This is a genomic window from Streptomyces sp. NPDC033221, assembly GCF_055577005.1.
The window spans coordinates 1-180,115 of record NZ_JBVIQN010000017.1 but is presented as its reverse complement, the minus strand read 5'-3'; the positions used below and the strand labels follow the sequence as shown (position 1 = coordinate 180,115).

The window sequence follows — 180,115 nt, the reverse complement described above, 5'->3', positions numbered from 1 at the left end:
GCCGAGCCCGCGGAAAAACCCACACCCAGGCACTACTCCGCCTGGCCCGCCACCGCATCAGCGTGCTGTTCGCCATGCTCCGCGACAGCACCCTCTACGAACCCCGAACCCCACGCCTCGCTTGACGAAAGACATAGAGGCACCCCCCCGGCAAGTGCACACAACTCCTGGCCCGCGTCCGGCAGGTCCGCGACGAACTCGCCCGCCAGGAGCAGCAGACCGCTCAGCGCCGCGAGATGCTCGACCGGTAGCTCTCGGGCACGGCGGCCGCCCCCACTGCTCCGCTTGAGGCGACTGAAGCCTGGCCCGAGCAGTCGGTGTCATTCGTGCCGATCGCTGCTGGACGAGGAGCAGTTCGCCGGCTGACGGCCCGTGAGCCGTCCCACCAGCCGGTCACGCCCTTCACTCCCGTCCCGCCCTCTGCGACGCTGACGGCCCGGTTCGCCCACCCCTCGCGCGTACAGGAGCCGCCCCATGCGCCGCGCCGCCGCACTCTCCGCCCTGACCTGCGCCCTCGCCCTCACCGCCGCCGCACCGACGACCGTCCCGGCGGCATCGGCCACCGGGTCGGACCGGCCGTCCACCGCCCCGAACACTTCGACGCGCTCCGCCTCCCTCCTCGACGCCGTGCCCCGCCGCGGTGTCCTGCGGGTCTGCACCACCGGTGACTACCGTCCCTTCACCCACCGCGACCCCGCGTCGGGCGCGTACCGCGGCGTGGACATCTCGATGGCCCGCGACCTCGCCCGGAGCCTGGACGCCAAGCCGTCGTTCGTGCCCACGACCTGGGCGAGAATCGTCGACGACCTGGCGGCGGGGCGCTGCGATATCGCCATGGGCGGCGTATCGGTCACCCTTCCGCGCGCCCGCAAGGCGGCTTTCAGTGAGCCCACCCGTACCGACGGCAAGACGCCCATCGTCCGCTGCGCGGACCAGGACGAGTACCGGACGCTGGAGCAGATCGACCGGCCGGGCACCACGGTGATCGTCAACCCCGGTGGCACCAACGAGCAGTTCACCCGGTCCGTCATCAAGCGCGCGGCCATCACGCCGCACCCCGACAACACCACCATCTTCGACGAGATCATCGCGGGCCGCGCGGACGTGATGATGACCGACGCGAGCGAGACCCGCTACCAGTCCAAGATCCACCCCGAACTGTGCGCGGTCCACCCCGGCCGGCCCTTCACCTTCTCCGAGAAGGCGTACGCCGTACCGCGCTCCGACCTCCAGTTCAAGGAGTACGTCGACCAGTGGGTCCACCTGGCCACGCACGACGGCACGTACAAGAAGTACGAGGAGGCGTGGATGGGGAAGTGAGGGAGGGGCGTGGAGCCGCTGCCGGGGGTGGAGCCGGGAGCGGGACCGGTTACGGGAACGGTTGGTACGTGATTGGTACTAGGTTGGTACGTACCAATCCGGGCGTGATTGTCCGGACAATGTGACCTCCGGACTTCCCGTCATCATCCCGGCCGGATACGCTCCCAGCCGTGGGGAAACGCGAAACCGACTCCAAGGGTGCCGAGAGCCCCGTTCAGTTCAGCGTGGACCGGAGCAGTCCGGTCCCGCTGTACTTCCAGCTGTCCCAGCAGCTGGAGGCGGCGATCGAGACCGGCAGGCTGGCCCCGGGCAGCCTGCTCGGCAACGAGATCGAGCTGGCCGGACGCCTCGGGCTGTCCCGGCCGACCGTCCGCCAGGCCATCCAGTCGCTGGTCGACAAGGGACTGCTGGTGCGGCGCCGCGGCATCGGCACCCAGGTCGTGCACAGCCAGGTCAAGCGTCCGCTGGAGCTGAGCAGCCTCTACGACGACCTGGAGGCCGCCGGCCAGAAGCCCGCCACCCGGGTGCTCCTCAACACCACCACCGAGGCCACCGCCGAGGTCGCCGCCGCGCTCGGGGTCGCGGAGGGCGCCGAGGTCGCGCTCGTCGAGCGGCTGCGGTTCGCGCACGGCGAGCCCGTCGCCCACCTGCGCAACCACCTGCCCGCCGGACTGCTCGGTCTCGGTACCGAGCAGCTGGAGGAGACCGGGCTGTACCGCCTGATGCGGGCGGCCGGCATCACCCTGCACAGCGCCCGCCAGGCCGTCGGCGCACGGGCCGCGACGGTCGAGGAGGGTGAGCGGCTCGGCGAGCCCGAGGGGGCCCCGCTGCTGACGATGCAGCGTACGACCTTCGACGACACGGGCCGCGCGGTCGAATTCGGCTCGCACGTCTACCGGGCCTCGCGGTACGCCTTCGAGTTCCAGCTGCTCGTACGGCCCTGAGCGGGCGATGCCGCGCGACGGAGGTCCGGCCGCCCGGGTAAGAATGTTCTGACAAACCATTGACGGGGCTCGGCGCCCGCCGCTAGAACTCCTCCAGCCGCCATCGGGCGGCACGGGAGAGAGGGCGGTTCCATGATGCGTACCGTGCACGGAGCCCGTCACGCCGAGCCGCGTACCGCCGGGGGCCGCCGCGCCCGGCTTCCGGTGTCCGCCGCGGCCGTCGCCGCTCTCGCCCTCGTCGCCGGGTGCAGCGGCTCCGGCGGCAAGGGGGCCGAGGACAAACCGGGCGGCGGGGCCGGTGGCCGGTCGGTCGACACGCCCCGTATGACGATCGGCATGGTCAGCCACGCCGGCGAGGGCGACGCCTTCTGGGACATCGTGCAGAACGGCGCCGAGCAGGCCGCCGCCAAGGACAATGTGAAATTCCTGTACGCCAACGACAAGGAGGGCGGCAGGCAGGCCGAGCTGGTGCAGTCCTACATCGACCAGAAGGTGGACGGGCTGATCGTCACCCTCGCCAAGCCGCAGGCGCTGGCGGCCGTCGTCCGCAAGGCCGTCGCCCGGGGCATACCGGTGATCACGATCAACTCCGGCGGGCGGTTCTCGGCCGCGTACGGCGCCCTGACCCACATCGGCCAGGACGAGACCGTGGCGGGCCGCGCCGTCGGCGAGGAACTGAACCGGCGGCACGCCACCAAGGCCCTGTGCGTCCTGCACGAACAGGGCAACGTCTCCCTGGAGGACCGCTGCGCCGGGGTCCGCGCGACCTTCTCCGGCCGGGTGGAGGACCTGAACGTCGACGGGACCAACGCGCCCGCCTCCCAGTCCTCCGTCCAGGCCAGGCTCCAGTCGGACACCGGCATCGACTCCGTCGTCACCCTCGGCGCGCCAATGGCCGCGATCGCCGGCAAGGCCCGCGACGAGGCCGGCAGCAAGGCCCGGATCGGGACCTTCGACCTGAATCCCTCGGTGGTCGGGCTCCTGAAGAAGAAGGATCTCGACTTCGCGGTGGACCAGCAGCCCTACCTCCAGGGGTACGAGGCGGTGGACCTGCTGTGGCTGCACAGGGCCAACGCGAACGTCCTCGGCGGCGGCAAACCGGTGCTGACCGGCCCGGCGATCGTCACCGGCAAGGACGTACCGAAGCTGGCGGAGTACACCGGGCGCGGGACCCGATGACCCCACGCGGAACAGGCGTAACGGATACTTGGGCGGCCGGGACCGATCATTTTCGGCCCAAACCCGGCAGAGCGCCCCAGGCGCACAGTGACAGAAGCAACAGCAACGAGAAGGGCTCGACCTCGTGGCAAGGGTTCGGACAGGGGTACGCGCGGTGACCGCGGTGCTGGCAGCGGTGCTCGCCGCGTCCCTGGCGGGGTGCAGCAGCACCGGCGGCAAGCGCGCCGAGGAAGCGCGCGCCGCCCAGACCGCCGGCGGGAAGGCGGCCGTCAACACCCCGAGGTGGACCTTCGCGATGGTCACCCACTCGGGCGATGGCGACACCTTCTGGGACATCGTGCAGAACGGCGCCCAGCAGGCCGCCCTCAAGGACAACATCAAATTCGTCTACGGGCACGACAAGGAAGCCCAGCGGCAGAGCCAGCTCGTGCAGTCCTACATCGACCAGAAGGTCGACGGGTTGATCGTCACCCTGGCCAAGCCCGACGCCATGAAGGACGTGGTCGCCCGGGCCGAGAAGGCCGGCATCCCGGTGATCACCGTGAACTCGGGCGCCGAGGCGTCCAAGGCGTACGGCGCCCTCACCCACGTCGGCCAGGACGAGACGGTGGCCGGTGAGGCGGTCGGCGAGGAGCTGAACGAGCGGGGCCGCAAGAAGGCGCTGTGCGTCCTGCACGAACAGGGCAACGTCGGCCACGAGCAGCGCTGCGACGGTGCGAAGAAGACCTTCAAGGGCGAGATGCAGAAGCTGTACGTGGAGGGCACCAACATGCCCGACGTCCAGTCCACCATCGAGGCCAAGCTCCAGTCGGACCCCGGCATCGACTCCGTGGTGACGCTGGGCGCGCCGTTCGCGCCGACCGCCGTCAAGGCCAGGGAGCAGGCCGGCAGCGACGCCGAGATCGACACCTTCGACCTGAACGCGAAGGTCGCCGACGGCCTCAAGGACGGCTCGCTCGGCTTCGCCGTCGACCAGCAGCCGTACCTCCAGGGCTACCAGGCGGTCGACCTGCTGTGGCTCTACAAGTACAACGCCGACGTCCTCGGTGGTGGCAAGCCGGTCTTCACCGGCCCCCAGGTGATCACCAAGAAGGATGCGGCGGCCCTGCAGGAGTACACGAAGCGGGGGACCCGATGAGCACCGCGGAGACACCCGTACGGGACAGCGGACCGCAACCCGGCGGCGGCCCGGACGAGCGGCTGGTGCACCGGTCACCGGCGCGCCGCCTGATGAGCCGGCCCGAGCTGGGCGCGGTGGTCGGCGCCGTGGCGGTCTTCCTCTTCTTCTCCTTCGCCGCCGACACGTTCCTCCAGGCGTCCAGCCTGTCCACCGTGCTGTACGCGTCGTCGACGATCGGCATCATGGCCGTACCGGTGGCGCTGCTGATGATCGGCGGCGAGTTCGACCTGTCGGCCGGTGTCATGGTCGTCAGCTCGGCGCTCGTCTCGTCGATGTTCAGCTACCGGATGACCGCCAATATCTGGGTGGGCATCGGGGTGTCCTTGCTGGTCACCCTGGCCATCGGGGTCTTCAACGGCTTCCTGCTGACCCGGACGAAGCTGCCCAGCTTCATCATCACGCTGGGCACCTTCTTCATGCTGACAGGCCTCAATCTCGGCTTCACCAAGCTGATCAGCGGCACGGTCTCGACGAAGTCCATCGCCGACATGGAGGGCTTCGACTCGGCCCGGGCGCTCTTCGCGTCCCACCTGAGCATCGGCGGCGTGGACATCCAGGTCACCATCCTGTGGTGGATCGGCCTGGTCGCGCTCGCCACCTGGATCCTGCTGCGCACCCGCGTCGGCAACTGGATCTTCGCGGTGGGCGGCGGCGCGGACGCCGCGCGGGCGGTCGGCGTGCCGGTCACCAAGACGCGGATCGGCCTGTACATGGGCGTGGCACTGGCGGCCTGGATCTCCGGGCAGCACCTGCTGTTCTCGTACGACGCGATCCAGTCCGGCGACGGCGTCGGCAACGAATTCCTCTACATCATCGCCGCCGCGGTCGGCGGCTGCCTGATGACCGGCGGCTACGGCTCGGCGATCGGCGCCGCCGTCGGCGCCTTCATCTTCGGCATGGCCAGCAAGGGCATCGTGTACGCCCAGTGGAACCCGGACTGGTACAAGTTCTTCCTCGGGGCGATGCTGCTGCTGGCCACGCTCCTGAACGCATGGGTCCGCAAGCGCGCGGAGGCGACGAAATGAGCACCCCGGACAGGCCGGAGAAGACGGACACCGCAGAGGTGCCGCAGGGTGAGGGCGTCCGGGGGGACGAGGGCGCCCCAACGGACGCCCCGCCCCTCGTGGAGCTGGCGGACGTCAGCAAGTTCTACGGCAACATCAAGGCCCTGGAAGGCGTCTCGCTGGAGGTGCACGCGGGCGAGATCACCTGTGTGCTCGGCGACAACGGCGCGGGCAAGTCCACCCTCATCAAGATCATCGCAGGGCTGCACCAGCACGACGCCGGCCGCTTCGCGATCGAGGGGGAGGAGACCCGGCTCTCCTCCCCGCGCGAGGCACTGGACCGCGGCATCGCCACCGTCTACCAGGACCTGGCCGTCGTCCCCCTGATGCCGGTCTGGCGCAACTTCTTCCTCGGCTCCGAGCCCACCAAGGGCGCCGGCCCCTTCAAACGCCTCGACGTGCAGCTGATGCGCGAGACCACCCGCGCCGAGCTGCTGCGCATGGGCATCGACCTGCGCGACGTGGACCAGCCCATCGGCACCCTCTCCGGCGGCGAGCGGCAGTGCGTGGCCATCGCCCGCGCCGTGTACTTCGGCGCGAAGGTCCTGGTCCTGGACGAGCCGACGGCGGCGCTCGGCGTCAAGCAGTCCGGCGTGGTGCTCAAGTACGTCGCGGCCGCCCGGGACGCCGGACTCGGCGTGGTGTTGATCACCCACAACCCGCACCACGCCTACCTCGTGGGCAACCGTTTCGTCCTCCTCAAGCGCGGCGCGATGGCCGGCCGCCACACCAGGTCCGAGATCGGCCTGGACGAGCTGACGCGCCAGATGGCAGGCGGCAGCGAGCTGGAACAGCTCAGTCACGAACTGGCCCGCGCACCCGAACCGAGCCACCTCGGCGGCCACCCCACGCACTGAGCGAGGGCGGCCCACGGGCGGTGGCGCGGGTTCCGGCGGGCCCGCGCCGCCATGCGCCGCATACCGCTGTTAGGGCACAATCGCACCGGACCGTGCACGTCACCGCCGCCGGCACGGCGCCGCGCGCCCCGGGGCCCCGCCCCGACAGCGCCCGGACCCGTACGGCACCGGACGAGCACGACACCGGACCACGCACGCCGAGGCCCCCGGCCTCCCGACACCCGCAGGGACGAGACGACTCTTGCGAGCACGCAGCCGCCGCCACCGCAACGGCGAAGAGGTGGGTCGATGAGCACGTACCGGGACCGGGTGCACCGAGGATCCGCCAGAGCGACCGTGCTGCGCACGGTGGGCACCCGCGAGCGGCGCTCCCACCTGAGCGCGCCCCGCGTGCCGACCGTCGGCATCGACATCGGCGGGACGAAGGTGATGGCCGGCGTCGTCGACGCGGACGGCACGATCCTGGAGAAGGTCCGTACCGAGACCCCCGACAAGTCCAAGAGCCCCAAGGTCGTCGAGGACGTCATCACCGAACTGGTGCTGGACCTCTCCGACCGGCACGACGTGCACGCGGTGGGCATCGGCGCGGCCGGCTGGGTCGACGCCGAGCGCAGCACCGTCCTGTTCGCACCCCACCTGAACTGGCGCAACGAGCCGCTGCGGGACCGCCTGGCGGGCCGCCTCGCGGTCCCCGTCATGGTCGACAACGACGCCAACACGGCCGCCTGGGCCGAGTGGCGCTTCGGCGCGGGCCGCGGCGAGGACCACCTCGTCATGATCACGCTCGGTACGGGCATCGGCGGCGCGATCCTGGAGGACGGCGCCGTCAAGCGCGGCAAGTACGGCGTGGCCGGCGAATTCGGCCATATGCAGGTGGTGCCGGCCGGGCACCGCTGCCCGTGCGGCAACCGCGGCTGCTGGGAGCAGTACAGCTCCGGCAACGCCCTGGTGCGCGAGGCCCGCGAGCTGGCCGCCGCCGACTCCCCGGTCGCGTACAACATCATCGACCGGGTCGGCGGCCGCGTCACCGACATCACCGGACCGCTCATCACCGAGCTGGCCCGCGAGGGCGACGCCATGTGCGTCGAACTGCTCCAGGACATCGGCCAGTGGCTGGGCGTCGGCATCGCCAACCTGGCCGCCGCGCTGGACCCCTCCTGCTTCGTGATCGGCGGCGGCGTCAGCGCCGCCGACGACCTGCTCATTGGCCCCGCCCGGGACGCCTTCCGGCGCACCCTGACCGGCCGCGGCTACCGTCCCGAGGCCCGGATCGCCAAGGCCCAGCTGGGCCCCGAGGCCGGCATGGTCGGCGCCGCCGACCTGGCGCGCCTGGTCGCCCGCCGCTTCCGGCGTGCCAACCGGCGGCGGGTGGAACGTTACGAGCGCTACGAACGATCGGGCCGGCGATGACGGAGCCGGCCAACCCGCCCATCACCGAGGAACACGATCCGGCCCGGCAGGAACCGCGGCAGACCGTTCGCGAGACGCCGGAGCGGCCGGAGCCGCCGACCGGGGCGCCCGGAATCCGGACCGGCGCGTCCGCCGGGCCCCGGGTGGCGAGCAGACGCCGCCGCTGGCTCACCGCGCTGGTCATCTTCCTCCTCATCGCCATCCCGGCGGGCTATATCGTCATCTCCGCCGAGCAGAGCCGGGACAGCGGCCAGAGCAAGGAGGAGGAGGCCGCCGCCACCGGCCTCTACAACGACTATCCCTCCAAGGTGCAGCAGCGCATCTACAACGTCCCGGTCCCGGCCGGGTCCACGCCGGTCTACTACTACGAGTCCAACGCCTGGCACCGCAGCTCCCTGTACGTGCAGTTCCGCACCAACAACTGGGGCCTGGACCACTACCTGAAGTGGGCCGGCACCAGCCGCGCCGCTCTCAAGAACGGCGAGATCACCATCACCGGGACACAGGCGGCGAAGGTCGGCTGGGACCTGGCGAGCGGCGGCCAGTGGGCCGGCACCTCCATCAAGGCCGATGACCCGCACCCCAGCCAGAACATCACGGTGAACTTCGACAAGCCGGGCCACCCGGTGGTCTACGTCGTCTCGACGGTCGTCTTCAAGCACTGAAGGGCCGGTACGGGCGGCTCCGGGCCCGCCCGTACCGGCCTTCGCCATCCTCCACCTCAGCGGCCCTTACTCCGACGGTTTACCCCGCCCGTCGCCTGCCGCGCTGGTCGTACCGCAGAGTTCAACCCGGTGCCGGACGACGACTCCCCGCGTCCGCCCGTAGGTTCTCCGTCGAAAGCCCCGCCCGAGCCGGGAACCGACTCCCCGGCGGCCGCGGGTGCGGGCCGCATCGAATCAGGGGGAACAACTGGTGCGTATACGACATGCGGTGCTGGCCGTGACGACGGCGGCGGCCGTCGCCGTCCCCGCCCTGCCGGCGGTGGCGAGCGAAGCGGCCCCGGCCCGGGCCACGCTGAAGATCAAGTGTCACACCAACTGGAAGACCGGCACGTCGGCGAACGTCTGGTGCGACGGCCACGGACCGGCCCGGTACGGGGCGAGCATCCAGTGCAAGAAGGGCTCCCACGTCCGCCAGCTCAACTACGGCCCGGGCCCCTGGCAGGGTGACCACCGCGGCATCAGCATGTACTGCCCCGGCGGCGGCTACAAGCGCGTCAAGCACTGGGGCTGGCCCGCCTGACCGAGCCCCGGCCGTCCGGCAGTGACGAGTACGGTGGGTCCGTACACCACCACGGTGTACGGACCCGCCGCAAGCTCCATGCCGGAGCCGTGATCCGCCGGCCTCGTTCCGGGTGCGTCGAGCCCCCGCGAACCGGGCGACGTACTCGTCGAACGGCGGGATGCCTGCCTCCGCCCGCCGCTCGTCCACGCGCTCAGGGCTCTCGCAGGGCCACGGCACGGGCGCACCGTCCGCCCCCCGGCGATCTGCGTGCCGTAGATCTGCGGCCGCCCCTCGTTGACGAGCGTACGATCCCGCAGAAAGGCCAGCTCGCGGGGGTCGGCAGCGTCTGCCGCCACCGCCTGCTCCATCAGCCGGAGCGCGCGCCGCTGCACATCGAGCTGCCGGTCGGCGTGCTGCGCGATCAGCCAGGCGGCCCGCGCCGCGTCCTCGCCGACCAGTTCCGCCGTGGGCCAACCGTACTCGTCCATCATCTCGTTGAGACGGTCCGCATGCTGCGCGGTCAGCCGGCGCCACGCCAACTGCTCCGCGAAATCCGCGCTGTTCGCCTGCGGGCCGGCCTGGTGATCTGCCGCGGCCATTTCCACGAGTTCAGCCGCCACGGCGGCAATGCCGGATGCCATTCCTGCTCCAGTGGTCAGAGGGATGCGCGCGTCGCGCGGGTCGTCCGCAACCCTAAAAGCGCATATCGTCCCGGAAGATCCACCTGGAGCAGGGTGACAAGCCCGCTATGGCGCTGGGATACTGGATGCATCCGGTGGCCGTGACCTCGCGAGCGGATCGAGCCGGTGCGGCTCGTATTCCCCTGCGGGGATGGCGTTATTGCGTAATGCCGGACCCAACCGGCGCCCTGCGCGGCCAGGTTGGCGATATGTTCCACAGGCCCGGTGGTAGAGTCCGCCGTCATGGACAAAAAGGCCGTGACCGCGCTGGTCGAAAAGTACATAGCGATGTGGAACGAATCGGACGAGGAAACTTGGCGCGCCGTGGTCGACGAGGTTTTCACCCCGAACGCCACGTACACCGACCCGACGATCGTCGCGGACGGCACCGTCGCCATCGGCGATTACCTCGCCGCCGCGCGGGAGAACTTCACCGGAATGCTGTTCACCTTCGACGCGGTGCTGACCCACCACGACGCCGTCCACTTCGCGTGGCAGGTCGGCCCCACGGGTGGCGCGCCCGTGGTGAGCGGCTTCGACGTCGCGTGGCTGGAGGGCGGCCGGATCAGCCGGCTGTGCGGATTCTTCAACGGCTTCTGACCTCCGCGGCTCCGGACGTCCGCGCGACGATCTTCGTAACGTGTTTCGGAACTCCGCGTTGACAGCACCCGGGCGTGCTGGGGCAGCCTGACCCCGCGCACAGGAACACCAGCCCGGCAGGAGCCCCCATGACCGACGCCCACGGCCAGGCCGGGCGGGACCGTGACGAGATGGTCAGACGGCTCCTGGAGGAGTCGCGGGAAACCCTCGGCGTCACCCGCAAAGACCTGGCCGAGAAGATCGGGAAGACTCCCCGCACGCTGCGCAACTGGCTGCGGCACCCGTCGCAGCTCAATGCGCAGCAGGTGGAGAGTCTCGGCGTCGCTCTGCGGATGAGTGACGAGAACCAGGCGAATCTCTATGTCCTGACCGGGCAGCTGCCGCCCTCCACCCGTACCAGCGCGCAGCCGCACACGCCCATGAAGATGCTGTACCAGAAGATGATCGACGGCCTCGCCCATCCGTCCGTCGTCTACGACCTGGCCTGGGACGTGGTGCTCACGAACCCCTCGTTCCGGGATGTTTTCGGGGGCGTTCGGCGCCATGTCTCGGCGCATCCCACCCGGAACACCCAGCGGTACATCCTGTTCCACCCTGACGCACCCCGGATTCTGGGGGGAAACGACCTCGAAGCGTTTCACGAGTTCTGGCTGATGCCGTGCCTCGCGGTGGTCGCGGCGACGTTGCACCGGCATCCCACCGACCGCCGTGTGCTGGCCATCGAGCGGGATATCAACGGCCATTCCCGGACGCGCCGCGCCTACCGCGAGGCGCCGCGCTGGATCGCCAAGAACGGCGACATGGTCATCGACCCCATTCCACGGCCGTTCTGGGACCCGCGCAGCGGGGAACTGACCCGCGCTCATGTCATCACCGAGGCCCATGGGGGATTGCAGGGCGCGCCTCTCCAGCGAGCCACCTTCATCTGCGAGGAGCCGGAGCCGGCCGAAAAGCCCGCGTCCGGGTAATACGCGTACGACAGCTGCGTGGCGGCGCCCGTCCGGGAATCCCCGTAAGGGACCTGGCCGACGCCCCGTCAGCCCTGGCGTCCGTACTCCGACTTCACGCCCCTGGGGACCCTCGGCCCCATCTCAAGCAGCTCCGCGCCGGAGATATGCTGCGTCTGGCTCGGGATCTTGAGCCGCGGCAGCTGCGCGGCACCTGACCCGGAGATGACGCGTGAGCACGCCGTCGGGCCCCCGTCCGCGGCAGCTCTTCCCAACAACGGCTTCGGAGGCCCTGTGACCCCCCCTCGCCCGGACGCTACCCGCGGCAACTCCGTACCGGTGCCGCCCCCCGGCTGCCCGGCGCACGGCATGAGTCCCGAGGTGCGCCGGCTGTACGGGGCCGAGGCGGAGGCCAATCCGCAGGAACTGTACGAGACGCTGCGCCGCGAGCACGGCCCGGTCGCGCCGGTGCTGCTGCACGGCGACGTACCCGCCTGGCTGGTCCTGGGCTACCAGGACAACCTCGAAGTGATGCGCACCCCCTCACGGTTCTCCCGCGACTCGCGGCGCTGGACGGCATGGCGGCAGGGGCTGATCCCGGACGACTCGCCGCTGGTCCCCATGGTGGGCTGGCAGCCCCTGTGCGTGTTCGCCGACGGAGCGGAGCTCCTCAGGCTCCGCGGCGCGGTCACGGACAGCCTCGAACAGATCAACCGGCACGGCGTGCGCCGGTACATCGCCCGCTACACCCGGGAACTGGTGTCGGCCTTCGCCCGGACCGGCCGGGCCGACCTGGTCCGCGACTACGCCGAGCCGCTGCCGATGCTGGTGGTCTCCCAGATGCTGGGGATGGTGCCCGGCGAGGGGCCGGACCTGGTGGCGCCCGCCCTCGACCTGGTCCGGGGTACGGAGACGGCCGCCGCCAGCAACGAGCTGGTGACGCGGACGCTGCGCGACCTGGTCGAGACGAAGAAGCGGCGGCCGGGGCGCGACCTGACGTCGCAGCTGATAGCCCATGCGTCGGCGCTCACCGACGACGAGATCATCGAGCATCTGCGGCTCATCCTGGTGGCGGCCCACCAGGGCACGGTCAACCTGCTCGCCCACACCCTGCGCATGGTGCTGACCGACCCCCGTTTCCGCGGCAGCCTGTCGGGCGGTCAGATGACCCTGCCCGACGCGCTGGACCAGGTGCTCTGGGACACCCCGCCCATCGCGGCGGTGCCCGGCCGCTGGGCCACCGGCGACACCCGGCTCGGCGGACAGCAGGTCAGGGAAGGCGACATGCTGCTGCTCTGCCCGGCGGCCGGCAACGCCGACCCCGAGGTGCGCTCCAGTGACGAGCCGATGCGGGGCAACCGCTCGCACCTGGCGTTCAGCTTCGGCCCGCACCAGTGCCCGGGCGCGGACATCGGCCGGGCCATCGCGGAGACCGGCATCGACACGCTGCTCAGCCTGCTGCCCGACGTCAGCCTCGCGGTGCCCAAGGAGGAACTGACCATCGAGGCCGCGTGGCTGACGCAACGGCCGGCGACCCTGCCGGTGATGTTCCAGCCGAAGCAGATCGACGCCCCGCGCGGGCAGGCGACGGGCGCGCAGCCGGCCGCGGCGACGGCCACCGACCCGGCCGCCGGGACCGCCCGGCAGCCGGTTTCCGGCCGCCGCGGATAGGGCGCGCCGCCGCCCTGGCTCCGGCGCACCCTCCCGGGGGTGCGCCGGACGCCCTGTTGACGGCCGGTACGACGGGGAGTGATCATTTGGCCTCGGCCTGCTGCCACCGTTCGGAACAGTCCGAAGCAGGCCGAAAATCAACTCCGCCGGATCGCCTCTGCACGCGGGCTGGCGCATCGCCCCGGCGAAAGGACCCCCGTGTTCGACCTGACGGACGTTCCCCGCGCTCCCGGCGGCATACCGCTGCTGGGGCACGTCCTGCCGTTGCAACGCGATCCGCTGCACTTCCTGCGGTCCTTGCGGACGACCGGCGACCTGGTGCGGGTCGACATCGGCACGATGCCGATCTACGTGGTCTCCGGCGCCTCCGCGATCACCGACGTCATGGTCACCCACGGCCGGTCCCTGGAGAAGGGCCGCCTCTTCGACCGCGTCCGCCCCCTGGTCGGCAACGGCCTCGCGACGGCCGGCGGCGAGGTCCACCGCCGCCACCGCCGCCTGGTGCAGCCCATGTTCCACGCCAAACAGATCGCTCGCTACGCCGAGGTCATGAGCGACCGGGCCCGCGCGCTGTCCGACTCCTGGACCCCCGGCCAGCACATCGCCGTGGAACAGGTCATGGGCGAGTACGCCATCGAGACGCTCGCGGCGACCCTCTTCTCCACCGACATCGGCCGGCCCGCCGTCGAGTCGGTGCGCCGCAACCTGCCGATCATCCTGAAGAGCATGCTGCTCAGGGCCGCGTCCCCCAAGATCCTGGACAAGCTGCCGATCTGGCGCCGCTTCGACAACGCCACGGCGAGCATGCGCCAGGTCATCGACGAGGTCATCGCCACCACGCGCAGGTCGGGCCGGCCCGGCGGGACCGACCTGCTGTCCGTACTGCTCGCCGCCCAGGACGCGGACACCGGTGAGGCGCTCACCGACGAAGAGGTCCGGGACGAACTGGTCACCATCCTGTTCGCCGGTACGGAAACCACGGCCTCCACGCTCACCTGGACCTTCCACCACCTCGCCGAGCATCCCGACGTCCAGAAGCGCCTGGTCGCCGAGATCCGCGAGGTGGTGGGCGACCGGCCCGTCACCTTCGAGGACGTACCCCGCCTCGCCGGCATCCGGCGCACGCTGGACGAAGTCATCCGCCTGCACGGGGTGGTGCTCCTGATGCGGCGCACGACCGAGCCGATCGAACTCTGCGGCTTCCGCGTCCCCGCCGGCGTCGAGATCGCCTTCAGCCTCTACGCCCTGCACCGCGACCCGGAGTACTACCACGAAGCGGACACCTTCGACCCCGACCGGTGGCTGCCCGAGCGGCGCGGCGCGGTCCAGCGCCAAGCGGTCGTCCCCTTCGGAGCGGGCAACCGGCGGTGCATCGGCGACGGATTCAGCTGGACGGAGGCCACCATCGCGCTCGCCACCCTGCTGTCCCGCTGGGAACTGCGCCCGGTACCGGGAACGCCGAAGCCGCGGGAATCCGCTTCGTCCATGGCCCACCCCGACCACGTCCCCATGGAAGTGCTGCGCCGCGACGCCTGAATGCATTCCCGGCGCGTCCGGTCGTGGGCCGTGTACGCGATGCCGCGCGGGCGGGTGTCCGCTTCGGCGCGTGTCCGCTTGGGTGGCATCGCGAAGGCCGTCCTGTTTCCGTACCCGCGATATCGCGCCCACTCGGCGTCCTGCCGTGCGGTAGGAAAATGGCCCGGTATCCGATTCGGTGCCGATTGGCCTCCCTGCGAGAGATGCGCGCGCAGAATCGCGTACGTGGACGAACTGCCGCCCGGCCGTCGACTGCCGAAAGGGTTGCCGCGCTCCGCGCACTTGGCGAAATCCGGCGGGACGCTCCACGCCGACGCTGTCGAATGCTTCCTGCCCGCATTCGTCGTCATGAAGGAAGCGTTGCCGTGCGTCCACGTCTGTCCGCTCTCGCCGCCACGGTGAGCATCGTCCTCCTGGCCCCGGCCCAGACCCCGTCCGCCGCCGCGGACACCCCGACTCACGCGCGTGCCGCTGCCGGTCTCCACGTGAAGGACGGCCGGCTCGTCGAGAAGAACGGCGCCGATTTCGTCTTCCGCGGCGTCAACCACTCCCATGCCTGGCACGCCGACCGGACCGCCCGGGCCCTGTCCGACATCAAACGTCTGGGGGCCAACAGCGTCCGCGTGGTGCTGAGCAGTGGCGACCGCTGGACGAAGAATGACACCGCCGATGTCCGCGCGGTCGTCTCCCGCTGCAAGGCGAACCGGCTGATCTGCGTACTGGAAGTCCACGACACCACCGGTTACGGCGAACAGGCGGGAGCTGTTTCCCTCGCCCGGGCCGCCGATTACTGGATCAGCGTCCGCAGCGCCCTGCGCGGTCAGGAAAACCATGTCGTGGTCAATCTCGGCAACGAGCCGTACGGCAACAACAACACCGGCCGGTGGGGCGCGGAAACCAAAGCCGCCATCGCCCGGCTGCGCGCGGCCGCTCTGCGCCACGCCCTGATGGCCGACGGCCCCAACTGGGGCCAGGACTGGTCGGGAACGATGCAGCGCCAGGCCCGTTCGGTGCTCGATGCCGACCCCGACCACAACACCGTCTTCTCGGTGCACATGTACGGGGTCTACAACACCGCCGACAAGGTCAAGAACTACCTCGACACCTTCACCCGGGCGAAACTGCCGTTCGTGGTGGGGGAGCCCGGCCACTACCACCCCAGCGGTGACACCGACGAAGACACCATCATGGCGCGGACCCGAGCCGCACACATCGGATATCTCGGCTGGTCCTGGAGCGGCAACAGCGGCGAGGACGCCCACCTCGACCTCAGCAACCACTTCGACGCCACGTCACTGACCCCCTGGGGGCAGCGTCTCTTCAATGGCGCCGACGGCATCAAGCAGACCGCCAAGGAGGCAACGATCTACCGCCGGTCGTGAAACGCCGCGCCGCCGGACCGCTGACGTCTGCTGCCCGGCGGCGTCCGCCGCGGCGGACGCCCGCGCGGGCCAGGTCAGAGCAGGCCCTGCGACCGAAGATCCACCACGTACTTGGTGATCAGGGCCTGCGACAGGTGGGGAATGTCGTTCTCCTTGTTGAGGGCAGCAGCCCGCACCGCTGCGCGGAATTGTTCCGCCGGCAGGGCGGAGCCGGGCAGGGGCTCCTCCGGCGTCGCGAAGGCGTGCAGCAGGGGGAGCAGCGAGTGCTGCCTCTGGCGGTCGGGCAGCGCACGCAGGGCACCCTCGAAGCGGTCGAGCCACTCGTCGTAATCCTGGATGCGCGTCAGCGGGTGCCCGGCCGCCACCAGCCAGTCGACGAACGTGTCGAGTGAGACGCCGTCCTCGTGCGGATTGACGACATTGAAGGTCCGGTAGCCTTCCCGTGTGCCGTCGCCCAGTGAGGCGATGGCCTGCGCGGTGAAGTCCACGGGGAGCGCGTCGTAGTGCGCGCTGCCGTCAGTGGCGCCCCGAGCGTAGAAACTGCCCGGGGCGATTCCTGTCGCCAGCACGCTCAGCAAGAGGCGTGTGAACACGTCCGGGATGTTCAGCTGGCCCCGGTAGCGCGGGTGGGCGAGGATCAGGTTCGAGCGGAACACGGCGACCGGCAGGCCGAAGGTGGCGTGCGCCTCGCGCAGCAGCACCTCGCCCGCCCACTTGCCGGCCGCGTAGCCGTTCGCGTAACCGCTGTCGAGGTCGCGCCCCGCGCAGGCCGTGCGGATGTCCGCCGCCTCGTCGGCCGCGGCCTCGGACCCGAAGACGACGGCGACCGTCGACAGGAAGCTGAACTGCTTGATCCGGGAGGTGACCGCGAGCCGGATCAGTTCGGCCGTACCCAGCACGTTGGGGCCGAACATCTGGTCGTACGGCAGGACATGGTTGACGAGCGCCGCCGGGTGAACGATCAGGTCCACGGTGTCGGCCAGCCGCTGCCAGGTCGCCTCGTCGAGCCCGAGGCCGGCTTCCCCGATGTCGCCGGCGACCACTTCCAGGTGCTCGGCGGCCAGGTGGCGGTAGTGGCGGAGGAGTTCCGGGTCGCCGCTGTCGAAGGCCGCGTCGAGCCGCGCCCGGGCCAGCTCGTCGGTGCCGCCGCGGACCACGCACACCAGCGTGCCACCGCGCTCCGCGACGCGCTCCAGCCATTCGAGGCACAGGAAGCGGCCCAGGTAGCCGTTGGCGCCGGTCAGCAGGACGGTCCGCGCCTCGGGCAGGGGGCCGGCCGGCCTGCCGGTCTTCGTCATGGTCTCCGTGTCGAGGAACGCGTCCAGCGTCAGGTCGCCCGCCACGAGCCGCGTCGCGCCGGGGCCGTGGACGCCGTCGGCGGTCGGACGCCGGTGTCCCGACGCGAGGGTGTTCTCGATGTGATCGGCCACCTGCTGGAGTGTGTTGACCGGGTTCAGGACGACGTTGACAGGGACGTCGACATGAAAGATCTCCTTCAGCAGCTGGGCGAACGACAGGGCCGAGAGGCTGTCACCGCCCAGGTCGAGGAAGCGTGTGCCGGGCTTCACGTCGCCCTGTTGGCGTCCGAGAAGCGCTCGGGCGGCCCGGAGCACGGTTTCCGGTACCGGCCGGGACGGGCCGGTCCGGCGCAGTGCCTGGAGTTCGTCGGTCTCGCGCTCGGTCAGCTCGGTGTACAGCGCTTCGAGGCGCTCGCCGTAGTGCTTCGCCAGCGCAGGGCGCAGCAGCTTGCGTATTCCGGAGAGCAACCCGTTCTGCTGGCTGAACGGCTCGGTCTCGATGAGGAAGTCCCGCGGAATCTCGTACGCGTTGAGACCCGCCTCGGTGGCGAGCTGCCGCAGGGACTCGTGCAGGGTCGACCTGAGACGCTGGACATCCTCGCCGGCGCGGTCGAGCGCGTCTTGAGTGGGCACGATGACCGCCAGCAGATAGGCGCGGGCACTGTTGCCGTAGACGAAGACCTGCCGGATGACCGGACTGCCGGTGAAGAGGGCTTCCAAGCGGGATGTGGCCACGAACTCGCCCTGGGACAGCTTGAGTACGTGGGACCGGCGGTCGACGTACACCAGCTCGTCGGGGCCGACGCGGGCCATGATGTCGCCCGTGCGGTAGAAACCGTCCTCGTCGAAGGCCTGGGCGGTGGCATCCGGCCGCTGGAAGTAGCCGGGGACGAGCCGGTCGGACCTGACCAGCAGCTCGCCCCTGGGGCGCGGCGAGTCGGTACGGAAGTACCCCAGCTCGGGCACATCCGCCAGCTTGTAATCGGTCACCGGCGGACGCACCACCCGGCCGTCGAGTGAGACGATCCCGGCTTCCGTCGATCCGTAACCGTCGAGCATCCTGATGTGCAGGCAGCTCTCGACGAACGCCGTCATCTCCGCGCTCAGCGGGGCCGAGGCGCTGACGGCCCACAGCAGGCGGCCTCCCAGAACCTTCTCCCGCAGCTCCTCCTTCACCCGGTCCGCCCGCGCGGCCGCATCGCTCCCCGCCGCCACGTCGTTCCGGCGGGTCAGCTCGCTCTGGTAGCGCTGGAAGAGCATGTCGGAGATGCGGGGCACCATGATGAACTCGGTGGGGCGGACCAGGGAGAGGTCCTCGAAAAGGGTCGACAGGTCGCTCGACGCCACGAAGTAGGCGATGCCGCCCTTGGCGAGCGTGCCGAACAGCACGCCCCGCCCCATCATGTGGCTCAGGGGCAGATAGTTGAGCACGATGGACGGCCGTACCTCCTGGCCGGGTATGAAGTCGACCCAGAACTGCCGTACAAGACGCTCGGTGTACATGGCGCCCTTCGGGGTGCCCGTACTCCCCGAGGTGTAGATCAGCGCGCTGAGCGCGTCGGCCGTCGCCCCCTCGGGGCTCCGGGGAGCCGGTGGCAGAGCCCTGCCCCGCTCGATGACCGACGCCAGCGTGTCCAGGGTGACGCCTCGCCCCTGCGCCGCGAGGTGGCCGCGCGCGGAGTCCAGCCGCTTCCGGTGAGCGGTGATCTCGGGACGATGGCCGAGGACGACGATCCTGCCCAGCGCCGGGGCATCCGCCGCGACCTGGACCGCGACATCGAGTTGCGCCACGTCCACCGCGAGCAGGCGCGGTCCGGTCTGCGCGACGATGGGGGCCAGCTGCTCCGCCGAAGCACCGGCCTGGAGCGGAACGCTCACCGCACCGGAGCGGACGCAGGCCAGATCCACCATGGTGTACTCGGCGCTGGTGGGAGCGAGAATCGCGACGAAGCCGCCCTGGTCCACGGGGTGTTGGGGGTGGTGCCGCCACTCGGAGGCCACCGCGCAGACACGTTCCCACAGCTCACCGTAGGTCATCGTGTCGAACCGCTCCAGCAGGCGCAGCGTGGTGCGGCCGGTATCCGGGTCGGTGACCGGCTCCGTGGCACGCTCGCCCAGGGCGGGGCGGTCCGCGTACCCCTCCATCACCGTCGCCACGAGGCCGGCGAGCGGCAGGTCCGGCCGCCGGATCGCCTCGGTGACGGCGTCCAGGGGTGCGGCATCGCGGAACTGCGGGTCTGTCGCGTACAGGTGAGCGCTGCGCTGGGCGGTACGTGCGCTGAACTCGTCGGTGGAGCGCTGTGGGTCGGACACGAGTGGTCTCCTCTGTGGCCTCGAAGGCCCGTTCATCCGGAAGGAACTGCACTTTTCGGGCAGGGGGAGGCAAGGAAAGGCAGGGGGTGGGACGGCGTGGGGCGGCGGGACGGCTTCCGCCCCGGCAGCACACGTGTGTCAGCAGGCGGAAGAGCGCACTTGGCGATCTCGCCCCGCGCCGTAACCGGCACCTGCCATGGCGACGCTGAGGGCGACCAGGACCGCGAGCGGAAGTGTCCAGCTGCCCGTGGTGTCATGCAGGATGCCGAGCAAGAGGGGGCCGGCCGCCGCTACGAGGTAGCCGATGGACTGCGCCATGCCCGCCAGCGCGGCAGCTTCGCCGGAGCTTCCGGCGCGTTCGGTCTGGAAGGTCAGCGCGAGGACGAGGCACGCGCCGGCGCCCGCCCCGAGCAGAGTGCACGCCAGGACGGACAGCGCGGGGGCGGACACCAGCACGGCGAAACCACCGGCCACCAGGACCGAGGCCCCGGCCGCAGTCCACCGTTGGTCGTGGCGTCCCCGGGTGAGCAGGGGCAGGAAGCTGCTGGCTGCCAGGCCGGTCAGCTGGTAGTAGAAGAGCATCCATCCGGCCGCGGTGCCGGTCGTGCCACGCTGGATCAGAATGCTGGGCAGCCACGCTACGGCGGTGTAGAAGGCCAGGGACTGCAGGCCCATGAAGATGCTGACCTGCCAGGCCAGTCGCGACCGCCAGGGGACCGGACTGCGGGTCACGCCGGTGGCGGCCTGGGGCCTGTCACCCCGCATCCGGGGCAGCCAGGCGAGAAACGCCGCGATGGTGAAGGCGATGCCCCAGGCGAGGGCGGTGTGCCAGGAGCCCGGCAAGGTGTGGGAAAGCGGCGCGGAGATCCCGGAGGAGACCGCGGCCGTGACGCCCATGACGGTGACGTAGAGAGCGCTGATGCCCTGAACACGGTGTGCGGGCACGCTCCGCCTGATCAGAGCGGGCAGCAGCACATTGCCGAACGCGATGGCAGCAGAAAGGATCACGGTTCCGGCGAACAGACAGATCACGGAAGGCAGCGACCGGACGACGGTTCCGGCGGTCAGCGCGCCGAGGGCCACCACCAGCAGGCGTGCTGTGCCGAACCGGTGAGAGGCCCGGCCCACCAGCGGTCCCACCCCAGCTCGACGTCAGGCCGCTGCCGTGCTCGATGGCCGGCAGCAGCGTACCGACACCGGTGAGACCGGTGCGCAGGTTCGCCGCTACGAGGCAGATCGCGAGGACGGGCCCGATCGACACGGCAGGACGGGTGGGGCCGGCAGCCGGCGGACTTGAGGCGGGGCGCCGGCGGGATGCCCGAGGTGCCGGTGCCGCAGATAACCGCGGACTCACTGCGCCTCCGCCGCTCGTGGCGCCTCGGTCTCGTGCTCCCGGGTGAGCTGGACGATCGCAGCCGCCGCGTCGCGGGCACCACTTTCGTCCCGCGCCTCGATCGCGTCGACGAGCCGCCGGTGCAGACCGGCATGCTCCTCGGCGCCGGCGGCATCCCAGGGCAGGCCGCCCAGGGAGGAGGTGAGAGCCGTGCCGAGGTAGTCGTACACCTCGATCAGCAGGTCGTTTCCGCTCGCCCGGACGACGGCCCGGTGGAACAGCGCGTCGACGCTCTCGGCCGCGGACCTGTCCGCACCGGCGCACGCCGCGTCGGCGTCGGCCAGCAGCTCTCTCAGCTGACACAGTTGGTCCTCGCTGCGACGCAGGGCGGCGGCCCCCGAGGCGTACTCCTCAAGAACGGTACGCAGTTCGAGAACGTTGTCCCGCTGCGCGGAGCTCGCCCGCCGGACCATGACCGACTGGAGCTCACTCGACGCGCGGACGTACGTGCCGTCCCCGACCCGGGCTTCCAGCAGTCCCAGGTGCACGAGCGCGCCGAGCGCCTCCCGCAGCGTGCTGCGTCCGACCCCGAGCTCCTCGATGAGGGCCTGTTCCGGCGGGATACGCGTCCCCACCGGCCATCCACCTGCTTCGATGTGCGAGCGGAGGCTGTCCACGAGCTGCGAGGACAGGCTGGCGGTCCGCCGCGGTGTACTGATGCGCTTCATGAAGGCAGCATACATTCAAAGGTCAGACATTTGAACGTCAGTCTTGGGTGCGGTGAGGTGGCACCGGGCTTCGCGCTCAATGAAGGAAGTGCTCAGGGCAGGCCCGAGCGTCGGCCGCGATGCGCTTACGAGGCGTCGCGCCGGCGCCGGGCCTGCCACACGGCCGCGCCGACCAGAGCGGCGACGATGCCGCCCCCGAGCAGCAGCCCCACGGACGCCCCGCCACCTGAACCGCTGTCCCTGTCAGGGCTGTTGCTGCCACTCGCGCGTTCGGAGCTGTCGGCCACCGCTTCCGCGCAGCCGCGCTGCGGATAGCCCGCGATGGCGCACAGCAGCCCCGAAGCCCCATACCGCAGCGGCGGTGCGGCCTTGGCCAGCGCCTCCGCGGTGGTGGCTTGCGGCGGCAACTGCACGCAGTGCGAACGTATCGCCGGGGGCGTCTCACCGGACGGTGCGTCCTGCGCTGTGCCGAAGTCCAGGACCAGGGCGACCCGCTTGGCGCCGGTCTTCGCCGGGGTGGAAGCGCAGACCGCCTCGAAGTCGGCGGGAGCACGGGGGACGACGGATCCCTTCGTGTCCGCCTGGAAGACGGCGAAGCGCAACCCTTCCACGGCGCCGTCGGCCGGGCGGTACGTACCCGGGCCCTCGGCGGTGGTACGCCAGGTGCCGTTGTCGCCGTGCCGCAGCGACCAGTAGCGGAAGTCAGCGGCGTGCGCGGGCACTGCGGCGACCAGCGCGAGGGCTGCCGCGGTGGCTGCCGTGGCCAGGCGGTAGCTGATGGGTCTGACGCTGCGGTTCATCGATCGTGCCTTCCGTCTGCCTGGTGTGGCCCGCTGCAAGGTACGGGAAAATCCGCGGGCTCCTGATGCTCTCCCAGGTGCCCAGGTGCCCAGGTGCCCAGGTGCCCAGCCGCGTCACCAACCACCCCGAACCACACTCCTAGTGCTCAGATGCCCTGGTCCGAAGGCGGAGTGTACGTAGCCCGCCGCACGGCAGTGCCCTTCCGGAGCCTGGCGGTACTCTGCGTCACTGCACTGGAGATCCGGCTCGTTCTGGAGGGGCAGCAGTGAAGAACACGGCCAGCGCCGAACCCGCACCGCGGTCACGGCCCGCATTCGTTGTCGCTGCGACGCACAGCAGCGCCGGCAAGACGACCGTTACGGCCATTCTGCTGCGCCTCTTGCGAGAACGCGGGCTGAAGGTGCAAGCCTTCAAGATCGGCCCTGATTTCATCGACCCCGGATATCACCGGGAGATCACCGGACGCCCGTCGATCAATCTGGACCTGTGGATGATGGGGGCCGAGGGGGTGCGCCGCTCCTTCAGCCGCTGGTCCGCGGATGCGGATGTGTGCGTGATCGAGGCCATGGGCGGGCTGTACGACGGGGAGAACGGCACGGAAAAGGGAAGCGCGGCGCACATCGCCAAACTCCTCGGCCTGCCCGTCGTGGTCGTCATGGACGTATGGGGAATGACGCGCACGTCCGGAGCCGTCCTCGGCGGCCTGATGGCCTTCGACCCCGAGGTCCGGATCGCGGCATGCGTTCTGAACCAGGTCGGCAGCCGCACCCACGCCGAGATGGTGCTCGCCGCGCTGCCGGACCATCTACGAGAGCTCGTGGCCGGCTGGGTCGAGCGCAGCGAACATCTGCGTGTCGACGAGCGGCATCTCGGGCTGACCACGGTTGAGGAAAACCCGGCCGGCGTCGCGGAACGTGCCCGCGCGCAAGCCGATTCCGGCCGCACGGTGAATCTGGACGGGCTGCTGGCCGTCACCCGTACCCAACTTCCCCACTCCGCCGAACCATCCGAACACCAGCCGCCCCGCCGAACCGGCCCCGGTGCGCCCCGCGCACGTCTGGCGGTGGCCCGTGACGACGCGTTCTGTTTCTACTACGAGGAGAATCTGAACGCGCTGGAGGACGCCGGATTCACGTTGGTACCGTTTCGGCCCACCGCCGATCCGCGGCTGCCGGACGAGGTGGACGCGGTGTACCTCGGAGGTGGCTACCCGGAGAGTTTCCTCGCCGAGCTGGCCGCCAATCGCTCACTGGCCCAGGAGCTGCGGGCGCGCGCCGGGCAGGGAATGCCGGTCTACGCGGAGTGCGGCGGCATGATGTACCTCGCCCGGTCACTCACCGACTTCGACGGACAACGCGCGACCATGACCGGTATCCTCCCGATCGACGTGACGATGGACCGGCAGTACCTCTCCATCCATTACGTCGAAGTGCGGACACAGGCGCCGTCCCCGCTCGGCGAGGCAGGTCAGCGAGTCCGCGGCCAGGAGTTCCACCAGTCCCGAATCACCACTGCCGACATCGAGCCGAATCTGTACGAGGTGACGACGAGCACGGGTGAACGCCGCCGTGCCGGGTTCCTCCTCGACAACGTAGCGGCCGGCTACCTGCACCTCCACTTCGGCACGCACCCGGAAATCCCGCTCAATTTCCTGAGCGCCGCTCTGCGGCACTCGAAGAAGGCACCCGCCCTATGAGAGGGGAAGAACCCTTGAAGCGGATCACGTTATTCCGTCGCCGCCGGCTTCGGTCGGTCGTGGTGGCGGCCATTCTGGCCGGGCTGATTCCTCTGCTGCCGGGACACGAGCCCACGAGTGCCGCCGCGGCGAACGCCACACCGGCGCCCAAGTCCCTCAAGACCGCGACGATTCACTTCGCCCCGGAAGAGGGGAAGGTGGACAACAACCGCGCCAAGCTGGTCGCGCTCGCCGACCAGGCAGCCGGCAAGGGCGCCAAGCTCATCGTGCTGCCGGAGATGGCCACCAGCGGCTACTCCTTCTTCAGCCGTGCGGAGATGTCACAGGCCGCGGAACAGATCCCCGGGAAGTCCACCGACGCACTCGGCGCCGTCGCCAAACGGCACCGCGCCTACATCGCGTTCGGCATGCCCGTGTATGAGCCGGACACGAACCGGTACTACAACTCGGCCGTGCTCCTTGGCCCGGACGGCACAATCCGCGGCGTCTATCACAAGCGCAACCACCTGATCGAATCCTCGTACAACGCATCGAGCTTCGAACCGATCCCGACCTTCGACACCGAATACGGAAAGATGGCGCTGGTCATCTGCTCCGACATGTTCAACTCCCAGTTCCCCAGAGCGGCCGCGGTACAGGGGGCGGACATCCTGATCGCGCCCGCCAACGTCGGGATCGACACCGACTTCGTGCGCGTCCGGACCTTCGAGAACGACTTCGCCATGATTGTCGCGAACCGCTGGGGCAAGGGCACCAAGGGAGCCAAGCCGGAGGCGTTCACGCAGAACACCTTCACCGTGCCGTCGCCGTTCCCCTATGATTTCGACTTCGGGTCGCGCAGCGTCATCATGACCCATGACGGCAAGGTTCTCGCGGACGTGAGCGGCCAGTCCGATCAGATCGGCTACGGCGAGCTCCCCGTGCGCAGGTCCCGGACCTTCCCGGTGGAGCGCAAACCCGCGATGTACTCCCTGATGGGCCAAGACACCCTGGAGCCGTACACACAGAGGCAGTTCCAGCAGCCCGCGCCGGCCACCTTCACCGCCGCAGCTGTCGACCCCGGCCCCAGTACGACACCGTGGCAGGCCGCCCTCGACGCCGCGACCAAGGCCGGGGCCCAGGCCGAATCTTCCGGAAAGAAGCTGCGCCTGATCGTCTTCCCGGCCAACTATTTCCCTGCCGCCGACACCGCGGGCCTCGCGAAACTGAAGACGTTCGCCACGAGCAACAGGACCGACCTGCTCATCCACTACCCGGCCACCGGCGCCGAGGTGCCCAAGAGCACCCTGATCGCCTCGACGGGGCAGACCTACGACTACAAGCGCACCCACCACAAGCGCGGCGAAACCCTCCCCGAAGACCGGCTGTCGAACGACTACCTGGTCATCGACCGCGACTACGCCCGGCTCGCCCTCATGCAGGACGTCGACATGATGCCGCCCGAGACCGCCCAGGTACTCGCCCGTATGGGAGTCGACGTCGTCGCGATGAACACCGACTGGCGCGACCCGGTCCGCAGCGCCCTCTGGAAGAGCCGCACCGGCGACTATCTGCACCTCGTCACCGCCAACAAGTCCGGCCCGGAGGGTATCTACCTCGGCGGCTACAAGGCCGACCCCAGCTTCACCGAGACCGAGGGCCTCGTCATCCGCGACATCAGCACCGGCGACGTCCGCGCCAAGCCCTCGGCCCGCTTCTTCGACCCCACCACCATCCTCAGCCCTTGCGAGGAAGAAGCCCGCACTTGCTAGGTCTGGGAGACCCGGCGGGGGCCACCGGGGCCGCAGGCCCCGAACGCCGCTTCGGGCAGGGCCTATTGGCGTAGGATGGCCTGGCTTGGCCTGGCCGGAGCAGGGGAGCCTGGAGGCAGGGAAACGGGAGGCTGCTGGTTCATGGTTGCCCACCGGTCGGATGGAGGGCCGCGCCCCCACCACCCTCACCCTGGATCCAGAAGTCAGGAGCCGGGACACCGCCCGCCGATGGCGGTGCTGCCCCCGTCGCTGCGTCTGTGGCTCGGGCTGATCGCGGTCTTCGCCGCCCTGGTGGTCGTCGTGCTCGGGGTCCTGTACGCCGGGCACGGTGAGCCCGGCACGGTGGACAGGTGGTTTGTCGATCCGACGGCGGACAGTGTGGCGCAGCCGTGGCGGCGTGTGGCTCTGACCACGGATTTCCTGGGGGAGCCGGTCGGAGCGGGGCTGTTGGCCGTGGCTGCCGTGGCCGGTTGCCTGCTGCTTCGGCGTATGCGTGCGGCGGTGCTCATCGTGGTCGGTGCCACCATGGCTGTGGGGGCGGCGACGCTGCTCAAGTCCGCGGTGGGACGCACCATTCACGGTGACGGCAACCTGTCCTATCCGAGCGGGCACACCGCCTTCGCCACCGCGCTCGCCGTCGTGTTGGCCCTGCTCGTGACCGGCCGGTTCGGCCTCGGCAGGGCGGTCGGCGCGCTGCTCGTGCTCGCCGCGGCGCTGGTTGCCGGGGCCGCCATGGGCTGGGCGCAGGTGGCTTTGGGCGCGCACTATCCGACCGACGTCCTCGGTGGTTGGTGCACCGCGCTGGCGGTGATACCGGCGACGGCGTGGCTGGTCGACCGGGCGGCCGACGCCCGCTGGCAGCGGAGCCGCTGACGTAACGTCACGGCAGGCGGCGGAATACGGGCTTCACCGGCCGCCCGGCCAGCCAGGGGGTGGGGTCGGCGGCGTCCAGTGCCTTCCGGTACACCGCGCATGCCTGGGCCACCACGTCGACGGTACGGTCGATATCGGCGTCGTCGAGCGCGCTGCTCACCACGAACGACGGGGCGAGCACCCCGCCCGTGAGGAGCCGGCGCAGGAACAGGGTGCGGTACTGCTGCGACGGCTGCCGGTTCTCGTCGAGGGTGGCGAAGACCAGGTTGCTGGCCCGGCCCCGGACGACGATGTGGTCGCCGACGCCCATACTGGCCGCGGCATCGCGGACCCCGGCGGCCAGCCGCTCGCCGAGGGCGTGCAGCCGCGCGGTGATGCCCTCCTCGACGTAGGTGGTCTGTACGGCCATCGCGGCGGCCAGGGAGTGGGTTTCGGCACCGTGCGTGGTGGACAGCAGGAACACCCGGTCGTGGGAGTGGCGCAGCCCGCCCCGCTCCATCAGCTCGCGGCGCCCGGCCAGCGCGGAGACGGCGAAACCGTTGCCCAGCGCCTTGCCGAACGTGGAGAGATCGGGGACGACGCCGTACAGGCCCTGGGCACCCGCCTCGGACCAGCGGAAACCGGTGATCATCTCGTCGAAGATCAGTACGCAGCCGTGCCGGTCGGCCAGCTCGCGCAGGCCGGCGAGATACTCGGGGGTGGGGTCTTCGAGCCTGGAGCCGAGTTGGGAGCTTGCGGAAGGCCCGGTGTGGGTGGCGGGTTCGAGGATCAGGCAGGCAATCTCCCCCTCGTACCGGACGAGCAGTTCCTCCGTGGCGGCCAGGTCCCCGTAGGGGAACGTCACTGTCAGCTCGGTGGTCGCCACCGGTACCCCGGCGGACATCGGTGTGGTGCCGATGAACCAGTCGTCGACGGAGAAGAACGGATGGTCGGCGCAGATGGCCACCCGTGGGCGCCCGGTGACGGCGCGGGCGAGGCGCACCGCGGCGGTGGTGGCGTCGGAGCCGTTCTTGGCGAACTTCACCATCTCTGCGGTCGGCACCGTGGCCAGGAAGCGTTCCGCGGCCTCGGCCTCCACGATGGACGGCCGCACGAAGTTGCTGCCGCGGTCCAGTTCCCGCCGTACCGCCTCGATCACGCGGGGGTGGGCGTGGCCGAGGCTGACGGACCGCAGGCCGGAGCCGTACTCTATGTAGCGGTTGCCGTCGACGTCCCATACGTGGGCACCGCGGCCGTGGCTGATGACGGGGGCCAGGTTCTCGGGGTACTGGTCGTCGCCCTTGGCGTAGGTGTGCGCGCCCCCGGGGACCATGGCGTGCAGCCGCTCGTTGGCCTGCAGTGACCGCGGCAGCCGGAGCTCGCCGGTGGTTTCGGGGAGGTGGGTGCCGTGGGGGGCTCGGGGGGCTTGGGGGTCTTGGGGGTTCACGCCGGCCTCAGTTCTCTTGTTGCTTCAGGACCTCGGCGAGGCTCGGCGCCTCCCGGTCCCGCTGGGACTTCGAGGTGACCGGCAGCGGCCAGGGGATGGCCAGCTCCGGGTCGTCGAAGGCGATCGTCACGTCCTCGGCCGGGTCGTGCGGGCGGTCGATGCGGTACGAGGTGTCGGCAGTCTCGGTCAGCGCCTGGAAGCCGTGCGCGCAGCCCGCCGGGATGTACAGGGTCACCTGCGTCTCGCCGGACAGCTCGAAGAAGGCCCGGTTGAGGTAGGTCGGCGAGTCCTTGCGCAGGTCCACGACGACGTCGAAGATCTTCCCGTACGAGCACCGCACCAGCTTGGCCTCGCCGGCGCCGGAGCGCAGATGCAGGCCGCGCAGTACGCCCCGGGCCGAGCGGGACACGCTGTCCTGGACGAAGGCGTCGGGGTCGAGGCCCACCGAGCGGACCACGTCGGCATCGAAGGTGCGGCAGAAGAAGCCGCGCTCGTCGGCGTGCGGCGTCGGTTCGAACAGGTACGCGCCGGCGATGTCCGGGACTTCGGTCGCTTTCACGGTGTCTCCCGCAGGGCGTGGGGGTGAGGGGGGCGGTCGTGGCCGGTCGTGGGGAACAGGGCGGTGGTCAACTTGTCGAACTGGTCGCGGAGTTGCCGGGTGACGACCTGGTTCCGTTCGGTGAGGGTGCGTCGCAGTTCCGCCGACTGCTTCTCCAGCGCCCGGAACTGTTCGAGGAGCTGTTCGGCGTCGACGTCACGCGCCGGGTGGCGGTACGCGGCAAGGCCCATCCGGTCCATGAGCGCATCGCTCTTCGCCGCGTAGCTGAGTGCGAGCGTCGGCGTGCCGGCCTTCAGCGCGCAGACCAGGTTGTGGTACCTGGTCGCCACCACGGAGTCGGCGGCCGCCATCTCCTTCATCAGATCGGTGAGCGAGACCGTTTCCGCGGCGGTGACCAGCGGCGAGTCCACCGCGTCGATGATCGCGGCGACCACCGGCGCGTCGCAGGCGTCGCCGGTCAGCAGCCGGACCGGCCGGCCGTCCTCGGCCAGCGCGCGGACGAACCGGGTCGTCCCGTCGAGGTAACGCCGGTGGATCTCATCGGCCCGGGCGCGGTCGTCGTTGCCGCCGTGGAAGTCCATGACACCCACGCAGACGGTGCCCGCGGGCTCGGTGGGCGGAGGCGCCGGCAGGGCGAACGCCAGGTCCGGACAGACCTCGTCGCGCGCGGTGTCCACGCCCATCGCCCGCATCGCGTCGCGGGACAGGGTGTCCCGGTACGAGCGGTGGGCGGCAAGCCGTGCCGACCAGCGCACCAGGGCCCGGACCGGCCGGTCGCGGATCTCGGCGGCGCCGACACCGACCAGCGCGACCCGGGTGCCGAACAGCCGGCCGCTCGCACAGAGCAGGAACAGTGAGTACGGGAAGCCCCACGGCCGCAGCGGCAGCGTGGCCTCCAGGACGCCCATGCCCGGCACGATCACCACGTCGTGCCGGCGCACCCAGGCGGCGGTGCGGACGGCGTCGACGAGTTTGCCCAGCCCTTTTGCCGCGATCGCGCCCGCGCGCGACGCGGTCCGGTACTCGCCGCGGTTCCAGTGCAGCCGCGTCGCGGGTATCCCGTACCGGGCCGTGACGACCTCGGGCCCGCCGCACAGCGCGTCCACGGCCGCCCCGGGGTGCTCGGCGCGAAGGTAGCCGAGCACGGCCTCCAGGGAGCCGTCGTTGCCGAGGTTGCCGGAACCGAGCAGGCCGAACACCCCGACGCGTGGCGCCGTCCTCATGCCCGCCGCCCCTCACGGCCGGCCACGAGATCGTCGACGGAGACGGCGAGCCGGTCCGGATCGACCGGGGCGCGGTCCTCCACCCGCTCGCCGGCGCCCGGCCGGGCCCGGCTGGTCATCCATGCGGCCAGGTGACCGAAGCATGCGCGCCGGTCGGCCGAGGACAACGGCGCTCGCCGGATCGCCGAGGCGAAGCCCCAGACGTATTCGGCGAGCAGCCGGGGTGTCGGGTGCAGCGGGCCGGCCCGGCGCGGGTCCAGGTTGACGCACCGCGCGCGCTTGGACGGATTGGCCCGCTCGGCGCGGGTGGGGTGGTCGCGGCGGAAGTACAGCAGCTCCGGCACCTGGTGGAAGGGGCCGTGCAGAGTGATCTCGGCGACGAAGGTGCGGTCCGCGTGGTGGTAGCTGCCGTGCGGCTTCACCCGGCGCAGTACGTCGGCCCGCAGCACCCCGTAGAAGTCGTCGCCGCCGGGCTCGAAGAGGAGACTGCGGAAGCGCTCGGGTGCGCGCGGGGAGTCGGTGGCGAGCCCGTACTCGTAGGGGACCTTCACCTGGCCGTCGCCGTCGATGACTGCCTGGCCGCTGTGCGCGAGGACCACGTCAGGCCGCTCGTCCAGCGCTTCGACGCAGCGCCGCAGCAGGTCCCGGGCGTACAGGTCGTCGTGCGAGGCCCACTTGAACAGTTCGCCGCGGCACTGGGTGAACACGTAGTTGTGGTTCGGGGCGGCGCCGATGTTCCGCAGCAGCCGGATGTAGCGGATGCGTGAGTCCTTCGCCTCGTACCGGCGGCAGATGTCCTGGGTCCCGTCGGTCGAGGCGTTGTCGGAGATGACCAGCTCAAATTCCTCGTACGTCTGGCCGAGCAGGGCGTCGAGCGCCTCGGCGAGGTATTCCTCGCCGTTGTAGACGGGCAGGCCGATGCTCAGCCGGGGGTGGGCGGTCATGACGTCCTCACTTCGGGGATGGGGTTCCGGTGGCGCTCGTGCAGGGCGGAGCGCAGTTGCAGCCACCACACGGCCGAGCTGCAGACGGTCGCGGCGGCGACGCCCCAGGCCGAGCCGACCGTGCCGCCCACGGCCGCGCCGCCGAGCCCGCCGCCGACGTAGCAGGCGGAGGCGAACAGTTGGCAGCGCAGGCTGCGCCGGGCGGCGGCGAGCGCGCGCAGCCCGGCCGCCGCGCCGGTGCCGAGGCCGGCGCCCGCGACGCCGAGCGCGGCCGGCACGATGAGCTGGGAGGCGGAGTGCCAGACGTCGCCCAGCACCAGCTCGCCGGCCCGGTCCGGCATCAGCAGCAGCGCCGCCCCCCACAGCAGGGCGGCGGCGGCCTGTCCGCCGCCCAGCAGGAGGCAGAACCTGCCGAGCCGGTCCGGGGCCTGTCGCAGCACCCGGGCCGCCTCCGCGACGGTGACCAGCGACAGGCCCATCAGTACGGCGAGGAACGGGCCGAGCAGGAGCTCGGCGCCCCGGACCGCACCGACCGCGCCGACCCCGACGATCGCGCCGAGCCCGTAGGCCCGCAGTTGGCTCGCGCCGCTGAGGCTGACGTTCTCGACCAGGTACCGGTAGCCCAGGTCGCGGTGTTCGCGGAGCCAGCCGCGTGCTCGGGTCACCCGGGGCCGTACGCCGGACTGGAGCCAGCCGTACGCCGCCGCCACAGCGGCGGCCGCGCCCCAGGCGAGCACGAAGGCGGCCACGCTGCCCACATGGGCCGCCACGACCATGGCCGGGACGAGTGCGACGCCCCACACCAGGTCGTTGACGAACGCCTTCCGCCCGGTGCCGGCGGCGAAGAACGCGTACCGCCAGGCGTCCTGCAGCAGCAGCCCCGGCAGCACCACGCCGAGGCTGACGAACGCGGGTCCCACGCTGCCGCCGAGCCCGAGGCCGACCACCAGACACACCGCGCCGATGGCGGCGCCGACACCGAGCGCGGTACCGGAGGAGCGGGCCACCGCCGCGTGCCAGGACGTGTCCGGCACGCCGCTGAAGCGCACCACGAGCGGGTCGGTGGCCAGCCCGCGGGCGACGTTGAGCACCACGCCGTAGGTGAGCCACGCCAGGCTGAACACGCCGAACGCGGTCACCCCCAGCGAGCGTGCCACGTAGATCCCCACCGCGAAGTTCGTCATGCTGGAGGCCGCCTGGTCGGCGAGGCCCCAGGACAGCCGGCCGGCCATGGCCCGTCTGGCGGTCCGCTTCTCCTTCTCGGCGGTCATCTGTGTCATGCCTTGATCAGCCCAGCGCCGTGCAGGGCACCGGCCGCGGCGGCGACGGTGTCGAACGGCAGCCCGGACCGCTCGGCGACGTCCAGCAGACTGTGCTCGCCGTCGGAGAGACTGAGCACCCAGAGCATGGCCAGCTGCGCCTGCTTGGTGTCGCTGCGGCCGCCGAGCGCGTCGTACAACCCCCTTCGCCCCAGCTGCGGTTCGCCGTAGGGGCTGAGGTTGACGTACCGCCGGTTGCGGTCCAGGACGTCGCATGCCTCGCGGCAGACGGTGAGGGTGTCCGCCATCGCCGCCGGGGAGACGAAGTCCAGGTTGTCCGCCGAGGTGTGGTATTCGGGATAGCCCGCGTACGGGGTGCGGCTGAGCGAGCCCACGCCGAGGTCGAACCCGGGGGAGCAGTACTGCCGCTCGTCGTAACCGTAGGGCGTGAACTCGGTGATGCGGTGCGGCCGTTCGGAGGCGGACAGGACGTGCCGCAGTACTCGGTCGATCTCCGCGTCGCCGCGTCTGCTCTGCTTGTAGGTCAATCGGCCCGTGTCACCGGCACAGGCCAGCACGAGCCCGTGCTTGACCTGGTCGATCCGCTGCGCGTTGCGGGCCAGCCAGGTGATCGCCCCGATGGTGCCGGGCGCGAAGATGAACCGGTAGGTGTAGTACGGCGTCTGCTCGGCCAGGGCCCGGGCCAGGAACGTCGCCACCGCGATGCCCGCCAGATTGTCGTTGGCCAGCGACGGGTGGCAGACGTGGCAGGAGATGATCACCTCGTCGGGGACCTGCCCGGGGACGATGTGCTCCGCGTAGGTGAGGTGGCCGTCCGCGAGCGTGGAGTCGATGCGGACTTCGTACTCGCCGTCCGGCAGCGCGTCCAGGGTCTCCTGGGCCAGGCAGAATCCCCAGTCCGGCTTGTAGTAGCTGGTGCGGTACGGCACCCAGGCCGGGTGGTCCGGCAGGGTGTGCAGGTGGGCGCGCAGCTCGGAAAGGGGCATGGTCGCCGCCACCGGCACGCTGTAACCGAGGACGTGCAGGCTGGACGCGGCGAAGTCGACGATCCGGTTGCCCGCGGGGCCGGCGATGTACGCGTCCCGGATGTTCCACTCCTGTGGCACCGTCCAGTCGAGCACCTGCGTCCCGGTCGGCACCTCGTGCACCTGGAGCGGTACGTACTCGCCGACGATCTCCAGGGTGGCGCGCACACCGTCACCGGTGATGCTCCGGCACAGCGGGTACAGCCGCTCCACCAGCGCGTACATCTCCTCGCCGGCCGCGGCAGCCGGCGCCGCCCCGGTCATCGGCGCCACCGCAGGGTGTCGTCGACGGCGCCGGCGTCGGAGGCCGCGCGCAGCACGGCGAGGCGGGTGAAGCGCTGCTCGAAGCCCTCCCGGGTCAGGCCGTACTCGCGGTACGCCTCGGCGAGTTCGACGGCGCCCTGTTTCACCGTCCACTCGCAGTCGAAGCCGGGCACCGCGGCGCGGAACCGGGAGAAGTCCACCCGGTAGGAGCGCGGGTCGGCACCGGTCTCGCCGGTGATCACCACCTTGGAGCCGGAAACCGCCTCGGCGACCTGCTCGGCGATCTCGGCGACCGTGACGTTGTTGACCTCGCTGCCGATGTTGAACGCCCGGTCGTGCACCGCCTCCCGCGGCGCGGTCAGCGCGGCCGTGAAAGCGCGGGCGATGTCGGCGGCGTGCACCAGCGGGCGCCAGGGAGTGCCGTCGGAGAGCACCAGCACCTCGCCGGACAGGAGCGCGTGGCCCACCAGGTTGTTCAGCACGATGTCGGCGCGCAGCCGGGGGGAGTGGCCGAAGGCGGTGGCGTTGCGCATGTACACCGGGCTGAAGTCGCCGTCGGACAGCGCGTGCAGGTCGTCCTCCACCCGCACCTTGGACTCCGCATACGGCGTCACCGGGCGCAGCGGGGCGTCCTCGGTCACCAGGTCGCCACCGCCGGCGGCACCGTAGACCGAGCAGGTCGACGCGTACAGGAAACGCCGCACCCCGGCCTCGCGGGCGAGCCGAGCCAGCCGTACGGAGGCGTGGTGGTTGATGTCGTAGGTGAGCTGCGGCGCCAGTGATCCCAGCGGGTCGTTGGACAGCGCGGCCAGGTGGATCACGGCGTCCACCCCGGCCACGTGTTCCGCTGTGACGTCGCGCAGGTCCACCCGGTGCCCGGGGGGATCGGCGGGCGACGGGCCCAGCACGCAGTCGGCGAACAGGCCGGCGTCCAGGCCGACGACCTCGTGCCCGGCGGCCGTGAGAACCGGGGCCATGACGGTGCCCAGGTAGCCCTGGTGCCCGGTGAGCAGTACGCGCAAGGTTCATTCCCCCAGGTCGAGAGTGAGTTTGGTGACGGCGAACGCCTCGGCGTAGCGCGCGTGGCATTCGATGCCGCGGATCCGCGCCAGGCCGAGGAAGGCTTCCCGGTCGTACCAGGGCCGGTGCCGCTGCGAGGGGTAGTGCTCCTGCAGCAGCCGCACCTTCTGTTCGGCGGTCTCCGGCGCCAGTGGCTGGTACGCCGACGGGCGGCCGAGGTCGCCGTCCCATTTGACGATCTCGTAGCCGAGGACCAGGTGGTCGCGGAACGCGGTGGTCATCAGCTTCGCCAGGCCGCGGTGGTCCTGGTGCGCGTCATCGGTACGCGGGGCCAGGATCAGGTCCGGGTCGGTCTGCGCGCGCAGCTCCTCCACCGCGGCCTTGGCCTCGTCCCACTGCGCCGGCAGCCGGCCGTCCGCCAGCTTCAGTACGGTCAGCCGCAGGTCGGCGCCCGGGCAGAAGGCGGCGAGCGCGGCCTGTTCCTCCTGCTCCCGCTCGCTGCCGCCGCCGGAGAGCACCAGCGCGTCGACGCGGATGCCCGGCCGGGCGAGGCACGTCGTCAGCAGTGTGCCGCCGGCGCCGATGGCGATGTCGTCACAGTGCGCGCCCACCGCGACGATGCGGTTCAGGCGCCCGGCGCCGAGCCGGATCATATGGCCCTCACCTCGGCGTCGGCCGCCACGCCGTCCCGTTCCCACACGGCCCACGGGCGGTCGCCCCGGGCGTACGCGGCGTCCAGCGCGGCCCGTTCCTTCACGGTGTCGGTCGGCTTCCAGAAACCACGGTGCCGGTACGCCATCAGCCGCCCCTGCTTGGCCAGTCGGGCGCATCCGTCGGCGACCAGGTCACCGTTCTCCGGAATGTGGTCGAAGACCTCCTGACGGAGCACGAAATACCCGCCGTTCTCCCACAGCGGCAGTTCGCTCACCGCGGTGATGCCTCCCACCAGGCCGTTCTCGCCCAGCTCGACACAGTGGAACGAGGACTGCGGCGGCACCACCGTCATCGACGCACCCGCGTCACGCCGGGCGAATTGGTCGATCATCTCCGGCAGCGGGGCATCGGTCAGCACATCGGCGTAGTTGGCCAGGAACATCTCGTCGCCGTCGAGATGGTGCCGCACCCGGCGCAGCCGCTCCCCGATCGGTGACTCGATGCCGGTCTGCACGAACGTGATCGTCCAGGAGGCGATATCGGTGGACAGCAGCTCGGCCTGCCCGTTGCGCAGTACGAAGTCGTTGGACGCCGTCTCTTCGTAATTCAGGAAGAAGTCCTTGATGTGGTGGGCGCCGTATCCGAGACACAGGATGAATTCCGTGTGCCCGAAGTGCGCGTAATAGCGCATGACATGCCAGATCAGTGGCCGCGGGCCGACCATCGCCATCGGCTTGGGCAGGTCGTCGGACGCTCCGGCGCGCATGCGCAGTCCGTAACCGCCGCAGAACAGTACGACCTTCACGATGTGACCTCGACAATGCTCAGTTCCGGGATGGGAAAGACCAGCCGGCCGCCCCAGTCGTGCACGAAGGACAGCTGCTCGACCAGCTCGGCCCGCAGGTTCCAGGGGAGGATCAGTACGTAGTCCGGCTGATCGGCGGCGATCCGCTCGGGCGGCAGGATCGGGATACGGGTGCCCGGGGTGTACCTGCCGTGCTTGTAGGGGTTGCGGTCGACGGTGTACGGGAGCAGGTCGGGCCGGATGCCGCAGTGGTTGAGCAGGGTGTTGCCCTTGCCCGGGGCGCCGTAGCCGACGACCGTCTCGCCGCGCTCGGCCGCCTCGACCAGGAACCGCAGGAGGTCCCGGCGCACCTTGGCCACCCGGGCCGAGAACTCGGTGTACCCGGACAGCTCCTGGAGCCCGGCGGCCTTCTCCCGGGCCAGTACGTCGGCCACCTTCCGGGACGGCTCGCCGGCCGCCTCGGCCGGGCGGGCCCACAGCCGGATGGAGCCGCCGTGCGTGGGCAGCAGCTCGACGTCGACGAGGGTGAGGCCGCCACTGGCGAGGGCCCGGATCGCGGACGCGACCGTGTAGTACTGGAAGTGCTCGTGGTAGATCGTGTCGTACTGGTTCTCCTCGATCAGCGTCAGCAGGTGCTGCACCTCGATGGAGACCCAGCCGTCGTCGGCGACCAGGGCGCGCAGTCCCTGGGTGAATCCGACGACGTCGGGGATGTGCGCGTACACGTTGTTGGCCACGACCAGGTCCGCGGGGCCGTGCTCGGAGCGGACGGCCGAGCCCGTGTCCGGGGACAGGAACGCGGTGAGCGTGGGGACGCCCGCGTCCCGTGCCGCTGCGCCGACGTTCACCGACGGCTCGACGCCGAGGCAGCGGATCCCGCGGTCCACCACGTGCTTCAGCAGGTACCCGTCGTTGCTCGCCACCTCGACCACGAAGGCGTCCGGGCCGAGCCCTGCCCGCTCCACCGCGTCAGCGACGAAGGTCCGGGCGTGCTCCACCCAGGAGGTCGAGAAGGAGGAGAAGTACGCGTACTCCGTGAACGTCTCCTCCGGGGTGATCAGCGGCGGGATCTGCGCGAGCCAGCAGTCGGTGCAGACCCGCAGGTGCAGCGGGTATGCCGGCTCCGGCCGGTCCAGTTGGTCAGCGGCGAGAAAGCTTTCACATGGCGGCGTCGCTCCCAGGTCGACGACGCTCGCCATCGCTTCCGAGCCGCAGAGTCGGCATCGTGTCATCTGCTGTCCCCATCCCCCCTGCTCGCGCGGGCGTTCCCGCTGCGATCGAGTGCTGACCGACCCGCGATCGCGGTGCGGTACCCCCCCACCAGGCGCTCCAGCCCGACGGCCGGGCTGAAGCCCAGCTCGTAACGGCGCCGGGCCGCCCGGCCCATCTCCTGGTTGCGCGTCGGCCCGGCCGTGATCCGGCGCAGGCAGGACGCGAGCGACGCGGGTTCGCCCGGCTGGTGCAGCAGCCCGGTCACCCCGTCCTCGACGAGTTCGACGAAGGCGCCGTGACCGGCGGCGACGGCCGGCACCCCGGCCGCCATCGCCTCCACGACCACCAGGCCGAACGCCTCCAGCCACGTCGAGGGAGCCACCACGGCGACCGACCGCGCGACGGCCTGCCGGCACTGCGCCGGGTCGTACAGGCCGACGTACCGCACGTCGTCCCGGCCTGCCGCCCAGGCGGTCACCTCCTGCTCCAGCGGCCCCGCGCCCGCGATCACGAGCGGTACGCCCACGCCGCCGCCGGCGGCGATCTCGTCCCACGCGGCCATGAGCAGCCGTACGCCCTTGGCCTCCGCGAGCCGGCCGAGGTAGAGCAGCTGCTCACCGGTGCCCGACCGGCGGGTGTCCGGCTCGGGCACGAAGTTGTGCTTCACCACGAGCCGCTCGGCCGGCATACCGGCCCGTACCAGCACGTCGCGCTGCGCCGCGGAGATGCAGAAGAACTTCTCCACGCCGGACCGCCACCGCCGCCGGTTGACCGACAGGCTGACCGCGAGCGGCACCGTCGCGAGGCGGGAACCGCGGTAGCAGCCGTGCCGGACGGCGGGCAGCGGCGACGCCCCGACGCACTCGGTGCACGGGCGGCCGTCCCGCTGGAGCGTGCCGGGCGGGCAGACCTGACCGTAGTTGTGGAGCGTGGCGACGGCCGGCACACCGGCGTCGGCGCAGGCGGCCAGCACCGCGGGCGACAGGAGCGGGAAGACGTTGTGGATGTGTACGACGTCCGGCCGTTCGGTGCGCAACCTGGCGGCCAGCTCCGCGCGTACCGCCGGATTCCACGGCACCAGCAGCGGCACCGCGGCCTTGCCCGGCAGGGACCGGGCGCCGATGTCGTCGCTGCGCCGCTCGAACGTCTCGACCCGGTGGCCGGCCGCGCGCAGCAGCCCCACCTCCTGGTCGACGACCTTGTTCTCCCCGCTCGGCTGCGCCGAGGAGTAGCGGTTGTGCACCACGAGAATGTGCATGGGTGAGGTCACCTCCGGTCCTGGGCCCAGCGCGGGACGCGCCGTCGGGGTACTGCGGGCGTCGCGCGGGGCGGGGCCGCGGCGGGTGTCGCCAGAAGGGCCGCGGCCAGGCCCAGATGCAGCAGATACGGTGAGGCGTCGCCCAGCCCGGCCTCGGTGTACGACGCGATCGCGCAGTAGCTGATCAGGAAGATCGCGCAGGCCCTCGGCAGCGACGGCGGCCGCAGCAGCGCGACGCCGCCCAGCACGATGATGACCGCCGCCACCAAGGCGATGCCGGTCCAGCCCTGCTCGTGGTAGACGGCCAGCCAGCTGTTGTCGATCGGCAGCCCGCCGAACGACTTGTCGCCCAGACCCACGCCGAACAACTCCTTCGCGACGGTCCGGGGCGCGGCCAGCAGGGCGTCCCAGACGTTGGCCCGGCCGGTGAGGCTGGTGAGGTACTCCTGGCTCTGCCCGCGCAGGAACCACGCCCGCAGCGCGGACGCGAACCCCACCGCGACCACCACGGCGCACAGCACCGCCCAGGTGAAGAACCGGCGGGCGGCGGCGCTGGTCAGGAGGAGCGAGCCGATCGCCAGCACCAGCCCGATGAGCAGGCCGAGCGTGGCCGTCCGGGTGTGGGTCAGTGCGAGCAGGACGAGTGACGGCACGATGATGACCGCCGCGGAGGCCCGGTCGGTCCGGCGGCCCAGTACGAGCAGCACGGTCAGCCCGATGATCACCGCGGCGTACTGGCCGATCTGCGGCGGCGTGAGCGGCCACAAGGCGCCGACCAGCCGCCCGCCGTAGAGGTCGGGCATGGCCGCGCCCGGCGAGATGACCAGGCCGGCGGCGACCGACCCGAGCACCGCGAAGTACATCCGGATGTGGTGCCGTACGAACGTCAGGCTGCCGTCCCACCAGCGGCTGAGCAGCCACAGCGTGCCGACGAAGAGAGCCAGCCGGGCGCAGCGGAACAGCGCGCCCAGCCCGGACTCCAGTTGCAGGCTGGAGAGCACGCTCGGCACCAGCAGCAGAGTGAGCAGGAACAGGAAGGCGCTGGGCCGGATGCGCAGCCGGAGATTGAGCGCGAGCGCCAGCGTGAACGCGACGACCAGCGCGCCCATGGTGACCAGCTGGATGAGGGAGCGGGGCAGCGGAATGACGGTCTTCGCCCCGGCGGAGCCGAGGGTGTTGAGGATCAGCAGCCCCCAGACGACCCCGACGAGCTTCGGCGTGCCGGACGCCGGGCGCGGTCCGGCGCCGGGCTGCGTGTCCGCAGTGTCCGGTCCGCCCGGCAGTCCGTCGAGCCGCGGACTTCCGCCCATCTCAACCACCGGCCCGTGGGTCGAGGGTGCTGCCCGCGTCCTGCTGGTACGGCGATCCCTGCCACTCGCCGAAGTCGAGCACCCGGCTCGGGTCGTGGGCGACGAACTGCCACGGCCCGAGGTAGACGTTGTCGTGCCAGCGGTTGTGCTGCTTCTGGGTGATCGCCTCGGCCACCCGCTCGCCCTGGTACGGGGACCAGTCCGGGTAGGTGCCGTAGTTGGCCAGTACCGCCATGCGGTCGCACTTCGCCGTGCACTCGACGACGGACTTGTCCAGCACGAAGCGGTTGCCGTGGATGTCCACCCGCTGGGTCTTCCACCGGCAGTCGGCGTAGAGGGGCGCGGTGGCGATCGCCGGGCGTGCGCAGCGTTTGGTGTCGCGCACCAGCAACGTGCAGTCGCCGGACGAGGTGTTGGCCGGACTGTTGCAGAACCGGTCGGCGTTTTCCCACAGGGTGATCCCGGACCAGTTGTTCTCCAGCACGTTCCGGTACACCTCGATCTTGTCCGTACGGGCCTTGATCCGTGGTTCGCCGCCGGACTCGGACAGGTAGATCGTCGCGAACGGGAAGGTGTCGCCGCGGTCGGCGTACCTGCGGCCCTCGACCCAGTTGTTCCGCCGGATCGTGTTCTTCCGGATGACCGCGTTGTAGCTGGTCTCGTAGATCAGCGCGGCACCGTCGTTGGCCTCGATCACGTTGTTCTCGATGCGGAAGTCGTTGTTGTTGGTGTCCGCCCACAACCCGGTTCCACGGTTGTCGTGCACCCAGTTGCCGCGTACGTCGGCGCCGTTGACGGCCCAGAACTTGATACCTCCGGTGCAGCCGCAGCCCTCCCGCCGCCGCTCCCAGTCGCCGGTGTTGTTGCCCACGATCTCGTTGCCCTCGATCACCAGACCCGTGAGGGCGCCGTTGTCCTTGTACGCGTTCATGCCGTACTGCCCGTTGCCGCGCAGACAACTGGCGCGGACCCGCTGGCGGGCACCCGCCATCAGCCCGGCGCCGGAGTTGTGCTGGATGGTGGCGTGTTCGAGCACCCACCCGTCGGCCGAGTCGTGGTTGACCACGCCCTCGTCGTGCGGCGCGGCGAAGTTCTGCACGGTCAGGTGGCGGATGGTGACGTCGCGGGCGGTACCGCTGAACGCGTACTGGTTCTTCTTCCGGCCGTCGAGCACCGCGCCCGGCGCGCCGAGGTAGCGGTTTCCCTCCTTGGGGACGACCTGGGCGTAGCGGTCCGGATCGAGCGTGTGCTTGCCGGGGCGGAGCCAGAACGTGGTGTTCGGCGGGCTGCTCTTGGTCTTCGCTGCCAGGTCACCGACGACCGTCGGGTCGACCGTCACCGCGCCCGCCGGGGCCGCCGCCGGCCCGGCCGCCGGCTTGGCGCACACCCGGGCCACGGACCCGGCCACGGAGGTGGAGGGCGCGACGGTCGGCTCCGCCGGGGCGCCCGGCGTGCTCTCGCAGCCGGTCGCCAGCAGGGCCGACGCCAGCGCCGCCACCGGCCATGTCCCGTTCCGCCACTTGTTGCCCACGCGTCCTCCTCCCTAGCCGCGGAATCCGAGTACGGTGGTGAACTCCGTCATGCCGTCGGCGAAGCCGGTGCCGATCAGCGTGGTGGCGGGTTCCTTGCGCCCGAAGCCGGGGGAGTACCAGCCCAGCACGGGGTATCCCCTGTTCGAAGAGCTTGGGGAAAGGCCGGTCTCGCCGCGATGCGCCTGCCAGGTCAGCTGTCCGGGCAGGTCGAGCACTGCGGAGCGGTCCTCGCCGTCGCGGGTCCAGGTGAGCGCTGCCCGGTTTCCCGCCAGGTCCGCGGTGATGGCGGGGCCGAGGTGGAACGCCAGCCGCACGGCCCGGCGCGGGCCGCGCACCTCGTCGACCACCCGTAGCTCTTGGCTCGCGGCGGTCAGCTCCACCCGGCGGCGGTGCACGGAGGGCTGGTAACCGTCGTGCTCGGCGCACCAGCGGGCCACTTCCGCATCGGAGGCGTCCGCGACCAGGACGCGGCTGGGGGCGTGCCGGGTCCACAGGAACGGGCCGCCGGAGACGGACTGGTCAACGCCGTCCAGCTGGAGGGTGTTGTGACCGAGGGTCGAGCGGAAGTACTGCCGCCACTCGGGCTGCCCGTGGTAGCAGAACGTCCCCGGGTCGGCGAGCACATCGACCCCGTCGTGCCGGACCTCCACGGACAGCGCGTCCGCGTGGGCGTGCGCGGCGATGGACAGGAACCCGTGCGGCCCGCCGTCGCAGCGGCACCAGATCTCGCCCGGACCGCGCAGGATGGTCATGCCCGCGTCGGCGAAGTGGGCCGGTCGGCTTGCCGGACGGGCCACGGCCGGTGCCGTCCCGTCCTTCGCGTACGGCCGGATGAGCGCGGCCAGCAGCGGCGTGCGCACATCGGTGCCGGTCACGGCCGGCCACCAGGGGAGCCGGCCGAACACGGCGTCCCCGGTGGCCAGCAGCGAAGCCCAGCGGTCGGTGTCCGCGCCGTCCACGACCAGGCCGTGCCCGTCATCCGCGTCCCCCTGGCGCGGCGGCCGCAGCCGGTTGTCCACGATGGCCGCGAGCGCGTCGGTCATCCGCAGCAGCACCAGGCGGACGGTCGCGGGGACCGGCACTCGGGCGGCGTCCGCCTCGGCCACCGCGGCCAGGCCGAGTTCGAGGACGAGTCCGTGGTACTCGGTGGCCAGCTCGCGGTTGAGGCCGGAGTGAAAGGTGTTGCCGCGCAGGTGCCGCTCCAGTGACCGCAGCGCACCGGCCCGCCAGCGCGCCGACGAGGGGAACCACCCGAACGCGCAGGCCGCGGCGAGCTGCCCGGCGGCCTCGGCGATGACGTGGTTGTTCGCCGAAGACCCCCGGCTGGGGAAGGCGGCCAGCCAGCGCTGGTGGTGCCAGATCTGGCGCAGCGCCACCGGGTTCTCCTCGAACAGCCCGATCACGCCCGGCCAGCCGTCGAGCAGCCGGCGGATCCACACCCAGGACAGCAGACGGATGCCCAGCTCGATGCCGCTGATCCAGTGCACGCCGCGCAGCGGCGGGTTGGCCGCCCACCACGACCGCAGGTGCGTGGCCACCCGCTCGGCGTACCGCTCGTCCCTGGTGACCGCGTAGGCGGCGGCGAGCACGGTGAGGTACTGGTGCCGGGACGGCTCCCAGATCTGCTTGATGTCCCCGACCGCGTCCTCGTCGCGGTACGGCACGTCGAAGGCGTAGCCCGACGGAGCGCGGCGCCCGGTCTTCGGGTCGTACGACCAGTCCGGGTCGGCCAGGTCGTCGCGGGCGACCCCGAAGTACTCGGCGTGCCCGGCCAGCAGCCGGTCCGCCTCGGCGATCAGGCGTTTCGCGGCGTCCGGCGGCACCGCGGCGATCGTCCCGGCGGGCAGTACGGCGGTGAAGCGGGCGCCGGCCACGCTCGGGCAGTCCGGCAGCGCCGACCGCCACCGCCGCCTGCGCACCGCGTCGCCCACCCGGCCGCCGACCTCCCGCGGCTCCATCCGGGACAGCCGCCGCAGGTACCAGGCCGGGCTCCCCGAACCGGCAGTCATCGGGACCCCGCCAACGTCACCGGCGCGCCGCTCGCCAGGCCGGTCCGCACGGCGAGGGTGGCCGCCGTGGTGGCGACCAGCGACTCCAGCGGCACCGGCATGGGGCCGCCGGACCGCACGGCCCTGACGAACGCGGCCAGTTCGGCTTCCTGGCCCTTGTCCCTGGCCTTGGGCAGCCGCGAACTGACCCACCGCTTGCGTCCGGCTGTGCCATCCGCGTACACCGAGGCCCGCACGAAGTCGTCGAGCCGCAGCGCCTTGCCGTCCGCGACCAGGTCCAGCGTCTCCTTGGGGAGGCTGGCCGGTCCGGTGGTGACGTAGCTGATGGTGGCGGTGGACCCGTCCGGGTAGCGCAGTACGACCTGGAGGTCCTCGTTGCCGGCCGTGCCGACCGCGTACACCGAGACCGGATCGGCCGCCAGCAGCCAGCTCGCCGTGTCGATGAAGTGCCCGCCCTCACCGGCGAAACGCGAGCCCTCGGTGCCCTGTTGGAGGTACCAGCTGCCGTGCTGCAGCCGGCCCGCGTTGACCAGGTAGCGCAGGCTCGCCGGGCCGCTCCGGGCACCGAACCGCTGCCTGGCCTCCCACAGCAGCGGTGCGAACCGGCGGTTGAAACCCACCTGGATCCGGTCGTTGCCGGACTCCTCCACCGCCGCGAGCACGCCGGCCAGGTCGTCCTCGGTGAGAGCCAGGGGCTTCTCCACGAACACCGTCTTGCCGGCCAGCAGGGCCTTCCGGGCCAGTTCGGCGTGTGAGCTGTGCCGGGTGACCACGAACACCGCGTCGATGGACGTGTCGCCGAGCACGGCGTCGAGGTCGGTGGTCGCCTCGGCGAAGCCGAACTTCCGCTTCGCGTTGGCCGCGGACAGCGCCGTCGTGGTGACGACGGTCGACAGCGTGACGCCGTCGCGCTGTGCCAGGTGGGGCAGCAGCATCGACGTCGCGTAGTTTCCGGCACCGATGAACGCCAGCCGTACCGGTGTCTTGGCGGCCCGGGCCGGGGCGGCCACCGGGGCGCCGCGGCGCACCGCGGGCACGGCCACCGCCGGGGCCTGCGCTTCCCCCGCTTCCCCCGCCTGTTCGGGGTACCGGAACAGCACGGCCACGGCCTTGAGGTCGCCGTCCTTCAGGCGCTGGTACGTCTCGACGGCGTCGGAGAAGTCCGCGATGTGGGAGACCAGGGGCTCCACGGCGACGCGGTCGCGGGCGAGGAGATCGAGGAAGCACGCCAGGTTGCGGCGCTCGGTCCAGCGCACGTAGCCGATCGGGTAGTCGCGCCCCTGGAGCTCGTACTCCGGGTCGTAGCGGCCGGGGCCGTACGAGCGGGAGAACCGGACGTCGAGCTCCTTCTCGTAGTACGCGTTCCACGGCAGGTCCAGGCGGCACTTGCCGATGTCGACCACCCGGCCGCGGTCCCGGCTCAAGTGGGCGGCCAGCTCGACGGGCTGGTTGCTGCCGCCACCGGCGGCCAGATACACCTGGTCCACGCCGTGCCCGCCGGTGAGTTCGGCGACGGCGGCCTCCACGGCCGCGGACGCCGGATCGCCGCAGGCCGCGGCGCCCAGGCGCGCGGCCAGCTCGCAGCGCACCGGGTCGGGGTCGGCGCCGACGACGCGGACCCCCGAGGCGGTCAGCAGCTGCACCACCAGCTGCCCGATCAGCCCGAGGCCGATGACCAGCGCCACCTCGCCGAGCTGCGGCTCGCCCTGGCGGACGCCCTGCATCGCGATCGACCCGACGGTGCCGAAGGCCGCGTGCCGCGGCGCGAGGCCGTCCGGCACCGGGGTGTAGAGGTTCTGCGGCACCCAGTTCAGTTCGGCGTGCAAGGCATGCTCGTTGCCGGCGCAGGCCACGAGGTCACCGACGGCCACATCGCCGATTCCGTCGCCGACCTGCTCGACCACCCCGCACAGCGAGTAGCCCAGCGGCGTGTAGGAGTCCAGCTTGCCCATCACCTTGCGGTACGTGGCGGGCACCCCGTTGGTGGCCACGCTCTGCATGACCTTGGCCACCTGGTCGGGGCGGGAGCGGGCCTTGCCCACCATCGACATGCCGGCCTCGGACACCTTCATGAGCTCGGTCCCGGTGGATATCAGCGAGTAGGCGCTGCGGACCAGCACACCGCCCGGCTTGCACCCCGGCACCGGCACGTCCAGCACCGTCAGCTCGCCGCTCTTGTAGTTCTGCACGACCTGTTTCACCCGAGCTCCTCTTGTTTCCTTGCTGTCAGGCCGCTTGGCTCTGGCCGGAGCCAGAGGTCGCGCCGCGGTACCAGTACTCCAGGGTCAGTACGTGCCACAGATGCTTGGAGAAGTCGCGCTGCCCGGCGGCGTCCTCGGCGACGAGCCGTGCCAGCGCGTCGCGGCGCAGGATGCCGGAGTTGACGAGCACCCCGTCGTTGATCACCTCGCGCACCAGCGGCGCCAGGTCCCGGCTCATCCAGGCCCGCAGCGGGGCGCTGAACAGGCCCTTGGGCCGGTACACGATCTCCCGGGGCAGGATCGAGGTGGCGGCCTCCTTGAGGACGGCCTTGCCCTGCCGTCCGACGATCTTGCGGTCGCCGGGCACAGCGAACGCCGCCCGGACCACCTCGACGTCCACGTACGGCACCCGCACCTCGGTCGACGCGGCCATGCTCGACCGGTCCGTGTACGCGAGGTTCAGGCCCGGCAGGAACATCCGGGCATCACCCAGGCACATCCGGTTGACGAAGTCGTCGAGGTCGTTGTCCCGGTAGATGTCCGCATGCTCGGTCAGTACGTCCTCGACCGTCCCGGCCAGGTCCGGATCGACCAGGGCGAGCAGTTCGTCCTGGTCGTACATGGTGTAGCTGCGCCGGAACGCGGTCTCCTCCGGCAGATCGGCGAAAGACAGGAACCGCTTCGCGAAGCGCACCGACCGGTACCCCCGCCGGGACGTGGCGACCGGCAGCCGGTCCACGGCCGCGGACAGACCGCGCCGCAGGGGCCGCGGGACGCGCTGGTAGCGCAGTGCGAGCAGGTTGGCCAGGTGCTTGCGGTACCCGGCGAACAGCTCGTCGGCGCCCATCCCCGAGAGCATCACCTTGACCCCGGCCTCCCGGGCGGCCGAGCAGATCAGGTACGTGTTGATCGCGGCGGGGTCGCCGATCGGCTCGTCCAGGTGGTACGTCATCTGCGGGAGCAGTTCCAGCACGTCCGGGGCGATCTCGATCTCGTGCAGGTCGACGCCGTACCGCTCGGCCACCTGCCGGGCGTAGCGCAGGTCGTCCGGCATCGCCTCGAACTTGGCGTCCTCGGCGCGGAACCCGATCGTGTAGGCGGAGATCCCGGGCTGGTGGCGGGCGGCCAGCGCGGTCAGGTAGCTGGAGTCGAGACCGCCGGAGAGGAAGGTCGCCACCGGTACGTCGGAGAGCAGGTGCTGCCGGGTCGACTCCTCGACGATGGCGGCCAGGTCCGGCCGCTCGCCGCTGCGGGCCCGCTCCCGGCCCTCGGCGGCGACGTCCTTGAGGTTCCAGTACCGGCCGCGCTCCACCCGGCCGTCGGGCCGGCACCGCAGCCAGCTCCCCGGCGGCAGCTTCTCCGCCTCGCGGAACGCGCAGCGCGAGTCCGGCACCCAGTAGTACAGCAGCGAGGCCACCAGCGCCGCATGGTCCACTTCCAGCGACCCGCCGGTCACCGCGGCGAGCGCCTTGAGTTCGGAGGCGAACACCAGGCCCGCGCCGCGCCGGAGCAGGAACAGCGGCTTGATGCCGAGCTGGTCGCGGGCGAGCACCAGCTCACCGGTCCGCTCGTCGAAGACCGCGAACGCGAACATGCCGCGCAGCCGGGGCAGGCAGCCGGTGCCCCAGCGCCGCCAGGCCTCCAGCAGCACCTCGGTGTCGGAGGTGCCGCGGAAGCGCACCCCGGCGGCTGCCAGTTCGGTACGGAGTTCGGGCGCGTTGTACAGCTCGCCGTTGTACGTCAGGGCGAGGCCGCCCGAGGTCATCGGCTGGGCGCCGGTCCCGGACAGGTCGATGATGGCCAGCCGGCGGTGCCCGAGGTGCACCTCGCCGTCACCGGCGGAATGGCTGTACCGGCCGGCCCCGTCCGGGCCGCGGTGGGCGAGGACATCGGTGAGCCGGTCGGTCACCGCCTTTCCGTCCGGCCATCGGTACGTGCCTGCGATGCCACACATGTTCTACCGAGCCTCCTGGTCGCTGTGCGGGACCCTTCCCCGAGCTCTCAACTCCGTTCGAGCAGGGGAGGCCCCACTGGCCGGCATCGGCGGCCGCTCCGTCCGCAACTGGCCTTCCCCCACTGCCTGAACGGCGTGGGAGGTACCCCCACCGTGCTGCCGGGCCAGCCAATCCGCCCGCGGCTGGCCCGTCCCGTGCTGCCGGGCCAGCCGCTCATGAGGGCCGCGCGGCGCGGTGTGCGGTCCGTCCCACAGCGTGCCGTCGGTCCGGTCCCGCGGATCGGGGGCGATCAGCACCACCCCGATCACCGGGATGCGCTGGTCCGCGAGCTGCCGCGCCACGGTGTGCAGCCATGCGGCGCTGCCCTGCCCGGCACGTACGACGAGTACGGTCCGGGTGCCGAGGTACTGGAGGTCGGTCCACGCCGTGCCGGGCGCGACCGAGCCGACGCCGAGCCGGCGCACGTGCCGCGGTACGGCCGCGGCGCGCTCGCCGCTGACCACGGTCGGGTCTCCCGGCTGCCTTGGGACGTTGGCGAGCTCCGCGCGGGGCAGCGCGTCGATGACGACCACCGGCCCCTCCGCCGTCAGCGCTCTGCCGACGTCCAGGGCGATCGCGCCCGCGGTGTGGGCGCAGCCCAGTTCCAGCAGCGACACCGGTTCGGCGGCGCCGCGTATGGACCGGGCCAGGGTCGTGGTGAGCCGTTCGCGAGCCGTCCGGGTCCGTCGGCGCTGCCACCGTCCGGCCGGCCGGCGGGGTGCGCGGGGCAGCTCCGCGATGACCGAGGCGCCCAGGTTCGCGGCGATCTCCCGGCGCAGTACGGGGCGGTCCGCGACCACGGTGCCGACCGCGGCCAGCGCGAGCCCGAGGACGAGTCCCAGGACGAGCCCGATCGCGGCGTTGGTGGCGGCGGCCTTGGGCAGGGAGTGCCGTACCGCGCGCGGTGCGTCCACGATCTGCGTGCCGGCGAGGAGCCGGGGCGTGCCGATGCGCGCCTCCTCGGCGCGCTGGTCGAAATCGCTGATCCGTGAGTTGAGTTCGGCCCGGCGGGCGAAGAGCGACTCGATGCTCGCCGACGCTTTCGGGTCGCTCTCCGGCGAGCGGTCCCCGATCGCCTTGTTGACCTGGGCGAGTTCCTTGCGCATCCGGTCGCGCTGGTCGAGCAGGGCCTCGGCCTCGGCCTTCGCGGTTTCCCGCATCCGCCGCACATGGTCCGCGATGAACGCGTCGGCCAGCGCCTTGGCCCTGGCCACCGCCTCCGCGTCGCTGCCGGCTGTCACATCGATCTGCAGCAGATTGTTGGTCAAGCCGGTGCCGCGGTAGTCCTGCAGGAAATCCGCCGGGCTTTCCGGGGACTTGAGAGCCTGCAGGGCCGCACTGGCGATCCGTGTGGTCCCCAGCAGCGCGACGTCGGTGCGGATCAGGGTTCCGGTGTCGTTGGGCTGGTCCTCCTTGTGCGCGACCAGCACTTTGGTCACCGCGGTCGGGGGCGGCGGCAGCAGTACCGCCACCGCCGTGCCGATCAGCAGGCCCAGCAGTGCCATGGAACACCAGAGGCGTCGGCGTCTGCGTACCGCCGCCACCAGCGCCTGCAGGTCCAGCAGGGGAGTGGCTGCCGACGCTTCCGAAGTCGTGCTGGTCGTCACACTGAACCTCCCGTCGCGTGGCCGTGGCCCGCGAGCGTCGGAGAGGCGTTGTCCGGAGGGTGGCCGGCGGACCGCGTCGTACGGACCCGGACCGGGCCGGCGACGACGGCGCCGACGACCTCGTGCCTGCTGTCCGCACACGCCGCGGCGATACCGGCGAGCTCCTCCGCGGTCCAGCTGCCCGCGCTGAGCACGACCAGGGCACCGGACTCGGCGCCGCGGTCCGGCACCATCGGCTGGGACACCGAAACCTCCACCACCCGCACCGTGGGCTCTTTCCTGTTCGAAGCGCTCGGGGAAGGGTCGCCTCCGGCCTCGGTGACGAGCTGCCCGGCGGCCCGGCGGGCGATCTCGTCGCCCTCCGGTACGACAACCAGCAGCCGCAGCGGGGCCGGCAGCCGGTTCCGGAGGCGAGCGCACACCCGCCGGTAACGGATCCGTCTGCCGGCTTCGTCGCCGGACGTCTGCGGGGCCGGTATGTCCCAGCGGGTGTCGATGCCGAGAAGCCGGCGGATCCGGGCCCGCCGGCCCTGGCCTTCCGGCCGGTGCGCGCGCCGTTCATCGGGTACGTCGACGCTGCCCAGCAGTGTCGAGCCCAGCGCCGCGGCGATCTCCGGTTCGGTGCGCAGCCGGCGGTTCATCCGTGCGGCGACGAGATGGCCGATGACCGCGAGCAGGGAGAACAGCAGCGCCCCGGCGATGATGAGCTGCGTCCGCGTCGGCGGCACCGCGCCGGTGGGCCGGGCCGCCGGGCCCATGACGACCAGGCCGGCCTTGTCGGTCGCCGGGTCGGCCTCGTCCAGCTTCTTCATGGCCTCCTGCAGCGTGGTGCGCAGCTTTTCGAGCGCGGTACGGGCCTGCACGCTCTCCACGGTCCGCCCCGGATCGGCCGCTCTGGCCAGTTCGGTGATGCGGCGGTTGGTCTCCGCCACCTTCTGCCGCAGCGTCTCGGGGCCCGTGGCCGCTTCGTGGCCGGAGCTGCCCCCTGCGATCCGCGCGGCGAAGGTGACGAACTGCTGGGCCACCCGGTCGGAGAGCTGCTGCGCGCGTTCCGGGGTGCCGGCCGTACCGGAGATCTTGACGATGTTCCCTTCGGCGGCCTTGGCGCTGACGTGATCCCGCAGTTCGCTGCTGCTGACGTCCTTCCAGCCGAGCGTGGCGGCCGCGCGGTCGACCACCACCGAACTGGCCGCGATCTCGGCCTGGGTCAGCAGCTCGCGCTCTTCCCACTGGCCCGGCAGCAGTACCGATGCCGACGCCGTGTAGCGCGGTGGGAAGAGCACCGAGGCGCCGTAGCCCACGAGTGCGCCCAGTACGGCGAGGACGGCGAGAAGCCGTCGGCGCCGACGGAAGATCCGCCCGATCGTGACCAGGCGTATCGTTTCATCGCTCAACGGCGCGGCCTCCTCCCCGACCGCACCGGGCCACCTGCCGGCACCGCGGTGCGGCCCCGGCAGGCAGCGGCGTACGCGGCGAGCAGCGACTGCTGGGAGTTCCGCCAGGAGAGCTGCCCGGTGATCCGCTCCCGGCCGATCTCGCCCATCCGGGCCCGCTTCTCCGGATCGTCGAGCAGCACGGTGATGAGCCTGGCGAATTCGGCCTCGTCGTTGGCGGGCGCGTAGACGGCGGCGTCACCGGCGGAGACGCGCGCCTCCCGCAGGTCGAACGAGACGGTCGGCCGGCCCATCGCCATGTACTCCAGAACCTTGTTCATGGTCGACACGTCGTTGAGCGGATTGCGCGGATCGGGGGAGAGGCACACGTCCGCGGTGGACAGATAGCGCACCAGGTCGGCGTCCGGAATGCGCCCGGTGAACTCCACCTGCCCATCGAGCCCGAGCTGCCGGGACAGTTCCACCATCGCGTCGAAGGCATCGCCGGAGCCGACGAACACCGCGTGCCAGTCGGTCCGCCCGAGCTCGTCGCGCAGCTTCGCCAGGGCCCGCAAGGCGTAGTCCACGCCGTCCTGGGGGCCCATGACACCCAGGTAGCACAGCAGATGAGGCTTGCCGTTCTTCAACTCCGGCTCGGACGGCACCGGCTGGAACCGGTCGACCTGGGGCGCGCTGCGCACCACGAAGACGTCCTCCGGCCGCTTGCCGCCACGGCGCACCGCGACGTCCCGGTAGCTCTCGTTCGTGGCGAGCACGATGCCCGCGGCCCGGTAGGTCAGCCGTTCCAGCGCGCACACGGCGCGGTAGAGCAGATCCTCACCGCGGTCGAACCGGGAGAGGTACAGCTCGGGCACCAGGTCGTGCTGGTCGAAGACGAACCGCGCGCCGCGCCGCGTCAGCCACCGTGCCGGAAGGTACAGCAGGTCGGGCGGGTTGCAGGCGTGGACCACGTGGACCGGGCCGACCTTGCGTACCAGCCGCGCCGTGTGCCACAGCGCCGATCCGTACTCCCGCAGATAGCCGGCCGGCCCGCCGGTGGCCGCGCGCAACGGGTAACGGTGGATCCGCACCCCGTCGATCTCCGCCTCCGCCTCCGTGTCCCGCTTCTCCCCCCGGGGGCAGATGACGTCCACCTGCCAGCCCGCGTCGCGCAGCGTCGTGCACTCCTGCCACACCCGCCGGTCGAACGGCACCGACAGGTTCTCCACCAGGATCAGCGCGCGCCGGCCGGGCCGGTCGCCGCTCATTGCGTTACCAAGCAAGGCCCACGTACCCCGGTTCGGTCCGGCGCGCCTCGGCGTCGGGAAGGTGGATGAGATCGACGATCACCGGGCCGCCGGCACCGTGCGGCAGCGCCGACAGCACGTCCGGGTCCCTGGTACCGACCAGGCAGACTTCGGCGTGTTCGAGCACCTCGTCGACGGAGTCCGCGAGCAGGTGGGCGAGGTGCGGCAGCCGGGTCTCGACGTACTCGCGGTTCGCGCCGAGCAGCCGGGACAGGCTCACGTTGGCGTCGTAGATCTTCAGGTCGTACCCCTTGCCGAAGAGCCGCTCCGCCAGCTCGACGAGCGGGCTCTCGCGGAGGTCGTCGGTGCCGGGTTTGAAGGACAGCCCGAACAGGCCCGCCCGGCGTTTTCCGGTGCGCTCCACCAGCTCCACCGCCCGTTGCAGATGGGCGGAGTTGGAGGGCAGTACGTGGGAGAGGATGGGCACCGATACGTCGGCCCGCTGTGCCGCGTGGACCAGGCTGCGCAGGTCCTTGGGCAGGCAGGAGCCGCCGAAGGCGAAGCCGGGCCGCAGGTAGGCGGGGCTGATGTTCAGCTTGCGGTCGGCCAGGAAGACGTCCATCACCTGGTGCGAGTCCACCCCGAGTGCCCGGCACACCGCGCCCAGTTCGTTCGCGAAGCCGATCTTGAGGCCGTGGAACGCGTTGTCCGCGTACTTGATCGCCTCGGCCGTCGGGACCGGCACCCGGAAGACCTCGCCGGGCAGCTCGGCGTAGAGCGCCGCCACGACGTCGCCGCTCGCCGGATCGAGTTCACCGATGACGGTCTTGGGCGGGTCGAAGAAGTCTTGCACGCTCGTGCCCTCGCGCAGGAACTCCGGGTTGACCGCGACCCCGACGTCCGCCCCGGCCATCCCGCCGACGTGCTTCTCCAGGATCGGCACCAGCAGGTTCAGGCAGGTGCCCGGCAGCATGGTGCTGCGGAACACGACGGTGTGCCGCCCGCCCCGCTCGGCCAGTACGGCGCCGATCTGCTCGGTGACCCGCTCCAGATAGGTGGTGCACAGGCTGCCGTTGGGCTCCGACGGCGTGCCCACGCAGACCAGCGACACCTCGCTGCCCATGATCGCCTCGCGGACGTCGGCGGTGGCGCGTAACGCCCCGGTCCGCACGACCTCGGCGATCAGCTCGCCGATCCGCTCCTCGACCACCGGGGCCTTGCCGTCGTTGACCAGGTCGACCTTGACCCGGTTCACGTCCACCCCGATGACCTCGTGCCCCATACCGGCCAGGCACGCGGCCGACACACAGCCCACGTAGCCGAGCCCGAAAACGCTGACCTTCATGTCCCGTCCCTCCCCCCAGGCAGGCCCTTCCGGCCTGCGGTCCGCACGCCGGCGGGACCGTTGCGCCCCGGCCCTCCGCACATCAGTAGGCCCCCTGCCCGTAGAGCACCGCGCGCAGCGTCTTCCACAAGATCACCGCGTCCAGGGCGAGCGACCAGTCCTCCACGTACCGCAGGTCGAGGCGGACCGCCTCCTCCCACGGCAGGTCGCTGCGTCCGCTGATCTGCCACAGGCCGGTGAGACCGGGCTTGACCAGCAGCCGCCGCCGGATGTCCGGGCCGTACGCGGCGGACTCCTCCGGCAGCGGGGGCCGCGGGCCGACCAGCGACATCGATCCGGTGAGCACGTTGAAGAGCTGTGGGAGCTCGTCGATCGAGTACCGGCGCAGCACCGCTCCCACCCGGGTCACCCGCGGGTCCCGGCGGAGTTTGAACAGCAGTCCCGCGCCCTCGTTGCGGTGGACCAGCTCGGCACGTGCCGCGTCGGCCCCGACGATCATGGTGCGGAACTTGACGATGGTGAACTCGTGGCCGTCCTTGCCGACTCTGCGCTGGCGGTAGACCGGCCCGCCCGGGCTGTCCAGCATCACGAGCAGCGCGACGAGCAGCATCAGTGGCGCGAACAGCATCAGCAGCACCGCCGCGCCCAGCCGGTCGACGACCCCTTTGACCGCCCGCCGGCCCCCGCTGAACGTCGGCATGCTGACCCGCAGCAGCGGAATCCCGAGCACCGCGTCGACGTGCAGCCGCGGGCCGGCCACCTCCATCAGCACGGGGGCCACGACCATCTCGGCGTCGCTGCCTTCGAGGTTCCAGGCCAGCCGCTGCAGCCGGTCCGGTGACCAGTGCGGGTCCGGTGTGACCGCGACGACACGGTAACCGTCGCGGCGTACGTGGTTGGCCACGTCCGTCAGCCGGCCGACGACCGGCACGCCGTGCAGCTGGTCACCGTCGAGCCCGAGACCGTTTGTCGTGCACACCGCGTCCACCCGCCAGCCGAGATGCGGGAACTTGCGGGCCCGGGTGATCAGGTCGCGCACGGTGTCCGGGCTCCCGGCGGCGAGTACCGGTCTCAAACACCGGCCTTCCTTGCGCTGCCGGTGCAACGAGAGGCGCAGCAGATACCGCGCGGTCATGGTGATGAGCGCGATCGCGGGGATCGCCACGAAGATCCAGAGTTTGATGTTGCGCGAGGTGAGGGCGATGCCGCCGAGCGCCAGGACGACGGCCGCGGTGAACAGTGAGCGGCCGAGCCGGCGGAACTCCTCGGCGCCCTGGCCGAGTACGGCCGGGGCCCACGCCCGGCTCACCGCCAGCGCTCCGAGCACCAGCAACTCGGTGCCGAAGGCGAGGATGCCCCACTTCTCGTGCCAGTTGGCCGCGTCCCGGGCCCCGAAGAAGAGGCCGATCGACGCCACCACGCAGGCGGTGGCCACGGTGTCGCTGGTGATCACGGTACGGCGGTACCGCTGCTCCCAGTCGACAGCGGGCCGGCTGCTTGCCCCGTTCGCCAAACGCCCGCGCGTCGACGGAAACGGGTTGACTAATTCCCCCTGCTGCACAGGACCCCCCGGTCGCCAGTGGTACGAGTGTTCGTCCAACCCTGTTCCTCGCACCGGGAGGCCCCCGCCCCCCGCCGCGTCGCGCCGTTCTTCCCCCCGGGAGGCAGCCGCCTCCCCGCGCCGGACATCCCGGCTGTTGCAGCGCTACGTGAACAACCCACCCTGGCGGCAGCGGACGTGCGTGTCCTGTCTGACTTTCAAGGTGTGCAAAAAACCCGTCGAAACCCCGGGCGCTCCCCGCACCCGAAGCCCCGCTCGGGCTCCAAGAATCGATCACCCCCAAGTCTGGCGCCGGGGACGTGACTGCTCGCTGTGTGTAGCGCCGGACCTAAAGATCATTAATGGTCGCTTCATGCCCGAACAGCTGAAGCACGGTCAATCTAGACCATCGGGGCCTGTATGAAGAGGGGGATGTGTGCAATTTGTGCTCAAGTTGCGATGCCGAGTCCACCGAACGGTCACCACCCACGGGGACTTGAAGGCGGGGACACGCCTGGTGACCTGTGGCGATGGGTTTTCTGCGGGCTGCCGACACCGGCCCCAAGAAGCGTCCCGGCACCGGCAGTCGGGCCCTGCCCAGGCCCTGCTGACGCCCTCCGGCGGTCGCATCGTGACGGAGTGCCTCTACGTCGGCCAGACCCGGGCGCTGCCGTGCAAGCGGCGCCCGCGGACCACCGCTCCGGCAACCCGCCCCGCCCGGCCTGCCGGGGCGGCCCGGCTCCACGCGTCCCCGGCGAAGCCTGTCCGTCGCCTTCTCTCGGTACGGTGCCCGAAATCTCGGACGGCACCGTGAGGCCCGGGCCGGTGGCTGCCGGGACGCTGGGTGGTGATCGAAGACGGCGGCCGGTCACGAGGCGCGCCGTTCATCCGGCACCCAGGAGGTGTGTCTTGCCCGAAACGCAGGCGAAGGCCGACCCGTTCAGCGCTGTCGTCGTGCTGTCCGGAGGCATGGACTCCACGACGCTGCTCGCCCACTACGCCATGCTGCGCTACCGGCTCACCGCGGTGACGGTCGATTACGGCCAGCGCCACCGCCGGGAGATCGACGCGGCCCGGACGATCGCCGCGCACTACGGCGCGGAACACCACGTGGTGGACCTGAGCGGCATCGGTGTCCTGCTGGGCGGCTCCGCCCTGACCGACAGCGAGGTCAGCGTGCCCTCCGGGCACTACGCCGAGGAGTCGATGCGCGCCACCGTCGTTCCCAACCGCAACGCCATCCTGGCCAACGTGGCGGTGGGCGCTGCGGTGGCGCGGCAGGCCGGCATCGTGGCTCTCGGCATGCACGCCGGTGACCACTTCATCTACCCCGACTGCCGGCCGGCGTTCGTCAAGGCGCTGGATGAACTCGTACAGGTCGCGAACGAGGGATTCGCCACGCCGCGGGTGGAAGCGCCCTTCATTTCCTGGAGCAAGAGGGACATCGCCAGATACGGGAACCGGCTCGAAGCCCCGCTGGACAAGAGCTGGTCGTGCTACCGCGGGGGAGAGCGCCACTGCGGTACCTGCGGCACGTGTTACGAACGCCGTGAGGCGTTCCGTGACGCGGAAGTGCCGGACCCGACAGAATACCTCGATGACGCCACCGAATTCGCGGCGCCGTGAAAGGACCAGGGCACTCATGGCACGTCTGAACGACATCGGCGGCACTTTCGGGTACGGCAGCATTCCGATGGACGGCGAGGAGCCGCCGCACCCGTGGCGGCACGACTGGGAGGCGCGGGTATTCGCCGTGCTGATCGGTCTGGCGATGGCCGGTGTCTGGACCGCCTCGGAACTCCGCGACGCCGAGGAACGCGTACCGCCCAACGACTATCTCGCGGCCAGTTATTACGAGCGGGTTCTCATGGGCATGGAACTCCTGCTCGACGAGAAGGGAATTCCTTCCGGTGGGTGAACGGCGGTACGCCGTCGGGGACCCGGTCCGGGTGCGTCCGGCGGACCCGCCCCACCACACCCGGGTGCCCCGGTACGCCCGGGGCCATCTCGGGCACGTCGCAGCCGTACAACCATCCTGCCCGCTCCCTGACGACGTGGCCCGGTGCCTGGATCCCTTCCGGGTCCTTCCCGTCTACACCGTGCGCTTCGAGGCACGGGACCTGTGGGGGAGCGGGGCGCACCTCGTCCTGATCGACCTCTGGGAGTGCTACCTGGAGCCGGCCGGAGAGGCGGCCCGGGGCCGCCAAGGAGAAACCTCATGAGTTCCGAACACGTCAGCCTCCCCATCGCCGCCCGGGTACGCAGGCTGGAAGCACGCGTCATCGCGGCCGGGCTCGTCACGGACGAGCAGCTCGACACCATTCTGGAGCGCCATCTCTCGCGCGCCACGCCGTTCAACGGGGCCCGCCTGGCCGCCCGCGCCTGGAGCAGTCCCGACTTCCGGGAACTGCTGCTGGCGGAGCCGGCCACGGCGCTGCGGGAACTGGGACTCGACGGGCTGCTGGCCGACGACGAGCATCTGCGGGTCGTCGCCAACACACCCACCGTGCACAACGTCGTGGTGTGCACCCTGTGCTCCTGCTATCCGGTGCTGCTGCTCGGGCCCTCACCGAGCTGGTACAAGAGTGACGCGTACCGGGCGCGCGTGGTACGCGAACCGCGTGCCGTACTGGCCGAGTTCGGCACCGTACTGCCGGATGAGGTGGACGTCCGGGTCTGGGACGCCAGCGCGGAGGCGCGGTACATGGTGCTGCCGCAGCGTCCTGCGGGGACGGAGGAGATGGACGAGGAGCGGCTGACCGCACTCGTGAGCCGAGCGGGACTCATCGGCACGGCTCCTGTGTGAGCGAGCGGAAAGCAAGCGAACAACGGGCTGCTCTCCCCGTCCGGCTGCTTCGGGCCGCACGGGGAGAGCAGCCCGTCGCGCTCCCCCGGGAGTGCCGGCAGGCTGCCGGACAGCGGGCTACCCGGCACGCACCTCCCGCAGGATGACGGCCGCGGCCTCGGCGGCGCAGGCCACCAGAAGGTCCGGCCCGGCGTCCGGTACCAAGGACAGCCGGCTGCCGTTGCCGGTGCGTACGCCGATGGCCCGGGCCCCGAGCGCCCTTGCCGAAGCGATGTCCGCGGGGGTGTCCCCGACCATGTACAAGGCGTCGCCCGGCCGCCGGTGCCCCACCTCGTCCAGGGCCCGGCGGGCGAGGGTCGTCTTGCACTCCGCGTCCGTGATGTGGGAATCGGCGGCCGCCAGATCCTCACGGGTGAGGATGACGTCGAACGCGCTGCGCAGACCGTACCGTTCGAAGAGTTCTCCGGTCGCCGCGGTGCCGACCCAGCTGCTCACCAGCACCAGGCGTACGCCTCTCGCGCCCAGGTCCCGTAGCGCTTCCGCGGTGCCGGGGAAGAGGCGGCCGTGCGGCATGTAGCGGTGCACCACCTCGTCCACGCGGTCGCGGACGACCGTGTCCCCGATGCGCAGTTCTCCGCTGGTGATCGTCTGCCAGTACTCGTACGCGAGGATCACCTCCCTGGAGGGCGGTGCCACCCCCTGGGCGTGGTGCAGGTCGACGATGAAGCGGTGGAACATGTCGTAGAAGTCCAGCAGTGTGCCGTCCCGGTCGAAGACGACCGTGGCGGGGGAGGGGTGCGCCGGGGCACGGGAGACCCGTGCCCCGGACGCGCTGGGGAGCGTCACCGCACGGCCTCCAGCGGCACGGTCGTCTCCGTCGGGCCCGGCGGCGCCTCCCAGGGGAAGACCGTCCAGTCGTCGACCTCGACCCCCTGGTGGTCGGGGCGGCGGGCGCAGTTCTGGTTGCGCACCAGGACCGCGGTGCGGATCTCCGCGGCGTCCAGGGCGCGCAGTGCGCCGACCGCGGTCTCCATCGTGCCGCCGTCGCCCATGATGTCGTCGACGATCAGTACGCGCTTCCCTGTCAGCGGGGAGTCCGGGACGACGTACTCCAGTGCCGCCGCGCCGCGCTCGCTGTACCGGCTGTTGGAGGAGTTCCGGGGAATGCCCATGATCCGGAACTCCGGGACGTTCAGCCGGTGCGCGAGGGCGACGGCGGGGGTGAGCCCGCCGCGCGTGATACCGACGACCGTGTCCGGGAGGGGACCCGCGGCGCGGATGTCCTCGGCGAGGTCCGTCAGCAGCGTACCGAGTGTCTGCCAGCTGATGGTGAGGAGGCGCTGCCGCTTCCACAGGGACGGTCCGGCGGTCATGCGTTGCTCCTTGTGCGGGGGAGGAGGGCCGTGGTGCCGGTGCCGGCGGGGGTGGTGGATCTGAGGTCGATGACCTCGTCCGTACCGGGACCGGTGCCGATGAGCTCGACCCGTACGCCGAGCCCCTGCTCGACCTCGTCGATGAGGCCGGTCGCCGCGCCGGGCGGCAGCGGGCCCTCCTGCCGCCCCTTGACCTCCGGCGCCAGGTAGTCGAGGAAGCTGACGGCGACGCGCGAGGGCCGGTTGATGCGTACGGCCTCCCGGGCCTGTTCCATGTCGAAGCGGCCCATCCGGCGGCGCCGTCCGGTCACCGTGCCGTATTCGACTCCGATGCGCTCCGCTTCCTCCTCGGGCAGCTCCGTCGGGAACGCGCCGGCGCCGACGCGGGTCGGGTAGGCCCGGAAGACCAGGACGACGTCGTCCACGGCCAGCGGGCCCAGCCCGGCGTCCGCGGCCGCCGTGCTCGCCGTGCTGTCCTTGCCCACCGTGTGGGGGTAGGTCCCGTACAGGACCGACAGGCCGAACCCGTTCGTCCCCTCCACCTGGACCTGCGCGCCCGCGTCCACCGCGCTGTTGGCCTCCATGGCGACATCCGCCAGGTAGGGCGCCAGTTCGGGGACGTCCATGGCCCGGCGCGCGTTGCGCAGCGCACGTGCCGCGAGAGCGGGGCCGTGCCCGCTGCCGGTGCTGCGGACCGTGTCGGTGAGGTTGCGGTCGCGCTGCTCGGCCTCGACGTGCCCGGGGTCGATGACGGTCGCCCGGAAGTCGACGCCGATACGGTCGGCCACTCCCAGTTCGTCGATCTCCCGCAGCAGTACGGCGGGGTTGACGAGCACACCGGCGCCGAGCAGCAGCCGTGCCCGCGGGTTGACCACGGCGCTCGGGACCTGGCGCAGTTTGTGCGTCCGCCCGCCGTGCACGATGGTGTGCCCGGCTCCCGGGCCGAGCCCGGCGCGCACCGCGAGGTCCACGCCGTCCTTGAGCGCCAGGTAGCTGGCCATCTTGCCCTTGGCCTCGTCGCCCCACTGGCCGCCCACGATGATGGTGCAGGGCATGTCATCCTCCTTGGACGATGTGTTCGGCCCGCTTGACGGCCGCGGCGGTCAGGTCCCGGCAGTGCCCGACGTCGGCCTCCGCGGCGGCCAGCCGGTGGACCTCGTCCGCCTCGACCCGGCCGGCCAGGCGCGGATCGGCCAGCAGCGTGTCAACCATGTCGGCGGCTTCGCTCGCGGCCCGGCCGGTGGCCTCCTGGAGCAGGCGGTACGCCTCCAGGCGGTCCATGCCGCGCTGGACGAGCAGCAGCAGGGCCGCTTCGCTGAGGTGCTCGTTGTGCGAGTGCTCCAGGTTGTGCCGCATACGGTCGGGGAAGACCCGCAGGCCGTCGATCACGTAGGTGGCGGTGATCAGCATCTCGTCCAGCAGGACGCACGCTTCGGGCAGCGTGAACCGTTCGTTGGCGGAATTGGCCAGGTCCCGCTCGTGCCAGCTGGTCACGTTCTCCAGCGCGGGCCCGACGAGCGAGCGCACCAGCCGGGCCAGGCTGCAGATGCGCTCACTCTGTACGGGATTGCGCTTGTGCGGCATGGCGGAACTGCCGATCTGACCGCCCTCGGCGAACGGCTCGGCGACCTCGCCGATCTCCGTACGCTGCAGATTGCGCACCTCGGTCGCCAGGTCCTCCAGGCAGGCGGCCGTCAGCCCCGCCCAGCAGAAGAACTCGGCGATCCGGTCCCGGGCCACGGCCTGCGCGCAGACGGCCGGCTCCGGGAGGCCGAGGTCGCGCAGGGTCTCCCGCTGCACCTCGGGCCCGTGCGCGCCGATCCCGGCGAGCGAGCCCACCGCCCCCGCGATCTTGCCCATGACGGCCCGTTCCCTGGTCTGGGTGAGGCGTTCCAGACAGCGGACGAACCGGTCGAGCACGATGGCCAGCTTGAATCCGAGCGTCACCGGCTGTGCCTGCTGGCCGTGGGTGCGGCCGATCATGACGTGGTCGCCGACCGCGTCGATGCGCGCCAGAAGGGCGGTGAGGAGGCCGCGCAGCTCCTCCTCCAGCAGCGCGATGGCCTCGCCGAGCTGCAGTGCGAGCGCGGTGTCGAGGATGTCGCTGCTGGTCGCCCCGTAGTGGACCCACGCGCCGTGGGGGCCGCAGGACTCGGCGAATTCCTGTACGGCGGCGAACAGTTCGTGCCGGCTGGTCTCTTCGAGCTCGGCGACGCGTTCCAGGGAGCAGTGGTGGGTGCGGGCGCGCTCGGCGATGATGTCCGCCGAGTCCGCCGGGATGACGCCGAGGCGCCCCTGCGTCTTGGCCAGCGCGCCCTCCACGCGGATGAACGCCTCGTAGCGCGCCCGGTCGGTGAACAGCGCGCGCATCCGCGGACTGCCGTACCGGCCGGTGTCGATGGGGGTCGTCACACCGCCTCCGACGCGTAGTCGAGCGGGACCTGCTGGGCACGTCCGAGGGCGTGCGGGTGGTTCTCGGCCAGGCCGGCCGGGGTGACACGGACGAAGCAGGCGCGCTCGCGGAACTCGGCGAGGGTGTGCGCGCCCGAGTAGCTCATCCCGGAGCGCAACCCGCCGACGAATCGATTCACCGTGTCGGCGACCGGCCCGCTGAAGGGCCACGTCGCCTCCACGCCCTCGGGCGTGTACTGCGCCAGCTCTTCCTTCGTCACCGCCTCACCACGGGCCCGCTTGAGGGTGAGCTGCATACCGAACGTCACAAATCCGGTGCTCACCTTCGCAGGCCGCCCGTCGTGCTCCACCAGAAGGGCGCCGCTCTCCTCGGCACCGGCGAGCGCGCTGCCCAGCATCGCCGTCCGGGCGCCGGCCGCCAGTACCTTCGCGACGTCCCCCGGCTCCTTGATGCCACCGTCCGCGATGACCGGCACGCCCCGCGCCGCGGCCTCCTCCGCGCACTCCAGCACGGCGGTGAACTGCGGCATACCGCTGCCGGCCACCAGACGCGTGGTGCAGATGCCGCCGGGCCCGATGCCCACCTTCACGGCGTCCGCCCCGGCGTCGATCAGGTCCTTGGTACCGGCGGGAGTCGCGACGTTGCCGCCCACGACGGGCACACCGGGCCAGCGGGACTTCAACTGCTCCACGGCCTTCAGGACGTAGTCCGCGTGGCCGTGCGCGACATCGACCACCAGGGCGTCGGCCCCGGCCTCGACGAGGAGGGCCGCGCGGTCGAGGAAATCGTCCGTCACCCCGACGGCGGCCGCCGCGCGGAGCCGGCCCCGCTCATCGACCGTGGCGCCCGGGACGGCGGACTCCTCCGGGCACTGCTGCTTCGCGGCGGTCACCTCGGCGGCCTGGTCCTCCGCCGTCTGCATCCGGTGGATGACGCCGAGCCCGCCCGCCAGCGCCATGGCGGTGGCCATCCGGGCGCCGGTGCACCACGGGGTGTTGGCGGAGACGACCGGGACGGACAGACTCAGGCCCGGGACGAATTCGGTGCCGACGTCGGTGTGCGAGCGGCTGGTGACCGAGGTGCGCTGAGGGACGAGAAGGACATCGTCGAGTCCGAGCCCCGTGGGGATCTCACGCAACGCTCTCACCTTCTTTCTCTGTGTTTGCTGGAGCGGGCAGGCGGGCAGGCGGGCAGGCGGAGCGGGTCGCGGACCGCCCGGTCAGCGGTGCCCGCCGGCCGCGTTGACGACCTCGTCGCGCGCGGGCCCGAACTCCTCGAAGATCCCGGTGAACGCCGACGAGGTCATGACCGCCGGCGTGCGGATGCCCCGCATGGACATGCACAGGTGCTCGCCCTTGCCGATCACGGCCACGTCGGGGGACCCGGTCACCGCCGTGATCTCGGAGGCGATGTCGTGGACGAGGCGCTCCTGGATCTGCAGCCGGTGCGCGTGGCGGTGTGCGATGCGGGCGAACTTCGAGAGCCCGAGCACATGGGAGTCCGGCCGGTAGGCGATCGTGAGCGAGCACGAGAACGGCAGCAGATGGTGCTCGCACAGCGACCACACATTGATGTCGGAGACCGTGACCAGCTGTCCGATCGTGCGCAGCGGGAAGACGGTCTCGACCTTGCCCGCGTCGTACTGCGTGAACTCCCTCCACCACCGCGCGAAGCGGGCCGGCGTGTCCAGCAGACCGGAGCGCTCCGGGTCCTCGCCGATCTCGGTGAGGAGCTGCCGCGCCAGCGCCTCCAGAGGGTCCTGGACCGGCTCCGTGGCCTCGTGCGGCATCTCCAGCGTGCGGGTTTCGGCGCTCGTCGTCATATGGCTCTCCTGTCGCCCCACACGGCCACATGAAGGCGTGTGGTGAGGTTCCATCCGCGCGCTACGACGTGATCGCCAAGCTGTGCGAGATGTCGGTGGGTGGCTTCGGACGTCTGCCCTTCGGGCATGATCCAGACCGGCCGGGTGCCGCAGCGGTCCACGAGGGACGCGACCTCCGCCAGGTCGTCCTCGTCGCGGCAGACGAATTTGAAAGCGGTGCCGGGGACCGCGGCGAGCGCCTGCAGCGCCTCCGGAACGATCCGCCGGTTCTCGGGGTCCCCGGAGTGGGACAGCTTGGGGGAGACGTTGAAACGCACGCCGCCGGTGATCAGACCGGCGTCCGGTGCGATCGTGCCGTTGGTCTCGATCTCCACGTCCCGCCCGTGGTACCGGAGTTCGCGCACCAGGGGGAGCAGGCGGTTCTGCTGGCTGAGCGGTTCACCGCCGGAGATGACGATGAGGTCGGCCTCGTAGGCCAGCAGCCGTTCCAGCACCTCGCGCCAGGGCATCGGATGCAGCTCGTCCTTGGGCGCGTACGCGACTCCGGAGTCGCCGATGCCCGACCAGTCCCAGGTGTACGGGGTGTCGCACCAGCGGCACGAGAGGTTGCAGCCGCCGAGCCGCAGGAACGCGCACCGCCGGCCGGCGGACGGGCCTTCTCCCTGCACGGTGCTAGGTGGGGCCGAAGATCTCGTTCACGACGAGCTTCGGTCCCACCGCGGCGCCACCCCCCTCCCGCTCCCGCCCGGCCTCACGGGGCCGCGTGGTCATGCCCGGTACTCCGCCCAGGTCTTGTCGGTCTCGGAGACCCGGACCGCGGTCAGCTCCGGCAGGCCGGTGGACCATTTCCCGTGGATCCACCGCGCCAGGTTCTCGGCGGACGGATTCAGGTCGGCGACCACGTCGTTGAGGTGACGGTGGTCGAGTTCGGCGTCGAGCCACCGCTTGAAATCCGCCAGCTCCCCGTAGTCGCGTACGAAGCCGGCCTTGGTCAGGGAGTCGTCGTCGGCGGACAGTTCGAGTTCGACGACGTAGTTGTGCCCGTGCATCCGGGAACAGGGATGGCCGTCGTCGAGGTGGTCCAGACGATGGCTGGCGGAGAAGTGAAACTCTTTGCTGATACGGAATCCCAACGGACTCGCCCTTCGGGTAAAGGGAAACAAGCGGTTCACCGGTTCCCGGCCGGCGAGTGACATCCGCTCCGGCCGGGAACCGGGGTCGCTTTCATCTTCGGCGCTGGGGAAAGCGCGGGCCTCTCGGTCCGCACCGAAGGTTTGCCCGCGGGCTCCGGCACGTGGAAACGCGCACCTCCCGTTCGGCTCCGGAACGCCGGAAGGCGGCCGAAGCGCAATGCTCCGACCGCCTGACCGTGCGGGTGAGTGCCGCCTGTATGGGGGGCGGTGCCCGGGACCGGCTGCCGCTATCCTCCGACCGTCTCATCGGTCAACAAGGCCCACAATTCCTGCCGGTTGTAGAGTTTCGCGAACTCCTTGCGCCCCTGGATGCCGAGCTTGCGGTAGGCACTGGTCAGGTGGATCTCCACGGTGCGCCGCGTGATGAAGAGCGCCTCGGCGATTGCGCCGTTGCTGCGGCCACGCACGGCATCGGCGAGCACCTGCCGCTCCCGCCTCGTCAGGGACAGCAGCCCGGTCACGGCCCGGCCGCCACGGTCCCGGCCCAGGGAGTGCAACTGCTCACGGGCCTGTGCCTCGACCGGCGCCGCACCGCAGCGGCTCGCGAGCGCGTGCGCCTGTGCCAGGGTTCCCCGGGCAGCACCCCGGTCGCCGACGCCTTGGAGAAGGGTGCCCAGAGTCAACTGCGCACGGGCCAACCCCAGTACATCGGGGGTTCCCGTCAGTATCCGCACCGCCTCCTGCGCCGGCCCGAGGCCCGCGTCACCGCCGATGACCAGCGCCGCCGTACGCAAGGCGGCTCCCTGGGTACGGTCCGTGGCTTTGCCCCGTACGGCTGCCAGCTCTTCCTCCGCCAAGTGCCTCGCTTCCTCATGCCGCCCCAATTGGTGCAGCACCTCGGCGGCCAGACGGCGCCATTCCCCGGACTCGACGCCGAGCAGCCCCAGAGTCTCCGACCGCCGTCCGCACTCGCGAAGATCCTCCAGCGCGTCACCGAGCTCTCCGGCCGCCATCCGCACCCGGGCCCGCTGCTTCAGCATCGCCTGCGTCGACCACATCGCCGGCATGTCACCGTGGCAGCCGCTCTCACTGAGCACCGTACGGGCGGCGGCCGGTTCCCCCAGGTCGACCAGGACGCCGACCAGCGCGGCAGCCGCCCATACGACGGACGGGTTGGCGCGCCACACCCCGTACCGTCCGAAGGCCTTCAGGCAGGTGCGCAGCAGGCTCTCCGCCTCGCGCAGGTCCCCGCGAATCCGGGCGATCTTCGCCAGGGTCGGCAGGAGCGCGGCGACCTGGAGCTGCCGCCCTTCCCTCTTCGCCACGGCGATGCCGTGCCGGCAGCACTCCGCGGCGAGATCGAGGTGACCCTCGTGCACCAGCAGCGTCGTCCCGGCGCACAAGGGCGCCGTGCTGGGGAGTTCGTACAGGGCCGGGTCGCGCAGCGACTCTTTCACCAGTTCCAGGGCGGCCTCCCTGCTCCGGCCCGCCGCATAGCCGCTCACGGCGCTCAGCACCCCGGCCGCACTGCGCAGCACGCCCTCTTGAGGATCGGACGCGAGATACCGGTCCCCGAGTTCGCAGGCTTCCTTCGTGGACAGCTCGGACAGGGAATGCAGCACGCGGTACAACTGTGTGTCGGCGGTGTAGTGCGGCTGCGAGACGGCGACCGCCTCGACCGCCTCGGCCAGCTCGCGCCGTATCCGAGGGCGCGTGCCGAAGAAGAACGAGGCGTCCGCCAGCCGCGCCAGGAGCTGCGGGTGCTCTTCCGCCGTCACACCTCGGCGGGCCATGTCCGAGAGCCGGCCGATGGCGGCAGAGGGATCGGTGAGCAACTGCACGTCCACGAGCTGGGCGGCGGCCCGCCGCCAGCCCTCTCCCCGCGCGTCCTGCACGGCTCGTTGCAGATACCCCTCGGCCTCGCCCGTTTCCTCCCGTACGAGGGCGGACCGCGCGGCAGACCGCAGCGTGTCCACCATCCAGGAGGCCGTCAGTGGAAGGGTGCTCGCCATCAGGTGTCCTGCCACCTGTTCGGCCGGGGCCGCACGGTTCTGCAGATGTTCCGCGGCCTGCATATGGGCGGAGTTCTTGACCACGATGGATGTCTGCTCGCGGAGGGCCGCCGCCACGACGGGATGGCGGAACGACATCTGTCTCCCGTCGCGGAACAGGCGCATGCGCACCAGGACATCCGCCGCCTCCGAGCCCGTCGCACAGTCCAGGTGGGCCAGCTCCGCGACCATCAGCGGATCGGGACCGTCCCCCAGGACGGCGACCATACGGGCCATGGCCGACGCAGGCTCCGAGACGCGTGCGAGCCGGGCGAGCACATGGTCGGCGACGGCTCGCGGCCCCAGACCGGCGACCTCTCCAGGGGTGACGGTCCGACGGGCCGACAGCGATTGCGCGAGCGCCCGCAGGAACAGCGGGTTGCCCGCCGTCGCCGTACGGCAGGCCGCCGCGAGGCCGGCGTCACACAGCCGGCCGGTCACGGCCGTCACCAGTTCGGCCGTGCCCGGCAGGTCGAGACCGCCGAGTTCGATACGTCCGGAGGCGCTCAGCCGCAGTTCCTCCAGAGCGGCCTGTGCCTGCACCGGCTCACCGTCGGCCAGCGTCAGGACGATGAGGAAGCGGCCCGCTCCTTCGCACTGGCACAGCAAATAGGATAAACAGTCCAGCGAGGCGGCATCGGCCGAGCCGATGTCATCGACCGTGATGAGCAGCGGGGCCGCCGCGGTGAGGGCCTGGGTCGCCTCCTGAAGCCCGGTGTACACCTCGCCCAGCATCGGCTCCCGGCCCGCGGCCGACGTCACCCGGCCCGAAAGCGCTTCCTCGGCCCGGCGCAGCGATTCCGCGGCCGTTCCTCCCGTCGGGAGCGATGCGCCGTACAGGGCGATGAGTTTGCGCGCGGTGCCGAAAGGCACGCCCCTTTCCATCGGCGTGCACTTCAGTTCCACGGCCAGATGACCGAGCGCGCGTGCCTCTTCGCGAAGGGCGCGCAGCACAGAGGTCTTTCCCGCGCCGGTCTCTCCGTACACGACCCAGTGACCGCCCCGCCCGGCACTGCTGTCGGCCAGCGCCCGGCGCAGCAGGTGCATCTCGGGACGACGGGCGGTCATCGCCGAGTCACCCGCGCGCGACAGGCCTTCAGCTGGTGGCGTTTCCACACTCATATGTCTCCGTTCCCCCCGTGTTCACCCCGAGCGGTCGGACGCTGTGCAGTCGAGATCAGTAAGGCGAGAGGACGAGAATGCGTACGCAATGGACGGCAGTTCATATGTCGGTGCCTTCGTGCTAGAGAGCTGAGCATGAGCGTGGACCAGCGCGGCCACGGGGGAGCCCGCACCGAGCGGAAGAGCGACGCCCGTAAGCCGGCGCGCAGGAAAGGGAAGGCGGTCGCAGAAGGGCATGGCGGTGCCGGCGAAGCGCCTCGCCATGCTGACGGGCCTTCGTCGGTCGGTGCGGTGGCGACGGCATACGGCCGGCCGGAAGGCGGGCGCGAACCGGGAAGGGGCGCGGCCCTTTCGCGGCCGTGGCGCGTCGGTGCCGCGAGTATCAAGGGCATCGGGCCACGATGGCGGGCTCTTCCCCGGTACGGACCGGCTTCGGCGCGGGGAAAAACGTGCCGGAACCGATTCCGCCGGGCCCCCGGAACAGCCCATCACCACCGGTGGATTCCGCCGGGTCGAAGGCGGCCACCGGCACATCCTCGCGAACGCCGGCTTCACACCGCCCGTGCCGTGCGCGGTGCTCCCCGTCGTTGTATGCAGTCATGTACCTGCTCAATCGCCCTGGATGGTGAGGAACGCCTTTCCGCGACAGTGGTCGCCGATGGACGAAAGGTTGCCGTGGTGAAGAGGTCCGCGCCGCTGACGGGTGAACAGAAGTGCCGCTACGCGTGCGACACGGCGACCGCGATCAACGAGGGCCCGCTCGGCAAAAGGGGCAGGCCGCCCACAGTGAACAACCAACAACAGGAGACCCTCCTGCCCCATTGGTAGCCGGAATGGAGACTCTACCCACCCCTCCTCCAGGCCGTACAGACCCCGGTCGCGCGGGCGGTGCACCGCTCCTCGGCCGCGGTGAACTGCAGCGTCATGGGAAATGCCGGGATCTGCCGCGCCCAGGAGACCCTGGAGAGCTATCCGGCAGTGTCCAGAGCCGGGGCGATGATCGCGAAGGCCCGGTCGATCAGTTCGGCGGGGTCTTCGCCGCCGTCGCTGCCGCTCCACCGTTGCAGCACGGCGTCGAAGGCGGTGAGCGCCATCCCGGCAGCCAGCTGCGGGTACAACGTGGCCTCGGATCCGGCCTCCAGACGCTGCGCCAGCTCTGCCGCCAGGTCGTCACGCCACTGATCCAGGCGTTCCAGGAAGCGTGCGCGCAGGGCGGGGGTGCGCAGAATCAGCTGGACCACGCGCAGGGCCCGCTCGGAGTGGTCGGCAGGGGCGGCGCAGGCGGCCATGGAGACCCAGACGGAGTGCCGCAGGGCCACCGAAGGGGGCTCCTCGACGGGGCGGGCCGCCAGTTCCGTGCGGATGCCGGCGCCCATGTCGGCCAGGAACTGGACGACCACGTCCTCCTTGGAGGCGAAGTACCGGAAGAAGGTCCGCTTGGACACCCCGGCGGCGGCGGCGATCTCGTCGATGGTGACCGCGTCGAACCCCTTCAGCGCCAGGAGCTGCAGGGCAGCTTCACTCAGCTCGTCCGAGACGAGCTGGCGCTTGCGCTGGGCCATGGAGACGTGGGTGGGGGAGTTCACCCCGTCATCGTACCTCCATGTCATCCATGGCACTCAATGACGCCTTGACACCGAGTGCCATTCGGGGCAACGTGTGCCACATGATGAAGAAGCAGCGCTGGACTGCCGACCAGATCCCGGACCAGTCCCGCCGGGTGTCCGTCGTCACCGGAGCCAACAGCGGCCTCGGCCTGGCGACCACTCGGGCACTCGCCCGCAAGGGCGGGCACGTGATCCTCGCGGTACGTGACGCGGCCAAGGGCCACCGGGTCGTCGCGGAGATCACCGCGGAGCAGCCCGGCGCAAGCGTCGAGGCGCGCCCCCTCGACCTGGCCGACCTCGAATCGGTACGAGCCTTCGCCGACCGGTTGCGCGCCGACCACCCGCGGCTGGACGTCCTCGTCAACAACGCCGGCGTGATGGCACCGCCCCGCTCACTGAGCGCACAGGGGCACGAGCTGCAGTTCGCCTGCAACCACCTCGGCCACTTCGCGCTCACCGCTCTGCTGCTCGACCTGCTGGCGGGCGGCAACGACCCCCGCGTGGTCACGGTGAGTTCGGCCAACCACCGGCAGGGGCGCCTGTACTTCGACGACCTCTCCGGTGAACGCGCGTACTCGCCCATGCGGTTCTACAACCAGTCGAAGCTCGCCAATGCCGTCTTCGGACACGAGCTCCACCGGAGGCTGACCGCGGCCGGCAGCCCGGTGCGCAGCGTGCTCGCCCACCCCGGTTACACCGCCACCAACCTGCAGACCAGCGCGCCGGTCGGCATGGTGAAGATGCTCTTCGGCCGCGTTCTCCTGCCGCTCGCCCAGTCTCCGCAGCAGGGCGCACTGCCTCAGCTGTACGCGGCCACCGCCCCCGATGTGGAGGGCGGCGAGTTCATCGGCCCGGACGGCTTCGGCGAACTGCGCGGCGGCCCGGCGCGGGTGCGGTTGTCCCCCGCGGCGAGCGACCCCGAAATGGGCCGCCGCCTGTGGGAGCTGTCGGAACAACTGACCGCCACGCCCTTCGCGTTCCCGGTCGCCTCCTAGAAAGCCTTCCCCACTGCGGGGGGTGGCGGCCCGCTTCCCTTAGGCGAGACGGCCGAAGATGTGGTTGGCCGGCGCATCGGGGTCGTCTCCGTAGAAGAACTCGGACGCGGCTTTGTGATACTCGGCCCGCGACAGGGCTCCGGAGGCGTCGAGATCGAGCGCGTTGAACACCTCTGCGCACTCATCGTCGGCGGCCCGTCCCGTGCTCCCGAAGATGTACGTGAACTCGGTGCGGCTGATCGCGTCGTCCCCGTCGGCGTCGGCCAGGTCGAAGAAGCGGTCGGCGACCGGCGCGAGCTCCTCGGGGTAGCGGGCGCGATCGGTGAAAGCGGCGGCGAACGCCTGAATCAGCTCCGCCAAGGTCACCCTGTCGTCCTTGTCGGCGTCGGCAGGGGCGATCACGGACTCCCAGAACCGGTGCATGGTCTCGTCCATCTGCCGCGCCTGAGGGGAGTCGCGGGGAATGCCCCTGGCCCGGAGGTAGCGTTCGCTCATCATGACGACATCCGGCCGCGTTATCGCGCCGTCGCCGTCGACGTCCGCAGCGCGGAACCACCGCGCGTACTTCCGGTTGCGCAGCTCACTCATAGGCGCAAGGTAAATGCGCGACAGTGGTACAGCTAGGCGGATTTCCGGTCACCGTCGCAGATCGGAGGGCCGCTGCGCTCTCCCGTCTCCAGGCGCTGAGGGCGCGGTGAACTCGGAAGCCAGCAGGCGCGCTCCTTCGCGGACCCCGCGGACGGTGACGCTCCCGACGACGGGCAGCTTTGGCAGCACCTCACTGGCGAGGCACGCGTTCACCGGACGGGAGGCGTAGCGCGTACCGGCCCGCGGTACAGGATGCACCAGTGTCGCGGGAGCGCCCAGCGACCGGGCGATGACGGTGGCCCATGCGGCGCGCGTGAGGCGGTCGGGCCCGCCCAGGTGCAGCACCGGAGGCAGCGGGTGCCCGGAATGCAGCAGCGCGGCCGTCACCTCCGCCACGTCGTCCAGGAGCACCGGTGTCGTCCAGTGGTCGTCAGGGGCCTCGACCGGCTCTCCGCGACGCAGGTGATGGGCGCAGCCGGCGAAGAAGTTCAAGAGATCATGACGATCTGCGAGTCCGGCGCCAGGGCGGCGAAGGTGTCCGCCGCGGCGACGTGCGCGGCCCGTGCCTCGTCCGGGTTGGCCTCACACCAGGTGACGTCGGACGGACCGTGCACCAGGACGACGCGCGCCGGACGGATACGGGCGAGCAGACGGCGGCAGTCGCGGACGTCGGTGGCGTCCAAGGGCGCCCAGCGGGCTCCGTGACCGCCGGCTGGGAATGGTGACGGGCGACCTCGTGGACCGGCGGCACCTCCGCCAGTTCCCGGCAGCCAGATACGCGGGACCCCACGGCGACCTGCTGTTCCGTCCCCGACTGACACGCGAGCACGACCTGGTGCTCAGAGCCACGACCGCAGCGGCCGGCCGGCCACCCGACCGTAGGACCCGAGCATGACGGTGACCACTGCGCCGCCCACCGACACCTGACCACACCGGAGACGTTCGAGGCGCCGTACGCCCCCTGGTCGTCGTGCACGTTCAGTCGTAGTGAACGTTGCCGTCCTCATCCATGAGCGGGTGCATTCGGATCGGGTCCTGGGTGTTGATGTCGGACGGGCGTGGGCCTTCGGGGTCGTCGGAGCCCCAGCGCAGCAGGCGACGGACGCGGCAGATCCGGTGCACGGTGCCATGGGCCTCGACCTGGTTGACGTGCCCGGCCCGGAGCCGGTCAGCGGCCCGGGCGTACTCGGCCAGTTCTTCGGCCGCGGGGCCGGTGCCCTCGGCCGCCACCGTACGGGCGTCGGTGCCGGTGTTGTCGACGGCGTGCGGGATGAGTCCGCGCAGGCGCGGCTGGAGCCACGTCAGGGCGAAGTCCAGCGAGCGGCGGGCACCGTGCGCGCTGGAGTGCAGACCCCCGCCTGTCTGCCATCCGGAACCGCTGTTCTCCACGATCCTGAAGGTCGTGGGCAGCAGCATGACATCGGGATGGGTCTCCAGCGCCTGACGGGAGTCATTGCGCACGTCCTCGGGGAACCGGGACCCGGTATAGGCCAGACTGCGCAGCGCCAGCCGTTCCGCGGCCTGGGCGGGCGTGACCGGTGCATCCGGGTCAAGCGGCAGACGGTCGTCGATCGCTTCCTTGGCGCTGCGGCCCCAGTCGGGCACGGCGGGTTCCGGGTCGCTCGGGCGGGGCTGCTCGATGCCGTCGGGCCGCAGGCCCGCGTACTCCTCGGCGCGCACGATCCGAAAGCGGGTTTTGAGTACGGTGAGGTCGTCGACGCGTTCGCTCTCCAGCCGGGTGACCGCCGCCAGCAGGGCGCGCCGCTCCTCCCGGTCCTGGGTGTCGTCCTTCGCCCGGAACCACAGAAATGAGTTGAGGCTGTCTCTGGCCTGCTGCGGGCAGCCGGCCTCCACCGCGGTCACCACCCGCCAGCGCGGCGCCTGCCCGGCGTCCTGTGCGGCCACCCCGAACAGCGGGCCGCGTACCAGTATCGTCGAGGTGTCCAGGGCGGCGTCGAGCGCGTCGGCCTCCATGACCGCCTCCACCGGACCCGCCGGATGCCGCACCACGATCGGCCGCATCCCGCCCCGACTCACCTCTTCATGGCCCATGCCCTCATCCTGCCGACCGCAGCAGGTGCCTGACATGGTTTTCCCGATTCCTCACCACCACCAGCGACCCACGTTCCTGGCCGCGGCGCGGGCGGGCCCGTCCGCGCCGCCCGAACCTTCGTACGGGCACCGTCACGCATTCACGCATCGAGGAACGCGCGGACGGCGCGCGCGAACTCCTGCCGGCAGTCGCGGTGGAGGAAGTGATCGGCATCGAATGCCACTGCCTCAGTGCCGGGACGGCGCCGGACCATCGCCTGTGCGTGGGCACGACTGACCACGGGGCTTCGCGCCCCGTACAGCAGCAGGGCGGGACAGTCGCTCGCCTGCCAGTCGGCCCAGTGATCGCCCTCATTGTTCGCGTGGGAAGCGATGGTGTCCTGCGGGTGGAAAGGCAGGCGCCAGGACCCGTCGGGGAGCTGCCGCAAGGCGTCCGCGAACATCGGCCCGGCCGGGCCGAGGGGTGCGATCAACTGCTCGGGGGTGGCCGCCCGGTAGGGGCAGCCCCTCAAGAAGAGGAAGGGATTCACGCCTCCCGCGACGCCCATCTCGGCACCGGCGTCCTCCACCACGACCGCGCTCACCAGATGCGGGTGCCAGGCGGCCAGCTGGTAGGCGTTGAGTCCACCGAGTGAGTGTCCCAGGACCACCGTCGGCCCGGCCGCGAAGTGGTCAAGCAGCGCCACGGCATCGTCGACATACCCCTCGCGGGTGTACTGCGGTGCCCGGTCCGAATCCCCGTGACCGCGCTGGTCGGGCGCGATGACACGCCAGTCGGGGGCCAGGTCCCGCGCGAGAGGGGCGAAAGTGCGCCCTTCGTCGAGGTGCCCGTGCAGGGCGAGCAGCAGCCGTCCGTTCCCGCCGAAGTCCAGGTAGGACAGGCGGCGGCCGTCCAGATCCAGCTCGGCACGCATGGAGGGCATGGGAGTGTCGTCCACTGCGGGGCTCCTTGGTGGTGTGCCCGGCGCGATCCCGGCTGCTCTGTGCACCGTATGCCTTGGCGCTTGCGCCGCAAACAGGCAACTGCGCATTGGTGACAGGGAGTTCGGACGCCGATCTGGGCGCTGGGCCGTCGGTTACAGGGCGCCCTGCAGCGCCTCGCGCGTCTTGCGGACATCGATCCGCCGCTGACCGCCGACCCGCCGCCCGCCGACGGTCCACGGTTCGCCACCGACCTTGCTGACGGCTCCGCCCTTTCCGGGAATTGCGCCCCGCGTAGGTCAATATCTGTGCTCGCGAGATGAGAGTTTGGCGAACCGTGTGATGAGAGTTTTTGCCGAAGTGAGCGGAACGAAATTATTCGAGCGACGAGGGGCGTTGTGGCATGCTACTGTCGATCTCAGTTGCAGTTGTGGTTCCCGAACTTCAAGTGCCCCCATTCGGCTCGTGCCGACGGGAGCGTTTTTGTACTTCCGGTCATTTTCCGGGCGGGGTAATCATTGCGGCGACACGGTGTCCGTGCAGTGCGGATTCCGATGTACTGCCCCGAAGGAGATATGACATGGCTGCTGGTACCGTGAAGTGGTTCAACGCGGAAAAGGGCTTCGGCTTCATCGAGCAGGACGGTGGCGGCCCCGACGTGTTCGCCCACTACTCGAACATCGCCGCCCAGGGCTTCCGCGAGCTGCTCGAAGGCCAGAAGGTGACCTTCGACATCGCGCAGGGCCAGAAGGGCCCGACGGCCGAGAACATCGTTCCGGCCTGACACTGACGCACTGTGCAGCTGGGGCCCGCATCCTTCGGGGTGCGGGCCCCAGCTGCACGCAGTTTCCGCGGCGGTTCCACCGGCGGGACGAAGCGGAGGTATCCGTAGTCTCGCCACGCGCGGATCCCCGTTCAGGGATGCAGGCGCACGCAGGCGTGTCCCGGCGCATCCTCAAGAGTCACACCGCAGTCGACGCCCGGACTTCACGTCCCCGTCGCGTCACCTTGATTCAGCATCCGCGCCCGCGTGAATTTCCGCCGGCCGGACATGCTTTCTTTTACCATCGGTCCATACCTGTAATTCTCCATGTCGCTCATTGCCGCGGGAATTCCTTGATATGCGCCGCATCGAGGAAGGTTCCGCATGAACCGCACACCCACGAACGACCGCTTCACCCGCAACCGTGGTGGCAACGCCGCCGCAGGAAAGGGTGGCAGCCGCTTCGGCTCGACGGCATCGCGCCGGTCCGGCGGCCCGGCTCGTTCCGGCGGTAGTGGCCGCCGGAGCGGGCCGCCGCAGGGTGAGTTCGCGCTCCCCAAGACGATCACCGCCGCGCTGCCCGCCGTCGCGGACTTCGCCGAACTCGGCATGCCCGAGCAACTACTGGCCGAACTCGGCAGGCAGGGCGTGAGCACACCGTTCCCGATCCAGGGCGCGACGCTGCCGAACTCCATGGCCGGCCGCGACGTCCTGGGCCGTGGGCGCACCGGCTCCGGCAAGACCCTCGCCTTCGGCCTCGCGCTGCTCGCCCGCACCGCCGGACAGCGTGCCGAGCCCCGGCAGCCGCTGGCTCTGGTCCTCGTACCGACGCGCGAGCTGGCGCAGCAGGTGACGGATGCGCTCACTCCGTACGCCCGCTCCGTCCAGCTGCGGATGGCCACGGTGGTGGGCGGGATGTCGATCGGCAAGCAGGCCGGCGCGTTGCGGGGCGGGGCCGAGGTCGTCGTCGCGACCCCGGGCCGGCTCAGGGACCTCGTCGCCCGCGGTGACTGCCGGCTGAACCAGGTGGGCATCACGGTGCTGGACGAGGCCGACCAGATGGCTGACATGGGGTTCATGCCGCAGGTCACCGCGCTGCTCGACCAGGTGCGTCCGGAGGGGCAGCGGATGCTGTTCTCCGCCACCTTGGACCGTAACGTCGACCTGCTGGTGCGCCGCTATCTGTCCGACCCGGTCGTGCATTCGGTCGACCCGTCGGCCGGTGCGGTCACGACGATGGAGCACCACGTCCTGCACGTCCACGGCGCCGACAAGCATGCCACCACTACGGAGATCGCCGCCCGCGACGGCCGCGTGATCATGTTCCTGGACACCAAGCACGCCGTCGACCGGCTCACCCAGGACCTGCTCAACAGCGGGGTACGGGCCGCCGCCCTGCACGGCGGCAAGTCGCAGCCACAGCGCACCCGCACGCTGGCGCAGTTCAAGACGGGGCATGTCAGCGTGCTGGTGGCGACCAATGTCGCGGCGCGCGGCATCCACGTCGACAACCTCGACCTCGTCGTCAACGTCGACCCGCCGACCGACCACAAGGACTACCTCCACCGCGGCGGCCGGACCGCCCGCGCCGGCGAGTCCGGCAGCGTCATCACCCTCGTCACGCCGAGCCAGCGCCGCGGCATGGTCCGTCTGATGTCGGACGCCGGAATCCGGCCGCAGACCACCCAGGTCCGCTCGGGCGACGAGGCATTGAGCCGGATCACCGGCGCCCAGGCCCCGTCCGGCATCCCGGTGGTCATCACCGCGCCGGTGGTCGAACGCCCGCAGCGCAGCAACTCCTCCGGAGGGCGGGGCCGGGGCCGACGCCGCCCCGCTTCGGCGGCCCGGCGCGCACGCGAGTCCGTCGTCAACCCGGCGGCGTAGAACCTTGAGGCGAAGCTTCGCCTCCTCGCCCTCTCCCACAGAACCGCCTCGCCCTGACCAAACCGTTCTTCCCTCTCCCTGTGAGGTCACATGCGCTGCGTCATCGCCCGTTTCCCCTTCGAGCTCACCAAGAGCGACGTGCTGGAGTCGATGAAGGGCATCAAGCCCGAATCGGGCACCGGCGAATCCGTGACCATCGGCCGCCGCCGCTATCCCGTCAAGCAGGTCGGCGAGGTCGTCACCGGCCAGGACCGCCGTGATTTCACCGCCGGCGAAGTCCTCCGGGCCATGGCGCAGCTCGGCTTCACCTGCCACGCCCTCCCCGAGGCCGCCCCCGTACTCGTACCCGCCCTCAGCCCGCTGCAGCGGGCTTCCGCGATGCTCGGCACTCCCGCGTCCGGCTGACCGGGGACAACAGGCACCAAGCCGGCACCTGGACAGCAGTGTGGGCCCGACCGGAACGCGGAACGCGTCGGTCGGGCCCACACTGCCTGCAACGGTTTTCCGTCGCTCACGAACCTCTTACGGACGAGCCTTCACGAGAACGACGGGGCGTGACGTCCGTGGCCTGAGGCGGCTCCCGGCCCGAAGGCCTGGGAGGACAGAGGCGCCCGGCACGCGCAGCGCTGCGGGCAGCATGCGCGGGCGGCAGTCACGAAGCTCCCGGGAAATGCCCGGTCCCACCGGTCTCAGGCATCGGTGGGCGGGTTCGGCGCGTCGGCGGCGCGGCGGTATTCCGCGTTGATCCGCTGGGCCTCTTCGAGCTGGTCTTCGAGGATGATGATGCGGCAGGCGGCCTCGATGGGGGTGCCCTGATCGACGAGCTCGCGAGCGCGGGCGGCGATACGCAGTTGGTAGCGCGAGTACCGGCGGTGGCCGCCCGCCGAGCGGAGCGGGGTGATGAGGCGGGCCTCGCCGATGGCGCGGAGGAACCCCTGGGTGGTGTTGAGCATCTCGGCGGCCCGGCCCATGGTGTAGGCGGGGTAATCGTCGTCATCGAGACGGTCGTACGAGTCGTCTGCTGTCATCGAACCTCTCTCATGGAACGCGTGGAGGGGCCCGGATGCCGTACTGGCACCCGGGCCCCGAAGGAACTGTTACACCATCTGCCGGCCGTGATACTGCGCCGGCCTTCTGTGTCCGCCGACCCGGCCGACATGCTGCCGGGGCCGCGGGGATCGCGGTTGCTTGACCGGAGACCACCTCACTATCGATGTCCTGCGGTACCCGGGCTCACGATGTCCGCCCGGGCGATCCTGATGGCGCTCGCTCCTCCGTTCTTCCCTCGGTGATCAATTGTGCAACTACTGGTGATGCGAACTGCTCTTCGGCAGCCGGTCCGTCGCCCGTCCTGTGTCTGCTGAGGCTTGAGGCCCCACTGCCGAACCTCCCGGTGCGCGCGCCCGCAGCCGACGCCTTCACCGAGGTGCTGCTCACTTGCTTTCACTGCGGTACTGCGGGTGGCGGCCCCTGATCACTGCGGGCCACCCGGTCCGGCCGTCAGTCCCGTCGCCGTCCTGCAACAACCCTGGCTTCGAAACTCCACCGCCGTACCGTCCTGCGAACTGCACTTACTTGCTGATGTTGCCGCCCGGCAGTTCGTCTCTGCCGGGCCCTTCGGTCTCTCTAGGTTACGAGAGAAACCATAGCCACACCACCGCCCAATGTCTACAACGGCCGCGATAGATTTTCAGGTGTCCGACGGTGAGGTAGCCGGCGTCGAGCGGTGCCGGGCAGACGCGCGGCCCTGCACCCCCGGAGCGCCGGGCCGCGGGCGCGAGGGCGCCCGGGCCTTCCTGGTCGATCCTGGGGGTGTCCGATGGGTCAGGGCCCGGGCCGCAGCCGTGAGTACCGCAACAGGAACGACATGAAATCGCGGCCTGCCGGCCCTCGGCCTGGCGTGGACAACCAAGCAGAGGTCCGCGAGTTCCTCACCTCCCGGCGAGCGAAGATCACCCCCGAGCAGGCGGGACTGCCCGTCGGCAGCCAGCGCCGGGTACCCGGCCTGCGCCGGAGTGAAGTCGCCGCGCTGGCCGACATGACCGTGGAGTACTACGCCAATCTGGAGCGCGGAAACCTCGCCGGTGCTTCCCTGGCCGTACTGGAAGCCCTCGCCCGCGCCCTCCGGCTCGACGACGCCGAACGCCTCGTCGGCGAGCTGTCCACGCGCAGCGACGAATTCCGCACCCGCTGGGGCGCCCACAACGTCCGCCACCACGGCACCGGCACCAAGCGCTTCCACCACCAGGCCGTAGGCGAGCTGACCCTCGCTTACGAAAGACTGGAGATGGCGGCCGAACCCGGCCTCACCCTGACGATCCACACCGCCGAGCCCGGCTCCGCGTCCGAAGAGGGCCTGCGACTGCTCGCCTCCTGGGCAGCCACCCACGAGGACGGTACGCAAGCCCGACCGACACGGACAGGCTGACGACAGCCTCGTGTGTCATGGGCCTGGCGCTCGCCGGTCCCGGCATCCTGTTGACGTCGCCGCCCCTCCCTCCGGGCTCGCCAGCCAATCGGTGTACCAGGCACAAAATCCGGTGCTCGCCGGTACGAAGCCGCCCCAGTCCGGATCGATCCGCCAGATCTCGCCTGCGTGCGGGCCGCTCAGGACGAGCCGGTCGAAGATGCCGCAGCCCTGTTCGGCCAGCATGAGGGTGCCCCGGGTCAGTACATCGACCGGTGTCCCGATCCGGCCGGGCAGGGGTTCGGTGAGCGGGAACGGCTCGGCGAGCCGGCCCGGCAGCCGGTCGTCCTCCCACTCGCCGTCCACGGCCCACTCCTCGTCGGCCTCCGGGCGAGGAACGGTCAACGGCATCAGGCCCTGACCGGGCCCGGCCGGGCCGTTGCCCACCTCCGCGACGAAGGACCGGTACTCCGTCGGCAGAGCGATGCCATGCGTTACCTCGAACGCCCGGATCTCCGTCTCCGGCAGCCGCGGTGCCAGCGCGTACCGGTGCGTGGGCGCCCCGAAACGCTTCCGCTCCGGATCCCGTGCGGCCCTCTCCCGAATCCGTGCCCGGACGTCCACTTCGTCCCAGTTCACCATCCGGCGACCGTAGCAATGACGTCCGCAGCCTGGTTCGCCGTGCCCTCCGCCAAGCAACCTTTCCCGTGCCGGCGGCAACCGCTGCACGAAGACTTTCCTCACCTTCGAACCGGCAGAGCGGGTACATGACTTCACGTAACGACAGAACACGTCGCGCGCGGCACCGGCGGCGGGCAGTGGGCCTGCGGGTGGGCGTTCCGGTGGCCGCCGTCGCCGCGGCGGCGCCCGTAAGGGCCGCGGAGGTGGCGGACGGATTCGCCTCCGTCAACGCGCTCGGACAGAACGGTACATACGGTGGCCGGGGAGGCGGGACCGTGACCGTACGGACCTTCGCCGAGCTGGAGAGGTACGCGACCGCGCCACGGCCGTACGTCATCGTCGTCGACCGGGTGATCACCGTGGACCCCAAGGGCCGGGAGATCAAGGTCGCCTCCGACAAGACGATCGTGGGGGCCGGTATCTCCGGTGAGATCGTCGGCGGGGGCTTCTTCCTCGGTCAGGGCGTGCACAACGTCATCATCCGCAATCTGACGATCCGGGATTCCTACGCCGGGACGTGGAACGACAAGGCGCACGACTGGGACGCGGTGCAGATGGACGGCGCCCACCACGTGTGGATCGACCACAACGACCTGCGGCACATGGCCGACGGGCTGATCGACAGCCGCAAGGACACCACGTATCTGACGGTGTCCTGGAACCGGCTGGAGAATCACAACAAGGCGTTCGGGATCGGCTGGACCAAGAACGTCAAGGCCGACGTCACCGTCCACCACAACTGGTTCCGGGAGACCGCCCAGCGCAACCCGTCGACGGACAACGCGGCGCACGCGCACCTGTACAACAACTTCCTCCAGGACGCGCCGGGTGGCGCCGTCGAGGCCTCGTACGGGAATTACGCCCGTGGGAGGACCGTGATGCTGCTGGAGAACAGCTATTTCCAGGGTCTTGCCAACCCCGTGACCAGGGACCGGACGGCCACGCTCGTCCAGCGCGGCAATGTCTTCAAGGACACCGAGGGGCGTAACGAGAGCGGGGGAGGGGGTGCGGCTTTCGACCCGCGGAAGTTCTACTCGTACGCGCTCGACGCCGCTGCGGACGTTCCCTCCCTCGTCCGGGCCGGTTCCGGGCCGCGTGCGTCGCTGCCCACCCGGACGGCGGCGGCGACCACCACGCTCACCGTAGCCAAGGACGGCCGGGGCCGGTACCGCGCCGTACAGGCCGCCGTGGACGCGGTGCCGCGCGGCAACAGGTCCAGGGGCACCATCGCCGTCGCGCCGGGCACGTACCGCGAGGCGGTGCGCATCCCGGCGGACAAGCCGCACCTCACCCTCCAGAGCACCGGCAAGCACGCGGCGGACGCACAGATCGTGCAAGACCGTTCGGCCGGGACCGCCAAGCCGGGCGGTGGCACGTACGGGACCGCGGGCAGCGCCACCCTCACCGTGGAGGCGGACGACTTCCGGGCCCGGGGCCTGACCGTCACCAACGACTTCGACGAGGCCGCTCACCGCGGTCAGAAGGACCATCAGGCCGTGGCCTTGCGCACCGCGGCCGACAAGGTGGTGCTGGAGCGCGTCGTCATCAATGGTGACCAGGACACCCTTCAGCTCGACAGCGCCGCCCCGGGCCGGGTCGGCCGGGTCTCTGTGGACCGGTGCCACATCGTCGGCAACGTCGACTTCGTCTTCGGCCGGGCCACCGCCGTCTTCCGCGGCACGGTGTTGACGCTCAAGAAGCGCTGGGACGGCACCTCGGCCGGCTGTGTCACCGCGCCGTCCACCCCGGCCGGCAGCAAGGGCTTCCTGATCACCGACTCCACCGTCGACGGCGATGTCGGCGCGCGGAGCTTCCACCTGGGACGGCCCTGGCACGCGGGCGGTGACGCCACGCTCGATCCGCAGACCGTCGTCCGGAACACGCGGCTGAGCGCCGCCGTCAAAGCCGCTCCGTGGACGGACATGGGTGGCTTCTCCTGGAAGAAGGACCGTTTCGCCGAGTACGCCAACACCGGCCCCGGAGCGGGCCCGGCCGGCCTGGACCGGCCGCAGCTGACACCGCGGCAGGCGTCGGGATACGAGGCCGCCGACTGGCTCGGGGACTGGACGCCTTCGGCGTCGTGGACGCTGTAATCGCGGCGCTGCGAACACGACCGGGGCCCGGATGCCGTACTTCGGCGTCCGGGGCCCGGTTCGTTCCGCTGCGGATTCGGTGGTTCAACGGTCATTGAGCGCCTTGGCGACGGTGTCTGCGCGGAGCTTTGCCCCCGGAGGGCAGCCGCTCGCTTACGTCCCGACCAACCGGCTCAGAGAACGATGCCTGACGGGAGTACCCGGCCCTGCCCGGCTGCCGAGATCCGTCGCGCGGCCTTGAGGCCCGACTCGACGGCGCCGTCGATGCAGCCTGCCCAGCCGCTGGCGAGGTCGCCCGAGGCGAAGGTGATCCGGCCGAGAGGCTGTTGCAGTGTCCCGAGCGTCGTGGTCAGCTGGCCGGGGCGGCGGGTTCCCCAGCCGCCCCGGGAGAATGCGTCTCGGCCCCAGTCATGGGCCCGGTAGTCCACGAGTTCGGCGTCCGGCACCAGCCGCTGGACGGCCTTTTCGACCAGCGTGAAATCGGTGACGTCGAAGCACGGATCGACGCTGAAGCCGACCAGGATCTGGCCGTCTTCCACCGTGGCGTGGGGGAGCAGTGTGGAGATCGGTGCGCTTTCGGAGCCCTGGGCGATGAATGGCGGGCGGTCGGTTTTCACTTGGAGCCACAGCTTGATGCTGTGGGGCACGCCGATCCCGGCGGCAGCCGTGGTGGTGTGCGTCTCGGGCAGCCCCGGGGAGAAGTCGATGTCCGGCCATATGTTGACGGGCAGGGCCACCACCGCCGTGCGGGCGGAGAACCGTTCGCCCGCCCGCGTGGTCACATGTACGCGTTCGCCATCGTCGGCGATCGCGGCGACCGGCGCGTTGAGGCGCACCTCGGCCTGTGCGTCGGCCACCATGGCTTCGAGCAGCGCCCGCATTCCCGGTTGGGGACGGAAGCTGACGAGGGAGTGGTACCCGTGGTGGGCGAGTCCGCCGAGGGCCCACCATTGGGCGAGCATCGACGCTGCGGCCCGTGTACTTGATCCGCCGAGTTCCGTGGAGAGCGCGCTGGTGACCATGGACCGTTCCTCGGCCGTGAGATCCAGCCGGTCCAGCCAGTCGCGCAGTGAGTACCGGTCGAACTCCGTGAGCAGATCGGCGCGGAAGAGCGGGTCGTGAGGCCGGGGGAAGTACCTGTCCGTTCCCCTGAAGACCCTGTTGAGCAGTTCGGTGACGAGTGCGAGGACGTCGTCGGCCGGCAGGCAGAGGGGCTCCTCCTCGGTGGGTACGAGGGCTTCCTCCGGTTCCTCGTCCGTGACGACGGGGATGCCGTAGCGGGTGAGTTCTGCCCAGATGTGCGGCTGGTTCCAGTGGATCCACGCTCCGCCGAGTTCGATCCGCCGGCCGGCGAACGTGTCGGTCCAGGTGCGCCCGCCGAGCCGGTCGCGGGCTTCGAGGAGCAGGGTTCGCCGTCCCGGGGAGCCCAGTTCCCGTGCGGCCGTCACGCCGGCGAACCCGGCACCGACGATGATCGTGTCGAAGTCGCTGTGCATGGTCACCTCGTCATGGGGGCGGCGAGCAGGTCAGTTCGCGCCGGGGCCGGTGAAGGCGAGGGCGACGTTGTGCCCGCCGAAGGCGAAGGAGTTGGACAGTACGGCGGTGGTGTCGGCCTCGCGCGGCTCCGGACCGATGACGTCGAGTCCGAGGCCGGGATCCGGGGTGTCGAGGTTGGCCGTGGGCGGGAGCACGCCCGAGAAGAGCGCCTGCACGGCGGCCACGGCCTCGATCGCGCCGGCTGCTCCAAGGGCGTGGCCGGTCATCGATTTGGTCGCGGAGACCGGGACGCGGGCGGCCGCTGCGCCGAGTGCGGTGCTCAGTGCCCGGGCCTCGGCGGCGTCGTTGAAGACGGTTCCCGTGCCGTGTGCGTTGACATAGGACACGTCCTCGGGGGCGAGCCGCGCCGAGCGGAGCGCCGCGGTCACCGCCTGCGCGGCCGCGCCGCCGTCCGGGCGGGGAGCGACGATGTGGTGCGCGTCGCAGGACCGGCCGTAGCCGCTGAACTCCGCCAGCGGCACGGCGCCGCGGGCCGCGGCGTGTCCGGCTTCTTCGAGGACCAGTACGGCCGCGCCCTCGGCTAGTACGAAGCCGTCCCGGTCGGCGCTGAAGGGGCGGCTGGCCCGCTCCGGCTCGTCATTGCGAGCGGACAGCGCCCTCATCCGGGCGAAGCCTCCGACGATCATCGCGGTGAGCGGTGCCTCCGTACCACCGGCCAGCACCACGTCGGCCTCGCCTGTCGCGATGAGCTGATGTGCCGTCACCAGCGCGTCCGCGCCACTGGCGCAAGCCGTCACGGCCGTGGTGCACGGCCCGGTGAGACCGTGCCGGATGGCGACCCAGGCAGCGGTGCTGTTGGCCATGGACATGGGGACGAAACGGGCCGGCACCGCCTGCAGGCCCTCGCCGAGGAACGCGCGCGAGCTTTCCGCGATGCTCGTCGCGCCGCCGCAGCCGGTCCCGATCGAGACTGCGATCCGGCTGCGGTCCTCCTCATCGAGATCGATCCCGCTGTCCTCCAGAGCGAGGGCGGCCGCCGCGGCGGCGAGCTGGGTGCAGCGGTCGGTGGCGGCTGTCTCGCGACGGGACAGGGCCAGCTGCTCCGGCAGGTCCACTTCGCCCGCGATGCGTACCGGCAGACCGGCGGGATCGAACCGGCTGATGGCCCGCACCGCGCTGAGGCCGCCCAGCTGGCCCACGTGGAACGCCTTCGCGCCGACGCCCACCGGGGTGACCGGGCCGAGGCCGGTGACCACCACGCGGCGGGCGCTCACGCCGCGGTCCCGTCGGCGACCTGACGGGCCTCGATGAAGTCGATGACGGCACCCAGCGTGGTCAGCTCCTCGGCCATGGTGTCGTCCATCGTGATGCCGAGCTGTTCCTCCAGGATGGTGACCATTTCCACCATGTCCAGCGAATCGAGTTCGAGGTCCTCCTTGAAGCGGGCGGCGCGGGTGATCTCCTCGGGCTGCAGGCCGAGTCGGTCCACCATGAAGTCGATGATCTTCTTCTCGGCGTCGATGGTGCTCATGATGCGTGCTCTCCCATGGTCGGTGGTGTGCGTGGTCGGTGCTACGGGGGCGAGGCGGCGGGCGGGCCCGGCACGGCGGTCAGTTCGCCGGCGGGCGCCAGACATCCAGGTCGCCGTGGAGCGCGAGGCTTTGGCAGACGGCGTTCACCCCGGTGACGAACCGGTCCGCTTGCGCGGTGTCGAGGATGAGCGGGGGCTGGATCCGCATGACCCGGTTGTAGTGGGCGGTGACGAACGTCAGGATGCGGTGCTCGCGTGCCAGGCTGCTCACGAAGCGCAGGCACATCAGGTCGCCCAGCGTCGATTCCACGGCGCTGCCGGTACGCGACAGCGCGGTCCGCAGATCGTCGGGCAGCCAGTCGGCGAGCGCGTGCAGGTCACCGGGCAGCCGCGTGAGCAACTCGTCGGTCATCGTGCGCACCGCGCCCGAGAAGTCGCCGTCGAACTCGATGGCGGTCATCAGTCCGATGCCGCGCACTTCCTTGATGAACCGGTACGGCCCGCACACCTTCCGCAGCGAGCTGCGCAGATACTCGCCAGTCTCCCGGGCGCGTCGCGGCAGGTCCTCGTCGACCAGCACGTCCAGCGTGGCAAGACCGGCCGCCGCGGCGAAGTTGCCGCCGCCGAAGGTCGACGAGTGCAGCATGGCACGGTTGGTGCTGCCGTACGCGGAGTCCCACAGATCGCTGCGGCTCAGGGTCGCCGCGATGGGGACCAGGCCGCCGGAGAGCGATTTGGCGACACACAGCACGTCCGGGTCGAGCCCGTCGTGCTCGGCGGCGAACAGGGCTCCCGTACGCCCGAGCCCGGTCTGGACCTCGTCCAGGATGAAGGCCGCACCCGCGCGGCGGCAGAGTTCGCGGGCCTCCTTGAGGTATCCGTCGGGCGGCAGCACGACACCGCCTTCGCCCTGGACCGGTTCGACGATGAACGCCGCCGCCCCGTCGATGGCCGCGCCGAGTGCGTCGATGTCCCCGTACGGCACGGCGACGGTGTCGGGCAGCAGCGGCCCGAAGGACGTGCGGTGCCGGCCCCCGCCCGTCACGGAGAGCGCGCCCAGGGTCTTGCCGTGGTAGCTGTTGTCGGCATGGACGAGGCGCGAACGTCCCGTTCCGGCGCGGGCGACCTTGAGCGCCGCTTCCACCGCCTCCGTGCCGGAGTTGCTGAAGAAGACCCGCTCCAGGTTTCCGGGAGCCAGCGCGCTGAGCCGTTCCGCGAGTTCCGCGGTCTGCGCGGGCATGGACACGTACTGGACGAACGTGGGTGAACCGCGGTCGAGGAACCGGCGCAGCTCCTCGGTGACCCGTGGGTGGTTGTGGCCGAGGTTGAGGCAGCCGTATCCGGCGACGAAGTCCAGGTAGTCGACGCCGTCGGCGGTGGTGAGCGTGCAGCCGTCGGCGCGGGTGAACACCCGGTCCAGGCCGTGTGCTTCGAACAGCCGGGCCATCGGCGGGTTGACCCGGTCCCGGAACCGCCGCTTGGTGGCCGGGACGACGTCTTCCTCCTCGTCGGCGCCGGCGGGTACCGCCGGGCCGGCGGAGGGGCGCCGGAAGTGCCGTGCCAGCCGGGCGATCTCCTCGTCCGCGACCGGCCGCCCGAAAGATGCCAGCGGAACGGTGACGAACCCGTGCCGGGCCGCCAGCGCGCCGATGGTACGGACCCGGCCGAGATCCAGGTCGCGGCCCAAGGAGAACGACTCGGCCCGGCCTTCGAGCGCCAGCACCATCGTCTCGGCGAGGCAGCCGTTGAGCTGCCGTGTGGGGCCGGGCAGCGTGCCGTCGCCCACGACCACCTCGTCGACGGCGCTGACCAGGCCGCCATCGATGATCAGGACATCCTGGTGGCCGCGCGGGGGTGCGGTGACATCGCGGGGGAGTGCCACGTCGACCACGACGGAACCGGTCCGCAGCTTGTCCGGCGACACCAGGCCGCCCACCGACGAGGCGCAGACGAACAGCCGGGTCTCCTGCGAGCACCGGGTGATGTCGTCGACGAGCCGCACCCGTTCGTGGTCGGCCCGGTCCAGATGCCGGAGCAGGGCGTCGGAGGAGCGGGCCCCCTGACGGCACACGAGGTCGAGGCGGAACCCGTCGGCCAGCAGCAGCCTCGCCACGGCGAGGCCGATCGAGCCCGGGTACCCGACGACGGCGACCCGGGTGCTCTCCGCCGGCAGCCCGAGCAGCCCCACGACGTGCAGCAGTTGCCGGTACGCCGCGTACACCGTCAGGGAGTTGCCGCTGGTGACCGGGATGCCGACCTGGCGGGCCGTCCACAGACCGCGGTCACCGACGATGGACGTCGCACCGCCGAGGCCGACCAGCCGGGCACCCTCGTCACGCAGTCTGTTGACCTCCGCCGCCACCATGGCGCGCGCGGTCGTGGGCCGGCGCAGGATCTGTTCCGCGGTGTAGGGCAGGTAGCGGACCTCACCGGTGCACCGCGCTCCGGTGACGGAGGTGACGGAACCGAACAGGGGCAACGGGACGCTGTAGCACGGTCCTTCGGAGCGCGGGGTACCACGGTTCTCGTCGATCAGGCGGGAGAAGAGATCGATCCCGCGTACCTGGTTGCGGTGTCCCGTGCTGATCGGGTGGGCAAGGAAGCCGAACGCGGTCGGGGAGCCGCCGGCCTGGGCGTGACCGACGGAATCTGTGGACTCGGGGGACAAGACAATGCCTCCGTGGGAAAGGGCGGGTGCGTCGCGCACGGGCAGCGGGTCACTCGGGCTTGCGGATCACGACGGGCGGGCCTTACGCGCCGGCCGCGGCCTTCGCGGCCGCCCGGAACATGGCGAGGCTGAGGTCGGACAGTTCGTCGCGCTGCCAGCCGTGCGTGGACAGCAGGCTGAGGCCGTCTCCCTCGTTGTTGTGGGAGACCGGCACCGAGCAGACATTGACGGTCGCCTGCTGACGCAGCCAGCCCGGCAGGTCGGCCTGTGCCACGTCGGTGACATGCCGGTGGTGCACGGTCAGCCCACCGAAGGACCGCGTCCACTCCGGTTCGAGCAGGTGCAGGAGCTGGGTCTGACGGCTCATCCCCGCGTCGGTGCGGCCTTCGTGGTAGGTGCGGATGACCGAGTGGCCACCGTCGATCAGCAGGAAGACCGTGAGGTTGCGCCGCAGCTGCTGTCCGTAGAGGCACACCTGCTGGATGAGCGTGGGCACGATGTCCGGGACCAGGGCCGAGGCGCCGTCGCCGATGAATGCGAGGATGTTGTCGTCGCGGGTCAGTGCGATGGCGGGGACGGCCTGCAGCGCGTCACCCATCAGCGCCCGCCCGTACCAGCCGGAGAAGCCCTGGCCGGTCCTCGGGAGGTTGCGTACCGCGGAGAGGCCGCCGCGGCCCACGTCGAAGACGCCGGTGTAGGTGTATTCCTCGGCGGTGATGAGCCGTTCGAGGACCTGCTGCAGATGCGCGAAGAAGTAGTTCGCGCTCATCGGAAGCACCGGCAGCTCGTGCACCGCGTCGGATGCGCTGTCCCGGGTACGGGCGATGGCTTCGGTCCGTGTGGCGCGTACGTCCGGATCGACGTCCAGCCGCTCGCGCACGGCGCGCAGGAAGGCGCCGGCGTCGGCGTGCAGGGGATGGTCCGCGAACGGGGCGAGGTGTTCCGCTTCCCGGGTGACTTGGACGATGCGCAAGGAGCGTTTCAGCGCGCGGGGGGAGAACGGGGTGGCCGCTTCGGCGATGCGGCTCTTGAGGAAGAACAGACACTGCTCGTTACGGGGCCGGAGCCGGCCTCCGGCGTGCAGGTAGTCGTGGACGCGTGCGGAAAAGCCGTACACGCCGAGTGTTCCCAGGTATTCGGGGACCAGCTGTCCGTCGCGGTATTTGGCAACGCTCCCGGGGCGGGTCAGTGAGTCGGCCAGGCCGATGCCGGCGCGTCGTGCGATGTCGTGGACGAGTCCGGACTCCTCGTCGTCGAGACGGCCGCACTGCCACAGCAGCCTGCCCGGGTCCCGGTTGACGATGTTCATGACGGGGGCGATGGCGTCTTCCCGGACGGGGGTCAAGGACGCCTTGGGTAAGCAGGCGGCTTCGCCGGGGATTTCCTCGCCGGCAATGCTGTCCAGTACGGCGGGGCTCACGAGCAGAACGACCGGCCCGCGTCCCTGGTGGTAGGCGGTGAACGCTTCGGTGAGGCCGGAGGCCAGCTGGTCGGGATCGTCCAGATAGACGTAGGGGATGTCCCGAGCCTGGAGCACCGCCCGCGAATCCTCGGCACCGTGGATGGTGCCCTGGAACGGGTACCAGGCGGAAGCCGCGGAATCGGCGCAGACGATGAAGCCGCGGGCGCGGGCATCTCTGAGGTTGGCCAGGGTGCCGCGGAATTCGTCGACCATGCCGCTGGTCACCACGATCAGGAACGGTGCCTCGTCCAGCTGCCACCGGGCCAGCGCACCGCACGCCAGGCTGTGCTCGCTCGGACCGCGGAGTACGGGGTTCCCGGAGGCGTCGGCGAGCTGGTCCAGATCACGGATGAGACCGGAGACGACCGACCCCGTGTAGTAGTGCAGCCCCCAGACAGGCCCCGCCTGCCGGGCGAGAAAGGCGTGGAGGGAACCGGCCAGCGCGGAGCGGCCTTTGCGGGCGGCGCGGGTGGCGGAGCGGGAGAGCCACCGCTGTGCGTGGTCGGTCAGCAGGCAGACCACGTCGGCGGCGAGGGCCCGGCGGTCTTCCGGCATCCGCCGTAGCAGATAGGGCCGCGCCACCTGGAGGAGATGCTCGGCGCCTTCGGCGTAGACGGCCGCGTGATGGGTGGACAGGCCGTCGCGCAGCTGCTCGGGCAGGCCTGTGGCCAGCTCTTCGAGGGCTTCGGTGACGGACTCTTCGAACGGGGCCGTACTGAGACCGGCGCCTCGTGCGTCGATGAGGACCAGCGGCGTGACCGTCGCGTACCCGGCCGGTGCGTCCAGCGCGCCGGCCATGCGTGCGGCGTCGTCCGGGGTGTCGGCGATGACGAGACGCAGCTCCGCCAGGGGCATGGCCGCCGTGAGGAAGCGGCGGGCCTTCGCCAGAATCCTGGTGTGTGCGGGCAGTGGGGTGAGCGCCTGCGCGTTGTCCGCGGTCAGCGGTGGTCCGCCTCCGTGGCTGTCGGTCAGCCGGCGTGGTGAATCCTCGGCGAGGCCGGCCAGGGCCTGGTGTACGGCGCGGTGGAAGTCGGAACGCTTTCCGATGGAGAGGACGATAAGTCGGTGCCGGGCAGAGCCGGACACGTCGTCAGGTATCGCAGAGCCCACGTTCTGAATCTCCGTCCGGATTTTCACGCAACCCATACGGCAGTGTCTCAAGGATCGCCGGACCACAGGATGGCGAAAAGGGAATGGTGAAGGAGGCCGGGGCGTACTCCCCGGCGGGAAATCGTCAAAGAAACAGTCGAAAGATCGACGCGACCGTGCGGGCGCGAAGCCCTGCCGGTGCGGAAAGGGTGATGAAGGGTCAGCCCTGTGGGTGGAAGCGGAATGCCGCTTGCCCGTTCGCTCTTGTCGCCGAGTGGACACAGAGCTCTGTACGTACCATTTCGACAACCCCCGTTGATCATGGCGCGTGTGCGTGTTCGCGTCGTCCCGGGGATAAGTGCCCCGCCCCCCGACGAGAACTCGCTGTATTTCTACTCTAGTTGAAAGCTTTAGTCAAGTTCCTTTTTATTCCGTACGTGCGTGTGCCCCGCGAAACGGCTCGCGGGGCACACGCACGTACGTCCGGACGTCATCAGTCGTCGCGCAGGCCGGCCTTCTCGTGCAGCCGCCGGAGCGGCCCCGGGGCCCACCAGTTGGCCCGGCCGATGAGTTTCATGAAAGCCGGTACGAGGATCCCGCGGACCAGCGTGGCGTCGACCAGGACCGCCAGCGCCAGCCCGGCGCCGAGCAGCTTCAGCAGGCTCAGCCCGGAGGTGGCGAGCGCGGCCAGGACGGTGGCCACGATCAGCGCGGCGGCACTGATCAGCCGGCCGGTGCGGTCCATGCCGAAGGCCACGGCGCGGGTGTTGTCCCCGGTGGCCAGGTACTCCTCGCGGATGCGGGAGAGCAGGAAGACGCTGTAGTCCATGGACAGGCCGAACGCCACACAGAACATCAGCAGGGGCACCGTCACCTCCAGCTGCCCGGTGTGTACGAAGTCGCCGACCAGCCACTTGAGATGACCGTCCTGGAAGACGTACACCATCGTCCCGAACGACGCCGTCAGGCTGAGCAGGTTGAACAGCAGCGCCTTGATCGGTATGACGATGCTTCCCGAGAAGAGGAACAGCAGGACGAGCATGCTCAGCACGATGATCGCCGCGGCCCACGGGATGCGGTCGGCCAGTGTCCCCTTGGTGTCCACCAGGGTCGCGGAGTCCCCGCCCACCAGCCGCTCCGAGGGGGCCGGCACCGCTCGCACGTCCCGGACGTGCTCCTCCCCGCGCGCCGAGTTCGGATTGACGTCGGAGACCACCGACAGCCATGTCCCGCGGGCATCCGCATAGCGGGCAGAGGCCTGCCCCGGGGGCGCGACGAGTTTGCCACCACTCCAGCTGCCGACCGCGCTGTCCACTCGTACGGTGTGGCCGACCTGCGACACCGCGCGGACGTAGTCGGTCAGCCGCCGCTCGTCCGCTGCGGGGTGGACAGCGGGCAGGACCACGGTCACCGGGGCAGTGGCGGCCTGCGTGAAATCGCCGCGGATGGTTTCGGCGGCCTGCTGGGCGTCGGCACCGCGCGGCAGGATCCGGTCGTCCGTCATGCCGAACCGGGCGTGGCTGAACGGCACGGCGAGCAGCAGCAGAAGCGCCACCACCGCGCCACCCGTCAGGACCGGGCGGCGCATCACCCGGGTCGAGAGCCAGTGCCAGGCGCCGGCTTCGCCCTTCCGGGAGCCCGGCAAACGGCGGCGCAGCGGTGCGAAGATGTCGAGCCGGTCGACCCGCCGGCCGATCACCGCGAGGATCGCGGGCAGGATCAGCAGCGAGGTCAGGGTGGCCAGCACCACCACCGCGATACCCGCGTACGCCAGGGAGCGCAGGAAGTAGACGGGGAAGACCATCAGCGCGGCGAGCGAGAGCGCGACGGTGAGGGCGGAGAACAGGACGGTCTTCCCCGCGGTGCGCAGGCTCTCGGCGATGGCGTCGGTCACCTCCCGCCCCCGCGCGAGCTCTTCCCGGTAACGGGTGACGATGAACAGGCTGTAGTCGACGGCGAGCCCGAACCCGAGGGCCGTGGTGACGTTCATCGCGAAGAGCGACACATCGGTGAACGAGGCCAGCAGCCGGAGGACCGCGAGCGTGCCCACGACGGACACGATGCCCACGAGCATCGGCAGGGACGCGGCGACCAGGGAGCCGAAGGCGGCCAGCAGGATGAGCAGGGTCAGCGGAGCCGCGAGGAGTTCGGCGCGGGTCAGGTCCTCCGCGCTCTGCTTCTCCAACTGGTTGTTGATCGGCGCCTGGCCGGTCGCGCTCACGGTGAACGGGCCCTGCTCGCCCGTGACCTCCGGCACCAGACCGTGCGCCTTGCGGGTGGAGTCGTTCTCGTCGCCCGCCAGCTTGACCAGGATGAGGGCGGTGCGTCCGTCCTGGGAGCGCAGCGCCGGGTCCTTGGTGCTCCAGTACGACTCCGCGAACACCACACCGGGCTCGTTCCGGAGGCGTCGGGTGAGGTCCTGCCCCGCCCGGGCGGTCGTCGCCTCGTCGACCGGGGCCTTGGCCTTGGCGAGCAGGACCATGTTGGGGGAGCCGGCTTCGAAGCGTTCGCTGAGCAGCCGTTCGGCCCGCGCGGACTCCGAATCATCGGGTGTGTAGCCGCCGCTGGAAAGGTGGCCGGCGGCTCCGGCGCCGAACAGCGCGGCGGCCAGGGCCAGCGCGGTGACGATTAAGAAGACCGGGATTCTGCGCCGCGCCAGCACGCGCGCCAGTCCCGCGAGCCGGCCCCTCGGCGGCGGTGGCGCCGGGTCCCCTGCCGTCGATGTCTTTTCGCCGCCTGGGTCGCGGTGTCGCTGTGCCGAAAGCCCCATGGGCTCTCTCCTGGTGGTCTCAGGGCGGCGCGGGTGTGTCGCTGCCCCGCCGCTTTCGGGTGGGCCCGGTGGCTCTCCGGGCGTCACGGGACATTCGTACGAGGGTGCGGGGCCCTGGCGGGCGTGGGTCCTGCCGGACGCCGGCCGGCCCGGATGCGCCCGCCCGTCGCCGGGGTCGGTCAGTTGCCGTCCAGGAGGTGGTGGCACAGGCCGGCGTGGACCCAGTCGGCCCACTGCCGGGACGTCCAGCCGCGTTCGCTCACCAGGAGGTGGTGGACCTCGGGGCCCAGCAGGCTGTAGCTGATGTCCACCGCACTCTCGAAAGTGAGCCCTTCCGGCAGGGGCTGCTTCTCGGTCAGGGCCTTCATCAGTGCCGTCTGGACTTCGAGGCGCTGCTGCTTGTTGCGCTCCCACAGCGGAGCGACGTCTGCGTGCGAAGCCGCCGCGGTGCGCAGCACCTCAAGGAGTTCGCCGACCCGTTCGTAGATCGCGCCGGCTCCGGCCACCTGATGACGGAGCTGGGTGGTGGCGTCCTCGGCGTGGATGGCGTCCTTGACCCACTGACGTTCCAGTGTCGGTACCGGCTCGTCGTCGCCGGCGACCCGGATGTCGACGAGCTCCTTGAGGATCGTCTGTTTGTTGCCGAACTTGAAGTAGATGGTCTGGACCGCCACCTTGGCCTCGCGTGCGATCGAGTCGATCGTGGTGCCGCCGTAGCCGTGTTCGACGAAGAGCCGCAGAGCCGCGTCGAGCATCCGCCTTCTGGTCTCCTGCGCCTGTTGGTGCCGGATTCCGGGCTTGCCTGACATGCCGCACCCTCCTTTCACTAGAGTTAGGATCTAGAGTAATGCTACACACGGTTGTCCCAGTTGGGGAGGCAAGGATGGCTGCACAGCAGGAGACCCGGATCGCGGAGCGGGACGGCGCGTCACCCGGAGGGCTGGTGACGCTGCTGACGACGAGCATGGGGCTGGCGATGTTCGTGCTCTTCGCCCTGGGCGCGCTCGGCCCGTTATTGCTGGACGAGCTCGGCATCTCACGCTCCCAGCTCGGTACGCTCACCGCCCTGGCCTTCGGCACCGCTTCCCTGTTCTCCCTGTACGCCGGGCACATCACCGACCTCGTCGGTGGCCGACGGGCGCTGCTGGCCCTGCTGGTGACCGTGGCAGCCGCCTTCACGGTGCTGTCGGCGGGCGGCAGTTACGGCTGGCTGCTGCTCGCCCTGGTGCTGGCCGGAGCCGCCCAGGCTTTCGCGAACCCGGCGACCAACCGGCTGATCGCCGCCCATCTGCCGGCCGGGCGGCGAGCGGCGGCCGTCGGCATCAAACAGTCCGGTGTGCAGTTCGGAGCGTTCGCCGCGGGCCTGCTCGTGCCCTCACTGGCGGCGGCGCTCGGCTGGCGCGTCGCCCTCGCCCTGGTCGTTCCGGTGGCACTGGCCTTCGCCGTCATCGCGGTCAGGCTGCCCGCCGACCACACGAACGCCCAGGGGCCCGCGGCAGCCCGGCTGCCCAAGGCTCCCAACACCGCGGCCCGTTGGCTCATCGTCTACTCGCTCGGCGTCGGCACCGGACTGGCCGCGCTCAACACCTACCTGCCGCTGTACGCACACGAGGAACTCGGCATGGGGGAGCGGCTGTCCGGCGGACTCGTGGCGGCACTGGGCGCGGCGGGGATCGTGGCGCGCGTCCTGTGGACGCGTTACAGCGGGCAGCTCACCGACATCTCCGGCCCCTTGGTGCTCCTGGCCCTGGTGGCCGTCGGCTTCGTGGTGCTCCTGCCGATGGCCGCGGCGCTGACCCCGCTGGTGTGGATCGGGGCCATGGGACTCGGGGGGTCGGCGGTGGCGGCCAATGCCGTCTCGATGGTCGCGGTCGTGCGCAGTCCTGCCTTCGGTGCCACCGGTCACGCCTCCGCGCTGGTGTCGATGGGCTTCTTCGGGGGCTTCGTTGTCGGGCCTCTCGGTTTCGGGACCCTGGTGGACAGCGCATGGGGGTATCCGGCGGGCTGGGCGCTGGTCGGATTCGCCTTCCTCGTCTCGGCCTTCTGCGGGCTGCGGGTACGCCGGGCAGTGCGCGCGTGAGCGGGTGGGCGTCAGGCCCGCACCGGCCGCTTGGCGGCGCACCCGTCCTCCCACCGGAATGCCGCCGGGACCGTGCCGGCTGACGGCCTGCCTTCGGTACAGCGGTCCAGACTCTGCTGATCAGCAAGGAGTGACATGCCGGCGATACCGGACGAGATCACCGCGGAGACCGCGGTGGAGCTGATGACCGGCCGCATCCGCGTCACGGCCGACGAGGTCGGGAACCGCTTCCCCCTCTACGCGGACCCGGCCACCGGACGGTGGACGACCACCCGGCGCGGCTCGTGGGCGGGAGGTTTCTGGGCCGGGCTGTTGTGGCTGGTGGCCGCGCGGTCCGCCGCGCTCGACGACCGCGACCGGGCCGTCGCCTGCACGCAGCGGCTGCGCGAGCGTGCCCATGACGACACCGACACCCGGAGCATGACCTTCTGGTACGGGGCCGCCCAGGGGCACCTGCGATGCGGTGACGCGGACGCCGCGGAGGTGGCGTACCAAGGCGCGGCCGCGTTGGCCGCCTCCTGGCGGTCCGACGGGGGCTTCGTCCCGGCCGGCACCGCGCTGGGGCGTGGCCTGCCCGGTGCCGCCACACTCACCGTGGACGCGGCAGCCGCCGTGACGGCGCTGCTCGCCTGGGCCGGCCGGACGTACCACCGGCCCGCTTGGAGCGTGCTGGCGGAGCAGCACGCCACCGCGGTCCTGGAACACTGCCTCGACAGCGACGGCGCGGTGCGGCCGAGCGTCGTGCCGGGCCCTGTCGCCGAGGAGGGACGGAAACCGCACGAGCACGGGCCGGGTACCTGGCCGCGCGGCCAGGCATGGGGGATGACGGCCTTGGCCACCGCGGCCGGGCTGACGACCGGAACCCCCGGCGAGGAGTTCCGCGACGCGGCGTGCCGCGCCACCGACCTGTGGCTCGACCGGACCGGCGGTACGGTACCGGCGTGGAGCTTCACCGACCCGTCCGGTCCACGGGACACCTCGGCCGCGGCCATCGCCGCTGACGCGATGCTGGTGCTGGCCGACACCCTGGACGGCGCGCGGAGCACGGCGTACCGCGAGGCCGCGGCCGTACTGACCCGTGAGCTGATCACCGGGCATCTGACCCGTCCGCCCGCCGGTGACGGGGCGCCACCCGCCGGGATGCTGCTGGACGGCTGCTACGACATGGCATCCGGTACCGCGGTGGCCAGCGAACTGATCTGGGGTGACTACTTCCTCCTCTCGGCGCTCCTGCGGCTCGGCACCGCTCCGGACGCCGTGCGCGGCGGCTGAGAAAGCACCGTGCCGCCGCCGGTACGGAGCGGAAATCCGTACCGGCGGCGGCATGCCACCCGGTGACCGGACGTCACCGGTGGCCGGGACTCAGAAGACGTCCACGTCCGTGTCCGGGCCCGCGGCATAGGGCTTCAGAAGGCGCTTGGCCACGGTGTGGGCGTGCAGCTCGTCCGGGCCGTCGTAGATCCGGGTGGCCCGGGCGCGGCGGTACATCCGGCTGAGCGGAGTGTCGTCTATCAGCCCCTCCGCGCCGTGGACCTGCACCGCCCGGTCGACCACCTGGCACAGCGTCCGCGACGCCAGCACCTTCGCGGCGGCGACCTCGATGTACGCCGGGCGGCCGGCGTCCACGGCGGCAGCGGCACGCAGGACCTGGGCGCGCGCCGACTGGATCTCGGTGTACGAGTCGAAGACGTGCTGCTGCATGAGCTGCTTGGCCGCCAGCGGCTCGCCGAAAGCGGTGCGGGCGTGCAGCCGGTGGCACATCAGGGTGAAGGCTCGCTTGGCCTGCCCCAGCCACTGGACTGCCCGGAGGATGCGGCCCAGGTCGAGCCGCTCACGCGCGACGGGGAACCCGCCGCCCCGCACACCGATCATGTACGCGTCCGGGACCCGGGCGTCCTCGAAACGGACCTCGCAGTGATCACCGTCCGTCCCGAGCACGGACAGTTCGCGGACCACGCTGAAGCCGTTGGTGTCCGTCGGGACGAGGAACATGGTGAACGCTTGCCCGTTCGGCACGCCCAGCGGTTCCGTCCGGCACATGACGGAGATGAAGTCGGCGTTGGCCGCACGGCTGAACCACTTGCGGCCGCGGATCGACCAGCCGCTCTCACAGGGTTTGGCCTTCGTCGTCATGAGCGAGGGGTCGGAGCCCGAACGCCCGGGTTCCGACATGCCGTAGCACGGCGTGACGTCGCCGCCGACGAGCCCCGAGAGGTAGCGCTCGCGTACCGCGGGGCCGGCGTGCCGGTGCAGCATGAGGGTGTCGAGGAGGTGGTCGGAGCCCATGACGGCCGGGCCGTACTCGGACTCGCCCTCCTCTTCACCGATGTGTACGTACTCGGCCAGGGACAGCTCCCGGCCGCCGAGCTCCTTGGGGTGGGCCGGTGCCCACAGTCCGTTGGCCTTGGCCTTGTCCCGCAGGTCCCGCAGCAGGGCCCGTGCCTCCGGGGAGCCGGAAGCCAGCGTGGGCTCGGCCGGTATCACCTCCGTGCGGACGAACTCCCGCACCTGCGCGCGCAATGCGCGAAGGGACTCGGGGAGAGCGAAGGGGGCCTGGCCGGTGCCGGGCGCCTCGTGCATCACTGGAACGCTCATGTCGGATCTGGTCCTTCGGGCCGGCTCACTGGGCGGGGGACACGGGGGCCGCTGCGGCCCTGAGGGCGTGCTTGTCGATCTTTCCGGCCGGACTCATCGGGAGTTCGTCCAGGACGCGCAGCAGCTCGGGGAGTTTGGCCCGCTCCAGGCCGCAGTCCTCGAAGAGGTAATTCCGCAACTCGTCCAGGCCGGGCACCGGCTGACCGGGCAGCGGTACGACCCAGACACAGACCTGTTCGCCGAGCCGCTGGTCGGGGATGCCGAGGCAGACGGCGTGCTTGATCGCGGGGTGGGTGTTCACCAGGGACTCGACCTCGGCCGGACTGATGTTGAGGCCCGCCCGGATGATGATTTCCTTCTTGCGGCCGGTGAGGCCGAGCCGGCCGGTGTCGTCGATCCGCCCGAGGTCGCCGGTGCGCACCCAGCCGCCCTCGGTACGGTACTGGGCGTCCAGTTCCGGCGCGTTGACGTAGCACAGCGGGGTCATCGGACCGCGGGACCAGATCTCTCCGGTCTCGCCCCGAGCCACCTCCTCGCCGTCCTCGCCGGTGACACGGATCGTGGTGACGTCCGGGTTGGGCCGCCCGGCGGTGGTCTGCACGGTGGCCAGGGTGTCCTCGATCTGCGTATGGCAGTTGACGCCGTCCGCGGAGCCGTACAGGTTGACGAAGGCACAGCCGAAGACCCGCACACACTCCTCGATGGTCCGCGGGTCCACTCCGGCCCCGCCGCAGACGAGCGCGGTGAGCGAGGAGGTGCCGATCCCGTCCTCCGCGCCGGGACGCAGCCGCGGGTCGGCCAGCATGTCCTGGAACATGGTGGGAACGCCCATGATGTGCGTGGGCCGGTGCTCCCCGATCAGGCGGACGGCCTCGGCGGCGCTGAACCGGGGCATCAGGACCAGGCTGCCGCCGAGCACCGCGAGGGTGACGGAGGTGCCGGTGGACCCGAAGGAGGAGGCCAGCGGCACCATGAACATGATGCGCGGCGCGGCGTCCCCGCGAACGAGTGAGCGGAGGAAGGCGCCGCGGCCGCCCGCCAGCGCATTGTGCGAGTAGGCCACCATCTTCGGCTCGGCCTCCGAGCCCGAGGAGACCAGGATGCGCGCGACCGAGTCCGGGTCGGGCTCGACGACACGGGCGGGCGGCTCCGGCAGCTGCTCCAGGACGGCGTCCAGGGAGCGCGTCCCCGTCGTCGGCTCACCCAGCACGAAGACCTCACGCAGCCGCGGAAGCTCGGGCCTGAGATCGTTCAGGAGCAGGCCGTAGTCCGTCTCGCCGGTGTGCCGGGTGATCACTGCGGTGGTGGCTCCGGAGCGGCGGAGCATGGCGAGCGTGTCCTGGCGCCGGCGGCCGATCGGATACGGAAGACAGACCGCGCCCGCGGCGGCCACCGCGAGGTCCACGGCACAGGCCAGGCGCCCGTTGGCCAGGTTCACCGCCACCACGTCCCCCGGGCGGGTACCGGCGTCGGTGAACGCCCGGGCGAGCCCCAGGGCCACCCGCTCAAGTTCGGCATAGGTCATGGTGCCCTGGTCGCCCAGGACGGCGGGGGCGTCGGGCCGGGCTGCCGCGTGTTCCTGGAAGAGGGCGAACAGGGACTTGCCCGGGTAGCGGCCCTCCTCGGCCCACCGGCGGCGCAGGGAAGCGGGCACCAGGTCGTTGAAGGCGGTGGTCATGCGTCGAACCTCCAGGGAGCGGTGACGAGAGTGCACTCTTTGCGGATCAGGGCACGACGGCCGGCCGGAGACCGGTCCAGCCCCTGCAGATCGGTGGCCACGACGGTCGCGGTGACGCCGCCGGCGGCCAGTTCGGCGCTCCACGCGGATGCGGGCCGCCGCGCCAGCCGTCCGGCCAGCTCGGACCGCAGCACCGGCTCGGGCAGTGCCGGGTCCAGGCCGAGCAGCCGGCACACGCGTCCTGTCGCCGTGTGGGAGGAGGCCGAAAGGGCGAGCCACCCGTCGGACGTCGGCCAGGGGCCGTCGAGTACCGGCGCAGCGGCGTTGCCGCAGCCGGGAGCGTGCCGGCTCCGGGGCCGCTCCAGAGCCTCGTACTGCAGGACGGTCGAAGCGGAGAGCAAGGAGGAGTCGACCCTGAGCCCCTGGCCGGTCTGCTCACGCCGCAGCAGACCGGCGAGCAGGCCCTCGGCGGCGACCAGACCCCCCAGCACGTCGACCAGTGTCATCAGTGAAGGCCGCGGAACACCGCCCCCGGACATCAGATCGGCGAGGCCCGAGTACGCCTGGACCATGAAGTCCGTACCCAGCGGCGGGTGTTCGCCGAGCGCGTCTCCCCAGCCGGAGGAGTAGCCGTACACCAGACGCGGGTTGACCGCGAGCAGCGCATCGGAGTCCAGGCCGAAGACCGCGGCCTTGCCCGGAGCCCAGTTGTGGAGGAACACGTCCGCCTCGCGTACCAGGCCGAGGACCGCCGCCCGGCCGGCGGGGGACTTCAGGTCGGCGTGCAGGACCTCCTTGCCCCTGTTGAGCGCGATGAAGCGGGCCGAACAGTCGCCCACCATCGGGGGCATGCCGCGCAACGGGTCCCCGTCCAGCGGTTCTATCCGCACGATCCGCGCCCCGAGCAACTGCAGTACGAGGGCGGCCATCGGGGCCTGGATGCGGCGTCCGGCCTCCACCACGGTCAGTCCCTGCAGCGGCAGGTCCGGAGCGGGCGGCGGGAGCGTGCCGGGCGCGGGTGCCACCGGGGCGGCGGGCGGTGTGAACTTCCAGGGGCCCGGCACCCGGCCGTCTTCGAGCGCGTCCCGGTCGCTGCGGCGCTCGGCCATGGTACGGACCCGGCAGACGCTCATGCCGGTTTCGGCGGCGGTGTGTTCGAGGGCGTCGAAGCTCCGGGTGGCGACGGCGGCGGCCAGCGAGGCGGGCAGGGGCGAAACTGCCTTCGGGTAGCGCAGCGCGAAGGGCTGGAAGCTGCGGCGGATGTCCTGCGCCGGCACGCCGAGCGCGGTCCAGAACCGGTGCCACGGCAGCTGGTCCAGGGCCTCGATCTCGAACCACACCCCGTCGCGACTGCGGAACGGCGGTCCGGCCCCGGGAGAGTCCGCGGGGAGGAACTCGTCCTCCTCGGCGGTGGCCGCCGCCAGATACTGCGAGACCGTCAACAGACCGGCGTGGGTGACGGAAGTACCCACACGCGAGACGGCCGTGCCCCGCTTCCGTGCGATGAGGGAGGCGAGGACGCCGTGCACAGCGATCACGCCGGCGCACGCGGACGCGTAGTCCAGGGGGATACGGGTGGGCGCGCCGCTGCGGCGCCCGTGCACGGCCATCAGCCCTGTGGCTGCCTGTACGGACGTCTCGTCGGAGATTTCGGGGTCCTCTTCGCATGACCAGCCGATGTGGCAGCCGAGCACCGGCTCGGAGACACCGGGCGTGCTGAGGCGCAGCGTGGCATCCCCTGGCTGGTCACCCGGGTGCCTCGTCAAAGAGGCGCCGAGCGACACCAGGTGACGCCCGGCCACTTCGCCCGCCCAGGAGCGGCCGGTACAGATCGCGGTGTAGCCCGCGAGCGGTCCGGTGACGCCTTGCTGCGGGTCTTCATGGTCTGGTGAAACGGGTGGAGAAACGTTGTCTGAAGGGACTGTGGCAGTGGTGTGCATGCTGATCTCCTTCATCGCGTTCTGTCCTGTGGCATCACGTGCGTGCAGGGGGACGGGCCTCCCCGCGGGCGGTGAAAGGCTGCGGGCCGCGGCGGTGCGCCTGCGGCGGACCCCGGCCGGTACGCGGGCGTGTGGGCACGCGGGCAGGCATGGGCCGGGCTTGCGGGAATGAGGGCGGCAGACGCGTCAGCGCCGTGTACCGCCGTGGTGAGGCGGGGCCTCAGCGGGCCCGGAAGCCGCCGGGCGGGCGCGTCTACGCAGGCGAGCCGTGGGCCAGTTCCAGTGAACCGTCCATCCGCAGCCTGCCGAGGTGCCCCGAGCCGAGCAGGGGCTCGGTGCTCTCCTGGGCCGTCCCGCCGGGTGGCAGGGTCGCGCAGGCCAGGGCGCTGCCTTCGGCGCAGACTTCCCCGGTGAGGCCGGGAGGCAGCACGCGCCCGGACTCATCCAGAATGCGCACCCGCACATTGGGTGCGGGTCTGCCGACGCCCGGCCGAAGCAGGCGATCGGCGTCCTCGGTACCGAGCTCGTCGACGGTCCACGGCAGCGGCCCGCCGTCGCCGCTGAACTCGGTGAGCAAACGGGTCTTGGGCGACCGGGCGACGTGCTCTTCCGCAAGCGTTCGCGGGCAGGGGCCGCCGGTCAGCACCACGGCGTCGGGGCCGGGGCCGGCCGACGTCTCCCAGGCGTTCAGTACACGTGCGTACTGCCGTGGGGTGAACATGGCGTCAGGCCGCTCCGCCCGCGCAAGGTGCCGGGCAACGGCCCGGTGCGCGTCCGAATCGGCCGGGGCGTACCAGCGCAGCGTGGCGCCGCAGGTGAACGCCCACCACATGGCGGCCAGGAAGACCGGCTCCCAGGGCTGGGCACAGACCGTGACCTGCTGAGACACGCGGCCGACGCGGCGGATCCGGGAAAGGGTCGCGGAACCCCATGCGTCATGGGCCGAGAGCTGCGCCTCCAGACGGCCGTCACCGGATGCGTCGATCAGGCTGTATGCCACATCGGTGAAACCCGAGCGGGGCAGCGAGGGCTCGGGGGAAGCCGCTGCGGTGCCCCGCTCGGGGGACTTGCCCGGGCCGCCCGGCGGGAGCACCCGGCAGTGCCGCTCCCACGGGCCCAGGCCGGGGCCGCTGCCGAGTACGTGGCGCGCGCCGCTCAAGGCGGCCAGTTCCCGGACCCTCGCCTGGGGTAATCGGCCGACCGGTACACACACCCCGCCCGCCTTCATCACGGCGAGCTGGTCGATGACGGTACGGAACGGATGGCCGCACAGGACCACCACGGGCTCGCCGAGTTGGACGCCACAGCGCACGAGCACGGTCGCCAGGCGACAGGCCCGTGCTTCCGCGGGGCCGTAGGAGAGCCGGTACTCGCCGGCAGCCACGGCCGTCCCGGCCGGTACGGCGCGCGCGGTCCGCGCGAAGGTCGCGTCGAGGGTGGTCGCTGGCACGGGGGCGAGAGTCCCGTCCCACCGCTTGAGGTCCCTGTCGTCCGCCGGGCAGGTCAGCGGCACGTCGAAAGCCGTCGCGTCCGGCTTGTACGGGTGGTGCCATGCGTGGACCAGACGTGCCGCCTGGCGCTCGGCGCATGTGGTGCGTACGGCGAGTGTGCCGTCCTCACGTGCGAGAACCCGCAGAGGCACACGCTCGGGAAGGCCGGAGCCGCCGTTCGTTGTCGTGACGGTGATAGCGGTGGTGTCTCCCACGAGGTCCCCGACGACCCGGACCGCCTCACCGAGTGCCAGGTCCGGCGGCACGACCACGCGGCCGCGGTCGACGTCCCCGGCGCGCAGGTGTGCCGCGCCGTCAACCGCCTGCCGGGCGAGGACGACCAGAGCGATCGTGTGGATGACGTGGTGCAGCGGTCTTCCCCACCGCGCGGACAATTTGCTGATCCTGTCGCCGCAGTCCCCGGACAGCTCCGGACAGTGACCGGGCGCTTCTTCCCCCCACATCGAGCATTCCCCCTGCTGCCGTGTGAAAAAGCTGACTATATGAATACTCTAGTGTGGAACTCTAGTCAAGAGAGATCTTCGGGCATCGCCCGCGCCGGCGGAGCGGACGGGGCCGGCCCTGCGCGACCTTGACTAGAGTCAAACTCTAGAGACAAGCTTTAGTTGTCCCGAGTGCCTTGGTCATACCCGCGAAGGAGAGCCATGGCTGGTGTTCTGCAAGGGAAGAGAGCCGCCCTGCTGCTGCTCACCTCGGTGGAACTCGTGGTGTTCCTGGACGTGTCGATCGTCAACGTGGCGCTGCCCGCCATCGGCGCGGCGCTCGGCCTCACGGTGGTGGGGCTCGCCTGGGTCGGCACGTCGTACCAAGTGACCTTCGGCGGCTTCCAGTTGGGCGCCGGACGGATGACGGATGTGCTCGGGCGGCGACGGCTGTTCCGTGCGGGACTCATCGTCTTCACCCTCGGCTCCCTGCTTGCGGGGATCGCGGCCTGGTCCTGGATGCTGATCACGGCCCGGGCCCTTCAAGGCGTCGGCGCGGCGATCCTGGTGCCGGCCGAACTCTCGTTGCTCACCGCGATCTTCACCGAACCCGCCGCCAACCGCCGGGCATTCGGCTGGTGGAGCGCCATGGGCGCGGTGGGCGCGGCCGGTGGTGTGGTGCTCGGCGGATTGATCGTCGAGATGCTGAGCTGGCCGTGGATCTTCCTCATCAATGTGCCGATCGGTCTGGCCGGGCTGTTGCTGAGCGGACGGCTGCTGCCCGCTGACGACGTGCCGCCGGTCAGGCAGGCGCGCGGAAGGCTGGACCTGCCCGGAATCGCCACGGGAACGGCCGCACTACTGCTTCTCGTGTACGTGGTCACCGCCGCGGCGGAGGGGAAGTTCGGTGGCTTCACGGTCCTCCTGGGCGTGGCCTGCCTGGCGCTTGCGGCCGCGTTCGCCGTTGTCGAGTGGCGCTCGCCTGACCCCTTGCTGCCCTTCCGGTTCTTTCGTAACTCTGACATCACCGGCACCACGCTGGCGAGTGTCATCGTGGGGGCGGCACATGTCCCGGCCTTTGTGTTCCTCGCGCTGTACTTCCAGGAGGTGCGTGGCTACACGGCTCTGCAGAGCGGGCTGGCCGTCCTGCCCGTCGCCGCCGTCAACCTGGTGGTCTCACGGACGGCCATACCCCCCGCCCTGGCGCGTTGGGGACCGCGCGTAGTACTGACGCTCGGCATGGCATTCCTGGCCGCGGGGTTGCTGATGATGAGCCGGATGCCGGTCCACGCCGGCTTCCTGACGGACTACCTGCCCGCCGCGGTCGTCTTCGCCGTGGGCCTGCCGGCGGTCTTCGTCGGGTCGACCGTGCCCGCTGTCACAGCGGTGGAGACGCATGAGACCGGCGTCGTGTCCGCAGTGGTCAACACCGCCCAGCGCATCGGCGCCGGCCTTGGCGTCGCTGTCCTGGCGGCGCTGGCGGACACCCGTACCGCCACTGCCGGCGGCCCGCGGACCTCGGCTCTGCACGAGGGATTCCGCCTCGGATTCCTGGGGGCGGCCCTGCTCGCCATGGTCGGCGTACTGATCGGGCTGTGGCTGATCCGCCGAGGCCGTGGCCTTGGCCCGCAACAGAGCCAAGACCCCTTCACAGGCGACAAGCCGATGAAATCGGCGGATGCCTGATCAATCCGCCCGCAGTTTCGAGAGGACTCTGCCGTGACCGAAGATCTGCTCTCCGACCACGTCGCTTCCGGCGGAATGGACGTGAGCATCCCCGTACTCATCGTTGGTGCCGGCCCCGCGGGCATGTCGCTGAGTCTGCTCCTGGATCAGCTGGGCGTCCCCGCCCTACTGATCGAACGGCAGACGTCGCTCTCGCCGCTGCCCCGGGCCCGGGCGGTGAACACCCGCACCATGGAGATCTGGCGCGGGATGGGCCTGGCCGATGAGGTGGCCGATGCCGCACTCGCGCGCGAACAGGCAGGGCTGCGGTTCGCCTTCACGAGCACGCTGGCCTCGTTGGCCGAACCGGGGACGCTCCTCACCCGGAGCGTTGTCGCCGGGCGCCGGGCGCAGTACAGCCCCACGGCAACGCTGATGTGTCCCCAGGACGTCGCCGAAAGCATTCTGCGCCGGCGGCTGTCCCCCTCCCGGATACGGTACGGCTGCACCCTCGACGGCCTGGAACAGAGTGACGACGAGGTCCTTGCCACCGTCACCGACGGAGCCGGGCGTACCGGCCGAGTGCGTTGCCGGTACCTCGTCGCCTGCGACGGCGCGCACAGCGCCACACGGCGCATGGTGGGTGTGGCGATGCGGGGCGGCGGTCCCATCACCGAGAATCTCCAGATCCTGTTCGAGGCACCGCTCGACCCGCTGATCGGCGACCGGAAAGCCTCCATCACGTTTCTGCACGCGAACGGGGTACGCGGCTACCTCCAGCCCGCCTCCCAGCCGGACCGCTGGACCTTCAACCGCGTGCTGGACCAGAAGGAGCCCGCTGGACCGCGCGACGCCGCGGACATCGTGCGCACGATGGCCGGCGATCCCGCACTGGAGGTCAAGGTGCTGGAGGAGCGCCCCTGGACCAGCCGCAGCGCGGTCGCTGAACGGATGTCCGCCGGTCGCGTGCTGCTCGCCGGTGATGCCGCCCACCTCGTCACACCGTTCAGTGGGTCCGGGCTCAACCTGGGTGTCCAGGACGTGCACAACCTCGCCTGGAAACTCGCGGCCGTCGTACAAGGCTGGGCCGGCACAGGGCTCTTGGAGACCTACGACCCGGAGCGGCGACCGGTGGCCGAGTGGACGGCCCGGGAGGACCGCGTGAACAACGCTGCCGCCATCACCACCGGAAACTGGGACCGCTGGCGCAGTGAACTCCCCAAACGCCGGGTCAAGGACGGCATCATTCTCGGCTATCACTACGAGGAAGGCGCCCTCGTACCAGAGGAGGGCCCGCCGGCCCCTGCCGCCGATCCCTACACCGACTACGAGCCTTCGGCGAAGCCCGGCCACCGCGCCCCGCACCTCCCGATGGGCACGGGCGCCCACCGGTTCTCCACACTCGACCTCTTCGGCCCGGCACTCACCCTGCTCGCCGGACCGGAGGGAACGGCCTGGACAGAAGCGGCCGGTCGTGTCGCGGAGCGTCTCCGCGTCCCTCTCCACGCCCGCACGCTCGGCACAGATCCCGAGGAAATCGACCCGCAGTGGACACGCGCATACGGAATCACTGCCGCCGGCGCCGTTCTCGTCCGCCCCGACGGCCATGTGGCGTGGCGCCACACCGCCGCCGTAGCCGACAGCGCCGACGCCCTGGAGCGCGCTCTGCGAACAATCCTGCAACTGCGGAATGCGCCGTGCTCATCTTCGGCGGACACGGCCGTCGCTCGCAGTTCGCGGTGAACCAGGACGTAGCGACCCCCGCCCCATGCGGCAATGTGCCTCTGCGGCGGGCGCGGCCAAAGGCGGGAGAGCCAGAAGGACACAGCAGCTAGACGAGCGTGCCGTACGCGGAGACGAGGGCGGCGGCGGTGCCCCGGTCCATGCCCAGTCCGCCGGCGGCGGCCGTGTCGGAGAGGTACAGCACCAGCAACGCCTGCAACGCGTACCAGCTGAAGCGTTCCCACATCTCGACGCTGAAGAGCGTCACCAGGCCCCGGGGAGTCCGAAGAACCAACGGTCGCCTTCGGCCCGCGGACCGTCCGGCGGAGGACCGGTGTGCTTGCCGCTCGTCAGCGTCATGGGGCCGTCCTTCGCTGTCGGGCCGATACGTGATCGGCGCGCGGTTCCTTCCCGGGGCCGGACGGCGGGGAAGCGCCTGCGCGCCGGCCACCGTCCGGCTCGGGAGGACGCCCGGGCGCGCGGAACGGAAACTCGGTGGAACAGGAGCCGGCCAGGCGGCGTCCGCGTCGGGGAACGTGCGGACGCAGAAGTCGCGTACCTCGGCCACGCACCGCCAGGGCCTGTGCGGCGCGCGGCAGGTCCATCTCCCGCACGGACCGACGGCCAAGCGGTCCGGGCATCCTCGACAGATGGTCGTCGAACACCCCGCACGCGGAGTAAGGGGGCGCCCCGACGGGACCGAAGCCGGTGCGTCGACATGTTCGCTGCCGGGTTACTTCAGTCTGGTGCCGTTCGGGCCGCTCTCGTAATTGGTCACCACACCTGGTTCTTGATTGATTCCGAAGAGTTCCTCCCACGATCCGTAGGCGCTCAGCGATTTGTTGACGACGAGGGCGACCGAGGCGAAGAGCAACAGGTGAGTGGCGAGCAACAGGCCGGTGCGGCCGAGGAATGCGCGCCGGTTCCGCCCGGCCAGGCGTGGCCACAGCCAGACGGTGAGAACGAAGAGCGCTACCGCCAGGAAGGCGGTCAGCAGCAGCAATTTCTTGCCCGTGAGCTCCATCGGGTGCTTACTTCCGGATAGCCGGTCAGCCAGACCGGAGGTGGGATTTCGGGGTTATCGGGGTATGCGCGGCCGGACGGTCGGCACACCGGGTGTCCGGTCGGTCACGGTCGGCCGGCGCAATTGCCACACCTGCGCGGGGGGCAGGTTTCCCCAAACGGTCCAGCAGCCGATCGCGTACTGGTTGTGGTAGTGATTCAGTACGTCCTTTACGGCACGTTGACGCTGGGCCACTCGGCGGGGGGCCAGCAAGGCGCGGAACCACCGGTCGCCGCAATAGGCGAAGTAGGTGAGTGTGCCTCCGGGGCGGAGCAGTTCCATGTAGCGGCCCATGATGTCCTCGACCTGCCGGGGAGAGAAGTTCGTGAACGGCAGGCCGGAGACGATCACGTCGTAGCGGCGGTCGGTGGTGAGCTGTTCGAGGAAGACGTTGTGGACGTGCACCTGCTCCTGCTCGTAGGGCAGGGGCGGCTGGCTGTGCACCAGACGGCGCAGGTGTGCGGCGAAACTGTCGTTGGCCTCCACGACGTCCAGTCGGCCTCCCCTGGGCAGTCGGCGGAGCAGGACTCGGGTGACCGATCCGGTGCCCGCCCCCACTTCCAGGACGCTCGACATCTGCGGCGCTCGTTGCAGCAATGGCTCGGCCAGGAGATCGGCCAGGGATTTGCTGCTGGGGGAGATGGAACCGACCGTGCGATGGTTCCGTATGGATTCGGTCAAGAAGGTCCGGAACGCGGTCGCGTGCCGAACCCGAGCGGCGTGGTTCGGCGCGGCGTTTTCACTCGTGAGGGAAACAGGTACCTGAAGGGGGGATGTTTTCATGCGCCCAGCTGTCGTTCGGGGGGAAGAAGTGATCGGCCCTTGGTGTCAGCGATAGGGAGACGTTATAGCTCCGTCAGCACAGTCGTTGCTCGACCGCGTAATGCTTTCGCGAAGGTGAGGGCACGATCACGTAACGGGCATGCGTTTGGCTGCTGTCCTGGCCGCCTGGTGAGGTCCTCGTGCGAGTTCAGCGAGTCCCCGCTGGTGCCGGTCGCCGGATCCGGCGCCGCAGAAGACCGGCCGCCCGGATTCGGCGACCGCTGTATCGATCAGGCACGGCACCCCGGGCCGGTGACTGACCGGCGGAATACCTCCCGGGACCAGGACCTCCGCATCCAGCAGGTCGATGGGGGCGGCGCGCAAATGGGATCGATTGCCCACAGCGGACGCCAGACGGGAAAAATCCACGGTACTGTCCGTGCCTCGGTGGCATTTTGTTACGTCTCTGACGGATCACCGCAGGGCGAAGTGGACATCATGTTGTGCGGTAAGGCCCCGACCGTGATGGGGAAACCACGTGCCGACGCATCGCCCTGGAACCGGAATCCGGCCGCGGACCGCCTCTGGACGCGCAGCAATCACACAAGCGAACGCGGGAAAAAGTCCCGGACAAACCAAGGAGGCGACAGTCCCATGAGAGCGAATCCGGACGTGGTGTTCACCGCATCCTCGACCCACGGGCTCGTGGCGGTCAGCGGGTGGGACCGCCTGCGGGCGCGTGCCGTACTCCATCAGCTCGGCTGGGCATGGGACGCGGGTCACCAGGCCATGGCGCCGCCCGCGGCGACCTCCCCCGAAGACGCCGCCGTGTACGCCACGGTCCGGCTTGCCGATCACGGCTTTCGCGTGGCCGACGATACGGACACGGTAGCGATGCGCTGCCCATGGGTGGCCGCCGACCGTCATCCGGCGTTCAGCGGCCTGACCTGCCGCTGCCTCTCGCAAGGCCGTGTGGACCGGTAAGGACAACCGCTGGGCGCTGGGGCCTCGGAGAGCTTCAACTCCTTCCAGGACGTCATGAGCACACCGACGGTGAAGCTGGACGGCACGGTGCTGGGCAGCGACTCCACGCATGACGGGACGTATACGGTCTCACCTGATGCGGGCGGCCGAGGTGCCCAGACTGGTGGGGGCGCGCGGGATGACGGCCCGTTCAAGCGACCGGCACCACGAAGGCACCTTCGTCCTTCCCGAAGAGCTCACGGTGGGCGAGTGGCGTGTGCTGTTCAGGGGTATGGCCGGAAGCAGCGGTGACGGGGGAGAGGGTCTCTTCCGGGTGCGCAAGTGGCCGTTGGGGCGCTTTGCGTATCTGTTTGTCACGCAGTTGGCACAGGACGCGTCTGTGTGGCGCGTCGAAGAGAGAGGCGCCGAACGCCATGCAGAGAACCTCCTTCCGTGGCTTCTTCCGTGTCGGACGTATCGGACTCGTGTTGCCGGCCGCCGCGCTGGCATCGGTCATGCTGGGTACCGCGGCGAGTGCGGCCGTGCCGGCGGACGTGTCGCACGGCGTTCCGGCCGGGGCGCGGACACCTTCGGCGCGCGGTTGTGCCGTCGTCTACTTCGATCTGGGCGAGACTCTGGTGCACACGGCCGCGGACTCCGGCATCAGCTACCTGCCGGGTGCGGCCGCGTACCTGCGCACGTTGCGGGAGCGGCACATCAAGGTCGGGCTGATCACCAACGTGCCGTCCTCGTGGGGCAAGACGGACGCCGAGCGCGCTGCCGCCCTGAAGAAGGAGGTCGACGCCGCATGGAAGGGGCCTGTTCCGTTCGCCTGGGAGGACTTCGGCGACCGGATCCTCACTCCGCGCACCGAGGCGGAGCGTAAGCCGGCGCCCGTCCTCTGGAAGCGTGCCAGGGCCGCGGCGCACGGCTGCCGTCTCGTCTACGAGGGGGAGACCGCCAAGGAGACGTACGTGGCGGCTTCGCTCGGTTACGTGGCCTATCGGGTCGGAGGGCCCTTCCGTCCCGCCTACCTCCCGGTCCGAGCGATCGAGTGCCTGGCGTACGGCGCCAGTCGGCGCGCCTGAACAGGTGCGCGTACGCCCGTACGCACGCCCGCGCCCCGAGGTGTGCGTGGGCGTACGCCCGTCCTACCGGGCGGCTCTGGAATGTGTGTCCGGCGCGCCGGACGCCGCGCCTCCCGGATGCCGTCGCCGGGAGCCCGGCTCCTCTGTCGCCGCAGAGTCCGGCCGCTCCGCCGCCTCCAGGGCCGTAACCCTCTCCACCGTCTCCGGGGCCGCACCCCCCTCCGCCGTCCCTTCCGCACCGCGCCGCGTCCTCATGCTCCGCAGGACCAGTTGGAAGGCGCCGAGCAGCACCGCGGTCGCCATGGCGCTGTGCCAGAGCAGGGCGTCCAGGTGGCCTGCGGAGAGGTAGGCGCCCACGGCGACGGCCGCCAGCGCGCACACCGCGCGGTCCACGATCGACTCGACCGACAGCAGTGTGGCCCGTGGGGCGTCGGCGGGTACGGCGTCGTTGACCAGCTTGCGCTGGATCGGGTAGGCGAAGCCGGCCGCGGCGGCGAACACGCAGAGCAGAGCGACGACCGCCCAGGGCCCGCCGAGGGTGATGCCCGCCAGGGTGCCCGCGAGGACGAGGCTGAGGACGGAGACCCAGGCCACCGGTGACAGGCGGCGGCCCAGCCACTGGGGCCGAGCCGAGCCGATGGCCTCCGCCACCGTCATGGCGGCGAGTACCCCGCCGTGCGCGGACTCGCCGATGCCGTGGTCGAGCAGGATCGGCTGGAAGAGGTTGACCTGGCAGATCCTGGACAGGGTGAACACGGCCACGCCCTGGACCATGACCAGCGCCAGCCACGGCGAGGAGACGACGCAGCGCAGCGCCGCCTTCGCGTCGCCCAGCGTGGTGCCGCGCCCGCCCCGTGGTGCGCGGGGCTTTCCGGTCCGGCCCGGCGAGGCCGTAGCGCGAGCCTTGGCGGGCGTTGCGGACCGGGGCAGGGCGATGACGCAGATCAGGGAACCCGCCGCGCTCAGGGCGCTCAGGAGGTACGGGGCCGGGTGGACGAGGACCATCAGCGGCCCGACCAGGGGCCAGCAGAGGATCTTCGCGGCGAGCCCGAGTGCCCGGGCGGTCCCCTCCGCCTTGAGGTAGTGCTCCTCGCACCGCTCGGCGCGCAGCCCGTCGTACAGGTAGGCGCTGGCCGCGCCCGAGGTGAGGGAGCGGCCGGCGGCGATGGCGAGGAAGTGGACGAGGAAGCCGGAGTACGAGGAACTGACCACCGGGGCGAGGTTCGCGGCCGTCATCACGACGGCGCCGGCCCGCAGGCAGTTGCGGGTACCGATACGGTCGGCGATCAGCCCGGTCGGGATCTCGAAGAGGCAGAAGGCCACGTAGTAGATGCTCTGGATACCGAAGATCTGCCCGTCGGAGAGTCCGGCGTCCTTCTGGTAGGCGTAGAACACCGGCATCCACCACAGCAGGTTGAACAGCAGCTGGAAGCCGTAGTTGAGCCGGATGACGCGCCGGGCGGTGCCGGTCAGGGGCGTGGCCGCGGGCCGCGCCGCGGAGCGCGGGAGGCGGGGGCTCACAGCGCGTAGGGGCGGATCTGGACCAGGCGGAAGTCGCCCTGGTCGGTCAGCAGCCACTCGATGTCCAGCGGGTCGTCCACCTCGGGGGCGCTGAAGTGGGACTGCAGCAGCCGACCGGTCAGGGACAGGTCGGCGAGCCGGGCCCGTGTGGCGGCGGGCAGGCCCTCGCTCCAGGAACCGAGGGCGACGGTGCGCCCGCCGCCCTCGACGGTGTTGTAGAGGTACTGCTGCGGCAGTACCTCTCCCTCGACGACCTGTTCGGGCGAGCCCGGCGAACAGTTGAGGTAGACGTTGCGGAAGTCCTCGCGCCGGGTGGGGTCGCAGGTCACCAGGACGCCGCCGAGCGCGGCGGGGACGTACTCCTGGATGATCACGCCCATGTAGGTGTCGTCCAGGGATATGCCCACCTGGTGACGCAGCCGCACACTGCGCGGCGAGAGCAGGGAGGCCCACACCTGCCGTACGGCGTCGAGGAGTTCGCCGGTGCCGTGGACGGTGGTGACGGAGTCGTAGACACCGGCTGCGGAGAACCCCGGGAGGTCTTCGGCGTTGGAGGAGGAGCGTACGACGAGGCGGCCGCCGGCGGCGAGCGGGGCGGGGAAGGGCCGGGTGATCTCCCCGGCGACGGAGTCGGGCATCGCGGTGTGCCGGATCAGGTGCTGGATCTGCAGGCAGAGCGAGTCGAGGACGCCCATGGCGTCGAGTTCGAGTGCCATCTTCAGCTTGCCGATGCCCTGCTGGAGCGCGGGGGAGGAGGTGAGGAAACGGTGCAGGAGGGAGAACGGCAGGGCCACACCCTCGGGGGCCGCGACGGTGCCGGCCACGAAGGAGGCCGCTGCCGCGCGGAGCTCGGTGGCGGAGGGCGTGACCAGGCCGAGCCGGGCCGCGAGGTGCCCGTACAGGTTCTTACGGGGCGGGCGGGGTCGGCCGTAGAACGCGGTGAGGTCGGCCGTGCGGCTGTCGAGCACGTGGTGCAGCTCTCCGAGGTTGGCCGCCTTGGTGCCGTAGCGGTCCCGGTCGGCGCTGCGCAGCCGGTGCAGGGAGAGTACGGGCGCGTCCTCCAGGAGCGGTGGCTCCAGGCGGATGCGCTGCTGGTGCCAGGCCGGGGCCCGTAGTTCGGGGGCCTGTTCCAGCCGCTCCAGGGTGATCTCGTCCTCGCGGACCCGGTAGCGGACCCAGGCCCCGTCCAAACCGTCCTTCTGGACGAGCTGGTCCAGGTCGCGGACGATCGCGTTGGGGATGCCCCACCCGGAGGCGAGGACGTTGGTGTGGGACAGCGGGGTGATGGGCGCGGTGTTGATGAACCCGGCCACCCGCTGTACGCCGTCCGGCAGGCAGGGCATGGCGACGATGTCCGACCAGCCGAGCCCGCCGGCCGCCGCCTCGTACTCCGCCGCGGTCTTGAAGCAGCGCAGCCGGCCGGTGGCTTCCCCGGTGTTGAGCGGCACGCGGACCCTGGAGCCGAAGAGCTGGTGGCCGAGGATGCGCGGCACCCGCTGCTCACTGACCGAGGCCAGTGCCTCCTCCTGACCGTGGTTGGCGGGCTTGAGCAGGAGCGGCAGCCTGCCGTCGACGCGCTCCCGGACGAAGGTGTAGAAGAACTCCAGCAACTCCCCGTGCATGGTGTCGGCCTCGGTCGTCTCCAGCACGAGGAAGGTGCGCTCCCGGCCCTCCCGGTCCTCGTCGGTGTGCAGGGACAGCACCCCGAGCAGGAAGCGGCGCTCGGGGTCCATGTAGACGGACGCGTTGAACTCGTCCAGACGGGCGTCGAGTTCGGCGAGGCCCATGCCGAGGACGCGGGTGGCGATGTAATTCACGTGGAAGGGGTGGGCGGCCGTGTCGAGCAGGTGCCAGGTGCCCTCGGCGCGGTCGACGACGACCTTCAGGTACGGGTGGCCTGCCAGGACCCCGGACAGCGTACGGAACAGCGGCAGTGAGAGGTTCTCACCGATGACCGTGCGGTCGGTCGCGGGGTCCGCGACGCTGACGGGGAGCGGAGTGGTGGTCATACGGCGACCTCCTCGGACGGTACGGCCGGCCGGACGCGCGGGCGGGCGGGGGATACGGATGCTGACGGTGCGGTCATGTTCCGGGGCTGGTCGGCCGGGGGCCCGGACCGCGGTGCGGCGGGTACGGCGGGCGGCAGCATGTCGGGCAGCGCGTCCACCAGAGCCGTGAAGTCGCGCAGCACGGTGCGCGCGTCGGCGGCGGAGAGCAGGCACAGGGCCGCCATCGTGTTGGCACCGCCGGCGGGATCGTAGACCGGCACGGCGCTGCCGTCGGGCAGGGAACTCTCCGGTACCACCGAGAGCGTGCTGCCCTCGCTCAGCGCGACGGCCTCCCGCACCACGGGGAAGTCCCACAGCCTGCGGTCCTGCCAGGCCGCGCCGCGGCCGTCCACCGCGAGGACGACGAGGGAACCCGCGGCGCCCCGTGCCTGCTCCGGGCCGAGGACCCGCTCGGGCCAGGCGACCGGACGGCCCAGGAGATGGTCCACGAGCATGCCGACGACGTCGAGCCCGAACACCTCCTCGATCTGCGGGACGGTCATCGCGCCGCCGAACCGGGCGGCCGTCTCGATCAGCCACATGCGCCCGTCGGCGCCGAGCTTGATCTCGGTGTGGGTACCGCAGTCGCGCAGGCCGAGGGCGTCGACGGCCTCCCGGGCGAGGGCGACGACGCGGTCCTGGAGGTCCGCGGGCAGCGACGCGGGGGTGATGCCGGCGCGCTCGGTGAACGGCTGCACCGTCGGCATCCGGCCGCTGACGCAGACCGGCCGGAAGACGCCGCCGGTCACCACGCCCTCGACGCTGACGTAGTCGCCCCAGCCGGGCTCGTCGAACCAGCCCGCGGTGTCGCCGGTCACGATCTCCTCGACCACGAAGTGTCCCGCCGCCTCGGCCACATGGAGTTCGGCGAAGCCCAGCCGGGCGGACTGGTCCATGGTTTCGCGCGAGCGCTGCCAGGCGGCGTCGGCCTCCTGCGGGGAGGCGATGATCTGATGGGCGGTGGAGCCCGCGCTCCAGGCCGCCTTCAGCAGCAGGGGAGCGGTCAGGGCGGCGACGGCATCGTGGAGGTCCGCGGGTGTGGCGACGGGGCGGAACGCGGGCTGCGGCAGGCCGTGCCGATGCCAGGTGTGCCGCATCATCCGCTTGTCGCGGGCGAGCGCTGCGGCGTCTCCCGCCCCGGCGAGACCGAGCGCCTCACACGCCTCGGCGACGGCCACGACCGCGTACTCGGAGAAGGTGAGGACCGCGTCCGCGCCGACGGCTCCGGCTCGCGAGACGATCAACGAGACCAGATCGGACCGCTCCGCGTCGGTGGGCAGCACGACCGAGGCGCACAGCCGCTCCGCGGACGCGGCGACCGACGGCGGAAGCGCGCTGAGCGCCAGCAGGTGCACGTCCGCTCGCGCGGCTGCCCGGGACAGGACATGGCCGAGCGGCGGACCACCCTTGGCGTGCACCAACAGCACCGTGCTCACTGAGATTCGTCTCCCATCACTTGTCTGTTCGCTCGTCCGTCCGGGGCGCCGGGCGTCCGTCCGGGATGTCGGGCCGGGTCCGGCCCCGCTGCCCGGCCTGGCGCTGCCCGTCGACCGTGACCGGGACACGCTGACGCAACCCGCGTAGAACACGCCGGGTAACCGGTGACACACACAAGGGAATCAGAAGGCGGGTGCCGGAAGTGCCACGGGAGGCGGGTGCCAATCAGGCAAATGCCAAAGTCGTGGACATCGTTGGAGTGCGGACGAAGGTGGTGGATCACCTATGGCAAGCTGCCCCGGCGAAGCGCTCACGTACCGCAGTCGGCCGATAACCGAGCATGGCCGGACTCCGCGCGGGATAGGCATCGCCATGTCACTTCCCGCCGCCCGGTGGGAACATGGACGGAAAGGCCGCCGTGGACGATCCCGGTCTCAGAGCACTGCTGGAGCACCTCCCCGTGTCCTGGTGGGAGGCCGACGAGCAGGGGCGCGTCAAGGAGCGGGGCGGCGGGGCCTTCGCCGACCTGCCCACCGCGCAGCGCTTCCTGGACCGCGCGCGCCAAGAGCTGTCCGCTACGGGAGACGCCCTCGAAGACGGCCACCGCCTGCTTCAGTTCGACGGCCGGACCTTCACCGTGAGATGGCCCCAGGACGGGAGCCGGGGCTGGACGCGCGGGCTCGCGATGGAGGCCGGTGCGCAGCCCGCGGCCGGCCGGCCGTACGCCGCTTTCGCGGACTTCGCCGGCTTCGCGCCGGCCGCGGCCTTCCTCCGTGACCGCGACGGCCGCTACTTATGGGCCAATCACGCCTACGCGCATCTCTACGGCACCACACCGGAGCGGGTCGTCGGCAGCCGTATCGAGGATCTCGACACCCCCTCCGACGCCGCCCAGTTCCGGGCCCTGGACCAGGAGATACTCAGCCGCGGCAAGCCGGTCCGCCACCACCTGCGCTATCACCGCTCGGACGGCAGCACCGGGCAGGCGGCCGGCCACCGCTTCCCGGTCCAGGAGAACGGCCGGACCTGTGTGGCCGGGATCTACGTCGACATCACCGACCACGTCCGCGCGACGAGCCAGCGTCAGGAGGCCGAGGAGAATCTTCGCGCGCTGCGGGACTACAGCGGCCTGCCCTGCGCGCTGCTCTCGGTCGGCGGCCGTATCGAACAGGCGGGTACGGCCGCCGCCGAACTGTTCCGGACACGCCTGTCCGACCTCGTCGGCCGCCGTGCGCACACCCTGCTCGCCGCCACACCCGACCTCCGCCCCCTGCGTCGCGCCTGGGAGGGGCTGATCACCCGCCGCATCAGGCGGGCGGAGACCTCCGCCGTACTCCTGGACACCGAGGGGCGCCAACGCCGCGCGCAGCTCCACCTGTCCACGGTGAGCGGCCCCGTCGGCCGTGTCGCGCACGTGTGGGCCGTCGTCACCGACCAGAGCATCGCCCACGAGGCCCACCCGCCGCTCACCGCCGCGCAGATCCGCATACTGTCCCTCCTCGCCGGCGGCAGCACCAACGGCGAGATCGCCACCTCGCTGAAACTCTCCCGGCAAGCGGTCGACTACCACCTCAGCCGGCTCCGGGACCTGCTGGGCGCCGAGACCAGACCCGCCCTCGTCGCCCGTGCCTACGTCCTCGGCATCCTCGCCCCCCGCGCCTGGCCGCCGCGCCCGGCCGCGACCCGCGATTCGCTCGGCTCACGGTGAGGTGGGCGGGGCGTGCGCGTGGCCGGGGGCCCGGCCGCCGGGAGGCTGCGAAGCGGGCGGCTTGCCGGATCGGTCAGCTCTCCGAGCAGATGCGGGAGGTGGACGCTCGTCTGGCCCGGCTCGTGGAATGTCACGCGCCCCAGCTGCTCAAGGTGGTGGGGGATAAGCCCGGACACGGCCGGCGCTCTGCTGATCACGGTGGGGGACAACTCGGAACACCTGGACAGTGAGGCGTCGTTCGCCGCTTTGTGCGGGGTCAGCCCTGACGAGCGTTCTCCGGGGCGTTGGCAGTTCCGTCGGCTCAACCGCGGTGGCGATCGTCAGGCCAATGCCGCGCTCCAGCGCATCGTGTTCACCCGTCTGCGGGTCGACCCGAGCACCCAGGACCATGACGAGCTTCCACCTGGTCGAACAGTTTCGGCCAGCACCCCGCTCATAGGGGCTGTGTGATCGCTCGTGTCATGTGAAGGCCCTGCCGGCTTGCTCCGACGGGGGCCTGCGTAGACGGGACCGGTCACGACGGATTGGGGCTTGCACCGGAGGCTCTGCTGTACTCCGGCTCGCCGCTCTCGAGTACCCGGAGGAGCGAGGCGGTGACGACGCAGGCGGTGCGGCCTATCGACAGCACGCGGCAGGGGAACTCCCCGCGGCGCACGAGGTCGTAGCTCTTCGACCTCGACAAGCCGAACACCTGGGCAGCGTCCTCAACGCTCGCGGTACCGTTGCCTTGGGTGACTGGGTAAACGGGCAACTTCGGCGGGTTCTGGCGGCGGAACCCGCCACCGTCCCGCGCTGCATCCCCCCGGCCGTACGCGGCCCCGGTCGCAGTACGGGCGAATCCGCGATGGCCGGCGCCATGGACCCGGCCTGCGGGGCGCCGCCTTCGTCGGCCGGTGGCGCTCTGACGGGAAGGGTCCGCGCGAGGCGGACCGCTCGGCGCCGGTCAAGGATTACTGACGCAGCGTGGGTGGCCGTATTCCCGTTCGAGCGGCGTGCCGGCGGCGACTGCGGGGCTCGGGCGTAGTCGGGTTGTGGTAGCGGCTGCACGAGGTGTTGCTGGACGAGTTGCGGGCCGTCGATCGCCTGATTCCGGGCACACGTGATCTGCGATGGGGAGCGTTTCACTGAACCGGCCTCCGGTCCGGTTGCGTACGGTCGCCTACCTCCTTCGCGGCATGCCCTGGCGGCACCAGACCTGGCGGCCGACCGTCGCTAACGCTGTGCAGCGTTCGTTGCGTATCGGCTTGACTGTTGCTGCTTGTTGCGTCTCTAATGGGTCTCGAGCGCGGGATTTGCGGTCAAATAGCCGTAAATCTGTACACGCGGGCCCGGTGCCGTTCGTCGGCGCTGGGCTCATGCGGGCGGGGCTTGCCTGCTGGTGGGGCGGCCCGTTGTGGAGGCGCGCGTCCCCTCAGCGGGTGCCTCCAGCGAGAACCTTCCTTACCCTTCGGAAAGTTGGAAAGCCGTGAATACCGAGGCGACCAGTACGCGGGCCTCGCGAGAGAACGAGTTCACCGCGGGCGCGGATGTCCTGGTCGGCGCGGGGCTGTTCGCTGGGGGGAGGTTACGCATCGAGGCTTCGCCCGGTCGGTCTGGCGCTTGCGGCGCGGGCCGGGCAGCGGCCGTGGCCTCGGCCCGCACCTCCGCGTCTCGTCACTGGGCGACGACCAGTAGCACGCCGCTTTGCCGGGCGGGCTGATGGGCACGGAGCCGACGCACGACGGTGAGGGTGCGGAAAATACCGTCAAGTATGCGTGCGAGCCTTCGGGTTCACCGGGCTTCGCCCCGTCGGCCGACAGCCGGTGACCGGCTTGACGAAGAGCGAACTCCGGGGGCAGGCGACTATGAGCGGCCTGGCCTGCCCCCGGTCCACCGTGCGGTGGTGTCCGGGCCGCCACGGGGCGGACGGTCGGTCCGGCGACGCCCGGATGGCCGGGCGTCCGGTTTCCGCCGGCTCACACCGTCGATGTCGCCGTCGCACGACACCTGTCACATGCACTCGACGGTGCGCGTCCCGGTGGCCTGACGCGCAAACCCGTCGCATCCACTCGCCCGGACCAGACTCCGGCGGGTGGGACGGGCGCGGGTGGACGGGCGGGAGTCGGGCGGTGCCCCGCACGACTGCGTCTGCGGTAACGCGGTCATCCTTGTCGACCGCCTCCTTCGCGGCGTTCTGTCGAGTACTGGTACCGACGGCCTGAAGGGCCTGGCACTCCTCGCGCGGTGCACCGCGCGCCGGCACCGTCGTGGCCGGTGGTCGTCGGCGTGACACAGAGGGCGCGCAGCGGTCCGCGACTGCCGATACGGGCGACGACGCTGGTGGCCCGTCCGCTGCCGGGCTCTCCCGATCCGCCGACACCGTCGAAGCCCGAGTCGGAACCCCGTGCGGACGGCACTGCTCCCAGAAGAGTTATGTCGCTTACCGCGCAGTATGAAGCGACGCGTCCGAGAATCCCGGGACGGGCGTGGCCGGCGTGAGAAGACCGGCGACAGCCGCTTTCGCGTACATCGGTGCGCTCCTGGGCCACTACTCCGACGGTCCCGGATGTTGCCTGCGGTCAGCCGTGGGCCGTACCCCCTGACGGAGGACGCCGCAGGCTCGCGCGCCCGGCCGGTCCGCTGAACCAGGACCGCGAGCAGACGCCGGAAAAGCTGATGTCTTCCCGCATTCCGTTGCGATCCGAGCCGCGCCCTGTTCCTTTTCGCCTGCCTCGGTCACGTGGCAATTTCCCGATCACAGAAAGCTGAAATCATGTCCACCCCCCTCTTTCAGGAAGTCCTCCCCCCGGACGGCTGCGGCTGTCTCGACTGCGAAGCGGCCCGGAAAGCAGCTCGTTCGGCGCGGGCGGGACGCACTGCGACCGGAGCGCTGATGGTGGCCATGGCGGCCGTCACCACTGCCGTCGGCTCCGGCCAGCTGTTCTCCGCCCAGCCCGCCGCGGCGGCTAGCGCGGTCACGGGCGCGCAGCACGCCTCCTACCACGGGGCCGTGACGAGCCGGGCGGAGATGGTGCGACGCGCGCAGCACTGGGTGGACCGCGGAGTGCGGTACAGCATGAGCAGCTATTACGAGGGATACCGGCAGGACTGCTCGGGCTTCGTGTCGATGGCATGGGGACTGTCCGGCAGTCAGTGGACCGGGAGCCTGGCCTCTTTCGGAGTGCGTGTGGGCAAGGATGCGCTCCAGCCGGGCGATATTCTCCTTTATCACAATGCGGCAAATCCGTCCTATGGCTCGCACGTCGTCCTCTTCGGCGGCTGGGCGAATGCCTCACAGACCCGGTACGTGGCCTACGAATTGACCAAGCCGCACGCTCTGCGGCGGGTGACTCCGTTCCCGTACTGGAACCACACGTCGGGGTATGTGGCGTACCGGTCGAAGGCGGTCGCGGCGAATGGTGCGGGCCGGGGAGATGCGGGTGCGTCGTCCCGGCCCGCGGGTGGCGCGTTCCCCGGAGCCGGGAGGTTCGGGTCCGGGCAACACAACGACTACGTGACACAGTTGGGCCGGATGCTGATACAGCGCGGTGGCGCACGCTTCTACGCTGTCGGCCCCGGGCCGACGTGGGGCCGGGCCGACGAGCAGGCCACTGCTGCGTTTCAGCGCGCCCAGGGCTGGCGCGGGGCGGACGCCGACGGCATCCCGGGGCCGCAGACCTGGCAGCGCCTGGTGAAGGGAACCGGCAACGACATTCCGGCGGCGGGTGGCTCCGAACGGGCGGGCGGGGTGCCGGGTTTCCCCGGCCGCGGCGTTTTTCGCCCGGGCCGGTCGAGCGCCTTTGTGACCCAGCTCGGACAGCAGCTCGTGAAGAAGGGGTTCGGAGGTCACTACACGGTGGGGCCCGGGCCGCGTTGGTCGGAAAGCGACCGCCGCAATGTCGAAGCGTTTCAGCGTGCCCAGGGGTGGCGAGGCGGCGACGCGGACGGCTACCCGGGACCGGAGACCTGGCGGCGCCTGTTCCGTTGAGGCGACGGTGCCGGCCGAAGGCCACTGGGGCGACAGGCAGGTACGGCACCGTCGGTGACTGAAGCTAATGCCGACCGGCGTCGGCCACGAGGCGCCGGAGCCGACAAGCGGCACCGGGCGCCTCAGCGGTATGCCCGCACATCGCGTTCGCGAGGAACGGCACAAGAGGGGGACCGGTCCCGCCTCTGGGGTCGACGCGACGATGGGCTGCGGCCCCGCGAACGCCGGCGGGGTACCGGGTTTGCGGGGCCGCGTCGCGTGGATGTGGTGTGCGCGGGACGCTTCAGGCGGTGTAGGTGAGCCGCCCGTCCAGGTAGGTGGCGAGTACGTCGATGTCACCGATGGTGTCCGGATCGACCGTGTAGGGGTCGGCGCTCAGGACGACCAGGTCGGCGTGCTTGCCCAGCTCGATGGAGCCGACCTCGCGTTCGCTCTGAAGTTGCCACGCGGCATCGAGGGTCTGGGCGCGGATGGCTTCGGTCAGGGTGACGCGGTTCTGCGGGCCGAGCACTCGTGTGCCTGAGCGAGTGCGCCGGGTGACCGCGACCTGAATGTTGCGCAGTGGCTCGACGGGCGTGACGGGCGCGTCGTTGTGGAAGGAGATACGGATGCCGGCGTCGAGGGCGGCCCGGGCGTTGGCCCAGTCATGGGCGCGCTCGCCGAACAGGCTCTCCACCAGCACGTCGCCCCAGTAGTAGATGTGGTCCACGAAGAGGCTGCAGGTGATGCCCAGTTCGGCGGCCCGCCGGTACTGCTCGCGGGTCATGGTGCCGCAGTGTTCGAAGCGGGTGCGGTGGTCCGGGCGGCCGTGTTCGGCCAGCACCTTCTCGAAGACGTCGAGCATCATGTCCACCGCGACGTCGCCGTGGACGTGGCACGCCAGCTGCCAGCCGCGGGGCAGGTACGCCTCGGCGATCGCACGGGCCTGTTCCGGTGTGTAGTTGGCGCAGCCGCGGTGGCCGGGGCCGAGCCCGAGGGCGGCGGTCCGGTCGTTGCTGAGGTAGGGGAAGCTGGTGGCGATGTTGCCGATCCACGGACTGCCGTCGGCCCACATCTTGATGCCGATCTGGCGGAACATGGCGTCGCCCTGGCCGGGTGCGGCGTCCGTGTGCAGTTCCCCGTTGGACATCTCGTAGGCCCGTACCCGTACGCGGGCCAGCCGGCTGCGGGCGAACTCGGCGCAGACGTCCCGCATGTCGCCCTTGAGGCCGAGATCTCCGCAGGTCGTCAGGCCGTGCGAGGCCAGCAGACGGTGTTCGTGGGCCAGCAGCGCCGGTATGCGTGCGGTGGGCGGGCTCAGGGGTGCGCCCATCATGATCAGGGAGGCCGGGGCCTCGACGGCCTTGCCGGTGGGTTCGCCCGTGGCGTCGCGCTCGAAGTGACAGCCCGCCGGGTCGGGGGTGTCGCGGGTCAGCCCGATCGCTTCGACGGCCAGGGAGTTGCCCCAGGACATGTGCGCGGAATTCTGCAGGATGGCAACGGGGTTGGCGGGAGCGAGGGCGTCGAGCCAGGCACGCGTGGGCTCTTCGAGGCCCTCTTGGAGAAGGGTGTCCCAGCCTACGAAGGCCAGCGGCACGCCGGGCTCGGCGGCGGCGATGGTCTCCTCGATCCGCTCGATGACGGAGCGTGCGGTGGGACAGGTCATGGGGCGGATGTCGACCACGTCGGGGCCGTCGGTGGTCATGCTGACGCTCGGGTGGCCGTGGGCCTCGACGAAGCCGGGCAGCACCGCGTGGCCGCAGAGATCGACGACATCGGTCATCGGGCCGGCCAGGGCGCGGATCTCCGCGTCGTCACCGATGGCGGTGATACGGCCGCCGGTGACCGCGAGCGCCTCGGCCCGTGGCCGTCCGGGATCGACGGTGATCACGGCGCCGTTCACGAAGATCCGCTGGGGGACGCGGTTGGTGGACTTGGGTGCGGGGGTGGTGGTCATTGTCGTTCTTCCTGTGAGGAGGGGAGGGGAGGGCGTGCCGACGGGTACTGTGCGTACGCGCCCGGTCAGGCCGCTTGCGAGGGCTGTTCGACGGGTTGTGCGGTGCCCTGCCCGGGAAGCGCTACGCCGTGGTCGTCCCGCTGGGGCCGCATCATGCGCCAGATGGCCAGCGCGGCGACGACGAGGAGGACGGCGATCAGCAGCATGCCGAGGCCGAAGCCGCGTGCGGCGGCGTGCTGGGGCGTTCCCGAGGAGGCGGCGGTGAAGGAGCTGACCACGGGAATGAGACCGCCCAGCCCGAGCCCCATGCCCATCTGGCCGACCGCGGGTTTCACCGCGCCCACCGATCCGACCATCGAGGGCGGCGCGGAGCGCATCATCACGGCGGACTGCGGGTTCTGCGCCCAGGTGACACCGAAGCCGATCACCGTCGAGGTCGTCACGAACAGCCACAGTGGGGTGTGCTCGGTGGTGAAGGCCATGACCAGCAGCCCGGCGGCGATGAAGCCGAGCCCGCTGACGAACATCACTCGGTCGCTGACGCCCCGCCGTGTCTGGAAGGTGCCGGCGCCGAACGCGCCACCGATCGACCCCACGCCGAACATCGCGATCACGATCGAGGAGACGAAGGCCGACTTGCCGAGCGTCTGCTGGACCATCAGCGGGTACTGCATCGTCACCGCCGCGTTGCCGAGGTTGAAGACGACGCCGACCACGATCGCCGCGACGAACGGCCGGGAGGCGAACAGCTCCATCGGAAAGGCCGGTTCGTCGACCCGCCGCTCCCAGACGGCGAACAGACCGAACAGCACCACCGCGGCCGCCATCAGCCCCAGCGTGACGGGCGAGAGCCAGCCGTGCGCGCCGACCTGGCTGAACGCTTCGATCAGGCAGATCAGTGCCACGGCGGCGAGCAGCACTCCCACCGTGTCGAAACGGCGTGCCTTCTCCGCCCGGCTGTCGGGCACCGTCAGATGCGCCCAGACGGCGGCGACCACACCGATCACCGGGACGACGAAGTACCCGACCCGCCAGCCGAAGTGGGTGACCAGCCCGCCGCCCCCGACGCAGGCGACGACGATCATGATGCCCTGCACACCGAGCCAGATGCCGAACGCCCGGGGCAGCTCGTGCCGGTGGAACAGCAGCGGAATGATCGCCAGGCTCATGCCGAAGGCGGCCGCCGTCCCGATACCGGTGATGACCTGCCCGATGAGGAACACCGCGCCGTTGGCGGCGAGCGCGGTCACCAGGCAGCCGACAATCGTGGCCACGGTGCCGCACAGCAGGACCTTGCGTCGCCCGCGCAGGTCCCCCAGGGACCCGGTCCCCAGCATCGAGGCGGCCAGCAGCAGCGTGGCGACGCTGGCGGCCAGCGTCATCGTTCCCGAGCTCATGCCCAGGCCCGACGCGGCGCGGGGCAGGGCCGTGGAGTTCAGGCTCGGATCGACCATCTGGATGGTCGAGACCGCGCTCACTCCCAGCAGCGCGGCCTGCCTCCGCCGCGGATTGCGCAGCATCCGGGGCGACCAACTCTGTGGAACCGGCGGGTCGGTGGGAACCGCAGGACCTGACATGCTCGGTCATCTCCTCTGAAGGGTCCGCCCGTGCCGGGTGCCGCGACTGCGGCGGCGTCTCACGGGACCGGCGGAGTGTTCGTGTGGTGCGGTTCCAGCCTGGGACGTGTTCGGCGCGGCACCGCGCGCCGAAGGTCCTGCCCGGGGACCGGGACCTTCGGCCTGCCGGGACCCGGGCGGGGGCCGGTGGCCGTGCGGCCAGGCGCCCTGGCCCGTGAGGGGCCGCCGGGGGGAAGGCCGTGCCGTTTCCCGTTCCTGACGGTGGCCACGCGTCCAGGACGTAAGCCCTCCGGTGCGCTCGCCGAACGGCCCGGAAGTGAGGGACCAAAGGGGAGGTGTGATGCGTGCCACCGAACCGACGGGCCGGGACGTGTATCCGGTGGGTGAGGACTACGCGGAATAATGGCGGCATGGCGGTACAAACAGTTCAATTGCTGGCAAACCTCTCCCCGCAGGTCCGTCTCCTGGTCGGAGCCGGGGGAGTGGACCGGCAGGTGACCGACCTGACCGACCTACGCGGGCGGGCCTCGACCGATGCGTCTCCCCTGCCGCCCGGCCATGCCGTCACCCTGGACGCGGCGTCCGTCCCCACCGGCCGGGACGCCCAACGCGCCCTCGTCACCCGCCTGCGGTACGCACCGCTCGCGGTGATCGAGGTGACCGCCACCACCCAGGCGGTGCCCATCGGCTTCCTCGCCCTGGCCGAGCAGTACGAGGTGCCGGTGGTGCGCTGGCTTCCGGTGTCCGGCCAGGACCCGGCCAGGGAGATCCGTGCCGCGCTGCGCCGGACGCACCCAGTCGTGCCCGACCTGGCCGGCTGGTCCCGTGACCTGGGCGCCGAACTCGATTCCCGCGTCCACGTCCTGGACGCCCGGCTGCGCCCCCTGGCCGGCCCCGCGCCGCAGGACGACGCGCTGCCGACCTGGTTGTCCGTCGGTCTGCCGCCCGCCGCCGCCCACGACCCGATGTTCCGCACCGTGATGACCTCGGGCTCCGAACAGGTCAGGGTGCGGTCCATCGCCGCGGGCGGCAAGGTCCAGGCGGTCTTGCTGGTGTCCGGCCGGCCACTGGACGCGGCCCGGCTGGAACGCCTCGACCGCGCTGCGGCCCAACTCGCCGACCATTTCAACAGAAGTCGTCCCCCCCGCCCCGCACGAACTGCTCATGCTGCAAGCCGGAATCCGGCTGCTGGCCGGGCACGCGTTGCGAAGCAGCGTGTGGAGCAAGGTCGTCGAGGAGTTCCGCCTTCCGCAGGCGGGCCCGTACGCGATGCTGGTGCTCACGGGTGTCCCGGCTCCGCTGCTCGCCGCCGCGCTGGAGGAGCGCTGGGGGCTGGGGCGTTGGGTGACGCCGTGCGAAGTTCCCGAGGGGATGCTCCTGGTGGCCCGCGCCGAGGTCTTCCTGGACGCCCGGAGCCTCGTCGACGGTCTGGTGGGCCACCTCGGCCGTCCCGTGCACGCCGGCCTGGCCTCCCTCCAGCACCGGTCGGAGCTCGGCGTCGCCTACGAGCAGGCCCGGTCCGCCGCGCGCCAGGCCGTGCGGCGGCAGACGCCGCTGGTGACCCATGGTGAACTGGAGTGGCGGGACCTGGTGCCGGCGACCATCGACCTGGCCGGTGTGGCGCTGTTGCGCTCCCGGCTCCTGGAGACGCTGGAGACGGTGCCCGGCGGCGATGTCCTGTTGGAGACTCTGCGTACGTGGGTCCGCGAGGAGTATCGCAACGACCGCACCTCGGCGGCGCTCGGCGTGCATCGCCACACCCTGAACAACCGGCTGCGACGCTGCGAGAGGCTCCTGGGCGCCCGGCTGGACGCGCCGGACACGTCCTTCGGACTGTGGCTGCTGTTCCACGACGGCGCCGACACCGGAAGCGACCGGCCGTGACGGCCCCTCCCTCGCGTAGCGGCACATCCCCGTAAGCGACGATTTGTTGCACCGTAACTTGCAATGCAACGCTTGTTGCGTATTCAATGGGGGGTGAGTGGACTGGGCCGTGCACATGGTGGCTGCTACCGGACCGGCCGTGCGTCCACCCGATGACACGGTGCAAGCGCCGTCGCGCGCCCGCGGAGGCGTGCGCGGCATTCTGATGTTGGATCTGTGAGGCTCTGATGAGCGGATATCTGCCCCCGTGGCGCTCCCGGCGCGGTCTTGCAGCGGTCGCTGCACAGGAATCGGCAGGGCGGGCGGCCGAAAGGCGATTCCCGTCGCGTCGCCGTACGGGCAGGCGTGCGGCGGCCGCCGACGGTGACTCCGGCACCCTCCGGGAACCGCTCCGCGACGAGTGCGAGGACGGCTGCCGCCGGGGCGACGGAGGCAGGTGCGACGACCGGCCGGCCGTCGATGATCCCCACTTCTGCGCGCCGGACGAGGGCGCCGCCGCTCGGTCGGACCGGCGTACCGCCGGCCCGCGCACGCCCCGACCGTTCCTGTCGCATTCATGGCGTACCACCGAGCGGGCCGGCGAGCTGGAACGCTTGGCGCAGGAAGGCCGCCTGGACGCCGAGGCGCCGAAGCGCGGGGACGAGGCGGCGCGCGACTTCCTCGCCGTATGCGGCAGCTTGCAGTTGCCGGCCGTCGACGCCTGGCTGGCCCGGGTCCTCGCCGCCTGCGCCGGACACTACGCCGACCCGGCCGCCCGGGCGGCCGCGAAGGCGGTCCTTCCGGACCCCGTCCAGGCGCACGCGGCCCTGCTGGCCGCTCTGGCGCGTACGGATCAGCCGGCATCCGGCGGAAACCTGGAGTTCGTGGGACGGGTGGCCCGGGCCGACCCGGCCGCTGCCGCCGCCCTCGCCGCGTGGCTCACGTCGGCGCTTTCGCGTGGCGCGGGCCTCGACGCGGCGGAGGTGTACGACCTGCAGGAGTGGTCGAGCGCCGGAAGGCCACTCCACCCTCGGTGCTGCGACGAATGACGGCCGGCCGGCTCGTCGGCGTGCGACGGTCACCGGACGGCGTCCTTGTGGCCGACGACCCCTGACGGGCCGTCGGCGCAATGAGCTGCGGTGGCGGCTCACCTCGGCGTCTGCTGACGGTGCGGCGGAACGCGGGCCCGGTGTACCCGTCAGGAGGTGGAGCGGCCGGTGGAGCGGTCCATGAGGCCGATGTCCGTCCACAGGGACTCGATGTCGCTGATGGAGCGGGCGGCCTGTTCGGGGTGGGCCGCGGCCAGTTCGGCCAGGATCGCGTGACTGATGGCGACCGCGGGGGTCATGGAAGGAAAGATGGAAGCGCCTTCGCTCGGGACGGCCACGACCAGGTCGGCGACCTGGGCCAGGCGGCTGGTGCGCCGGTCGGTGACGAGGCAGACGGTGATCCCTCGCCGGGCGGACGCCTCGGCGATCGCGATCAGCTCGCGCGGGGTGCGCCAGAAGTTGAAGATGACCAGGCAGCCGCCCTGCGGCAGGGCAATGATCTGGGTGGTGCGTTCGGTGCCGGCCATGGTGTCCAGCCGGATGTCGAAGCCCATGGCGGTGCCGAGGTAGGACAGGACGACGGCCGGCGCGGAGAAGCTGCCGGACGCGGTGACCAGGGTCCGCGGCGCGTCCCCGATGGTGTCGGCCAGCGCCTTCACCTCGGCGGGGTCGAGCGACCGCGCCATCCTGGCCAGGTGGTCGCTGTCCCGGTGGAGCGCCGCGTGCGTCGGGGTCTCGTTCATCGCGGTCGTGTGCTCGCTGAGCACCTCGGGACCGGACAGGGCGGAGAGGTACTGGCTGCGGATCTCCAGCTGGAGATCCGGCCACCCCGAGAACCCCATCTGCTGTGCGGCGCGGGTGACGGTGGAGGCGTTGACTCCCGCCCGCTGGGCCATGTCACGGGCCGAGGCGTAAGAGGCGAACTCCGGGCTGGTCTGCAAGACCTCGAAGACGCGTGCGGCCTGACTTCCGCGCGGCATGTTCGCGAGCTGCTCCGCGATGCGTACCTGGAGCGACCTTCCCACCTCCCAGACAGCCGCACCTGAGCGCGGGACTTCGATGCTCCCAGTCTAGGTGCGCTTTGCGCACGGATGCTTCGGGGCCGAAAGGGAAAGCAGCGTTCGTTGCATACGAATTTGACTGCATCGAATGTTGCAGATCTAATGAGTTCAGCGCGGATCGTGCGCGCCCCTCCCGGCAGCAGATGCCCTCAATCGCCTGCTGTCTTCCGGCCCCTCGGCGGGCCCACCCCTCAGGCCCGGCGCCGGGCGGAAGAAGCCGGCCGATCCGCGGAACGAATGGCAATGCAGATATGGAGAACCTCATGACCACCACGCCCGAGAACGACAAGCAGCGGATGCCGAAGAAGAAGAAGGCGGTCGCCGCGGTCGCCCTGGTGGCGGGTGCAGGCCTGCTGGCCGCCGGCGGTTACGCGCTGTCTACCTCCACCGCTCTGGCGACGTCCGGCGTCTTCGGCACCGCCGATCACAACGGCGGTGACCCGGACAAGAACACCGACGTCTCGCTGTTGGTCGACCACCACCAGGAGGCCGACCTCTCGAAGCAGCTGACGAACGCCAAGATGGCCAACGACGGCGAAGGCGCGCAGACCGTCGTCCACCTGACGGCGGGCGGCAAGCAGGACATCGACACCGTCGGCCTGAAGGTCAACTACGCCAAGACCGACCAGAACGAGGGGCTGGCCAAGCAGCTCCTGGTGGACGTGGACGCCGGTGGCAAGCGTGTGGCCTCCGGACTGTCGGCCGCCGACATCGTCCAGAAGGGCACCCTGCCCGTGGACCTCTCCGCCGTCGGCGGCAAGCTCAAGAGCTTCGAGAAGAACGACCTCCCGGTCGACCTGCACGTCTACCTGAAGGACGGCACCGAGAAGAACTGGGACCAGGTCAAGAGCCAGGTGGTCGATTCGATCAGCTTCGGCTTCACCGGTACCGGCTCTCCGGCCGACAACGGCGGGGCCGACAACAACTAGGCCCGGTACGGCGGGGGCCGGGCCGCACCGCTTCCCCGGCGGCCCGGCCCCCGCCTGACGCACCACACCGGCTGCGAAGATCCAGAGAGTACGAGAACGTGACCGACCTGCCCACCACTCCGGCCGCCGCACAGCCGGCCGAGGCGGCCACCCAGGAACTGCCGTGCCTCGGCGCCCGGCGTCAGGCCCCCCGGCTCCGCCGCCGACGGCGCGGGAGCGGCGGCGCCGCGCGAGTGGCCCGCGGCGTCCTGCGGGCGCTGTCGACGCTGCTGGTCACCGCCTTCGTACTGGCGGTCTTGGCGGTGGGCGTGGCCCGGACGGCCTATGACATGCAGTTCATGCCCATCCTGACGCCGTCGATGACCCCGGTGATGCCCAAAGGTTCCCTGGCGGTGACCCAGCCCGTCGCCGCCCAGGACATCAAGGAAGGCGACATCATCGCCTTCCGGCCGCCGCGGCCCTGGACGCCGAAGGACGGCAAGCCCGTGGTGCACCGGGTCGTACGGGACGACGCCTACGCCGCCGGGCGGGTGATCCAGACCAAGGGCGACGCGAACGACGCTGTGGACCCCTGGAAGATCGACCTCTCCGGGCCCGGCAGTTACGCACGTGTCGTCCACATCGTCCCAGGAGCGGGACGCGCCGCGCAGGCGGTGGCCCACGTGGGGCCGGTCACCGTGGCGGGAGCAGTGGCCGGACTGTTCCTCATGGGCTGGGGGCTGCGCCGACTGCTGCCCCGGCGACGGCGCAGCCGATGACGAGACACCGGGGTCCGAGCGGCCCAGCTGGAAAGAGGTACATGACGGTGAATCAGAGGCGAACCCCGCACCGACCGGGGCAGCTACGCCGTGGCGGGCGGACCACCACGGTGGCGGCCGCGACCCTGGCGGCCCTCGCATGGTCGGCGGCCGGGCAGGCCGCGGCCTCGGACGCCGGCGGCAGGCCGGACACCCTGCGCATCGCGTCGGGACCCGGAGCGGCGTGGACGGCCGATACTCCCGGCCTCGAACCAGGTGACCAGGTGACCCGGTATCTGGACGTTATCTCCAGTCGGAGCGAACCGCTGACGGAGACGGCGAGCCTGTGGGGCGAGGGCCGGCTCACCGACGGCGGGGGCCTGCGCGCCGGCGTGGAGCAGTGCTCGGAGCCTTGGGCACACGGCGACTGCCCGGACGTACGAACGCGACTCGCCGCCCCGGGGACCGCACTGGACAAGGCGGTCGATCTGGGAACGCGGACGGCGCCACCCCACGAAGTCCAGCACCTGAAGCTGACCTTCACCGTCCCCGCGGACCTGCCGTCCAGCCTGGAGGGTACGACGGCCCGCGTCACGCTCAAGGTCACGGGCACGGCGACCGGCGGCGACGACCACACGGACGCTGACGGGCACGGCGGTACGGCCGGGAGCACCAGTGGCGAGCAGAACGGGCAGGACGGTGACACCGGCGACGTGCACACGGCCGTCGACGACAACGCGGGCGCCTCCCACGGCTCCGGAGCGGACACCGGGACCGACCGCGACAAGCCGGGCGGGGCCCTGGCCCGCACCGGCGCCGACCTGTGGGGCCTGGCCCTGCTGGCCCTCGGGTCCATCGTCGCCGGTGTCGCCGCCTGGTCCACCCGCCGCCGCACGGCCGGGGCCGTCCCCGACGACAACACCACGGCAGCCGCACCTGACGAACTCCCGGCCGACGCCGTCGTGGGGGTGACGTCCTCGTCCTCCCGCCCGCGTAGCGAGAACAAGGGAGCATGAGATGACGGCCCGACCCCGCCACTCGTGCACCGCCCGCGGACACCGGCGCCTCGGAGCCCGGGGCGGCGGCCGGGTACTTCGGTGTCGCGCACCAGGCGGGTCCGCATGCGGACGAGCCGGTGATCAGCACCCCGATGAACGCTTCGGCGATCGTGCCGGACCGGAAGAGCCGCACGCGCGCCTTCACCGGCACCCGGCCGCCCGGAGCCCGGAGCCCGGCTGGGAGGGTACTGCCGAACCACCGGCAGCAACGACTGGAAGAAACGTGACGGCGGGGCGGAACGTGCGGGCAGTGGCGGCGCGGGTGGCGGGCTCAACTCGGGACGTACGTACGGCAGCGACGGCGACGGCCTCGTCGTCATCCAGGGGAAGGACTCCGCACCCACACCGGCCGCCGCCCCGGCGGCACCTCCTCGCGGCGGAGCATGGCTTCGGAGCGGCCGCTGCGGATCGAGCCCCCGTGTGAGGGTGCGGCCGCCGCCCCGGTGAAGTGCCCGGCGCTCGCGACCCCTACCCCCCCCCGCCCAGTTCTTGGAAAGGCGCCGCCATGACCGATCCCGCGCCCTCAGGCGGAAGACGCCGCCACGACTGCCCGGACAGCTTGGCGCAATTCCGGCTCCTGGCCACACTTCCCGACGGTGCCCGTAAGGAGCAACTGCGCCGTGAAGTGATCACCGCTTGGCTGCCCCTGGCCCATCGCCTGGCCCAGCGCATGCGCGAGCGCGGCGAAAACCTCGAAGACCTCCGGCAGGTGGCCGCTCTCGGCCTCATCAAGGCCGTCGACCGCTTCGACCCCGAACAGGCCGACGCCTTCGAACCCTTCGCCATACCCACCATCACCGGCGAACTGAAGCGGCACTTCCGGGACTGCACCTGGGACGTACACGTTCCACGCCGTACCCAAGAAGCCCGCAACAAGGTTCGTGTGGCGTTAAACGAGCTGACCACCACCCTCGACCATCGCCTCCCCACACCGGCTCAGCTGGCCGCCCACACCCATCTCACCGAGGACGACATAGCCCTTGGTCTCAAAGCCCTGCAGGCGTACCGCTCCGTGTCCCTCGACGCGGCCGCGAGCACCGAGGGTGACGGTTTCGCGCTGGTGGACACCCTCGGTGCCGCAGACGCCCGCTTCGCCCGCATCGAAGACCGTGAAGCGGTCAAACCTGCCTTGGCACGCCTGTCCGAGCGTGAACGCCGCATCCTCTACATGTGGTTCTTCGCCGGCCTCTCCCAAGCGGACATCGCTGCCGAACTAGGCCTGTCGCAGATGCACATATCCCGCCTCATCCGTCGCACCCTCGCCCGCCTGCAGGCCGACGTCACCAGCTCCACCCGCGCCCCGGCTCCGAGGGCGAGGAGGCGCTGACCCCTCCGGCAGAAGCGGAATTGCTGGAGCGGGTCCACCGAGCACGGGCACCATCCGCCGGTCACCGTACCGGTACCGCCGCGTCGCCCCGGTGACACCGGTCGGCCCTCAGCCCGGCCGGTGAGAGGACCGCATACCGAATTTGTCGCACGATGATGAATATGCAACACTCGTTGCATAGATGGTCGGGTCCGTGTGGCCAAGCGTCGAACGTTCTCGCTCGGTGGGCGAAGACGAAGCGAGCGAGCCCCGACGGGTGACACGACTCAAGGTGAGGCGGCCCGCCTGGCAGCTGCTCTCGGCAGCTGTCGCTCCCGCGCCCTGTGCGTCCGTCAGGAGCGCCACGCCCGGGCCCCGTACCGATGGCCAGCACAAGCCGTACCGGGCGACCGAGCCGCCGAGGCACTGCATCCGGTGGCTGCATGGGTTGCCGTCCCGCGCAAAGGAGCAGGATGAGACATCACATAGCCGCGAGTTCGAGGGGCGGTGCACTGCGCGGCGGGCGCACGCTGCGCGGCCGGCCACGATGGGTCTTCGCCACCGTGGGCCTGGGCGCACTCATGGCCCTGACGCTGTTGACGCTGACAGCCACTCCGGGCCTTGCCGCACTCATGTCGACGGCGACCGTGCGCGGCGGCGCGTTCGGGGCGGCCGACAAGTCCGGTCAGGGCGTCGCCGCTCCCGTGATCACCAAGCCCGCGAACGGCTCCACGATGCAGGTGGGCCGGAAGAACGGCCGGATCAACTTCGGCGGCACCGGAGAGCCCGGCGCCACGTTGACGCTGGACTACCGCAAGGCGGGCGCCGAGTCATGGAATACGTTGACGGGCTTCACCGGGCTCGTCGGGCCGGACGGGGAGTGGGGTGTCAATGCGACATTCGCCGACGGGGAGCTGGCGACCGGCGCGTTCGAGTTCCGGGTTGTCCAGAAGACCGACCATCGAGAACGGAACTCGTCGCCGATCACTCTGAACATCGAACTCGGCACCCAGCCCGTCCTGTTCACCACGCCCCGCGAAGGGACGTCGATCTCCAAGGCGTTCACCCAGGTCGACTTCGGAGGCGTCGGTGAACCCGGTGCGCGGATCACCCTGTTCTACGGCTCGAAGCGTAAGGCCATGCCACTCAAATCGGGTGGGCGCGTGAGTGATGACGGGACGTGGGGTGCAGCGGTACGGCCGAGTGACGTACCCACCGGCACACAAGACATTTACGTCACAGAAGACGCTCTCCCCGGGCAGAATGATGAGCGTACCTTCCATTTCATCACCGATCCCGACAAGTCGCAGGTGCAGTGGAGAGTAAGCGCAACGACGAGCCGGGTCCGGGCCGGCGATAAGATGGAATTGCACGGGTGGACCAACTCCTCGAAGCCCATCGGTGACGTAGAATTCCAGTTGGTGGCTCAAGGGAGGCACTTCCTTCTCGGCAACACGGCCACGATCGAAGGTTCTTCCTCGATCTCCGCATATTTCGATGCCTCCGGGGTCGCCGTTCCGATCGATGTGCCCGCCGGCATGGCCAACCTGGTGGTCTCCGACCCGCGGAACCCCTCGAATTTCGACAGCATACCCGTCGAGATCCTGCCCGTCCTGCCGCTCAAGCTGAAGTTGATCGGTGAGAACGGGGACAAGGGCCGGATGTTCGGGGGCTCCGGGCAGTCCGGTGCGAAGGTGCAGTTCCAGAAGGCGGACGGCAGTTGGGAGACCTCTCCCGGCACCACTGATCCGTCGAGCGGAGGGAAAATCTTCGACAAGTACCTTTATGGGAAGTGGAAGTCTTCCTGGGACTGGGCGCATCTGAAGGCCAGGCAGGTCTACCCCAGCGGAGAGACCGGTCCGGTCGTCGAGGTGCCGAATGCTTATCCGGCTCCGAAGGTGTCCGAGGTGTCGTGGTCCGGCAGTCAGGTTGTCGTCAAGGGCACCACGCTCGGCGATGACGACGGCAAGGGGCAGATGCAGGTTCTGGGTGCCGACGGGAAGTGGTTCGACCAGTCCGGGTACTCCGGCAGTGGTTCTTTCGATCTGCGTATCGATCCCGGCAAGCTCGGTGACACCTTCAAGGTCCGCTTCATCGACGACTGGACCCACAAGCCCACGCCGGAATCCGGGGAACTCCGCCATCGCGCTCCGCTCAAGCTGAAGTTGATCGGTGAGAACGGGGACAAGGGCCGGATGTTCGGGGGCTCCGGGCAGTCCGGTGCGAAGGTGCAGTTCCAGAAGGCGGACGGCAGTTGGGAGACCTCTCCCGGCACCACTGATCCGTCGAGCGGAGGGAAAATCTTCGACAAGTACCTTTATGGGAAGTGGAAGTCTTCCTGGGACTGGGCGCACCTGAAGGCCAGGCAGGTCTACCCCAGCGGAGAGACCGGTCCGGTCGTCGAGGTGCCGAATGCTTATCCGGCTCCGAAGGTGTCCGAGGTGTCGTGGTCCGGCAGTCAGGTTGTCGTCAAGGGCACCACGCTCGGCGATGACGACGGCAAGGGGCAGATGCAGGTTCTGGGTGCCGACGGGAAGTGGTTCGACCAGTCCGGGTATTCCGGCAGTGGTTCTTTCGATCTGCGTATCGATCCCGGCAAGCTCGGTGACACCTTCAAGGTCCGCTTCATCGACGACTGGACAGGCAAGGCCACTTCCGGCAGCGCCGCACAGCGCACCCCCCAGCCCGATCCGGGACCCGATCCGCAATCCCAGCCCGAGCCGAAGCAAACGGAGTCCGCACTCGATGGAAGCCGATAGTCACGCCGCCTTGTGCGGCTGGGTACGGATGTCCGTGAGAGGAGTGGTGCAACAGGACGATCGGGTTTGATGCTATGCGCCATGTCGCTTCTGTTAACCCGGAAGCGACATGGCGTATAAGGATGGCGAAGTGGCTTCGTCTGACCCGCGCGCTTCGCTCGTGGGCGGTTGGTTGAGCACTGCCCACCACGGATGCGCCGGCGTCCGTCGGCGACAGCGGCATGACGGTGGGCGCAGACCGACACCGCCTCTCAGTTCTCGCGCGGAGCCTCCCGGAGGTGCAAAAGCTCATTTACGGCATGAGGGGAGAACTTCTCTGCGCTGCGCTTCTTCTTTCACTCATGGGCCTTCGTCCAGCTGAAGTCTGCGGCCTTCGGTGGGAAGACGTTGACTTGGAGAAAGCCACGATCGTCATCGCCAACACGCGGACGATGATGGGCAACCGGTACGTGGTGGAGAAGGACACCAAGTCTCATGCGAGTGAGCGGGATCTGCCGCCCGCTTCCGGCTTCGGTGTCAGCCGCCCTCAAAGCGTTCGAAGCTCTTCCAGGCCGAGGAGAGAATTACTCTGGGGGAGGCGTACGTCGTGTCCGGCTACGTGGTGGTACATGAGTCGGGCGAAGTCTTCACGATCAAGCAGCTTCGTCGGCGCGCGTACCGGCTTATGAAGCTTCTCGGTCTCCGTCGCGTCAGGCTTTACGACGCTCGCTCGTCGTGCTTCACCTTCCTGGCCAACAACGGCGTGCCGGACCACATCCTCGCACGTTGGGCCGGACACACAAACGCAAAGACGACCAAGAGGTGGTATGTCAAGCCGGATGTAGAGGACCTCCGCGGAGCCGCCACCACATGGGACGGCCTGCACGGGAATGTGCCGGAGGAGCAAGGGTGAGTCATGCGGTCCGCCCGCCGGGCGACTTGCCGAGCCGTGTGGCCAGCAGAGTTGAGGCGGACTCGGAGTCCGGCTACCGGTTGTGGACCGGTAGCCATGCTCAGGAGGTCCAGTCCGGCTGCGGCCAAGTCTCTTACCGGGCGCGCGCCCGCGCTGCCGACGTGGTCACGAGTACGCCAGTGAACAGATACCTGGATGCTCAAGGACGCCGACAGTGCTCCGACCTGCCGGTGCAAGGTAGACAAGAGCCGCTAGATTCACCCTGGCGATGTGACATCTTGTGACAGATGAGAGGGTCGGGCGGGTGAGTGAGACGACGGTGAAGACCCTGCAATACCGCTCTGACGGGCCGGAAGACGCACCTTGCCTGGTGCTGGGTGCGGCGCTTGGTACCACATGGCATATGTGGGACCGGCAGATCCCCGAGTTGACCCGTCACTGGCGGGTTGTCCGGTTCGACCTGCCCGGTCATGGGGGTTCGCCCGCCTATCCGGCGACCTCCGTCGCGGAGCTGGCCGACCGGCTGGTGGCGACTCTCGATGTGCTCGGGGTGGAGCGGTTCGGGTATGTGGGCTGTTCCATCGGTGGGGCGATCGGCGCGCAGCTGGCGCTCACCCGGCCGCAGCGGGTCACCTCGCTCGCCCTGGTCTCCTCGTCGCCGCGGTACGGTACCGCCGACTCGTGGCGGCAGCGTGGTGTGGTGATCCGTACGAACGGGCTGGACCCGATCGCCCGTACCTCGCCCGAGCGGTGGTTCACCGGGGGCTTCGCGGGGGCGCAGCCCGCCATCGTCGAGTGGGCCGTCCAGATGGTGCGGACCACCGACCCCGGCTGCTACATCGCCGCCTGTGAGGCGATGGCCTCCTTCGACGTCCGTACGTCGCTTCAGCGGATCGGGGTGCCCACCCTCGTCGTGGTGGGTTCCGAGGACCAGGTGACCCCGACCACCGATGCCCGGACCCTGGTGGCCGGCATTCCGGACGCGAGCCTGGCGCTCGTTCCCGGTACGTCCCATCTGGCGCCCGTCGAGCAGCCCGCCGCCGTCACCGAGCTGCTCATCCGGCACTTCACCGTCGCTTGGCACGACAAGCCGGGCGCCGCTCCGCAGGCCGCGATCGGTGCCGCGGCGCCGAAGCCGGTGCTGGGGCCCGCGTCGCCGCCCCCGCCGATGACGCCGGCGGCCATCGAGTCCGGCCTCGCCCAGCCGGTGGCGGTCCGGGGCGGCGCGTACGAGCAGGGGATCAAGGTCCGCCGCGAGGTGCTCGGTGACGCGCACGTGGACCAGGTGGAGGAGGGGACCGACGGCTTCACGGGGGACTTCCAGGAGTTCATCACCCGCTACGCGTGGGGTGAGATGTGGACCCGTGCGGGGCTGGACCGGCGTACCCGCAGCATCATCACGCTCACCGCGCTGGTCGCCCAGGGCCACCGGGACGAGCTGGCCCTGCACACCCGCGCCGCGCTGCGCAACGGGCTCACCCCCACGGAGATCAAGGAAGTCCTGCTGCATACCGCGGTGTATTGCGGGGTGCCGGCGGCCAATGCGGCGTTTGCCGTGGCGCAGCGGGTGATTCGGGAGGAGACCACGCCGGAGGAGTGAGGGGGCAAGGGGGAGGGGCCGAGCTCCCTGCTGCTGTGTTATTCGCGCGTCCCCTCGGTGGGCGCCGGCCGTCCGCGCGGCAAGATGGGGGTATGGAACTCACGAAGAAGACCCATGCCTGTGTCCGGCTGGAGAAGGACGGGCAGGTGCTCGTCATCGACCCCGGTGTCTTCAGCGAGCAGGACGCGGCGGTCGGCGCCGACGCCATTCTGATCACCCATGAGCACATGGACCACTTTGACGAGGAGCGGCTGCGCGCGGGCATGGAGGCCAACCGGGGTGCCGAGATCTGGACCCTGGCCAGCGTCGCCGAGCAGCTCTCCGCGGCCTTCCCCGGGCGGGTGCACACGGTCGGTGAGGGGGACGCCTTCACTGCCGCCGGTTTCGACGTCGAGGTGCACGGGCAGCTGCATGCGGTGATCCACCCGGATATCCCCCGGGTCACCAATGTCGGATATCTGATCACCACCGAGGACGACGGTGCGACCGTCTTCCACCCGGGTGACGCGCTCACCGTTCCGCAGGGCCGTACGGTGGACACGCTGCTGCTGCCCGTGCACGCGCCGTGGAACAAGGTCGCCGAGGTCATCGACTACGTACGCGAGGTCCGGCCGCGCCGTGCCATCGATGTGCACGACAGCCTGCTCCAGGACCATGCCCGTCCCGTGTACGACGGCATGATCGAGCGGCTCGGCGGTGCCGACCACGCCCGCCTCACCCCCGGTCAGAGCACCGGTTTGAACTGACTGTCACACCCCCGCTGTAGGTTACGGACATGCGCATCGCGACCTGGAACGTCAATTCGATCACCGCCCGCCTCCCGAGGCTGCTGGCCTGGCTGGAGAACACCGGCACAGACGTGCTGTGCGTGCAGGAGACCAAGTGCTCGGCCGAGCAGTTCCCGTACGACCAGCTGCGCGAGCTGGGCTACGAAGCCGCGGTCAACGCCACCGGCCGGTGGAACGGTGTCGCGCTGCTGTCGAAGGTCGGGCTGGAGGACGTGACCACCGGGCTGGCCGGCGGCCCGGAGTACGAAGGGGTGCAGGAGCCCCGCGCGGTCTCCGCGACCTGCGGCCCGGCCCGCGTCTGGTCGGTGTACGTGCCCAACGGCCGCGAGATCGACCATGCGCACTTCGCGTACAAGCTCCAGTGGTTCGAGGCGCTGAAGGCGGCCGTCGCCGAGGACGCGGCGGGCCCGCGGCCCTTCGCGATCCTCGGCGACTTCAATGTCGCGCCGACCGACGACGACGTGTGGGACACCTCCGTCTTCGAGGGCATGACCCATGTGACGCCCGCCGAGCGCGCCGCCCTGACCGCCCTGCGCGAGGCCGGTCTGTCGGACGTGGTGCCGCGCCCGCTGAAGTACGACAAGCCGTTCACCTACTGGGACTACCGCCAGCTCTGCTTCCCGAAGAACAAGGGCATGCGCATCGACCTGGTGTACGGCAACGAGCCGTTCGCCAAGGCCGTCTCGGACGCCTATGTCGACCGTGAGGAGCGCAAGGGCAAGGGGGCTTCGGACCACGCGCCGGTGGTCGTCGATCTGGAGGTCTGAGGCGGTTCCGGACCGGTTCCGGACCGGTTCCGGACCGGTTCCGGACGGGTTCCGGTTCATGGGTAGGAGATCCGGGGCCGGCGCGCGTCTGCCGGCCCCGGCCCGGGTTCTCTCCCTGTCGGCCGTGTCAGAACTTCAGGCTGCCCCCGTTAGTGCGCCTTCGGTACAAGCGCGCGCAGCTCGACCGACTCCCCGAGCGCCCGCAGGCCCGCGTCGCCGGGGTGCAGGTGGTCGCCGCTGTCGTACGCGGGCAGCAGCCGCTGCGGATGTGCCGGGTCCCGGAGTACCGCGTCGAAGTCCAGTACGGCGTCGAAGCCCGCGCCTCGCCCCCGGATGGCGGCGTTCACGGCGTTGCGCCGGGCGTCGACCTCCGCCGGGCAGTCCGCGAAGCCCTCGCACGGTGTGATGGTCGCGGCCACTGCCCGCAGCCCGCGCTCGTGCGCGCTCCGGGCGATGGTCCGCAGCCCGGCCACGACCTCGCGCACCGGAGTTCCGGCCCGTATGTCGTTGGTGCCCTCGAAGACCACGACCGTACGGACCGAGGGCTGGGCCAGTACGTCCCGCTCCAGCCGGTGCAGGGCACTGACCCCGCCGGTGACGGGGCTGATGCCGTCACCCGGATAGCGGTCGGTGACCACCCGGTTCGCGTCGATGCCGCTGTTGGCCACGCCGTACCGCGGCAGGCCGTGCTGGGCCTGGAGGCGGCCGGCCAGCACGTCCGGCCAGCGCCGGTTGGTGCCCGGCGTGGAGAGTGCACCGTCGGTGATGGAGTCCCCGAGCGTCACGACCGTGCCCGGTCCGCCCGCGACCTCCACCCCGGTCAGGAACGGCCAGCCGGTCAGCGTGCCCGGGTACGCCGCGCCGCTGAGGTCACCCGTACGGTCGCCGCTGCCGGACGCGCTGACGTACGAGACCTGCTGGGACCCCGCGTGCACCGGCGCCGCCGTCACCGTGCCCGGCAGATGGAGGCTGACCAGCAGATCGCGGCCCGCGGGCACGGTGAAGGGCACCGGGTCGCTGTACGCCTGGGCGCCGGCCGGGATCTGTACGTTCCGCCGCCCGCCGAACGTCAGCGGTACCGGCTTGCGGGCGGCTTCCGCGCCCCCGTCCGCGCCCCGCACGGCCACGCTCGCCGCCCCGAAGCGCACCGGCGCCGACGCGAAGGTGTTCGCCAGTCTGATCCGGGCCCGCGGCCCGCCCGCGCCGGTGTGCACGACCAGCCGCAGCGTCTGGTCGTGCCAGGGCCCGCGCTGGGCGTACCCGCCCGTGGCGGTCGCCCAACCGGCCGTCCAGCCCGCGCCGTTGTCGCGCACCGCCGCGGCGAACACATGCAGGTCGGCGCGCGGCCCGGGGTCCGCGGGCAGGACGACCGAGGCGACCTCACGCCCGCGTGTCACCGGTACGCTCACCGCGTACAGCCGTACCCGTTCCGCCCGTTGGCCACCGGGCGTGTTGATGTGCGGCAGCGCCACCGCCTTGGTGCTCAGCGGGCCCGTACGCCAGTCCGGCGCGGTCAGCCGGTACGTGCTGCGCGACCCGTCCCGGTAGCGGACCGTGCCGCTCCCGGTCACCGTGCCGCCCGTCGCGGCCACCAGCAGCGAGAGCGCGTCACCGCGTCCGCACAGCCGGACCGTCTGGCCGTCGGCCCGTACGTTGTCCGGGCGGCCCGCGGCGGTACGTGGCCACCGCAGCCGGGCCGCGTCGAGGGTCAGCACCCGACCCGGGGTCCAGCCCGCCGCGGCGAGGTCCCGCGCGGACAGTGAGTTGCCGGCACCGTCGAAGTCCGCCGACGCCGGATCGGACGGTTCGCTGACCGCCGTGTTGTCGAAGAGTCTCTCCAATGGCGCCGGGGCCGCGACCCGTTGGAGTGAGTCCGCGGCTTTCGCCGCGGTGGCCGTGGGGGCGAGGGAGAGGCAGAGAGCCGGGGCGAGGAGCGTTCCCCATAGTCGTACGCGCATACGGTTTCCCTTTCGCTGGAACCGAGGTCGGGCACGAGGCCGAACGCAGATCGAGCACCGGGCCGAGCCGGAACACCGGCCGGAACCGGCGGCCCGGGGCGGTGATCCGGCCATGGCCTGCCGCGCGCCTGTGGCCACCGCCCCGGCCCGAGTGGGACGCTACGCCCATGAACATGTCTTTCCTGGACAAGTGGCGCAAGCGCCCGGACGTGGTCCCCGCTGTCGAAGACGACCCCGAAGGCGCGGCGATGCTCCTGGCGGAGTGTGAGCTGCTGCGTGCCCAGGCCGAGACCGAAGGCGTGGAACTGGACGACTCGGCGCACTCGTTGGAGGCGTTGGACCAGCTGCGGCCGGCGTGGCGCGACGACCCGGACGTGGTGACCTGGCTCGGCAACGACGCGGGCTGCTATCTGGGAACGGTGCTGGTCCGGACGGTGCCCGGCGCGTCCTGGAAGGTGTGGCCCGGCGGTGAGCCGGTGGTGCGGCTGGCGTCCGGCCGGGAGGTGGACGTGGTGACGGCGGGCCGGGACTGGGCGGCTAACGGCGCGCCCGAACTGTGTCAGCTCTACGCGGAGGCCGCCGAGAGCTGACCGCCGCCGTCGGCCACGCCCGGCACGGTCACACGAACCCGATGTCGTACGCGAGCCGCCACCGGTCGGCCCGTACGACGATGTCCGAGGTCTCCACGGCCCGCCCGTCCGCGTCGAAATGTGTGCGTTCCACGACCGTCACGCACTGCCCGGGAGAGCAGCCCAGTGCCTCAGCTTCGGCACTGGAAGCAGGCCGGGACCCCACGCGCTCCTCGGCGCGTACCACCCGGATCCCGATGGCGGCCATGCGCCCCCGCACCCCGCGCCGGGCATAGGGGCCGCACTCCGGGAAGACGACGTCGGTGCCCTCGGTGATGGCGAGCGGTTCCCAGCTCGTGGCGAGTTGTACGGGCTGCCGATTGGCCAGGTATTCGTACACCGACCGTACGACGCCGGTGCCCGGCACGATGCACAGCCGCCGGGCCACCCGGTCGCACGCCGCGTCCGTCGACGAGGACGCCTCCCAGGTCAGCGGGGTGCCGTCGGGTGATCCCTCCAGGGCGATCCGGGCGGCGAAGGGGGAGTCCACCGCGCCCGTGGAGCGCAGCAGGGTGCCGATCGGCGCCCGGTCGGCCACGAACACCCCGCGCCCGAACTGGCCTTCCGCGTACCCGGCGGCCTTCAGGACGCGGACCGCGCGGTCCACGGTCTGGTCGCTGGCCTCGTACGCCCGCTTCAGCTCGGAGCGGGACGGCATCCGTGCGCCGACGGGCAGGACCCCGTCGTCGATCTGCCGCCGCAGGTCGTCGGCGATGCGCTGGAAGACAGGCCGGTTGTCACCCATGCCCCACAGGCTAGGTACGCAGGCAGGCACTGGGTACCTAGGGGATGTCCGGTGGGTCAGGGCCGGGACCGGGTGCGGGGGCGTGCTGTCCGTGCGTACTTTACCCGGTAATCGAGGGTTATCGACTTATTCGTGCGTGTCAGGGGAAAAGTGCTGCTTTCGGGCGGGTAGTTTGCGGGGTCTTGCGGTGTCCTGGCTGTACGGATGAGAGTGAGCAGGCTGCACATGGCCGGTGATGCGCTGATCGAGCTGCGCGGGGTCAACAAGCACTACGGGAAACTGCATGTCCTCCAGGACATCGACCTCACCGTCGGCCGTGGCGAGGTGGTGGTCGTCATCGGGCCCTCCGGGTCCGGCAAGTCCACCCTGTGCCGCACCATCAACCGCCTCGAACCGATCGAGTCCGGCACCATCACCCTGGACGGCCGCCCGCTGCCCGAAGAGGGCCGTGAACTGGCCGGACTGCGCGCCGAAGTGGGCATGGTCTTCCAGTCCTTCAACCTTTTCGCGCACAAGAGCGTGCTGGCCAATGTGATGCTCGCGCCGGTCAAGGTCCGTAAGCGCAAGAAGGAGGAGGCCGAGCAGCGGGCCCGCGAACTCCTGGAGCGGGTGGGGCTGGCCGCGCACGCCGACAAGTATCCGGCGCAGCTCTCCGGCGGGCAGCAGCAGCGGGTGGCGATCGCCCGCGCGCTGGCCATGGAGCCGAAGGCGCTGCTGTTCGACGAGCCGACCTCCGCCCTCGACCCGGAGATGATCAACGAGGTGCTGGAGGTCATGCAGCAGCTCGCGCAGGAGGGCATGACGATGGTCGTCGTCACCCATGAGATGGGTTTCGCGCGCTCCGCGGCCAACCGTGTCGTCTTCATGGCCGACGGCCGGATCGTCGAGGACCGCACGCCGGAGGAGTTCTTCACCGCGCCCGAGAGCGACCGCGCCAAGGACTTCCTCTCCAAGATCCTCAAGCACTGACCGGGGGCGCCGCCATGCACCAGACCCGAACCGCCCTCGTGGCGCTCGCGCTGACCGCCGCCGCCCTGCTGGCCGCCGGCTGCGGCAAGTCCGGCAGCCCGCCCGTCAAGGGTCCCAAGGGCAGTGAACTGCCGCGTTACGCGACCGCCGGGGGATTCCGGCTGCCCGCCTCCGCGACCTGGCGCAAGGCCGAGAGCCGCGGCCGGCTGGTCGTCGGCGCCAAGGAGGACCAGCCGTACATGGGCGAGCGGGACCCGGCCTCCGGCACATACACCGGCTTCGACGTCGAGATCGCTAAGATGATGTCCGCCTCCCTCGGGTTCGACCCGAAGACGGTCCAGTTCAAGACCATCGCCTCCGCCAACCGCGAGACGGCCCTGCAGAACGGCCAGATCGATTTCTACGTCGGCACCTACACCATCAACGCCAAGCGCAAGCAGCAGGTGGGCTTCGCCGGCCCGTACTACATGGCGGGGCAGGGCCTGCTGGTGCGCAAGGACCAGAAGGGGATCGACGGGCCGCGGGACCTGGCGGGCCGGAAGGTCTGCTCGGCGGCCGGTTCCACCCCGTACCAGCGCATCCAGGCGGACTATCCCAAGGCCGACCTGGTCGCCTACGACACGTACTCGGTGTGTGTGGACAACCTGCTCACCTATCAGGTCGACGCCGTCACGACCGATGACGCGATCCTCATGGGCTACGCCGCCAAGGTGCCCGACGAGCTGAAGCTGGCCGGCAAGCCGTTCTCCGAGGAGCCGTACGGCATCGGGGTGCCGCGCGGGGACACCGCCCTGCGCCTCGCGCTGGACGACGCGCTCGCCGCGCACGAGAAGAACGGCGACTGGAAGAAGGCGTACGACGCGACGCTGGGCCTGTCCGGCGTCCCCGCTCCGCGGCCGCCCGCGATCGACCGCTACCCGGCGAGCTGAGGACGAGGACCGACCGAATGAACGTGCTCCTGGACAACTTCTCCCTCTACGGGAAGGGCCTGCTCGGCACCGTCGAACTGACCGTCTTCGCCTCGCTGCTCGCGCTCGTCGTCGGAGTCCTGATGGCGGCCTTCCGGGTGGCGCCGGTCGGCTCGCTGCGGGTGTTCGGCGCCGTGTGGGTGGCGGTGCTGCGCAACACGCCGCTGACGCTGCTGTTCTTCGCGGTGCTGCTCGGGCTGCCGCGCTTCGGCGTCGTACTGCCCTTCAAGATCTTCGCCATCCTCGCGCTGGGCTGCTACACCTCCGCCTTCATCTGCGAGGCGGTGCGCTCCGGCATCAACACCGTCCCGGTGGGGCAGGGCGAGGCCGCCCGCAGCCTCGGCATGACCTTCTCGCAGACCCTGGGCGACGTGGTGCTGCCGCAGGCGTTCCGCACCGTCATCCCGCCCGTCGGCTCCACGCTCATCGCGCTCGCCAAGAACTCCGCGATCGCCGGGTCGTTCAGCGTCGTCGAACTCCTCGGCACCTACAAGACGCTCAACGAGCTGGGCTACAGCATCATCTGGACCTTCGTCTGGATCGCCGTCGGCTATCTGATCGTGACCCTGACCATCAGCGCGCTGTTCAACGTGCTGGAAAAGCGCTGGGGGGTTCCCCGATGACCGCCACCACCGCCCTCTACGACGTACCCGGACCGCACACCAGGCGCCGGCACCGGCTCTACGGGACCGCGGCGACCGTGGTGATCCTCGCCATCGTGGCCTGGGCCGTGTACCTGCTGATCGACACCGGCCAGTTCAGCGCCCGCAAGTGGACGCCGTTCGCGTACAAGGGTATCCAGGAGCTGCTGCTCGAAGGGCTGGGCAACACGCTGAAGGCGTTCGCCTGCGCGGCCGTGCTCTCGCTCGTGCTGGGCGCGGTGCTGGCCGCCGGGCGGCTCTCCGACCATGCGCCGGTCCGCTGGGTGAGCACGCTGCTGGTGGAGTTCTTCCGGGCGATGCCCGTACTGGTCATGATCTTCTTCGTGTACGTGGCGCTGCAGGCCGAGCCGCTGTACGCGCTGATCGCGGGGCTGACGCTGTACAACGGCTCGGTGCTGGCCGAGGTGTTCCGGGCCGGTGTCCACTCGGTCGACCGGGGGCAGCGGGAGGCCGCGTACGCGCTGGGGATGCGCAAGACGCAGGTCATGACGCACGTCCTGGTGCCGCAGGCGGTCCGGGCCATGCTGCCCACGATCATCAGTCAGCTGGTCGTCGCGCTGAAGGACACCTCGCTCGGGTTCCTGATCACGTACGAGGAGTTCCTGCACGCCGGCAAGCTGATCGCCTCCAACCTCGATTACGACCTGCCCTTCATCCCGGTCGTCATGATTGTCTCGCCGATCTACATCGGTCTGTGCATGCTGCTGTCGTGGTGCGCGCACCGCGTCGCCAAGCGGCAGCGCGGGAGCCTGAAGACGGACGCGGTGGATATCAACGCGCCGGAGCCGGGGACGCTGCTGCCCGGCGCGCAGCAGCAGCGCTGACCCCGGCCCGGGACACAGGCTCTCAGTCGCGTACCGGCACCGACACCCACGACGGGTCGCTCGCCGGGGAGGAGAAGGTGAGCTCGGCGCCGGACGGGTTGTGCTCGATGTAGAGCGGGTCGACGGAGTCAACGACCACCGCCAGCCGGTGGCCGGCCGGGACGTCGTACGCCGTCGAGAACAGCTCCAGGTCCACGCCGAACGGGCGGCCCGGCGCCTTGCCGTGGAAGGTGAACGGTGCGTGCGAGACCAACTTGCCGAGGCCGAGCGGCCCCACGTCGTAAAGGTAGGCGATGCCGGTGCCGCTCTCCGCGGTGCTGGTGACGGTGGTGTGCAGCTTCGCCGTACCGCGTACGTGCTGCGCCGAGGTGTACCGCTCGGTCTGCCACACGGCGGCGGCCGAGCGCGGCAGCAGCGGGATGGAGGCCATCGGCGGCAGTTTGGAGAACTGGTCCAGGAGGCTGGAGAGGAAGATGGTGCCGCCGTTGGCGCCGGAGTCGCGGTTGGTGCGGATCTGCCGGGTGCCGTTCAGCTCGATGCGGCGGTTCCCGGAGGGGACGTCCTTCCAGCTCTTGTAGCCCTCGTAGGCGCCGGTGGAGCGGGACTTCAGCTGTACGGGCGCCTCGCGGTCGACGCCGTTGTCGGCGCCCTTGAGGTAGTGGTCGAACCAGCGCCTGGTGTGGTCCCAGGTGTCGTTGGGCAGGCCGAGCAGGCCCAGCCCCTCGGCGGTGGCATGGTCGCCGGGCCGGAACTCCAGCCGCTTGGGGCCCTTGAGCTTCTCGTAGAAGTCGGCGTACTGGTTGGGCGGGAAGAGCGAGTCGCCCCAGGCGTTGCCCAGCATGATCGCCGCGCCGTTGGCGTTGATCCGGTCCAGGTAGGTGACCGGGGACCGCTTCGCGCCCCACTTGATCATGTCGCCTTCCTTGGCCAGGTCGGAGGCGAGGAAGTTCTTGAGGATGGTCTTCAGCTCGGGGCTGGGGCGTCCGGTGAGCGAGCCGAGGCCGCCCAGCAGTGCGGCCGCCTGCTGGTGCTGGGTGCGGCCGCTGTAGATCGAGTCGATCAGGTCGGCCCAGCCGCTGAGCGCCGCGACCGCCTTGACGCGCTTGTCGAAGGCCGAGGTCAGCAGGCTGATTCCGGCGCCGTACGAGACGCCGCCCATGCCCACCTTCCCCGGGTCGGCCGGGGTGTGGGCCAGCGCCCAGTCGATGACCTTGGAGGCGTCGGCGATGTCCGGGGGACCGGCCGTCTCGATCTGTCCGCCGGACTGCCAGAAGCCGCGCGAGTTGTAGCCCACCACCACGTACCCGGCGTCGGCGAGTTTCTTGGCCTGTACGACGTACTCGATCTGCGGCATGCCCCAGCTGGTGGGCAGCACGATGAGCGGGTAGCGGCGGCCGGGCACGGCGTCGTCCGGGGTGAAGACGTTGGCCTTCAGGGTGATGCCGCCGTCGCCCTCGATGTCGACGAACTTCACGTCCGGGAACTTCGCCGCGAGTTCCCGCTGGGTGGCGACGCCGGCCGCGGGGGCACTCGCGGCGGCGGCGTGCGGTGCGGCGGTGGCGGAGTTCGCCGCCGGGGCGCCCGCGAGGGTGGTGGTGGCGAGCACGGCCGCGGAGACGGTGCCGACGGTGGTGCGCAGCGTGGGGCGGGAGGGCGACATCTACTGCTCCTAGTGCTTCAAGACTGAAGTGACTGGAGAGTAAGGTGCGCTTCTTACCGCTGGTAACCCGTCGGTAGGTTACGGATGGGTAACGTCGAGGTGCCCGGGACGGGTGGGGCGCCCGGCCGGTGGGCCGGGCGCACGTCCAGGTCAGAGGCCCAGGTCGGGGCCGAACACCTCGTAGTGGATGTCCGCGGCGCCCACGCCTGCCGCCAGGAGCTGGCCGCGGGCGGCCTTCATGAAGGGCACCGGGCCGCAGAGGTAGGCGATGGTGCCTTCCGGGACGTCGATCCGGCTCAGGTCGATCCGGCCCTCGTGGACGGTGCCGGCCGCGGCGGCCTCGTCCGCGCCCGCCGGGTCCTCGTACCAGACCTCGGCCGTGGCGTTGTCCAGCTTCTCCGTCAGCTGGTGCAGTTCGGAGCGGAAGGCGTGGGTGGCCGGGGAGCGGTCGGCGTGCACGGAGACGACACGGCGGCCGGAGCCGTCGGCGGCGAGCCGGGACAGGATGCCGATCATGGGCGTGCAGCCGATGCCGGCCGAGGCGAGCAGCAGCGGGCGGTCGTTCTCCGCCGGCACCACGTCGCCGAACGGGGCGCTGACGCGCAGGACCGCGCCGTCGTGCACGTGGGTGTGCAGGTGGTGGGAGACCTCGCCCGCCGGGGAGCCGGACGCGTCGCCGGTCACGCGCTTCACGGAGAACTGCAGGCCGCCGTCCGGCTGCCCGGACAGGCTGTACTGCCGTATCTGCCGGGCGCCGTCGGCGAGCCGTACCTGTACGGAGACGTACTGGCCGGGCCGGGACGCCGGGACCGGGGCGCCGTCCACCGGCTGTACGACGAAGGTCACCACGTCCTCGGTCTCCTGGAGGCGGCCGGTGACGCGGTACTCCCGCCAGACGTCACCGTCCGGCGTGCCCGCCGTCTCGTACAGCCGCTTCTCGACGGCGATCAGGGCGTTCGCCATCAGCCAGTACACCTCGTCCCAGGCCGCCGCGACCTCCGGGGTGGCGGCGTCGCCCAGGACCTCGACGATGGCCTCGAACAGGTGCTTGTGCACGATCGGGTACTGGTCGGCGCGGACGCCGAGCGAGGCGTGCTTGTGCGCGATGCGCTCCAGCATCGCGTCGGGGCGCTCGTCCGGGTGCTCGACGAGGTACGTCGCGAAAGTGGCGATGGAGCCGGCGAGTGCCTGGCGCTGGCTGCCGTTGGCCTGGTTGCCGCGGTTGAACAGGTCGCGGAGCAGCTCGGGGTGGGCGGCGAACAGCTTGTCGTAGAAGAGCGGGGTGATCTCACCGATGGCCGCTCCGACCGCGGGAAGGGTGGCGCGGACGGTCTCGGCGGACGTGGACGACAACATCGGGTGCTCCGGTTCTCGGGAAGTGCTGAAGGGTTGTGGTGGTCGGTGGTGACGCTGTGGCGAATTTAACTTGCATCTTAGATTCGCATTTCGCCGCAAGCGTATGAGCGGGGGTGGTGCCGTGCGTAGGGCCGTTCAGCCCTCCGGCCGGGGCGACAGGCTGAGCAGCAGAGGGCCGGTCGGGGTACCCACCAGATCCTCGATGGACAACGGATCGAGCGAGGCGAAGAACGCTTCCTGCGCGGCACGCAGGGCGCCCCGCAGCCGGCAGGCCGCGCGCAGCGGGCAGGGCGGATCGTCCTCGCACCCCACCACGTCGCCGACGCCTTCCAGCTCGCGCACCAGGTGCCCCAGGGAACCGGTACGGCCCGCCCGGGTCAGCGTCAGTCCGCCGTTGCGCCCGCGCCGGGCCTCCACGACGCCCAGGTGCTGGAGTCTGCTCACCACCTTGGCGGCGTGCGTGTACGGGACCTGGACGGCGCCGGCCACCTCGCGGGTGGTCGGCGCGTCGCCCCGTCCTTCGAGGACCGCCAGCCGCATGGCGATGCGGAGCGCGATGTCGGTGCTCTTCGTCAGTCGCACGAGCACACCGTACTGAACTGGATTTTGCGATGCCAATTTGGGGTGCGCCGGGCGAGGGCGGACGGGACCGGACGTGCCGGGTGTGCCGGACGGACCGGACGAGCCGGGCGGCCGGCCGCGAAGACGGACGGCCGGGTGCCTGTCCCGCCGCGCCGGACGGCGGTACGTTCGGCCCGAAGGACATCCACGGGCCACCCTCCGGCCGCCGGGATGCGGTGCCGGAACCGGCCCGGACCACCGCACACGGAGGCCGTCATGCTCCAGACCCGCACCCTCCTCGACAGCATCACCACCAAGGCCCGGCTCGGCACCGATGTGCTGGCCCCGGCCACCGACGCCCTCGCCGACTGCGAGAAGGCCGTCCTGGTCTGCGCTACGGGGATGCTCGCGTCCGACGACGCGGACCGGATGCGCGAAGCGGTCCGCGCCGACCTGGACTGCCATGACGTCGTCGGAGCGACCCTGCGGCTGCTGCTGCGCGAGGGCGGCGGGGAGACCCGGCTGCTGGCCGCGCAGCTCGACGCGTGCGCGGTCGCCTGCGAACGCAGCAACGACCTGTGCCGCGCGCACGCCGGCAGTCACGAACACTGCCGCCTGTGCACCCAGGCCACGACCCGCGCGATCGACGCCTGCCGCGGCGTGCGGGAGGCGCTGCGACCGTAGGGTGCGCCGCCCGGCCCGTGGACCGGGCCGGGTCACGGGCCGGCGTTCGGCCCACCTCCTGTGCCACCTCGCGCCGTACGGGGTAGACGTCACCGCATGGTGACCGATGTCGAGTGGGCCGCGTTCTTCCCGGCGGCCGTGCTGCTGGCCGCCACACCCGGGGCCAACCAACTGCTGGCGCTGCGCAACGGGTTACGGCACGGCCCGCGCGCGGCCGTCGGCGCCTCGCTGGGGCGGTTCAGCGCGTTCGCGCTGATGGTGGCCGCGGTGGCGGCCGGGCTGGGCGCGGTGCTGACCGCCTCCGAAGTGGCGTTCAGCATCGTCAAGTGGGGCGGGGTCGCGTACCTGGCATGGCTGGGCGTACGGACGGTGGCCACGGCGGGGCGGACGCCGGCCGGGGAGCGGCCGGAACGGCGCAGCGGCGCGGAAGCGGCGGGGGAGCCGCCCCGCCCCGCCGTCTCCGCGCGGCGGCTGGCGTGGCAGGAGTTCGCCGTCGCGGCCGCCAACCCGAAGGCGCTCATCCTCTTCACCGTGTTCCTGCCGCAGTTCCTCGTCCGCGACGCGGCCCACATCGTCGTCCCGCTGCTGGCGCTGGGCACGGCCTACATCGCCGTGGAGTTCTGCTGCGCCTGCGGATACGCGGCGCTGGGCGGCCGGCTGAAGGCACTGGGCCTCACCCGGCGCGTACGGCGACGCCTCGACGCGACGACCGGGGCGGCGATGCTGGGACTGGCGGGGTGGCTGGCCACGGAGCAGCGGTGAGGCGGCGGACGGCCTGCCGCGGGCCGGGACGGCGGACGGCCGCGCCGCGTGTGCCGGCCGGCTACTTCCCGCGCCGCGCGTGCCAGTCGTTTACGACGCTCTCCACGTCGAACGGTTCCAGGTTGAGCGGCGGTCCGGGCGGCGGCTGCCGGATCGCTTCCCGGATCTTCGTGTTGACCGCGTCGACGATGCGCCGCACCGCCCGCTCCGAGGAAGCCTGCGCCGCCGCCTCCAGCGCGTCCTCGGCCTCCTTGCGCAGCGCGAGCGCCGGCGGCAGGAAGGAGAGGTTCTCCCTGCTCATCTTCTCCTTGACCCACCACATGTCGTCGTACGGCTTGTTGAGCTCGGGCAGCGGCTTGCCGAAGCCGGGCAGGCCGGCGAACTCGCCGCGTTCTGTGGCCTCGCGGATCTGCCGGTGCGCGGCGTGTGCGGGGGAAGACCTGTACGCGAGGGGCTGCCGGTCGCGTAGAACGGTCCCTGCGCGGGGGCCGAACCGGAGAAAGGGCTGAATCGATGGCCGCAGTCGGCGAGTGGTGGCGGACCGTGGAGACGGAGCGCGGGCGTGTGCGCGGCGTGCCGGTCCCGGTGGCGGAGGGCGACGGTGCGGACGGCGCCGGGCCCGGGGCCCCGGCGGACGCGCCGCCGGTGGCCGCCTTCCGTGGCATTCCGTACGCGGCCTCGCCGGTCGGCGCTCTGCGCTTCGCGCCACCGCGCCCGCACGAGGGCTGGTCCGGCGTCCGGGACGCGACGCGCCCCGGGCCCGCCGCGCCCCAGGGCCCGTCCCGCCTGGAGTGCGTCATGGGGCGCCGTACCCCCGACTGGGACGAGGACGGCTGTCTGTCACTCAATGTCTGGAGCCCCGGCGTCCGGAGCCGGGGCGACGCGGCGCCGGGCGCCGGGCGTCCCGTGCTGGTGTGGTTCCACGGCGGCGGTTTCTCCAGTGGGTCCGGCGGCTGGGACTGGTACGACGGCGCCCGGCTCGCCGCGCTCGGCGACCTCGTCGTGGTCACGCCCAACTACCGCCTCGGGGCCCTCGGCCACCTCTTCCTACCCGAGGCCGGGGTGACCAACCTCGGGCTCCAGGACCAGGCCGCTGCCCTGCGCTGGGTGTACGACAACATCGCGGCCTTCGGCGGCGACCCCGCCCGTATCACCGTCGGCGGCCAGTCGGCGGGCGCGTACGCGGCCCTGTCCCTCGCGGTCGCCCCGCGGACCCGCTCCCTGGTGCGCCGGGTCATCGCGCAGAGCGGACCGTGGGGCCTGCCGCCCCAGGAACCGGCCGCCGCGGCCGAGGCCACGGCGGACTTCCTGCGGCTGCTCGGGGCGCCGGACAAGGCGGCCGTGCCCGGCAACGAGTTCGCGGCGCTGCGGGAGTTGCGTGCCGCGCCGGTGGAGCGGCTGCTCGCCGCGTACGCCCGGCTGGCGGCGGACCGCGCGCGCCCGGGCCGGGTCGCGCCGGCCATGTATCCGGTGCTCGGCGGCGCCGAACTGCCGGTCGCGCCGCAACAGGCCGTGGCAGCAGGGGCGTTGGGTGAAACCGGGCTGCTGCTGGGTACGGTACGGCACGAGATGACCGCGTTCCTGGCCTTCGACGAACAGGCCCGGAGGTTCACCCGGGACGACGTCCTGCGGATCATGGGTGAGGACTCCTGCGGCGGCCGTGACGCCGCGGCGGTCGCGTACGACGACCTGGCGCGCCTGTGGCCGGACGCGTCCCCCGCCGACCTGCTGACCGAGGCGGTCACCGGCTGGATGTTCCGGGACGGGACGACCGGTATCGCGGAGCAGCGTGCCGCGCAGGGGGCATCCGCGTACGTCTACCGCTTCGACCGGGCGCCGGACGGCGACGACGGCACGCTGGGCGCCACCCACTGCGCGGAACTTCCTTTCCTCTTCGGGACGTTCGACGCTTACCCCGACAGTCCCATGCTGGGGCGGACGGGCCCGGAGGACCACCGCCTGGCGCGAGCCTTCGGCGGCGCGCTGGCCGCCTTCGCCGCCACCGGCACGCCCGACGGCCCGGGCCTGGCGGACTGGCGGCCGTACCTCGGCGGACCGGCGCCCGAGGTGATGTATTTCGGCTGAGCCGGTTCGTCGAGGTCTGATCCTGCTCTTCGAGGTCCGAATCGGTTCGTCGAGGGCTGGGACGGGCCGGGAAGCGCGCCCTACGCGCCGGCCCGGTGCCCCTTCGGCTCGGCCGGTGCCAGCGCGGCCTTCGTCACATCCGCGACCAGCTCCACCACGTCGGGCCCGTACGCCTGCGAGTTGACGACCTTGAGCAGCAGGCAGAACTGCCCGTCGGCGCCGTACTTGCGGGCCAGCCGCGACCGGTTGCGCACCAGGTGCCGTACGGCGGCGCGGTGCGTGACCGGGCGCTGGCCCGCCGCCAGGAAGACCGGGCGGCCGCTCTCGACGGCGGTGAGCCGGGCCAGCAGCACGAACTCCACCGCACCGGGCTCCAGCCGGTACGTCGAGCCGCCGACGGCGAACGTCCCGCGTCCGATGCCGTGTTCGTCGCCGGGGTGGACGGCGACGCCCGGCAGCAGGTTCGCCAGGTGTGCCGCGAGGCGCCGGTGCGCGGTCGGGTCGCCCACGCAGAACTCGGTGCGGGCGCCGAAGCCCTGCAGTCCGGTGTCGTGCGGCGCGACCTCCGCGTGCGCGCCGCACGTCTCCACCACCGAGGCCAGGCCGAGCAGGGCGAGCGCGTCGTGCCGCGGGATGCTCCAGTGGGCCGACGTGCTGTCCCGGTGGGTGACCAGCACGCATTCCGATCCGTCGGGCAGCCCGAAGAAGCTCTGCTCGCGGCTGAGCTTGCGGCGCGCCACGGCGGTGTGCGCGGCCCAGCCGGCCGCGGCGCCCACGACGAGGGCGGCCGCTGCCGCGATCACGGAGAGCAGGGTGTCGTCCATGGCGGGGGAGCGTAGCGGCTGTCCGGGTGTGTGTTCGAACGCGGGGCGGGCGGCTGGGCGGCCTTGCCCGGGTGCGTACGGACATGCGGAGCGCCGCCCTCTATGCGGTGCCGCGTACCTTTGCGCCCCCGCGTGGCAGGCGCCCGTTCGCGCCCCTTTCGCGCCCCGCCCCCGCGCCCCCTGTCGCCCCCGTGATCACGCAGGTAGGCTCCGGCCCCTGCCGCCCGATCAGGCCAGGAGGGAACGCCGCATGACACCTGCCCGACGTCTTTCCGCACTGGGGGTGGTCGCCGCGCTCGCCGGTTCGCTGACCGCCGTCCCGGCCGCGGCCCAGTCACCGGCCGCCGCGCCGCCGTCCACCCCGGCCGGGGCGCCCGCGAAGACCCCGCCGAAGGTGCCGGTCGCGACCGGCTACGGCGGCGCGGTCTCCAGCGTGGACGCCGACGCCTCGGCGGCCGGCATCGAGGTCCTGCGCAAGGGCGGCAACGCGGTGGACGCCGCGGTCGCCACCGCGGCGGCCCTCGGTGTCACCGAGCCGTACTCCGCCGGTGTCGGAGGCGGCGGCTACTTCGTCTCGTACGACGCCAAGTCCCGCACCATACGCACCCTCGACGGCCGCGAAACCGCGCCGCTCAGCGCGGACAGCGGCCTCTTCCTGGAGAACGGCAAGCCGATCCCGTTCGCCGAGGCGGTCACCAGCGGCCTGTCCGTCGGCACCCCCGGCACGCCCGCGACCTGGGACACCGCGCTGGACCGGTGGGGCACCCGCCCGCTGCGCGAACTCCTCAAGCCCGCGGAGAAGCTGGCGCGTGACGGCTTCACGGTCGACGAGACGTTCCGTTCACAGACCGCCGCCAACGAGGCGCGCTTCCGCGACTTCCCCGCCACCGCCCGCCTGTTCCTGCCCGGCGGCAAGCTCCCGGTCGTCGGCTCGACCCTCAAGAATCCCGACCTGGCCCGTACGTACAAGGAACTGGGGGACAAGGGCGTCGACACGCTGTACCACGGGCGGCTCGGCAAGGACGTCGTACGGACCGTCCAGCAGCCGCCGGTGCGGCCCGGCGCCGACCGCAAGGTACGGCCCGGCGACCTGACGGCGAAGGACCTGCGGGAGTACGAGGTGCGCCGCCAGGCGCCGACCAAGACCCGCTACCGGGGCCTGGACGTGTACGGCATGGCGCCCGGCTCCTCGGGCGGCACCACCGTCGCCGAGGCGCTCAACATCCTGGAGCGCAGCGACCTGTCGAAGCTGAGCCGGAAGGACTACCTGCACCGCTACATCGAGGCGAGCCGCATCGCCTTCGCCGACCGCGGGCGCTGGGTCGGCGACCCGGCGTTCGAGGACGTGCCGACGCGCGGCCTGACCTCGCAGCGTTTCGCCGACTCCCGGGCCTGCCTGATCAAGGACGACGCGGTGCTGACCAGCCCGCTGGCACCGGGCGACCCGCGCGATCCGCAGCCCTGCGGGGCCGGTGGCCGGGCCGCCTCGACGACGTACGAAGGGGAGAACACCACTCACCTGACCGTCGCCGACAAGTGGGGCAACGTCGTCGCCTACACCCTCACCATCGAGCAGACCGGCGGCAGCGGCATCGTCGTACCGGGCCGCGGCTTCCTGCTCAACAACGAGCTGACGGACTTCTCCTTCGCCCCGGCGAGCCCGGCCGTGCACGACCCGAACCTGCCCGGGCCGGGCAAGCGCCCGCGGTCCTCGATGTCCCCGACGATCGTGCTGCGGGACGGCCGCCCGGTCGTGGCGCTCGGCTCGCCCGGCGGCGCGACGATCATCACGACCGTCCTGCAGAGCCTGCTGAACCACCTCGACCGCGGAATGCCGCTGGTCGACGCCATCGCCGCGCCCCGCGCCAGCCAGCGCAACGCGGCCGCCACCGAGCTGGAACCCGGCCTGTGGGACAGCCCGGTCCGCGCGCAGCTGGAAGCCATCGGCCACCGGTTCACCCGCAACCCGGAGATCGGCGCCGCGACCGGCGTGCAGCGCCTGCCGGACGGACGCTGGCTGGCGGCGGCGGAGAAGGAACGGCGCGGGGGCGGGTCGGCGATGGTGGTGCGGCCCAAGGGGTGAGCGGACCGAGGGGTACGACAGGGCCGGGAGCGGTGAAAGCTCCCGGCCGTGCCGTATCAGGACGCAACGGAGCATAAATCCATTAAATAACCGTACGATATGTTTCCGGGGTGAACGACGACCTGAACGACCACCCGCCCCCCTCCCCGGACGGCGACCTGGACGTGGACGCCTTCGCCACCGCGGTCGAGCACTTCAACCGCTTCTACGCCCGGCTCCCCACGCCGGAGAAACTCTCCCTCACCACCCTGTCGGTGCTGGACACCCTCGCGTACGCGCAAGGGCCGCTGCGGCTGACCGAACTCACCAGGACCGAGCAGGTCAGCCAGCCCGGCATCACCCAACTGGTCACCCGGCTGGAACGCGACGGACTCGTCGAACGCCGCCCCGACCCCAGCGACGGACGCGCCGTCCTGGTCCGTATCACCGAGGCGGGCCGGCGGATCGGCCGCTCCCGCCACACGGACCGGACACGCCACCTGGAACCGCTGGTGGCCCAGCTGACCTCCGGGCAGCGGCAGGCGCTCGCCGGCGCACTGCCCGCCCTGACCCGCCTCGCGGAACTCGGCCGGCACCGGCCCTGACACCGCGAGCGCGCCATTGAAGCGGGCGTCGCCCCCGGTTACCGTCGAAGTCGTTCGTTCGAACGAACAGTGCCGGCAATGGGGAGCCATGGGCATACGCAACGACGACGGCAGGGAGTACGAAGGGCTGGCCGAGCAGGCCGCGGCGCTGGCGGCGGGACAGGTGTCCTCCGCCGAACTGGTCCGGCGGTCGCTGGAGCGCATCGACGCCACCCAGGGCACGGTCAACGCCTTCCGGCGGATCCGCGTCGAGGCCGCGCTCACCGAAGCCGCCGAAGCCGACCGGCGGCTGGCCGCGGGCGAGCGGCTGCCGCTGCTCGGTGTGCCGGTCGCGGTCAAGGACGACACCGACGTGGCGGGCGAGCCCACCGCGTTCGGGTGCGCCGGGGAGTTCCCGCCCAAGCCCGCCGACGCCGAGGCTGTACGGCGGCTCCGCGCGGCCGGCGCGGTCGTCGTCGGCAAGACCAACGCCTGCGAGCTGGGGCAGTGGCCGTTCACCGAAGGCCCCGCCTTCGGCGACACCCGCAACCCCTGGAACCCCGGCCACACGCCCGGCGGTTCGTCGGGCGGCTCGGCCGCGGCCGTCGCCGCCGGCCTGGTACCGGCCGCCCTCGGCACGGACGGCGCCGGCTCGGTCCGCATCCCCGCCGCCTGGACCCACCTCGTCGGCATCAAGCCCCAGCGCGGCCGCATCTCCACCTGGCCCGACGCGGAGTCCTTCCAGGGCATCACGGTCCTGGGCCCGTTGGCCCGTACGGTCCGGGACGCGGCGCTGCTGCTCGACGCCGCCGCCGGCAACCACGGCGGCGACCTGCACCGGCCCCGCCCCGTCCGGGCGCGCGCGGCGGCCGACCGCGATCCGGGGCGGCTGCGTATCGCGCTCTCCTGGAAGCCGGCCTTCACCGGTACGCCCAAGCCCCTCAACCCGGAAGTACGGTCCGCCGTCACCGCGCTCGCCCGGACGCTCGCGGGCCTCGGCCACCAGGTCGAGGAGGCCGAACCGGACTACGGACTGATCGGTCTCGCGTTCGTGCCGCGGGCGACGACGGGCGTACGGGAATGGGTGGCGCGGGCGCCCGACCGCGCCCTGCTGGACCGCCGTACGCGGGAGGCGGCCCGGCTGGGGCGGCTGCTCGGCGGCCCCGTACTGCGCCGGGCGCGGGCAGCGGAACGGCGGCAGCACCGGCGCGTGGGCGCGCTGTTCGGCTCGTACGACGTCCTGCTGACGCCGACCACGGCCGCGCCGCCGCCGCGCATCGGCACACTCGCGCGGATGAGCGGCTGGCAGACGGACCGGGCGATGATCGCCGCGTGCCCGTACGCCTGGCCGTGGAACGTCCTCGGCTGGCCGGGCATCAGCGTCCCCGCCGGATTCACCGCGGGCGGGCTTCCGCTGGGCGCCCAACTCCTCGGCCCGTCCCACTCGGAGCCGCTGCTGATCTCGCTGGCGGCCCAGTTGGAAGCGGAGTCGCGGTGGTACGAGCGGTGGCCGGAGGAGGCGGTGGGGGCGGGGCATGGGAAGCCGACGGACGCGGCGGGCCGCCGGGTGGCGTCGGCGGACGGCTCCGGGCCGGTGCCGGAACGCGCCCGGCCGGACGCGGTGAGCCGATGACGGCCGGAGCCCGCGGCACGAGACCGGGCCGGGAACCCGCCACCGCGCCCGGCCACGGCGGCGACACCCGGCGCGCCATCATCGGTGCCGTGCTGCGCATCATCGGGCAGGACGGCATCGCCGCCGTCACCAACCGGCGCATCGCGAAGGAGGCCGGAGTCTCACTGGGCTCGGTGACGTACCACTTCGCGACCCAGCACGACCTGCTGCGGGAGAGTCTGCTGCGGTTCGTCGCCGAGGAGACCCGGCGGTTCACCGAACTCGCCGAGGACAGCCGCCTGGACCGGATCGGCCTGGCCGAGGCCGCGGCGCTGGTCGGGCAGGTCGCGGGCGGTACGGAGTTCGACAGCGAGCACATCGCGCCGTTCGACCTGTACGTCCAGGCGGGCCGCGACGAGCGGCTGCGCACCGCCGCGGCCGAGTGCTTCGCCGCGTACGACCGGCTGGCCGCCCGCATCCTGACGGCGCTGGGCGTCGCCGACGCCGAACGGCTGGCGGGCACCGTGGTCGCGCTGGTCACCGGGCAGCAACTGCGGCGCCTGGCCACCGGATCGGCCGCCGAGGACCTGGTCGACGCCCTCCTGCTCCTGGCCAGGGGCGCGGCACCGGCGGCCGCCGCACCCTGAACGCCGTACCCCCTGCTCCTGCGGGGTACCGGCGGTCGGCCGTAACGGGGCGTGGGTCCCACGGCCGTGGCCTCGACCATGACCAGGCCCACTCCGCCGGTCGCGCGCGGGCTCCGTGGTGCACGAGGTGCCAGTCGGTCGGTTTACCGACATCGCGACCAGCCGCTTCTCCGGCGACATCGTGGTGCCGGACACCGGCAGCCTCCGCGGGGACCTGGAGCGCTACGCAGCCGACCTGGCCAAGGATCTCGGCGACCCGGACACTCTCGCTCTGGTACGCGCCACCATCGGCACGGCCGGCGGGCAGGGCGCCGCCGTCATGGCAGCCTCGACCGCTGCCGGTCTGCTGGTGCTGACCGGTTGCGGCACCGAACGCGCCACCGGCCCGGAACGCGCCACCGGCTCCGGCCTGGCGGCTCCGGCGGCGTCACCGTCCAGCGCTCCGCCGCCCGGGGCGGAACGGACGGTGTACGGAACGAGGGCGATCTGCAAGCGTTCCTCGGGCGGCTCGGCTACGCGAAGGACGTCACCCCGTCGCGCGCTGTGCCTGTGAGACGCCGGCGACCGGCGTCTCACAGGCTTCCTCGTCCCCCCGGTGCGTGAGTGCCTGACCCCCGTCCAAGCACTCACGGCACCGTCCCTCGTGGGGGCAGGTTCTTCTTCCCGCGCCCGGAGGGCGCGGGGAAGTGGTCGAAATGTGTGCGGCTGCCGTGGGGCTCAGTGGCCCAGGCCGGCGCCGCCGTCCACCGGGATGACGGCGCCGGTGATGTACGACGCCTCGTCGCCGGCCAGCCAGCGCACCGCCGCGGCGATGTCCTCAGGGCGGGCCATCCGGCCCAGGGGGACCTGCTCCAGCATCGCGTCCAGCTGTGCCTGGGGGAGCGCGGTGGCCATGTCGGTCCGGGTCAGGCCGGGAGCGACCACGTTGGCGGTGATGCCGCGCGAGCCCAGTTCGCGGGCGAGGGAGCGGGCCAGGCCGACCAGCCCGGCCTTGGCCGCCGCGTAGTTCGCCTGGCCGGCCTCGCCGCGCAGGCCGACGGCCGAGCCGATGAAGATCATGCGGCCCTTGCGGGCGCGCAGCATGCCGCGGGTGGCGCGCTTGGCGAGCCGGTAGGCGGCTGTGAGGTTGGTGTCGATGACGTCGCCGAAGTCGTCCTCGGTCATCCGCATCAGCAGGGCGTCGCGGGTGATGCCGGCGTTGGCCACCAGGACCTCGACCGGGCCGTGCGCCTCCTCGATCTCCCGGAACGCGGCCTCGACCTGCTCCGGGTCGGTGATGTCGCACCGTACGCCCAGGACGCCGGCGGGCGGCTCGCCCGAGCGGTACGTGACGGCGATCTTGTCGCCGTCGGCTGCCATGGCTTCCGCGATCGCCCGGCCGATTCCCCGGTTGCCACCGGTGATGAAGACGCTGCGGCTCATGGGTGCCTCTCGGGTTGCTGCTGGTGTGCCCGGCGGTGCCGGTGGGCGCGGTGGCGACGTGCCCGCGAGGGCGTCCTGCCGGTGTCCTCGCGCGGTCAGCCACTCTGGCACGAACCGGCTGATCGTTCTCGTCCGGTGCCGGTCACGTGGGGTGACCGGCACCGGGAGTTCCGGTAGGAGGCGTGCCGGTCTGCGGGGCGGAATGGGACGATGTGCCGGGTTCGGAGGGGTTCGCGGGGTGGGTGGGGCGGGGAGGGGGCGGGTCCGGTGTGTAGCGGCGCCGGGTTAAAGTCGGCCGTAACTTTTCGATCCCTTTACCGAATAGCGGGGAGATTGGCGAAAAATGTCCAGTACGCACCGGGTCGGTGACTTCCTGCGTCACTGGCGTGGCCGCCGGGACCCCCATCAGGTGCCCGGATTCACCGCCAATTTCGGCCACCGCGGCCGGCGCGGCATCACCCAGGCCGAAGTGGCGGCGCTCACCGGGGTCACCGAGGGCTGGTACCGCAGGCTGGAGTCCGGCCGGATCGAGAAACCCAGTACCGAGTGGCTGGAGCGCATCGTGCGCATCCTCGACCTCGACGAGGCCCAGCGGCACACCCTCTTCGTCTACGCGCGGGGGCGGGCGCCGCTGCCGCTGTACCGCCCGGCCGGCTCCGTGGACCCGTCGACGTCCGCGCTCATCCAGGTGCAGCCCTGGCCGGCGTACCTGTCCGACGCGGCGTGGGACGTGCTCCTGTACAACGCGGCGTGCGAGCAGGACTGGCCGTGGATGAAGCACGGCATCAACGTCATGATCTGGGCGCTGACCTACCCGGAGGCCCGCCTCCAGCTGATCGACTGGGAGGAGTCCTGGGCCAAGCCGATGGCGTCCCAGCTCCGGCTGGCCGCCGCCGAACAGCCGGAGAACCGCCGGCTGGCGGAGGTCGTCGCCGAGATCAAGGAACGCGACAAGGTCGCGGCCCGGCTGCTCACCGACGACCTCACGACGGTCACCCACCCGGACGGCGACCGGCGCTGGCTCTACCTGCCCGGCCACGGGGACGAGGAGTTCGAGGTCACCTTCCGCTGCTTCGCGCCGCTCAGCGACCGTACGCAGCGGTTCATGCTGGTGGTGCCGTGCGACTACGCGGCGGCGAGCTGAGCCATGCCCTCGACCAGTTCGAACGTGGTGGACGGGATGTTCTCCGCGCCCGCCTCCTGGTAGGCCGCGGCGACCGCGGTGAACAGCCGCTCGGGGTGCGCCAGGTCGCCGGCGTACTCCGCCTTGACCAGGCGGGCCGCCTCGGCGAGCTCCGTACCCTTGCGGGCGTGCGCGGTGGCCGTGTCGAGGACCCGGGACAGCAGGTCGCGGAAGGCCGTGACGCCCGCCCGGTCGGTGAGGCCGCCGTGGCCGGGCACGAAGGTCGTGGCGCCGGTGCCCAGGAGCGTCTCGCAGGCGGTGACGCAGGACGAGAGCGAACCGGACCAGACGATCATGTGGCCGCCGTTGAACAGGGCGTCGCCGGTGAACACCACGCCGTCCTCGGGCACGTGCAGGGCGACATCGCCCGCGCTGTGCCCGGCGCCCAGGTCGAGCAGCCGTACCGCCGTGCTGCCGACGGCGACCTCCAGGCTGCCGGTGAAGGTCCGGGTCGGCCCGGTGACCGTGATGCCGCCGAAGTCGAAACCGCCGAAGTGCTCGACGGCGTAGGCGGCGACCGCGGTGGACGGCTCGCTGCGGCTCAGGGCCGTCAGCATGTCCGGGGACATCTCCTGGCACAGGTGGGCGGCGGACGCCTCGGACGTGATGATCTCCGCACCGGCGACCAGCTGGTTGCCCCAGGTGTGGTCGCCGTTCTGGTGGCTGTTGACCACGGTGGTCACCGTCGCGTCCGGTACGGCGCCGGCGATCGCGTCCAGCAGCTCCCGGGTGCCCTGCAACGTGAACTGCGTGTCCATCAGGAGGGCTTCACCGCCGGACACGACGAGCCCGCAGTTGCTGTAACCCCAGGCGGTGCTGTCGTGCGTCCACGCCCAGGTGGTGGGGGAGAGGGGGACGAGGCGGGGCGTGGTCAAGGAAGGTCCATTCTCTCGTGCGGCGTCGCTACCGCCGATGGCACGGCGTACGGACCCGGCGGTGGACCCCCGACGGAAGTGATCACTCCGGCTCCGCAAGGGGCCAATGTACTCACCGCCTGCGGGAAACTCCCACTCAAGGTGGCTGATTATTCGCGTTCCGGCTGATAGTGCCGCACTGCGGCGGCCCCGGTCCGGCCGGACGGTGATCAGTCTCACCCGGCACTCCGCGTCCGGGGCACGGCTCGCCACCTCCGGGGTACGGCCCGCCGCTCCCCGGCCCGTCTACTCCGCGTCCCGCGGCTCCAGCGCCTCGGTGGCCGGCCCCTGGAGCACCGAGCCGTCAGGTGCGAAGCGGGAGCCGTGGCAGGGGCACTCCCACGCCTTCTCCGTCGCATTGAAGGCGACCAGACAGCCCAGGTGGGTGCAGCGCGCCGACACGGCCCGGATGGTCCCGTCCTCGTCCCGGTGGACCGCGCAGCGCCGGCCCTTCACCCGGACGACGGCACCGGTGCCGGGCGCGAGGTCCGCCACCGAATCGACGTGCGTGGTGCGCAGCCGGTCGCCGACGAAGTGCCGGCCGACCTCGGCCTGGTGCTTGAGGAAGGCGGGGGCCTCCCGCACGGCGCTCCACAGCCGGCGCGGGTCGTAGAGACCGGCCCACGGCGGCGGGTCCCCGGCGATCAGACCGGTCAGCAGGCGCCCGGCGACCACGCCGCCGCTCAGGCCCCAGCCGCCGAAGCCGGTGGCGACATAGGTGTGGCGCGCGCCCGGGTGGAGCGGGCCGATGAGCGGGACGGTGTCGGTGGCGTCGTTGTCCTGGGTCGCCCACCGGTACGCCACCTCCGTGCCGGGGAAGTGCCGGTGGGTCCAGGCGGTCAGTGCCGCGACCTTCTCGCCGGCGTCGGCGGTGCCCGGCTTGAAGGTCTCACCGGTGACGATGAGCAGCCGCCGGCCGGCACCGTACGGCGCGGTGCGGACGGACCGCTTGCCCTCCTCCTGCGTGATGAACATCCCGCCCGGATCGCGGTCGGCGTCGATCGGCGCGGCCACCACCACCTCGCGCCGGGGCGACAGGCGGGTGAACAGCAGGGCGCGGTCGAAGACCGGGTAGTGGGTGGCGACCACGACGTCCTTCGAGGCCACGGTGGCCCCCGTCTCGGTGGTCACCCGGCACGGCGAGCCTTCGTGCAGACCGGTGGCGCGGGTGCGCTCGTGGATGACGCCGCCACGGGAGTGGAAGTCCTCCGCCAGCGCGAGCAGGTACTTGCGCGGATGGAACTGGGCCTGGTCCTCGACCCGCACCGCCCCCGCCACGGGGAACGGCAGCCCGGTCTCGGTGACGAAGGACGCCGTCAGCCCGGCCTCGCGCGCGGCCTCCGCCTCCGCGCGCAGCTCTCCGGTGCTCTCCGGATCCCGTACGTAGGTGAACGCCGGGCCGCGTTCCAGGTCGCAGTCGACGCCGAGGAGCCCGGCGGTCTCGACGATGTGCTCCACGGCGCCCTGCTGGGACTGCGCGTAGTGCCGTGCGCCCTCGGGCCCGCGGGTGCGGCGCAGCCGGTCGTAGACCAGGGTGTGGAGCGCGGAGAGCTTGGCGGTCGTGTAGCCCGTGACACCGGTGGCGATCCGGTCCGCCTCCAGCAGCACGACCCGGCGGCCGGTCCTGGCCAGCTCCCAGGCCGTGCTCAGCCCGGCGATTCCGGCGCCGATCACCGTCACGTCGGCCTCGGTGTCCTCGGTGAGCGGCGGGTAGGACGTGCTGAGGGTGGTCGCGATCCAGTACGACTCGTCCAGGCCGGACGGCCCATCGTTGTCAGTCATGCGACGGCGGGTGCCCGCCCGGCCCGCCCCGAAGCATGACCGGGCCCGGCCTCCCCCGGACGGGCCTGCGCGGCGGGCCCGTCCGGGGGAGCGGCGATCGCGACGGCGTACCGGCCCGTCTCGGCCACCTCCGCGGACCGGGCCGCACCCCCGCAAGCGGGCCGGGGCCCACTGTGCCAACGGCGGGTGCCCGCTCCGCCCGCGCGGGAGGCCCGCGAAAACCGCCCGTAGCACCGCCGTAATCCAGGCCGAAACACGGCTGGTGTCGAATGCGGGGCGGGCGTGAGCTGGGAACGGGTGGGCGCACGGGGGCCAGGGGAGGGGAGAGGGGAACGTGGCAGGGGAACAACCGGGCACGCCGGTGGAGGAGTTCGCGCGGTTCCTGCGCGGGCTGACACAGGTGCTCGACGAGACGTCCGGATGGTACGGGATCTTCACGCTCCGCGACCCCGAGGGGATGCGGGCCTGTCTGGACGGAGCGGACGTACCGCCCTGGGACGTGGTGGAGTCGCTGCTGCACGACCTCGCGGACCGGTGCGGCGAACACACCGTGCGCACCGCGGGGCCACGCGCGCGCCGGCTCCACGAGGAGGCGGTCGCAGCGTACGACGCCCGGCCGGACGCTCCCGGCCGCCTCGAAGAGCGGCTGGACGTGATGCTGCGCGAACGGCAGTACGCGGCGCTGCGCGAACGGGAACTGCTCGCCGCGCTCCGGGCGGACGCCGGCGGCCCCGGCGCGGAGCGGCTGACCGGCGAGCTGGCCTGGGCCCGTGACGATCACGTACGGTCCGGGGCCCGGGCGCGTGAACTCCAGCGCCGTATCGACGCGTTGGCCGACCGGGCGGCGGTCCGCCGGCTCCCCGGCGATGTCGCCGGGCCGCAGGAGGGGGAGCCGTCATCGGATACGGTCTGGCGGCCCAGGGGCGCGCGGTTCGCCGGGCTGGAGAGTCCGGAGGAGGGCGCGAGGCCGGTGGAGAGTTCCGCCGGGAGCCCCGCCGGAGAACCCGTGGCAGCACCCCGCCCGGCGCCGCGCGGGGCGCGCTTCGCCGGTATGGGCGAGGCGTCGCCTGCCCCCGGCGCGCCACACCGGCCACCGCAACCGGGCCGGCCGCTCCCATCGCACCCATCCCGCCAACCCCACCAACCCGCCTCGCCACCCCCTCCCGCCCCCCGCCCCCGTCCGTCCACCAGCGCCGCCCGCCTCGCCCGGTTGCGGGCGGCCGGGCGCGGTGGTGAGGCGCACGCCCTGTTGTGCGCCGCCGCCCACGCGCATCCCGCCGAACTGCCACTCCTCATCGGCGAGTTGGAGAACGCCGGCCTGGTGGCCGAAGTGCCGACGCTGCTCTGGGAGGCGGCCTGCCTGCCGCCCGCCCGGCTCGCCGCTGCCGCCGACGCGCTGGCCGCCGCCGGACGGACCGCCGAGAGCGCGCGCCTGCTGCGCCAGGGCGTCACCCGCCCCGTCGAGGAAGTGGCGGACACCGCGCTGGCGCTGCTCGGCGCGGGCCGCCCGGCCCAGGCCCGCGAACTGTTCGCGGCGCTGGTCCGGGCCCGTACGCCCGAGGAGGCGGTGGAGGCGACCGGGAGCGCGCCGGACGAGCTGACCCCGCTGCTCCTGGACGCCGCCGCCGGTGTCTCGCCGAACCGGCACCGCGACATCACCCACGCCCTGCGCGCCGGCGGCCCGAGGAGCTGACTCGGGCCGCACCGCACCGGCGGCCGGACCGGCCCCCGGCGTCCCGCCTGTGGGGGAGATGGTCTTGCCTCGCCGCTGCACGAGGCCTACGGTCGCCTCCACACGCGTAGATGCGCATGGCCCGTGGCCGACGGCTCGACGAAGGAGCAGCTCATGGCCGATGTTGTCCGTAACGTCGTACGCGCCGCACTGGTTCAGGCGTCCTGGACCGGCGACACCGATTCGATGATCGCGAAGCACGAGGAACACGCCAGGGCGGCGGCCGCGCAGGGCGCGCAGGTGATCGGCTTCCAAGAGGTCTTCAACGCACCGTACTTCTGCCAGGTCCAGGAGCCGGAGCACTACCGCTGGGCCGAGCCGGTGCCGGACGGCCCCACCACCCGCCGGATGCAGGAACTGGCCCGCGAGACCGGCATGGTGATCGTGGTGCCGGTCTTCGAGGTCGAGCAGTCCGGCTTCTACTACAACACCGCCGCCGTCATCGACGCCGACGGCACCGTGCTCGGCACCTACCGCAAGCACCACATCCCGCAGGTCAAGGGCTTCTGGGAGAAGTACTACTTCAAGCCGGGCAACCTCGGCTGGCCGGTCTTCGACACCGCCGTGGGCCGGATCGGCGTCTACATCTGCTACGACCGCCACTTCCCCGAGGGCTGGCGCCAGCTGGGCCTGAACGGTGCCCAGCTCGTCTACAACCCCTCCGCCACCTCCCGTGGCCTGTCCGCCTACCTGTGGCAGCTGGAACAGCCCGCCGCCGCGGTGGCCAACGAGTACTTCGTCGCGGCGATCAACCGGGTGGGTGTCGAGGAGTACGGCGACAACGACTTCTACGGGACGAGCTACTTCGTGGACCCGCGCGGGCAGTTCGTCGGTGACGTCGCCAGCGACACCAAGGAGGAGCTGGTCGTCCGCGACCTCGACTTCGGCCTGATCGACGAGGTGCGGCAGCAGTGGGCCTTCTACCGGGACCGCCGCCCCGACGCGTACGAAGGCCTGGTCCGGCCATGACGGCGCCGCGCGCACCCCGGAACGGCTCCGGCGCCGCGGTGCCGGCCGCCGACCTGCGCTCCCGGCACCGCGCCGTACTGCCCGACTGGCTCACCCTGCTGTATGAGCGGCCCATCGAGCTGACACACGGCGAGGGCCGCCACGTCTGGGACGCGGACGGCAACCGCTACCTGGACTTCTTCGGCGGCATCCTCACCACCATGACCGCCCACGCGCTGCCGGAGGTGACCAAGGCCGTCGCCGAGCAGGCCGGCCGCATCCTGCACACCTCGACGCTCTACCTGTCGCGCCCCATGGTGGATCTGGCGGAGCGGATCGCCGCGCTCTCCGGCATCCCCGACGCCCGGGTCTTCTTCACCACCTCCGGTACGGAGGCGAACGACACCGCGCTCCTGCTGGCGACGGCGTACCGGGGCTCGAACCAGATCCTGGCGATGCGCAACAGCTACCACGGCCGGTCCTTCTCGACGGTCGGCATCACCGGCAACGCCGGCTGGTCACCGACCGGGCTCTCGCCGCTGCAGACGCTGTACGTGCACGGGGGCGTGCGCAGCCGCGGCCCGTACGCCGGGCTGTCCGACGCCGCGTACATCGACGCCTGCGTCGCCGACCTGGAGGACATGCTCGGCCAGACGGCGAACGTCGCCGCGCTGATCGCCGAGCCGGTGCAGGGCGTCGGCGGCTTCACCTCGCCACCCGACGGGCTCTACGCGGCCTTCCGCGAGGTGCTGGACCGGCACGGCATCCTGTGGATCTCCGATGAGGTGCAGACCGGCTGGGGCCGGACCGGCGACCACTTCTGGGGCTGGCAGGCGCACGCCGGCAACGGCCCGCCGGACGTGCTCACCTTCGCCAAGGGCATCGGCAACGGCATGTCCGTCGGCGGTGTCGTCGCCCGCGCCGAGGTGATGAACTGCCTCGGCGCGAACTCCATCTCCACGTTCGGCGGCAGCCCGGTCACCATGGCGGCGGGCCTGGCCAACCTCAGTCATCTCCTCGAACACGACCTCCAGGGCAATGCCCGGCGGGTCGGCGGCCTGCTCATCGAGCGGCTGCGGGCGGTCGGGGCGGGGCTCGGGAGCGTACGGGAGGTGCGAGGGCGCGGCCTGATGATCGGCGTCGAACTGGCCGATCCGGCCACCGGCGAGCCGTCGCCGCAGGCGGCGAACCTCGTGGTGGAGGCGGCCCGCGAGCGCGGTCTGCTCGTCGGCAAGGGGGGTCTGACGGGCGCCGTTCTGCGTATCGCACCGCCGCTGTCGCTGACCGCCGAGGAGGCGGTGGAGGGCGCCGGAATCCTCGCGGAGGCCCTGCGGGAGGCCGAGCGCAGGCTGTCACCCTCCTGAGGGACCCGGCCGGCGGAAGACCCGGTCCGTGATCTTTCCCGGGCAGCGGCGTGGAGGTCCGGGGAAACAGGCCGGGAAAACGTCCGGAAAGCGCCTTGAAAGAGGGCGCTGGAGGAATACGGCGGTCGACGCGAAAAGGCGCGAGCCGGAAACCCACCCCTTCGGGTGAGGTTCCGGCTCGCGCCCTACGCGGTTCTGCCGTCGTGGCCGCCGGTCGCAGACGACGGGCGGCGCTACGCGTCAGAGTCAGGCGAGAACGATGTTCTCGGCCTGCGGGCCCTTCTGGCCCTGCGTGACGTCGAAGGAGACCTTCTGGCCTTCCTGCAGCTCGCGGAAGCCCTGGGCCTGGATGTTCGAGTAGTGCGCGAAGACGTCGGCGCCGCCGCCGTCCTGCTCGATGAAGCCGAAGCCCTTTTCGGAGTTGAACCACTTCACGGTGCCGGTTGCCATGTCTTTATCCTTCGATCGAGGCAGTTGAGGAATCCGCACTGTGCGGTTTCCAGGGTCGCCGCAATTGAGCCCATCCGGATGTGACCGGCAGAAACAAAATGCGCCCGACGGTCACATACCGTCAGGCGCACATAACGTTTATGGGTACCAAAACTGCAACTGATTCGACGGTAGCACGGAACCTGTCGCCGGAACAGTACCGACGGTGATCCCCGGGTGTCGCCGGTGCGGCGGCACCCGGGGACCGCCCGGGGCGGGACCCGCGGGGGCGGGACCCGTTCCCGCGGCCGTCAGATCGTCGCGGTGTCGATCACGAAGCGGTAGCGGACGTCGCTGGCGAGCACCCGCTCGTACGCCTCGTTGATCCGGTCGGCGGTGATCACCTCGATCTCCGAGGCGATCCCGTGCTCGCCGCAGAAGTCCAGCATCTCCTGGGTCTCCTGCAGGCCGCCGATCAGCGAGCCGGCGAAGGACCGGCGGTTGCCGATCAGGGCGAACGGCGCGATGGGCAGCGGGTGCTCCGGCGCGCCGAGCTGGACGAGGGTGCCGTCGGTGCGCAGCAGGCCCAGGTAGGCGTTGAGGTCGAGCTGTGCGGAGACGGTGTTGACGATCAGGTCGAAGCTGTTCGCCAGCTTCTCGAAGGTCTCCGGGTCGGACGTGGCGTGGTAATGGTCGGCGCCGAGCCGCAGGCCGTCCTCCTGCTTGCGCAGCGACTGGCTCAGTACGGTGACCTCGGCACCCATCGCGTGGGCGATCTTGACGCCCATGTGGCCGAGCCCGCCGAGGCCCACGACGGCGACCTTCTTGCCGGGGCCGGCCTTCCAGTGCGCCAGCGGCGAGTACAGGGTGATGCCGGCGCACAGCAGCGGCGCGGCGGCGTCCAGCGGCAGGTTGTCCGGGATGCTCAGCGCGTAGTTCTCGTCGATGACGAGGTGGGTGGAGTAGCCGCCCTGGGTGGCCACGCCGTCCCGGCCGACGGCGTTGTACGTGCCGACCTGGCCCAGCTCGCCGGTGCAGTACTGCTGGAGTCCGGCGAGGCAGTTCTCACACTCGCGGCAGGAGTCGACGAAGCAGCCGACGCCGACCCGGTCGCCGACCGCGTACCGGGTCACCTCGGGGCCGACCTCGCTGACCACGCCCGCGATCTCGTGGCCGGGGACGATCGGGAAGTGCCCGCCGTCGCCCCACTCCGCCCGCACGGTGTGGATGTCGGAGTGGCAGATGCCCGCGAACTTGATGTCGATGAGGATGTCGTGCGCGCCCAGCTCCCGGCGCTCGATGGTGGTGCGCTCCAGGGGAGCCTTCGGGGCGGGTGCTGCGTATGCGGGAACAGAGGTGCGGTTCATGTTCTCCAGGGTGGGCTCGTGTGCCCGGGGCAACCAGTGCCCTGTTGAACCTACGCTCGGCGTTCCTACTACTGCGAGGACCACCCTGGCCGCCCGGCTGCGGGCGCTCCGTCCGTACGGCTGCGGGCGCCCCGGCGGCCCTCGCTGCCGTGCACCGGCCGGCGCGCGCCATAATTCAGGGATGGACCAGCGCACCGAACTGAGCGAATTCCTCCGCTCCCGCCGTGCCAGGCTCCAGCCCGAGGACGTCGGACTGGCCCCCCACGGCGGGCGGCGCAGGGTACCCGGCCTGCGGCGGGAGGAACTGGCGCAGCTGGCCGGGGTCAGCGTGGCGTATTACATACGGCTCGAACAGGGGCGGGGACAGAACGTCTCCACCGCGGTGCTGGACTCGATCTCGGATGTGCTGCGGCTGACCCGGGCCGAGCGCTCCCACCTGGCCCACCTGGTCAGGCCGGCCTCCCGGCACCTGCGCCCCGCTCCCCGGCCGCAGCGGATGCGTCCGGCCTTCCAGGACCTGATCGACGCGATGGACGGCGTCCCCGCGTACGTGGTCGGCCGGCGGCTGGACATCCTCGGCTGGAACCGGCTCGGCCGTGCCCTCCTCGGCGACTTCCCCGCGATGTCCCCCGAGGAGCGCAACATGGCCTGGCAGCTCTTCCTCGCCCCGGCGACGCGCGAGCTGTACGCCGACTGGGCGGAGAAGGCGGCGCATGTCGTCGCCCACCTGCGGCGGGATGTCGGCCGGTTTCCCAGTGACCCGAAGCTGTGCGCGCTGGTCGGCGAGCTGTCCGCGCGAAGCGGCGATTTCCGGCGGATCTGGGCGGCCCACGACGTCCAGGACAAGGGCTTCGGCAGGAAGCGGCTGATGCACCCGGTGGTGGGACCGCTGTCGCTCGCCTACGAGACGCTCAGCCTGCCGGCCGACCCGGACCAGCAGCTGGTCACGTATCACGCCGAGCCCGGGTCTGCCTCGGCGCGGGCGCTGCGGCGGCTGGCGGAGTGGGCGGCGGAACCGGCCGGGGTCATGGAGCGGCCGGCGGAGCGGGCGCCCTCGCTGCCGTGATTGCGGGGACGCGGTCTGTTGTGCCGGCGCCCGGCTGGGTACGGTACGACTGGGCCCCGCTGTGAGCATTCCGGCGGGGCCCACCACGTTCCGCACGCCCGGTGCCCGCCGTCCGTACAGTCCGGTGGGTGCTCGCGTTCCACCCGTCCCACGTCGTATCTTTACTTCTCCATTACCTCTACAGTGCTGTAGATTTCGGTTTCCGGCCGGTGGCCGCGGCCGCCGCCCTGCCCCAGGCATGCCATCCCGACGCAGGAGTGACAGCACATGACCGTGAACCTGGACAAGGGTCAGAAGATCAGTCTGAGCAAGTCCGGCGGAGGCGAGCTCAGCGTCGTACGGATGGGACTCGGCTGGCAGGCCGCCGCCCGTAAGGGCTTCCTCGCCAAGCTGATGGCCCGCGAGATCGACCTGGACGCCTCGGCCGTGCTCTTCGCCGGCCAGGAACCCGTCGACGTGGTCTTCTTCCAGCACCTGATCAGCGACGACGGCTCCGTGCGGCACACCGGCGACAACCTGGTGGGCGGCGCGGGACAGGGCGGCGACGACGAGGCGATCCTCGTCGACCTCCAGCGGGTGCCCGCCCGCGTCGACCAGATCGTCTTCACGGTGAACTCCTTCACCGGGCAGACCTTCGCCGAGGTGCAGAACGCGTTCTGCCGCCTGGTCGACGAGACCAACGGCCAGGAACTGGCCCGCTACACCCTGACCGGCGGCGGCCAGTACACCGCGCAGATCATGGCGAAGGTGCGCCGCGCCGGCGGCGGCTGGGAGATGGCCGCCATCGGCGAGCCCGCGAACGGCCGCACCTTCCAGGACCTGATGCCGGCCATCGCCTCGCACCTGTAAGCACCGCCGAGCACCGCCGGAGGGCGCGCCCGCGCGGACGCGCCCTTCCGTGTACGCGGACCGGCCGGCGGGCCGGAATCAGCCGACGTTGACGCCGTAATCGGTCGCGATGCCGGCCAGCCCCGACGCGTAACCCTGGCCGATGGCCCGGAACTTCCACTCGCCGCCGCGCCGGTAGAGAGCGCCGAAGACCATCGCCGTCTCGCCCGCGGCGTCGTACGACAGTTCGTAACGGCACATCTCGCGGCCGGTCAGGTTGTCGACGACGCGGATGTACGCGTCCTCGACCTGGCCGAAGCTCTGGCCGCGCTGTTCGGCGTCGTGGATGGAGACGGTGAAGACGACCTGTCCGGTCTCCTCGCCGAGGCGGTCCAGGTCGACGAGGATCTGCTCGTCGTCGCCCTCGCCCTCGCCGGTGAGGTTGTCGCCGGTGTGCCGGACCGCGCCGTCCGGGCTGGCCAGGTTGTTGTAGAAGACGAAGTGCGCGTCGGACAGGACGCGTTGGTCGGTGCCGCAGACGACCGCCGAGGCGTCCAGGTCGAAGTCCGCGCCGGCGGTGGGCCGGGCGTCCCAGCCCAGGCCGACGGTGACGTCCGCGAGGGGAGTGCCGTCCTGGTTGAGGACGACGTTCTGGCCCTTGCTGAGGCTGACGCCCATGGTGCTGTGTCTCCTGTTGCGTGTGCGTGCGGTCCGGTGTGTCGCGTTCTCCCCCACCGGGCAACGCGGCGGACCACAGCAAGGTTCCCAAGTTGCGCAATCAATGAAATAAGAGGGGCGGAAGCGGGCGACGACACGTCAGTTCCCCCTGAACTGCGGTCATGGTGTTGCCACGGTGGGTGACATGCTTCTACGGTCTGCTGCACGGCCGCGCTCTACGGGTGTAGACCGGCCGTGACGCGGCGTCATCTGGGGCGCGCCGCCCGGCCGGCCGACCACGCCGGGCCGTGTCCCTTCCGGCGCCGCCGAGCACCACTGGTGTGTGTGGAAGGGAGAGCCGGAAGCATGAGCCGTACAGTCATCCGCGGCGGCCTGGTCATCACCGCCGCCGATGAGATCCATGCCGATGTCCTGGTCGAGGACGGCAGGATCGCCGCCCTCGCCGCGCACGGCACGACCACCACCGAGAGCTGGACCGAGGGCGCGGACCGCACCATCGACGCCACCGGGAAGTACGTCCTCCCGGGCGGCGTGGACGCCCACACCCACATGGACTTCCCGTTCGGCGGGACGTTCTCCTCCGACACCTTCGAGACCGGCACCCGGGCCGCGGCCTGGGGCGGGACGACCACGATCGTGGACTTCGCCGTCCAGACACGCGGCCAGGCGCTGCGCGAGGGCCTGGACACCTGGCACGCCAAGGCCGACGCCCAGTGCGCCGTGGACTACGCCTTCCACATGATCCTCTCCGATGTGAACGAGCACTCGCTCAAGGAGCTGGACCTGCTGGTCGAGAAAGGCGTGACCTCCTTCAAGCTGTTCACCGCCTATCCCGGCGTCTTCTACAGCGACGACGGCCAGATCCTGCGCACCATGCAGCGCTCGGCGGCCAACGGCGGGCTGGTCATGATGCACGCCGAGAACGGCATCGCCATCGACGTCCTCGTCGAACAGGCCCTCGCCGAGGGCCGCACCGACCCCCGGTACCACGGCGAGGTGCGCCGCGAACTCCTGGAGGCCGAGGCCACCCACCGCACGATCCAGCTCGCCCGGGTCGCCGGCGCACCGCTGTACGTCGTGCACGTATCGGCCGAGGAAGCCGTCGCCGAGCTGGCACAGGCCCGCGACAAGGGCCTGAACGTCTTCGGCGAGACCTGCCCGCAGTACCTGTTCCTGTCCACCGACAACCTGGCCGAGCCGGACTTCGAGGGCGCGAAATACGTCTGCAGCACACCGCTGCGCCCGAAGGAGCACCAGGCGGCACTCTGGCGAGGGCTGCGCACCAACGACCTCCAGGTGGTCTCCACCGACCACTGCCCGTTCTGCTTCAAGGGGCAGAAGGAACTGGGCCGCGGCGACTTCTCCAAGATCCCCAACGGGATGCCGGGCGTCGAGCACCGCATGGACCTGCTCCACCAGGGCGTCGTGGACGGGCGGATCGGCCGCCGCCGCTGGATCGAGATCGCCTGCGCCACCCCGGCCCGGATGTTCGGCCTCTACCCGAAGAAGGGCACCATCGCGCCCGGCTCGGACGCCGACCTCGTCATCTACGACCCGGCCGCCGAACAGGTCATCTCGGCCGCCACCCACCACATGAACGTCGATTACTCGGCGTACGAGGGACGCACGGTCACCGGCCGCGTGGAGACCGTCCTCTCGCGCGGCGAGACCGTCATCGACGAACGGCGCTACACCGGGCGCGCGGGACACGGCCAGTACACCCCGCGCGGCACCTGCCAGTACCTGAACTGAGGAGGCCGAGATGGACTTCGGAGTCGTCCTGCAGACCGACCCGCCCGCATCCGACGTCGTCGCCACGATGCGCCGCGCCGAACAGCAAGGCTTCCGCTACGGCTGGACCTTCGACTCCTCCGTACTGTGGCAGGAGCCGTTCGTCATCTACAGCCGCATCCTGGAACACACCGAACACCTGACCGTCGGCCCGATGGTCACCAACCCCTCCACCCGCACCCCGGAGGTCACCGCCTCCACCTTCGCCACCCTCAACGACATGTACGGCAACCGCACCGTCTGCGGCATCGGGCGCGGCGACTCGGCGATGCGGGTGGCCGGCCGCGCCCCCAACACCCTCGCCCGCCTCGGCGACTCGATCCGCATCATCCGCGACCTCGCGGAGGGACGGGAGACCGACGTGGGCGGCCACGCGCTGCGCCTCCCGTGGGTGCGCGACGGGCGGCTGCCGGTCTGGATGGCCGCGTACGGGCCCAAGGCCCTGAAGATGACCGGCGAACTGGCGGACGGCTTCATCCTCCAGCTCGCCGACCCGTTCCTGACCGAATGGATGGTCAAGGCGGTCCGGGACGCCGCGACGGCGGCCGGCCGCGACCCGTCCGACGTGAAGATCTGCGTCGCGGCACCCGCCTATGTGGGCGACGACCTCGCGCACGCCCGCGAACAGTGCCGGTGGTTCGGCGGCATGGTCGGCAACCACGTCGCCGACCTGGTCAGCCGCTACGGCGAGCACTCCGGCATGGTGCCCGAGGCGCTCACCGCGTACATCAAGGCCCGCGAAGGGTACGACTACGCCCACCACGGCCGCTCGGGCAACCCCGACACCGCCTTCGTGCCGGACGAGATCGTGGACCGCTTCTGCCTGCTCGGGCCGCCCGGGGCACAGCTCGAAAAGCTGCACGCGCTGCGGGAGCTGGGCGTCGACCAGTTCGCGCTGTACGCCATGCACGACGCGAGGGACGCCACGATCGACGCGTACGGCGAGCGGATCATCCCGGAGTTCGCGGGCTGACCGACCACAGGGGAGAGGGGCGGGATGCGCGTCGCCGTCATCGGTTCGGGCATCGTCGGAGCGAGCACCGCCTGGCACGCGGCCGGGCTGGGCGCCGATGTGGTGCTGGCCGGGCGCGCCCAGCCGGGGGAGGCGACCGCGGCCGGCGCGGGCATCGTCTGCCCCTGGCCCTCCGCGCAGGACGACGCGGACTGGTTCCGCGCCGCCGCGGAGGGGGCGCGGTACTACCCCGGCCTGGTCGGTGAACTCGCCGAGGCGGGCGAGCGCGGCGTCGGATACCGGGCCGTCGGCGCGCTCACCCTGGCCGCCGACGACGCGGACCTGCACCGCATCCGCCGACGGGTGCTCGAACGGCGGCGCGGCGCCGCGGACACCGGCGAGGTTGACCTCCTCGGCGAGTCCGAGGCGCGCGCGCTGTTCCCGCCGCTCGCGCCCGGCACCCGGGCCGTACGGATAGCCGCCGGTGCCCGCGTCGACGGCGGCCGGCTGCGGGACGCGCTGCTGCGCCAGGCCCGGCTGCGGGGCGCCGCACTGCGCACCGGGCGCGCGGCCCTGTGGCGTACGGCGGACCGCGTCACCGGCATCGAGGTGGACGGCGAGCACATCGCCGCGGACGCGGTCGTCGTCGCGGCCGGGGCCTGGGCGCCGGAGCTGCTGGCCCCGGCGGGCGTCACCGTACGGGTCGCACCGCAGCGCGGCCAGATCGTCCACCTGTCCCTGCCCGGCGCGGACACCGGGCACTGGCCCGTCGTCATGCCCCGCGCCACCGGGCACTACCTCGTCCCGTTCGACGGCTCGCGGATCGTGGCGGGCGCCACCCGGGAGGCCGGCACCGGCTTCGACCACCGGGTGACCGCCGCCGGCCTGGCCGAGGTGCTGACCGAAGCCCTGGCCGTCGCGCCCGGCCTGGCCGGCGCCACCCACCTGGAGACCCGCGTCGGCTTCCGCCCCGTCGGCCCGGACGCCCGCCCGCTGCTCGGGCGGGTCCCCGGGCTGGACGGCCTGGTCGTCGCCGACGGCCTCGGGCCGACCGGACTGACGATCGGCCCCTGGGCGGGACGCGCCGCCGCCCTGCTCGCGACCGGCGGGGACCCGGGACTGGACCTGACGCCGTACGACCCGGTGCGCTGACCCGGGGGGCGGGCCCGGACGCGTACGGACCGTTCGGACCGTACGGACCCGAGGCCGGTACTGGGCGCGAACGACCCGGTGCGCCGACCGGCGCACGCGGCCGGCGGGGGCGCACACGATGCGCGGCGGCGCGCGGGGGCGCGCACCGACTCGGCCGTCCCTTCCAACTCTTTGCCCACTCCTGATGCTCCCCATACGAGGCGGCCTTGGAGCCGCACCGCCGATGCGAGGACCATGGACCGTATGAGGCGCCCCCCATCGGAGACACCCTTCGCTCCTGCCCGTATGACGACCGCTTCGCCCGGCCGGCTCTCCCACGTGCGGTGGATCGCCGGCGGCACCGGAGCGGGCAAGAGTACGCTGGCGATAATCCTGGCCCGGCGCCACGGCGCCGTGATCTACCGCGGCGACCTGGCCCAGCACACCTGGCTGCCCCGCTGCACCCCACGGCAGCACCCGCACTTTCACGCCGCCCGCGACGAGCCGCCCGGCTCCCTGTGGGACAGCCGCAGCCCCGACGAGGCGTGCGGCTTCGCACAGCGCGTGGTCGCCGAGACCTTCGCCTTCGAGGTCGAGGACCTGCTCGCGCTGCCCGCCGACCGGCCCGTCCTGGTGGACTGGTTCGGCAACCTGCCGAGCCAGATCGCACCCCTGCTCACCCGCCCCGACCAGGCGGTCTTCCTGCTCCCCACGCCGGAGTTCCGCATGGCGGCACTGCGCGCCCGCCGTAACGTCCCGGTCCGGTCCCTGGTCAGCTGGGGCAGCCGGGCACCGGAATCCACCCTCGCCAAGCGGCTGGCCCGGGACGAACTGTGGGACGCGGAGGTACGCCGCCAGGCCGCCGCCCACGGCAACACGGTGATCACCATGGACGGCGGCCGCCCGGCCGGCGACCTCGCGGACGAGGTGGCGGCACGCTTCCGGCTGGGTACGGCGGCGTAGGAACTGCCGGTACAGCCGGGCTCACTCGGCCCGCGCCGCCTTCCGGTGCTCGGCGAAGACCTCGTGCGAACCGCTGTACAGGAAGACGGCTGTGGGGTGCCCGACCAGCGTCGGCGGCACCATGATCGCCCCGTCCAGGTATGCGAGGCCGCGCCCGTGTGCCCAGCCGGCCGCCGCGTGGGCTTCCTTTGGGGTACCGGAATTGAGATTGACCAGGAGACGGCCTGCCAGGGCGTCACCGGCCGGGTCGAAAACCCAGGGTGCCCCCGCTCTAAAAATGCCTCCGCGAGCGCTGTGCCCATGGGACCCAGACCGACGACTGTAACGGGGGTGTCGATAGGGAGAGTTGACTGCTGCGTTGTCATGATGGGCAGGTTGGAGTTTCGCATCGGTGTGAGAGTCAATTCCCATTTGTGTGAGGGGAGTCACGTGCGCATCGGTGCTTTGTCCCGCAGGACCGGGGTCAGTCAGCGACTGTTGCGTTACTACGAGGAGCAGGGCCTGCTGAAGCCCCGCCGTCGCCCCAGCGGTTATCGCGAGTATGACGAAGAGGACGCGCGCACGGTCCAGAGCATTCGCACCCTGCTGGCCGCCGGTCTCAGAGATCGACCGCGCCGTGGCCGACTTGCTGCCCGCGCGCCGAGCAGCCGGCGTTCCCGGCCTCAGGGCCGGTAGACGAACTCTGCCAGCGTTGCGTGCTTCTTCCAGCCCAGCGTCTCATAGAGCGCGCGTCCGGCGTCGGTCGCGCCGAGAACGCCAAGGGCCGCACCCTGGTCCAGGGCGCGGTCGGCGAGCGTACGCATGACGAAGTTGCCCAGGCCGCGACGACGATGGGCCTCCTCGGTGATGATCCGGTCCAGCACCGTGGCCTCCCCGAGGAGCGCCATCTGTCCCTGGGCGGCCTGCCCGCCCGCCGCGTCCCGTACCCGCACGTGGACGGCGGCGCCGATGGTCTCCACGGTCGCGGTATAGCCCTCGGGTGCGACCGGGTTCGTGGGCTCCAGGTCAACAGCCATCAGGTGCCCGGTGTCCTCCCAGGCCACCTGCCACCCCGGCGACAGCCAGGGCTTGATCTCCTCCGGTTCCGCGGGCATCTTCATCCAGGTCCGTGGCGCAGTCACCGCGGCGGCGGCGTCGCGGACCAGCGGTTCATCGGCCTCCGGCAGGACATGGCGCCCCACTTCGACGGGGCTGCCGGCCACCTCGATGTAGTAGCCCCAGGGCTTCTCGACCGGCGGGGGAGTCCGCCGCGACACGGCCCAGCCCGCCGCCCAGATCCTGACCAGGTCCGCAACCATCGAGCCCTCCCGAAGCAGTGACCGCACCAACGGCCGGGTAATGGACGTAACTTACTCCCACACCTTACGTACCGCTCCTCGGGAAAAGTCACCCCCAAGCGGAAGCGGAACCTCCCATATCGTCTGCCTCGATCTCGTCGAAGGATGTGGAGGGTGGAGGGGTGTCGCCGCGCCGAGGTTTTGGGTTGATGGTTCAACGAGCGGTGTCAGTAGGCGCGTTGGCGCACCCTGACTGCGGGCGGGAAAAGTGCAGTTGTCATACTGAGGCTGTTCGCACACCGGCCGAGGTGAAGGTACTGGATATGGTCCGCACTGTGGTCCCTGTGGGGCTGGCTTCTGTCCTCGCGGTAATTGGCGTTTTGCACTTCGTCTGGGCTTTCTCGCCCTGGCCGTTGAAGGATGCGGTGACGTTCACCAAGACGATCGGCGGCGGTGACGACGGTGTGATGCCGTCGGCGCCGAGTGCCATGATGGTGGGCGTGGCGCTGATCGGTGGCGCGGTGCTCACTCTCATGGTCAATGAGTCCATTCCGGGCATCGGTCCGGACTGGCTGCGATTGGTGGGCATGTATGTCCTGACGACGGCTCTGCTCGCCCGTGGTCTGGGCGGATATTTGATGAACTCCGGAGCGGCCGTCGAGTTCCAGCGGTGGAACAGTGTTCTGTACTCGCCGTTGTGTGTGGTGCTCGGTGTCCTGGGCGGCATTGTCGCGGTGGCCGCGAGCAAGCGTTAGGGCGCTGCCGGTGGTTTTCGACACCGGCTCTTGAGCGGTACGTGAATTCCTGTCGGGTCAATTGCCCGCGTGGCGGCCGTAAGCGTGCTCAGGAATGACTGGGCGAGGCCCGTTCCGGCTGTCCGCTGTTACTGCCAAGGAGGGGGACAAGGTGGTGTCGAAGAAGGACTGGCTGCGGCCGGGTGACCACGTCATCGTGACGGGAGGGTCCAGCGGTATCGGTCTCGCGCTGGCCGAGGAGTTCGCCGGGCGGGGCGCCGTGGTCTCCCTGCTGGCGCGCGGCACAGAGCGGCTGTCCGAAGCGGCGGAGTCGCTGCGGAAGGCCGGGGCCAGGGTGCACACGCGCAGTGCGGACGTCACCGACCCGGCGGAGCTGGCGGCCGCGGTCAAGGAACTGGAAGCGGCGGCCGGTCCCTGCGCGGTGCTGGTGACCTCGGCCGGCCAGGCCCGGCCGGGCTATTTCCTCGAAATGCCCGACGAGGTGTTCCGCACGATGATGGAGGTCGACTATTTCGGCACTCTGTGGGCCGTGCGTGCCGTGGCGCCGGGCATGGTGGACCGGGGCCGCGGCACTGTCGTCACCGTCGCCTCGACGGCCGCGCTGATCGGTGTCTACGGGTACACGGCTTACGGACCGGCCAAGTTCGCGGTACGCGGCCTGACCGAGGCGCTGCGCAACGAACTGTGTCCGCACGGAATTCAGGTGTCCGGCGTCTTTCCGCCCGACGTGGACACTCCGCAGCTGGCCGAGGAGAAACCCCAGCGCCCTGCGGAACTCGAAGCGATCCCCAATCCCAGCAAACCGCTGTCACCCCGCACCGTGGCCCGGGGAGTTCTGCGCGCGTTGGACCGGAGAAAGCCGTTGATCTATCTGGATGGCGGCACCCGGCTGCTGGCCCGCTGGGGCGGTTTGATCGACCCGCTGGTCCGCCGCTACCTGGACGCGAAGATCCGTACGGCCAGCGGCGCCTCGAAAGGCTGAACAGCAGGCCGTGGGGGGGGGGGGGGGGGGGGGGGGGGGGGGGGGGGGGGTGGGGGGGGGGGGGGTGGGGGGGGGGGGGGGGGGGGGTGGGGGGGGGGGGGGGGGGGGGGGGGGGGGGGGG

At 71.2% G+C, this 180,115-nt stretch carries 150 protein-coding genes and 3 pseudogenes; 74 read left to right on the top strand and 79 right to left on the bottom strand.

Going from position 1 to position 180,115, the window contains the following annotated elements:
- The 10 genes and pseudogenes from ACZ53K_RS23095 to ACZ53K_RS23050 form a co-directional block, all read left to right on the top strand.
- Positions 1-125: pseudogene (locus ACZ53K_RS23095) on the top strand (IS110 family transposase); the annotation flags it as partial.
- A gap of 349 nt (positions 126-474) precedes the next feature.
- Entirely contained in the window at positions 475-1,320 is an 846-nt protein-coding gene (locus ACZ53K_RS23090) for a transporter substrate-binding domain-containing protein (RefSeq protein WP_468839692.1), read from the top strand.
- Between the two features lie 224 nt (positions 1,321-1,544).
- Positions 1,545-2,264: a GntR family transcriptional regulator gene (locus ACZ53K_RS23085; RefSeq protein WP_468839704.1), complete on the top strand. Its 720-nt coding sequence runs from the start codon at positions 1,545-1,547 to the stop codon at positions 2,262-2,264.
- A gap of 144 nt (positions 2,265-2,408) precedes the next feature.
- Entirely contained in the window at positions 2,409-3,443 is a 1,035-nt protein-coding gene (locus ACZ53K_RS23080; RefSeq protein WP_468839689.1) for a sugar ABC transporter substrate-binding protein, read from the top strand.
- A 124-nt stretch (positions 3,444-3,567) separates the two neighbouring features.
- Positions 3,568-4,581, top strand: a complete 1,014-nt coding sequence (locus ACZ53K_RS23075) for a sugar ABC transporter substrate-binding protein (RefSeq protein WP_468839687.1) — start codon at positions 3,568-3,570, stop codon at positions 4,579-4,581.
- The gene (locus tag ACZ53K_RS23070) at positions 4,578-5,648 is read left to right on the top strand and encodes an ABC transporter permease (protein WP_468839684.1); all 1,071 of its coding nucleotides are present in this window, start codon (positions 4,578-4,580) and stop codon (positions 5,646-5,648) included. Before ACZ53K_RS23075 ends, ACZ53K_RS23070 begins: the two co-directional genes overlap by 4 nt.
- The gene (locus ACZ53K_RS23065; protein ID WP_468839682.1) at positions 5,645-6,544 is read left to right on the top strand and encodes an ATP-binding cassette domain-containing protein; all 900 of its coding nucleotides are present in this window, start codon (positions 5,645-5,647) and stop codon (positions 6,542-6,544) included. Before ACZ53K_RS23070 ends, ACZ53K_RS23065 begins: the two co-directional genes overlap by 4 nt.
- A 288-nt stretch (positions 6,545-6,832) precedes the next feature.
- Positions 6,833-7,954: an ROK family glucokinase gene (locus tag ACZ53K_RS23060; RefSeq protein ID WP_030023694.1), complete on the top strand. Its 1,122-nt coding sequence runs from the start codon at positions 6,833-6,835 to the stop codon at positions 7,952-7,954.
- Positions 7,951-8,619, top strand: a complete 669-nt coding sequence (locus ACZ53K_RS23055; RefSeq protein ID WP_468839679.1) for a hypothetical protein — start codon at positions 7,951-7,953, stop codon at positions 8,617-8,619. Before ACZ53K_RS23060 ends, ACZ53K_RS23055 begins: the two co-directional genes overlap by 4 nt.
- A 250-nt stretch (positions 8,620-8,869) precedes the next feature.
- Entirely contained in the window at positions 8,870-9,199 is a 330-nt protein-coding gene (locus tag ACZ53K_RS23050; protein ID WP_468839706.1) for a hypothetical protein, read from the top strand.
- A 126-nt stretch (positions 9,200-9,325) separates the two neighbouring features.
- On the opposite strand, the pseudogene ACZ53K_RS23045 reads toward ACZ53K_RS23050, so the two are convergent.
- Positions 9,326-9,822 (bottom strand): annotated as a pseudogene (locus ACZ53K_RS23045) (DUF6624 domain-containing protein); the annotation flags it as partial.
- A gap of 282 nt (positions 9,823-10,104) precedes the next feature.
- On the opposite strand from ACZ53K_RS23045, the gene ACZ53K_RS23040 reads away from it, so the two are divergent.
- From ACZ53K_RS23040 to ACZ53K_RS23020, 5 genes are all read left to right on the top strand, one after another.
- Positions 10,105-10,461, top strand: coding sequence for a nuclear transport factor 2 family protein (locus ACZ53K_RS23040; protein ID WP_468839676.1), 357 nt, complete (start codon positions 10,105-10,107; stop codon positions 10,459-10,461).
- Between the two features lie 128 nt (positions 10,462-10,589).
- Complete coding sequence (locus ACZ53K_RS23035; protein WP_468839673.1) at positions 10,590-11,429, top strand: MmyB family transcriptional regulator; 840 nt, start codon at positions 10,590-10,592, stop codon at positions 11,427-11,429.
- Between the two features lie 273 nt (positions 11,430-11,702).
- Complete coding sequence (locus tag ACZ53K_RS23030) at positions 11,703-13,079, top strand: cytochrome P450 (RefSeq protein ID WP_468839670.1); 1,377 nt, start codon at positions 11,703-11,705, stop codon at positions 13,077-13,079.
- A 198-nt stretch (positions 13,080-13,277) separates the two neighbouring features.
- A complete protein-coding gene (locus tag ACZ53K_RS23025; RefSeq protein WP_468839667.1) occupies positions 13,278-14,615 on the top strand; it encodes a cytochrome P450 in 1,338 nt (445 codons plus the stop codon).
- A gap of 365 nt (positions 14,616-14,980) precedes the next feature.
- Positions 14,981-15,997 (top strand): cellulase family glycosylhydrolase, encoded by a 1,017-nt coding sequence (locus ACZ53K_RS23020; protein WP_468839664.1) that lies wholly within the window; start codon positions 14,981-14,983, stop codon positions 15,995-15,997.
- Between the two features lie 74 nt (positions 15,998-16,071).
- On the opposite strand, the gene car is transcribed toward ACZ53K_RS23020, so the two are convergent.
- The 4 genes from car to ACZ53K_RS23000 all read right to left on the bottom strand — a co-directional run bounded on the left by car (position 16,072) and on the right by ACZ53K_RS23000 (position 22,469).
- Positions 16,072-19,608, bottom strand: a complete 3,537-nt coding sequence (car, locus tag ACZ53K_RS23015) for a carboxylic acid reductase (RefSeq protein ID WP_468839661.1) — start codon at positions 19,606-19,608, stop codon at positions 16,072-16,074.
- Between the two features lie 138 nt (positions 19,609-19,746).
- Entirely contained in the window at positions 19,747-20,736 is a 990-nt protein-coding gene (locus ACZ53K_RS23010) for an MFS transporter (RefSeq protein WP_468839658.1), read from the bottom strand.
- Positions 20,737-20,958: 222 nt separating this feature from the next.
- A complete protein-coding gene (locus ACZ53K_RS23005) occupies positions 20,959-21,669 on the bottom strand; it encodes a FadR/GntR family transcriptional regulator (protein ID WP_468839655.1) in 711 nt (236 codons plus the stop codon).
- 125 nt (positions 21,670-21,794) lie between these two features.
- Positions 21,795-22,469 (bottom strand): SCO2322 family protein, encoded by a 675-nt coding sequence (locus ACZ53K_RS23000; protein ID WP_468839652.1) that lies wholly within the window; start codon positions 22,467-22,469, stop codon positions 21,795-21,797.
- Between the two features lie 266 nt (positions 22,470-22,735).
- On the opposite strand from ACZ53K_RS23000, the gene ACZ53K_RS22995 reads away from it, so the two are divergent.
- The 3 genes from ACZ53K_RS22995 to ACZ53K_RS22985 all read left to right on the top strand — a co-directional run bounded on the left by ACZ53K_RS22995 (position 22,736) and on the right by ACZ53K_RS22985 (position 26,790).
- Positions 22,736-24,166 carry a cobyrinate a,c-diamide synthase gene (locus ACZ53K_RS22995; protein WP_468839650.1) on the top strand — a complete coding sequence of 477 codons (1,431 nt, stop codon included), beginning with the start codon at positions 22,736-22,738 and terminating at the stop codon, positions 24,164-24,166.
- Positions 24,167-24,228: 62 nt separating this feature from the next.
- Positions 24,229-25,917, top strand: a complete 1,689-nt coding sequence (locus ACZ53K_RS22990; protein WP_468839647.1) for a nitrilase-related carbon-nitrogen hydrolase — start codon at positions 24,229-24,231, stop codon at positions 25,915-25,917.
- 228 nt (positions 25,918-26,145) lie between these two features.
- On the top strand, positions 26,146-26,790 hold the full coding sequence (locus ACZ53K_RS22985; protein ID WP_468839644.1) for a phosphatase PAP2 family protein: 645 nt from the start codon (positions 26,146-26,148) through the stop codon (positions 26,788-26,790).
- Between the two features lie 7 nt (positions 26,791-26,797).
- Here ACZ53K_RS22985 and ACZ53K_RS22980 read toward each other — a convergent pair whose 3' ends face one another.
- The 21 genes from ACZ53K_RS22980 to ACZ53K_RS22880 all read right to left on the bottom strand — a co-directional run bounded on the left by ACZ53K_RS22980 (position 26,798) and on the right by ACZ53K_RS22880 (position 54,639).
- Positions 26,798-28,141: a glutamate-1-semialdehyde 2,1-aminomutase gene (locus tag ACZ53K_RS22980; protein WP_468839701.1), complete on the bottom strand. Its 1,344-nt coding sequence runs from the start codon at positions 28,139-28,141 to the stop codon at positions 26,798-26,800.
- Positions 28,142-28,223: 82 nt separating this feature from the next.
- On the bottom strand, positions 28,224-28,775 hold the full coding sequence (locus ACZ53K_RS22975) for a dTDP-4-dehydrorhamnose 3,5-epimerase family protein (RefSeq protein WP_468839641.1): 552 nt from the start codon (positions 28,773-28,775) through the stop codon (positions 28,224-28,226).
- Positions 28,772-29,998 carry a polysaccharide pyruvyl transferase family protein gene (locus tag ACZ53K_RS22970; RefSeq protein ID WP_468839638.1) on the bottom strand — a complete coding sequence of 409 codons (1,227 nt, stop codon included), beginning with the start codon at positions 29,996-29,998 and terminating at the stop codon, positions 28,772-28,774. Before ACZ53K_RS22970 ends, ACZ53K_RS22975 begins: the two co-directional genes overlap by 4 nt.
- A complete protein-coding gene (locus ACZ53K_RS22965; RefSeq protein WP_468839635.1) occupies positions 29,995-30,942 on the bottom strand; it encodes a glycosyltransferase family 2 protein in 948 nt (315 codons plus the stop codon). Before ACZ53K_RS22965 ends, ACZ53K_RS22970 begins: the two co-directional genes overlap by 4 nt.
- A complete protein-coding gene (locus tag ACZ53K_RS22960) occupies positions 30,939-32,222 on the bottom strand; it encodes a hypothetical protein (protein ID WP_468839633.1) in 1,284 nt (427 codons plus the stop codon). Before ACZ53K_RS22960 ends, ACZ53K_RS22965 begins: the two co-directional genes overlap by 4 nt.
- A complete protein-coding gene (locus ACZ53K_RS22955) occupies positions 32,219-33,511 on the bottom strand; it encodes a DUF4910 domain-containing protein (RefSeq protein ID WP_468839630.1) in 1,293 nt (430 codons plus the stop codon). Before ACZ53K_RS22955 ends, ACZ53K_RS22960 begins: the two co-directional genes overlap by 4 nt.
- The gene (locus tag ACZ53K_RS22950) at positions 33,508-34,533 is read right to left on the bottom strand and encodes an NAD-dependent epimerase/dehydratase family protein (protein WP_468839627.1); all 1,026 of its coding nucleotides are present in this window, start codon (positions 34,531-34,533) and stop codon (positions 33,508-33,510) included. The genes ACZ53K_RS22955 and ACZ53K_RS22950 overlap by 4 nt, the downstream gene beginning before the upstream one ends.
- A gap of 3 nt (positions 34,534-34,536) precedes the next feature.
- Positions 34,537-35,184, bottom strand: a complete 648-nt coding sequence (locus ACZ53K_RS22945; RefSeq protein ID WP_468839624.1) for a PIG-L deacetylase family protein — start codon at positions 35,182-35,184, stop codon at positions 34,537-34,539.
- A complete protein-coding gene (locus ACZ53K_RS22940) occupies positions 35,181-35,990 on the bottom strand; it encodes a glycosyltransferase family protein (protein ID WP_468839621.1) in 810 nt (269 codons plus the stop codon). Before ACZ53K_RS22940 ends, ACZ53K_RS22945 begins: the two co-directional genes overlap by 4 nt.
- A complete protein-coding gene (locus ACZ53K_RS22935; RefSeq protein ID WP_468839618.1) occupies positions 35,987-37,222 on the bottom strand; it encodes a class I SAM-dependent methyltransferase in 1,236 nt (411 codons plus the stop codon). Before ACZ53K_RS22935 ends, ACZ53K_RS22940 begins: the two co-directional genes overlap by 4 nt.
- Positions 37,219-38,460, bottom strand: coding sequence for a glycosyltransferase (locus ACZ53K_RS22930; RefSeq protein ID WP_468839615.1), 1,242 nt, complete (start codon positions 38,458-38,460; stop codon positions 37,219-37,221). The genes ACZ53K_RS22935 and ACZ53K_RS22930 overlap by 4 nt, the downstream gene beginning before the upstream one ends.
- A gap of 8 nt (positions 38,461-38,468) precedes the next feature.
- Positions 38,469-39,770 (bottom strand): O-antigen ligase domain-containing protein, encoded by a 1,302-nt coding sequence (locus ACZ53K_RS22925; RefSeq protein WP_468839612.1) that lies wholly within the window; start codon positions 39,768-39,770, stop codon positions 38,469-38,471.
- A gap of 1 nt (position 39,771) precedes the next feature.
- On the bottom strand, positions 39,772-41,301 hold the full coding sequence (locus ACZ53K_RS22920) for a right-handed parallel beta-helix repeat-containing protein (protein ID WP_468839609.1): 1,530 nt from the start codon (positions 41,299-41,301) through the stop codon (positions 39,772-39,774).
- A 12-nt stretch (positions 41,302-41,313) separates the two neighbouring features.
- Positions 41,314-43,311, bottom strand: coding sequence for a heparinase II/III family protein (locus ACZ53K_RS22915; RefSeq protein WP_468839607.1), 1,998 nt, complete (start codon positions 43,309-43,311; stop codon positions 41,314-41,316).
- Complete coding sequence (locus tag ACZ53K_RS22910) at positions 43,308-45,512, bottom strand: bi-domain-containing oxidoreductase (protein ID WP_468839605.1); 2,205 nt, start codon at positions 45,510-45,512, stop codon at positions 43,308-43,310. The genes ACZ53K_RS22915 and ACZ53K_RS22910 overlap by 4 nt, the downstream gene beginning before the upstream one ends.
- A gap of 25 nt (positions 45,513-45,537) precedes the next feature.
- Positions 45,538-47,466, bottom strand: a complete 1,929-nt coding sequence (gene asnB / locus ACZ53K_RS22905; RefSeq protein ID WP_468839602.1) for an asparagine synthase (glutamine-hydrolyzing) — start codon at positions 47,464-47,466, stop codon at positions 45,538-45,540.
- 3 nt (positions 47,467-47,469) lie between these two features.
- Complete coding sequence (locus ACZ53K_RS22900; RefSeq protein WP_468839599.1) at positions 47,470-49,113, bottom strand: Wzz/FepE/Etk N-terminal domain-containing protein; 1,644 nt, start codon at positions 49,111-49,113, stop codon at positions 47,470-47,472.
- Positions 49,110-50,507, bottom strand: a complete 1,398-nt coding sequence (locus tag ACZ53K_RS22895; protein ID WP_468839596.1) for a Wzz/FepE/Etk N-terminal domain-containing protein — start codon at positions 50,505-50,507, stop codon at positions 49,110-49,112. The genes ACZ53K_RS22900 and ACZ53K_RS22895 overlap by 4 nt, the downstream gene beginning before the upstream one ends.
- On the bottom strand, positions 50,504-51,754 hold the full coding sequence (locus tag ACZ53K_RS22890; RefSeq protein WP_468839594.1) for a glycosyltransferase family 4 protein: 1,251 nt from the start codon (positions 51,752-51,754) through the stop codon (positions 50,504-50,506). The genes ACZ53K_RS22895 and ACZ53K_RS22890 overlap by 4 nt, the downstream gene beginning before the upstream one ends.
- 4 nt (positions 51,755-51,758) lie before the next feature.
- Complete coding sequence (locus ACZ53K_RS22885) at positions 51,759-53,078, bottom strand: nucleotide sugar dehydrogenase (RefSeq protein ID WP_468839591.1); 1,320 nt, start codon at positions 53,076-53,078, stop codon at positions 51,759-51,761.
- Between the two features lie 82 nt (positions 53,079-53,160).
- Complete coding sequence (locus tag ACZ53K_RS22880) at positions 53,161-54,639, bottom strand: sugar transferase (RefSeq protein ID WP_468839588.1); 1,479 nt, start codon at positions 54,637-54,639, stop codon at positions 53,161-53,163.
- Positions 54,640-55,527: 888 nt separating this feature from the next.
- Between ACZ53K_RS22880 and queC the strand changes: the two genes are divergently transcribed.
- From queC to ACZ53K_RS22860, 4 genes are read left to right on the top strand one after another with little or no spacing between them, the layout of a single operon-like run.
- The gene (queC, locus tag ACZ53K_RS22875) at positions 55,528-56,244 is read left to right on the top strand and encodes a 7-cyano-7-deazaguanine synthase QueC (protein WP_468839585.1); all 717 of its coding nucleotides are present in this window, start codon (positions 55,528-55,530) and stop codon (positions 56,242-56,244) included.
- Between the two features lie 16 nt (positions 56,245-56,260).
- The gene (locus ACZ53K_RS22870; protein ID WP_468839582.1) at positions 56,261-56,536 is read left to right on the top strand and encodes a hypothetical protein; all 276 of its coding nucleotides are present in this window, start codon (positions 56,261-56,263) and stop codon (positions 56,534-56,536) included.
- The gene (locus tag ACZ53K_RS22865) at positions 56,529-56,840 is read left to right on the top strand and encodes an SH3-like domain-containing protein (RefSeq protein ID WP_468839579.1); all 312 of its coding nucleotides are present in this window, start codon (positions 56,529-56,531) and stop codon (positions 56,838-56,840) included. Before ACZ53K_RS22870 ends, ACZ53K_RS22865 begins: the two co-directional genes overlap by 8 nt.
- A complete protein-coding gene (locus ACZ53K_RS22860) occupies positions 56,837-57,424 on the top strand; it encodes a nitrile hydratase subunit alpha (RefSeq protein WP_468839576.1) in 588 nt (195 codons plus the stop codon). The genes ACZ53K_RS22865 and ACZ53K_RS22860 overlap by 4 nt, the downstream gene beginning before the upstream one ends.
- Before the next feature lie 117 nt (positions 57,425-57,541).
- Here the strand turns inward: ACZ53K_RS22860 and ACZ53K_RS22855 are convergent, their stop codons facing one another.
- The 10 genes from ACZ53K_RS22855 to ACZ53K_RS22810 form a co-directional block, all read right to left on the bottom strand.
- Complete coding sequence (locus tag ACZ53K_RS22855; protein WP_468839573.1) at positions 57,542-58,270, bottom strand: HAD family hydrolase; 729 nt, start codon at positions 58,268-58,270, stop codon at positions 57,542-57,544.
- Positions 58,267-58,797, bottom strand: coding sequence for a phosphoribosyltransferase (locus ACZ53K_RS22850; protein ID WP_468839570.1), 531 nt, complete (start codon positions 58,795-58,797; stop codon positions 58,267-58,269). Before ACZ53K_RS22850 ends, ACZ53K_RS22855 begins: the two co-directional genes overlap by 4 nt.
- Positions 58,794-59,852, bottom strand: coding sequence for an adenylosuccinate synthetase (locus ACZ53K_RS22845; RefSeq protein WP_468839567.1), 1,059 nt, complete (start codon positions 59,850-59,852; stop codon positions 58,794-58,796). The genes ACZ53K_RS22850 and ACZ53K_RS22845 overlap by 4 nt, the downstream gene beginning before the upstream one ends.
- Before the next feature lies 1 nt (position 59,853).
- Positions 59,854-61,209: an adenylosuccinate lyase gene (gene purB / locus ACZ53K_RS22840; RefSeq protein WP_468839565.1), complete on the bottom strand. Its 1,356-nt coding sequence runs from the start codon at positions 61,207-61,209 to the stop codon at positions 59,854-59,856.
- The gene (guaB, locus tag ACZ53K_RS22835) at positions 61,206-62,357 is read right to left on the bottom strand and encodes an IMP dehydrogenase (protein ID WP_468839562.1); all 1,152 of its coding nucleotides are present in this window, start codon (positions 62,355-62,357) and stop codon (positions 61,206-61,208) included. The genes purB and guaB overlap by 4 nt, the downstream gene beginning before the upstream one ends.
- A 72-nt stretch (positions 62,358-62,429) precedes the next feature.
- Positions 62,430-63,032: a GTP cyclohydrolase I gene (folE, locus tag ACZ53K_RS22830; RefSeq protein WP_468839559.1), complete on the bottom strand. Its 603-nt coding sequence runs from the start codon at positions 63,030-63,032 to the stop codon at positions 62,430-62,432.
- Complete coding sequence (locus tag ACZ53K_RS22825; protein WP_468839556.1) at positions 63,029-63,700, bottom strand: 7-carboxy-7-deazaguanine synthase QueE; 672 nt, start codon at positions 63,698-63,700, stop codon at positions 63,029-63,031. Before ACZ53K_RS22825 ends, folE begins: the two co-directional genes overlap by 4 nt.
- A 99-nt stretch (positions 63,701-63,799) precedes the next feature.
- Entirely contained in the window at positions 63,800-64,165 is a 366-nt protein-coding gene (locus tag ACZ53K_RS22820) for a 6-pyruvoyl trahydropterin synthase family protein (protein ID WP_468839553.1), read from the bottom strand.
- Positions 64,166-64,452: 287 nt separating this feature from the next.
- Positions 64,453-67,284: an AAA family ATPase gene (locus ACZ53K_RS22815; protein ID WP_468839550.1), complete on the bottom strand. Its 2,832-nt coding sequence runs from the start codon at positions 67,282-67,284 to the stop codon at positions 64,453-64,455.
- A 1,022-nt stretch (positions 67,285-68,306) separates the two neighbouring features.
- Positions 68,307-68,948: a TetR family transcriptional regulator gene (locus ACZ53K_RS22810; protein ID WP_468839548.1), complete on the bottom strand. Its 642-nt coding sequence runs from the start codon at positions 68,946-68,948 to the stop codon at positions 68,307-68,309.
- 56 nt (positions 68,949-69,004) lie between these two features.
- Here ACZ53K_RS22810 and ACZ53K_RS22805 point away from each other — a divergent pair, with 56 nt between their 5' ends.
- Positions 69,005-69,940, top strand: a complete 936-nt coding sequence (locus ACZ53K_RS22805) for an oxidoreductase (RefSeq protein WP_468839546.1) — start codon at positions 69,005-69,007, stop codon at positions 69,938-69,940.
- 39 nt (positions 69,941-69,979) lie between these two features.
- Here ACZ53K_RS22805 and ACZ53K_RS22800 read toward each other — a convergent pair whose 3' ends face one another.
- The 5 genes from ACZ53K_RS22800 to ACZ53K_RS22780 form a co-directional block, all read right to left on the bottom strand.
- Positions 69,980-70,528, bottom strand: a complete 549-nt coding sequence (locus ACZ53K_RS22800) for an EF-hand domain-containing protein (protein WP_468839543.1) — start codon at positions 70,526-70,528, stop codon at positions 69,980-69,982.
- A 48-nt stretch (positions 70,529-70,576) separates the two neighbouring features.
- Positions 70,577-71,020 carry a sugar nucleotide-binding protein gene (locus ACZ53K_RS22795; protein ID WP_468839541.1) on the bottom strand — a complete coding sequence of 148 codons (444 nt, stop codon included), beginning with the start codon at positions 71,018-71,020 and terminating at the stop codon, positions 70,577-70,579.
- Complete coding sequence (locus ACZ53K_RS22790) at positions 71,017-71,211, bottom strand: hypothetical protein (protein WP_468839538.1); 195 nt, start codon at positions 71,209-71,211, stop codon at positions 71,017-71,019. Before ACZ53K_RS22790 ends, ACZ53K_RS22795 begins: the two co-directional genes overlap by 4 nt.
- A gap of 295 nt (positions 71,212-71,506) precedes the next feature.
- Entirely contained in the window at positions 71,507-72,580 is a 1,074-nt protein-coding gene (locus ACZ53K_RS22785; protein WP_468839535.1) for a DUF5954 family protein, read from the bottom strand.
- Positions 72,581-72,720: 140 nt separating this feature from the next.
- Positions 72,721-73,518: an alpha/beta fold hydrolase gene (locus ACZ53K_RS22780; RefSeq protein WP_468839532.1), complete on the bottom strand. Its 798-nt coding sequence runs from the start codon at positions 73,516-73,518 to the stop codon at positions 72,721-72,723.
- A 563-nt stretch (positions 73,519-74,081) separates the two neighbouring features.
- Between ACZ53K_RS22780 and ACZ53K_RS22775 the strand changes: the two genes are divergently transcribed.
- The 3 genes from ACZ53K_RS22775 (at position 74,082) to ACZ53K_RS22765 (ending at position 76,553) form a co-directional block, all read left to right on the top strand.
- Positions 74,082-74,285 carry a cold-shock protein gene (locus ACZ53K_RS22775; protein ID WP_045556499.1) on the top strand — a complete coding sequence of 68 codons (204 nt, stop codon included), beginning with the start codon at positions 74,082-74,084 and terminating at the stop codon, positions 74,283-74,285.
- A gap of 363 nt (positions 74,286-74,648) precedes the next feature.
- Entirely contained in the window at positions 74,649-76,148 is a 1,500-nt protein-coding gene (locus tag ACZ53K_RS22770; protein ID WP_468839530.1) for a DEAD/DEAH box helicase, read from the top strand.
- A gap of 90 nt (positions 76,149-76,238) precedes the next feature.
- The gene (locus ACZ53K_RS22765; RefSeq protein WP_468839527.1) at positions 76,239-76,553 is read left to right on the top strand and encodes an SCO5918 family protein; all 315 of its coding nucleotides are present in this window, start codon (positions 76,239-76,241) and stop codon (positions 76,551-76,553) included.
- A gap of 284 nt (positions 76,554-76,837) precedes the next feature.
- Here the strand turns inward: ACZ53K_RS22765 and ACZ53K_RS22760 are convergent, their stop codons facing one another.
- Positions 76,838-77,176 (bottom strand): MerR family transcriptional regulator, encoded by a 339-nt coding sequence (locus tag ACZ53K_RS22760; protein WP_468839525.1) that lies wholly within the window; start codon positions 77,174-77,176, stop codon positions 76,838-76,840.
- A gap of 872 nt (positions 77,177-78,048) precedes the next feature.
- On the opposite strand from ACZ53K_RS22760, the gene ACZ53K_RS22755 reads away from it, so the two are divergent.
- Positions 78,049-78,576, top strand: a complete 528-nt coding sequence (locus tag ACZ53K_RS22755) for an MmyB family transcriptional regulator (RefSeq protein WP_468839522.1) — start codon at positions 78,049-78,051, stop codon at positions 78,574-78,576.
- A 15-nt stretch (positions 78,577-78,591) separates the two neighbouring features.
- Here the strand turns inward: ACZ53K_RS22755 and ACZ53K_RS22750 are convergent, their stop codons facing one another.
- Positions 78,592-79,197, bottom strand: a complete 606-nt coding sequence (locus tag ACZ53K_RS22750) for an SMI1/KNR4 family protein (RefSeq protein WP_468839519.1) — start codon at positions 79,195-79,197, stop codon at positions 78,592-78,594.
- Between the two features lie 125 nt (positions 79,198-79,322).
- Here ACZ53K_RS22750 and ACZ53K_RS22745 point away from each other — a divergent pair, with 125 nt between their 5' ends.
- Positions 79,323-81,329, top strand: coding sequence for a pectinesterase family protein (locus ACZ53K_RS22745; protein ID WP_468839517.1), 2,007 nt, complete (start codon positions 79,323-79,325; stop codon positions 81,327-81,329).
- A 173-nt stretch (positions 81,330-81,502) separates the two neighbouring features.
- On the opposite strand, the gene ACZ53K_RS22740 is transcribed toward ACZ53K_RS22745, so the two are convergent.
- The 7 genes from ACZ53K_RS22740 to ACZ53K_RS22710 form a co-directional block, all read right to left on the bottom strand.
- Positions 81,503-82,825: a flavin monoamine oxidase family protein gene (locus ACZ53K_RS22740; RefSeq protein WP_468839698.1), complete on the bottom strand. Its 1,323-nt coding sequence runs from the start codon at positions 82,823-82,825 to the stop codon at positions 81,503-81,505.
- A 30-nt stretch (positions 82,826-82,855) separates the two neighbouring features.
- Positions 82,856-84,100 (bottom strand): beta-ketoacyl-[acyl-carrier-protein] synthase family protein, encoded by a 1,245-nt coding sequence (locus ACZ53K_RS22735; RefSeq protein ID WP_468839514.1) that lies wholly within the window; start codon positions 84,098-84,100, stop codon positions 82,856-82,858.
- A complete protein-coding gene (acpP, locus tag ACZ53K_RS22730) occupies positions 84,097-84,357 on the bottom strand; it encodes an acyl carrier protein (RefSeq protein ID WP_468839511.1) in 261 nt (86 codons plus the stop codon). Before acpP ends, ACZ53K_RS22735 begins: the two co-directional genes overlap by 4 nt.
- Positions 84,358-84,436: 79 nt before the next feature.
- Positions 84,437-87,025: a prodigiosin MAP biosynthesis aminotransferase PigE gene (gene pigE, locus ACZ53K_RS22725; protein ID WP_468839509.1), complete on the bottom strand. Its 2,589-nt coding sequence runs from the start codon at positions 87,023-87,025 to the stop codon at positions 84,437-84,439.
- Between the two features lie 82 nt (positions 87,026-87,107).
- Positions 87,108-89,573 carry a hypothetical protein gene (locus ACZ53K_RS22720; RefSeq protein WP_468839507.1) on the bottom strand — a complete coding sequence of 822 codons (2,466 nt, stop codon included), beginning with the start codon at positions 89,571-89,573 and terminating at the stop codon, positions 87,108-87,110.
- Between the two features lie 496 nt (positions 89,574-90,069).
- Complete coding sequence (locus ACZ53K_RS22715) at positions 90,070-92,238, bottom strand: MMPL family transporter (RefSeq protein ID WP_468839504.1); 2,169 nt, start codon at positions 92,236-92,238, stop codon at positions 90,070-90,072.
- A 287-nt stretch (positions 92,239-92,525) separates the two neighbouring features.
- Positions 92,526-93,155 (bottom strand): TetR/AcrR family transcriptional regulator, encoded by a 630-nt coding sequence (locus ACZ53K_RS22710; protein WP_468839501.1) that lies wholly within the window; start codon positions 93,153-93,155, stop codon positions 92,526-92,528.
- 74 nt (positions 93,156-93,229) lie between these two features.
- Between ACZ53K_RS22710 and ACZ53K_RS22705 the strand changes: the two genes are divergently transcribed.
- The gene (locus ACZ53K_RS22705) at positions 93,230-94,426 is read left to right on the top strand and encodes an MFS transporter (protein ID WP_468839498.1); all 1,197 of its coding nucleotides are present in this window, start codon (positions 93,230-93,232) and stop codon (positions 94,424-94,426) included.
- A 135-nt stretch (positions 94,427-94,561) separates the two neighbouring features.
- Positions 94,562-95,698, top strand: coding sequence for a sugar ABC transporter permease (locus ACZ53K_RS22700; protein WP_468839496.1), 1,137 nt, complete (start codon positions 94,562-94,564; stop codon positions 95,696-95,698).
- A 90-nt stretch (positions 95,699-95,788) separates the two neighbouring features.
- Here the strand turns inward: ACZ53K_RS22700 and ACZ53K_RS22695 are convergent, their stop codons facing one another.
- From ACZ53K_RS22695 to ACZ53K_RS22680, 4 genes are all read right to left on the bottom strand, one after another.
- Positions 95,789-97,021 carry an acyl-CoA dehydrogenase family protein gene (locus ACZ53K_RS22695; protein WP_468839493.1) on the bottom strand — a complete coding sequence of 411 codons (1,233 nt, stop codon included), beginning with the start codon at positions 97,019-97,021 and terminating at the stop codon, positions 95,789-95,791.
- A gap of 25 nt (positions 97,022-97,046) precedes the next feature.
- Positions 97,047-98,699, bottom strand: coding sequence for a class I adenylate-forming enzyme family protein (locus ACZ53K_RS22690; RefSeq protein WP_468839491.1), 1,653 nt, complete (start codon positions 98,697-98,699; stop codon positions 97,047-97,049).
- Complete coding sequence (locus tag ACZ53K_RS22685) at positions 98,696-100,639, bottom strand: CoA transferase (RefSeq protein WP_468839488.1); 1,944 nt, start codon at positions 100,637-100,639, stop codon at positions 98,696-98,698. The genes ACZ53K_RS22690 and ACZ53K_RS22685 overlap by 4 nt, the downstream gene beginning before the upstream one ends.
- A 253-nt stretch (positions 100,640-100,892) precedes the next feature.
- Positions 100,893-102,524 (bottom strand): AMP-binding protein, encoded by a 1,632-nt coding sequence (locus ACZ53K_RS22680; RefSeq protein ID WP_468839485.1) that lies wholly within the window; start codon positions 102,522-102,524, stop codon positions 100,893-100,895.
- 330 nt (positions 102,525-102,854) lie between these two features.
- Here ACZ53K_RS22680 and ACZ53K_RS22675 point away from each other — a divergent pair, with 330 nt between their 5' ends.
- On the top strand, positions 102,855-104,258 hold the full coding sequence (locus ACZ53K_RS22675) for an MFS transporter (protein ID WP_468839482.1): 1,404 nt from the start codon (positions 102,855-102,857) through the stop codon (positions 104,256-104,258).
- Between the two features lie 33 nt (positions 104,259-104,291).
- Positions 104,292-105,980 (top strand): FAD-dependent monooxygenase, encoded by a 1,689-nt coding sequence (locus ACZ53K_RS22670; RefSeq protein WP_468839479.1) that lies wholly within the window; start codon positions 104,292-104,294, stop codon positions 105,978-105,980.
- Between the two features lie 88 nt (positions 105,981-106,068).
- Here ACZ53K_RS22670 and ACZ53K_RS22665 read toward each other — a convergent pair whose 3' ends face one another.
- The 4 genes from ACZ53K_RS22665 to ACZ53K_RS22650 form a co-directional block, all read right to left on the bottom strand.
- Positions 106,069-106,227 (bottom strand): hypothetical protein, encoded by a 159-nt coding sequence (locus ACZ53K_RS22665; protein ID WP_468839476.1) that lies wholly within the window; start codon positions 106,225-106,227, stop codon positions 106,069-106,071.
- 465 nt (positions 106,228-106,692) lie between these two features.
- Positions 106,693-106,983 (bottom strand): hypothetical protein, encoded by a 291-nt coding sequence (locus ACZ53K_RS22660; RefSeq protein WP_468839473.1) that lies wholly within the window; start codon positions 106,981-106,983, stop codon positions 106,693-106,695.
- Positions 106,984-107,037: 54 nt separating this feature from the next.
- Entirely contained in the window at positions 107,038-107,703 is a 666-nt protein-coding gene (locus ACZ53K_RS22655; protein ID WP_468839470.1) for a class I SAM-dependent methyltransferase, read from the bottom strand.
- 228 nt (positions 107,704-107,931) lie between these two features.
- Positions 107,932-108,213 carry a YbaK/EbsC family protein gene (locus ACZ53K_RS22650; protein ID WP_468839467.1) on the bottom strand — a complete coding sequence of 94 codons (282 nt, stop codon included), beginning with the start codon at positions 108,211-108,213 and terminating at the stop codon, positions 107,932-107,934.
- A gap of 225 nt (positions 108,214-108,438) precedes the next feature.
- Here ACZ53K_RS22650 and ACZ53K_RS22645 point away from each other — a divergent pair, with 225 nt between their 5' ends.
- Entirely contained in the window at positions 108,439-108,768 is a 330-nt protein-coding gene (locus tag ACZ53K_RS22645; RefSeq protein ID WP_468839465.1) for a hypothetical protein, read from the top strand.
- Positions 108,769-109,181: 413 nt separating this feature from the next.
- On the top strand, positions 109,182-109,835 hold the full coding sequence (locus tag ACZ53K_RS22640) for a hypothetical protein (protein WP_468839462.1): 654 nt from the start codon (positions 109,182-109,184) through the stop codon (positions 109,833-109,835).
- Between the two features lie 63 nt (positions 109,836-109,898).
- Here ACZ53K_RS22640 and ACZ53K_RS22635 read toward each other — a convergent pair whose 3' ends face one another.
- Genes ACZ53K_RS22635 through ACZ53K_RS22625 form a run of 3 tightly spaced genes read right to left on the bottom strand, consistent with a single transcriptional unit; the run spans position 109,899 to position 114,840 of the window.
- Positions 109,899-111,356: an MFS transporter gene (locus ACZ53K_RS22635; RefSeq protein ID WP_468839460.1), complete on the bottom strand. Its 1,458-nt coding sequence runs from the start codon at positions 111,354-111,356 to the stop codon at positions 109,899-109,901.
- Complete coding sequence (locus ACZ53K_RS22630) at positions 111,353-113,365, bottom strand: PEP/pyruvate-binding domain-containing protein (RefSeq protein ID WP_468839457.1); 2,013 nt, start codon at positions 113,363-113,365, stop codon at positions 111,353-111,355. The genes ACZ53K_RS22635 and ACZ53K_RS22630 overlap by 4 nt, the downstream gene beginning before the upstream one ends.
- Positions 113,362-114,840: an ATP-grasp domain-containing protein gene (locus ACZ53K_RS22625; protein WP_468839455.1), complete on the bottom strand. Its 1,479-nt coding sequence runs from the start codon at positions 114,838-114,840 to the stop codon at positions 113,362-113,364. The genes ACZ53K_RS22630 and ACZ53K_RS22625 overlap by 4 nt, the downstream gene beginning before the upstream one ends.
- Before the next feature lie 401 nt (positions 114,841-115,241).
- Here ACZ53K_RS22625 and ACZ53K_RS22620 point away from each other — a divergent pair, with 401 nt between their 5' ends.
- The 3 genes from ACZ53K_RS22620 to ACZ53K_RS22610 all read left to right on the top strand — a co-directional run bounded on the left by ACZ53K_RS22620 (position 115,242) and on the right by ACZ53K_RS22610 (position 120,516).
- Positions 115,242-116,549, top strand: coding sequence for a PAS domain S-box protein (locus tag ACZ53K_RS22620; RefSeq protein WP_468839452.1), 1,308 nt, complete (start codon positions 115,242-115,244; stop codon positions 116,547-116,549).
- 12 nt (positions 116,550-116,561) lie between these two features.
- A complete protein-coding gene (locus ACZ53K_RS22615; protein ID WP_468839449.1) occupies positions 116,562-116,999 on the top strand; it encodes a transposase in 438 nt (145 codons plus the stop codon).
- A 2,302-nt stretch (positions 117,000-119,301) separates the two neighbouring features.
- Entirely contained in the window at positions 119,302-120,516 is a 1,215-nt protein-coding gene (locus tag ACZ53K_RS22610; protein ID WP_468839446.1) for a peptidoglycan-binding protein, read from the top strand.
- Between the two features lie 283 nt (positions 120,517-120,799).
- Here ACZ53K_RS22610 and ACZ53K_RS22605 read toward each other — a convergent pair whose 3' ends face one another.
- The 3 genes from ACZ53K_RS22605 to ACZ53K_RS22595 form a co-directional block, all read right to left on the bottom strand.
- A complete protein-coding gene (locus ACZ53K_RS22605) occupies positions 120,800-122,452 on the bottom strand; it encodes an amidohydrolase (RefSeq protein WP_468839443.1) in 1,653 nt (550 codons plus the stop codon).
- A 65-nt stretch (positions 122,453-122,517) separates the two neighbouring features.
- Positions 122,518-124,029 carry an MFS transporter gene (locus ACZ53K_RS22600; protein WP_468839440.1) on the bottom strand — a complete coding sequence of 504 codons (1,512 nt, stop codon included), beginning with the start codon at positions 124,027-124,029 and terminating at the stop codon, positions 122,518-122,520.
- A 512-nt stretch (positions 124,030-124,541) separates the two neighbouring features.
- Complete coding sequence (locus ACZ53K_RS22595) at positions 124,542-125,153, bottom strand: hypothetical protein (RefSeq protein WP_468839438.1); 612 nt, start codon at positions 125,151-125,153, stop codon at positions 124,542-124,544.
- Positions 125,154-125,193: 40 nt separating this feature from the next.
- On the opposite strand from ACZ53K_RS22595, the gene ACZ53K_RS22590 reads away from it, so the two are divergent.
- Together ACZ53K_RS22590 and ACZ53K_RS22585 are read left to right on the top strand one after the other, a co-directional pair.
- Positions 125,194-125,913: a helix-turn-helix domain-containing protein gene (locus tag ACZ53K_RS22590; protein ID WP_468839435.1), complete on the top strand. Its 720-nt coding sequence runs from the start codon at positions 125,194-125,196 to the stop codon at positions 125,911-125,913.
- Between the two features lie 227 nt (positions 125,914-126,140).
- Positions 126,141-126,941 (top strand): hypothetical protein, encoded by an 801-nt coding sequence (locus tag ACZ53K_RS22585; protein WP_468839432.1) that lies wholly within the window; start codon positions 126,141-126,143, stop codon positions 126,939-126,941.
- A gap of 149 nt (positions 126,942-127,090) precedes the next feature.
- Here the strand turns inward: ACZ53K_RS22585 and ACZ53K_RS22580 are convergent, their stop codons facing one another.
- Positions 127,091-127,966, bottom strand: a complete 876-nt coding sequence (locus ACZ53K_RS22580; RefSeq protein ID WP_468839429.1) for a MurR/RpiR family transcriptional regulator — start codon at positions 127,964-127,966, stop codon at positions 127,091-127,093.
- A 299-nt stretch (positions 127,967-128,265) separates the two neighbouring features.
- Between ACZ53K_RS22580 and ACZ53K_RS22575 the strand changes: the two genes are divergently transcribed.
- The 9 genes from ACZ53K_RS22575 to ACZ53K_RS22535 all read left to right on the top strand — a co-directional run bounded on the left by ACZ53K_RS22575 (position 128,266) and on the right by ACZ53K_RS22535 (position 138,838).
- Positions 128,266-128,931 carry a hypothetical protein gene (locus ACZ53K_RS22575; RefSeq protein WP_468839426.1) on the top strand — a complete coding sequence of 222 codons (666 nt, stop codon included), beginning with the start codon at positions 128,266-128,268 and terminating at the stop codon, positions 128,929-128,931.
- Positions 128,932-129,029: 98 nt separating this feature from the next.
- Complete coding sequence (locus tag ACZ53K_RS22570; protein ID WP_468839423.1) at positions 129,030-129,689, top strand: signal peptidase I; 660 nt, start codon at positions 129,030-129,032, stop codon at positions 129,687-129,689.
- 110 nt (positions 129,690-129,799) lie between these two features.
- Entirely contained in the window at positions 129,800-130,684 is an 885-nt protein-coding gene (locus tag ACZ53K_RS22565) for a hypothetical protein (protein WP_468839421.1), read from the top strand.
- 547 nt (positions 130,685-131,231) lie between these two features.
- Entirely contained in the window at positions 131,232-132,053 is an 822-nt protein-coding gene (locus ACZ53K_RS22560; RefSeq protein WP_468839418.1) for a SigB/SigF/SigG family RNA polymerase sigma factor, read from the top strand.
- Positions 132,054-132,505: 452 nt separating this feature from the next.
- Positions 132,506-134,791 carry a hypothetical protein gene (locus tag ACZ53K_RS22555; RefSeq protein ID WP_468839416.1) on the top strand — a complete coding sequence of 762 codons (2,286 nt, stop codon included), beginning with the start codon at positions 132,506-132,508 and terminating at the stop codon, positions 134,789-134,791.
- Positions 134,792-135,377: 586 nt separating this feature from the next.
- Positions 135,378-135,683, top strand: coding sequence for a tyrosine-type recombinase/integrase (locus ACZ53K_RS22550; protein ID WP_468839413.1), 306 nt, complete (start codon positions 135,378-135,380; stop codon positions 135,681-135,683).
- 304 nt (positions 135,684-135,987) lie between these two features.
- Positions 135,988-137,283, top strand: coding sequence for a bifunctional 3-oxoadipate enol-lactonase/4-carboxymuconolactone decarboxylase PcaDC (pcaDC, locus tag ACZ53K_RS22545; RefSeq protein ID WP_468839410.1), 1,296 nt, complete (start codon positions 135,988-135,990; stop codon positions 137,281-137,283).
- A 92-nt stretch (positions 137,284-137,375) separates the two neighbouring features.
- The gene (locus tag ACZ53K_RS22540) at positions 137,376-138,029 is read left to right on the top strand and encodes an MBL fold metallo-hydrolase (RefSeq protein WP_468839407.1); all 654 of its coding nucleotides are present in this window, start codon (positions 137,376-137,378) and stop codon (positions 138,027-138,029) included.
- Between the two features lie 29 nt (positions 138,030-138,058).
- Positions 138,059-138,838: an exodeoxyribonuclease III gene (locus ACZ53K_RS22535; RefSeq protein WP_468839404.1), complete on the top strand. Its 780-nt coding sequence runs from the start codon at positions 138,059-138,061 to the stop codon at positions 138,836-138,838.
- Positions 138,839-138,987: 149 nt separating this feature from the next.
- Here the strand turns inward: ACZ53K_RS22535 and ACZ53K_RS22530 are convergent, their stop codons facing one another.
- Positions 138,988-140,796, bottom strand: a complete 1,809-nt coding sequence (locus ACZ53K_RS22530; protein ID WP_468839402.1) for an SGNH/GDSL hydrolase family protein — start codon at positions 140,794-140,796, stop codon at positions 138,988-138,990.
- A gap of 167 nt (positions 140,797-140,963) precedes the next feature.
- On the opposite strand from ACZ53K_RS22530, the gene ACZ53K_RS22525 reads away from it, so the two are divergent.
- Positions 140,964-141,386 (top strand): DUF6278 family protein, encoded by a 423-nt coding sequence (locus ACZ53K_RS22525; RefSeq protein ID WP_468839399.1) that lies wholly within the window; start codon positions 140,964-140,966, stop codon positions 141,384-141,386.
- Positions 141,387-141,414: 28 nt separating this feature from the next.
- On the opposite strand, the gene ACZ53K_RS22520 is transcribed toward ACZ53K_RS22525, so the two are convergent.
- A complete protein-coding gene (locus ACZ53K_RS22520; protein ID WP_468839397.1) occupies positions 141,415-142,170 on the bottom strand; it encodes a GntR family transcriptional regulator in 756 nt (251 codons plus the stop codon).
- A 225-nt stretch (positions 142,171-142,395) separates the two neighbouring features.
- On the opposite strand from ACZ53K_RS22520, the gene ACZ53K_RS22515 reads away from it, so the two are divergent.
- Genes ACZ53K_RS22515 through ACZ53K_RS22500 form a run of 4 tightly spaced genes read left to right on the top strand, consistent with a single transcriptional unit; the run spans position 142,396 to position 145,593 of the window.
- A complete protein-coding gene (locus ACZ53K_RS22515) occupies positions 142,396-143,139 on the top strand; it encodes an amino acid ABC transporter ATP-binding protein (protein ID WP_468839696.1) in 744 nt (247 codons plus the stop codon).
- A 14-nt stretch (positions 143,140-143,153) separates the two neighbouring features.
- Positions 143,154-144,068 (top strand): glutamate ABC transporter substrate-binding protein, encoded by a 915-nt coding sequence (locus ACZ53K_RS22510; RefSeq protein ID WP_468839394.1) that lies wholly within the window; start codon positions 143,154-143,156, stop codon positions 144,066-144,068.
- A 17-nt stretch (positions 144,069-144,085) separates the two neighbouring features.
- Positions 144,086-144,730: an amino acid ABC transporter permease gene (locus tag ACZ53K_RS22505; RefSeq protein ID WP_468839391.1), complete on the top strand. Its 645-nt coding sequence runs from the start codon at positions 144,086-144,088 to the stop codon at positions 144,728-144,730.
- Positions 144,727-145,593 carry an amino acid ABC transporter permease gene (locus tag ACZ53K_RS22500; RefSeq protein ID WP_468839388.1) on the top strand — a complete coding sequence of 289 codons (867 nt, stop codon included), beginning with the start codon at positions 144,727-144,729 and terminating at the stop codon, positions 145,591-145,593. Before ACZ53K_RS22505 ends, ACZ53K_RS22500 begins: the two co-directional genes overlap by 4 nt.
- Positions 145,594-145,615: 22 nt before the next feature.
- Here ACZ53K_RS22500 and ACZ53K_RS22495 read toward each other — a convergent pair whose 3' ends face one another.
- The 3 genes from ACZ53K_RS22495 to ACZ53K_RS22485 form a co-directional block, all read right to left on the bottom strand.
- On the bottom strand, positions 145,616-147,253 hold the full coding sequence (locus ACZ53K_RS22495; protein WP_468839385.1) for an alpha/beta fold hydrolase: 1,638 nt from the start codon (positions 147,251-147,253) through the stop codon (positions 145,616-145,618).
- A gap of 150 nt (positions 147,254-147,403) precedes the next feature.
- The gene (locus ACZ53K_RS22490; protein WP_468839382.1) at positions 147,404-148,609 is read right to left on the bottom strand and encodes a globin domain-containing protein; all 1,206 of its coding nucleotides are present in this window, start codon (positions 148,607-148,609) and stop codon (positions 147,404-147,406) included.
- 135 nt (positions 148,610-148,744) lie between these two features.
- Positions 148,745-149,191, bottom strand: coding sequence for an RrF2 family transcriptional regulator (locus tag ACZ53K_RS22485; RefSeq protein WP_468839379.1), 447 nt, complete (start codon positions 149,189-149,191; stop codon positions 148,745-148,747).
- Positions 149,192-149,446: 255 nt separating this feature from the next.
- Here ACZ53K_RS22485 and ACZ53K_RS22480 point away from each other — a divergent pair, with 255 nt between their 5' ends.
- Both ACZ53K_RS22480 and ACZ53K_RS22475 read left to right on the top strand, forming a co-directional pair.
- A complete protein-coding gene (locus tag ACZ53K_RS22480) occupies positions 149,447-149,854 on the top strand; it encodes a four-helix bundle copper-binding protein (RefSeq protein ID WP_468839376.1) in 408 nt (135 codons plus the stop codon).
- Between the two features lie 96 nt (positions 149,855-149,950).
- Positions 149,951-150,616: a LysE family translocator gene (locus ACZ53K_RS22475; protein ID WP_468839374.1), complete on the top strand. Its 666-nt coding sequence runs from the start codon at positions 149,951-149,953 to the stop codon at positions 150,614-150,616.
- 61 nt (positions 150,617-150,677) lie between these two features.
- Here the strand turns inward: ACZ53K_RS22475 and ACZ53K_RS22470 are convergent, their stop codons facing one another.
- Entirely contained in the window at positions 150,678-151,025 is a 348-nt protein-coding gene (locus ACZ53K_RS22470; RefSeq protein WP_468839694.1) for a DnaJ family domain-containing protein, read from the bottom strand.
- Between the two features lie 104 nt (positions 151,026-151,129).
- On the opposite strand from ACZ53K_RS22470, the gene ACZ53K_RS22465 reads away from it, so the two are divergent.
- Positions 151,130-152,701, top strand: coding sequence for a carboxylesterase family protein (locus ACZ53K_RS22465; RefSeq protein ID WP_468839371.1), 1,572 nt, complete (start codon positions 151,130-151,132; stop codon positions 152,699-152,701).
- An 80-nt stretch (positions 152,702-152,781) separates the two neighbouring features.
- Here ACZ53K_RS22465 and ACZ53K_RS22460 read toward each other — a convergent pair whose 3' ends face one another.
- Positions 152,782-153,525: a hypothetical protein gene (locus ACZ53K_RS22460; protein WP_468839369.1), complete on the bottom strand. Its 744-nt coding sequence runs from the start codon at positions 153,523-153,525 to the stop codon at positions 152,782-152,784.
- A 250-nt stretch (positions 153,526-153,775) separates the two neighbouring features.
- On the opposite strand from ACZ53K_RS22460, the gene ggt reads away from it, so the two are divergent.
- The 5 genes from ggt to ACZ53K_RS22435 all read left to right on the top strand — a co-directional run bounded on the left by ggt (position 153,776) and on the right by ACZ53K_RS22435 (position 158,983).
- A complete protein-coding gene (ggt, locus tag ACZ53K_RS22455; RefSeq protein WP_468839366.1) occupies positions 153,776-155,608 on the top strand; it encodes a gamma-glutamyltransferase in 1,833 nt (610 codons plus the stop codon).
- Positions 155,609-155,718: 110 nt separating this feature from the next.
- Positions 155,719-156,192 carry a MarR family winged helix-turn-helix transcriptional regulator gene (locus tag ACZ53K_RS22450; protein ID WP_468839363.1) on the top strand — a complete coding sequence of 158 codons (474 nt, stop codon included), beginning with the start codon at positions 155,719-155,721 and terminating at the stop codon, positions 156,190-156,192.
- A gap of 88 nt (positions 156,193-156,280) precedes the next feature.
- Entirely contained in the window at positions 156,281-157,804 is a 1,524-nt protein-coding gene (locus ACZ53K_RS22445) for an amidase (protein ID WP_468839360.1), read from the top strand.
- The gene (locus tag ACZ53K_RS22440; RefSeq protein WP_468839357.1) at positions 157,801-158,430 is read left to right on the top strand and encodes a TetR/AcrR family transcriptional regulator; all 630 of its coding nucleotides are present in this window, start codon (positions 157,801-157,803) and stop codon (positions 158,428-158,430) included. The genes ACZ53K_RS22445 and ACZ53K_RS22440 overlap by 4 nt, the downstream gene beginning before the upstream one ends.
- A 127-nt stretch (positions 158,431-158,557) precedes the next feature.
- Positions 158,558-158,983, top strand: a complete 426-nt coding sequence (locus tag ACZ53K_RS22435) for a TetR-like C-terminal domain-containing protein (RefSeq protein ID WP_468839354.1) — start codon at positions 158,558-158,560, stop codon at positions 158,981-158,983.
- Between the two features lie 164 nt (positions 158,984-159,147).
- On the opposite strand, the gene ACZ53K_RS22430 is transcribed toward ACZ53K_RS22435, so the two are convergent.
- A complete protein-coding gene (locus ACZ53K_RS22430) occupies positions 159,148-159,852 on the bottom strand; it encodes a beta-ketoacyl-ACP reductase (protein WP_468839351.1) in 705 nt (234 codons plus the stop codon).
- A 343-nt stretch (positions 159,853-160,195) separates the two neighbouring features.
- Here ACZ53K_RS22430 and ACZ53K_RS22425 point away from each other — a divergent pair, with 343 nt between their 5' ends.
- Complete coding sequence (locus ACZ53K_RS22425; protein ID WP_468839348.1) at positions 160,196-160,996, top strand: MmyB family transcriptional regulator; 801 nt, start codon at positions 160,196-160,198, stop codon at positions 160,994-160,996.
- On the opposite strand, the gene ACZ53K_RS22420 is transcribed toward ACZ53K_RS22425, so the two are convergent.
- Both ACZ53K_RS22420 and ACZ53K_RS22415 read right to left on the bottom strand, forming a co-directional pair.
- The gene (locus ACZ53K_RS22420; RefSeq protein WP_468839346.1) at positions 160,978-161,910 is read right to left on the bottom strand and encodes an MBL fold metallo-hydrolase; all 933 of its coding nucleotides are present in this window, start codon (positions 161,908-161,910) and stop codon (positions 160,978-160,980) included. The two genes, ACZ53K_RS22425 and ACZ53K_RS22420, sit on opposite strands and share 19 nt — an antisense overlap.
- A gap of 285 nt (positions 161,911-162,195) precedes the next feature.
- Positions 162,196-163,731, bottom strand: coding sequence for an FAD-dependent oxidoreductase (locus ACZ53K_RS22415; protein ID WP_468839343.1), 1,536 nt, complete (start codon positions 163,729-163,731; stop codon positions 162,196-162,198).
- Positions 163,732-164,065: 334 nt separating this feature from the next.
- Here ACZ53K_RS22415 and ACZ53K_RS22410 point away from each other — a divergent pair, with 334 nt between their 5' ends.
- From ACZ53K_RS22410 to ACZ53K_RS22400, 3 genes are all read left to right on the top strand, one after another.
- Positions 164,066-165,424 carry a hypothetical protein gene (locus ACZ53K_RS22410; RefSeq protein WP_468839340.1) on the top strand — a complete coding sequence of 453 codons (1,359 nt, stop codon included), beginning with the start codon at positions 164,066-164,068 and terminating at the stop codon, positions 165,422-165,424.
- 153 nt (positions 165,425-165,577) lie between these two features.
- Positions 165,578-166,432: a nitrilase-related carbon-nitrogen hydrolase gene (locus ACZ53K_RS22405; protein WP_468839337.1), complete on the top strand. Its 855-nt coding sequence runs from the start codon at positions 165,578-165,580 to the stop codon at positions 166,430-166,432.
- Complete coding sequence (locus tag ACZ53K_RS22400; RefSeq protein WP_468839334.1) at positions 166,429-167,775, top strand: aspartate aminotransferase family protein; 1,347 nt, start codon at positions 166,429-166,431, stop codon at positions 167,773-167,775. Before ACZ53K_RS22405 ends, ACZ53K_RS22400 begins: the two co-directional genes overlap by 4 nt.
- A 246-nt stretch (positions 167,776-168,021) precedes the next feature.
- Here ACZ53K_RS22400 and ACZ53K_RS22395 read toward each other — a convergent pair whose 3' ends face one another.
- Positions 168,022-168,225, bottom strand: a complete 204-nt coding sequence (locus ACZ53K_RS22395; protein WP_073763653.1) for a cold-shock protein — start codon at positions 168,223-168,225, stop codon at positions 168,022-168,024.
- 290 nt (positions 168,226-168,515) lie between these two features.
- Positions 168,516-169,571 carry an NAD(P)-dependent alcohol dehydrogenase gene (locus ACZ53K_RS22390; protein WP_468839331.1) on the bottom strand — a complete coding sequence of 352 codons (1,056 nt, stop codon included), beginning with the start codon at positions 169,569-169,571 and terminating at the stop codon, positions 168,516-168,518.
- Between the two features lie 181 nt (positions 169,572-169,752).
- Between ACZ53K_RS22390 and ACZ53K_RS22385 the strand changes: the two genes are divergently transcribed.
- Complete coding sequence (locus tag ACZ53K_RS22385) at positions 169,753-170,637, top strand: helix-turn-helix transcriptional regulator (RefSeq protein ID WP_468839328.1); 885 nt, start codon at positions 169,753-169,755, stop codon at positions 170,635-170,637.
- A gap of 267 nt (positions 170,638-170,904) precedes the next feature.
- A complete protein-coding gene (locus ACZ53K_RS22380; protein ID WP_468839325.1) occupies positions 170,905-171,486 on the top strand; it encodes a TerD family protein in 582 nt (193 codons plus the stop codon).
- Between the two features lie 78 nt (positions 171,487-171,564).
- Here the strand turns inward: ACZ53K_RS22380 and ACZ53K_RS22375 are convergent, their stop codons facing one another.
- Positions 171,565-172,143 carry a TerD family protein gene (locus ACZ53K_RS22375; protein WP_468839322.1) on the bottom strand — a complete coding sequence of 193 codons (579 nt, stop codon included), beginning with the start codon at positions 172,141-172,143 and terminating at the stop codon, positions 171,565-171,567.
- Positions 172,144-172,488: 345 nt separating this feature from the next.
- On the opposite strand from ACZ53K_RS22375, the gene hydA reads away from it, so the two are divergent.
- The 5 genes and pseudogenes from hydA to ACZ53K_RS22350 form a co-directional block, all read left to right on the top strand.
- A complete protein-coding gene (gene hydA, locus ACZ53K_RS22370; RefSeq protein ID WP_468839319.1) occupies positions 172,489-173,895 on the top strand; it encodes a dihydropyrimidinase in 1,407 nt (468 codons plus the stop codon).
- Between the two features lie 10 nt (positions 173,896-173,905).
- Positions 173,906-174,907: a TIGR03842 family LLM class F420-dependent oxidoreductase gene (locus tag ACZ53K_RS22365; protein WP_468839316.1), complete on the top strand. Its 1,002-nt coding sequence runs from the start codon at positions 173,906-173,908 to the stop codon at positions 174,905-174,907.
- Positions 174,908-174,931: 24 nt separating this feature from the next.
- Positions 174,932-176,038 carry an NAD(P)/FAD-dependent oxidoreductase gene (locus ACZ53K_RS22360; RefSeq protein ID WP_468839313.1) on the top strand — a complete coding sequence of 369 codons (1,107 nt, stop codon included), beginning with the start codon at positions 174,932-174,934 and terminating at the stop codon, positions 176,036-176,038.
- A gap of 285 nt (positions 176,039-176,323) precedes the next feature.
- Positions 176,324-176,980: a hypothetical protein gene (locus ACZ53K_RS22355; RefSeq protein ID WP_468839310.1), complete on the top strand. Its 657-nt coding sequence runs from the start codon at positions 176,324-176,326 to the stop codon at positions 176,978-176,980.
- 429 nt (positions 176,981-177,409) lie between these two features.
- Positions 177,410-177,580 (top strand): annotated as a pseudogene (locus ACZ53K_RS22350) (MerR family transcriptional regulator); the annotation flags it as partial.
- Between the two features lie 62 nt (positions 177,581-177,642).
- Here the strand turns inward: ACZ53K_RS22350 and ACZ53K_RS22345 are convergent.
- On the bottom strand, positions 177,643-178,278 hold the full coding sequence (locus ACZ53K_RS22345; RefSeq protein WP_468839307.1) for a GNAT family N-acetyltransferase: 636 nt from the start codon (positions 178,276-178,278) through the stop codon (positions 177,643-177,645).
- A gap of 287 nt (positions 178,279-178,565) precedes the next feature.
- Here ACZ53K_RS22345 and ACZ53K_RS22340 point away from each other — a divergent pair, with 287 nt between their 5' ends.
- Both ACZ53K_RS22340 and ACZ53K_RS22335 read left to right on the top strand, forming a co-directional pair.
- Complete coding sequence (locus ACZ53K_RS22340) at positions 178,566-179,012, top strand: DUF3995 domain-containing protein (protein WP_468839304.1); 447 nt, start codon at positions 178,566-178,568, stop codon at positions 179,010-179,012.
- Positions 179,013-179,163: 151 nt separating this feature from the next.
- A complete protein-coding gene (locus ACZ53K_RS22335; protein ID WP_468839301.1) occupies positions 179,164-179,994 on the top strand; it encodes an SDR family oxidoreductase in 831 nt (276 codons plus the stop codon).
- Positions 179,995-180,115: the final 121 nt, after the last annotated feature.

Coding starts and splice junctions, on each gene's coding strand:
- ACZ53K_RS22530 (WP_468839402.1), bottom strand. CDS start 140,796: ATGCGCGTACGACTATGGGGAACGCTCCTCGCCCCGGCTCTCTGCCTC.
- ACZ53K_RS22710 (WP_468839501.1), bottom strand. CDS start 93,155: ATGTCAGGCAAGCCCGGAATCCGGCACCAACAGGCGCAGGAGACCAGA.
- ACZ53K_RS22935 (WP_468839618.1), bottom strand. CDS start 37,222: ATGACACGATGCCGACTCTGCGGCTCGGAAGCGATGGCGAGCGTCGTC.
- ACZ53K_RS23065 (WP_468839682.1), top strand. CDS start 5,645: ATGAGCACCCCGGACAGGCCGGAGAAGACGGACACCGCAGAGGTGCCG.
- ACZ53K_RS22430 (WP_468839351.1), bottom strand. CDS start 159,852: ATGAGCCGCAGCGTCTTCATCACCGGTGGCAACCGGGGAATCGGCCGG.
- ACZ53K_RS22945 (WP_468839624.1), bottom strand. CDS start 35,184: ATGATCCGGCTCGGCGCCGGGCGCCTGAACCGCATCGTCGCGGTGGGC.
- ACZ53K_RS22555 (WP_468839416.1), top strand. CDS start 132,506: ATGAGACATCACATAGCCGCGAGTTCGAGGGGCGGTGCACTGCGCGGC.
- ACZ53K_RS23060 (WP_030023694.1), top strand. CDS start 6,833: ATGAGCACGTACCGGGACCGGGTGCACCGAGGATCCGCCAGAGCGACC.
- ACZ53K_RS22805 (WP_468839546.1), top strand. CDS start 69,005: ATGATGAAGAAGCAGCGCTGGACTGCCGACCAGATCCCGGACCAGTCC.
- folE (WP_468839559.1), bottom strand. CDS start 63,032: ATGACGACGAGCGCCGAAACCCGCACGCTGGAGATGCCGCACGAGGCC.
- ACZ53K_RS22775 (WP_045556499.1), top strand. CDS start 74,082: ATGGCTGCTGGTACCGTGAAGTGGTTCAACGCGGAAAAGGGCTTCGGC.
- ACZ53K_RS22960 (WP_468839633.1), bottom strand. CDS start 32,222: ATGACACAGATGACCGCCGAGAAGGAGAAGCGGACCGCCAGACGGGCC.
- ACZ53K_RS22610 (WP_468839446.1), top strand. CDS start 119,302: ATGTCCACCCCCCTCTTTCAGGAAGTCCTCCCCCCGGACGGCTGCGGC.
- ACZ53K_RS22385 (WP_468839328.1), top strand. CDS start 169,753: ATGGACCAGCGCACCGAACTGAGCGAATTCCTCCGCTCCCGCCGTGCC.
- ACZ53K_RS22600 (WP_468839440.1), bottom strand. CDS start 124,029: ATGTCAGGTCCTGCGGTTCCCACCGACCCGCCGGTTCCACAGAGTTGG.
- ACZ53K_RS22605 (WP_468839443.1), bottom strand. CDS start 122,452: ATGACCACCACCCCCGCACCCAAGTCCACCAACCGCGTCCCCCAGCGG.
- ACZ53K_RS22590 (WP_468839435.1), top strand. CDS start 125,194: ATGCTGCAAGCCGGAATCCGGCTGCTGGCCGGGCACGCGTTGCGAAGC.
- ACZ53K_RS22535 (WP_468839404.1), top strand. CDS start 138,059: ATGCGCATCGCGACCTGGAACGTCAATTCGATCACCGCCCGCCTCCCG.
- ACZ53K_RS22870 (WP_468839582.1), top strand. CDS start 56,261: ATGGCACGTCTGAACGACATCGGCGGCACTTTCGGGTACGGCAGCATT.
- ACZ53K_RS22745 (WP_468839517.1), top strand. CDS start 79,323: ATGACTTCACGTAACGACAGAACACGTCGCGCGCGGCACCGGCGGCGG.
- ACZ53K_RS22800 (WP_468839543.1), bottom strand. CDS start 70,528: ATGAGTGAGCTGCGCAACCGGAAGTACGCGCGGTGGTTCCGCGCTGCG.
- ACZ53K_RS23040 (WP_468839676.1), top strand. CDS start 10,105: ATGGACAAAAAGGCCGTGACCGCGCTGGTCGAAAAGTACATAGCGATG.
- ACZ53K_RS22985 (WP_468839644.1), top strand. CDS start 26,146: ATGGCGGTGCTGCCCCCGTCGCTGCGTCTGTGGCTCGGGCTGATCGCG.
- ACZ53K_RS22540 (WP_468839407.1), top strand. CDS start 137,376: ATGGAACTCACGAAGAAGACCCATGCCTGTGTCCGGCTGGAGAAGGAC.
- ACZ53K_RS22845 (WP_468839567.1), bottom strand. CDS start 59,852: ATGCCCTGCACCATCATCGTGGGCGGCCAGTGGGGCGACGAGGCCAAG.
- ACZ53K_RS22915 (WP_468839607.1), bottom strand. CDS start 43,311: ATGACTGCCGGTTCGGGGAGCCCGGCCTGGTACCTGCGGCGGCTGTCC.
- ACZ53K_RS22400 (WP_468839334.1), top strand. CDS start 166,429: ATGACGGCGCCGCGCGCACCCCGGAACGGCTCCGGCGCCGCGGTGCCG.
- ACZ53K_RS22365 (WP_468839316.1), top strand. CDS start 173,906: ATGGACTTCGGAGTCGTCCTGCAGACCGACCCGCCCGCATCCGACGTC.
- ACZ53K_RS22850 (WP_468839570.1), bottom strand. CDS start 58,797: ATGACCGCCGGACCGTCCCTGTGGAAGCGGCAGCGCCTCCTCACCATC.
- ACZ53K_RS22395 (WP_073763653.1), bottom strand. CDS start 168,225: ATGGCAACCGGCACCGTGAAGTGGTTCAACTCCGAAAAGGGCTTCGGC.
- hydA (WP_468839319.1), top strand. CDS start 172,489: ATGAGCCGTACAGTCATCCGCGGCGGCCTGGTCATCACCGCCGCCGAT.
- ACZ53K_RS22560 (WP_468839418.1), top strand. CDS start 131,232: ATGACCGATCCCGCGCCCTCAGGCGGAAGACGCCGCCACGACTGCCCG.
- ACZ53K_RS23070 (WP_468839684.1), top strand. CDS start 4,578: ATGAGCACCGCGGAGACACCCGTACGGGACAGCGGACCGCAACCCGGC.
- ACZ53K_RS22585 (WP_468839432.1), top strand. CDS start 126,141: ATGAGCGGATATCTGCCCCCGTGGCGCTCCCGGCGCGGTCTTGCAGCG.
- ACZ53K_RS22490 (WP_468839382.1), bottom strand. CDS start 148,609: ATGTTGTCGTCCACGTCCGCCGAGACCGTCCGCGCCACCCTTCCCGCG.
- ACZ53K_RS22425 (WP_468839348.1), top strand. CDS start 160,196: ATGTCCAGTACGCACCGGGTCGGTGACTTCCTGCGTCACTGGCGTGGC.
- ACZ53K_RS22860 (WP_468839576.1), top strand. CDS start 56,837: ATGAGTTCCGAACACGTCAGCCTCCCCATCGCCGCCCGGGTACGCAGG.
- ACZ53K_RS22380 (WP_468839325.1), top strand. CDS start 170,905: ATGACCGTGAACCTGGACAAGGGTCAGAAGATCAGTCTGAGCAAGTCC.
- ACZ53K_RS23035 (WP_468839673.1), top strand. CDS start 10,590: ATGACCGACGCCCACGGCCAGGCCGGGCGGGACCGTGACGAGATGGTC.
- ACZ53K_RS22375 (WP_468839322.1), bottom strand. CDS start 172,143: ATGGGCGTCAGCCTCAGCAAGGGCCAGAACGTCGTCCTCAACCAGGAC.
- ACZ53K_RS22500 (WP_468839388.1), top strand. CDS start 144,727: ATGACCGCCACCACCGCCCTCTACGACGTACCCGGACCGCACACCAGG.
- ACZ53K_RS22460 (WP_468839369.1), bottom strand. CDS start 153,525: ATGGACGACACCCTGCTCTCCGTGATCGCGGCAGCGGCCGCCCTCGTC.
- ggt (WP_468839366.1), top strand. CDS start 153,776: ATGACACCTGCCCGACGTCTTTCCGCACTGGGGGTGGTCGCCGCGCTC.
- ACZ53K_RS22740 (WP_468839698.1), bottom strand. CDS start 82,825: ATGCACAGCGACTTCGACACGATCATCGTCGGTGCCGGGTTCGCCGGC.
- ACZ53K_RS22690 (WP_468839491.1), bottom strand. CDS start 98,699: ATGACCACCGCCTTCAACGACCTGGTGCCCGCTTCCCTGCGCCGCCGG.
- ACZ53K_RS22390 (WP_468839331.1), bottom strand. CDS start 169,571: ATGAACCGCACCTCTGTTCCCGCATACGCAGCACCCGCCCCGAAGGCT.
- ACZ53K_RS22705 (WP_468839498.1), top strand. CDS start 93,230: ATGGCTGCACAGCAGGAGACCCGGATCGCGGAGCGGGACGGCGCGTCA.
- ACZ53K_RS22685 (WP_468839488.1), bottom strand. CDS start 100,639: ATGCACACCACTGCCACAGTCCCTTCAGACAACGTTTCTCCACCCGTT.
- ACZ53K_RS22925 (WP_468839612.1), bottom strand. CDS start 39,770: ATGGGCGGAAGTCCGCGGCTCGACGGACTGCCGGGCGGACCGGACACT.
- ACZ53K_RS22765 (WP_468839527.1), top strand. CDS start 76,239: ATGCGCTGCGTCATCGCCCGTTTCCCCTTCGAGCTCACCAAGAGCGAC.
- ACZ53K_RS22525 (WP_468839399.1), top strand. CDS start 140,964: ATGAACATGTCTTTCCTGGACAAGTGGCGCAAGCGCCCGGACGTGGTC.
- ACZ53K_RS23090 (WP_468839692.1), top strand. CDS start 475: ATGCGCCGCGCCGCCGCACTCTCCGCCCTGACCTGCGCCCTCGCCCTC.
- ACZ53K_RS22815 (WP_468839550.1), bottom strand. CDS start 67,284: ATGACCGCCCGTCGTCCCGAGATGCACCTGCTGCGCCGGGCGCTGGCC.
- ACZ53K_RS22345 (WP_468839307.1), bottom strand. CDS start 178,278: ATGGTTGCGGACCTGGTCAGGATCTGGGCGGCGGGCTGGGCCGTGTCG.
- ACZ53K_RS22575 (WP_468839426.1), top strand. CDS start 128,266: ATGACCACCACGCCCGAGAACGACAAGCAGCGGATGCCGAAGAAGAAG.
- ACZ53K_RS22480 (WP_468839376.1), top strand. CDS start 149,447: ATGCTCCAGACCCGCACCCTCCTCGACAGCATCACCACCAAGGCCCGG.
- ACZ53K_RS22620 (WP_468839452.1), top strand. CDS start 115,242: ATGGACGGAAAGGCCGCCGTGGACGATCCCGGTCTCAGAGCACTGCTG.
- ACZ53K_RS22640 (WP_468839462.1), top strand. CDS start 109,182: ATGCAGAGAACCTCCTTCCGTGGCTTCTTCCGTGTCGGACGTATCGGA.
- ACZ53K_RS22440 (WP_468839357.1), top strand. CDS start 157,801: ATGACGGCCGGAGCCCGCGGCACGAGACCGGGCCGGGAACCCGCCACC.
- ACZ53K_RS22645 (WP_468839465.1), top strand. CDS start 108,439: ATGAGAGCGAATCCGGACGTGGTGTTCACCGCATCCTCGACCCACGGG.
- ACZ53K_RS22930 (WP_468839615.1), bottom strand. CDS start 38,460: ATGCACATTCTCGTGGTGCACAACCGCTACTCCTCGGCGCAGCCGAGC.
- ACZ53K_RS23000 (WP_468839652.1), bottom strand. CDS start 22,469: ATGAACCGCAGCGTCAGACCCATCAGCTACCGCCTGGCCACGGCAGCC.
- ACZ53K_RS22405 (WP_468839337.1), top strand. CDS start 165,578: ATGGCCGATGTTGTCCGTAACGTCGTACGCGCCGCACTGGTTCAGGCG.
- ACZ53K_RS22885 (WP_468839591.1), bottom strand. CDS start 53,078: ATGAAGGTCAGCGTTTTCGGGCTCGGCTACGTGGGCTGTGTGTCGGCC.
- ACZ53K_RS22360 (WP_468839313.1), top strand. CDS start 174,932: ATGCGCGTCGCCGTCATCGGTTCGGGCATCGTCGGAGCGAGCACCGCC.
- ACZ53K_RS22595 (WP_468839438.1), bottom strand. CDS start 125,153: ATGGTCGGCGAGTTGGGCCGCAGCGCGGTCGAGGCGTTCCAGCCGGGC.
- ACZ53K_RS22355 (WP_468839310.1), top strand. CDS start 176,324: ATGACGACCGCTTCGCCCGGCCGGCTCTCCCACGTGCGGTGGATCGCC.
- ACZ53K_RS22760 (WP_468839525.1), bottom strand. CDS start 77,176: ATGACAGCAGACGACTCGTACGACCGTCTCGATGACGACGATTACCCC.
- ACZ53K_RS22785 (WP_468839535.1), bottom strand. CDS start 72,580: ATGGGCCATGAAGAGGTGAGTCGGGGCGGGATGCGGCCGATCGTGGTG.
- ACZ53K_RS22505 (WP_468839391.1), top strand. CDS start 144,086: ATGAACGTGCTCCTGGACAACTTCTCCCTCTACGGGAAGGGCCTGCTC.
- ACZ53K_RS22955 (WP_468839630.1), bottom strand. CDS start 33,511: ATGACCGGGGCGGCGCCGGCTGCCGCGGCCGGCGAGGAGATGTACGCG.
- ACZ53K_RS22700 (WP_468839496.1), top strand. CDS start 94,562: ATGCCGGCGATACCGGACGAGATCACCGCGGAGACCGCGGTGGAGCTG.
- ACZ53K_RS22415 (WP_468839343.1), bottom strand. CDS start 163,731: ATGACTGACAACGATGGGCCGTCCGGCCTGGACGAGTCGTACTGGATC.
- ACZ53K_RS22520 (WP_468839397.1), bottom strand. CDS start 142,170: ATGGGTGACAACCGGCCTGTCTTCCAGCGCATCGCCGACGACCTGCGG.
- ACZ53K_RS23005 (WP_468839655.1), bottom strand. CDS start 21,669: ATGAAGCGCATCAGTACACCGCGGCGGACCGCCAGCCTGTCCTCGCAG.
- acpP (WP_468839511.1), bottom strand. CDS start 84,357: ATGAGCACCATCGACGCCGAGAAGAAGATCATCGACTTCATGGTGGAC.
- ACZ53K_RS22510 (WP_468839394.1), top strand. CDS start 143,154: ATGCACCAGACCCGAACCGCCCTCGTGGCGCTCGCGCTGACCGCCGCC.
- ACZ53K_RS22890 (WP_468839594.1), bottom strand. CDS start 51,754: ATGAGCGGCGACCGGCCCGGCCGGCGCGCGCTGATCCTGGTGGAGAAC.
- ACZ53K_RS22475 (WP_468839374.1), top strand. CDS start 149,951: ATGGTGACCGATGTCGAGTGGGCCGCGTTCTTCCCGGCGGCCGTGCTG.
- ACZ53K_RS22965 (WP_468839635.1), bottom strand. CDS start 30,942: ATGACCGCCCACCCCCGGCTGAGCATCGGCCTGCCCGTCTACAACGGC.
- ACZ53K_RS22970 (WP_468839638.1), bottom strand. CDS start 29,998: ATGAGGACGGCGCCACGCGTCGGGGTGTTCGGCCTGCTCGGTTCCGGC.
- ACZ53K_RS22630 (WP_468839457.1), bottom strand. CDS start 113,365: ATGACCACCACTCCGCTCCCCGTCAGCGTCGCGGACCCCGCGACCGAC.
- ACZ53K_RS23055 (WP_468839679.1), top strand. CDS start 7,951: ATGACGGAGCCGGCCAACCCGCCCATCACCGAGGAACACGATCCGGCC.
- ACZ53K_RS22465 (WP_468839371.1), top strand. CDS start 151,130: ATGGCCGCAGTCGGCGAGTGGTGGCGGACCGTGGAGACGGAGCGCGGG.
- ACZ53K_RS22770 (WP_468839530.1), top strand. CDS start 74,649: ATGAACCGCACACCCACGAACGACCGCTTCACCCGCAACCGTGGTGGC.
- ACZ53K_RS22515 (WP_468839696.1), top strand. CDS start 142,396: ATGGCCGGTGATGCGCTGATCGAGCTGCGCGGGGTCAACAAGCACTAC.
- ACZ53K_RS22660 (WP_468839473.1), bottom strand. CDS start 106,983: ATGGAGCTCACGGGCAAGAAATTGCTGCTGCTGACCGCCTTCCTGGCG.
- ACZ53K_RS22810 (WP_468839548.1), bottom strand. CDS start 68,948: ATGACATGGAGGTACGATGACGGGGTGAACTCCCCCACCCACGTCTCC.
- ACZ53K_RS22495 (WP_468839385.1), bottom strand. CDS start 147,253: ATGTCGCCCTCCCGCCCCACGCTGCGCACCACCGTCGGCACCGTCTCC.
- ACZ53K_RS22750 (WP_468839519.1), bottom strand. CDS start 79,197: ATGGTGAACTGGGACGAAGTGGACGTCCGGGCACGGATTCGGGAGAGG.
- ACZ53K_RS22695 (WP_468839493.1), bottom strand. CDS start 97,021: ATGAGCGTTCCAGTGATGCACGAGGCGCCCGGCACCGGCCAGGCCCCC.
- ACZ53K_RS22445 (WP_468839360.1), top strand. CDS start 156,281: ATGGGCATACGCAACGACGACGGCAGGGAGTACGAAGGGCTGGCCGAG.
- asnB (WP_468839602.1), bottom strand. CDS start 47,466: ATGTGTGGCATCGCAGGCACGTACCGATGGCCGGACGGAAAGGCGGTG.